The organism is Sphingomonas sp. OK281, from assembly GCF_900115295.1.
Lineage (GTDB): Bacteria > Pseudomonadota > Alphaproteobacteria > Sphingomonadales > Sphingomonadaceae > Sphingomonas.
The window spans coordinates 1-230,686 of sequence record NZ_FOVZ01000006.1 but is presented as its reverse complement, the minus strand read 5'-3'; the positions used below and the strand labels follow the sequence as shown (position 1 = coordinate 230,686).

200 protein-coding genes, 2 tRNA genes and 1 pseudogene are annotated in these 230,686 nt (G+C 66.2%); 94 read left to right on the top strand and 109 right to left on the bottom strand.

The annotated features are described in order from the left end of the window. Nucleotides 1-100: 100 nt before the first annotated feature. Nucleotides 101-1,432: an MFS transporter gene (locus tag BM244_RS19485; protein ID WP_093400563.1), complete on the top strand. Its 1,332-nt coding sequence runs from the start codon at nucleotides 101-103 to the stop codon at nucleotides 1,430-1,432. Nucleotides 1,433-1,718: 286 nt separating this feature from the next. Here BM244_RS19485 and BM244_RS23405 read toward each other — a convergent pair whose 3' ends face one another. Then, nucleotides 1,719-2,879: an MFS transporter gene (locus tag BM244_RS23405; protein ID WP_093400562.1), complete on the bottom strand. Its 1,161-nt coding sequence runs from the start codon at nucleotides 2,877-2,879 to the stop codon at nucleotides 1,719-1,721. A 59-nt stretch (nucleotides 2,880-2,938) separates the two neighbouring features. Continuing rightward, a complete protein-coding gene (locus BM244_RS23400; protein ID WP_093400561.1) occupies nucleotides 2,939-3,556 on the bottom strand; it encodes a flavin reductase family protein in 618 nt (205 codons plus the stop codon). Between the two features lie 51 nt (nucleotides 3,557-3,607). Between BM244_RS23400 and BM244_RS19470 the strand changes: the two genes are divergently transcribed. From BM244_RS19470 to BM244_RS19460, 3 genes are read left to right on the top strand one after another with little or no spacing between them, the layout of a single operon-like run. Continuing rightward, nucleotides 3,608-4,378: a cytochrome b/b6 domain-containing protein gene (locus BM244_RS19470; protein WP_093400560.1), complete on the top strand. Its 771-nt coding sequence runs from the start codon at nucleotides 3,608-3,610 to the stop codon at nucleotides 4,376-4,378. Continuing rightward, nucleotides 4,375-5,136 (top strand): molybdopterin-dependent oxidoreductase, encoded by a 762-nt coding sequence (locus BM244_RS19465; RefSeq protein ID WP_093400559.1) that lies wholly within the window; start codon nucleotides 4,375-4,377, stop codon nucleotides 5,134-5,136. Before BM244_RS19470 ends, BM244_RS19465 begins: the two co-directional genes overlap by 4 nt. A 50-nt stretch (nucleotides 5,137-5,186) precedes the next feature. Further along, entirely contained in the window at nucleotides 5,187-6,413 is a 1,227-nt protein-coding gene (locus BM244_RS19460; protein ID WP_093400558.1) for an SAM-dependent methyltransferase, read from the top strand. Between the two features lie 155 nt (nucleotides 6,414-6,568). Here the strand turns inward: BM244_RS19460 and BM244_RS19455 are convergent, their stop codons facing one another. Then, complete coding sequence (locus BM244_RS19455) at nucleotides 6,569-6,958, bottom strand: EF-hand domain-containing protein (protein ID WP_175518309.1); 390 nt, start codon at nucleotides 6,956-6,958, stop codon at nucleotides 6,569-6,571. A gap of 160 nt (nucleotides 6,959-7,118) precedes the next feature. Here BM244_RS19455 and BM244_RS19450 point away from each other — a divergent pair, with 160 nt between their 5' ends. Further along, nucleotides 7,119-8,363: an argininosuccinate synthase gene (locus BM244_RS19450; RefSeq protein WP_254784611.1), complete on the top strand. Its 1,245-nt coding sequence runs from the start codon at nucleotides 7,119-7,121 to the stop codon at nucleotides 8,361-8,363. 54 nt (nucleotides 8,364-8,417) lie between these two features. Here the strand turns inward: BM244_RS19450 and BM244_RS19445 are convergent, their stop codons facing one another. Beyond that, nucleotides 8,418-9,233: an inositol monophosphatase family protein gene (locus BM244_RS19445; protein ID WP_093400556.1), complete on the bottom strand. Its 816-nt coding sequence runs from the start codon at nucleotides 9,231-9,233 to the stop codon at nucleotides 8,418-8,420. 90 nt (nucleotides 9,234-9,323) lie between these two features. On the opposite strand from BM244_RS19445, the gene BM244_RS19440 reads away from it, so the two are divergent. The 3 genes from BM244_RS19440 to BM244_RS23250 all read left to right on the top strand — a co-directional run bounded on the left by BM244_RS19440 (nucleotide 9,324) and on the right by BM244_RS23250 (nucleotide 11,415). Next, entirely contained in the window at nucleotides 9,324-9,863 is a 540-nt protein-coding gene (locus BM244_RS19440) for a peroxiredoxin (RefSeq protein ID WP_093400555.1), read from the top strand. Between the two features lie 98 nt (nucleotides 9,864-9,961). Then, entirely contained in the window at nucleotides 9,962-11,131 is a 1,170-nt protein-coding gene (locus BM244_RS19435) for a GGDEF domain-containing protein (RefSeq protein ID WP_254784610.1), read from the top strand. A gap of 143 nt (nucleotides 11,132-11,274) precedes the next feature. After that, a complete protein-coding gene (locus BM244_RS23250) occupies nucleotides 11,275-11,415 on the top strand; it encodes a hypothetical protein (protein ID WP_175518295.1) in 141 nt (46 codons plus the stop codon). Nucleotides 11,416-11,545: 130 nt separating this feature from the next. Here BM244_RS23250 and BM244_RS19430 read toward each other — a convergent pair whose 3' ends face one another. Together BM244_RS19430 and BM244_RS19425 are read right to left on the bottom strand one after the other, a co-directional pair. Beyond that, nucleotides 11,546-12,163 carry a YbhB/YbcL family Raf kinase inhibitor-like protein gene (locus BM244_RS19430; protein WP_093400553.1) on the bottom strand — a complete coding sequence of 206 codons (618 nt, stop codon included), beginning with the start codon at nucleotides 12,161-12,163 and terminating at the stop codon, nucleotides 11,546-11,548. A gap of 3 nt (nucleotides 12,164-12,166) precedes the next feature. Further along, nucleotides 12,167-12,676 (bottom strand): hypothetical protein, encoded by a 510-nt coding sequence (locus BM244_RS19425; RefSeq protein WP_093400552.1) that lies wholly within the window; start codon nucleotides 12,674-12,676, stop codon nucleotides 12,167-12,169. Between the two features lie 80 nt (nucleotides 12,677-12,756). Here BM244_RS19425 and BM244_RS19420 point away from each other — a divergent pair, with 80 nt between their 5' ends. Further along, complete coding sequence (locus BM244_RS19420) at nucleotides 12,757-13,185, top strand: DUF1810 domain-containing protein (protein ID WP_093400551.1); 429 nt, start codon at nucleotides 12,757-12,759, stop codon at nucleotides 13,183-13,185. 66 nt (nucleotides 13,186-13,251) lie between these two features. Continuing rightward, nucleotides 13,252-13,377, top strand: a complete 126-nt coding sequence (locus BM244_RS23820; RefSeq protein ID WP_259457500.1) for a hypothetical protein — start codon at nucleotides 13,252-13,254, stop codon at nucleotides 13,375-13,377. A 149-nt stretch (nucleotides 13,378-13,526) separates the two neighbouring features. Here BM244_RS23820 and BM244_RS19415 read toward each other — a convergent pair whose 3' ends face one another. After that, on the bottom strand, nucleotides 13,527-14,174 hold the full coding sequence (locus BM244_RS19415) for a DsbA family oxidoreductase (protein WP_093400550.1): 648 nt from the start codon (nucleotides 14,172-14,174) through the stop codon (nucleotides 13,527-13,529). Nucleotides 14,175-14,277: 103 nt separating this feature from the next. On the opposite strand from BM244_RS19415, the gene BM244_RS19410 reads away from it, so the two are divergent. Then, nucleotides 14,278-14,865 (top strand): alpha-ketoglutarate-dependent dioxygenase AlkB, encoded by a 588-nt coding sequence (locus BM244_RS19410; RefSeq protein WP_093400613.1) that lies wholly within the window; start codon nucleotides 14,278-14,280, stop codon nucleotides 14,863-14,865. An 11-nt stretch (nucleotides 14,866-14,876) separates the two neighbouring features. On the opposite strand, the gene gyrB is transcribed toward BM244_RS19410, so the two are convergent. The 8 genes from gyrB to BM244_RS19365 all read right to left on the bottom strand — a co-directional run bounded on the left by gyrB (nucleotide 14,877) and on the right by BM244_RS19365 (nucleotide 23,703). Continuing rightward, on the bottom strand, nucleotides 14,877-17,408 hold the full coding sequence (gene gyrB, locus BM244_RS19405) for a DNA topoisomerase (ATP-hydrolyzing) subunit B (protein WP_093400549.1): 2,532 nt from the start codon (nucleotides 17,406-17,408) through the stop codon (nucleotides 14,877-14,879). A gap of 539 nt (nucleotides 17,409-17,947) precedes the next feature. Further along, a complete protein-coding gene (locus BM244_RS19400) occupies nucleotides 17,948-18,751 on the bottom strand; it encodes an OmpA family protein (RefSeq protein ID WP_254784608.1) in 804 nt (267 codons plus the stop codon). Between the two features lie 87 nt (nucleotides 18,752-18,838). After that, nucleotides 18,839-20,026: a DNA replication/repair protein RecF gene (locus BM244_RS19395; RefSeq protein WP_254784606.1), complete on the bottom strand. Its 1,188-nt coding sequence runs from the start codon at nucleotides 20,024-20,026 to the stop codon at nucleotides 18,839-18,841. Nucleotides 20,027-20,207: 181 nt separating this feature from the next. Next, complete coding sequence (locus BM244_RS19385; RefSeq protein ID WP_093400548.1) at nucleotides 20,208-21,017, bottom strand: Coq4 family protein; 810 nt, start codon at nucleotides 21,015-21,017, stop codon at nucleotides 20,208-20,210. A gap of 52 nt (nucleotides 21,018-21,069) precedes the next feature. After that, a complete protein-coding gene (locus tag BM244_RS19380; protein ID WP_093400547.1) occupies nucleotides 21,070-21,498 on the bottom strand; it encodes a type II toxin-antitoxin system VapC family toxin in 429 nt (142 codons plus the stop codon). Beyond that, the gene (locus tag BM244_RS19375; RefSeq protein ID WP_093400546.1) at nucleotides 21,495-21,746 is read right to left on the bottom strand and encodes a type II toxin-antitoxin system Phd/YefM family antitoxin; all 252 of its coding nucleotides are present in this window, start codon (nucleotides 21,744-21,746) and stop codon (nucleotides 21,495-21,497) included. Before BM244_RS19375 ends, BM244_RS19380 begins: the two co-directional genes overlap by 4 nt. 54 nt (nucleotides 21,747-21,800) lie before the next feature. Next, a complete protein-coding gene (dnaN, locus tag BM244_RS19370; protein WP_056017955.1) occupies nucleotides 21,801-22,919 on the bottom strand; it encodes a DNA polymerase III subunit beta in 1,119 nt (372 codons plus the stop codon). A 130-nt stretch (nucleotides 22,920-23,049) separates the two neighbouring features. Further along, nucleotides 23,050-23,703, bottom strand: a complete 654-nt coding sequence (locus BM244_RS19365) for an outer membrane protein (protein ID WP_093400545.1) — start codon at nucleotides 23,701-23,703, stop codon at nucleotides 23,050-23,052. A gap of 140 nt (nucleotides 23,704-23,843) precedes the next feature. Between BM244_RS19365 and BM244_RS19360 the strand changes: the two genes are divergently transcribed. The 4 genes from BM244_RS19360 to BM244_RS19345 all read left to right on the top strand — a co-directional run bounded on the left by BM244_RS19360 (nucleotide 23,844) and on the right by BM244_RS19345 (nucleotide 27,344). Further along, nucleotides 23,844-24,527, top strand: a complete 684-nt coding sequence (locus BM244_RS19360; protein ID WP_093400544.1) for a histidine phosphatase family protein — start codon at nucleotides 23,844-23,846, stop codon at nucleotides 24,525-24,527. Between the two features lie 161 nt (nucleotides 24,528-24,688). After that, nucleotides 24,689-25,159: an invasion associated locus B family protein gene (locus BM244_RS23640; RefSeq protein ID WP_254784605.1), complete on the top strand. Its 471-nt coding sequence runs from the start codon at nucleotides 24,689-24,691 to the stop codon at nucleotides 25,157-25,159. 228 nt (nucleotides 25,160-25,387) lie between these two features. Then, on the top strand, nucleotides 25,388-26,593 hold the full coding sequence (rlmN, locus tag BM244_RS19350; protein ID WP_056061442.1) for a dual-specificity RNA methyltransferase RlmN: 1,206 nt from the start codon (nucleotides 25,388-25,390) through the stop codon (nucleotides 26,591-26,593). After that, complete coding sequence (locus BM244_RS19345) at nucleotides 26,586-27,344, top strand: sulfite exporter TauE/SafE family protein (protein WP_093400543.1); 759 nt, start codon at nucleotides 26,586-26,588, stop codon at nucleotides 27,342-27,344. Before rlmN ends, BM244_RS19345 begins: the two co-directional genes overlap by 8 nt. Before the next feature lie 397 nt (nucleotides 27,345-27,741). Here BM244_RS19345 and BM244_RS23395 read toward each other — a convergent pair whose 3' ends face one another. The 4 genes from BM244_RS23395 to hisS form a co-directional block, all read right to left on the bottom strand. Then, a complete protein-coding gene (locus BM244_RS23395) occupies nucleotides 27,742-29,010 on the bottom strand; it encodes a DUF4167 domain-containing protein (protein ID WP_093400610.1) in 1,269 nt (422 codons plus the stop codon). A 257-nt stretch (nucleotides 29,011-29,267) separates the two neighbouring features. After that, nucleotides 29,268-30,134, bottom strand: a complete 867-nt coding sequence (prmC, locus tag BM244_RS19335) for a peptide chain release factor N(5)-glutamine methyltransferase (protein WP_093400542.1) — start codon at nucleotides 30,132-30,134, stop codon at nucleotides 29,268-29,270. A 117-nt stretch (nucleotides 30,135-30,251) separates the two neighbouring features. After that, a complete protein-coding gene (gene prfA, locus BM244_RS19330) occupies nucleotides 30,252-31,325 on the bottom strand; it encodes a peptide chain release factor 1 (protein WP_056053173.1) in 1,074 nt (357 codons plus the stop codon). Next, complete coding sequence (gene hisS, locus BM244_RS19325) at nucleotides 31,322-32,620, bottom strand: histidine--tRNA ligase (protein WP_093400541.1); 1,299 nt, start codon at nucleotides 32,618-32,620, stop codon at nucleotides 31,322-31,324. The genes prfA and hisS overlap by 4 nt, the downstream gene beginning before the upstream one ends. Nucleotides 32,621-32,669: 49 nt before the next feature. On the opposite strand from hisS, the gene BM244_RS19320 reads away from it, so the two are divergent. From BM244_RS19320 to BM244_RS19305, 4 genes are all read left to right on the top strand, one after another. Beyond that, nucleotides 32,670-33,320 carry a DUF1345 domain-containing protein gene (locus tag BM244_RS19320; RefSeq protein ID WP_093400540.1) on the top strand — a complete coding sequence of 217 codons (651 nt, stop codon included), beginning with the start codon at nucleotides 32,670-32,672 and terminating at the stop codon, nucleotides 33,318-33,320. An 82-nt stretch (nucleotides 33,321-33,402) separates the two neighbouring features. Further along, nucleotides 33,403-35,316 (top strand): M61 family metallopeptidase, encoded by a 1,914-nt coding sequence (locus BM244_RS19315; protein ID WP_093400539.1) that lies wholly within the window; start codon nucleotides 33,403-33,405, stop codon nucleotides 35,314-35,316. 76 nt (nucleotides 35,317-35,392) lie between these two features. After that, nucleotides 35,393-35,971, top strand: coding sequence for an inorganic diphosphatase (gene ppa, locus BM244_RS19310; protein ID WP_093400538.1), 579 nt, complete (start codon nucleotides 35,393-35,395; stop codon nucleotides 35,969-35,971). Between the two features lie 4 nt (nucleotides 35,972-35,975). Then, nucleotides 35,976-36,638 (top strand): TIGR02466 family protein, encoded by a 663-nt coding sequence (locus BM244_RS19305; RefSeq protein WP_093400537.1) that lies wholly within the window; start codon nucleotides 35,976-35,978, stop codon nucleotides 36,636-36,638. A 131-nt stretch (nucleotides 36,639-36,769) separates the two neighbouring features. Here BM244_RS19305 and BM244_RS19300 read toward each other — a convergent pair whose 3' ends face one another. From BM244_RS19300 to ispG, 3 genes are all read right to left on the bottom strand, one after another. Further along, complete coding sequence (locus BM244_RS19300) at nucleotides 36,770-37,246, bottom strand: GNAT family N-acetyltransferase (RefSeq protein ID WP_093400536.1); 477 nt, start codon at nucleotides 37,244-37,246, stop codon at nucleotides 36,770-36,772. Continuing rightward, a complete protein-coding gene (locus BM244_RS19295) occupies nucleotides 37,243-38,142 on the bottom strand; it encodes a DMT family transporter (protein ID WP_093400535.1) in 900 nt (299 codons plus the stop codon). Before BM244_RS19295 ends, BM244_RS19300 begins: the two co-directional genes overlap by 4 nt. 308 nt (nucleotides 38,143-38,450) lie before the next feature. Continuing rightward, on the bottom strand, nucleotides 38,451-39,590 hold the full coding sequence (ispG, locus tag BM244_RS19290; protein WP_093400534.1) for a flavodoxin-dependent (E)-4-hydroxy-3-methylbut-2-enyl-diphosphate synthase: 1,140 nt from the start codon (nucleotides 39,588-39,590) through the stop codon (nucleotides 38,451-38,453). 122 nt (nucleotides 39,591-39,712) lie between these two features. Here ispG and BM244_RS19285 point away from each other — a divergent pair, with 122 nt between their 5' ends. The 4 genes from BM244_RS19285 (at nucleotide 39,713) to BM244_RS19270 (ending at nucleotide 43,491) form a co-directional block, all read left to right on the top strand. Beyond that, nucleotides 39,713-40,234, top strand: coding sequence for a DUF1993 domain-containing protein (locus BM244_RS19285; RefSeq protein ID WP_093400533.1), 522 nt, complete (start codon nucleotides 39,713-39,715; stop codon nucleotides 40,232-40,234). Between the two features lie 352 nt (nucleotides 40,235-40,586). After that, the gene (locus BM244_RS19280; protein WP_093400532.1) at nucleotides 40,587-41,726 is read left to right on the top strand and encodes an acyltransferase family protein; all 1,140 of its coding nucleotides are present in this window, start codon (nucleotides 40,587-40,589) and stop codon (nucleotides 41,724-41,726) included. Beyond that, nucleotides 41,723-42,643, top strand: coding sequence for an isoaspartyl peptidase/L-asparaginase family protein (locus tag BM244_RS19275; RefSeq protein ID WP_093400531.1), 921 nt, complete (start codon nucleotides 41,723-41,725; stop codon nucleotides 42,641-42,643). Before BM244_RS19280 ends, BM244_RS19275 begins: the two co-directional genes overlap by 4 nt. Beyond that, nucleotides 42,640-43,491 (top strand): S1/P1 nuclease, encoded by an 852-nt coding sequence (locus BM244_RS19270; RefSeq protein ID WP_093400530.1) that lies wholly within the window; start codon nucleotides 42,640-42,642, stop codon nucleotides 43,489-43,491. The genes BM244_RS19275 and BM244_RS19270 overlap by 4 nt, the downstream gene beginning before the upstream one ends. 171 nt (nucleotides 43,492-43,662) lie before the next feature. On the opposite strand, the gene pal is transcribed toward BM244_RS19270, so the two are convergent. The 6 genes from pal to BM244_RS19240 form a co-directional block, all read right to left on the bottom strand. After that, the gene (pal, locus tag BM244_RS19265; protein ID WP_093400529.1) at nucleotides 43,663-44,190 is read right to left on the bottom strand and encodes a peptidoglycan-associated lipoprotein Pal; all 528 of its coding nucleotides are present in this window, start codon (nucleotides 44,188-44,190) and stop codon (nucleotides 43,663-43,665) included. A gap of 52 nt (nucleotides 44,191-44,242) precedes the next feature. After that, on the bottom strand, nucleotides 44,243-45,721 hold the full coding sequence (gene tolB / locus BM244_RS19260) for a Tol-Pal system beta propeller repeat protein TolB (protein WP_217649165.1): 1,479 nt from the start codon (nucleotides 45,719-45,721) through the stop codon (nucleotides 44,243-44,245). Between the two features lie 131 nt (nucleotides 45,722-45,852). After that, entirely contained in the window at nucleotides 45,853-46,887 is a 1,035-nt protein-coding gene (locus tag BM244_RS19255) for a cell envelope biogenesis protein TolA (protein ID WP_093400528.1), read from the bottom strand. 13 nt (nucleotides 46,888-46,900) lie between these two features. Then, nucleotides 46,901-47,338, bottom strand: a complete 438-nt coding sequence (gene tolR, locus BM244_RS19250) for a protein TolR (RefSeq protein WP_093400527.1) — start codon at nucleotides 47,336-47,338, stop codon at nucleotides 46,901-46,903. Nucleotides 47,339-47,464: 126 nt separating this feature from the next. Beyond that, the gene (gene tolQ, locus BM244_RS19245; protein WP_093400526.1) at nucleotides 47,465-48,157 is read right to left on the bottom strand and encodes a protein TolQ; all 693 of its coding nucleotides are present in this window, start codon (nucleotides 48,155-48,157) and stop codon (nucleotides 47,465-47,467) included. Beyond that, the gene (locus BM244_RS19240; RefSeq protein ID WP_056487236.1) at nucleotides 48,154-48,612 is read right to left on the bottom strand and encodes a YbgC/FadM family acyl-CoA thioesterase; all 459 of its coding nucleotides are present in this window, start codon (nucleotides 48,610-48,612) and stop codon (nucleotides 48,154-48,156) included. Before BM244_RS19240 ends, tolQ begins: the two co-directional genes overlap by 4 nt. A 117-nt stretch (nucleotides 48,613-48,729) precedes the next feature. Between BM244_RS19240 and BM244_RS19235 the strand changes: the two genes are divergently transcribed. Further along, nucleotides 48,730-49,134 (top strand): VOC family protein, encoded by a 405-nt coding sequence (locus BM244_RS19235; RefSeq protein ID WP_093400525.1) that lies wholly within the window; start codon nucleotides 48,730-48,732, stop codon nucleotides 49,132-49,134. Here BM244_RS19235 and BM244_RS19230 read toward each other — a convergent pair whose 3' ends face one another. The 3 genes from BM244_RS19230 to BM244_RS19220 form a co-directional block, all read right to left on the bottom strand. Continuing rightward, entirely contained in the window at nucleotides 49,135-49,893 is a 759-nt protein-coding gene (locus tag BM244_RS19230; RefSeq protein ID WP_175518306.1) for a hypothetical protein, read from the bottom strand. 435 nt (nucleotides 49,894-50,328) lie between these two features. Continuing rightward, the gene (locus BM244_RS19225) at nucleotides 50,329-51,315 is read right to left on the bottom strand and encodes an NAD(P)H-dependent flavin oxidoreductase (RefSeq protein WP_093400524.1); all 987 of its coding nucleotides are present in this window, start codon (nucleotides 51,313-51,315) and stop codon (nucleotides 50,329-50,331) included. Between the two features lie 136 nt (nucleotides 51,316-51,451). Then, a complete protein-coding gene (locus BM244_RS19220) occupies nucleotides 51,452-52,705 on the bottom strand; it encodes an aspartate kinase (protein ID WP_093400607.1) in 1,254 nt (417 codons plus the stop codon). A gap of 52 nt (nucleotides 52,706-52,757) precedes the next feature. Between BM244_RS19220 and ubiG the strand changes: the two genes are divergently transcribed. Both ubiG and BM244_RS19210 read left to right on the top strand, forming a co-directional pair. Further along, the gene (gene ubiG / locus BM244_RS19215; protein WP_093400523.1) at nucleotides 52,758-53,498 is read left to right on the top strand and encodes a bifunctional 2-polyprenyl-6-hydroxyphenol methylase/3-demethylubiquinol 3-O-methyltransferase UbiG; all 741 of its coding nucleotides are present in this window, start codon (nucleotides 52,758-52,760) and stop codon (nucleotides 53,496-53,498) included. A gap of 243 nt (nucleotides 53,499-53,741) precedes the next feature. Then, nucleotides 53,742-55,175: a DUF2029 domain-containing protein gene (locus BM244_RS19210; RefSeq protein ID WP_093400522.1), complete on the top strand. Its 1,434-nt coding sequence runs from the start codon at nucleotides 53,742-53,744 to the stop codon at nucleotides 55,173-55,175. Here the strand turns inward: BM244_RS19210 and BM244_RS19205 are convergent. Genes BM244_RS19205 through BM244_RS19195 form a run of 3 tightly spaced genes read right to left on the bottom strand, consistent with a single transcriptional unit; the run spans nucleotide 55,117 to nucleotide 57,756 of the window. Continuing rightward, nucleotides 55,117-56,301 (bottom strand): glycosyltransferase, encoded by a 1,185-nt coding sequence (locus BM244_RS19205; protein WP_093400521.1) that lies wholly within the window; start codon nucleotides 56,299-56,301, stop codon nucleotides 55,117-55,119. The two genes, BM244_RS19210 and BM244_RS19205, sit on opposite strands and share 59 nt — an antisense overlap. A 10-nt stretch (nucleotides 56,302-56,311) precedes the next feature. Next, nucleotides 56,312-56,827 (bottom strand): DUF2141 domain-containing protein, encoded by a 516-nt coding sequence (locus tag BM244_RS19200; protein WP_093400520.1) that lies wholly within the window; start codon nucleotides 56,825-56,827, stop codon nucleotides 56,312-56,314. Beyond that, nucleotides 56,824-57,756, bottom strand: a complete 933-nt coding sequence (locus BM244_RS19195) for a hypothetical protein (protein ID WP_093400519.1) — start codon at nucleotides 57,754-57,756, stop codon at nucleotides 56,824-56,826. The genes BM244_RS19200 and BM244_RS19195 overlap by 4 nt, the downstream gene beginning before the upstream one ends. Nucleotides 57,757-57,938: 182 nt before the next feature. Between BM244_RS19195 and BM244_RS19190 the strand changes: the two genes are divergently transcribed. After that, on the top strand, nucleotides 57,939-58,994 hold the full coding sequence (locus BM244_RS19190) for a glycosyltransferase (RefSeq protein WP_254784603.1): 1,056 nt from the start codon (nucleotides 57,939-57,941) through the stop codon (nucleotides 58,992-58,994). 164 nt (nucleotides 58,995-59,158) lie between these two features. Here BM244_RS19190 and BM244_RS19185 read toward each other — a convergent pair whose 3' ends face one another. The 5 genes from BM244_RS19185 to pyrE form a co-directional block, all read right to left on the bottom strand. After that, nucleotides 59,159-60,232: an AI-2E family transporter gene (locus BM244_RS19185; protein ID WP_093400517.1), complete on the bottom strand. Its 1,074-nt coding sequence runs from the start codon at nucleotides 60,230-60,232 to the stop codon at nucleotides 59,159-59,161. Nucleotide 60,233: 1 nt separating this feature from the next. Continuing rightward, nucleotides 60,234-61,211: a signal peptidase I gene (gene lepB / locus BM244_RS19180; RefSeq protein ID WP_093400516.1), complete on the bottom strand. Its 978-nt coding sequence runs from the start codon at nucleotides 61,209-61,211 to the stop codon at nucleotides 60,234-60,236. Continuing rightward, a complete protein-coding gene (gene acpS / locus BM244_RS19175; RefSeq protein WP_093400515.1) occupies nucleotides 61,208-61,642 on the bottom strand; it encodes a holo-ACP synthase in 435 nt (144 codons plus the stop codon). The genes lepB and acpS overlap by 4 nt, the downstream gene beginning before the upstream one ends. 168 nt (nucleotides 61,643-61,810) lie before the next feature. Further along, complete coding sequence (locus tag BM244_RS19170) at nucleotides 61,811-62,539, bottom strand: pyridoxine 5'-phosphate synthase (RefSeq protein ID WP_093400514.1); 729 nt, start codon at nucleotides 62,537-62,539, stop codon at nucleotides 61,811-61,813. Further along, nucleotides 62,536-63,120 carry an orotate phosphoribosyltransferase gene (pyrE, locus tag BM244_RS19165; RefSeq protein ID WP_093400513.1) on the bottom strand — a complete coding sequence of 195 codons (585 nt, stop codon included), beginning with the start codon at nucleotides 63,118-63,120 and terminating at the stop codon, nucleotides 62,536-62,538. The genes BM244_RS19170 and pyrE overlap by 4 nt, the downstream gene beginning before the upstream one ends. Nucleotides 63,121-63,372: 252 nt before the next feature. On the opposite strand from pyrE, the gene coxB reads away from it, so the two are divergent. From coxB to BM244_RS19120, 10 genes are all read left to right on the top strand, one after another. After that, nucleotides 63,373-64,512, top strand: a complete 1,140-nt coding sequence (gene coxB, locus BM244_RS19160; protein ID WP_254784602.1) for a cytochrome c oxidase subunit II — start codon at nucleotides 63,373-63,375, stop codon at nucleotides 64,510-64,512. A 1-nt stretch (nucleotide 64,513) separates the two neighbouring features. After that, nucleotides 64,514-66,178 (top strand): cytochrome c oxidase subunit I, encoded by a 1,665-nt coding sequence (gene ctaD, locus BM244_RS19155; protein ID WP_093400511.1) that lies wholly within the window; start codon nucleotides 64,514-64,516, stop codon nucleotides 66,176-66,178. Nucleotides 66,179-66,712: 534 nt separating this feature from the next. Then, nucleotides 66,713-67,612: a heme o synthase gene (locus BM244_RS19150; protein WP_093400510.1), complete on the top strand. Its 900-nt coding sequence runs from the start codon at nucleotides 66,713-66,715 to the stop codon at nucleotides 67,610-67,612. After that, the gene (locus BM244_RS23240; protein ID WP_175518304.1) at nucleotides 67,609-67,758 is read left to right on the top strand and encodes a hypothetical protein; all 150 of its coding nucleotides are present in this window, start codon (nucleotides 67,609-67,611) and stop codon (nucleotides 67,756-67,758) included. Before BM244_RS19150 ends, BM244_RS23240 begins: the two co-directional genes overlap by 4 nt. Further along, nucleotides 67,758-68,309, top strand: a complete 552-nt coding sequence (locus BM244_RS19145) for a cytochrome c oxidase assembly protein (RefSeq protein ID WP_093400509.1) — start codon at nucleotides 67,758-67,760, stop codon at nucleotides 68,307-68,309. The genes BM244_RS23240 and BM244_RS19145 overlap by 1 nt, the downstream gene beginning before the upstream one ends. 30 nt (nucleotides 68,310-68,339) lie before the next feature. Continuing rightward, entirely contained in the window at nucleotides 68,340-69,266 is a 927-nt protein-coding gene (locus BM244_RS19140) for a cytochrome c oxidase subunit 3 (protein ID WP_093400508.1), read from the top strand. Nucleotides 69,267-69,536: 270 nt separating this feature from the next. Then, nucleotides 69,537-69,920 (top strand): DUF983 domain-containing protein, encoded by a 384-nt coding sequence (locus BM244_RS19135; RefSeq protein ID WP_093400507.1) that lies wholly within the window; start codon nucleotides 69,537-69,539, stop codon nucleotides 69,918-69,920. Then, nucleotides 69,917-70,528: an SURF1 family cytochrome oxidase biogenesis protein gene (locus BM244_RS19130; RefSeq protein WP_368086092.1), complete on the top strand. Its 612-nt coding sequence runs from the start codon at nucleotides 69,917-69,919 to the stop codon at nucleotides 70,526-70,528. The genes BM244_RS19135 and BM244_RS19130 overlap by 4 nt, the downstream gene beginning before the upstream one ends. Before the next feature lie 129 nt (nucleotides 70,529-70,657). Beyond that, nucleotides 70,658-72,058: a threonine synthase gene (gene thrC / locus BM244_RS19125; protein ID WP_093400506.1), complete on the top strand. Its 1,401-nt coding sequence runs from the start codon at nucleotides 70,658-70,660 to the stop codon at nucleotides 72,056-72,058. After that, entirely contained in the window at nucleotides 72,055-72,924 is an 870-nt protein-coding gene (locus tag BM244_RS19120) for a class I SAM-dependent methyltransferase (RefSeq protein WP_093400505.1), read from the top strand. The genes thrC and BM244_RS19120 overlap by 4 nt, the downstream gene beginning before the upstream one ends. 118 nt (nucleotides 72,925-73,042) lie before the next feature. Here the strand turns inward: BM244_RS19120 and BM244_RS19115 are convergent, their stop codons facing one another. Next, nucleotides 73,043-74,008, bottom strand: coding sequence for an agmatine deiminase family protein (locus tag BM244_RS19115; RefSeq protein WP_093400504.1), 966 nt, complete (start codon nucleotides 74,006-74,008; stop codon nucleotides 73,043-73,045). Nucleotides 74,009-74,315: 307 nt separating this feature from the next. Here BM244_RS19115 and BM244_RS19110 point away from each other — a divergent pair, with 307 nt between their 5' ends. Next, entirely contained in the window at nucleotides 74,316-75,077 is a 762-nt protein-coding gene (locus BM244_RS19110; RefSeq protein WP_093400503.1) for a hypothetical protein, read from the top strand. Nucleotides 75,078-75,159: 82 nt separating this feature from the next. On the opposite strand, the gene BM244_RS19105 is transcribed toward BM244_RS19110, so the two are convergent. The 5 genes from BM244_RS19105 to BM244_RS19085 all read right to left on the bottom strand — a co-directional run bounded on the left by BM244_RS19105 (nucleotide 75,160) and on the right by BM244_RS19085 (nucleotide 79,483). Next, nucleotides 75,160-76,227, bottom strand: coding sequence for a 5-(carboxyamino)imidazole ribonucleotide synthase (locus BM244_RS19105; protein WP_093400502.1), 1,068 nt, complete (start codon nucleotides 76,225-76,227; stop codon nucleotides 75,160-75,162). A gap of 25 nt (nucleotides 76,228-76,252) precedes the next feature. Beyond that, the gene (gene purE, locus BM244_RS19100; protein WP_056052477.1) at nucleotides 76,253-76,708 is read right to left on the bottom strand and encodes a 5-(carboxyamino)imidazole ribonucleotide mutase; all 456 of its coding nucleotides are present in this window, start codon (nucleotides 76,706-76,708) and stop codon (nucleotides 76,253-76,255) included. Between the two features lie 217 nt (nucleotides 76,709-76,925). After that, nucleotides 76,926-77,612 carry a 2,3-diphosphoglycerate-dependent phosphoglycerate mutase gene (gpmA, locus tag BM244_RS19095; protein ID WP_093400501.1) on the bottom strand — a complete coding sequence of 229 codons (687 nt, stop codon included), beginning with the start codon at nucleotides 77,610-77,612 and terminating at the stop codon, nucleotides 76,926-76,928. Nucleotides 77,613-77,735: 123 nt separating this feature from the next. Next, on the bottom strand, nucleotides 77,736-78,872 hold the full coding sequence (locus tag BM244_RS19090) for a M14 family metallopeptidase (protein ID WP_254784601.1): 1,137 nt from the start codon (nucleotides 78,870-78,872) through the stop codon (nucleotides 77,736-77,738). Next, nucleotides 78,869-79,483, bottom strand: a complete 615-nt coding sequence (locus BM244_RS19085; RefSeq protein WP_093400500.1) for a DUF4136 domain-containing protein — start codon at nucleotides 79,481-79,483, stop codon at nucleotides 78,869-78,871. Before BM244_RS19085 ends, BM244_RS19090 begins: the two co-directional genes overlap by 4 nt. 157 nt (nucleotides 79,484-79,640) lie before the next feature. On the opposite strand from BM244_RS19085, the gene ykgO reads away from it, so the two are divergent. Further along, nucleotides 79,641-79,766, top strand: coding sequence for a type B 50S ribosomal protein L36 (gene ykgO / locus BM244_RS19080; RefSeq protein ID WP_003046794.1), 126 nt, complete (start codon nucleotides 79,641-79,643; stop codon nucleotides 79,764-79,766). Nucleotides 79,767-79,770: 4 nt separating this feature from the next. Further along, complete coding sequence (locus BM244_RS19075) at nucleotides 79,771-80,385, top strand: HAD family hydrolase (protein ID WP_093400604.1); 615 nt, start codon at nucleotides 79,771-79,773, stop codon at nucleotides 80,383-80,385. Nucleotides 80,386-80,492: 107 nt separating this feature from the next. Here BM244_RS19075 and BM244_RS19070 read toward each other — a convergent pair whose 3' ends face one another. After that, complete coding sequence (locus BM244_RS19070; RefSeq protein WP_254784599.1) at nucleotides 80,493-81,095, bottom strand: L,D-transpeptidase family protein; 603 nt, start codon at nucleotides 81,093-81,095, stop codon at nucleotides 80,493-80,495. A gap of 205 nt (nucleotides 81,096-81,300) precedes the next feature. Here BM244_RS19070 and BM244_RS19065 point away from each other — a divergent pair, with 205 nt between their 5' ends. Next, nucleotides 81,301-82,005: a murein L,D-transpeptidase catalytic domain family protein gene (locus tag BM244_RS19065; protein ID WP_056063892.1), complete on the top strand. Its 705-nt coding sequence runs from the start codon at nucleotides 81,301-81,303 to the stop codon at nucleotides 82,003-82,005. A 19-nt stretch (nucleotides 82,006-82,024) separates the two neighbouring features. On the opposite strand, the gene BM244_RS19060 is transcribed toward BM244_RS19065, so the two are convergent. From BM244_RS19060 to BM244_RS19025, 8 genes are all read right to left on the bottom strand, one after another. Further along, entirely contained in the window at nucleotides 82,025-83,170 is a 1,146-nt protein-coding gene (locus BM244_RS19060; RefSeq protein WP_254784598.1) for a glycosyltransferase family 2 protein, read from the bottom strand. Then, the gene (locus BM244_RS19055; protein ID WP_093400498.1) at nucleotides 83,167-85,677 is read right to left on the bottom strand and encodes a DegT/DnrJ/EryC1/StrS family aminotransferase; all 2,511 of its coding nucleotides are present in this window, start codon (nucleotides 85,675-85,677) and stop codon (nucleotides 83,167-83,169) included. Before BM244_RS19055 ends, BM244_RS19060 begins: the two co-directional genes overlap by 4 nt. A 138-nt stretch (nucleotides 85,678-85,815) precedes the next feature. Beyond that, a complete protein-coding gene (locus BM244_RS19050; RefSeq protein WP_254784597.1) occupies nucleotides 85,816-87,729 on the bottom strand; it encodes a CocE/NonD family hydrolase in 1,914 nt (637 codons plus the stop codon). 90 nt (nucleotides 87,730-87,819) lie between these two features. Then, on the bottom strand, nucleotides 87,820-88,119 hold the full coding sequence (locus BM244_RS19045) for a hypothetical protein (protein ID WP_093400497.1): 300 nt from the start codon (nucleotides 88,117-88,119) through the stop codon (nucleotides 87,820-87,822). Nucleotides 88,120-88,135: 16 nt separating this feature from the next. Next, nucleotides 88,136-90,967, bottom strand: coding sequence for a M16 family metallopeptidase (locus BM244_RS19040; protein WP_093400496.1), 2,832 nt, complete (start codon nucleotides 90,965-90,967; stop codon nucleotides 88,136-88,138). A gap of 127 nt (nucleotides 90,968-91,094) precedes the next feature. Then, nucleotides 91,095-92,321 carry an acetyltransferase domain-containing protein gene (locus tag BM244_RS19035; RefSeq protein ID WP_093400495.1) on the bottom strand — a complete coding sequence of 409 codons (1,227 nt, stop codon included), beginning with the start codon at nucleotides 92,319-92,321 and terminating at the stop codon, nucleotides 91,095-91,097. Nucleotides 92,322-92,408: 87 nt separating this feature from the next. Then, complete coding sequence (locus tag BM244_RS19030; RefSeq protein WP_254784595.1) at nucleotides 92,409-95,018, bottom strand: porin family protein; 2,610 nt, start codon at nucleotides 95,016-95,018, stop codon at nucleotides 92,409-92,411. Between the two features lie 134 nt (nucleotides 95,019-95,152). Continuing rightward, nucleotides 95,153-96,460 carry a sugar porter family MFS transporter gene (locus BM244_RS19025; protein WP_093400493.1) on the bottom strand — a complete coding sequence of 436 codons (1,308 nt, stop codon included), beginning with the start codon at nucleotides 96,458-96,460 and terminating at the stop codon, nucleotides 95,153-95,155. 188 nt (nucleotides 96,461-96,648) lie between these two features. Between BM244_RS19025 and BM244_RS19020 the strand changes: the two genes are divergently transcribed. Beyond that, nucleotides 96,649-97,698, top strand: coding sequence for a spore coat protein U domain-containing protein (locus BM244_RS19020; protein WP_139226973.1), 1,050 nt, complete (start codon nucleotides 96,649-96,651; stop codon nucleotides 97,696-97,698). Here the strand turns inward: BM244_RS19020 and BM244_RS19015 are convergent. From BM244_RS19015 to BM244_RS18965, 11 genes are all read right to left on the bottom strand, one after another. Continuing rightward, nucleotides 97,683-100,076 (bottom strand): DUF3772 domain-containing protein, encoded by a 2,394-nt coding sequence (locus BM244_RS19015; RefSeq protein WP_093400491.1) that lies wholly within the window; start codon nucleotides 100,074-100,076, stop codon nucleotides 97,683-97,685. The genes BM244_RS19020 and BM244_RS19015 overlap by 16 nt on opposite strands. A gap of 536 nt (nucleotides 100,077-100,612) precedes the next feature. Then, nucleotides 100,613-102,733, bottom strand: a complete 2,121-nt coding sequence (locus BM244_RS19010; protein WP_093400490.1) for an acetyl-CoA carboxylase biotin carboxylase subunit — start codon at nucleotides 102,731-102,733, stop codon at nucleotides 100,613-100,615. Between the two features lie 113 nt (nucleotides 102,734-102,846). Beyond that, nucleotides 102,847-103,890 (bottom strand): biotin synthase BioB, encoded by a 1,044-nt coding sequence (bioB, locus tag BM244_RS19005; protein WP_254784594.1) that lies wholly within the window; start codon nucleotides 103,888-103,890, stop codon nucleotides 102,847-102,849. 76 nt (nucleotides 103,891-103,966) lie between these two features. After that, entirely contained in the window at nucleotides 103,967-104,539 is a 573-nt protein-coding gene (locus tag BM244_RS19000) for a TlpA family protein disulfide reductase (protein WP_254784592.1), read from the bottom strand. Beyond that, nucleotides 104,536-106,677, bottom strand: a complete 2,142-nt coding sequence (scpA, locus tag BM244_RS18995; RefSeq protein WP_093400488.1) for a methylmalonyl-CoA mutase — start codon at nucleotides 106,675-106,677, stop codon at nucleotides 104,536-104,538. The genes BM244_RS19000 and scpA overlap by 4 nt, the downstream gene beginning before the upstream one ends. Before the next feature lie 151 nt (nucleotides 106,678-106,828). Beyond that, nucleotides 106,829-107,614: an enoyl-CoA hydratase-related protein gene (locus tag BM244_RS18990; RefSeq protein ID WP_093400487.1), complete on the bottom strand. Its 786-nt coding sequence runs from the start codon at nucleotides 107,612-107,614 to the stop codon at nucleotides 106,829-106,831. 10 nt (nucleotides 107,615-107,624) lie between these two features. After that, nucleotides 107,625-108,050 (bottom strand): methylmalonyl-CoA epimerase, encoded by a 426-nt coding sequence (gene mce, locus BM244_RS18985; protein WP_093400486.1) that lies wholly within the window; start codon nucleotides 108,048-108,050, stop codon nucleotides 107,625-107,627. After that, nucleotides 108,047-108,553 (bottom strand): hypothetical protein, encoded by a 507-nt coding sequence (locus tag BM244_RS18980; RefSeq protein WP_093400485.1) that lies wholly within the window; start codon nucleotides 108,551-108,553, stop codon nucleotides 108,047-108,049. Before BM244_RS18980 ends, mce begins: the two co-directional genes overlap by 4 nt. Beyond that, the gene (locus BM244_RS18975; RefSeq protein WP_093400484.1) at nucleotides 108,550-108,768 is read right to left on the bottom strand and encodes a hypothetical protein; all 219 of its coding nucleotides are present in this window, start codon (nucleotides 108,766-108,768) and stop codon (nucleotides 108,550-108,552) included. Before BM244_RS18975 ends, BM244_RS18980 begins: the two co-directional genes overlap by 4 nt. Next, nucleotides 108,765-109,049 carry a hypothetical protein gene (locus tag BM244_RS18970; RefSeq protein WP_093400483.1) on the bottom strand — a complete coding sequence of 95 codons (285 nt, stop codon included), beginning with the start codon at nucleotides 109,047-109,049 and terminating at the stop codon, nucleotides 108,765-108,767. The genes BM244_RS18975 and BM244_RS18970 overlap by 4 nt, the downstream gene beginning before the upstream one ends. Before the next feature lie 57 nt (nucleotides 109,050-109,106). Then, nucleotides 109,107-110,633 carry an acyl-CoA carboxylase subunit beta gene (locus BM244_RS18965; protein ID WP_093400482.1) on the bottom strand — a complete coding sequence of 509 codons (1,527 nt, stop codon included), beginning with the start codon at nucleotides 110,631-110,633 and terminating at the stop codon, nucleotides 109,107-109,109. Between the two features lie 100 nt (nucleotides 110,634-110,733). On the opposite strand from BM244_RS18965, the gene BM244_RS18960 reads away from it, so the two are divergent. Next, the gene (locus BM244_RS18960) at nucleotides 110,734-112,128 is read left to right on the top strand and encodes a helix-turn-helix domain-containing protein (protein ID WP_093400481.1); all 1,395 of its coding nucleotides are present in this window, start codon (nucleotides 110,734-110,736) and stop codon (nucleotides 112,126-112,128) included. Between the two features lie 115 nt (nucleotides 112,129-112,243). On the opposite strand, the gene BM244_RS18955 is transcribed toward BM244_RS18960, so the two are convergent. Beyond that, entirely contained in the window at nucleotides 112,244-112,660 is a 417-nt protein-coding gene (locus tag BM244_RS18955) for an acyl-CoA thioesterase (protein ID WP_093400600.1), read from the bottom strand. A gap of 180 nt (nucleotides 112,661-112,840) precedes the next feature. Here BM244_RS18955 and clpB point away from each other — a divergent pair, with 180 nt between their 5' ends. Beyond that, entirely contained in the window at nucleotides 112,841-115,420 is a 2,580-nt protein-coding gene (gene clpB, locus BM244_RS18950) for an ATP-dependent chaperone ClpB (protein WP_093400480.1), read from the top strand. A 56-nt stretch (nucleotides 115,421-115,476) separates the two neighbouring features. On the opposite strand, the gene BM244_RS18945 is transcribed toward clpB, so the two are convergent. The 4 genes from BM244_RS18945 to xseA all read right to left on the bottom strand — a co-directional run bounded on the left by BM244_RS18945 (nucleotide 115,477) and on the right by xseA (nucleotide 121,273). Further along, entirely contained in the window at nucleotides 115,477-118,491 is a 3,015-nt protein-coding gene (locus tag BM244_RS18945) for a TonB-dependent receptor domain-containing protein (RefSeq protein ID WP_217649164.1), read from the bottom strand. Between the two features lie 257 nt (nucleotides 118,492-118,748). Then, nucleotides 118,749-119,627, bottom strand: coding sequence for a M23 family metallopeptidase (locus BM244_RS18940; protein ID WP_093400478.1), 879 nt, complete (start codon nucleotides 119,625-119,627; stop codon nucleotides 118,749-118,751). Then, the gene (locus tag BM244_RS18935) at nucleotides 119,624-119,824 is read right to left on the bottom strand and encodes a DUF2093 domain-containing protein (protein WP_055881745.1); all 201 of its coding nucleotides are present in this window, start codon (nucleotides 119,822-119,824) and stop codon (nucleotides 119,624-119,626) included. The genes BM244_RS18940 and BM244_RS18935 overlap by 4 nt, the downstream gene beginning before the upstream one ends. Before the next feature lie 12 nt (nucleotides 119,825-119,836). After that, nucleotides 119,837-121,273 (bottom strand): exodeoxyribonuclease VII large subunit, encoded by a 1,437-nt coding sequence (gene xseA / locus BM244_RS18930; protein ID WP_368086091.1) that lies wholly within the window; start codon nucleotides 121,271-121,273, stop codon nucleotides 119,837-119,839. Between xseA and purD the strand changes: the two genes are divergently transcribed. From purD to BM244_RS18910, 4 genes are all read left to right on the top strand, one after another. Beyond that, nucleotides 121,272-122,537, top strand: a complete 1,266-nt coding sequence (purD, locus tag BM244_RS18925) for a phosphoribosylamine--glycine ligase (protein WP_093400599.1) — start codon at nucleotides 121,272-121,274, stop codon at nucleotides 122,535-122,537. The two genes, xseA and purD, sit on opposite strands and share 2 nt — an antisense overlap. 379 nt (nucleotides 122,538-122,916) lie before the next feature. Next, the gene (locus tag BM244_RS18920; RefSeq protein ID WP_254784591.1) at nucleotides 122,917-124,392 is read left to right on the top strand and encodes a vWA domain-containing protein; all 1,476 of its coding nucleotides are present in this window, start codon (nucleotides 122,917-122,919) and stop codon (nucleotides 124,390-124,392) included. Between the two features lie 63 nt (nucleotides 124,393-124,455). After that, nucleotides 124,456-125,250, top strand: coding sequence for a hypothetical protein (locus BM244_RS18915; protein WP_093400475.1), 795 nt, complete (start codon nucleotides 124,456-124,458; stop codon nucleotides 125,248-125,250). A gap of 170 nt (nucleotides 125,251-125,420) precedes the next feature. After that, on the top strand, nucleotides 125,421-126,524 hold the full coding sequence (locus BM244_RS18910; protein ID WP_254784590.1) for an MlaA family lipoprotein: 1,104 nt from the start codon (nucleotides 125,421-125,423) through the stop codon (nucleotides 126,522-126,524). A gap of 415 nt (nucleotides 126,525-126,939) precedes the next feature. On the opposite strand, the gene BM244_RS18905 is transcribed toward BM244_RS18910, so the two are convergent. Continuing rightward, entirely contained in the window at nucleotides 126,940-128,241 is a 1,302-nt protein-coding gene (locus BM244_RS18905; protein ID WP_093400473.1) for a hemolysin family protein, read from the bottom strand. 195 nt (nucleotides 128,242-128,436) lie between these two features. Here BM244_RS18905 and BM244_RS18900 point away from each other — a divergent pair, with 195 nt between their 5' ends. After that, on the top strand, nucleotides 128,437-129,111 hold the full coding sequence (locus tag BM244_RS18900) for a YiaD family glycine zipper/OmpA-like lipoprotein (RefSeq protein ID WP_093400472.1): 675 nt from the start codon (nucleotides 128,437-128,439) through the stop codon (nucleotides 129,109-129,111). 147 nt (nucleotides 129,112-129,258) lie between these two features. Here BM244_RS18900 and BM244_RS18895 read toward each other — a convergent pair whose 3' ends face one another. The 6 genes from BM244_RS18895 to BM244_RS18870 form a co-directional block, all read right to left on the bottom strand. After that, nucleotides 129,259-129,606, bottom strand: coding sequence for a tRNA-binding protein (locus BM244_RS18895; RefSeq protein WP_093400471.1), 348 nt, complete (start codon nucleotides 129,604-129,606; stop codon nucleotides 129,259-129,261). Further along, the gene (locus BM244_RS18890; RefSeq protein WP_056054264.1) at nucleotides 129,593-130,267 is read right to left on the bottom strand and encodes a glutathione S-transferase family protein; all 675 of its coding nucleotides are present in this window, start codon (nucleotides 130,265-130,267) and stop codon (nucleotides 129,593-129,595) included. Before BM244_RS18890 ends, BM244_RS18895 begins: the two co-directional genes overlap by 14 nt. Before the next feature lie 270 nt (nucleotides 130,268-130,537). Further along, nucleotides 130,538-135,040 carry a glutamate synthase large subunit gene (gene gltB, locus BM244_RS18885; protein ID WP_175518314.1) on the bottom strand — a complete coding sequence of 1,501 codons (4,503 nt, stop codon included), beginning with the start codon at nucleotides 135,038-135,040 and terminating at the stop codon, nucleotides 130,538-130,540. 20 nt (nucleotides 135,041-135,060) lie between these two features. Beyond that, on the bottom strand, nucleotides 135,061-136,503 hold the full coding sequence (locus tag BM244_RS18880; protein ID WP_093400469.1) for an NAD(P)-dependent oxidoreductase: 1,443 nt from the start codon (nucleotides 136,501-136,503) through the stop codon (nucleotides 135,061-135,063). 151 nt (nucleotides 136,504-136,654) lie between these two features. Further along, entirely contained in the window at nucleotides 136,655-137,464 is an 810-nt protein-coding gene (locus BM244_RS18875; protein ID WP_093400468.1) for an undecaprenyl-diphosphate phosphatase, read from the bottom strand. A 58-nt stretch (nucleotides 137,465-137,522) separates the two neighbouring features. Then, entirely contained in the window at nucleotides 137,523-138,476 is a 954-nt protein-coding gene (locus BM244_RS18870; RefSeq protein ID WP_093400467.1) for a complex I NDUFA9 subunit family protein, read from the bottom strand. A 112-nt stretch (nucleotides 138,477-138,588) separates the two neighbouring features. On the opposite strand from BM244_RS18870, the gene BM244_RS18865 reads away from it, so the two are divergent. Continuing rightward, nucleotides 138,589-138,675: transfer RNA gene (locus BM244_RS18865), tRNA-Leu, on the top strand. Nucleotides 138,676-139,213: 538 nt separating this feature from the next. Next, nucleotides 139,214-140,095, top strand: a complete 882-nt coding sequence (locus tag BM244_RS18860) for a LysR family transcriptional regulator (RefSeq protein ID WP_093400466.1) — start codon at nucleotides 139,214-139,216, stop codon at nucleotides 140,093-140,095. A 59-nt stretch (nucleotides 140,096-140,154) separates the two neighbouring features. Here the strand turns inward: BM244_RS18860 and BM244_RS18855 are convergent, their stop codons facing one another. Then, nucleotides 140,155-140,799 carry a peroxiredoxin-like family protein gene (locus BM244_RS18855; protein WP_175518303.1) on the bottom strand — a complete coding sequence of 215 codons (645 nt, stop codon included), beginning with the start codon at nucleotides 140,797-140,799 and terminating at the stop codon, nucleotides 140,155-140,157. Nucleotides 140,800-141,172: 373 nt separating this feature from the next. Between BM244_RS18855 and BM244_RS18850 the strand changes: the two genes are divergently transcribed. After that, nucleotides 141,173-141,661 (top strand): MarR family winged helix-turn-helix transcriptional regulator, encoded by a 489-nt coding sequence (locus tag BM244_RS18850; RefSeq protein ID WP_254784588.1) that lies wholly within the window; start codon nucleotides 141,173-141,175, stop codon nucleotides 141,659-141,661. Between the two features lie 151 nt (nucleotides 141,662-141,812). Here the strand turns inward: BM244_RS18850 and BM244_RS18845 are convergent, their stop codons facing one another. Beyond that, a complete protein-coding gene (locus tag BM244_RS18845; RefSeq protein ID WP_093400463.1) occupies nucleotides 141,813-142,973 on the bottom strand; it encodes a bifunctional alpha/beta hydrolase/OsmC family protein in 1,161 nt (386 codons plus the stop codon). A gap of 187 nt (nucleotides 142,974-143,160) precedes the next feature. On the opposite strand from BM244_RS18845, the gene BM244_RS18840 reads away from it, so the two are divergent. The 9 genes from BM244_RS18840 (at nucleotide 143,161) to BM244_RS18800 (ending at nucleotide 148,813) form a co-directional block, all read left to right on the top strand. Beyond that, nucleotides 143,161-144,036 (top strand): LysR family transcriptional regulator, encoded by an 876-nt coding sequence (locus BM244_RS18840; protein WP_093400462.1) that lies wholly within the window; start codon nucleotides 143,161-143,163, stop codon nucleotides 144,034-144,036. Nucleotides 144,037-144,181: 145 nt separating this feature from the next. Beyond that, nucleotides 144,182-144,625 carry a peptide-methionine (R)-S-oxide reductase MsrB gene (gene msrB, locus BM244_RS18835; RefSeq protein ID WP_093400461.1) on the top strand — a complete coding sequence of 148 codons (444 nt, stop codon included), beginning with the start codon at nucleotides 144,182-144,184 and terminating at the stop codon, nucleotides 144,623-144,625. 1 nt (nucleotide 144,626) lies between these two features. Then, the gene (gene msrA, locus BM244_RS18830) at nucleotides 144,627-145,166 is read left to right on the top strand and encodes a peptide-methionine (S)-S-oxide reductase MsrA (RefSeq protein ID WP_093400460.1); all 540 of its coding nucleotides are present in this window, start codon (nucleotides 144,627-144,629) and stop codon (nucleotides 145,164-145,166) included. Nucleotides 145,167-145,234: 68 nt separating this feature from the next. Continuing rightward, nucleotides 145,235-145,939, top strand: a complete 705-nt coding sequence (locus BM244_RS18825) for a glutathione S-transferase N-terminal domain-containing protein (RefSeq protein ID WP_093400459.1) — start codon at nucleotides 145,235-145,237, stop codon at nucleotides 145,937-145,939. Next, nucleotides 145,936-146,904 carry a magnesium and cobalt transport protein CorA gene (locus BM244_RS18820; protein WP_093400458.1) on the top strand — a complete coding sequence of 323 codons (969 nt, stop codon included), beginning with the start codon at nucleotides 145,936-145,938 and terminating at the stop codon, nucleotides 146,902-146,904. Before BM244_RS18825 ends, BM244_RS18820 begins: the two co-directional genes overlap by 4 nt. Beyond that, on the top strand, nucleotides 146,901-147,464 hold the full coding sequence (locus BM244_RS18815) for a hypothetical protein (protein ID WP_093400457.1): 564 nt from the start codon (nucleotides 146,901-146,903) through the stop codon (nucleotides 147,462-147,464). Before BM244_RS18820 ends, BM244_RS18815 begins: the two co-directional genes overlap by 4 nt. A gap of 60 nt (nucleotides 147,465-147,524) precedes the next feature. After that, nucleotides 147,525-147,974 (top strand): hypothetical protein, encoded by a 450-nt coding sequence (locus BM244_RS18810; protein WP_093400456.1) that lies wholly within the window; start codon nucleotides 147,525-147,527, stop codon nucleotides 147,972-147,974. A 61-nt stretch (nucleotides 147,975-148,035) separates the two neighbouring features. Next, entirely contained in the window at nucleotides 148,036-148,338 is a 303-nt protein-coding gene (locus BM244_RS18805) for a Rid family hydrolase (protein ID WP_254784587.1), read from the top strand. Nucleotides 148,339-148,522: 184 nt separating this feature from the next. Further along, nucleotides 148,523-148,813 carry a DUF2218 domain-containing protein gene (locus BM244_RS18800; protein WP_093400455.1) on the top strand — a complete coding sequence of 97 codons (291 nt, stop codon included), beginning with the start codon at nucleotides 148,523-148,525 and terminating at the stop codon, nucleotides 148,811-148,813. A 194-nt stretch (nucleotides 148,814-149,007) separates the two neighbouring features. Here the strand turns inward: BM244_RS18800 and BM244_RS18795 are convergent, their stop codons facing one another. From BM244_RS18795 to BM244_RS18785, 3 genes are all read right to left on the bottom strand, one after another. Next, complete coding sequence (locus BM244_RS18795) at nucleotides 149,008-149,478, bottom strand: peroxiredoxin family protein (RefSeq protein ID WP_093400454.1); 471 nt, start codon at nucleotides 149,476-149,478, stop codon at nucleotides 149,008-149,010. 242 nt (nucleotides 149,479-149,720) lie between these two features. After that, nucleotides 149,721-150,152: a GlcG/HbpS family heme-binding protein gene (locus BM244_RS18790; RefSeq protein ID WP_093400453.1), complete on the bottom strand. Its 432-nt coding sequence runs from the start codon at nucleotides 150,150-150,152 to the stop codon at nucleotides 149,721-149,723. Nucleotides 150,153-150,200: 48 nt separating this feature from the next. Beyond that, nucleotides 150,201-151,214: a zinc-binding alcohol dehydrogenase family protein gene (locus BM244_RS18785; RefSeq protein ID WP_093400452.1), complete on the bottom strand. Its 1,014-nt coding sequence runs from the start codon at nucleotides 151,212-151,214 to the stop codon at nucleotides 150,201-150,203. 428 nt (nucleotides 151,215-151,642) lie between these two features. Between BM244_RS18785 and BM244_RS18780 the strand changes: the two genes are divergently transcribed. The 6 genes from BM244_RS18780 to BM244_RS18755 all read left to right on the top strand — a co-directional run bounded on the left by BM244_RS18780 (nucleotide 151,643) and on the right by BM244_RS18755 (nucleotide 159,143). Then, the gene (locus BM244_RS18780) at nucleotides 151,643-152,248 is read left to right on the top strand and encodes a sulfite oxidase-like oxidoreductase (protein WP_093400451.1); all 606 of its coding nucleotides are present in this window, start codon (nucleotides 151,643-151,645) and stop codon (nucleotides 152,246-152,248) included. After that, nucleotides 152,241-152,987 carry a ferredoxin reductase gene (locus tag BM244_RS18775; RefSeq protein ID WP_093400450.1) on the top strand — a complete coding sequence of 249 codons (747 nt, stop codon included), beginning with the start codon at nucleotides 152,241-152,243 and terminating at the stop codon, nucleotides 152,985-152,987. The genes BM244_RS18780 and BM244_RS18775 overlap by 8 nt, the downstream gene beginning before the upstream one ends. A gap of 28 nt (nucleotides 152,988-153,015) precedes the next feature. Then, a complete protein-coding gene (locus BM244_RS18770; protein ID WP_093400449.1) occupies nucleotides 153,016-153,510 on the top strand; it encodes a Dps family protein in 495 nt (164 codons plus the stop codon). Nucleotides 153,511-154,030: 520 nt separating this feature from the next. Further along, nucleotides 154,031-156,106 carry a TonB-dependent siderophore receptor gene (locus BM244_RS18765; protein ID WP_254784582.1) on the top strand — a complete coding sequence of 692 codons (2,076 nt, stop codon included), beginning with the start codon at nucleotides 154,031-154,033 and terminating at the stop codon, nucleotides 156,104-156,106. 187 nt (nucleotides 156,107-156,293) lie between these two features. After that, nucleotides 156,294-158,477: a TonB-dependent siderophore receptor gene (locus tag BM244_RS18760; RefSeq protein WP_093400447.1), complete on the top strand. Its 2,184-nt coding sequence runs from the start codon at nucleotides 156,294-156,296 to the stop codon at nucleotides 158,475-158,477. Nucleotides 158,478-158,837: 360 nt separating this feature from the next. After that, nucleotides 158,838-159,143: a hypothetical protein gene (locus BM244_RS18755; RefSeq protein ID WP_093400446.1), complete on the top strand. Its 306-nt coding sequence runs from the start codon at nucleotides 158,838-158,840 to the stop codon at nucleotides 159,141-159,143. A gap of 37 nt (nucleotides 159,144-159,180) precedes the next feature. Here the strand turns inward: BM244_RS18755 and BM244_RS18750 are convergent, their stop codons facing one another. Continuing rightward, nucleotides 159,181-159,522 carry a hypothetical protein gene (locus tag BM244_RS18750; protein ID WP_093400598.1) on the bottom strand — a complete coding sequence of 114 codons (342 nt, stop codon included), beginning with the start codon at nucleotides 159,520-159,522 and terminating at the stop codon, nucleotides 159,181-159,183. An 18-nt stretch (nucleotides 159,523-159,540) separates the two neighbouring features. Continuing rightward, nucleotides 159,541-161,022, bottom strand: coding sequence for a PAS domain S-box protein (locus BM244_RS18745; RefSeq protein WP_254784580.1), 1,482 nt, complete (start codon nucleotides 161,020-161,022; stop codon nucleotides 159,541-159,543). Between the two features lie 219 nt (nucleotides 161,023-161,241). Between BM244_RS18745 and BM244_RS23235 the strand changes: the two genes are divergently transcribed. Both BM244_RS23235 and BM244_RS18740 read left to right on the top strand, forming a co-directional pair. Further along, nucleotides 161,242-161,409 carry a hypothetical protein gene (locus BM244_RS23235; RefSeq protein WP_175518301.1) on the top strand — a complete coding sequence of 56 codons (168 nt, stop codon included), beginning with the start codon at nucleotides 161,242-161,244 and terminating at the stop codon, nucleotides 161,407-161,409. An 86-nt stretch (nucleotides 161,410-161,495) separates the two neighbouring features. Beyond that, entirely contained in the window at nucleotides 161,496-163,088 is a 1,593-nt protein-coding gene (locus BM244_RS18740) for a L,D-transpeptidase family protein (protein ID WP_254784579.1), read from the top strand. 30 nt (nucleotides 163,089-163,118) lie between these two features. Here BM244_RS18740 and BM244_RS18735 read toward each other — a convergent pair whose 3' ends face one another. Next, nucleotides 163,119-164,630, bottom strand: a complete 1,512-nt coding sequence (locus tag BM244_RS18735) for an MFS transporter (protein WP_254784620.1) — start codon at nucleotides 164,628-164,630, stop codon at nucleotides 163,119-163,121. Between the two features lie 118 nt (nucleotides 164,631-164,748). On the opposite strand from BM244_RS18735, the gene BM244_RS18730 reads away from it, so the two are divergent. Continuing rightward, complete coding sequence (locus BM244_RS18730) at nucleotides 164,749-165,441, top strand: DUF6445 family protein (RefSeq protein WP_254784578.1); 693 nt, start codon at nucleotides 164,749-164,751, stop codon at nucleotides 165,439-165,441. Between the two features lie 52 nt (nucleotides 165,442-165,493). On the opposite strand, the gene BM244_RS18725 is transcribed toward BM244_RS18730, so the two are convergent. Continuing rightward, on the bottom strand, nucleotides 165,494-166,519 hold the full coding sequence (locus BM244_RS18725) for a LacI family DNA-binding transcriptional regulator (protein WP_093400594.1): 1,026 nt from the start codon (nucleotides 166,517-166,519) through the stop codon (nucleotides 165,494-165,496). Between the two features lie 197 nt (nucleotides 166,520-166,716). Here BM244_RS18725 and BM244_RS18720 point away from each other — a divergent pair, with 197 nt between their 5' ends. The 6 genes from BM244_RS18720 (at nucleotide 166,717) to BM244_RS18695 (ending at nucleotide 178,705) form a co-directional block, all read left to right on the top strand. Further along, nucleotides 166,717-169,668 (top strand): TonB-dependent receptor, encoded by a 2,952-nt coding sequence (locus BM244_RS18720; protein WP_254784577.1) that lies wholly within the window; start codon nucleotides 166,717-166,719, stop codon nucleotides 169,666-169,668. A gap of 83 nt (nucleotides 169,669-169,751) precedes the next feature. Further along, on the top strand, nucleotides 169,752-171,266 hold the full coding sequence (locus BM244_RS18715) for a tryptophan halogenase family protein (RefSeq protein ID WP_093400444.1): 1,515 nt from the start codon (nucleotides 169,752-169,754) through the stop codon (nucleotides 171,264-171,266). Further along, complete coding sequence (locus tag BM244_RS18710; protein ID WP_093400443.1) at nucleotides 171,263-173,065, top strand: alpha-amylase family glycosyl hydrolase; 1,803 nt, start codon at nucleotides 171,263-171,265, stop codon at nucleotides 173,063-173,065. The genes BM244_RS18715 and BM244_RS18710 overlap by 4 nt, the downstream gene beginning before the upstream one ends. Continuing rightward, nucleotides 173,065-174,678 (top strand): alpha-amylase family glycosyl hydrolase, encoded by a 1,614-nt coding sequence (locus BM244_RS18705; RefSeq protein WP_093400442.1) that lies wholly within the window; start codon nucleotides 173,065-173,067, stop codon nucleotides 174,676-174,678. The genes BM244_RS18710 and BM244_RS18705 overlap by 1 nt, the downstream gene beginning before the upstream one ends. Beyond that, nucleotides 174,675-176,207 (top strand): tryptophan halogenase family protein, encoded by a 1,533-nt coding sequence (locus BM244_RS18700; RefSeq protein WP_254784575.1) that lies wholly within the window; start codon nucleotides 174,675-174,677, stop codon nucleotides 176,205-176,207. The genes BM244_RS18705 and BM244_RS18700 overlap by 4 nt, the downstream gene beginning before the upstream one ends. Next, nucleotides 176,204-178,705 (top strand): glycoside hydrolase family 31 protein, encoded by a 2,502-nt coding sequence (locus BM244_RS18695; RefSeq protein ID WP_093400441.1) that lies wholly within the window; start codon nucleotides 176,204-176,206, stop codon nucleotides 178,703-178,705. The genes BM244_RS18700 and BM244_RS18695 overlap by 4 nt, the downstream gene beginning before the upstream one ends. 83 nt (nucleotides 178,706-178,788) lie before the next feature. Here BM244_RS18695 and BM244_RS18690 read toward each other — a convergent pair whose 3' ends face one another. Genes BM244_RS18690 through BM244_RS18650 form a run of 9 tightly spaced genes read right to left on the bottom strand, consistent with a single transcriptional unit; the run spans nucleotide 178,789 to nucleotide 187,537 of the window. Then, the gene (locus BM244_RS18690; protein ID WP_093400440.1) at nucleotides 178,789-180,468 is read right to left on the bottom strand and encodes a GMC oxidoreductase; all 1,680 of its coding nucleotides are present in this window, start codon (nucleotides 180,466-180,468) and stop codon (nucleotides 178,789-178,791) included. Between the two features lie 54 nt (nucleotides 180,469-180,522). Next, nucleotides 180,523-181,356, bottom strand: coding sequence for a sugar phosphate isomerase/epimerase family protein (locus BM244_RS18685; RefSeq protein ID WP_093400439.1), 834 nt, complete (start codon nucleotides 181,354-181,356; stop codon nucleotides 180,523-180,525). Further along, the gene (locus BM244_RS18680; RefSeq protein ID WP_093400438.1) at nucleotides 181,353-181,934 is read right to left on the bottom strand and encodes a gluconate 2-dehydrogenase subunit 3 family protein; all 582 of its coding nucleotides are present in this window, start codon (nucleotides 181,932-181,934) and stop codon (nucleotides 181,353-181,355) included. The genes BM244_RS18685 and BM244_RS18680 overlap by 4 nt, the downstream gene beginning before the upstream one ends. Further along, on the bottom strand, nucleotides 181,931-182,746 hold the full coding sequence (locus BM244_RS18675; protein WP_368086094.1) for a 3-keto-disaccharide hydrolase: 816 nt from the start codon (nucleotides 182,744-182,746) through the stop codon (nucleotides 181,931-181,933). Before BM244_RS18675 ends, BM244_RS18680 begins: the two co-directional genes overlap by 4 nt. A 26-nt stretch (nucleotides 182,747-182,772) precedes the next feature. Continuing rightward, nucleotides 182,773-183,684: a hydroxypyruvate isomerase family protein gene (locus tag BM244_RS18670; RefSeq protein WP_093400436.1), complete on the bottom strand. Its 912-nt coding sequence runs from the start codon at nucleotides 183,682-183,684 to the stop codon at nucleotides 182,773-182,775. A gap of 13 nt (nucleotides 183,685-183,697) precedes the next feature. Further along, on the bottom strand, nucleotides 183,698-184,084 hold the full coding sequence (locus tag BM244_RS18665; protein WP_093400435.1) for a c-type cytochrome: 387 nt from the start codon (nucleotides 184,082-184,084) through the stop codon (nucleotides 183,698-183,700). Next, nucleotides 184,081-185,235 (bottom strand): Gfo/Idh/MocA family protein, encoded by a 1,155-nt coding sequence (locus BM244_RS18660; RefSeq protein WP_217649163.1) that lies wholly within the window; start codon nucleotides 185,233-185,235, stop codon nucleotides 184,081-184,083. Before BM244_RS18660 ends, BM244_RS18665 begins: the two co-directional genes overlap by 4 nt. Further along, complete coding sequence (locus BM244_RS18655; protein ID WP_093400433.1) at nucleotides 185,232-186,296, bottom strand: sugar phosphate isomerase/epimerase family protein; 1,065 nt, start codon at nucleotides 186,294-186,296, stop codon at nucleotides 185,232-185,234. Before BM244_RS18655 ends, BM244_RS18660 begins: the two co-directional genes overlap by 4 nt. Then, nucleotides 186,293-187,537 (bottom strand): MFS transporter, encoded by a 1,245-nt coding sequence (locus tag BM244_RS18650; RefSeq protein ID WP_093400432.1) that lies wholly within the window; start codon nucleotides 187,535-187,537, stop codon nucleotides 186,293-186,295. The genes BM244_RS18655 and BM244_RS18650 overlap by 4 nt, the downstream gene beginning before the upstream one ends. Before the next feature lie 125 nt (nucleotides 187,538-187,662). Between BM244_RS18650 and BM244_RS18645 the strand changes: the two genes are divergently transcribed. Next, a complete protein-coding gene (locus BM244_RS18645) occupies nucleotides 187,663-188,670 on the top strand; it encodes a LacI family DNA-binding transcriptional regulator (protein ID WP_093400431.1) in 1,008 nt (335 codons plus the stop codon). A gap of 132 nt (nucleotides 188,671-188,802) precedes the next feature. Further along, the gene (locus BM244_RS18640) at nucleotides 188,803-191,097 is read left to right on the top strand and encodes a GH92 family glycosyl hydrolase (protein ID WP_254784619.1); all 2,295 of its coding nucleotides are present in this window, start codon (nucleotides 188,803-188,805) and stop codon (nucleotides 191,095-191,097) included. A 78-nt stretch (nucleotides 191,098-191,175) separates the two neighbouring features. On the opposite strand, the gene BM244_RS18635 is transcribed toward BM244_RS18640, so the two are convergent. Genes BM244_RS18635 through BM244_RS18620 form a run of 4 tightly spaced genes read right to left on the bottom strand, consistent with a single transcriptional unit; the run spans nucleotide 191,176 to nucleotide 196,471 of the window. After that, nucleotides 191,176-193,581 (bottom strand): TonB-dependent receptor, encoded by a 2,406-nt coding sequence (locus tag BM244_RS18635; RefSeq protein WP_175518299.1) that lies wholly within the window; start codon nucleotides 193,579-193,581, stop codon nucleotides 191,176-191,178. Then, nucleotides 193,568-194,563: a FecR family protein gene (locus BM244_RS18630; protein WP_093400429.1), complete on the bottom strand. Its 996-nt coding sequence runs from the start codon at nucleotides 194,561-194,563 to the stop codon at nucleotides 193,568-193,570. The genes BM244_RS18635 and BM244_RS18630 overlap by 14 nt, the downstream gene beginning before the upstream one ends. Further along, nucleotides 194,553-195,110 (bottom strand): RNA polymerase sigma factor, encoded by a 558-nt coding sequence (locus tag BM244_RS18625; RefSeq protein ID WP_254784574.1) that lies wholly within the window; start codon nucleotides 195,108-195,110, stop codon nucleotides 194,553-194,555. The genes BM244_RS18630 and BM244_RS18625 overlap by 11 nt, the downstream gene beginning before the upstream one ends. Further along, complete coding sequence (locus BM244_RS18620) at nucleotides 195,107-196,471, bottom strand: lipopolysaccharide biosynthesis protein (RefSeq protein ID WP_254784572.1); 1,365 nt, start codon at nucleotides 196,469-196,471, stop codon at nucleotides 195,107-195,109. The genes BM244_RS18625 and BM244_RS18620 overlap by 4 nt, the downstream gene beginning before the upstream one ends. A 111-nt stretch (nucleotides 196,472-196,582) precedes the next feature. Between BM244_RS18620 and BM244_RS18615 the strand changes: the two genes are divergently transcribed. Further along, nucleotides 196,583-197,818 carry a hypothetical protein gene (locus BM244_RS18615; RefSeq protein WP_254784571.1) on the top strand — a complete coding sequence of 412 codons (1,236 nt, stop codon included), beginning with the start codon at nucleotides 196,583-196,585 and terminating at the stop codon, nucleotides 197,816-197,818. Nucleotides 197,819-197,882: 64 nt separating this feature from the next. Continuing rightward, on the top strand, nucleotides 197,883-198,803 hold the full coding sequence (locus BM244_RS18610) for a glucosamine inositolphosphorylceramide transferase family protein (protein WP_093400428.1): 921 nt from the start codon (nucleotides 197,883-197,885) through the stop codon (nucleotides 198,801-198,803). On the opposite strand, the gene BM244_RS18605 is transcribed toward BM244_RS18610, so the two are convergent. The 6 genes from BM244_RS18605 to BM244_RS18580 are packed head-to-tail and all read right to left on the bottom strand — an operon-like array spanning nucleotide 198,775 to nucleotide 207,462. Then, nucleotides 198,775-199,857 carry a glycosyltransferase gene (locus BM244_RS18605; protein ID WP_368086090.1) on the bottom strand — a complete coding sequence of 361 codons (1,083 nt, stop codon included), beginning with the start codon at nucleotides 199,855-199,857 and terminating at the stop codon, nucleotides 198,775-198,777. The genes BM244_RS18610 and BM244_RS18605 overlap by 29 nt on opposite strands. Then, the gene (locus BM244_RS18600; protein ID WP_093400426.1) at nucleotides 199,854-200,936 is read right to left on the bottom strand and encodes a glycosyltransferase; all 1,083 of its coding nucleotides are present in this window, start codon (nucleotides 200,934-200,936) and stop codon (nucleotides 199,854-199,856) included. Before BM244_RS18600 ends, BM244_RS18605 begins: the two co-directional genes overlap by 4 nt. 42 nt (nucleotides 200,937-200,978) lie before the next feature. Then, complete coding sequence (locus tag BM244_RS18595; RefSeq protein ID WP_093400425.1) at nucleotides 200,979-201,605, bottom strand: hypothetical protein; 627 nt, start codon at nucleotides 201,603-201,605, stop codon at nucleotides 200,979-200,981. Nucleotides 201,606-201,608: 3 nt separating this feature from the next. Next, nucleotides 201,609-203,030: an efflux transporter outer membrane subunit gene (locus BM244_RS18590; protein WP_093400424.1), complete on the bottom strand. Its 1,422-nt coding sequence runs from the start codon at nucleotides 203,028-203,030 to the stop codon at nucleotides 201,609-201,611. Next, a complete protein-coding gene (locus tag BM244_RS18585; protein WP_093400423.1) occupies nucleotides 203,027-206,203 on the bottom strand; it encodes an efflux RND transporter permease subunit in 3,177 nt (1,058 codons plus the stop codon). Before BM244_RS18585 ends, BM244_RS18590 begins: the two co-directional genes overlap by 4 nt. Further along, complete coding sequence (locus BM244_RS18580; protein ID WP_093400422.1) at nucleotides 206,200-207,462, bottom strand: efflux RND transporter periplasmic adaptor subunit; 1,263 nt, start codon at nucleotides 207,460-207,462, stop codon at nucleotides 206,200-206,202. Before BM244_RS18580 ends, BM244_RS18585 begins: the two co-directional genes overlap by 4 nt. A 120-nt stretch (nucleotides 207,463-207,582) precedes the next feature. Between BM244_RS18580 and BM244_RS18575 the strand changes: the two genes are divergently transcribed. The 9 genes from BM244_RS18575 (at nucleotide 207,583) to BM244_RS18535 (ending at nucleotide 217,934) form a co-directional block, all read left to right on the top strand. Next, on the top strand, nucleotides 207,583-208,257 hold the full coding sequence (locus BM244_RS18575) for a response regulator (RefSeq protein ID WP_093400421.1): 675 nt from the start codon (nucleotides 207,583-207,585) through the stop codon (nucleotides 208,255-208,257). Between the two features lie 44 nt (nucleotides 208,258-208,301). Then, entirely contained in the window at nucleotides 208,302-209,609 is a 1,308-nt protein-coding gene (locus BM244_RS18570; RefSeq protein WP_254784569.1) for a sensor histidine kinase, read from the top strand. A 33-nt stretch (nucleotides 209,610-209,642) separates the two neighbouring features. Continuing rightward, nucleotides 209,643-213,668 carry a Pls/PosA family non-ribosomal peptide synthetase gene (locus BM244_RS18565; protein ID WP_093400420.1) on the top strand — a complete coding sequence of 1,342 codons (4,026 nt, stop codon included), beginning with the start codon at nucleotides 209,643-209,645 and terminating at the stop codon, nucleotides 213,666-213,668. Beyond that, nucleotides 213,665-214,264, top strand: coding sequence for a 4'-phosphopantetheinyl transferase family protein (locus tag BM244_RS18560; RefSeq protein ID WP_093400419.1), 600 nt, complete (start codon nucleotides 213,665-213,667; stop codon nucleotides 214,262-214,264). The genes BM244_RS18565 and BM244_RS18560 overlap by 4 nt, the downstream gene beginning before the upstream one ends. Beyond that, the gene (locus BM244_RS18555; RefSeq protein WP_093400418.1) at nucleotides 214,261-214,791 is read left to right on the top strand and encodes a GNAT family N-acetyltransferase; all 531 of its coding nucleotides are present in this window, start codon (nucleotides 214,261-214,263) and stop codon (nucleotides 214,789-214,791) included. The genes BM244_RS18560 and BM244_RS18555 overlap by 4 nt, the downstream gene beginning before the upstream one ends. 97 nt (nucleotides 214,792-214,888) lie before the next feature. Further along, complete coding sequence (locus BM244_RS18550; RefSeq protein WP_093400417.1) at nucleotides 214,889-215,512, top strand: PepSY-associated TM helix domain-containing protein; 624 nt, start codon at nucleotides 214,889-214,891, stop codon at nucleotides 215,510-215,512. An 11-nt stretch (nucleotides 215,513-215,523) separates the two neighbouring features. Continuing rightward, nucleotides 215,524-216,018, top strand: coding sequence for a DUF2271 domain-containing protein (locus BM244_RS18545; RefSeq protein WP_175518298.1), 495 nt, complete (start codon nucleotides 215,524-215,526; stop codon nucleotides 216,016-216,018). A 25-nt stretch (nucleotides 216,019-216,043) separates the two neighbouring features. After that, nucleotides 216,044-216,883 (top strand): DUF4198 domain-containing protein, encoded by an 840-nt coding sequence (locus BM244_RS18540; RefSeq protein WP_093400587.1) that lies wholly within the window; start codon nucleotides 216,044-216,046, stop codon nucleotides 216,881-216,883. Nucleotides 216,884-216,935: 52 nt separating this feature from the next. Then, nucleotides 216,936-217,934, top strand: a complete 999-nt coding sequence (locus tag BM244_RS18535) for an FAD:protein FMN transferase (protein WP_254784568.1) — start codon at nucleotides 216,936-216,938, stop codon at nucleotides 217,932-217,934. Between the two features lie 22 nt (nucleotides 217,935-217,956). On the opposite strand, the gene BM244_RS18530 is transcribed toward BM244_RS18535, so the two are convergent. The 3 genes and pseudogenes from BM244_RS18530 to BM244_RS18520 form a co-directional block, all read right to left on the bottom strand. Further along, on the bottom strand, nucleotides 217,957-218,916 hold the full coding sequence (locus BM244_RS18530) for a glycerophosphodiester phosphodiesterase family protein (RefSeq protein ID WP_175518297.1): 960 nt from the start codon (nucleotides 218,914-218,916) through the stop codon (nucleotides 217,957-217,959). A gap of 49 nt (nucleotides 218,917-218,965) precedes the next feature. Continuing rightward, a pseudogene (locus BM244_RS18525) lies at nucleotides 218,966-221,455 on the bottom strand (TonB-dependent receptor). 154 nt (nucleotides 221,456-221,609) lie between these two features. After that, nucleotides 221,610-222,746: an ROK family transcriptional regulator gene (locus tag BM244_RS18520; protein ID WP_254784567.1), complete on the bottom strand. Its 1,137-nt coding sequence runs from the start codon at nucleotides 222,744-222,746 to the stop codon at nucleotides 221,610-221,612. A gap of 64 nt (nucleotides 222,747-222,810) precedes the next feature. Between BM244_RS18520 and BM244_RS18515 the strand changes: the two genes are divergently transcribed. The 5 genes from BM244_RS18515 to BM244_RS18495 all read left to right on the top strand — a co-directional run bounded on the left by BM244_RS18515 (nucleotide 222,811) and on the right by BM244_RS18495 (nucleotide 230,484). After that, nucleotides 222,811-224,163, top strand: a complete 1,353-nt coding sequence (locus BM244_RS18515; protein ID WP_093400414.1) for an MFS transporter — start codon at nucleotides 222,811-222,813, stop codon at nucleotides 224,161-224,163. 114 nt (nucleotides 224,164-224,277) lie between these two features. After that, nucleotides 224,278-225,474: a TetR/AcrR family transcriptional regulator gene (locus tag BM244_RS18510; protein ID WP_093400413.1), complete on the top strand. Its 1,197-nt coding sequence runs from the start codon at nucleotides 224,278-224,280 to the stop codon at nucleotides 225,472-225,474. 213 nt (nucleotides 225,475-225,687) lie between these two features. Then, nucleotides 225,688-228,102, top strand: a complete 2,415-nt coding sequence (locus BM244_RS18505; protein ID WP_254784565.1) for a TonB-dependent receptor — start codon at nucleotides 225,688-225,690, stop codon at nucleotides 228,100-228,102. 64 nt (nucleotides 228,103-228,166) lie between these two features. After that, nucleotides 228,167-229,363: a phosphatidylinositol-specific phospholipase C1-like protein gene (locus BM244_RS18500; RefSeq protein WP_093400412.1), complete on the top strand. Its 1,197-nt coding sequence runs from the start codon at nucleotides 228,167-228,169 to the stop codon at nucleotides 229,361-229,363. A 35-nt stretch (nucleotides 229,364-229,398) separates the two neighbouring features. Continuing rightward, nucleotides 229,399-230,484 (top strand): phosphatidylinositol-specific phospholipase C1-like protein, encoded by a 1,086-nt coding sequence (locus BM244_RS18495; protein WP_175518296.1) that lies wholly within the window; start codon nucleotides 229,399-229,401, stop codon nucleotides 230,482-230,484. A gap of 107 nt (nucleotides 230,485-230,591) precedes the next feature. Here the strand turns inward: BM244_RS18495 and BM244_RS18490 are convergent. After that, nucleotides 230,592-230,668, bottom strand: a tRNA-Met gene (locus BM244_RS18490). Nucleotides 230,669-230,686 lie beyond the last annotated feature (18 nt).

Genomic DNA, 230,686 nt, shown 5'->3' with positions numbered 1-230,686 from the left:
CTGCCCGCATTGGGCGCGGGAGATTGGCGCGGAATATATCTGCCCGCATCCGCCGGAACAGCGTATCATCGGGTTCGCGCCCTGAAGAGCGAGTTGAAGAATGAGTGCAAATACAGTCCCCGAGACGAGCTTCGAAGCCGATGCTCGCAGTATCCACAGCGACGGCGAGCACGTCACGCCGGGCGTGATCGCGATCGGCGTGGTGATCGGCCGCACCTCGGAATTCTTCGACTTCTTCGTGTTCGCGATCGCTTCGGTGCTGGTGTTCCCGACGCTGGTGTTTCCGTATGTCGACCGGTTGCAGGGCACGCTGTATTCGTTCGCGGTGTTCGCGCTGGCGTTCATCGCTCGCCCGATCGGCTCGATCATCTTCATCGCGGTCGATCGTGCGTACGGCCGCAGCGTCAAGCTGACGATCTCGCTGTTCCTGCTCGGCACGTCGACGGTCGCGATGGGGTTCATCCCGAGCTATGATTCGGTCGGCAACTGGTCGGTCGCGATCCTCGCGCTGCTCCGTATCGGCCAGGGCATCGCGCTTGGCGGCGCGTGGGATGGTCTCGCCTCGCTGCTGTCGCTGAACTCGCCGGAAAAGCATCGCGGCTGGTACGCGATGCTGCCGCAGCTGGGTGCGCCGATTGGCCTGCTGGTTGCCAGCGGCCTGTTCGCGTTCTTCGTGGCCGCACTGCCGACCGAGGACTTCTTCGCCTGGGGCTGGCGTTATCCGTTCTTCGTCGCGTTCGCGATCAACGTTGTGGCCCTGTTCGCGCGCCTTCGGTTGGTCGTGACGCCAGAGTTCGAAGAGATGTATGCCAAGCGCGAGCTCGAGCCTGCACCGGTGATCGAGACCGTGCAGTCGCAATGGAAGGCGATCTGGCTCGGTTCGTTCGTGCCGCTCGCGAGCTTCGCGCTGTTTCACATGGTGACGGTGTTCCCGCTATCGTGGGTCGTGCTGTTCACGCGTGAATCGGCAGGTCGTTTCCTCGTGGTGGAGGTCATCGGGGCGGTGATAGGGCTTGGCGCGATGCTGGTGTCGGGGCTGCTCGCGGACCGCTTCGGTCGTCGCACCATGCTGGGCACGATCGCAGTGCTGATCGCGCTGTTCGCGATCGCAGCGCCGTTGCTGCTCGATGGCGGCGAGATCGGCGAGCGCCTGTTCATGGGGATCGGCTTCCTGCTGTTCGGCCTGTCGTTCGGCCAGTCCTCGGGCGCGATCGCATCGAGCCTGTCGCCGCAGCATCGTTATACCGGCTCGGCGCTGACGACCGATCTGGCGTGGCTGTTCGGTGCCGGGTTCGCTCCGCTGGCAGCGCTGCTGCTGACGAGCAAGCTGGGGCTGGCGGCGAGCGGCGCGTACCTCTTCTCGGGCGCGGTGTTCACGCTGATCGCACTGGGTCTGAACAAGCAGCTGGCCAAGCGCGACATCGCGCGGTGATTGGTTGGGGCTGACGGGCCGGCATCTCCCGAACGGTCGGCACTTCGCCACGCCTACCAGCACTACCCCGGCGAAGGCCGGGGCCCAATTGGCAAGGCTGCAGTAACGGAGCGCTGCCGCTAGTTAGCACCGTCCCCCAATTGGGCCCCGGCCTTCGCCGGGGTGGTAGTGGTTAGGATAACCCGGGCGCCTCACAACAACCGTTCCCCCGCAAAGGCGGGGGTCCAGGAGCCACCAGCGCCACCGCCTGCAACCCTGGAGAGAACAGTCGTTAGCGGGCCCCTACTCAAACCCGCCGGCGATCCAGTCCCCAGGACACCGCCCAGATCACAAACCCGCCAAGCGCCAGCGCGGTCCCGACCCAGCCGGTCGACGGCAACCCATACCCGCCCGCAATCGCCAGCCCACCAAGCCACGGCCCAAGCGCGTTGGCCGTATTGAACGCGGAATGGTTGAGCGCCGCGGCCAAGGTCTGCGCCTCCTCCGCGACATCCATCAGTCGCGTCTGAAGGATCGTTGACAGGCCGCCGCCGCAGCCGATCAACAGGATCACCGGCAGCATCGCCCAGAGATGCGGCGTCGCGGGTGCATAGAGCGCGAGCGCTCCTGCCCCGAATAGCAAGGTGATCCCCGCCGCCGGCATCAGCGCGACGTCGGCTGCCTTCGCGCAGACCAAAGTCCCGATCGTCATGCCGACGCCGAACAGTGCAAACGCAACGGGCGTGAACGCGGACGATACGCCGGTCACCTCGGTCAGCGTCGAGGCGAGGTAGGTGTAGACGCAGAAGATGCCGCCGAACCCTACCGCCCCGATGGCGAGCGTCAGCCACACCTGTCCGTTACGCAGCGCCGCGAGTTCGCCCAGCGGGCTCGCATCTTTGGCAGGACGCAGGACCGGCGCGAACTTCAGCAGCATCGCGACCGTCGCGGCCGCGATGATCGCGACGATCCCAAAGCCCCAGCGCCAGCCGAACCACTGGCCGATGCCGTTCGCCAACGGCACGCCCGCGATCGTCGCGATCGTCAGCCCAAGCATCATCCGCGACACCGCGCGCGACCGCTTCTCGCGCGGCACCATCGACGCCGCTACCAGCGACCCGACCCCGAAATACGCGCCATGCGGCAATCCACTAAGGAACCTGGCCAACAGCATCGTGTGATAGGTCGGCACGAGCGCGGACAGGCCGTTGGCGATCCCAAGGAACGTCATCAACCCGATCAGCAGCACCCGCCGCTCGATCTTCGCCGCCAGCACCGCGATCGTCGGCGCACCCACGACGACGCCCAGCGCATAAGCGCTGATGACATGCCCCGCGGTCGGCTCGTCGATCCCGAGCCCGCGTGCGAACTGCGGCAACAGGCTCATCGCCGCGAACTCGGTCGTCCCGATCGCGAACCCGCCGACGGCGAGCGCTAGCAGCGCCATGCGCGTATCGACAGGTTTCATGGGTATCTCTTTCGTAAGCCGGGACGGCGTAACATGCTGCGCCGCAGCATACGCCTCTATCAGCCCGGGCGGCGCATCTTGAACAAGGAATCTTCCGTGATTGTAAAGTAATCCGCGGGACCGCCGCCGCGCAGGATCGGTTGCGCGCGCGCCGTCTGGTAGACGCCGTCCTCCAGCATCGCGGTGTCGATGTGGATCGCGACCGCTTCGCCGAGCACCATCCACTGGTCGAGCTCGCGGCCTTCCTTGGTCTCCAGACGGATCAACTGCGTGAGCTGGCACTCGAACTGCGCGCGCGAAGCGGCGACCCGCGCCGGCTTGACCTTCGTCGAGGCGGCCATCTCGAGCCCGGCCAGCGCGAACTCGTCGACGTCCGCCGGCACGCCCGCAGACGTGGCGTTCATCGCCTCGCCGAGATCGCGCGTCACCAGGTTCCAAACGAACTCGCCGGTCGCCTCGATATTGGCGACGCTGTCCTTCCAGCCCATCGACGAGAAGCCGATGATCGGCGGGGTGTAGTTGAACAGGTTGAAGAAGCTGTACGGCGCGAGGTTCGCTACGCCGTCCGCGGACACGGTGCTGACCCAGCCGATCGGCCGCGGCGCGACGATCGCGTTGAGGGGATCGTGCGGCAGGCGATGGCCGTTCGCGGGCTCGTAAGAATGCCATTCGGTCATACATGTATTCCTGCTAAGTCACTGTCCGACTGCCTATAGCGAAGGTCGAGCATGAACGATCCCACTGCCCTCCCCGTCAGCACCCCTATCAGTCCCCCGGTCATCAAGCGCCACCGGCTGGCGACGCGTGTCTGGCATTGGGTGACGGTGGTGACGATGTTCATCATGATCGGCAGCGGTATCGGCATCCTGAAGGCGCATCCGCGGCTGTATTGGGGACGGTACGGCGCGAATTTCGATACCGCGTGGACGACGCTCGACCAGTGGCCGAGCTGGCTGGTGTCGCTGCTCAACCTGCTGACGATCCCGGCCAGTTACAATCTGGCGCTGTCGCGGCGCTGGCACCTGTTGTTCGCGCTGGTGCTCGCCTTCGCGCTGCTCGGGTTCATGATCGTCAGCCTGATCAACAAGCATTTCCAGCGTGATCTTCGCGTGCGGGCGGCCGAGCTCTCGCCGCGTGAAGTGGCGCATGACGTGAAGGAACATCTGGCGTTCCGCTTCCACGATCCGAAGCGGCCGGGCGCGTACAACATTCTCCAGAAGCTGTCCTACGTGGCGACGATCTTCGTGCTGATCCCGGTGATGATCCTGACCGGGCTGACGATGTCGCCAGGGATGGACGCGGCGTTTCCGTGGCTGCTCGAGGTATTCGGAGGCCGACAATCGGCGCGCTCGATCCACTTCATCGCCGCGACCGGGCTGGTGCTGTTCATCATCGCGCATCTGGCGCTGGTGATCCTGGCGGGGACATGGAACGAGGTGCGGTCGATGATTACCGGGCGCTGGAAGGTCCCCGCCCACACGTCGGAGGACGTCGCATGAGCTCGCTGATTACCCGCCGCTCGCTCGTTATGGGTGCGACCATCGGTGCAGGGGCGCTGCTGGCCGGCTGCGACAAAATCGCCGCAAACCCCGAGGCGCGGAAGATCCTGTTCATGGGCGAGGACATGAACCGCGGGCTGCAGCGCGCGCTGAGCAACCGCAACGCGCTGGCGCCCGAGTTCAGCCCCGCGCAGATGTCGCCGATCTTCCGGTCGAACGGCACCAGCAATCCGGGGACCGCGGAGTATACCGCGATGGTCGCCAACAATTTCGCGGACTACCGGCTGAAGGTCGGCGGGCTGGTCGATCGGCCGCTGTCGGTGTCGCTCCCGCAACTTCGCCAGATGCCGTCGCGCGCGCAGATCACGCGCCACGATTGCGTCGAGGGCTGGAGCGCGATCGGCAAATGGCAGGGGCCGAAGCTCGGCGCGCTGCTGACCGCCGCCGGGTTGCAGACGTCCGCGCGTTACATCGTGTTCACGTGTGCGGACCTGTTCGGCGGTGCGAACTATTACGAGTCGGTCGATCTGGTCGATGCGTTCCATCCGCAGACGATTCTTGCCTGGGCGCTGAACGATCAGGTGCTCGACGTCGCGCACGGCGCGCCTGTCCGTCTGCGCGTCGAGCGGCAGCTCGGCTACAAGCACGCCAAATACGTCATGGCGATCGACGCGGTCGCCAGCCTTGCCGGGATCGGAAAGGGCAAGGGCGGCTATTGGGAAGATAACGTCGATTATGATTGGTACGCAGGAATCTGAACCGCGCCGAGGGGTAGCGCAATTCCGTACCAGTCATTAGCTAACGCCGCATGGCACTCTTCGATCGTTTCCTGGCCCGGCAGGTAAAAACTGGCGAGCTCACGCTCATTCACGCGGATGGCACCACCAAGCATTTTGGCAAGCCAGACCCGGCCTACAATCCCGTCACGATTCGGCTGACGCAGGCCGGTGTCGCCGGCGCGATCGTCCGCCACCCGGCGCTCGGCGCGGCGGAGGCGTTCATGGATGGGCGCCTCGTGATCGACCGCGGCGACATCCGCGATCTGGTCAACCTGCTCAAGGGCAACAGCCCGTGGGAGCGTGGCGGCGGCCTCAATCCGTCGCTGCCGATCAAGTTGCTCGACAAGGTGGTGCACCGTGTCGACCGCGTGAACATGGCGCGCCGGTCGAAGAAGAACGTCGCGCATCATTACGATCTGTCGGACCGGCTGTACGACCTGTTCCTGGATGCGGACCGACAATATTCCTGCGCGTACTTCACCGATCCGGGCAACAGCCTGGAGCAGGCACAGTCGGACAAGAAGGCGCATATCGCTGCCAAGCTCGCGATCCAGCCGGGCATGCGGGTGCTCGACATCGGCTGCGGCTGGGGCGGGATGGCGCTGTATCTGCACGCGAAAACCGGTGCCGAGGTGCTCGGCGTGACACTCAGCGAGGAGCAGCTGAAGGTCGCGCGGCGTCGTGCCGAGGAGGCTGGCGTCGCCGACAAGGTGAAGTTCGAACTGATCGACTATCGCGCGCTGACCGGAAGTTTCGACCGGATCGTCTCGGTCGGGATGTTCGAGCATGTCGGCCCCGCGCACTACAAGGCGTTCTTCCGCAAATGCCGCGACCTGCTCACCGACGACGGCGTGATGCTGCTCCATACGATCGGCCGGATGGGCGGTCCGGGCGTCACCGACACCTTCACGACCAAGTATATCTTCCCGGGCGGGTATAATCCGGCGCTGTCGGAGATCGTGAAGGGGTATGAGGGGCTGAAGTTCTTCCCGACCGATATCGAGGTGTTGCGCGTCCATTATGCGCTGACAATCGACCTCTGGTACGATCGGACGGTGGCCGCGAAGGACGCGATCGTTGCGCTGTACGACGAGCGATTCTACCGGATGTGGACGTTTTACCTGGCGGGTGCCGCAACGGCGTTCCGGACCGGGGGGATGGTCAACTACCAGATTCAGCTGTCGAAGAGCCGGATGACGTTGCCGCTGACGCGCGATTACATGATCGAGGGTGAGCGGGCTTTGCGCGAGGGGTGACCTGCTCCCTTTCTTGAAAGGGAAGAGCTTGACTTGCTCCCCTCCCTGGAAGGGAGGGGCTGGGGGTGGGTCGGCTGCTTGGGATGAGCGGCGCCCGCAAAACGGGCCGACCCACCCCTAACCCCTCCCTTCCAGGGAGGGGGATCGGTTGCGCTTTAGCGTGGGCCCTGCACGTCGGCCTTGGCCGCGGCGCGTTCGTCGCCGCCGATCTTGCCGTCGTGGTTCGCGTCGTACTTCGCGAACGTCGCCGCGAGCAGTGCCTGTGCCTCGGCCTGCGTGACCTTGCCGTCCTTGTTCTTGTCCGCGCTGGTGAACCACAGGTCGGCGAGGCGCTTGGCATGCACGGGGTCCGGACGGCCCGGTCCGACCTTCATGTTACCGATCCGTGCCTGCACTTCCGCGCGCGTGAGGACGCCGTCCTTGTTGGTATCCGACGCGGCGAACTCGGTCTTGAACTTGGCCGAGGCCGACGCGCGCGTTTCCTGCGCGAGCGCCGGAGTCGCAAGGCCGGCAAGGACGAGAAGGGTGAGGCTTTGGCGTAGCACGATGCGGTAACTCCAGAGGATTTGCGGCGCGAATAGACCGGTTCGGTTGTACGCGCCATTAACGCCCGAGTTGCATGGCGCGGTTGCATGCACAGGTTGCAAGAGGGGCCCCCAGCGCATAGGGGCGCGGGCATTGGATATTGCCCGAAGGATTCTGCCCGTGACCGATCAGATCAATCGCCCCGCCGGCGAGGCCGGCATCAATCGGGTCGTGCTCGCCTATTCCGGTGGCCTGGACACGAGCGTGATCCTGAAATGGCTCCAGCAGACGTATAACTGCGAAGTCGTGACCTTCACCGCTGATCTCGGCCAGGGCGAAGAGCTCGAGCCGGCGCGCGCCAAGGCCGAGATGATGGGCGTCAAGCCCGAGCATATCTTCGTCGACGATCTGCGCGAGGAGTTCGTCCGCGACTACGTGTTCCCGATGATGCGGTCGAACGCGCTGTACGAGGGGCTGTATCTGCTTGGCACGTCGATCGCGCGGCCGCTGATCGCCAAGCGCCAGATCGAGATCGCCAAGATGGTCGGCGCCGACGCGGTCAGCCACGGCGCGACCGGCAAGGGCAACGACCAGGTCCGCTTCGAGCTCGGCTATTACGCGCTGTCGCCCGACATCAAGGTCATCGCGCCGTGGCGTGAATGGGATCTCACCAGCCGCACGCGCCTGATCGAGTTCGCCGAACAGCACCAGATCCCGGTCAGCAAGGACAAGCGCGGCCAGGCACCGTTCTCGACCGATGCGAACATGCTGCACACGTCGAGCGAAGGCCTCGTGCTCGAGAACCCGTGGGACGAGGTCCCCGACTATGTCTACTCGCGCACGGTGAACCCCGAGGACGCGCCCGATACCCCTGAGTACATCACGATCGATTTCGAGCGCGGCGACGGCGTCGCGATCAACGGCGAGGGCATGAGCCCGGCGACGTTGCTGTCGACGCTCAACGAATACGGCCGTCGCCACGGCATCGGCCGTCTCGACCTCGTCGAGAACCGCTTCGTCGGCATGAAGAGCCGCGGCATGTACGAGACGCCGGGCGGCACGATCTATCACCTCGCGCATCGCGGCATCGAGCAGCTGACGCTCGATCGCGGCGCCGCGCACCTGAAGGACGAACTGGCACCGCGCTATGCCGAGCTGATCTACAACGGCTTCTGGTTCTCGCCGGAGCGCGAGATGCTGCAGGCCGCGATCGATCACAGTCAGGAGAAGGTGTCGGGCACCGTTCGCCTGAAGCTCTACAAGGGCGGCGTGTACGTGGTCGGGCGGAAATCGCCGAACTCGCTGTACTCGGAGAAGGTCGTCACGTTCGAGGACGACCAGGGCGCCTATGACCAGCGCGATGCGGCCGGGTTCATCAAGCTGAACGCGCTGCGGCTGCGTTTGCTGGGTCGGCGCGACCAGTAATCGCCGCCGCGCGGCGGTCGGTTTGGCGTGTGCCGCCCGCCGCGGCGGTTCTGCTCAGTGGTCGTGCGAATCGGCTTGGAGGCGGTGCATCGCTTCGAGCACGTCGTCCATTCGCGCAGGGTCTCCGATCGCAAGGACATGGCCCTCGCTGGCCGAGGTCAGCGGGTCGCCGTTCCAGTCGCACATGCGACCACCAGCCCCTTCGACGACCGGCACCAAGGCGGCGAAATCGTAGAGCTTGAGGCCCGACTCGCACACGATATCGAGATGTCCGCTGGCGAGCAGACCGTAATTATAGCAGTCGCCGCCATAAACCGGGCCCTGCCGGGGGTTGCCGCCAGAGATCGCGGCGACGAGCGCGAGATAATGCGGCACGTCGACTTCGTCGAACAAATGCGGACTGGTGGTGGCGATCGTCGCCCCCTTCAGTTCGCGACACACGCGAGTCTGGACGGGCACGCCATTGAGCGTGGTCGGACGACCCGCGACGCCCACCCAACGTTCGCGCTGGATCGGCTGGTCGATGATCCCGAGCACCGGCCAGCCATCCTCGACCAGTGCGATCAGCGTGCCGAAGATCGCCCGCCCGACGGTGAAGCTGCGCGTGCCGTCGATCGGGTCGAGCACCCATTTGCGGTTGGTGACGCCCGGCTTCTCGCCAAACTCCTCACCGACGATGCCGTCGCCCGAGCGTTCGGCGTCGAGCAACCGGCGCATCGCGGTCTCGGCCTCGCGATCGGCGCGCGTGACGGGGGACTGGTCGTCCTTGACCTCGACGCCGTGCTCGTGGCGAAAATAGGGTCTGATGACGTGGCCCGCAGCATCCGCGAGGCGGTGCGCAAGATCGATATCGGCTTGGGTTACTGGCATATTTCCAGCCTATCGGGCGCGAGCGTCACGGGCAATGGACGGATCGGTCTCCCCAGCGTAGGTCATTGCGATCTAAACGGAGTATCGTTCATGCGCCTCGTCTCGACACTTGCTACCGCCGCTGCCCTCCTCGTCGCGGCGCCTGCGCTGGCGGCACTCGCACCCGGCGCCAAGGCTCCGGACTTCACCACGCGCGGCGCGATCGCCGGCAAGGTGTTCACGGTACACCTCGCCGAGCAGCTGAAGAAAGGCCCGGTCGTGCTCTACTTCTTCCCGGCGGCGTACACCGGCGGCTGCAACGCGGAGGCGCATGCGTTCGCGGAGGCGATCCCGGCGTTCACCAAGGCAGGCGGCACCGTGATCGGCATGTCGGCCGACAATGTCGAGACGCTCAGCAAGTTCTCGGCCGAGAAATGCGCGGGCAAGTTCGCGGTCGCCAGCGCGGGGCCGAACGTGATCAAGGGGTACGACGTTGCACTCGGCAAGCAGATCGCCGGTCGCGATATCACCAAGCGCACCAGCTACGTCATCGCCAAGGACGGCCGAGTCGCGTTCGTGCACGACGATATGAACCCCGCGGAACACGTCGCGACGACGCTCGCCGCTGTCCAGAAGCTTACCGGCAAGTAAGACGGACCGTTCGTTACGCCGCGACAACTATCTGCGCGTTGGTGACGAGATGATAACGCTTGCGACCCTAATACCGCGACGGGGACGCGAGGGTTATCATGCAGGACACAGGGACGGCGCAGACGCGATCGGGGCAGACGGCGGACATGCGTGTGGGATCGCATCGGTCGGCCGGCGCGTCGCCCGATGGGTCGACCGGTGCGGGCGAACAACCGGCAACGCTGCCAACGGGCTGGCTGTTCGAGCGCATCGGCCGTTTCCTCGATACGCATGGACTCAGCCCCGTCCCGCCACATTTCGAATTTGCCTTCGCGACCCTCTCTGCCCCCGACCAGCCGTTGGGCAAGGCCGTCGCGAAGCTGACCGAGCAAGGCGTTCGCCTGACCAGGGTCGATATCGAGCGACTGGGGTGGCGCGTGGTCGATGGTCCGCCGCTCATCCACGCTCCACGGAACGACGCTGGCGTCGGGGTTGGCTCCCGTGTCGACCCGAGCTTCGACGCTGACGCGAGCGGACACGCCGATACGGCGATTGCGCTCGTTACCCAGACGCAGCAGCACGTCGATGGTTTCGCCAGGATGATGCGCACGATGCAAGACGATACGCGCGGCTTCGGTCGCGATCTCGCTCGCAGCGCTGCGTCGATAACCAAGATGGCCGAGATCGACGAGATCACGCAGATCACGAGCACGATGATCGCCCGTATTCATGACAGCGAAGTCCGGTTGGCAGTCGCGACGGCGGAGGTGGATGCGTTGCGCGCGAAGCTTGCCGAGGCGCGCGATATCGCCCGCCGCGACGTGCTGACCGGGTTACCCAACCGACGCGCGTTCGAGGAGGCGTTGGCGGAGCGCGGCACGCACGGCGGACCGCATTGCCTTGCGGTGTGCGACATCGACAGGTTCAAGCGCGTGAACGACCTTCACGGCCACGCCGTCGGCGACCGCGTGCTCACCGCCATCGGCCAGACGATCGCCGCCGAATGTTCCCCGCACCTGGTGGCCCGCCACGGCGGCGAGGAGTTTGCCGTATTGCTGTGCGGCGTGACGCTGGAAGACGCGGCTATGTTGTTCGATACCTTACGGGCGACGGTCGCACAAAAGCGGTTTCGCGTGCGCGAAACCAATACCGCACTCGATACCGTCACCGTGTCGGTAGGAATCACCGCGATCCATGACGACGAACCGGTCGAGACCGCGTTCGCACGCGCCGATCGACTGCTTTACGCGGCGAAGGATCAGGGGCGGGATCGCATCTGCGCGGGCTGATACCGGACATTGGCGCAATTTCCGGAAAAAGTTGGTTGAATTTCCCAACTCGAAGACCGGACAATCGAAAAGTCTAACGATTTCAAATATATAAGAAACTGGCACGACGCATGCAACTCACTCGATATCGGCGGCGGAATGGTTTGCTCGCCGACATCTCGAAGGAAAATACCATGTCGCTCCGTTTTGAAACCATCCAGCGCGTCGCAGTCTCGGTCGTCGGCGCCGTGTTCTTTGCAGCGATCGCGATCGGTACCGCCGCTCCAATCATCCCCATTGCCTGAGCCGGGGAGACCTCCCTCATGGGCCGCAGTGTCCTTGTCGGCCTCGTCGCCTTCTCGACCACCCTGTTGATACTCATTACCCATGCCGGCCACACGTGCGCCTGATGCGAATGCCTGTCACGGCATGATGTCAGGCGGGTGCGGCCATCCCCACTGGCCCGACCGGTGCATCTTCTTCCCGGGAATACGTCCCGATCAAAAACCCCGCCGCGAGAACGTGGCCGGTGATCGCCTCGATCACGGCAGACCGTCCGGGCGTCGTACCGGCATCACCCGCACCGGCGCCGATTGCGAACAGTTGAAATGCGTAGCGATGCTCGCCGTGTCCACTCGGGGGATCGGGCGGTAGCCATCCTTCGCGCAGATAGGAATTGCGGCCTACATCGCGGCCCGCCGCATTACCCTTTCCGTCGGCGGCGATTGCCCCTTCAACCAGCTGGCCCGCATCGGCTTCAAGCCCCCAGATGATCGCATGGACAAGCGGTTGCGGCGTCGGCGCATCGGCGTCTTCCACGATCAACACCATGCGCGCGGTCCCGACCGGCGGCTCGCTCCAGACGAGCGGCGGCGATACGCCTTCCCCGTCGGCGGTGAAGCGCGGCGGCATCCGGCCCTCGTGCGCGAATGCCGGGCTAGTCAGATCGAGCGTCTCGAAGTTGGTGCCAAGCTGGACGATGGCGAGTTTGTCGATACCGGCACGCAGATCACTCATCGCATGACCGAGCCATGCGGGGATATGTTCAAGCATAGCTCATCCTTCCGAGGGGCAGGTTTCGGCACGTCGGACAGGTGCGGCGCCGTCATACCAGTCGCTCCGTGCGCCCATCTTTGCCGCATCGTGATAACAGACCTGCGTCTTGCCCGCCTTGCTGTCGACGATGACGGTCCAGTTGCGATCGCTGCAATTATGTTCCTCGCAACCCCAGGCGGCAACGCGGTCGCCCATCTTGAATACCGGCGTTTCGGGCCCCGAGCGACCACGGATCGTCTCGCGCAGTTTCGCGTCCCCGACCGCCGTGACGAGTCCCGACGCGACATCCGTACGGTCGTAGAAATCAACACCGCTTATCGCATCGTGCGGGTATTTACCCACATAGGCAGTGATCGGGGTGGTCTGTGCCTGGCCAGGGATCGGCGTCGGCGCCCGCGTCTGCGGTGGCGTGAAATTGCTCGCGGCCAGCGTGTCGGTAGGGTCGTCCTTCTTGGCGCATCCGCCCAGCAACGGGAAAGCGAGCACCGCGATCATCACCAACGTCTTCATGCGCCATCCTCTTCTGCTGCTACCAACGCATCGGGTTTGTCGGGGGTTGCGTCGGGCATGATCGGAACCATGTCGAGGCGATGGCACAGGATCTTACCCGCTTCATCAACGCGCAGGACGGTGTGTACGCGCAGGCGCTCGCCGAACTGCACGCCGGGGCGAAACGCAGTCACTGGATGTGGTTCGTCTTTCCCCAGATCGCGGGGCTCGGGCAAAGCGCGATGGCGCGGACCTATGCGATCATGGATGAGGACGAGGCGCGGGCGTATCTTGCGCATCCGGTGCTTGCGTCGAGGCTGATGGAAGCGACCAAAGCCGTGACCGCAGCGCGTGGCTCGGCCGAGGCGATCCTTGGCGGCATCGATGCGGTGAAGTTGCGGTCGTCGATGACGCTGTTCGCCGCAGTCGCCGACGATCCGGCGCCGTTCCGCGCGGCGCTCAACCGGTTTTTCGAAGGCGCTGACGATCCCGCGACACTCGATCTGCTGCGCGGAACGCCGCATGGATAACATGCGGGCATCGGCGACAACGCGTGTAGTATGATCGCGGGGCCTTCCGCCCCATGAGGTGCCGTGATGGCGAAGAGCCAGAAGAAATCCAGCAAGGAAGTCCGCAAGCCCAAGGCCGAAAAGGCCCCCAAGGCGAATGCATCGAACCCGACCACCAAGGGCAAGCCCGTCGAGATGACGACGCTGAACTGAGCGGTCAAACTGGGTACGGCCCCGGTATGATCTGCGATTGGGCGATGACGGGGCGACTTCGGTTGCTCCGGTCGATCCGGCGCAGGCCAGCTGCCCGAACAATCACGCATCCGGCAGCCCGATCCTGCTGCCGGATCACCCGATACGGGTCAGCTTGCCGTAGCGACCTTGCGTAGCGCACGTTCGAAGACGTCGACGGGCTGGCCTCCCGAGATGAGATGCCTGTCGTTGATCACGATCGCCGGCACTGCATTGATCCCGCGGGCGCGCCACAGGCCTTCCGCCGCGCGAACCTCGTCCGCGTAGCGTCCCGATCGCAGCACTTCCTCGGCGGCAACCGGATCCAGCCCGGCCTTTGCCGCGGCATCGACCAGGACGCGGTGATCGCCGGGGTCGGCATTGTCCGTGAAATTGGCGGTGAACAGCGCGTGCTTCAGCGCGCCCTGCCCCCCTTCGACCTGCGCCCAATGCAACAGGCGGTGCGCGTCGAACGTGTTGTAGATCCGGCTCGTTTCGGTCATCGCCATCGTGAAGCCGAGGTCCCGCGCGCGATCGACGATCATTGCGCGGTTCGCCGCCGACTGCTCGGGCGTCGATCCGTATTTCTCGGCGATATGCTCGCCGATGTTCTGGCCGCCCGCGGGCATCGCCGGATTGAGTTCGAACGGCTGGAAGACGATCTCGGCGTCGAGCGCATCCGCCGCACGGACCAGAGCCTCCTCCAGCGCGCGCAGACCGATGATGCACCACGGACAGGCGATGTCCGACACGAAGTCGATCTTGAGATGGGCGGTCATGTCAGTCTCCGGCAAGCGCGCTCCGCGGTAGATTGCAGCGGTGCGATGAGCAACTGCCGGGCTTTCGGCTGGCCATGGCCGCCCTCATCCCTACATGCCGACGATGGCAAATCCGACCGCAGACCTTTTCGGTACACCCATCCTGCCAGGGCTCGAATATCGCGACGCACTGCTTAGCCGGGATGAGGAAGCGGCGCTGATCGCCCGGATCGACGAACAGGATCTGGCGCCGTTCCAGTTCCAGGGTTGGCTGGGCAAGCGGCTGACCAGATCGTTTGGCTGGCATTACGACTTCGACACGAGCCGGTTCGGCGAGACCGATCCGTTGCCCGACTGGCTCCTGCCGATCCGCCAGCGCGCCGCCGCGTTCGCGAAACTGCCCGGGGAGTCGCTCGTCCAGGCGTTGCTGATCCGGTACGATCCGGGTGCCGGGATCGGCTGGCACCGCGACCGGCCGGTGTTCGAGCATGTCGTCGGGATTTCGCTCGGCGTACCGGCGACGATGCGGTTCCGGCGGCGCACGGCGCGCGGCTTCGACCGCGCCGCCGTGCCGCTTGCGCCGCGATCGATGTATCACCTCAGCGGCGAGGCGCGGCACGACTGGGAGCACAGCATCGCCGAGATGGACGTGACGCGCTGGTCGATCACCTTCCGCAGCTTTACCGCCAGCGCACGGCCAGACCGGCGCTGACGGTTCCGTCCTCAAACGTCGAGATTGGCGACGTTGAGCGCGTTGTCCTGGATGAACTCGCGGCGCGGTTCGACGACTTCGCCCATCAGCTGCGTGAAGATCTCGTTTGCGCTCTCGGCGTTGACCGCGGTGACGCGGAGCATCGAGCGGACCGACGGGTCGAGCGTGGTTTCCCAGAGCTGTTCGGCGTTCATCTCACCCAGGCCCTTGTAGCGCTGGATCGCGAGACCTTTCCGACCAGCGGTCAGGATCGCGTCGAGCAGGTGGCTCGGACGCGAGACCTGGGTCGAGCCGCGCGTTGCGACGACGGTGGCGGAGCCGATCACGCCGGCACCGGTTTCCGCGCCCTCTTCGGCCTCCGGCTCTTCCGCCTGTGACGCCTTGCTCGCGGGGACGAGGTTCGAGGTGTGGGCGTAGCTCTCGGATTGTTCGCCCGACAGTGCGTGCAGCTTGCGCGCCTCGGCCGACACCAGGAAGCTGGCCTCGATGATGTGGTGGTCGGTGACGCCGCGCCATGCGCGTTGGAAGTGGATGCCGCCGTCTTCGGTCAACACCGCGGTCCAGCGCGCGTCACCGTCGTCGAGTTCGAGACGGTGCGTGACGACTTGCAGCCGCGAGGTGCGATCCTCGACCGACGCTTCCGGATCGAACACGCCGCCCAGCGCCAGCGCCTCGATCATCCCGGCATCATAGCGCTTGGGGACGTAGCGCATCAACGTCCGCATCCGGCGCGCGTGATCGACCAGGTCCTTCAGGTCGCGCCCCGAACGACCGCCGCCGGGACCGTCGAGCACCATCGTATTGACGCCCGCGTCGACCAGATATTCGTCGAGCGCGGCGTCGTCCTTGAGGTACACTTCCGACCGGCCCTTGGTCGCCTTATACAGCGGCGGCTGAGCGATGTAGAGATAGCCGCCCTCGATGATCTTCGGCATGTGGCGATAGAACAGCGTCAGCAGCAGCGTGCGGATGTGCGCCCCGTCGACGTCTGCGTCGGTCATGATGACGATCTTGTGGTAGCGCAGCTTGTCCGCGTTGAAGTCGTCGCGGATGCCGGTGCCCATCGCGGTGATGAGCGTGCCGATCTCGCGGCTCGACAGCATGCGGTCTTCGCGGGCGCGCTCGGTATTGAGGATCTTGCCGCGCAACGGGAGGATCGCCTGGAAATGGCGATCGCGGCCCTGCTTCGCCGAGCCGCCTGCCGAGTCACCCTCGACCAGGAACAGCTCGGACTTGGCGGGATCGCGCTCCTGGCAGTCGGCGAGCTTGCCGGGCAGCGAGGCGATGTCCATCACGCCCTTGCGCCGCGTCAGTTCGCGCGCGCGCTTGGCGGCCTCGCGGGCGGCGGCGGCATCGATGATCTTGGCGACGATCGCCTTGCCGTGCGCGGGGTTTTCCTCGAGCCATTCGGCCATCTTGTCGGCCATCAGGCTTTCCAAGGGCTGGCGGACTTCGGACGAGACGAGCTTGTCCTTGGTCTGGCTGCTGAACTTCGGATCGGGCAGCTTGACCGAGACGATCGCGGTCAGGCCTTCGCGCATGTCCTCGCCGGTGAGCTGGACCTTTTCCTTCTTCAACATGCCGGATTTCTCGGCGTAGTTGTTGAGGGTGCGCGTCAGCGCGGCGCGGAATGCGGCCATGTGCGTGCCGCCGTCGCGCTGCGGAATGTTGTTCGTGAAGGCGAGGACGTTCTCGTAATACGAGTCGTTCCACTGCAGCGCGACGTCCATCGTGACGTCGTCGCGCGTGCCGCTGATCGCGACCGGCTCGGGCATCAGCGGGAGCTTGGCGCGATCGAGATACTTCACGAACGCGGCGATCCCGCCCTCGTAATAGAGCTCGACGGTCTTGCGCTCTTCGCTGCGCGCGTCGCTCAGGAAAAGGCGGACGCCTGAATTGAGAAAGGCGAGCTCACGGTAACGATGTTCGAGCTTGTCGAAGTCGAAATCGGTGATCTTGAAGGTGGCGGGCGACGGGAAGAAGGTGACGCGCGTTCCCTTCTGGCCTTCGGTGGCGGGACCGACGACCTTCAGCGGCGCGACGGCGTCGCCGAACGCGAAGCGCATGTAATGCTCCTCGCCGTTGCGCCAGATCGTCAGGTCGAGCCATTCGCTGAGTGCGTTGACGACCGAGACGCCGACGCCGTGGAGGCCGCCCGAAACCTTGTACGCATTCTCGTCGCTGGTGTTCTCGAACTTACCGCCGGCGTGGAGCTGGGTCATGATGACCTCGGCTGCGGACACGCCCTCCTCGGTGTGGATGCCGGTCGGGATGCCGCGACCATTGTCGGTGACGGAGACCGAGCCGTCAGCGTTGAGGACGATGTCGATCCGGTCGCAATGCCCCGCCAGCGCCTCGTCGATCGCGTTGTCGCTGACCTCGAACACCATGTGGTGGAGGCCGGAACCGTCGTCGGTGTCGCCGATATACATGCCGGGGCGTTTGCGGACCGCGTCGAGGCCCTTCAGAACCTTGATCGAGTCCGCGCCATAGTCGCCCATGTTCGGGAGGTTGGGATTGTTGGTTTCGGGGTTGGATGCCATGCCGAGTATATAGGCATTCGGGGGCCGAAACGGAAGCGAAATGGCCTGCGGGGGCTGGGGTGCCGGCGAGTGAAGTATAGGAAGTGCAGACGCTGGGAGCGTTTTGGCGGGGATGTGCACTTCCGTGATTGGGCGCGTGGGTTTCGAGGAGGTTCGGAGCGCCATGCGGGGATGGTGACAGGGTCTGGCTGTGTAGGACAGCGCGCTTGCCTTAGCACCGCGCCGGCGAAGGTAGCACCGCCCCGGCAAAGGTAGCACCGCCCCGGCGAAGGCCGGGGTCCAATTGGAAAGGTCGCAGTAACGACGAACTGCGCTTCGTCAGCAATGTCCCCCAATTGGGCCCCGGCCTTCGCCGGGGTGGTGTAGATTTGGGTCGAGCTTGTCCCTCTCCCTCTGGGGAGAGGGAGGGAGGAGCCGGAGGCGACGGAAGGGTGAGGGGGAGTTGGGATCAGCCTCCCGTGCCTCACTCCCCTCTCCCTTCCCGCGGCAAGGGCCGCGGGCCGCTTCCCTCTCCCCGGAGGGGCGAGGGAGTCGTTACCTCAGAAGCGGTCGACGCGTTGCCCCAGCAGGGTTACTTCGACGCGGCGGTTCAGGCGCATGCCTGCCGGTGTCGCGTTGGTCGCGACCGGGTCGCGCTCGCCGTGGCCGACGACGCTGAACCGCGCGCGGACGACGTCCATGTCGTCGAACGCCTGGCGGACGCTCGCCGCGCGGCGCTCGGACAGGTCCTGGTTGTGCGCGTCCGTGCCGCGCGAATCCGTGAAGCCGTCGATCGCCACGCGGACGCCGGGGTTGCCGCGCAAATAGCGGGCGAGCGGCCGCAGTTTCTCGATCGCGCCGGGACGCAGCACGGCGCTGTCGGTGCGGAACAGCACGTCCTCCTGCAGCGTCAGTGTTGCGCCGCGTGGGGTCTGGCGGAAGCCGTAGTTGCGCATCGCGCCGCGGTCCCAGGTTGTGGTGGTCTCGACCACCGTGGTGCCGCCGCCGCGGTCACCGCGATAGCCGCGCGGGTCACGGCCATAGGCGTCCCAGTCGAAGCGGTCGCGGCGGGGGCCGGCGATGCGCGCGAATTCGCGGTTGGCGTCGTCGGCTTCCCGCGGGCTGATCCGGCCATCGCCGTTCGCGTCGAAGTTCGGCATCACGAATGCAATGCCGCGCCGCGTATTGCGCAGTTCGGGGAAGAGCACCGGCACGCCTGCACCTTCGAGGCGGTAGCCGGGACGCGACCAGGGGGCGCGGCTCATGTCGTAGCGACCATTGTCGCGGGCTTGCGCGAAAACGGGGGCGGTGGTTGCTGCGACCATCAGGACGCCAAGGGCTGCGCGCGTGAAATTCCGGGTCATCATCGTCTCTCCATATCTTCGATGGACGGAGCTTTGCCCGCGCCCGCTTGAACGCGCGGTGAGTCCGGTCGACAGCGCGCGTTCAGCCTAACGCCCGACCGCGATCCGCGTTGCCTGTGCGCCGATCGCGTCGAACAGCGCGTCTTCGGTGCCGGTCATCCACACCTGCCCGCGGCCTGCGAGCCGCCCGAACAGCGCCGCGCGGCGAGCGGGATCGAGGTGCGCGGCGACCTCGTCAAGGAGCAGGACGGGGGGCTGACCGGTGCGTTCGGCGACGAGGTCGGCGTGGGCGAGCACGATGCCGAGGAGGAGCGCCTTCTGCTCGCCGGTCGACGCTAGCGAGGCCGCGCGCGCCTTGTCGAGATGCGTGACGATCAGGTCGACTCGGTGGGGGCCGCTGAGCGTGCGCCCGGCAGCGGCATCGCGCGTGCGGCCCTGGGCGAGGTCGGCTTGCAGGCGCGTGGTGTCGCCGGCCCAGCCTTCGAGTGTCAGGCCGGCGCGGGGGAATGGGCTGTCGCCTTGTTCCGCAAGCCGTGTTCCGAGCAACGTCACCGTCTCACGCCGAGCCGCATCTACGGCGGCGCCGTGCTCGGCCATCTGCGCTTCGAGTGCTGAGAGCCAGTCGCCGTCGGGGCGGCCTTCGTCGGCAAGCAGGCGGTTTCGCGCGCGCATCGCGGCGTCGTAGCGGGCGGCGTGGTGGGCGTGGCTCGGGGCGAGCGCCAACGTGAGGCGGTCGAGGAAGCCTCGGCGTTCGCCTGCGGGGGCGACGAAGAGGCGGTCCATTGCAGGGGTGAGCCAGAGGATAGTGAGCCACTCGGCGAGCGCGTTGGCGGTGGTGGTGGCACCCTGGATGCGGACGATGCGGCGTTCGGGGGCGGAGGCGAGTGTGCCGGTCGCGACGTCGACTTCGCCGACTGCGGGTGTTTGCCCCTGTGCTTCTGACTCCCCTTCCGCTTGCGGGAGGGGTTGGGGGAGGGGCGCGCTTTCCTCGACGCCGGACGCCAGTACGTACGTCGCGCCCTCCCCTGACCCCTCCCGCAAGCGGGAGGGGAACAAGGTGGCTGCGACACCGAATCCGCCTGCCCCGCCTTGCCGCACCATCTCGCCGAGTGCGGCTCTTCGCAGCCCGCGGCCGGGCGCTAGCAGCGACACCGCCTCCAGGATATTCGTCTTGCCCGCGCCGTTCTCGCCGGTCAGCACGACGAACCCTGGTCCCGGCGTCAGCGTCAGGTCGGCGTGATTGCGGAAATCGGTGAGGACGAGGCGCGACAGCATTGCCTCGGCCTTAGAGCAGTTTCGAAACCGATTGCATCGCCCTTTTCCGTCCGCCCTGAGCGAAGTCGAAGGGCATGGCGAAAGCGCCGGTGCTTCGACTTCGCTCAGCACGAACGGGGTGAGGGATCGATCCGATCACAACCGCGCTAGCGACGCGCCCAGTCCGCTATCGAGTATCGCGTCAGGCGGCGATCCGCTCCGGCGCCATCGCGGGTGCGGCCGTCGCGGTCGCCGCCTTCTGCGTGCTGAGATACGATGCGAGCGCCGGTCCTAATTCGCGCTGCGCCCGTAAATATGCGACGGGCGTGACTATCCCGAGCCGTTCGCGCGCGGCCTCCAGCGGTTCGTGGAGCAGTTCGAGATAATCCTCGCCCGACACCCACTTCGCTTTCCGCCCGTTGCGATAGCCTTCCCAGACTGCCTTCGCGAACAGTTTGCTGCCGGTGACGCGCATGCTCTTCAATGCCGCAGCCGAGCCGATCAACGCCCAGCCGAGCCCGCCGACCTGCGCGTAGCTGAACGCGACGAGCGCCGCTTCGCCCATGCTTTCGTCCGCCTTGTAGCCGGTCAGGACGTGCCAGATATCGTGCGTATCGCGCACCCGCCGGCCGAACCACGCATAAGGGTGCGCCAGATCGTCCTCGGACGGCACGAGCCGCGAGACCTCGACCAGCCCGTCCGCGGAATAGCCCGTCGTCTCGAGGAAATTGCGATACGCCGCCCCGACCGTGCCGGGTGCGAAGCTCGCGACGAACGCGGGCTCGGAGAAACGCTGCGCCAGTTCGACCCGGTCATAGGCGATCCGCCCGCCCTGCTCGGTGGCGATCAGTCGCGCGTAGTTCATCGGCGCATTGCCGACGTTCAGCGCGCGCATGATCCGGAACACCTGCGTGGTGTCGTCGCCATTCGCGAGCAGTTTCCTGATCGCATCGAACGCCGTACGCCAATCGCGACGACCGGTCGTACCGGGAAACGGAGGAAGCTTCGCCATCGAGTCGACTCCTTACTGACATCACTGTTAGTATTGAGCAGCGGGCGAGGAGTCAATCGAGGACGGTATCTACTTCCACGCGCATTTGCGTGGCGGCGTGCGCAAGGTCGTGATCGAGCGTAGCTAAGGACCAACCGCGGGCGACGACGATCGCGAGGTGAAGGGCGTCTCCGGAGCGCAGCTTCAGATCACCGCGATCGAGCAACGTCGCCGCCAACGCAAAATCGGTTTCGGTGACTGACTCTACGTGAAGCTCCCCGGCGCAAAACCGTTGCCACGCCTTCATCACACCGTTCCACCCAACGGTGTCGATGACGCCCAATCGCCGTTTCATCGCAAGCGCACCGGAAAACTCAGTGATGACCCAATGGCTGACCGCCAAAGTACCAGACCGCCGCGATAGCCACGCGCGTACGTCCTCGCTTTGCGCCTCGGCGGTGAAGGCCGACACCACCACTGCCGTGTCGCAGTAGAGGGTCAATACCGCGAATCGTCACGCATCTGCCGGACGAGGTCACGTGCAGATGTTGGATCGTAAGGCAGCGACTTCGCCAGCGCTTCGAGCGCGTCGACATCGATGGGCTTGCGGCGAGGGAGCGGCGGTGCCTCGGGTGTGACGCGGGCAAAGGGTTGGCCGTTGCGCGTGATCTGCACGGCCTCGCCCGCTTCGAGCCGGTCGATAAGCGTGCCCAGTTCGTCTTTCAGATGGGCGATATTGATCGAGTCCATGATCCGGCTCCTGCCTGTCGCGCCGCTATACCACGGCGCGACAGGCAGACCGAATCACACCCGCATCGGCATCAGCACGTACAGCGCGGGCGACTTGTCGTTTTCGCGGATCAGCGTGGGGGCGGCGGCGTCGGCGAGGTGCACCTCGACCATGTCGCCGTCGATCTGCGCCAGGATGTCCATCAGGTAGCGGCTGTTGAAGCCGATTTCGAACGGGAGCGCGACGTAATCGCCGGGGACTTCCTCCGCGGCGGTGCCGTTTTCGGGCGAGGTCACCGACAGCGTGATCTTGTCGCGGTCGAGCGCCATCTTCACGGCGCGCGTCTTCTCGGTAGCGATCGTGGAGACGCGGTCGACGCCTTCCATGAAGCTCTTCGGGTCGATCTTGAGGATCTTGTCGTTGCCGGTCGGGATCACGCGGCTGTAATCGGGGAAGGTGCCGTCGATCAGCTTCGAGGTCAGGATCGCCTGGCCGAGGTCGAAGCGGATCTTGGTCGGCGACAGCGAGACGCCGACCGAACCGTCGACCTCGTCGAGCAGTTTCCGGAGCTCACCGATGCATTTGCGCGGCACGATCACGTCGGGCATCGATTCGGCACCCTCCGGACGCGGCAGCGTAACGCGCGCGAGGCGGTGACCGTCGGTCGCGGCGGCCTTCAGCACCGGGTTCGAGCTGTCGCCGTCCGCCACGTGGAGGAAGATGCCGTTGAGATAATAGCGCGTCTCTTCGGTCGAGATCGCGAAGCGCGTCTTGTCGATGATCTGCTTGAGCGTCTCGGCGGGCAGCTCGAACTGGGTCGGCAGTTCGCCTTCCGCGATCACCGGGAAATCGTCGCGCGGCAGTGTGCCGAGCGAGAAGCGCGCGCGGCCCGCGACGATGCTCATCCGGCCTTCCGATGCGGCAAGCTGGACCTGCGAGCCCTCGGGCAGTTTCCGCGCGATGTCGAACAGCGTGTGCGCGGACACCGTGGTCGCGCCGGGCTGGTCGACCGCCGCCGCGATCGATTCGTTGATCTGGAGATCAAGATCGGTCGCCATCAGCTTGAGCGTGCCCTCGGCGGTCGCCTCGATCAGCACGTTCGACAGGATGGGGATGGTGTTGCGCCGCTCCACCACGGACTGGACATGGCTCAGCCCCTTGAGGAGCGTTGCGCGTTCGATCGTCGCCTTCATCGTAATTCCCCCCGCCACCGCAGCCGGACTCGGGGCTGGGGGCAATCCGCTAATGGCTTACCCAACAACAAAGGGTCGGAGCAAGCGCCCCGACCCTTCTTTGATCACGGTAAACGTCGCGTTAAAGCGATCAGAAGCGGAAGCCGTAGCTCGCCACGACCTGATGGCGGTCGGTATCGACGTCGAAGCGGCTGCTGGTGCCGCCGGTCGCATAGTCGATGTTGCCGCGCTCATAGTTCGAATAGCGGTATTCGAGCTTGGCATAGCTGTTCGGGCCCATCGCGTGCTCGGCGCCCGCACCGACGCGCCAGCCACCGAGCTTGAAGTTCGTATCGGTGGTCTGGCTGGTATCGCCCGCGAGCACCTTGAGCTTCGAGTTGGTGTAGCCGCCCTTGACGTACAGCATCGTCGTCGGTGCCACGATATAGCCTGCGCGCGCGCCGACATAGATGTCGCGGCCCTGCTTGACGCGGCCATAGCCGAAGTCGCTGGTGTAATCGTTACGGTCGCTCTTCGCGGTCGAGCCGGTCAGTTCGGCTTCGGCGCCGAGCACGATGTTGTCCGAGGTCGCGATGTCGTAGCCGATGCCGCCGCCGTACAGCAGGCCGTCGATCTTCTGATCGTCGCGCCCGTTGTCGTTGGACACGCTGCTGCCGGCGCCGGTGTGATCGTAGCCGAGCGTGGCCTCGACGCGGGGGCCGGTGAAGGTCGGGTTGGTCTGCGCGAGGGCGGGTGCGGCCACTGCGGTGGTGGCGAGCAGCGAGACGGCGATGAGCGTACGCATTGAGGTTACTCCTTACTAAACTGGCACCCCATTACGCGGGGCGGACCGCTCCAATGGACCAGTCGGCGAGGCGTTGCATGAACCCCAGATAAACGCGGAAATCCGTTGCTTTTGCGCCACAGGGGGTTGAAACGCGGGCCATGATTCCAAGCCAACGGCAGGGTGAACGCGACGCCCGATCAACCGATATTCCAGCCCTTCGCAAGGGTCGGGATTTCGTCGCGCGGCACGGCGAAACCGTGTTCAATGCGGCGCATCGGTTGCAGGGGGATGCCGCGCATACGCCGTTGACGCGCGCCGGGTTCGCGCAGGCGGACGAGCTTGGGCGGGCGTTGCGTGAGGTGCTTGGGGTGAAGCCGGCGCTGACGCTGTGGTCCTCCCCGACCGGCCGCGCGTTGCAGACGCTGGCGGTGATCTGCGAGCATCTGGAACTGGACTGGCATGATGCGCGGACCGATGCCCGGTTGGTCGAGATTGACATGGGGTCTTGGGGCGGGCGCTATTATGCGGACGTCGTCGACGAGGTCGGGCCGGTGATGCTGCCGGGTGGGACGCTGAAACCTTCGCCCGATGGCGAGACCTATGGGCAAATTGCTCTGCGGGTTGGCGGTTGGCTGGCGGATACTGCGGAGGATCCGGGGGACCGGCTGGTGATCATGCACGGGATCTCGAGTCGGGTGATGCTGGGGGTGATGACCGGGGCGGCGGTCGATCCGTTGCTGGGCGCGCCGGTTGCGAGGGGGTTGCCGCAGGGGTCGGTTACGCTGGTCGAGAATGGGCGGGCGACGGTGCCGCATCTGGGTACGGGGTTCGCTCCGGCGTGAGATCTGGTTGGGGCAATGGTTTCATATCGGGGCCTTCTTCCCCCCTCCCTGGAAGGGAGGGGTTGGGGGTGGGTCGGTTTCCCCGTGTTCGAACTGATGGGGCTCGAGCCGGCCTACCCACCCCCTGCCCCTCCCTTTCAGGGAGGGGGGTTCTGTGGCGTTTGGTTTTGGCGGGGGGATTGCTTGCGATTGCGGCTCCCGCGGCGGCGCGTGATACGATCGGCATTTACCAGGGGTGGGGGGCGTTTCGCGATGCCTCGCCCCCGCGGTGTTATGCGATCGCGCGGCCGGTGATGGCGGGGGGGCGTTCGTCCGGGTTCGCGAGCGTTGCGACGTGGCCGAAGCGGGGTTTGCGCGCGTCCTTGTATGTGCGGCTCAGTCGCGAGCGGGATCGGTCGGCGGGGGTGACGATGACGGTTGGCGAGCGGCGATTCGCGCTGGTGGCGAACGGGCTGGATGCTTGGGCGAGCGATGCGCCGAGTGATCGGGCGATCGTGGCGGCGATGCGGTCGGGGCGGAGCATGAGTGTCGAAGCGGTCGGCGTCGGGGGGCGGCCGTTTGTCGATGTCTATGCGCTATCGGGTGCGGCTACGGCGATCGATGCGGCTGTGTTGGCGTGTAGCGGGGGATGAAACTTCGGGCGAGCCCCGCCCACCGGCACCACCCCGGCGAAGGCCGGGGCCCAATTGGGGGACGGGAATGACGACACCCAGTTCTCCGTTACAACGACCTTTCCAATTGGGCCCCGGCCTCCGCCGGGGTGGTGGTTGTTTTGGATTATCTCCCGCTGGACTGCGCTGACTCCGCGCCCATCCCGCAGCCAGTAGAAAAATCACGAAAATTCAGCTACGGGCTCGCGCATGCAGACCGCCGCGAACCTCATGCCTATTCCCGGGCACATCGATCCCGTGCCCGTTCCCCGCAGCTTCGTGCCGCGCAGCGATGGGCGGATCGACCTGCTCGGGCTGTCGCTCGCCGACCTGAGGATGGCGCTGGAGACGTCGCAGCTCGAGGAGAAGCAGGCCAAGCTGCGCGCCAAGCAGCTGTGGCACTGGATCTACAATCGGGGCGCGACCGAGTTCTCGGCGATGACCGATATCTCGAAGACGATGCACCCGTGGCTCGAGCAGCGCTTCGTGATCAGCCGGCCGAACGTGGTCGAGGCGCAGGTGTCGACCGACGGGACGCGGAAGTGGCTGTTGCGGTCGGACGATGCGCAGGATTACGAGATGGTGTTCATCCCGGACGCGGATCGCGGCACGCTGTGCGTGTCGAGCCAGGTCGGTTGCACGCTCAACTGCACCTTCTGCCACACCGGGACGATGCGGCTGGTACGCAATTTGACGCCGGCCGAGATCGTCGGCCAGGTGATGCTCGCGCGCGATTCGCTGGGCGAATGGCCGAGCCAGCCCGAGGGCCGCATGCTCACCAACATCGTGATGATGGGGATGGGCGAGCCGCTGTATAATTTCGAGAATGTCCGCGATGCGTTGAAGCTGGTGATGGACGGCGCGGGGCTTGCGCTCAGCCGCCGCCGGATCACGTTGTCGACGTCGGGCGTGGTGCCGATGATGGCGCGTGCGGGGGCCGAGATCGGCGTGAACCTGGCCGTATCGCTGCACGCGGTGACGAAGGAAGTGCGCGACGAGATCGTGCCGCTCAACCGGAAGTACGGCATCGAGGAATTGCTCCAGGCGTGCGCGGACTATCCGGGCACGAACAACGCGCGCCGCATCACGTTCGAATATGTGATGCTGAAGGACAAGAACGACTCCGACGACGATGCGCGCGAACTCGTGCGGTTGCTGCGGAAGTACGAGCTGCCGGCGAAGGTGAACCTCATTCCGTTCAATCCGTGGCCGGGGGCGCAATACGAGTGCTCGACGCCCGAGCGGATCAAGTCGTTCTCCAGCATCGTGTTCGGTGCTGGCATCTCGGCGCCGGTGCGGACGCCGCGCGGGCGTGACATCGATGCGGCGTGCGGACAGCTGAAGACCGCGTCGGAGAAGAAGAGCCGCGCGCAGATCGATCGCGAAGCCGCCGCCGAGTCCGACGCTTTTGCTTGAGTGGACTGCGGTCGCGCTGGCGGCCGGGGCTGGCGTTCTCGGCGGTGCGATGAACGCGCTGGCGGGCGGCGGCAGCTTTGCGACGATGCCGACGCTGATCGGGCTCGGCGTGCCGTCGACGTTTGCCAACGCCACCAGCAACGTCTCGCTCCAGCCGGGTGCGATGGCGAGCGCGTGGGCGTATCGGCATGGGCTAGGGCCGATCTCGGGCGTGGGCATGCGGACGATGGCGGGGGTCACCTTCGTCGGGGGGCTGGTCGGCAGCCTGTTGCTGGTCGCGACGCCGGCGAGCGCGTTCGACGTGATCGTGCCGTGGCTGCTGCTGTTCGCGACGCTGGCGATCGCGTTCGGCACGCGCGCGTCGTTGTGGCTGAGGTCTCGGGTCGAGATCGGGCCGAAGTCGCTGGTCGCGGTGCAGGCGTTGCTGGGCGTCTATGGCGGCTATTTCGGGGGAGGTGTCGGGCTGATGCTGACCGCGGCCTGGGGGCTGCTGTCGGGCGCGACGCCCGCAACGCTGGCACCGCCGCGGACGCTGATGCTGGCGGTAGCGAACCTTGCCGCGACGATCATCTTCATCGTGATGGGGATGGTGGTGTGGGCGCTGTGCGTGCCGATGCTGATCGGCGGGATCGTCGGCGGGCATTTCGGCGCTAAGCTGGGGTTGTTGCTGTCGCCGAAGGTGATCCGGGTGTGGACGCTGCTGGTGACGATCGCGACGACGATCGTGTTTTTCTGGCGGGCGTACGGCTGAGCGCGGCCGGGGCTATAGCTGAGCTAGCGAACGGTGCTCGGGGGCAGGCGATGCCCGCGCAAGCCGGGAGCGGGCGGATTGTGCCGTAGCGTCCGACGGCGATCCGCTTCGGGCTGGTTGTTACCTGCTGATCTTCTCTATTGCTGGAAGGGGGCAAAGTAGGTCGGTTCGGGTGGTCGAATGGTGATGGCTCAGGCGGGCCGACCCACCCCCAGCCCCTCCCTTTCAGGGAGAGGGGCGTAGAAGAATTGCGTTTAACCCACCGCGGCGACAGCGCGCGAGGGGCATATTCGACGACTTCGAGGCCCCTGCCCTTCCGATACAAAAAAGGCCGGTACCGCGGAATGCGGTACCGGCCTTTCATGTTTGCTGCGGAATGAAACCGGGGCGGTCTAGATCAGCCCGCCTGGACCTCGTCGGGCACTGCGCGAACGCGGCGGCGACGGGGCTTTTCCTCCGGCACCGCGTCGGCGGCGGGGGCCACTTCGGCTGCCGGTGCCGGTGCCGGTGCCGGTGCCGGTGCCGGTGCCGGGGTTACCGCGGAAATGCCGAGCGAGGGGGGCAGGCGGTCCGCGTCGAACGCGGTCGGGGCGCCCTCGTCCTGGGTGCCCTGATCCTGCGCGACGGGTGCGTCGAGGCTGCGATCGCGGCGCGGGCGACCGCGACGGCGGGGCTGCTCCTCGGTCGCTGCGACGGGCGGCGTCGTCTCGACGGCTTCGGTCGGCTGGGCCGCCTGCTCGGGAGCTTCGGTTACCGAACGGACCGCGTCGGCTTCCGAATCCTGGTTGGCGTTGGCGACGGGTGCGCTGACGCGGGGCGTGCGACGTACCGTCTCGCGCTGCGGCGCATCGCGGTAATCGCTGCGGGGCTCGCGGACCTGTTCGTCGCGGGACTGCGTCTCACGCTGCTGGGTCTCACGCACCTGTGCTTCGCGAGCTTGGCCCTGCTCTTCGCCGTTGCGATCGTCGCGCGACTGGGCATCACGCGGGGCATTGCGCTGGTTGCGCGGGCTGTCGCCCCGGACGCGATCTTCGCGCTGGCCTTCGCTGCGGGGCTGAGCCTCGTTGCGCTGGCCCTCGTAGCGATTGTTCTCGTACCGCGGACGCTCTTCGCGCTGCGGACGATCGTCCCGCTGAGGGCGGTCCTCGCGGTTCTGGGTGTCGCGAGCCTGGCCTTCACGATTCTGACGGGGCGCGTTCTGGTACTGGCCGTTCTGCTGGCCGCCATTCTGCTGCTCGCCGGAAGTCTGCTGGCCACCCTGCTGCTCGCCGGAGCGGATCGGTTCGCCCTCGTCGCCGTAATCGTCGTCGCCGTCGAGATCGAACGGCTGCTGGCGGCGCGGCTGCTGCTGTGCCTGCGGCTGGCTTTCTTCGAAGCGGGCGCGGGTTTCGCTCAGGACGCGGAAATAATGGTCCGCGAACTGGAGGTAATATTCGATGTTGACGCGGTCGCCCTGCTGCTGCGCGTCGCGCGCGAGGTTCTTGTACTTCTCGTACAGCTGGCTCGCGTTGCCGCGCGCGCGGCTGTCGATGCGGTTGCCGGTATCGCGACCGCCCTGGCCGCCACCGCCGCCGCCACCTTGGCGTTGACCGCCACCACTACCGCCGCCGCCATTATTATTGTTGCCACGACCGCGACGGCGGCCGGCTTGCCGGTTGTTGATCAAGCTTGTGTCCTCAGTCGTCGAACCAAAATCTGGTCGTGCTCCGAAATGCGGTGCAAACCCCCCGCCGCGCACCGACGATCTATACGAGATCGGTGCGTCGAACTTGCCAGGGCCGCCGGACTGCAGCGACCTCAAAGCGAAGGATGCGGGTCAACGCTCAAAACCGACCAACTGTCGAGAGTGCGTGCCCCTGCCCGTGTGATAGCGTCCGCAAGGGACCTACTACAAGCGAAATGTGAGGTTTAGCGCCATATTGTTCAAGTCGCGGGGGCGTGCGTGGCGACCAGCGCGCGCGGGTTGCCACCATAATCGTGGTGGAGCGCGACGTGCAGACCTTGCGCCTGTAGCAGCGCGCTGACGGGGGGAGCCTGGGTCGAGCCGATCTCGATGACCGCCGCGCCGCCGGGGGCGAGCAGGGCCGGGAGTTGTTCGGCGAGGATGCGGTAGTCGTCTAGCCCGTCTGCGCCGGCGAAGAGCGCGGCGTGGGGTTCGTGGTCGTGGACTTCGCGCGGGAGCTGCTCGGCGGTGGCGATGTAGGGGGGGTTGGCGAGGATCAGGTCGAACTGACCGATGATCGCGCTGGCCCAGCTGCCTTGGATAAAGTGGGCTCGGTCGGTGACGCCGAGGGTTGCGGCGTTGGCGCGGGCGTAGGCGAGCGCTTGGGGGGAATAGTCTACGCCGAGGCCTTGCGACGGCCATTCGTCGAGGGCGGCGAGGAGTAGCGTGCCGGGGCCGGTGCCGAGGTCGAGTATCGTTGCGGGGGCGCGCCCGGCGAAATGCGCTTGGGCGGCGATCAGGAGCGTTTCGCTGTCGGCGCGGGGGACGAGTGCGCCGGGGCCGACGGCGAGGTCGATCGACCAGAAGCCGCGGGTGCCGGTGATGTAGGCGATCGGCTCGTGGTTGAGGCGGCGTTCGACGAGGGGGGCGAAGGCGTCGGGGACGGTGTGGCGATCGGGGTCGAGGAGGATCGCGTTGCGCTCGACGCCGAGCGCGTGCGCCATGAGGAGTTCCGCGTCGAGGCGGGGGGTGGCGGAGAAGATGAACTGTGCAGCGGCGGTGGCGATCGCCGCCCTTACCCCCCCGCCCGCTTGCGGGAGGGGGTTGGGGGGTGGGCACGCGCTCACCGCGGACGCACCAGTTGCGATAAGTCGCAAGACCCAAGCTCAACGCCCTCCTGGAACCAGCCGCGAGCCCACCCCCCGGCCCCCTCCCGCTTGCGGGAGGGGGGGAAGTAGGAACGCTCAGCCATCCAGCTGCGCCAGGCGGTCCGCCTCATCCTGCGCGACCAGGGCGCCGATCAGTTCGTCCATTTCGCCCGCGACGATCTCCGGTAGGCGGTGGAGCGTCAGGTTGATGCGGTGATCGGTCACGCGGCCTTGCGGGAAATTGTACGTCCGGATGCGTTCAGACCGATCGCCCGAGCCGACCATCGACTTCCGCGCACCCGCGCGCTCGGCATGCAACCGGTCGCGCTCGGCCTCGTACAGCCGCGTCCGCAGCACGCGGAGGGCCTTGGCCTTGTTCTTGTGCTGCGACTTCTCGTCCTGCTGGATCACGGTCAGCCCGGTCGGGATGTGGACGATCCGCACCGCCGAGTCCGTCGTGTTGACCGACTGCCCGCCCGGCCCCGACGAGCGATAGACGTCGATGCGGAGGTCCTTGTCGTCGATCTTGACGTCGACCTCCTCCGCCTCGGGCAGCACCGCGACGGTTGCCGCCGAGGTGTGGATCCGGCCGCCGGCCTCGGTCGTCGGCACGCGCTGGACGCGGTGGACGCCGCTTTCGAACTTCAACTTGGCGAACACGCCCTGCCCGGTGACGCTGGCGACGACTTCCTTGAAGCCGCCCGCGTCGGACGACGAGCCGGAGATCATCTCGACCCGCCAGCCCTGCGATTCGGCATAGCGCTGGTACATCCGGAACAGGTCGCCCGCGAACAGCGCCGCCTCGTCGCCACCGGTGCCGGCGCGGACTTCGAGCATCGCCGAGCGCTCGTCGGCGGAGTCGCGCGGCAACAGCGCGAGCGCGAGTTTGCGGTCCGCGGTCTCGAGCAGCGTGCGGTTCTCGTGCAGCTCGTCCGACGCCATCGCGCGCAGTTCGTCGTCGGCATCCTCGGCCATGAACGCGAGGCTCTCCGCCTCCTGCCGCAACCGGCGCACTTCGGTGGCGGCCTGGGCGACGGGTTCGAGCTCGGCATATTCCTTCGACACCGCGACGAAGCGGTCGGAGGGGAGATCGCCGGTCGACATCAGCGCCTGAAGCTCGTCACGCCGCGCCTCGATCGCGCGGATGCGGTCGGGGGAGATCTGGGTCATGGATTATTCCAGCCCGCGCTTCCCATCGACCAACCAAAGCGATCACCAAGAACGTCACGCACCTTGTTCAATAGCTCGTCTTGTTCAGCATTGGACAACGATGAGTTGTAGAAACTCATCTCCAAAGCAGAACCCGGACCGTCCGGATCGCCGACAAAAAGCTTGCTGACGGCAGCCTCCTTGTTCGCAATCTCGCCCCGTCGCTTGAGATTACCTTTGAACGCCATCGAGCATGAAAAGCCCGCACTCCGAAGAAGTGTGACGGCCTCCAGCGCTCGTGAATTCCAGTCGGCGCTCTTGGGAATAACCGCCACGAGTGGACGTTCAATCGCCGGCTCTTCCAACAACATAGCCAACCGCTCGACACCGGCGGCCCAGCCAACGCCGGCCGTCTCCGGTCCGCCGAGCGAGCCGATCAACCCGTCATACCGGCCGCCCGCCAATACCGTGCCCTGCGAGCCCAACCGATCGGTCACGAACTCGAACGCGGTGTGGCGGTAGTAATCGAGCCCCCGCACCAGCCGCGCGTTGCGCTCCCATGCGACGCCCGCCGCATCGAGCCCGGCGGTCACCGCTTCGAAGAACGCGCGTGCCTCGGGGGTCAGATACGCGTCGATATCGGGCGCGCTGTCGGCGATCGGGCGGTCGCGGGGGTCCTTCGAATCGAGGATCCGCATCGGGTTCTTCTCGAGCCGGGTCAGGCTGTCCTCGGACAGTTCGTCGCGGTGCGCTTCGAAATGCGCGACCAGCGCCTCGCGCCAGGCGTCGCGCGTCGCCGCGTCACCCAGCGTGTTGAGCTGTAGCGTCACGCCGTCGGAAATGCCGAGTTCGCGCAGCAACTGATCCGCGAGCACGAGGAGTTCGACGTCCGCCGCCGGTTCCGCGGCACCGATCACCTCGGCGTCGATCTGGTGGAACTGGCGGAAGCGGCCCTTTTGCGGGCGCTCGTAGCGGAACACCGGGCCGCTGGTGGTGAGCTTCAGCGGCGCGAACTGCTGCCAGCCTTCGGTCAGGTACGCGCGGGCAATACCGGCGGTGAACTCCGGGCGGAGCGTGAGCGAGTCCCCACCGCGATCCTCGAACGTGTACATTTCCTTCGACACGACGTCGGTCGTCTCGCCGAGCGAGCGCGCGAACACCGCCGTCGACTCGAACACCGGGATGTCGACGCGCTGGAAGCAATACAGCGCCCGCACGCGCTCGAACGTGGCGAGGACGTGCGCGAACCGGCGCTGCTCCTCACCGAAAATGTCCTGGGTGCCACGGATGCGGCGCGGGGTTTCAATCTTGGCCATGATGCGCGCGTATCTAGGCGACGTGCCCGCGAAGCGCTAGCGCTGTGGCATGACTGAAAAAGCCAGATATTGGGGCCTCGGCCAACGCGTTGCCCCGCCGCGCTTCATCCTGTTCGTGCTGGTCTTCGCGATCGGGCTGGCCGCGATGATCCCGCGCTTCGGGCTCGGACGGGGCACGATGGCGGCGTTCGACGTCGCAGCGGTCGTGTTCCTGATCGCGGTCTCGACTTTGTTCCGCAACGCCACCGCCGCCCGGATGCGCCGCGCGGCGGAAGAGAACGACGCCAACCGCGCGGTGCTGCTCGGGTTCAGCGGGACGATCATGCTGGTCATCCTGGTCGCGGTGGCGAAGGAATTGCAGGGCAAGAACGACGCGGTCGGGATCGCGCTGACGATCGCGACGCTGGCGCTCGCGTGGCTGTTCTCGAACATGATCTACACGCTGCATTACGCGCATCTGTTCTATGTCGACGATCCGGACGGCAAGGACGCCAAGGGCCTCGATTTCCCGAGCTGCGACGAGCCCGATTACTGGGACTTCGCCTATTTCGCGTTCACGCTGGGGATGACGTTCCAGACGTCGGACGTCGAGATCACGTCGCGGCGAGTGCGGAAAGCCGCGCTCGGCCAGTGCATGGCGGCGTTCGTGTTCAATATCGGCGTGCTGGCGTTCACGATCAACGTGCTCGGGAGCGGTTGAGGATTCCCGGTAAAGGACTGGACGGCTGCCCTTTATCGCGATTACACCTCGGGTCATCGTCTCTCAGCCGGAAGGCCCTTCCTTGATCCGCAAGCTTCTCGTCGCATCCCTGCTCGCGTCCGCCGCCCCTGCGTTTGCGCAGGTCCCCGCCGGCAACACCGCGCCGCAGCCGGTGCCGTTCGTCGACACCATCCCCGACGCGGTCGACACGCCCTATCCCGGCACGCTGCTGCTCGACGTCGATGCGACCGATACCGAGCGCGGGATATTCCGCGTCAAGCAGACCATCCCGGTCGCGAAGTCCGGGCCGATGGCGCTGCTGTATCCGAAGTGGCTGCCCGGCGCGCATTCCCCACGCGGCGAGATCGAGAAGCTCGCCGGCCTAGTGATCCGCGCCAATGGCAAGATCGTCCCCTGGACGCGCGATCCGGTCGACGTCTTCGCCTTCCACATCGACGTGCCGACCGGCGCCAAGTCGGTGGTGGCCGAATTCCAGTTCATCTCCGCGACCAAGGGCGACCAGGGCCGTATCGTGATGACGCCGACGATGGTCAGCCTCGAGCCGAACCTCGTCAGCCTGTACCCCGCAGGGTATTTCACGCGCCAGATCCCGATCAAGATGACCGTCACCTATCCGACCGGCTGGACTGCGGCGGGTGCGGTGCCGGCCAAGGTATCGGGCTCGACCTACAGCTACGATACGACCAACTACGAGATCCTCGTCGATTCGCCGACGCTCGCGGGCAAATACGGCAAGGTCTGGCCGCTCTCCCCTCGCGTCGACCTGAACGTGTTCGCCGACAGCCCCGACCAGCTTGCCGCCAAGCCCGAGCAGATCGACGCGCACAAGCGGCTCGTCGACCAGGCGGTGAAGACGTTCGGCGCGCAGCATTACGATCATTACGAGTTCCTGCTGTCGATCACCGACCAGCTCGGCGGGATCGGCCTGGAGCATCACCGCAGCTCGGAAAACGGTGTCCGTCCCGGCTATTTCACCGAATGGGAGACGGGGGCCGCCGCACGGAATCTCCTCCCGCACGAATACACGCATAGCTGGGACGGCAAGTTCCGCCGCGGCGCCGACCTGTGGACGCCGGACTTCCGCACGCCGATGCGCGATTCGCTGTTGTGGGTGTATGAAGGCCAGACGCAGTTCTGGGGCTATGTGCTCCAGGCGCGCTCGGGTCTGGTCAGCAAGCAGGACACGCTCGACGGCTATGCGTCGATCCTCGGCAATTACGATACCGCGCCCGGCCGCCAGTGGCGTCCGCTGATCGACACGACCAACGATCCGGTGATCTCGGCGCGGAAACCCAAGGGCTGGACCAGCTGGCAGCGCTCCGAGGATTACTACAACGAGGGCCTGATGGTCTGGATGGAGGTCGACGCGATGCTCCGCCAGAAGTCGAACGGCACCAAGTCGATCGACGATTTCGCCAAGGCTTTCTTCGGCGTTCGTGACGGCGATTACGGCGAGCTGACCTACACCTTCGCCGACGTCGCGAAGACGCTGAACGGCATCGTCCCCTATGACTGGGCGACGTTCCTGAACACGCGGCTGACCGAGACGGGCAAGCCCGCGCCGATCAACGGCTTCGCGATGAACGGCTACAAGCTGGTCTACGGCCCCGAGCAGAGCCCGTATCTGAAGCAGGCGGAAAAGACGCGCGGCACCGATGTCAGCTATTCGCTGGGCATGGTGATCAACAAGGAGGGTGTCGTCACCTCGTCGATCTGGGACAGCCCGGCGTTCAAGGCAGGGCTCGACGTCGGCACCGAGATCGAGGCGGTCAACGCGGAGGCCTATTCGTCGGATCGGATCAAGGCGGCGATCCTCGCGGCGCAGGGTACGAAAGTGCCGATCCGCCTGACTGTAAAGAACAACGACCGTTTCCGTGACATCTTGCTCGATTACCACGACGGCCCGCGCTATCCGCGGCTCCAGAAGGTGGGTACAGGTGACGGCGGGCTGGACAAGCTGCTGATGCCGCGCTGACCAGATGCTAATCTAACGTGGTGCCGGCCGCTCCCCAGACGAGGAGCGCCGGCATCGTCATATCGAAAGGACCGCCATGCGTATCGACCTCATCCCGACCGGCAAGAACCCGCCCGAGGATCTGAACGTCATCATCGAAGTGCCGACCGGCGGCGAGCCCGTGAAGTACGAGTTCGACAAGGCATCGGGCGCGCTGTTCGTCGATCGCATCCTGCACACGCCGATGCGCTATCCGGCGAACTACGGCTTCGTACCGCACACGCTGAGCCCCGATGGCGATCCCCTGGATGCGCTCGTGATCGCGCGCTCGCCGTTCATTCCGGGCTGCGTCGTCCGCGCCCGGCCGATCGCGGTGCTGAACCTCGAGGACGAGGCCGGCGGCGACGAGAAGCTCATCTGCGTTCCCGTCGATGCGGTGTTCCCGTATTACGCCAACATCGGCGAGCGCGGTGACATGCCCGAGATCGTGTTCGAGCAGATCGAGCACTTCTTCACGCACTACAAGGACCTGGAGAAGACGAAGTGGGTCCGCGTCGGCAAGTGGGGCGATGCCGACGAGGCCAAGCGCGTCACGATCGAGGCGATCGAGCGCTACAACGCCGAGAAGGCCAAGGGCGAAGAGCCGATGAACGCGGACGACACCGCAGGACGCTGATAGCATGACGACGGCGTCTCGTTCGTTCGACGGCATCCGCGTCCGCGCGGCGCAGATCGGATTGTACGAGACGCCGATCCTGCACGGACGGCTGGCCGATGCCGCCGCCCTGACCGCGGCGTTGCGCACCGCGATCCTCGATCGCTACGCCGCCGCGCCGAGCCTTGCCCGATCCAATGTCGGGGGCTGGCATTCGGCGACCGACATGCTCGACTGGGGCGGCCCGGCGGCGGCCGCGCTCGCCGATACCGCGGTGAAGATGGCGAAGCGCGCCTCGCATTTCGACGGGCGCGATGCGGCGACGGTCGAGTGGACCGTCAAGATGTGGGCGAACCTTTCGCCGCCCGGCGCGCTCAACATGAGCCATGCGCATCCCGGCGTGCTGTGGGCGGCGGTCTATTACGTCGACATGGGTGTCCCGCCTGCGGAGGGCGAAGCGGGCGGCGAGCTGTTCTTCGAGGACCCGCGCTTCCCGGTGCCGTTCATGCGGCTGCCGGGATTTCGCCTCGTCGGGATCGACGGCCAGCCGCAACCGGTCGAGCGCCGCCTGCCGACCGAGGCGGGCGACCTGATCCTGTTCCCCGCCTGGCTCCGCCACGGCGTCCGCCCGCACCTGGGAACAGGCGACCGCATCTCGATCGCGATGAATATCGACGTGAAGGGCTGACGCCTTCCTCCTCCCTGGAAGGGAGGGGTCGGGGGTGGGTCGGCTTCCGCATATCCGACCGTGGTGGCTAAAACGGGCCGACCCACCCCCAGCCCCTCCCTTCCAGGGAGGGGAGCCAGAAGGCGCTTCGGCTACCGCCCTGCCAACCTGACCAGCGCATCCCCCGACATCCGCTGGATCGTCCAGTCCTCCATACCGACCGCGCCGACCTTTCGGTAGAACGCGATCGCGTCGGCATTCCAGTCGAGCACCGACCATTCGAACCGCGCGCAGCCGCGATCGAGCGCCACCCCGGCCAGATGCGCCAGCAGCGTGCCGCCGACGCCCTGCCCGCGCGCGTCCGGCGTCACGTAGAGATCCTCGAGATACAGCCCGCGCCTGCCGGTCCAGGTCGAGAAATTGTGGAAGAACACCGCGATTCCGAGCGGGCCTTCCGCGGTCTCCGCGATCACAGCTTCCGCGGCAGGCCGCTCGCCGAACAACGCCTCCGTCAGCGTGGTCTCGGTCGCCTCTACCGCATCCGGTTCGCGCTCGAACGCGGCGAGTTCGCGGACGAACCGCAGGATGGTGCCGACATCGGCGACGGTGGCGGGACGGATGACGGTCATGCACTAGCCTCGATCGATGTCTGCGCGATGTCACGCCGCCGCGCCGCGTACAGGCACGCGACGACGATGATCGCCGCGCCCGCCAGCGTGAACGCCGATACCCGCTCGCCGAACACCAGGAAACCCAGCACGGCCGCATAGACGAACGAGGTGTATTCGGTGGTCGCGAGGAACCCGGTATCGCCGTGCGCATACGCCCAGCCAAGCAGCCAGAGCGACGCGGTTGCCAGCCCCGCGGCGAGCAACAGCTTGGGCCACTGCGCCGCTTCGGGCACTACGGCCAGCCAAGGCGCGGCGAGCGCCAGCGTCGCGGTGATGACGAGCGCCTGGAAGAAGGCGATCTCCCCCGGCCGCGCCGCCTGGCTCTGCAGCCGTGCGATCACGAGGTTGACCGCATACAGGACCGCGGACCCGAGCACCGCGAGCGCGCCGTGAAACGTCTCCGGTCCCGCGACGCCGCGCCCATGCCCGATCATCACCACGAGCACGCCGAGCAACGCGGCGATCGACCCGATCACCGCTTTGCGCCCGACCCGCTCGCCGAGCGTCACCGCGCCTAGCAGCAATGCGAGGATCGGCGCGATGTAGGTCAGCGAAATCGCCTGCGCCATCGGCACGCGCGCGAGCCCCCAGAAGAACAGCACCGCCATCGCGGTGGTCACCAGCCCGCGTGCCAGATGCAGCTTCAGCGCCCGCCCGCTCGGCCGCCCGCTGTTCCCGAGCTTCCACGCGATTGCGCCGAGCCCGACGCTGATCATCTGCCGCCAGAGCAGCGCGTTATAGACGCCGATCGCGAGGACGAGCGACTTCATCACCGCGTCCATCATGGAGAACAGTCCGATGCCCAGCGCGGCGATCGCGAAGGCTAAAGCGGGGGAAACGGTGCGGGATGTCATCGGACTAGACCGCATCGTGAACGGTCAATGTTCGGATCATCCTCATGCGGTCCGCTTAACCCGCATCCGATCGCGACGCCATCGCCGGTGCTGGAATTGCCGTTGCGGACGGGGACGGTTTGACAGAGCGGTGTCCAAGGCTGCTGTTCCCCCGCGAACGCGGGGGTCCAGGGCCACGAACGCTATCGCCGGTAACCCTGGACTCCCGCTTTCACCGAAGAACGGTAGGAGGATGCGCGCTTCACGCCGTCATCCTGACAAAAGTCAGAGTTAGGGAACGGAGCGCATAAGCAGCTGACCGCTGAGACCTATTCCGCCGCCATCTCCGGTACCAAGGCCGCGATAGCCGCATCCGCCGCGTCGATCTCCGCGGCCTTCGCCTCGACCAGCCGGACGATGTGGTCGACCATGTCGGCGTCCTGGACGTGGTGATCGGTGACGCCCGACAGATACACCATGTGCTTGCCGTTGCCGCCGCCGGTGATGCCGATATCGGTCTCGCGCGCTTCGCCGGGGCCGTTCACGACGCAGCCGAGCACCGACAAGGACATCGGTGTGCGGATGTGCTGCAACCGTTCCTCCAGCGCCTGCACGGTGCGGATCACGTCGAAGCCCTGGCGCGCGCACGACGGACATGACACGACGCGGACGCCGCGGTTGCGGATGCCGAGTGCTTTCAGGATCTCGAAGCCGACGCGGACTTCCTCCTCGGGCTCGGCCGAGAGCGAGACGCGGATCGTGTCGCCGATCCCGTACCAGAGCAGGCTACCCATCCCGATCGCCGACTTCACCGTGCCGCCGACGAACCCGCCCGCCTCGGTGATGCCGAGATGCAGCGGGCAATCGACCTGTTCGGCGAGCTGCTGATACGCCGCCACCGCGAGGAACAGGTCGGAGGCCTTCACCGCGACCTTGAACTCGTGAAAGTCGTGGTCCTGCAACAGCTTGATATGATCGAGCGCCGACTCGACCAGCGCATCTGGGCAAGGCTCGCCGTATTTCTCGAGCAGATGCCGCTCGAGCGACCCGCCGTTGACGCCGATCCGGATCGCGCAGCCGTTGGACTTGGCCGCGTCGACGACTTCCTTCACGCGCGCCGCCGAGCCGATATTGCCCGGGTTGATCCGCAGACAAGCCGCCCCGGCGTCCGCCGCTTCGAGCGCACGCTTGTAGTGGAAATGGATGTCCGCGACGATCGGCACGCGGCTCGCGCGGACGATCTGCTTCAGCGCGGCGGTCGATTCGACGTCTGGGCAGCTGACGCGGATGATGTCGACGCCCGCCTCTTCGCAGCGCCGGATCTGGTCGACCGTCGCGCGCACGTCGTCGGTCGGGGTGTTGGTCATCGTCTGCACCGTGACCGGCGCATCGCCGCCGACGGGGACGTTGCCGACCATGATCTGGCGGCTCTTGCGGCGGGTGATATCGCGCCAGGGACGAAGGGACATGGGGATTCCTCGGGAGTTCGAGGCCTATATAGCGACTTGCACGGTGGAACGGAACATCGCTGGCGCTGGCGGGCCTCGCGATCGTCGGCCATAGCGGCGCACGGCCTTATGGAGCGAACGCGATGACCCTGTCCCTGTACGATGCGACGATCCCCTCGAACCTGCAGATTCTCCGCGCGGTCGACGCGCTGCTCGACAAGGCGGAAGCGTTCGCCGTCGAGAAAGGTATCGAACCCTCCGTCCTGATCGACGCGAAGCTCGCCGACGACATGCTGCCGTTCGGCTACCAGGTGAAGGCGTGCGCCGGGCATTCGGTCGGTGGAATCGAAGGCGTCCGTTGCGGCACCTTCTCGCCCGACCGGTCAGCGTGGCCGACGGATTTCGCGGGTCTTCACACGGTGATGCGCGATGCCATCGCCACGCTCGAGGCGATCGACCGGGAGGCGTTCGACGCGCTTGCCGACAACGACACGACGTTCGAGTTCGGCACGTTCGTCATGCCGTTCACCGGCGCGAACTTCCTGCTCTCGTTCTCGCAGCCCAACTTCTATTTCCACGCGAGCACGGCCTACGCGATCCTGCGCGCGCAAGGCGTCCCGATCGGCAAGCGCGACTTCATGGGTACGCCGCGCATGAAGGCGTGATCCGACTGAGGTGGATCGCTAAACACGCATATTCTCGCCGGAGGAAAGCCTGTTTCCCCGCGAAGGCGGGGAGCCAGACTGGGCTCCCCGCCTTCGCGGGAGAACATAGAAGCGCGGACTGCGGGGAACGGTCACGCTTGAACGATCCTCACCCGCCAGGGGGGGGTGGCACCGAAGGTGACGGAGGGGGCGGTAAGGGTAACCGCTGTTCCGTGTCCGCCCCCTCCGTCTGGCAAGCGCCAGACACCTCCCCCTTGCGGGGGAGGATTTCAGGGGGACACCGGTCGGTGCCGAACACCACCTCAGCCGGCCCACGCTTGCGGCACCGCTTCCCGCCCCGTAGGGCCGCGCGATGACGCGGCATTACGGCATGGACTGGCTGCGGATCGGGGCGTTCGCGCTGCTGATCCTCTACCATATCGGCATGGTCTTCGTGCCGTGGAACTTCCATGTGAAGTCGCTCCATGTCGAGGACTGGGTGCGGCTGCCGATGCTGGCGAGCAATGCTTGGCGGCTGACGCTGTTGTTCGTGGTTTCGGGCTATGCCAGCCGCGCGCTCCTGGCTCGGTCGAGCGGGACGCGCGGATTCTTCGCCAACCGCTGCTACCGCCTGCTCGTGCCGCTGCTGTTCGGGATCGCCGTTATCGTCCCGCCGCAACCCTGGGTCGAGCTGGTCACCAAGCATGGCTATACCGCCAGCTACTGGACCTTCTGGACCCATGATTATTTCCGGTTCGGCAAGCTCGCCGGGCTGTCGTTGCCGACGTGGAACCACCTCTGGTTCGTCGTCTACCTCTGGGTCTACACCACCGCGTTGACGATCGGGCTGGTCGTCGTCCGCGGCGACTGGCTGCAACGCGTGTTCGACCGGATCTTCTCGGGCTGGGCAGTTCTCGTCCTGCCGGTCGCGTGGCTCGTGTTCGTGCACGGCTGGTGGTTCCAGATGGCCGCCGAGAACCAAGCCCTGTATGGCGACTGGGTCGCGCACGTCACCTATTTCCCCGCCTTCCTGTTCGGCTTCGGCCTCGCCCGCTCCGAACCTGCGATGGCGGCGATCGCGCGCTGGTGGAAGGTCGGCGCGGTCGCCGCGGTGCTCGGCTATGGCGCGATCATCGGCGTCGAGCTCGAATGGCCCGGCGACATCGTCGCGCCGCGCTGGATCTACCCGGGCTACGGCGTCGCGCATGCACTCGAGCAATGGGGCGCGATCGTCGCGCTGATCGGGATCGCCGAGCGCCACTGGAACCGCGACCATCGCTGGCGCCGGACGCTGACCGAGGCGGTGTTCCCGTTCTACCTGATCCACCAGACGATCATCGTCCTCGTGATGTACGCTCTGCTCCCCGCCGGCCTGCCGGGCTGGGCGGAGTTCGCGTGCCTGCTCGTCGCGACGACGATCGGCTGCATCGCCTTCTACATGATCGGCCGCAGCATCGCGCCGCTCCGTCCCCTCATCGGCCTTCGCGCCCTACCCTCGAAAGACTCAGCATGACCTGGACCCTCGTCATCCACGGCGGCGCCGGCAAACTCGACAGCGAGATGGTCTCGCCCGAGCAGGATGCGGGCGCACGTACCGGCCTGTCGAACGCCCTAGACGTCGGGTCGAAGGTGCTGGCGGATGGCGGCAGCGCGCTGGACGCGGTCGAGGCGGCGGTGCGTGTGCTGGAGGACGACCCTCACTTCAATTCGGGGCGCGGCGCGGTGTTTACGCATGATGGCACGCTGGAGCTGGACGCCGCGATCATGGACGGGCGCACGCGGGCGGCGGGGGCCGTTGCCGCAGCGACCGCGACGCGCAACCCGGTAGGTCTCGCCCGCGCGATCCTCGACGACGGGCGTCACGTCTTCCTCGCCGGGAAGGGCGCGGATGCGTTCTCGCTCGAGCGCGACCTTCCCCAAGCCGACGCCGACTGGTTCGCCACCGACGAACGCCGCCGCCAGTTCGCCGAGTTCCAGGCCGATGGCGGCGGATTCGACGTCGACATGAAATACGGCACGGTCGGCGCGGTCGCGTGCGATACGCATGGCCATGTCGCCGCCGCCACCTCGACAGGCGGTGTCACCGGCAAGCGCTGGGGCCGGATCGGCGACACGCCGGTGATCGGCGCGGGCACCTTCGCCGACGATCGCGCCTGCGCCGTCTCATGCACCGGCTCGGGCGAGTTCTTCCTCCGCGTCGGCGTCAGCCATGAGATCGCCGCGCGCGTCCGGTTGTCGGGCGAGTCGCTGCAGGTTGCCGCCGATTCGGTGCTCGCCGAAGTGAAGGCGCTTGGCGGCACGGGCGGCGTCATCGTTGCGGGGCCGGACGGCGACATGGCCTGGGGCTTCAACACCGTCGGCATGTACCGCGGGACGGCGTCGTCTAAGGGTAGCCGGACCGTCGCGATCTACGCTAACGAGCTGGCATGAAGCGCTATTTCCTCGCCGCGGCGGCTCTCGTCGGTCTCGCCTCCCCCGCCACCGCGTTCTGGGAGTATGGCCACCAGACCGTCGCGCAGATCGCCTATGCCAACGTGACGCCGAAGACCAAGGCCGCGATCCGGAAGCTGCTGGCGCAACAGGCGCTGCTCGATACGCCCGAATGTCCCGCGGGGACGATCGAGCAGGCGAGCGTCTGGGCGGACTGCATCAAGCCTCTGAAGACCGCGGAGGGCAAGTCGCGGTTCGGGTTCGCGTATAACTGGCATTTCCAGGACGCCGACGTCTGCGCGCCGTTCGACGTCACCGAGTCGTGCAAAGACGGCAATTGCGTCTCAGTCCAGATCGACCGCGACGTGAAACTGCTCCGTGACCGCGCCACCTCGGCGAAGGACCGCGTCCAGGCGCTGGCGTTCCTGATCCACTTCGTCGGCGATCTGCATCAGCCGCTTCACGCGGGCGACCGGCACGACAAGGGCGGCAACGACGTGAAGGCGGATTACGGGATCTACGGTCCCGCGCGGTTCAATCTGCATTCGATCTGGGACGGGCCACTGGCGGAGCGCGCGATCTCGACGCCGCCGTCGCTGGTGCGGCGCTATCCGGCGGCCGAGCGGGCTAAGATTGGGGCTGGGACGGTTACCGACTGGAGCCGGGAGAGCTGGGAAGCCGCGCATACGGCGTATGCCGCCGCGCTGGGCGGCGATGCTTGTGGACCGGTTCCGGCGCGCGTGAAGATGGACGACGCGACGATCGCGAAGATGGTGCCGGTGTCGCGCGAAGAGGTTCGCCGCGGGGGGATCCGGTTGGCGAAGCTGCTCGACAAGGCACTGGGGTAAACCGCTTACCCTCTCCCCTCCGGGGAGAGGGAGGGGCCCGCGGGCTCTTGCACGTGGGAGGGTGAGGGGCTTGGGGCTCGGATCGTCTGTTCCAACAGCCCCTCACCCTCCCGTCGCCAAGCGGCTCCTCCTTCCCTCTCCCCGCAGGGGAGAGGGACCCCCACGATAGCCCTAGTTCAGCACCACCGTCACAGCACGACGGTTCGCCGCCCAGCTCTGGTCGTCCGAGCCCAGCGCCACCGGGCGCTCCTTGCCGTAGCTAATCGTCGTCATCCGCGAAGCCGACACGCCCTTTGCCGCCAGATAGTTCTTGGTCGCGTTCGCACGACGATCACCAAGCGCGAGGTTGTATTCGCGCGTGCCACGCTCATCCGCATGGCCTTCGATCGTGATGCGCTGGTTCGGGAACTTCGCGAGCCACTGCGCCTGGCTGTCGAGGATCGCGCGGGCGGTCGGATCGATGTCGTACATGTCGAGCCCGAAATTCACCGTGTTCGAGCTGACCGAGCGCTGGAAATCGGCATCCGACCCCGGCACGATCGCGCCCCCGACATTGCCATTGTTCATCCCCGCATTGGGATCGACCGGTGCATTGTTGTCGACCGGTGCGGGCGGCAGCACGGCGGGACGCTTCTTGGCGCAACCCGAAACGGCGATCAGCGCGGTACACGCAAGCAAGACGTTGGAAAGCTTCGACATAGATAGTCTCCCGTAGAAAATCACGTTTCCCCGTTATGCCCCCATAGCAGGTTCAGGGCCGCAAGGGGCCCCATGCCGGATCCGAGCCATCGAGCGGCGTCGGAATCTTGCGCTCGTTGACGCCGGTCAGATCGACCGACCAGAGGTCCGCCTTGCCGCCGCTGCCGCGTCCCGAGCGATAGAAGTTGATCACGCGACCGTTCGGCGACCAGCTCGGCCCCTCGTCCTGCCAGTCGTTGGTCAGCAATTTCTCGCCGCCGCCGCTCGGGCTCATGATGCCGATCCGGAAGCCGCCGCCGAGCTTGGTGAACGCGATCAGGTCGCCGCGCGGGCTCCACACCGGCGTCGCATAACGCCCGCCGCCGAAGCTGATCCGCTGCTGGTTCGAGCCGTCCGCGTTCATCACGTAGATCTGCTGCCCGCCCGACCGATCGCTCTCGAATACGATCTTCGAGCCGTCCGGCGAATAACTGCCGCCGGTATCGATCCCGGGAGAGTTGGTCAGCCGCTGCGGTGTGCCACCCTGCGACGACACGCGGTAGACGTCGGTGTTGCCGCCCTGCGCCATCGAGAACAGGATGTTGCGACCGTCCGGCGAGAAGCGCGGCGCAAACGTCAGGTTCGCGTTCGCCACCACCAGCCGCTGCTTGCCCGAGCCGATATCGTAGACATAGATCGCCGGGCGATTGTTGAGATAGCTCATATAGACGATCGACTGCTGGTTCGGCGCGAACCGCGGCGTCAGCACGATCGACTGGCCGTTGGTCAGGAAGCGGTGATTGGCACCGTCCTGATCCATGATCGCAAGCCGCTTGATGCGGTGGCCCTTGGGGCCGGTCTCGGACACGTAGACGACGCGGCTGTCGAAATACGCGCCTTCGCCGGTGAGGCGGGTGTAGACCATGTCGGCGCATTTATGCCCTGCGCGACGCCAGTCCGATGGGGGGACGACGAACCCGGTACGCGTCAGCTCCGCCTTCGACGACACGTCGTAGAGGTAGCAGCCGACCGTGAGGTTCCCGTCGCCGTTCGCGCGGATGAAGCCCTGCACGAGTGCCTGCGCGCCGGTGCTGCCCCAGTAATCGAACCCGGGTGCTGTGACTTCGGGGAAGGTGATTGGGCGGAGCTGACCGGGGGACAGCGGCGTGAACAGGCCTGAGTTGCGGAGATCGTTGGTGACGATGTCGGCGAGCTGGCGACCGAGCACGTCGGTCGAGCCTGCCGGGGTGGAGACGACCGCGGACGTCGGCATGACGGGAATCGCGATCGGCATCGGCGCGGAGATGCCGCCGGTGACGTCGACCACGAGGCCACCGGACTGATCGCCTGCCGGGGCTGGGGTGGCTGGATCGGCGGGGGTTTGTTGTGGTGCTGGAGCGGGTGCCGGGGCGTCCTGTGCGCTGGCGGTACCGGATACGAACGCCAGCAACCCAACCGAAGCAAGAACCGATCGAGCCCTACGCGCACCCAACACCACCCCGGCGAAGGCCGGGGCCCAGTTGGGGAACGCCGCTAAAGGAACGTTGCGCATCGTTACATCGACCTTTCCAACTGGGCCCCGGCCTCCGCCGGGGTGGTTACCGTGCAATGGGTGGTCACCCGCAACCAAAGTTGCGCGCGAAGGGAAAAACCCCAGGATCGATCGAGTCATAACGGACATCCTCAGCCGGGAAGTTTGTAGCGCAGGCTGAAATTGCTCCAGCCGTGCGGCACGTCATACAGGTCATCGGGCAAACCGCGTAGCGGTGAACACCCGGTGAAGGTCGCGATGGCCAGATCGTCGACGCGGTCGACATAGCGCCGGTTGTCGTCGTCGACGCCAAGATGCTCGGTGATCGTCGGTTTCGCCGCGAGAGTTCCGTCACGGTTAAGCCGCAGGTTGATCTTCACGCGAATACGCTCCGCCCCCGGCCCAGGCGTTACCTGCCGATTGGCGCAGGGCTGGACCTGTCTGAGGATCGCCGAACCAATATTGGTCGCCGCCTTCGCATCCATCTTGGCCGCCCTTGGCGCTTCCGACTTGCTCGGCGACGGATCGGCCGACAGCCCCTTGAGGAAATTGTCGCCGAGCCGCGAACCGCGTGGCCGCGAGGTCTTGGCCTCCGCGGTCGAGCCGCTGCCCTTGGTCGAGGACGGCTTGGCGGGCTTGACCGCACTCGAAGACGACTTTGCGGCAGAGTCCTTCGACTTCGTCGCGGTCTTCGCAGGTGCCGATTTCTCCGGAGCGTGCTTGGTCGGCTTGGCCTTGGCGGGCGCCGGCTTGGGCTTCTCGGCCGGCTTTGGCACCGGAGCCGGCTTGGCCGCAGGCTTTGGTGGCGCAGGCTTGGGTTTCGGCTGCGGCTTGGGCTCGGGTTTTGGTTCGGGCGCCGGCTGCGGCTTGGGTTTTGGCGGCGTGGGCTTCGGCTGCGGCGCGGGCGGTACGGGATCGGGCTTCGGCTCGGGCTCCGCCTCTTGCGGAGCTGGCGGCGCGGCATCCTCGGGTGCGCCCTCGTCCGGGGCGACCGACTCGGCTGGCGTCTCGGTCGATTGCGGCGCGGTCGCCTCGAGCGCGACGTCGGGCACCAGGCTCACGTCGATCGGCTGCTGCTGGATCTTCGGCGGTTCGGGCGCGCTGAGAAAGCCGAGCGACAGCAAGCCGAACAGCACGACATGCCCGACGACGGCAACGCCTAAGCCGATCTTCTCCGAACGATCCATCAGGCCAGCGCCATCAGTTCTGATTACCCTCGACGGTCACCAGCGCGACGCGGTTCAGCCCGGCGCGGTTGAGTTCGCCCATGACGCGCATCACGCGCCCGTAATCGAGCTTCCGGTCCGCGCGCAGCAGCACCTGCGGCTCATCGCCGACCGCACGGCTGGCGGCGATCGCGGCCAACCGGACCGGCAACGCGTCGTCCGTCACCTGATCCTTGTCGATGAACAGCGCGCCGGTCTCGTCCATCGAGATCTCGACGGGCTTCTGCTCTTGGTCGAGCGCCTTCGCGCGCGCGTCGGGGAGGTTCACCGGTACGCCCGCGGTCATCAAGGGCGCGGTCACCATGAAGATGATCAGCAGCACCAGCATCACGTCGACCAGCGGCGTGACGTTGATATCCGCCATCGGCGCGCGACGGCCGCGTCCGCGGGAAGAGGGAAGGTTCATCGCCACCTTACTCCCCTCCCGCTCGCGGGAGGGGTCGGGGGAGGGCAGTGCCGCGATTACCGGTTTCAGAGGAAGAGGTAGAAGCCCCTCCCCTGACCCCTCCCGCAAGCGGAAGGGGAATGAGAAGCGCGCTCATCGCGAGCCGTCCAACTGGCGCGAGAGGGTCGTGTGGAAGCCGTCGGCGAACCGGTTCAGGCTCGCCTCGATCCGGTTGATGCCGTGGCCGAACCGGTTGTACGCGATCACCGCCGGAATAGCCGCGAACAGGCCGATCGCGGTTGCGAACAGTGCCTCCGCGATCCCCGGCGCGACCACCGCCAGCGAGGTGTTCTGCGCCGCCGCGATGCTGGTGAAGCTTCGCATAATGCCCCACACAGTACCGAACAACCCGACGAACGGCGCGACCGAGCCGACCGTCGCCAGCACGTTCAGCCGGTCCGACAGCTTGTCGATCTCGCCCGCGACCGCTGCACCCATCGTCGTCGCCAGCCGCTCGCGCGTGCCGCTCTTGTCGATCGTGCCGCCCGCGGTCGAGCGCCGCCACTCGGTCACGCCCGCCGCGAACACGCGTGCCGACGGCAGGTCGTTCTCGCCCTCCGCCTTGTAGAAGACGTCGATATCCTCGGCCTTCCAGAAGTCGCGCTCGAACCGCGTCATGCCCTTGCGCGTCTTGCCGATCCGCCGCCAGAACGCGACGATCAGCGCCCAGGTCCAGATGCTGGCGAGCAGCAGCCCCATCATCACGCCCTTCACCACCCAGTCGGCCTGGAGGAACAAGTGGATCGGCGACAGCGTCGCGCTATCCATAGTCAACACCGGATTCATGCTTCCCCCTGCCAGACAAGGCGTTCGTAGATATCGATCCAGGCGCGCGGCTGGCGGCGTGGGCGGCCATTGGGAGCGACCAATGCCGCCACCACGTCCGCCTCGGCCAAGACAAGCCCGTCGCGCATGACCCTTTGATGAATGGTGACCCCGGCCGAGCGGACACGGCGTATCCGCGAGACGACCAGCAAGGCGTCGTCGAGCTTCGCCGGCGCGGCGTAGCGGATGGCGACGCTGGCGATCGCGTAGGAGCCCTCGCCCGCCTCGAACGTCGCGCGCTGGTCGATCCCGCCGACCCTCAGCATGTCAGACCGGGCGCGCTCCATGTAGCGCAGATAATTGGCGTGATAGACCGCGCCCGACAGATCGGTGTCCTCGAAATAGACGCGCACCGGAAACCGGTGCTCGCGCCCTTCGAAGCGGCCTTCCGCCGGACGATCTGAAACCTCAGCCATTCCCGCGGCTGTTAACCCAGTCTTTGCAGGGAAGCCAAGCTTTGCCTTCATCATGTCGGCGCTGGCCGGGGGCGGGCGCGCGGCGTATCCTGGCAGGGTTCAACGCAGGAGACTCGCATGGCCGATCGTCCCACCAGCGGAATCACACCGTTCCTCGTCATCCGCAACACTCAGGGGCGCGAGGCGCTGGCGTTCTACGAAGCCGCGTTCGCCGCGGTCATCGTCGAGACGAACGTCGCCGACGACGGCGTCCGGCTGATGCAGGCGAGCCTGCGAATCAACGAAGGCTGGCTGATGCTGTGCGACGCGTTCCCGGAATGGCGCGGTCATGCAGAGCCCGAGCCCGCCGGTATCACGCTGCACCTGCAGGTCGACGATACCGACGCCTGGGTGAATCGCGCGGTGGCGGCGGGAGCGGACGTGACGATGCCCGTCGCGGACCAGTTCTGGGGCGATCGCTACGGCCAGGTGCGCGATCCGTTCGGCCATAGCTGGTCGATCGGATCGCCTATCAAGGCCTGATTACTGGAAGACGCTCGGGTCCAGCTTCAAGCGGGGCTGCGCCGGCGGCACCGGCTGAGAGATCGGCTGGAGCCGCGCCTGCGTCACCGTCTGCACCGGCATGTTCGACGCATATTGGCGCGAGGCGACCAGCTGCGGCTGGACCGGACGCACGGTGCGACCGCGCCACGCATCGACCGCGCGGTAGAAATCGGTGAAGGGCCGCTCGAGCACCGGCAAATTCTGGGCAGCGAACGCGGGTAAGGCCTCCGCCGTCAGACCGGCACTCTGCGCGAGAACCGTCTGCGCCGCCGCGCAAAAATCGTCGCGCGCGGGCGACTGCGAGAAGAAGTTGTACAGGCGCGTCATCGAATCGTCGTAGCGATCCTGCCAATCGCCGCCGCCCGACTTGTATTCGCTGGCATAGGTCGCCTCGGCCTTGGCGAGCACCGGCTTCTGCGCCGAGAGCAGCGCGTTGTAGCCCGCGACGATCGTCAATTCCTGCGGCCCACGGCACGCGAGCGCGGCGACGTTGAGCGCGGCGCGAAGGTGCCAGACCTTGGCGGACGTCGTCAGGTTGCGATTCGGCGTGGGATAGGTGCCGTCGGCCAGCGCGACCGGGATGACGATCGTCGGCGACGCGCCCTTCGGCATCGCGGGCGCGGGCACCGGCACCATGATCACGGGTGGCGCGACGGCGGCCACGGTTCGTGGCTTCTGCGCGCAGCCGGCCAGCAGGCCCAGCGCGGTAACGGACAGCAAAGCAAACCGACGACTCATCGCAACCACCTCATGACGTCCCCCGACGGGACACTCTATGCATGGGTTAGGTTAACGAGACGTAAGCCGTACGCGCTTTGCGGTGAGTGGAGAGGGGGCGGGGTTGGGGCTTTTGGCGGGACGGCTTTGGCCGTTCCCAAGTTACTTCCACCCCGGCGAAGGCCGGGGCCCAATTGGAGAGGTCGAAGTAACGAAGCCCGACCTCAGTCAGCGACGTCCCCCAATTGGGCCCCGGCCTTCGCCGGGGTGGTGCTGGGAAGGTGCCTGTGCACCATCACTTGAGCAGAAGACGCCGTCCTCTCAATCCTCCCGCGCCAGGGGAGGTGGCGCCGCAGGTGACGGAGGGGGAGGACACGAAACAGACGTTTCCTTACCTCCCCCTCCGTCAGGCGAGAGCCTGACACCTCCCCCTTGCGGGGGAGGATCAGTACCGCCTTAAACCGCTCGCGCTTCCAGCGCCGCGGCGGCCTGCGCCATCAGCCCGCCGATGATCTCCGCAACCGGCTCCTCGCGCTTGACCATGCCGACCGACTGGCCCGCCATCACCGAGCCATGCTCGACATCGCCATCGATCACCGCACGGCGCAGCGCGCCTGCCCAGTAATGCTCGATCTGCAACTGCGCCTCGGCCATCTCGACCCGGCCACCGTCGAGATGCCCGGCAACCTCGCGCTGCTTTGCCGTGAACAACTCGCTCGACGCGTTCTTCAGCGCGCGGACCGGGATGACCGGCAGCCGCGCGTCGATCTGCACGCTGGCGATCGCATCGCGTGCCGACGCTCGAATGAACGCCTTCTTGAAATTGGCGTGTGCGATCGACTCGGTCGCGCAGACGAACAGCGTGCCGAGCTGGACGCCCGCCGCACCCATGTCGAGATACCCCGCGATCGCCTCGCCGCGGCCGATCCCGCCAGCGACGAACACCGGCACCTGCTCGGCGATCTCGGGCAGCATCTCCTGCGCCAGAACGCTGGTCGAGACCGGTCCGATATGGCCGCCGGCCTCCATCCCCTCGATCACCAGCGCATCGACGCCCGAGCGGATCAGCTTCTTCGCGAGCGCTAGCGCAGGCGAGAACGCGATCAGTTTCGCGCCCGTCTCCTTGATCGCCTCAATGCTGCCCTTGGGCGGCAGGCCACCGGCGAGCACGACGTGGCCGACCTTGTGCTTGGCGCAGACCGCGATCAGCTCGAACAGGTCGGGGTGCATCGTAATCAGGTTCACGCCGAACGGCTTGTCGGTCATCGCCTTGGTCGCGGCGATCTCGGTATCGAGCAGCGCGGGCGTCATCGCGCCGCACGCGATCACGCCGAACCCGCCCGCGTTGGAGATCGCCGAGACGAGGTGCCGCTCGCTCACCCAGGACATCGCGCCGCCGAGAATCGCGACCTCGCTGCCTAGAAATGCAGCGCCGCGCGCCATCCGGCGTTGCAGCCTCTGCTCCCCTCCCGTCTTGCGGGAGGGGTCGGGGGAGGGGTGTGCCTGAGGCGCGGACATATCGGTCATCACGACCGCCTAGCCCTCCCCCGACCCCTCCCGCAAGCGGGAGGGGAGAGTTTTACGCCGCATCCTCGGCATCGAGGCCATACGCCGTGTGCAGCACGCGCACCGCCAGCTCGGTATAATCCTCTTCGATCAGCACGCTGACCTTGATCTCCGAGGTCGCGATCGCCTGGATGTTGATGCCGCGCTCGCCGAGCGTGGTGAACATCGTCGAGGCGACGCCCGCATGGCTGCGCATCCCGACGCCAACGACGGACACTTTCGCGACGCGCGTGTCGTGGACGATCGTCGCATAGCCGATCGCATCCTTCGCCTTGTCGAGTACGTCGAGCGAGCGCGCGAGATCGGCCGCCGGCACCGTGAACGTCACGTCGGTCGACCCGGTCGAATGCGCGACGTTCTGCACGATCATGTCGACATTGATCCCTGCGTCCGCGAGCGGCGCGAAGATCGCCGCGACCGAGCCCGGCCGATCGCTGACCTGCGTCAACGTGATCTTCGCCTCGTTCTTGTCGTGCGCGATGCCGGTGATGAGCTGGCGTTCCATATCGTCGATTTCCTCTTCGCCCACGATCAACGTGCCGCGGTGACCGTCATTGGTGTCGCCATCCTCGAACGAGGACAATACGCGTACCCGCACATTCTCTTTCATCGCCAGGCCGACAGACCGCGTCTGCAACACCTTGGCACCGACGCTGGCGAGTTCCAGCATCTCTTCGTACGTGACCTTGCTCAGCTTCCGTGCACGCGGCACGATCCGGGGGTCGGTCGTGTAGACGCCGTCGACGTCGGTATAGATGTCGCAGCGGTCGGCCTTCATCGCCGCCGCCATTGCTACCGCCGACGTATCCGAGCCGCCGCGGCCTAACGTCGTGACGCGCTGGCCGTCTGCGACGCCCTGGAAACCGGGGATCACGGCGACGACGCCGTCCGCAAGGCTCGCGTCGAGCGCGGCCGTGTCGATCTCACCGATGCGGGCCGAGCCGTGCGCGTCCGAGGTGTTGATCGGCAACTGCCAGCCGAGCCAGCTCCGCGCGTTGCACCCGGCCGCCTGCAAAGCGATCGCGAGCAAGCCGCTCGTGATCTGCTCGCCGGCCGAGACGACGACGTCATATTCCTTCGCGTCGTACAGCGACGACGCCTCGCGGCAGAAGCCGACCAGCCGATCGGTCTCGCCCGCCATCGCGGAGACGACGACGGCGACCTGGTTGCCGGCGTCGACTTCGCGCTTCACGCGCGCGGCGACGTTGCGGATACGCTCGATCCCAGCCATCGACGTCCCGCCGAATTTCATCACGATACGGGCCATTGGCAGCGCAAATCCCTTTGGGTCGAAGCGGCGGCCCTGATAGGTAGCGCGCATGATACTGGCAAGTGACACGCACAATAACGCAACAATCGATCCGCGCGAGGCCGCGCATTTCGGCACGATGGCAAAGGACTGGTGGGATCCGAAGGGCTCGTCCGCCCCGCTCCACAAGCTCAACCCGCCGCGCCTGCGCTACATCCGCGAGCAGGTCGACGCGCATTGGGGGGGCGATGGTTCGACCTTCACGCCGCTGGCGGGGAAGACCGCGCTCGACGTCGGTTGTGGCGCAGGGTTGCTGTGTGAGCCGTTGGCGCGGCTAGGTGCAGAGGTGACGGGGATCGACGCGGCACCCGAGAATATCGCAGTGGCGGAGATTCATGCTGCGCAGAGCGGGCTGGTGATCGACTACCGCGCGGGGGGCGTCGAGGGGCTGGTCGGGCAATTCGATCTGGTCACCAGCCTGGAGGTGATCGAGCATGTCAGCGATCCTGCCGGCTTCGTGCGGGGCCTCGCGCGGACGTTGGCGGAGGGTGGGTTGCTGATCCTGTCGACGCCGAATCGTACGCCGCTGTCTCGGCTGGCGATGATCACGGTGGCGGAGGGGGCAGGCGTCATTCCCAAGGGGACGCACGACTGGAACAAGTTCCTGACGCCCGAGGAATTGACTGCGTTGCTGAAGGATGCGGGGCTTCGCGTGACGAACACGCGGGGGCTGAGTTTCTCGCCGGCGACGGGGTTTGCGCTGAGCGATTCAACGAGCCTCGATTATTTCCTGACCGCCGTAAAAGCCTGATCTTGCCCTACACGCCCCACCCCGGCCTTCTCCGCCACCCCGGCGAAGGCCGGGGCCCAGTTGGGAAAGCCGGGGTTAACGAAGCGCCGTCCTTAGCCGTCACCGTCCCCCAACTGGGCCCCGGCCTTCGCCGGGGTGGAACCGGTGGGTATGGTTGCATTCGTGGCTAAGCACACCGCTCTCCAAAATTGTTCACCCGCGAAGGCGGGTGCCCAGTCTGGACACCCGCCTTCGCGGGTGAACATGCTTTTGGTGGTCGCAACGCTGGCGATCTTCCTGATCACCCTGGCGCTCCTGCGCCCCGTCGACCACGACGAGAGCCAGTACGTCGCCGCAGCAATCCTCACCGCGCACGGCCTCCTTCCCTACAGAGACTTTGCCTACCTCCAGACCCCGCTCCAACCCTACCTCTTCGCCCCGATCGCAGCGCTAGCCGGCATCTGGACGTGGCCAGCCCTCCGCATAACCAACGCTTTCCTCGGCGTAGCAACGATCGCAGCCGTCCACCGCGCCGCGCGCATCGGCGGCGCCAGCACCCGCGCCGCCACCATCGCCGCCGCGCTGTTTGCCACCTGCGACATCCTCCTTTTCAGCATCGGCACCGCGCGCAATGACGCGCTCCCCGCCGCCTGCCTCGCGCTGGCCCTCCCCGCGATCGTCAGAACTGCCCGCGACCAGGCATGCCGACGCGACGCTATCCTGGTCGGCGCGCTGCTCGCCGCCGCCGCGACCGCGAAAATCTCCTACGCCCTTCCCGCGCTCACCTACGGCATCTGGACGATGTTCCGCGCCGACCGCCGCCCGTGGTGGACGCTGCTTGGCACGCTCCCGTTCGTTGCATTGACGGCGGCGCTGTTCCTCCAGGCCCCCGAAGGCTTCCTGTTCGGCGTGCTAAGCTTCCCCGGCCAGGCGCCAACCGAATGGTACCAGGCCCGCCCGTGGAAGCTGTCGAACTTGGCCAAGATCGTCGACACGCTCAAGTTCCTCGCGCTCGGGCCGGCCCTGCTCGCGATCGTCGCCACCATGGGCAAGCGCCACCGCTGGCACCTGATCCTCGACCTGCTGATCCTCGCCGGCCTGATCGCCGCGCTCGCGCCGGTGCCGACCTGGCGGCAATATCTGCTGCCGATGCTGCCTGCGCTGTTCGTCCGACTGGCACTGGTCTGGCACGCGCACCCACCCGGCAAGGCGATGCGGATCGCCGCGGTCGTCTTCGCCTGCGCAGGGCTCGCCCCCACCGTCGAGGCCGTCGCGAGCGGCGGCATCCCGATGCTCGACGCGATGCGCGATGCCGCCGCGGTTCGCGAGACGCTGGACCGCGAACGTGTCGCCGGCCCGGTCGCCACGCTCTCCCCGCAATTCCTGCCCGGCCAGGCGATCGACCCGCGCTTCGCCACCGGCCCCTTCTATTTCCGCAGCACCGCGCTCCTGAACGCGAGCCAGGAACGCCAACTCCGCCTGGTCTCGCACGCACGGATGCGCCTGCTGGGCCTGCCGCCCGCGATCATGACCGGCGGCGAAGGCGCGTGGAGCAGCGGCGACGACCGAATCGACGCAGCGCTCGCCACCTACGCGATCCGCCAAGGCTATCGAGTGGTTCCCGTCCCCGACACCCGATTCACGCTGTACGTCGCACGCCGTGCTTCGCCGCGACCAGCCCCGCATAATAGTCCATGAGCTCGACCGCATGCTCGCGGTCGCTGCGGACATGCCGTGCCGCCACCGCCGCCGCCCGCCGCAGCAACGCCGGATCCCGCGCGAACAACCGGCCGATCGCTGCCGCCGCGCTCTCCGCATCGCGCGCCGCGTAGAGCTCGCTCGCGTAAGGATCGGCGACTTCCGCGCACCCGCCCGTATCCGGCACGATCAGCGGCAGGCCCGACGCCATCGCCTCCGACGCGACCAGCCCGAACGGCTCCGCCTCCGACCCGTGGATCAGCGCATCGCAACTCGCCATGATCCGCGCGAGCCGCTCGCGGTCATACACCGGCGCGAACATCCGGATGTGCGGCGAGCCACCGATCCGCCGCTGGATCGCCTTGGTCTGCGCCCCCGCACCGATCAGGACCAGCCCAACCGGCAGAGTCGCCCCCGCCCGCGCCACCGCATCGACCACCAGCGGCCAGCGCTTCTCGCCGTGATGCCGCCCTAGCCCGAGCAACAGCATCCCGTCCTCGGGCAACCCGCACTGCCGCAGCAATGCCGCACGCAACCGCGGATCGCGCAGGTCCGGCGAGAAATGCCCGCGCTCGATCCCGAGCGGCATCGCAGCGTCGATCCGCAGACCTCGCGCGCGCAACCGCTTCTCAAGCGCCGGGCCGTTGGTGACGACGACGTCGTATTTCTCGAGGAAGCGGCGCATGTACCGGCTGTACCAGGCGAACCCGCGCTCGATCTGGTCATGGCTCGCGACGCCCGCGAACCAGCGCTGCGCATAGGCCGCGATGTTGTCGTTGTGCATGAAGAAGGACTTCACCGCCCGCCCCTGCCAGTCGCCGACGAACCACGCCGGTCGCCACGGCGAGCAGCATTCGACCACGTCCGGATCGAGATCGTCGAGCACCCGGTGGATCGCGCCCTCGTCCCAGAACAACCCGTAGTTCCGATCGAACGGCATCCCCGGCGACTTGAGGTAGATTATCCGCCCGCCGCCCGGCCGCTCCTCGACCCGGTCTTCCTTGCCCGGCGCGACGACGATCAGTTCATGCCCCATGTCCGCCATGATGCCCATCTTTCGATCGACATAGGTCCGCACGCCGCCGCCGGTCGGCGAGTAGAACTCGTTGACGTCGACGATTCTCAAAGCTCAGCCCTCATGGCGTGACGGGCCCGAACCCGCCGAGCCCGCGCAGATACTGCACGGTGATCCGCACCGTCGTCACGCTCGCGCCGACCTCGACCAGTGCCTGCTCGACCTTGGGTCGCGCCCGCCCGAGCTTCACGTTGCTCGCAAACCCGGCGCCATCGGTCCAGAAGCCGAACTTGTTCTTCCCGTCGCGATTATGCGTCAGCAACAGCGCATAGCGGCCCGGCCGCGGCACCCGGATACACAGCATCGGCGCGCCCTTCGCAGGGGTCGGCACCACCACCCGCCGAAACGTCTTTCCCGCGGCGATCAGAACGCGGTCATCCGTGAGGAAATCGGCTTCCTCGCCCGGGTAGAGTTCGAGCTTCAACTCGCCCGTGCGATCCTTCAGCCCGGTGACCTCCACCGCGATCGCCGGCCCCTCACCGGGTCGACATGCCGCCGCATCGCTGCCGAGCACCTGCGCCCCGGCCGATCCCGTCAGCACAGCGACCGCGACGAGCGCGACACAGGCGCGGATCACGCGCGCAACCGGGTGAGCCCGGCATGGATGCCGAACAGGATGATCAGCGCGACATGCACCAGCAGCGTCAGCGCGGCGGTGAACGCGATCAGCTCCGACAAGGCCTGGTCCTGCCCGATCAGCAGGATCGCGGCGTTGGCGAACAGCAGATCCTTGTTCGGCACGAGCGGCAGGCGCGACACCAGCAGACGCCCGGCAGCGAGGAAAAGCCACATACCCACCGGCACACCCGGCAGCGCGAAATGCCACGCGAACGCGATCAGCACCGATCCGCACAACAGCCGGATGCAGTGGATCCCGAACACCCACCACAGTTTCGCGCGCGGGAGGGAGAACACGCGGCGCGAGAAGATCAGGAACGGCAGCGAGATCGCCAGCGTCACGCCCGCCGACGCCAGCACGGTGCGGAACTGGTCGTGCGTCAACAGATCCCGGCCGAGCGGCAACGCGATCGCCACGAGCAGCAATGTTACCGCATTGCCCGCGATCGCGGACAGGATCGACACGTCTTTCACCGCGCCGAACGGCGACGCGACCATCCGCGCCTTGGCGCGCGCCCAGGCGTAGAAATACGCGTCGCCCGAATAGCCGAACACGACTTCGTTCGCGATCCGCTTCTTGATCAGTGCGACGAGCCCACCGAGCGGAATCCCCCAGAGCCGCCGGAAGATGACGTAATCCCCGGTCGGCGGCGACATGTAGAGCAGGCCGAAACACACATAGAAGCGCGGATCCTGCGGCACCGAGCGCGACAGCCCGGCAAGGCCATGCCCGAGCAGTTCGCGCCCCAATCCGACGATCATCGCCAGCGTCAGCGCCGCTCCGATGATCGCGGGCCAGCGGCTGCCGAGCGCCTTCAGCGGCTCGAGCCCAGCGCGCGCGATGTCCGCATAGCCGTCGCGATCGGCAGTTTTCGTACGGAAGTTCACTCGCCGGTCCTCAAACCACTGTCCTCACGCCGTTCCGCCGCCCGTTGCCCGCCGCCCCTGCCCGCCCATAGTCGCGCGGCCTGATAGCCGCCCGCCGCCGCGCATGCACGTAAAGTCGGTTTCATTCGGTCGCGATCTCCGCTCTACCAATCGCGCATTATGATGACCCCCATATGTCACCCGTGAGCGAGCCGCCGACCGCCCAGCACATCCTGACCTATGCCGAGGATCTGCGCGGCGGCGGGGTCGAGCGCGCGCAACTGCGTCTGGCGCGCGGCTGGCTCGCGGCGGGGCGGCGCGTGACGCTGGCGATCGAGGATATTTCCGGTCCGCTGGCAGCGGAATTGCCGGACGGTCTGGAGATCGTCGCGCCCTCGCGGCTGCTGGCCTTACCAGGGGTCGTGCGTCGTCTCGCGCCCGACGGGATCTTCTGTCCCGGTAATTTCTATACGGGCATCGCGGCATGGACCCGGCTGCGGCTCGGCAAGGCGTGTCCGCCAATCGTCGCCAAGATGTCCAATGCCCCCGCGCGTGCCGATCACGGCCGGCTGATGCACGCCGCGCACCAGGTCTGGCTCGCGCGGCACGGCGGGTTCCTCGATCACCTAGTGGCGATGACGCCTGCGACTGCCGACGAGGCGGCCCTGGCGACCCGAATGGTCGGGCGAACGAGTGTGATCCCGAACCCGCCGGCGGTAGCGATTCCGGGCGCGCTGCCGGATCTGCCGGCGCGCTTCATTCTCGGCGTCGGTCGGCTCGAACCGCAGAAACGCTGGGACCGGCTGATCGCCGCGCTGCCGTTGCTGGCGGACCTGACGATACCGCTCGTCATCCTCGGTGAAGGGAGGGAGCGGGGAGCGATCGAGGCGCAGATTCACGCGCTTGGCTTGGGGGGACGGGTCTTGTTGCTCGGCCACAGCACCGATCCGCTCCCGGTGATGGCGCGCGCGACCGTGCTGGCGCTGACGTCGGAGTACGAAGGCGTACCGGGGGTTTTGCGCGAGGCGCTGTCGGTCGGGACGCCGGTGATCTCGACCGACTCGAGCGCGGCGGTGGTGGAAATTGTCGATCGGCCCGACCGTGGGACGGTCGTTGCGAGGGACGACGCGGCGGGGCTGATCGCAGCGTTGGATGCATGGCTAGCGCCGACTGCGCAACGGCTGGAGCCAGTACCGCAGCCCGGCGCGGACTCGGCGGACCGCTACCTCGCGCTCTTCGACCAATTGGTCAGGCGGTAACCTCCTACTCGATTACCCGCCCCATTGACGTACCCGGCCCCCACCTCCCGTCATCCCCGCGGACGCGGGGACCCATATTTTCAGGGGTTTGCCAGTATGGGTCCCCGCGTCCGCGGGGATGACGGAATGGGAGCTTGAACCCGCAGCCAGTAGCAAGGGGAACGTCAGGCCGTAGCTTGATCGCCGGCCTCCGCCTTCTCCTCTTCCCGCTCCGACCGCCGCTCGAGCGCGGTCTTGATCATCGCGGTCATCGGGTCGGCCAGCGCAAGCCCCAAAATCCCGAACAGCGCGCTCGCCAGGATCTGCGCGCCCAGGGTCAACGCCGGCGGGAGATCGACGGTGCGCTTGGCGACCATCGGCACGATCACGTACCCGTCGATCGTCTGCACCACGAGGTACGTGCCGATCGCCCAATACCCGGTATCGACGCCCGCGCTGAACCCGACCGCGACCATCAGCACGCCGGTCACGATCGCGCCGACGTTCGGGATGAACGCGAGGATGCCCGCGATGATGCCGAGCAGCATCGCCATCGGCACGCCGCCGACCGCCAGCGCGATGCCGCTCGCGACGCCCTCGACCGCCATCCCGAGCAGGCGCCCGGCTAGCAGGCGGCGCAAGGTCGCGCCCATCTTGACCAGCGTCTTGGCGAACTCGGGGCGGAGGTCGCTCGGCACCATCCACTGCATTCCGCGGGAATAGGTGCCGGGGTCCATAGCGATGAACAGCCCGAGGATCAGGATCATGAACATGCTGGTGATCGCGCCGATCGCGCTGCCCACCCACGACGTCACGCGCCCAACCGATCCTAGCGCCTGCTTGACGATCCCGTTGACGTCCGACGCGCCCGGCATCAGCCCCTGCGACGACAGGTAGCCGGTGAACCGGTTCGCCTGGGATTCCAGCGTCGAACGCAATTGCGTGACCTGTTCGGTCACCTGCACGCCAGTCAGGATGAACGTCCCGACGAGGAAAGCGAACGTCAGGAGCACGACGATCAGCAACCGCCAGCCACGCCCGATCGGCAGCACCCGTCCGAGCAGCCGCACGCCGCCATCGAACAGCGCGGCCAGCACAATGCCCGCAAAGATGATCAGCAACGGCTGGACCAGCACGATCAACAGCGCGATCACGCAGGCGAGCCCGAGCCAGATCGTCGCGCGCTTCAGTTCCTTGCGCAGGAACGGATCGCGCATTTCCACAGGGCTGGGTTCTTCGAAGGTCTTCGTGTCGGCCATCTCAGTTCACCTTGGCGGGGTGGAGCGAGGTACCGGCGCGATCGGGGCGCAGCGAACTCCACCAGCTCAGCGGGTTGAACGTCGCATCGCCGTCGAGGCTGAAGGTGATGAACTCCGCACGACCGCCGAGATTCTCGTACGGCACCGGCCCGCCGAGCCCGAGCTGGCTCAGCGCGAACCGGCTGTCGGCGGAGCGATCGCGGTTGTCGCCCATCAGGAAAACGTGGTTCGCGGGGATCGTGATCTCGGCGAAATTGTCGCCCTGGCTGTCCGATTCGAGATCGATCGTCTCGTAGCGGCGGCCGTTCGGCAGCGTCTCGGTATAGGTCGGCAGGCGGCACATCTCGCGCCCGTCGGGCAGCGTCTCGCGCGCGCCGGGATAGTCGATCTCGCTGCACGGGCTGTTGGTGTCGACCGGGATCAGCGTGTCGTGCAGCGGGCCGCGCTTCACCGCGACGCCGTTGAGGAACACGATCCCGCCTCGCACCGCCAGCTTGTCGCCGGGCAGGCCGATGACGCGCTTGATATAGTCGTTATGCGTGCCCGGCGGCGTCACGATCACCACGTCGCCGCGCGTCGGCAGCGAGCCGAACAGGCGGCCGTGGATGAACGGCAGCGACACGCTCCAGCTGTCTTCCTGCTGGCGCAGCACGACGCCCTTGAAGATCGCGACCGGGTTCGGGATCGTCGGCGACACGAACGACCAGCCATAAGCGAACTTGGTCACCACCAGCCGGTCACCGATCCGCAGCCCCGGCAGCATCGATTCGCTGGGGATATAGAAGGGCTTGGCGATGAAGCTGTGGAAGCCAAGCACGACCAGGATCAGCCAGAAGATGCCCTTCACCTCGCCCCACCAGTCGGTGCCGCGGCGACGTGTCGTTTCTGGGGTGGTGCTGGCCGGTGGCGCGGTATCGGCCGCGGTCTGCGCAAGGGGCTTTTCGGGGAACTCGTTGCCGTCCAACGCCGCGTCCTTCATCGATTCATATCCTGGCCCATGTCCGGGAATATCAGAGGTATAGCTTCGATGATCACGAAGGCCTGCGCCCACGGATGATCATCGGTCATCGTCAAATGCACGCGCGCGGCGTGGCCTTCGGGGGTCAACGCGTCAAGCCTCGCTTTGGCTCCTCCGGTCAGCGCCAGCGTCGGTGCGCCGCTGGCGGCGTTGACCACGCCGATGTCGCGCATGAACACGCCCGCGCGAAACCCGGTCCCGACGGCCTTGGAAAACGCCTCCTTGGCCGCGAACCGCTTCGCCAGCGTCCCGGCCTTTGTGAACGGTCGCCGCGCCGCTTTCGCGCGCTCGACATCGGTGAACACCCGTTGCTCGAACCGCTCGCCGAACCGCTCGACCGACACCGCGATCCGCTCGATGTTACACAGGTCGGACCCGAGCCCGATAATCATCGCGATGCCTGGAGTCGGAAGACCAAAGGTTTTGTTCGCGCGGAGACGCGGAGACGCGGAGAGTATGAGAGCCGCAAGCGCGGCGAAGGCGAGAAGTAACCGGGACGGCTCCCGGCAACCCCCTTCTGCTCCGCGGCTCCGCGTCTCCGCGTGAACAAACCTTCTGACTTACCGCGCCGCATCCATAGCCTCGCGCATAAGCCGCACAGCCTCGCCAAGCCCGACGAACAGCGCCTCACCCACCAGGAAATGCCCGATGTTCAGCTCCCGAACCTGCCGGATAGCCGCGATCGGCGCGACGTTGTCGTAGGTCAGCCCGTGGCCCGCATGCACCTCGATGCCGTTCTTCGCCGCCAGCGCCGCCGCATCGGTAAGCCGTCGCAGCTCGACCGTTCGCGCCTCGCCCGACAGTTCCGCATACAGACCGGTGTGCAATTCGATCACCGGCACCTTGAGCCGCACCGCCGCCTCGATCTGGCGCGCATCGGGCTCGATGAACAGCGATACGCGGATGCCCGCCCCCGCCAGCGCATCCACCAGTCGCTCCATCCGGTCGTAATGCCCGGCGACGTCGAGCCCACCCTCGGTGGTGAGTTCCTCGCGCTTTTCCGGGACGATGCACGCCGCGTGCGGCTTGTGGCGCAGCGCGATGCCGAGCATCTCGTCGGTCGCCGCCATCTCCAGGTTGAGCGGGATCGTCAGTTCGGCCGACAACCGCGCGATGTCGTCATCCGTAATGTGCCGGCGATCCTCCCGCAGATGCGCGGTAATCCCGTCCGCCCCTGCCACCGCAGCGACCAGCGCCGCCCGTACCGGATCTGGATACCCTGCCCCCCGTGCGTTCCGTACGGTCGCGACGTGGTCGATGTTGACGCCTAGACGCAGGTCGCGGCTCATGCCGCAGCCCTGCTGCCGGGCTTGATCGCCGGGATCGCCGCGAGTTCGGCCGGCAACGCATCCGCCGGATAGGTCGGCACATCGAGCCGGATCAGCGGGAAGAACGGCACGCCCAGATCCGCCGTCCCGTTCGACCGATCGACCAGAGCCGCCGCCGCAACGGTAACACCGCCCGCGCGCCCGATCGCCGCGATCGCCTCGCGCGACGACAGCCCGGTGGTGACGACGTCCTCCATCATCAACACGCGCTGGCCTGGCGCCAAGCGGAATCCGCGGCGCAGTTCGAACACGCCGTCGGGCCGCTCGAGGAATACCGCCTCGACACCGAGCGCGCGGCCCATTTCGTGGCCGGCGATCACGCCGCCCATCGCCGGCGAGACGACGATATCGATCTGCGCACGCAACTCGGCCGGGATCGACGCCGCCAGCGCTTCCGAGAGACGTGCGCCTCGGGCCGGGTCCATCAGCACCCGCGCGCATTGCAGGTAACGCGAACTGCGTAGCCCCGAGGACAGGATGAAATGCCCTTCGAGCAACGCTTCGGCAGCGCGGAATTCGGCAAGCACGTCGTCTTCGGTCATTGCGGATCATCGCTCCAAATGGTCTGCCCGCGCTGATACGAGCGCGGGAAACCACGTGCAACGAGAACCGGCGTTTTGCTCGCCGTGCTGGTCCCATGCCATTCGAATCCAGACAATGCTTGAGGCGAGCCCCCCCGCTGGGTATAGCTCTTCCCAAATCATAAGCAGACATCCGCGCGTCCGTGAAATCGGGTTCGCTATAAACCGGGGTCAAGAACAACGATGCGCAAAATGGGGATGAGAGGATTTGCGATGGCAGCGGGGCTCGCACTGGCGAGTCTCGGTGGTGTCGCCGGGCATGCGGCCCAGCCAGCAGCGACGCCTGCCCCGCAGGCCGCCGCCGCTCCGGCCGGCGTTTCAAACACCGCACCGACGACCGCCGCCGCCACGCCGACCGCCAACCCGTCCAGCCCCGAGCTCGCGATGGACGGCGCGCCCGCGATGACGGTCAAGCCGATGATCGGCCAGCCGACCGACGGCCTGTTCGGCCTCCAGCCGCAGGTGACCAAAAACGGCCAGTTCGCGCACTGGATGCACAATTCGATCCTGGTGCCGACGATCACGGTCATCTCGCTGTTCGTCCTCGCGCTGCTGTTCTGGGTGTCGTTCCGCTATCGCCGCGCCGCCAACCCGGTGCCGTCGAAGACGTCGCACAACACGGTCATCGAGATTCTCTGGACACTGCTCCCGGTCGTGATCCTCGTCCTGATCGCGGTGCCCTCGATCGGATTGCTGCAAGCCCAGTTCAAGCCGGCCCCGTCGGGTGCGGTGACATTGAAGGCGATCGGCAACCAATGGTATTGGACCTATCAGTATCCGGACAATGGCGGCTTCGAGATCACCGCCAACATGTTGAAGGAAAAGGCTGACGTCGCCGCCGGCGAGCGTGGCCGTACCGATGCCGACGGCCCCAAGCTGCTCGCCACCGACAACCGCATCGTCCTCCCCGTCGGCGTGCCGATCCGCCTGATCACCACGTCGAACGACGTGATCCACAGCTGGGCGGTCCCGGCGTTCTGGATCAAGCTCGACGCGATCCCCGGCCGCCTGAACGAGACCAGCTTCACGATCGACAAGGCCGGCCTGTATTTCGGCCAGTGCTCGGAGCTGTGCGGCGCGCGTCACGGCTATATGCCGATCGCGGTCGAGGCGGTTCCGCCCGCCGAATACGCGGCGTGGGTCAAGGCCAAGGGCGGCACGATGCCGACCCCAGGCAAGGCGTCCGACAAGGTCATCCCGCAACCCGGCGCCGACGGCTCCGCGGCGAAGGTTGCCGAAGCGGCGGAAACCGCCAACGCCACCGGCCCGGTCGAGAACGTGACCACTACAGCCCCCGCGACGACGCAGGGCGCGACCTCAAACCCGGCCGGCGCCGGCAACGCGGGACAGTAAGATGACCGACACCGCTCTCACCCCGTCGGCCTTCGTGTCCCACGAAGCGCACGACCATCACCACGATACCGATCACAAGCCGGGCTTCTTCGCGCGTTGGTTCATGTCGACCAACCACAAGGACATCGGCACGCTGTACCTGATCTTCGCGATCGTCGCGGGGATCATCGGCGGCTCGGTCTCGGGTCTCATGCGCGCCGAGCTCGCGCATCCCGGCATCCAGTATCTCCAGGGCTGGGCGTCGATGCTCCACGGCGGCCCCGCCAGCCTCGACGAATCGCTCCATCTCTGGAACGTGCTGATCACCGCGCACGGCCTGATCATGGTGTTCTTCATGGTCATGCCGGCGATGGTCGGTGGCTTCGGCAACTGGTTCGTGCCGATCATGATCGGTGCGCCGGACATGGCGTTCCCGCGCATGAACAACGTGTCGTTCTGGCTGCTGATCCCCGCCTTCACGCTGCTGCTGGCGTCGCCGTTCTTCGGTGGCGCGGGTAATGGCTGGACGCTCTACGCGCCGCTCTCGACGTACGGCGAGCCCGGGCCGTCGACCGACATGGCGATCCTCGCGCTGCATCTCGCGGGCGCATCGTCGATCCTCGGCGCGATCAACTTCATCACGACGATCTTCAACATGCGCGCGCCGGGCATGACGCTGCACAAGATGCCGCTGTTCGTGTGGTCGATGCTCGTCACCGCGTTCCTGCTGCTGCTGGCGCTGCCGGTGCTCGCCGCGGCAATCACGATGCTGCTGACCGATCGCAACTTCGGCACGACCTTCTTCGATCCGGCCGGCGGCGGCGATCCCGTCCTGTACCAGCATCTGTTCTGGTTCTTCGGCCATCCCGAAGTCTACATCATGATCCTGCCGGGCTTCGGCATCGTCAGCCAGATCATCTCGACGTTCAGCCGCAAGCCCGTCTTCGGCTATCTCGGCATGGCGTATGCGATGGTCGCGATCGGCGTGGTCGGGTTCGTCGTGTGGGCGCACCACATGTTCACCACCGGCCTCAGCGTGAATACCAAGATGTACTTCACCGCGGCGACGATGGTCATCGCGGTGCCGACCGGCATCAAGATCTTCTCGTGGATCGCGACGATGTGGGGCGGCTCGCTGACCTTCAAGACGCCGATGGTATGGTCGATCGGCTTCATCTTCATGTTCACCGTCGGCGGCGTGACCGGCGTGGTGCTCGCCAACGGCGGCATCGACGATTACATGCAGGATACGTACTACGTGGTGGCGCATTTCCACTACGTGTTGTCGCTGGGTGCGGTGTTCTCGCTGTTCGCCGGGTTCTACTACTGGTTCCCGAAGATGACGGGCAAGATGTACAACGAGTTCCTCGGCCAGCTGCACTTCTGGGTGTTTTTCGTCGGCGTGAACGTGATGTTCTTCCCGATGCATTTCCTGGGTCTCCAGGGCATGCCGCGCCGCATCCCGGACTACACGCCGCAGTACGAGCATTGGAACACGGTCGCCTCGGTCGGCTACATGATCATGGCCGCGGGCATGGTGGTGTTCTTCATCAACCTGATCTGGTCGCTGCTCGCGGGCAAGCCAGCCGGCGACAACCCCTGGGGCGACGGTGCGACGACGTTGGAGTGGACGATCTCCTCGCCGCCGCCGTACCACCAGTTCGAGACGCTGCCGCGGATCGATTGAGGATGCGAGGTGACGTAGCGCCAGCTACGCGCCGGTGCGGCCCAGCCGCGCGCATCCGACCGGCCGGCGCGGCAATGCCGCGTCCGACGACACGGGACTTGCTCCCGTGTCGGGGCCAGCCAAAAACAAAGACGCCTCGGGGAAACCCGGGGCGTTTTTGCTTGAACAGCAGTTCTAAGCCCCACTTCATGTTTCCCCGCGAAGGCGGGGACCCAGTCTGGGCTCCCGCCTTCGCGGGAGAACAAGGAAGCAGGAGGACTTACCTCGCTTCCCCTTTCGTCACGCTGACAAAGGTTGGGGCCCAGGTTCAAAAGCGTCGTCTTCCATGGCTCCGGGTCCTGACATTCGTCAGGATGACGGTTTGGAGGCGATCGTCGATCATTCACACCAGCCTCCATCCGTCGCCCGAGCTTTCGTTGGGGTGACGGTGATAGGACGCGGAACCTGGCAACCATGCGACGACGATCACGCGCGCACTCACCAAGCCACACCGCTTTCCTCAAGCCTTTCCAACGCGTATAGCATACCCGAACCATGACTCCCGCCTCACCCCTCCTGCCACCGGCGCATTGGCGCGATTTCCTGGCACTCACCAAGCCGCGGGTGATGACGCTCGTCGTCTTCACCGGCCTGTGCGGCATGCTCGCGGCGCCGACGTCGGTGCATCCGGTGATCGGCTTCACCGCGATCCTCTGCATCGCGCTCGGCGCCGGCGCGGCCGGAGCGCTCAACCAATGGTATGAGTCGGACATCGACGCGGTCATGCGGCGTACGCAGAAGCGCCCGCTTCCGGATGGCCGCATGGAACGCCAGGCTGCGCTGCATTTCGGCGTCGGGCTCGGTGCGTTCTCGGTCCTGTTCATGGGAGTCGCGGTCAACATCGTCGCCGCTGCGATCCTGACCGTCTCGATCCTGTTCTATGTGCTGGTCTACACCGTCTGGCTGAAGCGTCGTACGCCACAGAACATCGTCATCGGTGGCGCCGCGGGCGCGTTCCCGCCGCTGATCGGCTGGGCCGCGGCGACCGGTGACGTCGCGCTGTTGCCCGTCCTGCTGTTCCTGTTCGTGTTCCTGTGGACGCCGCCGCATTTCTGGGCGCTCGCGCTGTTCATGAAGAGCGATTACGCCGCCGCGGGTGTGCCGATGCTCCCCGTCGTGTCGGGCGAGCGGACCACGCGGACGCAGATCGGGCTCTACACGATTCCGATGGCCGCAGTCGCGATCCTGCCCTGGCCGCTCGGCTTAACCGGGCCGATCTACGGCATCGCCGCGGTGCTGCTCACCGGCTGGTTCGCGCTGCTCGCCGTCCGCGTCGCGAAGCGCACCACGCATGCCGACGATGCAATGAAACCGGAGAAGGCCTTGTTCAAATACTCGATCCTGTATCTGTTCGTGATGTTCGGCGCGCTGGTCGTCGACCGGTGGTTCGCATGAGCATTCCCGATCCCATCCGGGAGGAAGATCTCATCCGCAGCCGCCAGCGCGGTCGCGCGCGCGTAATGGCCATCCTCCTCGGGGCGTTCGTCATCCTCGTCTTCGCGATCTCGATCGCCAAGATCCGCGCGGGGATGCCGCACTGATGGCCGGCTGGAAGGCCATGTCGCGCACCAACCGCACCGCAGCGCTTGCGGTGCTCTTCATCTGTTTCATGACCGGGCTCGCCTGGGCCAGCGTGCCGCTCTACCGGCTGTTCTGCGCCGCGACCGGGCTCAACGGCACCACCAACCGCGGGCTGGCCGCCCCCGGCGCGGTCGACCACAAGATCCAGATCGACTTCGACACCAACGTCAGCCCCAAGCTGCCGTGGAAGTTCACACCCGAGAATCGCTCCGACACGGTCGATATCGGCGCGCGCGACATGGCGTTCTTCACCGCCACCAACACCTCGAACAAGCCGCTCACCGGTACCGCGACGTTCAACGTCCAGCCCGCGCAGGCCGGCAAGTATTTCACCAAGATCCAGTGTTTCTGCTTCACGCAGCAGACGCTCAAGCCCGGCGAGACCGCGCGGATGCCGGTGATCTTCTTCGTCGATCCGAAGATCCTGACCGACCCCGACGCGGCCGATATCCAGACGATCACGCTCAGCTATACGTTTTACCCGGTGGATTCTGCGAAAACAGCCAGCTAGAACGTCGCCAAAGAAAATAGGGGAGTACCGATGGCCGGCGCCAAGAACCATGATTACCACATCCTGCCGCCGAGCATCTGGCCGCTGGTCGGATCGTTCTCGGCGCTGATCATGGCGGTCGGCGGCATCATGTGGATGCACGGCGGCCATATCGACAAGCCCAATGGCGGCGGGTGGGTGTTCTTCATTGGCCTCGCCGGCGTGCTCTTCACGATGTATTCCTGGTGGACGCAGGTCGTGCACGAGGCCCGCGCGGGCGACCACACCCCCGTCGTCCAGCTTCATTTCCGCTACGGCATGATCCTGTTTATCGCCTCCGAAGTGATGTTCTTCGTCGGCTGGTTCTGGGCATTCTTCGACTTCTCGCTGTTCCCGACCGCGATGACCTTCGCCGACGGCACCGTCACGCGCGCGGTCGAGGGCGGTGCGGCGATCGTCGCGCAGTGGCCGCCAAAGGGCCTGACGGTCATCAACCCGTTCGAACTGCCGCTGCTCAACACGCTGATCCTGCTGACCTCGGGCACGACAGTGACCTGGGCGCACCACGCGCTGATCCACAACCAGCGCGGCGGCGAGAAGACCGGCGCCTGGGGCCTGATCGGCGTCGGCAACCGCGACGGCGTGCTCAAGGGCCTGTGGCTGACGGTGATTCTCGGCGTGCTGTTCAGCTCGATCCAGGCGTACGAGTATGCCCACGCGCCGTTCCCGTTCAAGGGCATCAATTACGGCGCATCATTCTTCATGGCGACCGGCTTCCACGGATTTCACGTGCTGATCGGCACGATCTTCCTGATCGTCTGCCTGGTGCGCGCGTACCGCGGCGATTTCACTCCGCGCCAGCATTTCGGCTTCGAGGCGGCGGCGTGGTACTGGCATTTCGTCGACGTCGTGTGGCTGTTCCTGTTCGTCACCGTCTACGTCTGGGGCGGCTGGGGTGCCCCCGTCCACGGCGGTTGAGCGACTATCAGCTCATCCACTGCGACCACCCCGATAGCTACCACCCCGGCAAAGGCCGGGGCCCAATTGGCAAGGCTGCAGTAACGAAACGCTGTCTGCAGTTAGCGGCGTCCCCCAATTGGCCCCCGGCCTTCGCCGGGGTGGCGGCGGTTTTAGATGCGGAACGGACGCGAACCAACCGTCGCTCCCTTACCTTGTTCTCCCGCGAAGGCGGGAGCCCAGTCTGGGTCCCCGCCTTCGCGGGGAAACAGCAATGGGAGGGCTGACCGCATGACCGAAGACCCATACCCCCTCGCCAACGCCCCCACGATCGCGCAGGTCGCGCTCAAAGGCCTATGCCCCCGCTGCGGCAAACCCACGCTCTTCGCGAAATGGTCCAGCTTCGCCGACCGCTGCGCAAACTGCGGTCTCGACTTCAGCAAGTTCAACGTTGGCGACGGCCCGGCCGCCTTCCTCACGCTGATCCTCGGTGCGCTCGTCGTCATCCTCGCGATCACGCTCGAACTCAAAGTCCACCCGCCACTCTGGCTGCACATGCTGATCTGGATCCCCTTCACCGCCGGCGGGGTCGTTCTCTCGCTCCGAGCAGCCAAGGGCGCGCTCATGTCCGCCGAATACCGCAACGCAGCCCGCGAAGGCCGAATCGACCCGTGACCCGCACCGCACGACGCATTCCCGTCATTCCGACCATTCTCGTCACGCTCGCAATCGCGGCGATGATTGCGCTCGGCCTGTGGCAACTTCTCGACCGCCTCCCGAAAAAGGAAGCGTTCCTCGCGCAGCTCGCCGCCAATCCCGCCAAGCCGCCAATGGCCTTCCCGCGCTTCCCCGACGAAACGCTGCTGTTCCGACGCGCTTCGGGTCTCTGCCTCCAGCCGACGGACATCAAGCTCGCCGGCGCCGGCAAGTCCGGCTTTCGCGCGATCGCCGAGTGCAAGACCGGCGCGGAAGGGCCCGGTATGGTGGTCCAGCTCGGCACCACGCGCGACCCGATGGCCAAGGTCGCCTGGGCCGGAGGCGAAGTCTCGGGCTTCATCAGCCACGCGCCCGACGGCCGCTCGCTGATCGGATCGCTGTTCGATCACACCCCGCAGCGCCTGATGCTGGTCGCCGATACCCCGCAAGCGGGTCTCTCTCCCAACGGCAAGCCCGATATCGCCTCGGTCCCGAACAACCACCTCGCCTATGCCGGCCAATGGTTCTTCTTCGCCGCCATCGCCGCGATCATCTACGCCCTCGCGCTCCGCCGCCGCCCTCGCTAGCCGTTCTCCTGCGAACGCAGGAGTCCGAGGTACCGCGCGCATTGCTCCGTAACCCTGGATTCCTGCGTTCGCAGGAAAACGGAAAGCGCGTAGCTTGTTCCCTTCCGCTCAGCCGGCTAACCGCTTGCCATGCGTTACATCAGCACCCGCGGCTCGGCGCCGATCCTCGATTTCGAAGCGGCGACGCTCGCCGGTCTCGCCTCCGATGGCGGCCTCTACCTCCCCGACGCGTGGCCGACGATGACCCGCGACGAGATCGCCGCGCTCGCGGGGCTATCCTACGTCGACACCGCGGTCGCCGTGATGGCCCCGTTCGTCGGCGACGCGATGACGCGCGACGAGCTTAAGGCGCTCTGCGAACAGGCTTATGGCCGCTTCTCGCACGCGGCCGTGACACCACTCGTACAGCTCGACCACGACCAGTGGCTGCTCGAACTCTTCCACGGCCCGACGCTGGCATTCAAGGACGTCGCGCTCCAGCTGCTTGGCCTCTTCTTCGAGCGCTTCCTCGCCGGCACGGACAAGCGCCTGACGATCGTCGGCGCGACCAGTGGCGATACCGGCTCGGCGGCGATCGACGCGGTCGCGGGGCGCGCGGGCATCGACATCTTCATGCTCCACCCGGTCGGCCGCATCTCCGACGTGCAGCGCCGCCAGATGACCACGGTGCTCAGCCCCAACGTCTACAATATCGCCATCGAAGGCAGCTTCGACGACGCGCAGGCACTGGTGAAGGCGATGTTCAACGATCGCGCCTTCTCGACCAAGTTCGCGCTGTCCGCAGTCAACTCGATCAACTGGGCACGCCTGATGGCGCAGGTCGTCTATTTCTTCTACGCCGCCGTCCGCCTCGGCGCGCCTGATCGCGAAGTCGCGTTTGCGGTCCCGACCGGCAATTTCGGCGACGTGTTCGCGGGCTACGTCGCGGCGAAGATGGAGCTCCCCGTCGCCAAGCTGGTCGTCGCGACCAACGTCAACGACATCCTCCACCGCGCGCTCAGCACCGGCGATTATTCGAAGGGGGGCGTCCAGCAGACCCCGACCCCGTCGATGGACATCCAGGTCAGCTCGAACTTCGAACGCCTGTTGTTCGATCTCGGTGACCGCGATGGCGCAGCGCTCGCTGCACAGATGGCCGGCTTCGAGTCCTCCGGGGCCATGCGTCTCACCAACGCGCAGTCGCAGGGCGCCTCGGGCCTCTTCCAAAGCGAGCGCATCGACCTCGACGACATGACGCTGGCGATGCGCTGGGCCCACGAGCACGCCGGCCAAGTGATCGACCCGCACACCGCGATAGGCCTTGCCGCCGCGTTGCGCACCGAAGTCCCCGCCGGCGTACCCATCGTAACGCTCGCCACCGCGCACCCCGCCAAGTTCGGCGACGCAGTCGAGCGCGCAACCGGCGTTCGCCCCTCGCTGCCAACCCGCGTCGGCGACCTGTTCGACCGCGAGGAGCGTTACGCCACGCTGCCGGCGACGTTCGACGCGATCACCGCCTACATCACCGAGCGCGCGAAGCCGTCGGCATGAAGCTGCACACCCTCATCGGCGAACCCTGGGCGGATTACGGGCTGATCGACTCGGGCCACGGCAAGAAGCTCGAACGCTATGGCCGCTTCCGCTTCATTCGCCCCGAACCTCAGGCGATGTGGGCGCCCGCCTCGACCGACTGGCAGGCGCAGGGCGAATTCGTCCCCGGCTCGGACGAGGACGGCGGCGGTCGCTGGGAGTTTTTCGAGTCCGTTCCTCGCGAAGGCTGGACGCTCAAGTGGAACGAGGTGTCGTACACCGCGCAGACCACCCCGTTTCGTCACCTCGGCTTCTTCCCAGACATGGCGCCGGTCTGGAGCTGGATGCGCGAGCGCGTCGTCGGGCTAGACTCGCCCGAGTGCATGAACCTGTTCGGCTATACCGGCGTCGGCACGCTGGCGATGGCGACCAAAGGCGTGCGGATGGTGCACGTCGATGCGTCGAAGAAGTCGGTCGAGGCGGCCAAGGCCAACGCGAAACTCTCAGGCATGGCCGACGCGCCGATCCGCTGGATGACGGATGATGCGGCGAAGTTCGTCGCACGAGAGGTGCGGCGCGGGCGGCGGTATGATGGGATTTTGCTCGATCCGCCGAAATATGGCCGTGGGCCTGAGGGTGAGGTCTGGCGGCTGGAGGAGGACCTCCCGAAGCTGATCGCCGACTGCCGGAAACTGCTCGACGAGAACTCGCGGTTCCTGTTCCTGACGGTTTACGCGGTGCGGATGTCGGCGCTGGCTATCGGCGAACTGCTGAACCAGGTTTTCGCCGATCTCCCCGGCAAAGTCGAAGTCGGCGAACTCGGCGTCCGCGAGGAAGCGCGTGGGCTGACGCTGCCCACGGCAATCTGGGCGCGCTGGAGCCGCTGAGTCAGGCATCCCCCTCCCTGGAAGGGAGGGGTTAGGGGTGGGTCGGCCCATTGGCTGACGCAGGCACCCGCCCCAGGCCGACCCACCCCCGGCCCCTCCCTTCCAGGGAGGGGGGAAGTCAGCCCGGAATCTGCTGCGAGATGCAGTGGAAGCTCCCGCCGCCCGTCAGGATATGGTCCGCGCGTTGCCCGACGACCTCACGGTCCGGGAACAGCGCCTGGATCGCCACCACCGCCGCGGCGTCGTTCTCCGCGCCATACAACGGCACCACCACCGCGGCATTGCCGATGTAGAAGTTCATGTAGCTCGCCGGCACGACCTCCTCGTCGCGCAGCACGCGGCCCGGCGACGGGATCGTCACGACCTCCAGCCCGGCCGCGGCAGCGTCACGCGCGGCGTTCTGGTACACCTGCCAGTTCGGATCGTTGTCGGTCGCCTTGGGGATCGCCACGCGCCCCTCGCCGACGAACCGCGCGAGGTTGTCGACATGGCCGTCGGTATGATCGTTGACCAGCCCGTCGCCCAGCCACACCACGCGGGTATAGCCGAGGTCGGACGCCAGCCGCGCCTCGATCTCCGCCTTGGTCAGCGACGGATTGCGGTTGCGGTTGAGCAGGCACTGCTGCGTCGTGACGACCGTCCCGGTGCCATCGCCATCGATCGCGCCGCCTTCGAGAACCCAGTCGCACGTCTCGACCCGCTTGTGACGGCTCGCTGCCAGCCGCTGCCCGATCGTGTCGTCGCCGGGCAGGTCGTACTTCCCGCCCCAGCCGTTGAACCGGAAGTCGCGCGCGCTGCCGTCGCCGACAACGATCGGCGCGGTATCGCGCAGCCAGATGTCGCCGAACGGCTCCATCACCACCTGCGCGAACGGGGCAAGCCGCTTGGCGGTGGTCGCCGACCCGACATCGGCCGCGACCAGGATCACCGTCTCGCCCTTGCCGTCTGCATGCACCGCCTTCGCAAACGCGACGACCTCGTCCCGTGCAGGCTCCAGATCCTCGAGCCAGAGATCGGCATGGCTCGGAAAGCCGATCCAGACGGCCTTGTGATGCGCCCATTCGGCTGGGGTAGTCGTCGTCACGTATTTTGCTCCTGCGCGATCGCGGTCACGAAGGCCGCGGTATTTCCGCTCCTATACCAGTTCGCTGGCGGCATGGTATCGTCCGCAAGCCGCGCGCACCGCATGCCCCGGCCTATGCCGGCGGCGACCAGGTCCTTGTTGCCGCCGCGGTCGAACTCGGGACGCCCAGCCGGGCCAACCCAAGGTGATTCGCACGGCTACGGCAGGGCACCGTCGATAAGATGTGCTGGTCGTCGGACGGGGTATGAAACGCTCCAGCTTGTGATGGCGCATGGACCTGATCGGTAAATACCGTCATTCTCACGCTATGAACGATGATACCGGTCAGCGTGAGCCGATGATCCACCGGGCGCGGACCGTCGCGGCCGGTTTTGCCGACGTCGGACTCACCCATGCCGAGGAACTTCTCCGCCGCATGTCGCCCGAAGGACGCGAGCAAACCCGCCGGGAGCGCAAGGCGAGGGCTCGGCGTCGACAGCGGTTGCTGGTGCGGTTGGTCGGGACCGCGATCGCCACGTTGCTCACAGGGGCGCTGCTTGCCGCCGTCGCCCCGGCCGGCGTGGCGATCTCGATCGCATTCGCACTCATGCTCCTATTGACCACGCTGGTCTTCGTCCGCGCCGCTCCCCGCGCGCCGGGACGGGAGGCCCTGGCAGGGACGGCCTTGCCCGGACTGGCTGAACAAGCCGTCACATGGCTCGCTGCACAACGCCGCGGATTACCGCTGCCGGCGCTCGATCTGGTCGCAACGATGAGCACGCGGTTCGACGATCTCACGCCCCTGCTTGGTCGGCTCGATCCACGCAGCCCCGCTGCGGCATCGCTCCGCAAGCTGATCGCCGTAGAAATGCCCGCGCTGGTCGACGGTTGGCGCGTGGTGCCTATCTCCGCGCGGCGTGTCCCTCATGCCGACGGCCGGACGCCGGACGATCACCTGATCAACGGCCTGCGACTGATCGATGCGGAGCTTGCCCGGGCAAGCGACCAACTCGGACGAACGACGCTCGACGACATTGCCGTGCAGGGGCGGTATCTCGAACTCAAATACTCCGGCGACAGTGCCGTGTGATCCTTGGAAGATCCCTAGCCGCGGCTAGGGCAAACGCTGCTTCTGCTGCCGCCCCTAGGCTCTCCATGGGCACGCATCGAACTCAGCGTACCACGCGGGTGACGTGACCCATTTTCCGTCCCGGCCTTGCTGCACCCTTGCCGTAGAGATGCATGTGAGCGCCTGACTCGGCCAGCAGTTCAGCCCAGCGGTCGGCGTCGTCGCCGATCAGGTTCTCCATCGTCGCTTCGCGTCCGGTCAGCGTCGTCGCCCCCAGCGGCAACCCACAGATCGCGCGGATGTGGTTTTCGAATTGCGAGCATTCGGCGCCTTCGATCGTCCAGTGGCCGGAATTGTGCACGCGGGGGGCCATCTCGTTGAACACCGGGCCGTCGGCGCCGACGAAGAATTCGCACGCCAGTACACCGACATAGTCGAGTTCGGCCGCGATCCGTTCGGCCAGCGCTGCTGCATCATGGGCTTGGGCCAGCACTGCGGCGGGCGCGGGGACGGTCGAGTGGCGCAGGATGGCGTCGCGGTGGACGTTGAGCGGTGGATCGTAGCGCGCGATGCCGCCGTCGAGGCCGCGGGCGATCAGGATCGAGAACTCGTGCTCGAACGGTACGAAGGCTTCGAGCACTGCGGGACCGCCGATCGTGTCCCAGGCGGCTTGCGCGCCATCGGGCGTGTCGATCTTGACCTGGCCCTTGCCGTCATAGCCGAAGCGGGCGGTCTTGAGGATGGCGGGGGCGCCGATCGCTTTCAGGCCCGCTTGCAGGCTTTCGAGGCTGTCGACGGCGGCCCAGGGTGCCGGGCGGCCGCCGACGCTCTCCACGAAGCGTTTTTCGCCGATCCGCTCCTGTGCCACGCGGAGCGCGCGAGGGCTCGGGTGGACGGGGACGCGGTCCGCCAGCCATTCGACGGGCTCGACCGCGATGTTCTCGAACTCGTAGGTGATGACGTCGCAGGCGTCGGCGAAGTCGGCAAGGACGATGCGGTTGTGATAGTCGGCGCGCGTCATGGTCGAGGCGGACTGCGCGGCGACGCTCTCCCGGTCGGGCGCGAGGACGTGCGTGTGATAGCCGAGCTGCGCCGCGGCGCTGGCCAGCATGCGGCCGAGCTGGCCTCCGCCGAGGATGCCGATGGTCGATCCGGGGGGAAGCGGCGTCATGTCAGCGTCTTTCAGGCTATCGTGCTCAGATGGGGTCGGTCGCGACGGCGTCGGTCTGTGCGGCGCGCCAGGCTTTGAGGCGTTCGGCCAGCGCATCGTCGGACGTCGCGAGGATCGCGGCGGCGAGCAGGCCTGCGTTGATCGCGCCGGGCTTGCCGATCGCGAGCGTGCCGACCGGGATGCCGCCGGGCATCTGGACGATCGAGAGCAGGCTATCCATGCCCTTCAGCGCCTTCGATTCGACGGGGACGCCGAGTACCGGGAGATGCGTCATCGAGGCGGCCATGCCGGGGAGGTGCGCTGCGCCGCCGGCGCCGGCGATCACCACCTTGAGGCCGCGATCGGCGGCGGTGGTTGCGTAGTCGTAGAGGCGTTGCGGGGTGCGGTGCGCGGAGACGACCTTGGTCTCGTAGGCGACGTCAAGCGCGTCGAGCGTCTCGGCGGCGTGGCGCATCGTCTCCCAATCGGAGGTGCTGCCCATGATGATGCCGACTAGAGCCACGATCGCCCCCTGATTCAAGGAGCGACGTGCCTAGCGATGCGAGGGGGATTGGGCAATGTTGTTGGTGCACTGCTCCCCTCCCTGGAAGGGAGGGGTTGGGGGTGGGTTGGCCGCTTGGTGACCACGACGTCCGACAACTGGCCGACCCACCCCCGACCCCTCCCTTCCAGGGAGGGGTGAAGTAGAGATGCAGGCGTCAGCGTTCGCTTAGATAATACCGGTCCGTCGCGTTCAGATCGCTGTCGAGTTCGTAGACGATCGGCTGGCCGGTCGGGATCTCCAGCCCCGTGATCTCGTCGTCGGGGATGTTCGACAGGTGCTTGACCAGTGCGCGGAGCGAGTTGCCGTGGGCGGAGATCAGGATGCGCTGGCCGTCCTTCAGTGCCGGCGCGATCCGTTCGTCCCAATACGGCAACACGCGCGCGATCGTATCCTTGAGGCTCTCGGTCCTGGGGATCGCGATGCCGTCGTAACGGCGGTCCTTCGACAGGTCGAACTCGCTGCCGTCGTCGAGTACGGGCGGCGGGACGTCGAAGCTGCGGCGCCAGATATGGACCTGTGCGTCGCCGTGCTTGGCCGCGGTTTCCGCCTTGTCGAGGCCGGTGAGGCCGCCATAGTGGCGTTCGTTCAGGCGCCAGTCCTTCTCGACCGGGAGCCAGAGCCGGCCCATCGCCTCCAGCGCGATGTTGAGCGTCTTGATCGCCCGTGTCTGGAGGCTGACGAAGGTCTGGTCGAAGTCGAGACCCTTGGCGGCCATCAACTCGCCCGCGGCCTTGGCCTCGGCCTCACCCTTCGCGGTCATGTCGACGTCCCACCAGCCGGTGAAGCGGTTCTCTAGGTTCCAGGTGGACTGGCCGTGGCGGATCAGGACTAGGGTCGGCATTCGGGCTCCTGAGATGGCGGGACTGAACGGAAGGGTTCAAAGGTTAGGATAAGGTTACACCCAGGCACGATCCGCGGGGCTTGAACCCAAGCCTCTAAACCGTGCCAAGACGTTGTTATCAGGTCAGATTTCGTCGATCATACCAGCGAGAGTCTCCAGCATCGCGTGCGCAAGCTGTTTCGAGCGCTCGGGCGACCAGCCGAACTCGGGATCGGCGTTGGCGTCGTGATCCTTGAACGGCATCTCCAGCGTCATCGACACCGCGCCGAAGCGCTCGGCGAGCTGGTTGGTCGACATCGACAGGTTCGCGGTCCCCGGTGCGGACTTGGGATAGCCCTTCTCGGTCTGGAAATCGGGCGTATGCGCCGCGAGACGACGGCCGTAATCGTAGAATTTCTCACCGTGCGCGTCGGTCCAGGAGGGGATGCCTTCGAAGCCGGCGATGAAGTTCGCCGGGATCGCTTCGTCGCCGTGGATGTCCATCGCGACGTCGACGCCGGTCAGGTCCATCGCGTTGCGCACGCACAGGACTTCGGGGCTCTTCTCCAGCGTCGGCGTGTGCCATTCGCGGTTGAGGTTCACGCCCACGGCATTGGTGCGCAGATGACCGCGGCGCGTCCCGTCCGGGTTCATGTTGGGGACGACGTTGAAGGTCGCCTTCGCCAACAGGTCCGCAGTGATCGGGTTGGCCGAATCGGTCAGCCGCTCCAGCGCGCCTTCCATCCACCATTCGGTCATCGATTCGCCGGGGTGCTGGCGGCCGTAGATCCAGACCTGCTTCGAGCCCGAGCCGATCGTGAAGCAGTCGATCGCCTGCCCGTCGAGCGACTGGCCGAGCTCACGGTGCGCGACGCCCGGCAGCAATGCGGTGCGCGCCACCAGCGCCTCGTGCATTTCCATCGTGTAGGGAGCAAAATACGCGAACCAGGCGAGATCCGTCTCGGCGGTGAAGTCGAATTCGAGCACGCCACCCTCATAGCGCGTGTCGATCATCCGCCACGCCTGGCGATCGGTGCTGGCGCGCGTCTTGTAGCCCGGCCAGCCGAACGGATACGCCGACTTGCCCGCATTGAGGATGCGGTAGGTCAGCGTGCGGCCGGCGGCCCCCGCCACGCGGAAGTAGAACCACTGGAAGAAATCGGACTGGAAGTCGGTGACGATCTCCAGGTCGATCCGGTCTCCCTCGACGGCGACAACACGGATGTTGCCGCCATCGAAGGCTGCGTTGATGGTGACGGGGCTCATGGTGTGTGCGTTCATTTCACCTGGATAGTGCGACCGGACTCGCCGGGGAACCCCATGAACAAGGCGCGTGCGAGCTTGTCGGCCTGGATATCCGTCCGGGCATCCTCCTTGCGAGCGTCGGCGAACGACTGCGCGCGACCTTCCCAGACGGGTGACTGGTCGGCGGTCCGCTTGATCGTGACCGACAGTTCGGACACGAGGATCGCGGTGCGCCCGCCGCCGCCGATCGGGAAGCCGACCCCGCCGCCGAGGCCGACGCCGCCACCCCCACGACCGCCGCTGAACCCGCCGCCGCCGAGACCGATGCTGAACGGCGCCTGCTTGGGCGGCCCCGCCTGCGTGGTGCGCGTGAAGCCTACGGTCGCTACCAGCAGCGGCTTGGCCCCTGCCATCGGGACGCTGTAGCCGGCCTTGAGTAGCTCGCCCTGCACGGCGGCGGCATAGGTCTTGAACTCGAGACTGGCCGGGCCACCGCCCGTCAGGGGCTGGACGGCGATCGTCCCGCGGTCGATCGGCTCGCCGAGGTGATAGCGCAACACCTCGGTCGGCGGCAGCGACGGGCCGGTCGCGCACGCGGTGAGGGATGCGCTTGCCAGCGCCAGGACCAGGATCGAACGAACCGCCATGGGGACTTCCTTAGAATGTTGCGCTATAGTAACGCTCGGACCAGCTGGGTGGGTTCCCCGATGGCTCGAGTGTGTCCGTTGCTTGACTTGGACACACCCCGCCATTAGGCGATCCCGTCTTTCCGCACACCTAGATTTGAAAAGAAGCGAATCGATCATGAAGATCCGCAATTCCCTGAAGTCGCTCAAGGATCGTCACCGCGATAACCGCGTGATCCGTCGTCGTGGCCGTACCTACGTCATCAACAAGACCAACCGTCGCTTCAAGGCACGCCAGGGCTAAAGCCCTGATAACGGCCGTCATCTTCGACGTCGGTCGTGTCCTGTACGACTGGGATCTTCGGATCCTGTACGAGCGCCTGATCGACGACGATCGGGCGCTCGACGCGTTCCTGCGCGACGTCGTGACGATCGACTGGCACTTCCAGCACGATGCTGGCCGCGACTTCGCCGACACATCGGCGGAGCTGGTCGCGTTGCATCCGCAGCATGCCGACCTGATCGCTGCCTGGGGGCCGCGATTCAACGAGAGCATCGGTGCGCGAATCGCCGGCATGCACGAGATCGTCGAGGAACTGGACGCGGCCGGCGTACCGCTGTTCGCGATCACGAACTTCAGCCACGAGTTCTGGCCACCCTTTCGCGCGCGTGAAGCCCATCTGTTCGACCGGTTCCGCGACGTGGTCGTGTCGGGCGAGGAGAAGATGGTGAAGCCGGATGCGGCTATCTATCGCCTGGCGCTGGAGCGATTCGGGTTGGCGGCGGAGGATGCTGTGTTCGTTGACGACAGCGCTGCGAACGTGGCGGGCGCGCAGGCGTTGGGGATCGAATCGGTGCTGTTCACTGATGCGGCGGATTTTCGCGCGCGGTTGGTTGAGCTTGGGCTCCCAATCGCGGCTTAGCCGTTACCCGGCCAAAGTTTGTTTCCCCGCGAAGGCGGGGACCCAGTCTGGGCTTCCGCCTTCGCGGGAGAACAAGGAAGGAAGTGCCACCCTCGCCTATTGCCGGGTCACCGCTCTAGCGAGATCGACTGGCGCAGGTTCGCCACCGCCGTCTCCTGATCCGCGACCGGCGCTTCCGGGATCATGCCACCCTCGAAATCGTCCGTCACCGTCACGGTCGTCCCCAGCGTCGTCACCCCGAACAACTGTTTGGCGAAACCGAGCGGCACGCGGATGCAGCCGTGCGATGCGGGGAAGCCTGGGTTGCGGCCCGCATGGATCGCGATGCCGTCCCAGGTCAGCCGCTGCATGAACGGCATCGACGCATCATCGTACAGGCTCGATTTGTGGACCGCGTTCTTCTGCAGGATCGGATAGGTGCCGAGCGGCGTGTCCTTGCCATCCTTGCCGCTGGAGATCGTCGTCGCCGCGATCATCGTCGACCCGCGATAGACGAACGCACGCTGCTCCTGCAGGCTGATGACGATGCTTACCGGCTCGCTCGAACCATTGTCCTTCCAGACGAACTGGTTGGGCGAGAGTTCGGTCGCGGCCTGCTCGATCGGCATCGCGGCAAGCGTGGCGGTCGACGCCGCCAGTGCAGGGGCTGCACCCGCCAACAGCGACAAGGCCAGCCCCATTGTCGTAACCGACCGTACCATCATGCGCATCGTCGCGTCCGTTCTCGAATCCCCGATATTTTCGCCCAACGCGCGATTCTCGAAAACGTGCCGTCGGAGGATTGAGTCGACGAACCGACCCCAAGCCGGGGTAGTTCGAGGGAACGGACCCACAACCAGTGGAAATGGTTGCAGAATATTGACGGAAAATCGGCTATACGGTGGTGCAAGAAACGGGGCAATTTCGGGAAAATCGATGCACGACGAGCAAGGTCTTGTGCGCGAACGACGCGCGCTTCTGAAGAATGGTTTGGTATTGGCGGGGGCTTTGGTGGTGCCGGGGGCAGTGTCGGCGACGACGCGTCTCGGACGTCCGCTGACCGCACGTGATTTGAAGCCGATGACGCAGCCACCGCTGCCGCGCACGACGGTCGCACTGACGTCGCCGAAGGTGGTTCGTCCCGACCTGCTGCGCCAGGCGATGGCATCGCTCAGCCGCCACGGCAGCCGCATCCAGCATCACGACCGCATCGCGATCGCCGATTTCGCCGCACCGTCGGGCAAGCCGCGCTTTCACTTCATCGACCTCGCCAGCGGGCGCAGCACGTCGTTGCTGGTCGCGCACGGCAGCGGCTCGGATCCGGCGCATACCGGGTATCTGGAGCGCTTCTCGAACCGCTTCGGCTCGAACGCCTCGTCCGAGGGCGCGTTCGTCACGGACGATTATTATGTCGGCAAGCATGGCCGCTCGCAGCGGCTGATCGGTCTCGATCCGACCAACGACAACGCGCTCGATCGTGCGATCGTCGTGCATTCGGCCTGGTACGCGAACAAGGACATGATCGAGAGCCATGGCATGCTCGGTCGCAGCCAGGGGTGCTTCGCGGTCGGCGAGCGCGATCTGGACCAGGTGTTCGCACGGCTCGGTGCCGGCCGGATGATCTACGCGGCCAAGGTCTGAGATACCGGCCCGGACCGCGCTACTCCGCGGTCTGGGCCATGCGGCTTTGCTGCATTCTGCGGCGCGCGCGTCGTACGCCGCCGATGAGGCCCGACCACAACAGCGCCTCTACCCCGGCATAGCCGAGCCCGAGGTGATCGGGTCGTACTGCCAGCACGTCCGCCAGACGCACTGTGCCTGCACGCAGCCCCGCCCGGCCGATATCGCCCCAGCGACGCGCAGTCTCCCAGCGTATCAGGCGAACGTCGTGCGCCGAGCAGTCGTGCGTCGCCAGGAAATCCGCCTGGATCACGCTCAGCGCACTGCCCAGCATCGCCAGCGCGGCGCGATCGGGCACCGGGCGCTTGGCCATGTTGTGCAGCATGATCAGCCGCGCGACCCGCTCCGCGCGATCGTCGAACAACCGGGCGTAGCGCTCGGTCAGCACGCGCACCGAAGCCGCCTCCATCGTATCGACGAAGCGCTTCGAGACGCCGCCGGGATGGACGCGGTACAGCACCAGCGCCTCGTCGAGTCGCGCGATCGCCCCGAAATGCTGGATCCGCTGATACAGGTCGTAATCCTCGGCGTAGAGCAGTTCGGGCCGCGTTACCGGATCGAGCCGCCGTGCCACCTCCGTCCGCATCATCGTCGACGACCAGACCAACGGATTCTCGATACAGGTGAGCCACGCGACCAGCGCGGGCGTGGTGGCAGGCGCGTAGCTCGACGGGGTGACGACGCCCTCGGTCAGCAGCTCGGCGGCGGTACCCAGCAGCACGGTGCCGGGATGGGCCTCGAAATACGCAACCTGGCGGGCGAAGCGATCTGGGCGGCAGATATCGTCATGGTCGAGCGCGGCGATGTAGCGGCCGCGTGCCTCGGCAAACCCGCGGTTGCGCGCGAGCACCGGGCCGCCGTTCCTTGCCATCTCGACCAGTCGCACGCGCGGATCGGGCCAGGCGCGTACCACGTCGCGCGTCTCGTCGGTCGAGCAGTCGTCGACCACGATCACCTCGAAATCGGTGAAGGTCTGCGCCTGGAGGCTGGCGAGCGTTTCCTCGATCAACCCGGCGCCGTTATACGCCGCCATGACGACGCTGATGACCGGGCTGACGGCCGGGCTGATCACCGGGTTTATAACCGAGCTGGCAACCGGATTGGCCTTCGATGCCGTGGACGTCACGCTGCCGCCTTTGCCCTCGCTGCCATGACCTGGTCGACGATCATCAAGCCCACGTCGTTCTGCCAGAGCCATAAGCCATTGGCCTGGCCCGAGAAACTACATTCTCCACCAAGCGAGCCCCAGGGCACGAAACCCGCTGCGAGCCCGAGCCCGTACAATCCCGCGATCGGTGTACCGGCGGCGTCGACGATCCGGCAGTGGCGATCGACCATCGGCTGGCCCGAATGCGCGGCAAGGGGAATCTGCACGCCGTCGCGGTCGGCGATCGGCATCGCGATCGGGCGATAGCCGAGCGCCGCGACGACGAGGTCCGCCCGTTCGATATGCGCGCGTGCGGCCGCGTCGTCGTCGCCTGTGATCCGGTGCAGCGCCACGCGGGGATCGGGTACGCGGCCATCGATACCGAGCATCCGCAGCACGAGGTCGCGCGCTTCGAGGCGGAAGCCGGCAAGGCGGTAGACGAACCCCGACACCGGACAGATGTCGTCGGGGCCGAAATCGGTAAACCCTTCGGCATGCGCAGCCTCGATCGAATGATAGAAGGGGCGCAGCGGCTTGCGGTGCAGCAACGTGATCGCCCCTGCCCCCAACGGCAGCGGCGGCTGGCTCTTCAACAGCAGCGCGATCGTCGTAAGCGCGCTGGTCGAACCGCCGATCACCGCGATCGTCGGGGCACGCTTGCCGGTCAGGATATCGGCGACCTTCTCGAACCCGCCGACCGTCAGCACGTCGTCGGACTGGACCAGCCGCCCGCTCGCCAGCTCGATCAGGCTGGCTCCCGCTACCCGCTGCGTGGCGAGCCGGTCGAGCGGCTGATGACCGCCCGTCGCGACGACCAGATTGCGGGCGAGCTGGTCGAAGACATGGCCGTCGGCGAGCCGGCGGACCTGTACGCTCCACAAGCCGTCGCCGACGCGTTTCGCCCCCAGTGCCTCGTGCCCCGTCAGGACGACGCCGCCATGGCCGCGAACGATGTCGGTGAGCCGATCGCCGGTCGCGCGCAGCAATGGCCCGACCTCGGTCAGCGGCACGCCGAGCGCGCCGTCATGCGCGGCGACCGCACGCCCGGCGGGATGATCGACCAGCCGTGCGAGTTCGGGATGCACGTTGTCGCGCACCGCGGTCAGGAACGTCTGCGCGGTCGAATCCGACGTGATCGCGTAGCGCCCGAGCCGCCCGCCGCCGATCGCGTTGCCGCGCTCGATCACCATTAACCCCGACGCAGCGAGATCGGGCAGCAGGCCGCGCTTGGTCGCCGAGGTGAGCATCGCGGTCCCCGCAGGGCCGCCGCCGATCACGATGACCGAGGCGATCGTGCCGCTGGCGCCGCGCACCGACGCGCGCCGGTCGAGCGGCCGGACGATCGCCGCGCAGGCGTTCGCGAGCGCTTCGGCGGCTCGTCGCGCGTCTGCAACCGACATCGCGTCGGTGATCGGCAGCGACAGCATCCGACCGGCGATCCGGTCCGCGACCGGGGTCGGCTCGATCATCGCGGTCGCCTGGAACCAGGGCTGTTCGCCGAGATGCGGGCTGAAATACCGGCCGCAGCCGACTCCGTCGGCCTCGATTGCCTCGACGATCGCGTCGCGGTGATGCGCGATGTGTTCTGGGAGCAGCACCGGCATGAACTGCATCGAGCGACGTCGGCCCGACACTGCCTGGAACTGGAAACCGGGGAGCGTGGCGCGGTAGGTTTCCTCCAGCACCGCGCGGTGGTCGGCGATTCCGTCGATCTCGGCGAGCTTGGTCTGCGCCATGATCGCGGTGATCTCGGGCAGCTTGGCGTTGATACCGGGCAGCGTGGCGTTGCGGCTGCCCTCGAACCCGAAATTGCCCATCGACCGCAGCGTCGCGATCAAGTCGACGTCGCCGCTGTGGATCAGGCCGCCCTCGCCCACCGCGAACGTCTTGGTGGCGTGCATCGAATGGACCACCGCGAACGGCGCGCGCGCGCCGAACCCGAGCCCCGAATCGTCGAGCGTGCCGAGCGAGGAGGCCGCATCGATCACGATTCCGACGCCGTAGCGCCGCTGGAAATGCACGTAGCGGTCGATATCGATCGCGTTGCCGAACGTCGCATAGGGCACGACCACGCCGATCCGCTCGCCGTAGCGCTGGAGCAACCGCTCCTCCTCGAGCGCGCACGCACCCCAGTCAGCGGGATCGATATCGCAGACCAGCGGCGTCAACCCTGCCCACGCCGCCGCCTGCGCGGTCGCGGCGAAGGTGAGCGCGGGCATCAGCGCCAGCGTGCCCTGCTTGGGGTTCAGCCCTCCCGTCCGCATCCCCGACGCGTGGCGGATCGCGAGCATCAACCCGAGCGTGGCATTGCCGACCGCAAGGCTGGCGCCGTGGCCGCCGAACAGCTTTTCGGTGACGCCGGCCTCGAACGCACGCACTTCGGGGCCGTTGTTGCTGAACACGCCCGACGCCTCGACGCGGCGCAGCGCATCGAGGTGCTCGCTCAGCCGCGGCGGGTTCGGCGCGATCAGGGGGAGGCGTTTCATCGGCAATCCGGTCTGTTGTGCCGCAGACCTATGATCCACGGCCTCCTAAGAACCAGTGAAGCTGCCACATTCCGACCGATGCAGGGCGATGTTTTCCTTACATCATCCCGGCACGCGTCCGGGATGATGCAAGACTAATCAACGTATTAGCGGAAGGCTGATATAGCTTTCGTCGGGTCCGGCGACCGTCACCTTCTGCGTCGCCTTCACGTAATCCTTCGGTTGCGCGAAGAAGATGTTCGGGACGAAGGTCTGCGGATTGCGATCGTAGAGCGGGAACCAGCTCGACTGGACCTGCACCATGATCTTGTGGCCGGGCAGGAAGACGTGGTTGGTGGTCGGCAACGCGAACTTGTATTTCAGGGGCACGTTGGCCGCGATCGGCTTGGCCACCGCGAGGTCCTCGCGGTAGCGGCCGCGGAAGATGTCCATCGCGACCGACAGTTGATAGCCCGCCATCGCCTTGTCGCCGGGGTTCACGTCCGGATACACGTCGATCAGCTTCACCACCCAGTCGCTGTCGGTGCCGCTGGTCGAGGCGGTCAGGTTCACCTCCGGCACGCCGGCGATGGTGGTCGGCGTGGTGAGCGCATCGGTGGTGAAGGTCAGCACGTCGGGACGGCCGGAGACGGCGCGCTGATCGTCTACCAGCCACTGTTTCCAGGTCGATCCGCTTGCATAGGTCGGCAGCGTCGGGCGCACCCGGTAGCTGACGGGTGCGGCCGGATCGGAGATATAGTCCGCGGTCGTCGCCGCGCCGCCGGTCGCCTGGAACCCGAGCGTGCCGCCGGGCTTGAGATACAGCGGCGTACCCGCGGTCTGCGCGGTCGGCCACTTGTCCAGCTTCTGCCATTCGTTGCGGCCCGACTGGAACATCGTGACGGGCGCGACGTCCATCGCCGGCTGGTCGCTCTTCAAATAGTGCGCGAGGAACGGCGCGAGGACGTGCCAGCGCCACCATTTGGCGGTGTCGGCATCCCATTTGATCGCACCCAGCGCGCTGCCGTCGCGCACCTCCTGGCCGTGATACCAGGGGCCCATCGACAGATAGACCATGTCGTTGGCGGTGTCCTTGGGCTCCAGCGCGCGGTAGACCGCGGGCGCGCCGTAGATGTCCTCCTGATCCCACAACCCGCCGACGATCAGCGTCGGTACCTTGAGCGGCTGGCCGGCGAGCACGGTGTCCATCGCCTGGGTCGACCAGAACGAGTCGTAGGCGGGATGCTGGGTGATCTTGCGCCAGAAGCCGAGCTGTTCGAGGCCCTGCGCCTTGCCGATCGCGCCGGCCGAGCCGCCCTTGAGGTAATAGTCATAGTCGTCGGCGGTGTCGGTGATCCACGGCGTGCCGGCGTCCTTGGTCGCCTCCTGGCCTAGGACGTACGGCATCATGCCTTCGCGGAACGCGCCGTTGTGGAACCAGTCGTCGCCGCGCCAGCCATCGACCATCGGGTTCATCGGCACCGACACCTTCAGCGCCGGATGCGGATTGATCAGCGCCATCAGCGGCAGGAAGCCGTCGTAACTGATCCCGCTGATGCCAACCCGTCCGTTCGATTCGGGAACGTGCTTCACCAGCCAGTCGATCGTGTCGTAGGTGTCGGTGGAATCGTCGGTCTTGGTCGGGTTCTGCGGCGTACCGGCGCGCGCGGGGTTCATCATGTAGATGCCCTGCGACCCGTGCATCCCGCGGACGTCCTGGATCACGCGGATATAGCGCGCCGCGGCGATCACGTCGCCCGCGCCGTCGCCATGCTCGAGAATGCCGGCATAGGTGCCGCTGTCGACCTTGGTCTGGCCGTCGGCGTCATACGGCGTGCGCGTCATCAGGATGCCGGCATCCTTCGCGCCCTTGGGCACGATGATGACGGTGTGCAGCTTGACCCCGTCGCGCATCGGAATCTCGACGACCTTGCGCACATAGTCATAGCCGACGTCGCGCGGCGCCATTTTCGCGGGGCGCTCATCATAGTTCTGCGCGGTCGCGGGGGCGGTCGTAGCGGTGGCGAGCGCGGCCAGCGCGCACGCGGTAAGCAGACGGGGCATCGATATCATTTTCTTCTTCCTTCCCTCCCGGACCGAAAAAGAAAAAGGCCCGCCCCCCGTTATGGAAAGACGAGCCTCCTCTCGTACTACTCTAAACGATCAGACCGTCCGCGTACCGGTCAGCGGAAAGCTGCCGAATGCGCCGGCTGCGACGCTGCCCTTGAGGACGTCGTCCTCGACGGTCGCCTTGCAATCGAGCGTCATCGGCATCGGCACGGTCATGCTCTGCTTCCAGGTGATCGTGTCGCCATCGACGTCGCCGGTGACGTCCATGCCGCCCATCGCGCCCGACACCGCACCCGTGAAGGTGCTGCCGGCGCTGTTGACGGTCAGCGTCATCTTCTGGTCGCCCAGCGGCGACTTGACCACGCAGTCCCAGCTGCCATCGACGTTTGCCATTGCTCTCTCTCCTAAATTACTTGGCGCCGGCAACCGACGCCGCGGGGATGACCTCGACCGGCAGGCCGATGCTGTCAAGCTGCGGCCGCACCGTCTTCGCATCGCCGACGACGACCCATATCGTCTTGCGGGGATCGAGCGCCTGCTGGATCGCCGTGTTGAGTTGCGGGAGGTTAAGCCCCTGGTATCGCTGCGTGATCGTCGCGTAGTAATTGTCGGGACGCTTGAGCAGATCGTTCTGCTGCATGGCGCCCAGAACCGCGTCCGACGTCTCGAAATTGCCCGACAACGAGCGGATCGCACCGTTGATCGCGCGATCGAACTCCGCCTGCGTCATCGGCTCCTTGCCGAGGAACGCCCCGACATCGTTTCGCAGCGCGGTGATCGACGGACCGGTCTGGTCCGCCTGCACCGGGGCCGACAGGATGTACGGCGCGGCATTCTCCGACTGCTGGAACCGTCCCGAGACGCCGTAAGACCAGTGCTTGCTCTCGCGCAGGTCCATGTTGACGCGGCCGAGGAAGCTGCCGCCGAGCGCATCGTTCGCAGTGGCGATCGGCAACAGGTCCTGCGTGCCCTTCAGTCCAGTCGGCACGCCCGCGACGATCAGCGACTGCGGGCTGTCGGGCCGGTCGATCAGCACGATCTTTGGCGCGGACGGCGTCACGGTCGCCGGGAACGCCTTGACGCCCGCCGCCCCGGTCGGCCGCCACGTCCCGAAGCGCGCATCGAGCGCCGCCTTCACCTCGGCGAGCGGACGATCGCTGACGACGAAGATCTTCGCCTTGTCCGGCCGCAGCCACGCCTGCTGGAACGCGACCAGATCGGCCCGGGTCAGGCCCGCCACCGCCTTCGGATCGCCACTGCCCTGCGCCTTGGCATAGGGTGAGTTCGGCCCGAGCAGCGGCGGCAGGACACGCGTCGCCAGCCCCTGCGGGCTGGTCAGTTCCTGCGCGATCTGTGCGAGCTGCTGGTTCTTGACGCGCGCAACCTCGGCATCGGCGAACGCCGGGTTCTGCGCGATGTCGGCGAACAGGTCGACCGCCGGCGCCAGGTTCGCGCTCGGGACTTGCAGCGACAGGAAGGTCCGGTCGTTCGACGCACCCGAGCCGATCTCCGCACCGAGCCGCTCCTTGGCTTCGGCCAGCGCGACCGAATCGCGGGTCGGCGTGCCCTCGTCCATCATCGCCAGCGTCAGTTGCTGCGTGCCGAGCTTGCCGGGGACGTCCGCCGCGACGCCCGCATCGAAGCTAAGCACCGCCTGCGTGACGGGAACGGCCGTGCGCTGTGCGTATACGACCTCGATACCGTTCGCGAGGCGGGTACGCTGGACCGCCGGGAAGCTGAGACCGGCGACCGTACCGACCGTGGGCAGCGGCCCGCGCGTGCCCTTGAACGGCACGTCGGCGGCCGGCGGCACGTCGACCTTGGGCGGCACGACCGCGTTGGCATAGGCGTCGCGCGGTCCTGGCACGACGGTCAGCGAATAGGCCGGACGCGACAGCCACTTGGCCGCGGCGGCCTTAACGCTCGCCGGCGTTTCCGCCGCCAGCTGCAACAGCTGTTTCTTGTAGAAGCCCGGATCGTTCGAATACAGCGCGCCCTCGGCCAGCGTCACCGCCTTGCCGCCGAACCCGCCGACGGACTCGAGCCCCTCCATCGTGTTCGCCGCGGTCGTCGTCGCGACCCGGCTGACTTCGTCGGCGGTCGGCCCATTCTTGATGAAGTCGGCGAGGATCTCGTCGATCCGCTTCGACACGAGCGCGGGGTCGACGCCCTGCCGGACGATCGCGCGGATGCCGAACATGCCGAGCTGGCTGAAGCTGCGGTTATACGCGGAGATGCTGACGACGAGCTTCTCCTTCTTGACGAGCGCGGTGTCGAACCGGCTGCTCGCGAGGCCGCCGAGCACGCCTGCCGCGACGTCCAGCGCAGTGCCGTCCTTGTCGTTCAGGCCCGGCACGACCCAGTTGCGGCTGATCATCACCGCGGCGACGCGGTCCTTGATCGTCTCGCTGACCGGAGCAGGCAGGGTCGGGATCGGCGCGGGCGGGACGATGCTCTCCGGCCCCTTGGGGATCCCGCCGAAATACTTCTCAGCAAGACGCTTGGCGGTCGCCGCATCGACGTCGCCGGCGAGCACCAGCACCGCGTTGTTCGGCCCGTAATGATCCTTGAACCAGTCCTTCACCGTCTGCAGCGAGGCGGCGTCGAGATCCGCCATCGAGCCGATCGTGGTGTGGCCGTACGGGTGATCCGCGGGGAACAGTCCCTCGGTGATCTTGTACTGGGTCAGGCCGTAGGGCTGGTTGTCGCCCTGGCGCTTCTCGTTCTGGACGACGCCGCGCTGCTCGTCGAGCACGCCCTGCGTGATCGCGCCGGTGAGATAGCCCATCCGGTCGGATTCAAGGAACAGCGCGCGGTCGAGTGCCGCGGTTGGCACCGTCTCGAAATAATTGGTGCGATCGAAATAGGTGGTGCCGTTGAAGTCGGTCGCGCCGACCTGCTTGAGCGGCTCGAAGAAATCGCCGGGTGCGTTCTCGGACCCGTTGAACATCAGATGCTCGAACAGATGCGCGAACCCGGTCTTGCCCTTGGGCTCGAACTTCGAGCCGACGTTGTACCAGACCGACACCGCGACGACGGGCGCCTTGCGATCGGTGTGGACGACGACGCGCAGGCCGTTCTTCAGCGTGAACTGCTGGTAGGGGATATCGACCGACTTGACCAAGTCCGCGACCGGGGCGGGCTTTGCCGCCAGCGTGGTCGACCGCTGTGCCTGCCCCGCCGCGGGCGGGACGAAAGCGATTGCAGCGACGCCGGCGAGCGCAGTCATTTTAAGAGTCATGGTCGAAAAAATCCCCCGGATTCAAATGATACCGTCGTAGCATAAGCGCGCTTCGTCGCTCCGCAACAGGATTGATGCATCGATTTTCGCAGGATCGGACGCGCCGTATGGCCGTCGTCCGAGCCTGTCACAGATACCGCCACCACCAACCGGTATGGCGTCGCTTGAACGGCCCGAACGCGCGGCACGCGAACCAGCAGGGTATCGCGACGGCAGCGGCGACCAGCCAGATTCCGGCGACGCTCGGCACGCTGATCAATCCCCCGCCCGAGCCGGCGCCCCCGCTGCCCATCACCGCACCGGCCACGCGGTTGAGGGCGTGCACCACGTACAGATGGAGGATATAGAAGAACAACGGCGCCGCGCCGAACACCGCGAGCGTGGCGCTCAATCGGGCGGGCGCGCGTTCGAACGCCGCCAGCAACAGCAGCCCGATCCCGAGCGTCAGCAACAGGAAGTCGGCCGACGGCGGATATTTGGTCAGGTTGAGGATGCTCATGATCGTCGCGAGCGGCGTCGCGCCGGCCTGCCACGGTAGCGGCTCGCCGTAGATGTCGACCGCGCGCAGCACCGCGAACAGACCGAGCGACGCCACGGCCGCCAACAGCAGGCGGCGCCGGCGCTCGGTCGGCGCGATACCTTGCGCGAACCACGGCCCGATCGACCAGCCGAGCGCAATCACGCCGATCCATGGCAGCACCGGATACGACGTCCGCGCGCGCACGCCGAACGGCAGGTCGATATAGCCGCGGTCGTGCAGGATGGCCCACGCCGCATGGCCCGGTTCGCCGGCCGCGATCGCGATCGGATCGAGCAGATTGTGTCCCAGCACGATCGCCAGCCCGAGACCGAGCACCAGCGCGCGCGGGAGATGGACCAGCGCCGCCAACGCGATCATCGCCACGCCGATCGCCCAGATCACCTGGAGGAACACGGTGTCCGGCGTGACGTCGAACGTCCATGCGAAATTTATGACGGTCCATTCCAGCGCGACGAGAAACAGGCCGCGCTTGAGCAGGCAGCCCGAGGCCGCCGTCCGCCCGTGCTCGCCGTGTCGCGCGCGCGCATCGGCGTAGAGCCACGCCGCGAGACCCGTCAGCAGCACGAACACCGGCGCGCATAGATGCGCCGCGAGCCGCGTGAAGAACAGGTCCGGCGGAGTCGTCGCCAGCGTCATCGAATCGCTGACCTGCCTGTTCAGGTAGAAGAACTCGCGAGTGTGGTCGACCAGCATCAGCAGCATGACGAAGCCGCGCAATGCGTCGATCGAGACGATCCGCCCCCCTGTCGCAACCGATGGTGCGCGCAAGGGCGCCGCGGTCGATCGCGGGCGGAAGGACGGCACGGCAGTCATACCGGATGGCACGATCGAAACATCTCTCAGAATTAGCGATGTTACATCATTACCCGCCCGTGCCTCCCGTGTCGAGCGAGGATCGCCCTAGAAGAACAGCTTGCGGATGCTGAGCCTTACCGTGCGACCGAGCGGGTCGAGATAGTCCGGCTGGTAGTTGTTCGGCGTCGCGCCGGTTGCATCGGTGACGCGCTGGCGGGTGTTAAGGACGTTGTCGACCGAGAAGCTGACACGCATGCCGCGCAGCCACGGGTGCGCCTTGACCCATTCGAGGCGCTGGCCGAGATCCGCGAACAGGCGGAGGTTGGCGGTGGCGAGGCCGCCGAAGTTGAGGGTCGTGGGTACGGCAGCGGTCCCGCCGTTGACCCGCGTGCCGGTCGCATAGTTGGCGGAGAGACGCGCGCCGAGACCGTTGTTGGTGTAGCCGGCCTGCGCCTCGAGTTCGTGCCGCGCCTGGCCGCCGCTGTTGCCGATCGCGTCGCCGTTGAGCAGGTCGAGGCTCGGGCCGCCGTCCGCCACGAGCACGCGATCGGTGAAGTGCCACGTGTGGTAGAGCGCGAACTGGATGCGGCCGCCGGCCTGGCCGCCGCGACCGCCAAAGCCGCCGGGGCCGCGACCACCGCCAAAGCCTCCGCCCGACGGCGGCCCGCCCGGGGGGGGGCCATCGCCGCCCGAACCGCCACGCGCGCCATCGCCACGCGCCCGGCCGCCTGATCCGTCCTCGCCAGACGGAGGACGAAATCCGCGGGGGGGCTGCATCCCCTCGAACGGATTGGGTCCGGTCCCCGCGCGATACGCCTCCAGCTCCCGCTGGATCTTCGACTTCAGCGGCGCGGAGAAATTGATTCCCCAGCGCAGTTCGGAGCGTTCGCTGCGCGCGAAGTTGATCGGCCGCTGGTCGACCTGCAGCAGATTGCCGCCAGCATCGCGGGTGAAGCGATCGGGAAATGCGGCCTCGATCGCGGCCGTCGCGCTCGGGAAGGATGCGATCGGGTTGTCGGTGTGGCTGTCGACATAGTTGGCGGTGATCGACAGATCCTTTGCGGACCATGGCTTCAGCGTCAGGCCCAGCTTGCGGACATGGTTGTTGTCCGCGACGAGGCCCTGGTTGCCGCCGCTGATCGTCGTGACGGTCGCGGTCGTTCCCGTCACGTAATCGAAGACGCGGACATTGGGCGTGGTGATCGACGGATTGCCGAGCTGTTGCGCGGTCGGTGCCTCGTCGGTGTCGGTGACCGAGGCGATGAGGCGGACGCCGTCGATCGGCGACCAGTTCACGCCGTAGCCGAGCGTGGTCAGCGTGCCGAAATCCGACAGATGATCCTCGGCGAGGTTGAAATTGGCCGACAGCGTGCCGAGAAACGGCAGCACGTCCTTCGACCGGCTGGCGATCGGCACGTCGACATTGACCTGACCGTTGACGGTATCGCGCGCCACCTGCCCCTGCGTATCGCGTCCGACCAGGTCGACGACGCTGTAGGAGCGACTTTTGAAATCGGCGGTTTCGGCACCGAGCTTGACCGTCGTCGAGACCGCACCGGCGGGCAGGTTGAAGAGGTTGCCGTTGGCGACCGCATCGACTTCGCCCGAGGTCTGCGTCGCATAGGCGCGGTTGCCGGGGGCCGCCCCGAAATCGCGCGCGGTGAGAGGCGCGAACGGGTTGGCGGTCGTATCGCCCGCATTCAGTCGCGCCTGGAACGCGGTCGTGTCGACGCCGGTCTCGGTAAAGGTCTGCGTGTCGCTGCGGTCGTAATTGCCCGTCACGTTCCAGCGCCACGTCCCCACATCGCCGTTGAACGTGGTGCCGAGATGCGCGGCGATCGACGACGCACGCTGAGTCAGCGGCTGGAAACCGTCGTCGTTGAGCGCCCGGTACAGCGTCGTGCCATCGGCGAGGTCCAGCGAGGCGACGGGCAGGCCGTTCAGGCTGCGGCTGTCGGTCGATTCGAGGCGGCCGTTGATCGTCGCGCCGACCTTGCCGATGTTGCGCGCATAGACGCTGTTCACGGTGAAGGTGCTGCTCGCCCCCTGCAGCGTCCGGAACGGTCGCTGGTCGACGACGGCGTTGTCCGCACCGCGCGCACTGGTCGCAGTGGCGGCCGGCGCGTTGATGTCGCGTTCGGCCTCGGTCAGCGCCGAGGTGGATGTGTACTCCGCATGCAGATTGACCCGGCGATCGCGGGCGATGCTGAGCATGTCGAGCTTGCCATCGGGCGAATTGCTGCCGCCTTCGGTCGGCATCTTGTCGACGGCTTCGACGGTCACCGCGCGGAAGCGGCGCCGCAGGACGAAGTTCACGACCTTCTGGTCCGCGCGATAGCCGTATTTGAGCGCGACCTCTTCGGGCAGGATCTCGACGCGCTGGATCGCCTCGGTCGGGATGTCGCGGATCTCGGCGAAGCTGGAAATACGCCGGCCGTTGAGCAGCACCACCGGCGCACCGCCGCTACCGCGCCCGCTCGTCGTCTGCGGGCTGAGTTCGGTCAGCAGATCCGAGATCGAGCTTACGCCATAGGACCGGATTTCCGCCTGCCCGAGACTCTGGTCGGGCGGGATGTCGCCGATTACCGAGCCGGGCAGCTTGCGCGATCCGGTGACGACGATCTCTTCGGGCTCGGCAGCTTCCTCCTGCTCCGTGGCTTGTGCGGCGGGCACGGCCTTGACGGGTGTCGACGGAGCCTGTTGGGCCGCTGCCATTGCAGGTGCGCTTACCGCCAGAACCAGACCCAAACTGCGCATACCCGTTCTACCCCGATGATCGAGCCTGCCGATTAGGCGGCAATTGTCGCAGGATTGTGTCGGTTCGGCAGCGCTTTCGTCGCATGCGTCGGTTATCGCGACATATGTGCTTCCATCTCCTCCAGCGGCACGCCCTTGGTCTCGGGGAAGTAGAGGAACACGGTGACGAACTGCACCGCCATCATCGCCGCGAAGAACAGGAACGGCGCGCCCGCCGACCATGCCGCGACGATCGGGAATATCTGCGCGATCACCGCGTTCCAGCCCCAATGGCTCGACGAGCCGATGCTCGACCCGCGCGCGCGGACGTTCTGCGGGAACACCTCCGAGATATAGACCCAGATCACCGCGCCCGAGCCGGGGGCGAAGAACATGATGAAGACGATCAGCGACGGCAGCAGCAGCCAGTTGGGCAGGACCCCCAATAGTGCCAACCCGCCGACCGAGAGCGCCGCGGTCATGCCCGCCGAGCCCCAGAGCAGCAGCGTGCGCCGGCCGATCCGGTCGATCAGCAGCATCCCGAGCAGCGTGAAGACCATGTTGGCGACACCGATCATCACCGCCTGGAGATCGGGCGACAGGCTGCCGCCGGACGCCTTGAAGATGTCGTTGAGGTAATAGAGGAACGCGTTGATGCCGCTGAACTGGTTGAACATCGCGACCAGGAAGGCGAGCGTGATCGGCTTGCGGTGGCGCGTCCAGGACAGCGACGCATCACCCTTGGGCGCATCGAGGTCCGCGCGCGCGACGTCGGGACTCATGCCGACCAGTGCGAGCACCTGTTTCGCCTCGACATCGCGTCCCTTGGCGAGCAGCCAGCGCGGCGAATTGGGGATGCGGAACAGGAGTGCCAAGAACACCAGCGACGGGGCCGCGACGATCCCGAGCTTCCACCGCCACTCGACATCGCCGAGATCGAGCGACCCGATGACCGCGTTCGAGACATAGGCGAGCAGGATGCCGAGGATGACCGCGAACTGGAACCCGCCGACCATTTTCCCGCGCTGTGCTGGCGGTGCGAGCTCTGCGATATAGGCGGGTGCAAGCACCGACGAGCCGCCGATCGCGATGCCGTTGATGAAGCGGAAGCCGATGAAGCTGTGCCAGTTCCACGCCAGCGCACAGCCGAGCGCGGTGACGACATACAGGAAGGCGAGCATCCGCAGCACGTTGCGGCTGCCGTAGCGATCGCCGAGCGACCCCACGAACAGCGCACCGATCAGCGTACCCCAGAGCGCGGACGAGACGGTGAAACCGAGCCACGCCTCGCTGAGCGCGAACTTCGCTTTCAGCGCGCCGGTGACGCCGGCGATCACCGCGGTATCGAAACCGAACAACAGCCCTGCGAGCGCAGCGGTAGCGACGCTCGCGATCAGGATCGTGCGGGGTTGCGCGCTCACAGGGCGCTGTCGCTGGAAAGGTCGATGGAAGGAATGATCGTCATCGCCGTGTTGTGAACGATTTACGCGGCATCGCAAGACCAACGCACGCCAATTCGGACAGCGAAAACACCCGTTTCCGGTTTTTCAAAACGCATTAACGATTGGGGGCATAGCGCTGACGCATCGAAACGGGTGCGAGGAATGCGGTGGGTATCGAACATGGTCCGGCAATGACTTCGGGACGCGGACTGCGGGGACTGGTCGCCGCGATATTGCTGTATCTCGGGCTTGCCGCGGCCCCGGCGTTCGCGTGCGATATCGCTACGCCATCGACCGCCAACATGGGCACCCTGTCGCCTACCGCCGTGACGGGGGCAGGGTTCATCGCGACGACGGGCTCGTTCAAATGTGCGAACGCCAGCATCCTGTCGCTGCTGGCCGCCGACTATCTGCGCGCGACGTTGATAACGACCACCCCGCTGACGCTGACCGCGCCCACCGGCGGGTCGATGGGCTATTCGCTATCCGCCACCGCGGACGGCACCACGCCCTTCGTCGCCAATACCCCCCGATCCTATGTCGAGGGGACGACGTTGTCGCTGCTGAGCAACAGCAAGGCCGCGGTGCCGATCTATATCAAGCTCATCAGCGCGGCGGCGCCGCCCGCCGGCATATACGCCGGCAACTTCCAGGTTCGTTGGACCTGGAAGTTCTGCAACGGTATCGCAGCCCTGGGCTTGTGCCTGTTGGCCGACAACGACCAGGACAGCAAGACAGCCACCGTCAACGTCACGGTGACCGTCGCCAAGAACGCGGTCGTTACCGTGTCACAACGTACGACGTGGGAAGCCTCGGTGACGACCAACAACCCGAAGGCCATTCCCGGCGCGAAGCTGCGCATGACGATGCAGATCCTGAACCCGAATCCGTTCGCACTGGACAGCAACACGCTCACGTTCACGCTGCCCACGCCAGCCGGCCTGCGCATCGCGCTCGACGGCGACGGCACGAACATCGGCGCGGTCGTGCAAGCTGGCGATACGACCGGCACCACCGGGCTGAAGTTCAAATATGCCTCGCCTTCGGACCCCGACGACGATGTCGACTTTGCCAGCGGCAACAACGTCTGGGGCTACAAACCCGTCGCGGGCGACTCGGCGACGCAGGGAATGGTCACCGCGGTCCAGTTCAACCCGAAGGGGGTGATGGCAGCCGGCACGGCCTTTACGATCTCGATACCCTATTCGGTGAAATGATCCGCCGGCGTGTCCGGGGCACGCGGTGCGGGCACGCCACCGACGATCTCCATCTTTGTCGCGGTTGAGCCGACCTCGATCCCCGCTTCGCGGAACTGGCGGAGCAGAGTGAACAGCAATTCGCTGCGGATCGGATAGGCATCCCGCGGGCTCGCCACGTACGCGAAGCAGTTGAACTTGGCGCGACCCGCGTCGATCGAATCGATGAACACCTTGGAGGCGGGATCGTCGAGCACCTCGTGCTTCTCGGCGAATGCCGCGAACAGCATCGTCCGCACCGCGTCCAGATCCTCTTCGAGCGGCACCGAGAATTGTAGCTGGATCCGGCCGATCGGTGCGGCCAGCGTCATGTTCTGGATGGTCTTGGTGATCAGCTCCGAATTCGGCACGATCAGCGTCGAGCGGTCCGCGACCTCGATCTCGGTCGAGCGCACGTTGATGCGCTTCACGTCGCCCTCCATGTTGCCGATCCGGACGAGATCGCCGATCTTGACCGGGCGTTCGGCGAGCAGGATCAGCCCCGAGACGAAGTTCTGCGTGATCGCCTGGAGGCCGAAACCGATCCCGACCGACAGCGCGCCGAGCACCACCGCGAGCTTCTCCATGCCGATCCCGAGCGCACCGAGCGCCCACAGCACCGCGGCGATGATCCCGGCATACCGCGCGACCATCATCACCGAATTCTGCGCGCCGGCGTCCATCGCGGTGGTCGGCAGGTAGCTGTTCACCAGCCAGTGCTGCAGCCCGCGCATGATCGCGAGCGCGACGAACAGCACCGCGATCGAGCGTAGCACCGCGCCCGGCGAGATCGTGACCTGGCCGATCGTGACGCCGTTCGCGACCGTGCCGAACAGCTCGAACGCCGAGCCGACGCCCGCCCCGAACGGCGCCATCACCGCGCCGACTGCGAGCAGGATCAGCAGCAGCCGCAACACCGCCGACAGCAGCACGCCGATCTGGTCCACGGTCTTGTTGTCGACGCCGAAGCCGCTGTTCGCCGACCGGCCCAGACGATTGCCGCTCGACAGCAACGTCCGGCACGCGTCGTCGGTGAAGGTCATCATCAGGTACAGCGAGGCACCGACGATCGCGCCCCACAGCAGCCACGTCGCGACCTTCAGCGCGAAGTTCACATAGCCGATCAGCCCGGCGACGAGCGTGACGAGCAGCACCAGCCAGACGAGCGTCGCGACGATCGCGAGCAGCGTGTTGCGCGCGGGTTTCGTCGGGTCGGGGAGCGCGGCGGCGCGCAACCGGCCGAGCGTCACCAGGATCGCGCCGAGCAGGGCGATGTGCAGCAACGCGACGACCGCGTTGGCGGCACTCGCCGCGGGTGCGCTGATGCCGATCAACGTGTTGGTCGCGATCAGCAACTGGCCGAAGAAGATCAGCCCGGCCGCCATCCAGGTGTACGGCCGCAGCGCCTGCGACGCAGGGTCGCCGATCGGCAGCAGACGCCAGGTCGACTGGCCACGCAGCAGCAGCGCGCCGCCGAGCGACGACACGAACGCGCAGAACCACGAGATCCCGACGAAGATCGCGCCGAACCGGCTCCAGGCAGGGGAGACGAGCCCAGCCCAGCGCAGCGACGCGACGATCGCCCACGCAGCGAGGCCGGGCAGCGCGGTGCCGATCACGACCAGCCACAGTGCATAGGCCGAGCGTCGCAGGCGTCCGCCGGGCGCGTGGTTGGTCGCATAGCGCCGGCCGACGCCGTGCAGCCAGCGCCGCAACGGCACGATCAGCACCAGCGCGGCGAGGATCCCGACCAGCAGGCCGATACCGGCGCGCATGTCGAACCGCGCACCGAACTGGCGGATCTCGACATTGGCGAACCGCATCATGCGCGCGGTATCCCGCGGCAGGTGATCGACGATCGCCGCCCATAATATCGGCGACAGCGGCGAGCCGGTGTTCTCGGACAATTGCTGGCCGAGCTCCTCCGCCTCGGCCGCGCCGATATCGTCGATCTGCTGCTTGGCCTCGATGCCGATGAGGCGCGCGCGCTTGATCGCGGAGTCGATCGCGGACTGGCTCTGCGCCAGGAGCTTGCGTTGCGCGCGGATCTCGGGTGCCTCGACCACGCCGGGGGTGGCGGCGCCGAGTTCGGTGACGCGGGCCTGGACCAGCGCCATCTCGGGGGTGAGCGTGCGGACGGCGTCGGCGGCGGTGGTCTGCACGGTTTGCGCGCGGGTACGCAGCGCCTGCCGCGCCTTGTCGTCGCGCGCGCCGGGGGTGGCGTCGTCGATCGCCTGGAGCTCGGCCGACGCCTGGGTGAGGCTCGCCGCGACGGTCGCGACCTTGGGCTCGTCCTGCGCGGTGGCGGGTAGCGCGGTGGCTAGGAGGAGGAGCGCGGCGAGGTAACGGAGGAGAGTCATCCGGGCTGCTGTACAGCGATAGGCTGCGAAACGGGAGGGGTGGTGGTCCACCGGCAACCGTCACCGGTATCGGAAGCCACTGGAAAAGCCTTCGCACCTCGTTTGCGTCACCCCGACACCCTCCTATGCACCACCCCGGCGAAGGCCGGGGCCCAGTTGGCAAGGTCGTTGTAACGGAGCGCTGGCCTCAATCACCAGCCGCTCCCAACTGGGCCCCGGCCTCCGCCGGGGTGGTGTTCCTGTTGGGGGTGCATCCTTAGAGCACAGCCGTCGTCCACGCTTCCTTGTTCTCCCGCGAAGGCGGGAGCCCAGACTGGGTCCCCGCCTTCGCGGGGAAACAGGAAGTGCGGTCCGCTGCGCCAGGATCATCAGTAGGAACGCGCGCCCTTCCCCTCGCCGTCACCCCGGCGGAGGCCGGGGCCCACCGTTCCGCACACTCAATTCTATCGAATGTGAGGGACGGTGGATGCCGGAACGAGCCCGGCATGACGGGGCGAGACTCGCGTTGGCTGGCGCAGAACTGGACCGCGCGTCGTTCAGTCCAGCTCGAGGATCACCTGATCCACCGCGAGACTATCCCCGGTCTTCGCCGCGACCGACTTTACCGTCCCCGTCTTCTCGGCGCGCAGGATATTCTCCATCTTCATCGCCTCGACCACGGCCAGCGGCTGCCCCGCCTCGACCCTGTCCCCCGCCGCGACGTCGAGCCGCACCAGCAGACCCGGCATCGGGCAGATCAGGAACTTCGACAGATCGGGCGCGACCTTCTCGATCAGATGCGCGGTATACGGTGCGACGCGGGCGGGAAGGACGCGGGCAACGTGGCTCGCGCCGCGGGTCGTCAGCTTGAAGCCGGCGCGGGCCTTGGCGATGCGGATCGTCAGGTGCTCGTCGCCGTCCTCACCGTGGCCATCCGCGACAACCATGCGATCGCCGGGCGTGTATTCGAGCGCCAGGTCGAGGTCTTCGCTGTCGACTGTGATGCCGTCGGTCGAGACCGTCACCACATGGTCGGTCTTGTCGATCGTCACCGACCAGTCGGCGGGCGGACGGAGGCGCTTGCCGAGCTGGCCATCGATGCGGCGGGCGCGGTCGGCTTCGGCGGTGGCCGCGAAGGCGGCGACGGCGGCGAGCGTCTTCAGCAGCGCGGCGTCGGCGGGGGCGCCGTGGAAGCCTTCTGGATATTCCTCGGCGATGAAGCCGGTGGTCAGTGCGCCCGACTGGAAGCGCGGGTGCTGCATGATCGCCGAGAGGAAATCGATGTTGTTGCCCGGCCCCTCCAGTTCGAACGCGTCGAGCGCGGCGATCTGCGCGGCGATCGCACCGTCGCGGGTGGGGGCCCAGGTGATGAGCTTGGCGATCATCGGGTCGTAGAACATGCTGACCTCGCCGCCCTCGCGGACGCCGTCGTCGACGCGGACTCGGGATTCTTCTGCCCCCCCTCCCGCAAGCGGGAGGGGGCTGGGGGGTGGGCTCGCGCTATCGTTAAAGGCAACGTTAGCGGTGGAGGACAGCGCGTGCCCACCCCCGGCCCCTCCCGCTTGCGGGAGGGGGGAAGTCTCCGGCGGATTGTACCGCACCAAACGCCCGATGCTCGGCAGGAACCCGCGATACGGGTCCTCGGCGTACACGCGGTTCTCGATCGACCAGCCGTTGAGCTTCACCTCGTCCTGCGTGAACCCGAGCGGCTCCCCGGCCGCCACGCGGATCATCAGTTCGACCAGGTCCAGCCCGGTGATCTCCTCGGTCACGGGATGCTCGACCTGAAGCCGGGTGTTCATCTCGAGGAAGTAGAACCCCTCCCCCGTCGTGTCCGCACCCGACACGATCAGCTCGACCGTCCCGGCCGAATAATACCCCACCGCCTGGGCCAACGCGACCGCCTGCTCGCCCATCGCCTTGCGCATCTTCGGCGTCACGAACGGCGACGGCGCCTCCTCGACGACCTTCTGGTGCCGCCGCTGGATCGAGCATTCGCGCTCGTTGAGATAGACGATGTTGCCGTGCTGGTCGCCGATCAGCTGGATCTCGATATGGCGCGGGCTTTCGATGAACTTCTCGATGAACACGCGGTCGTCGCCGAAGCTGGCGAGCCCCTCGCGCTTGGTCGCCTCGAAGCCTTCGCGGACGTCCTGTTCGCTGTACGCGAGCCGCATGCCCTTGCCGCCGCCGCCGGCGGACGCCTTCATCATCACCGGATAGCCGATTCCACCGGCGATCTCGACCGCGTGGTCGGTGCTGTCGATCTCGCCGAGATAGCCCGGCACGACGTTGACGCCCGCGGCCTTGGCGAGCTTCTTCGACTCGATCTTGTCGCCCATCGCGGCGATCGCTTTCGGAGGAGGCCCGACGAACGCGATCCCGGCCTCGGCGCAGGCCAAAGCGAAACTCTCGCGTTCGGAGAGGAAGCCGTAGCCCGGGTGAATGCAGTCCGCGCCGGTTTCCTTGGCCGCGAGCAGGATCAGCTCGGCCTTGAGATAGCTTTCGGCGGCGGGTGCCGGCCCGAGCCGGACGGACTCGTCGGCCATCAGCACGTGCGGCGCGCGCGCGTCGGCGTCGGAATAAACCGCGACGGTCTTGATGCCCATCGCCTTGGCGGTCCGCATGACGCGGCATGCGATCTCGCCACGATTGGCGACCAGGATTTTCTTGAACATTCTCGCTCCCCTCCCGCCTGCGGGAGGGGCCGGGGGAGGGCCTGTCCACGCGCGGATATTATGGTGCGGGAGGACAGGCCCTCCCCTAACCCCTCCCGCAAGCGGGAGGGGAACTACTCCGCCGCAGCCCGCATCGGTTCTGCACCGACCATCGGCTTCATCCCGAGCTTCGCCAGCAGCGTCGCATCCGCGCTGTCGCCGGCGTTGCCGGTGGTCAGCAGCTTGTCGCCGGTGAAGATCGAGTTCGCGCCGGCCATGAAGCACAGCGCCTGGGTCGCCTCGGACATGCTCTCGCGGCCGGCCGACAGGCGGACCATGCTCAGCGGCATCGTGATCCGCGCGACGGCGACCGTGCGGACGAACTCGATGTCGTCGATCTGCGCCATGGGCGTGCCGGCGAGCATGTCGCCGAGCGGCGTGCCCTTGACCGGGACCAGCGCGTTGACGGGAACGCTCTCCGGGTGGCGCGGCAAGGTCGCGAGCGCGTGGACGAAGCCGACGCGGTCGCTGCGCGTCTCGCCCATCCCGACGATCCCGCCGCAGCAGACCGAGATGCCTGCGTCACGGACGTTCGCGAGCGTCTCGAGGCGATCGCCAAAGGTGCGCGTGGTGATGACGTTGCCGTAATTCTCGGGCGAGGTGTCGATGTTGTGGTTGTAGTAATCGAGGCCGGCGTCGGCGAGCTGCTTGGCCTGGTCCGCGTCGAGCATGCCGAGCGTCATGCACGTCTCGAGCCCCATCGCGCGGACGCCTTCGACCATCGCGACGACCTTCGGCATGTCGCGCGGCTTCGGGTTGCGCCACGCGGCGCCCATGCAGAAACGCTGCGAGCCGGCGGCCTTGGCCTGCGCGGCGTCGGCGAGGACCGCGTCGACGTCCATCAGCTTTTCCGCCTTCAGGCCGCTGTCGGATGAGGCGGACTGCGAGCAATAGCCGCAATCCTCGGGGCATCCGCCGGTCTTGATCGACAACAGCGTGCAGAGCTGGACCTCGCCGATCGCGTGATGCGCGCGGTGGACGGTCTGGGCGCGGAACATGAGTTCGTCGAACGGGAGCTCGAAGAGCGCGGCGATCTCGGGGCGGGTCCAGTCGGTGCGGCTCGACACGGACGTCGGCGCGCCAGTCGCGACTGGGGGACGGAGGAGGGTTTCGATCATCATGCGGCCTTTGGTCTCTGGTCGTTTCGCGTCGTCGCATAGCGCCTGCGCGCGGCGGCGTAACTGGCGGGGGATGTTACTTGGCCGCCGTCGCACGTTTTACGCGCGCTTCGAGCTCGGGCCCGCCGCCGTCGCCGAAGCCGTAGGCGGTGTGGACCTGCCGCCCCTTGGCATCGAAGAGATAGACGCGCGGAATGCCGACCTTGCCGTCGGGGATGTCGCGGATGTCCTTGCCGATGATCTGACGATACGCATCGACGTCCGCGACGACGTAATCGATGTCGCTCATGCCGGCGCGCTGCAGGAACTGCGCGATCGCGGCGGGCGGCTGGGTGCGATCGGGGTTGCCCTCGCTGCGGTTGATGTAGAGGAAGTTGTAGCCGCCGCCGAATTCCTTGCGCATCTTGTTCAGATACGGGGCTTCGGCGATGCATGGCGGGCACCAGCTCGCCCAGATCGAGACGAGGGTGGGTTTACCCGGCTTGATGCGCGATCCGAGCGGGATCGCCTTGCCGTCGCGCGTCTTCACCATGACCTGCGCGATCGTAGAAATCGAGCGGCCCGTGGTGGGCGCGGTTTCCTGCGCCACGGCCGGCGCGATACTGAAAGCGGTCAGCGCAATCGCCAACACCGTGGTGCGCATGTTCATACCCGTTCCTCTTCCGGTGCCATGTTGTGGCCGAGCAGTTTCAACACGTCCTCGGCGGCTTGGATCAGGTTGGTGCCGGGGCCGAAGATCGCCTGGACGCCGGCATCGCGCAGCGCCTGATAGTCCTGTGCGGGGATGACGCCACCCGCGATCACCTTGATATCCGCGCGGCCGGCCTCGCGGAGGTAGCCGATCAGCTCGGGGATCAGCGTCTTGTGGCCGGCGGCGAGGCTCGAGGCGCCGACGATGTCGACATCCTTTTCGAGCGCGAGCGCAGCGGCTTCGGCGGGGGTCTGGAACAGCGGGCCGGGGACGATCTCGAAGCCCAGGTCGCCGAACATCGACGAGACGAGGTTGGCGCCGCGGTCGTGGCCGTCCTGCCCCATCTTGGCGACCAGCATGCGGGGTTTGCGCCCCATGCGGCGTTCGGTGGCTTCGACGCCGTCGGTGAGGCGGGTCCAGCGCGCGTCGTCCTCGTACGCGCCGCCGTAGATGCCGGACACGGGGGTGGGCTGCGTGCCGTAGCGGCCAAACACGTCTTCCATCGCGGAGGAGATTTCGCCGAGCGTGGCGCGGGCGCGGGCGCACTCGACCGCAAGCGCGAGGAGGTTGTCGGAGCCTTTCGCACCTTCCCGCAACGCATCGAGCGCGGCGCGGCACGTGGCTTCGTCGCGCGTGGCCTTTACCCGCTCGATGCGTTCGATCTGGCCCGCTCTCACCGCAACGTTATCCACATCGAGGATCTCGATCGCGTCCTGTTCGGCGAGCTTGTACTTGTTGACGCCGACGATGACGTCCTCGCCGCGATCGACTCTTGCCTGCCTCCCAGCAGCCGCTTCCTCGATCATCGCCTTGGGCCAGCCCGCCGCGACGGCCTTCGCCATGCCGCCTTCGGACTGGATCCGCTCGATCAGTGTCCACGCGCCGTCGACCAGCGACTGCGTCAGGCTCTCGATATAATAGCTGCCGCCGAGCGGATCGACGACCTTGGTCATCCCCGTCTCTTCCTGGATCACGATCTGCGTGTTGCGCGCGATCCGGGCGGAGAAGTCGGTCGGCAGCGCGATCGCCTCGTCGAGCGCGTTGGTGTGGAGCGACTGCGTGCCGCCGAGCATCGCCGCCATCGCCTCGATCGTGGTGCGCATGACGTTGTTGTACGGGTCCTGCTCGGTGAGCGAGACGCCGCTGGTCTGGCAATGCGTGCGCAACATTTTCGAGCGCTCGTCCTGCGCGCCGAGTTGCGTCATCGCGCGGTGCCAAAGGACGCGCGCGGCGCGGAGCTTGGCGATCTCCATGAAGAAGTTCATGCCGATCGCGAAGAAGAACGACAGGCGCCCGGCGAACTTGTCGATGTCGAGCCCGGACGCGACGCCGTATTTTACATATTCCATGCCGTCGGCGATCGTGAAGGCGAGCTCGTGGAGCTGCGTCGCCCCTGCCTCCTGCATGTGATAGCCGCTGATCGAGATGCTGTTGAACTTGGGCATCTCGCGGCTGGTGTAGCCGAAGATGTCCGAGATGATCCGCATGCTCGGCTCGGGCGGGTAGATGTAGGTGTTGCGGACCATGAACTCCTTGAGGATGTCGTTCTGGATGGTCCCGTCGAGCAGTTTGCGGTCGACGCCCTGCTCTTCGCCGGCGACGATGAAGAAGGCGAGGATCGGGATCACCGCGCCGTTCATCGTCATGCTGACCGACATCTTGTCGAGCGGGATGCCGTCGAAGAGGATCTTCATGTCCTCGACCGAATCGATCGCGACGCCAGCCTTGCCGACGTCGCCGGTGACGCGGGGGTGGTCGCTATCGTAGCCGCGGTGGGTGGCGAGATCGAACGCTACCGACAGGCCCTTCTGGCCGGCGGCGAGGTTGCGGCGGTAGAACGCGTTCGAGGCCTCGGCGGTGGAGAAGCCGGCGTATTGGCGGATCGTCCAGGGGCGACCGGCGTACATCGACGCGCGGACGCCGCGGGTGAAGGGGGCGAAACCTGGGAGGCCTGGGTCTTCGCGCACGTCTTCCGCGGTGTAGAGCGGTTTGACGTCGATGCCTTCGGGGGTCGGCCAGGTTAGGTCGGCGCCTTTGACTTCCTTGGTAGCGGCGGCCTGCCAGTCGGCGAGCGTGGGGTTCGGTTTGTCGGTCATGCGGAGAACACCACCCCGGCGAAGGCCGGGGCCCAATTGGAAAGGTTGCTGTAACGGAGAGTAGCACCAGCCAAGGCGCCGTTGCCCAATTGGGCCCCGGCCTTCGCCGGGGTGGTGGTCAGAAACGCCGGGGCGGTGCGGGAAACGAAGGTCACTTTCCCGTGAACACCGGCTTGCGCTTCGTCAGGAATGCGAGGCCGCCCTCCATCGAATCCGTAGACCCGCGCGCGTCGCGCTGGTTCGCCGCCTCGGCCTGCATCGCGGTCGCGTAATCCGTCTCGTATGCTGCCGTGATCGCCCGGCGCATCAGCCCGAGCGCCACCGTCGGCATTGCCGCCAGCCGCTCCGCCAGCGCGAACGCCTCCGCATCGAGCGCGTCGTCCGAAACCACCTTGTGCACCATCCCCCAGTCGAGCGCCTTCGCCGCCGGGACGCGCTCGCCGAGCATCATCATCTCCGTCGCCCGCGCCTTGCCGATCAACCGCGGCAGCATCCACGACGCGCCACCATCCGGCACCAGCCCGATATTCACGAACGCCTGGAGGAAATACGCGCTCTCGCTCGCGACGCAGAAATCGGCGGCGAGCGCGAGGCTGCAGCCGATCCCCGCCGCCGGCCCGCGCACTGCGCTTACCACCGGCACCGACAACTCGGCGATCGCCGCCATCGTCGGATTATAACTTCCGGTCAGCGCCGCGAACGTCGCCTCGCCAGGATTGTCCGAACCAAGCGCCCCGCCCCCGACATCCGCGCCCGAACAGAATGCGCGTCCCGCACCCGCAATCAGAACCGCGCGCGCACCGTCCAGATCGCCCAGCGCCGCGCGCAATTCCTCGAACATCGCTGGCGGCGCAGCGTTCAGCCGGTCGGGCCGGTTGAGCGTCAGCACCAGCACGTCGCCGCGCCGCTCGCTCAGGATATGCTCGTACGCGGCCATCAAATCTCTCCTAGTGCGCGCCGGTATCGCCCGGCGTCTCCATCAATTCGACCAGCATGCCGCCGAAATCCTTGGGGTGCACGAACACGATCGGCGTGCCGTGCGCGCCGATCCGCGGCTCGCCCAGCACGGTCGCGCCCTTCGCCTTCAGGTCGGCAATCGCCGCATGGATATCGGCGACCTCGAAGCAGACATGATGCTGCCCGCCCGCCGGATTCTTGCGCAGGAAGCCGGCGATCGGCGAACTCTCGTCATACGGCTCGATCAGCTCGATCTGCGTATTGGGCGCATCGATGAAGCAGACCTTCACCCCCTGCGCGGGCAGGTCGAACGGCTCGCCGATCGCGGTCGCGCCGAGCAGCAAGCGATACGTCTCGACCGACTTCGCGATCGACGGCGTAGCGACCCCGACATGATTGAGCCGGCCCAGCGTCATTGTGCCCCCTTCGGCGGTGGCGGTGGTGTTGGGACCACGCCAAGCGTGTATCCGCACACGCCGAGCACCTGCCTGATCATCGCATCGCTGGTGGGCGCGACGAAGTTGGCCTGCACCGCGAAATCCGCGCCGTTGGTGGTCTCGACGCGCGCCGTCTTCGACTTCACGAGGAACGTCGTCAGCTTCGTGATCGCCTCGGAATCGGTGATGTACGTACCGGTACCCGGGAACTGCCAGTTATACGTGAACGCCGGCCCGCCATCGAAGCGCACCGCGACGGGTTTGTCCGCGCCGGACCCGAGCGGCTGCGGCTGGATGAACTGGATCGACACGATCGGCTCCGAGCCGACGTCGCATTTCACGACGAGCCGCGAGAGCCCGTCATTGCCGGTGACGGACGCGGAGATGCTGCGCACACCCGTCGGGTTGGTACGATCGGCGAGTTTCCAGGCCGGCGCGGGCGCCGATACAGCGGCTGCCTGAAGCAGAAGAAACGCGATCATTCCTCGATCCTCCGTTGCTGCCGACCGGCGGCCATTGCCGCACCCTCGATCATGCCCTCGAGACGAGAAACCCGATCGCGGAGATCACCATGCGCCCCGGCAAGACCTGCGAGCCGCCCGCCAAGCTGAGCGACGTCCCGATCGAGGCCATCGAGCTGGTCTTTCAGCGTCAGGATCGTCTTGAAAACGCCGAATGCCTTTTCGCCTGCACTCACGGTCTTTCGCCCGCCAGCACCGCATCGACCACAGCGCAGGTGCGCGCGATATTCTCACGCATCGACTGGATGGACATCTTCATGTCGTCGACGGCGGCCTCGATCTCCGGTGCGAGAAACGCCAATGCCGCTTCCTCGTCGTGCGACGCCGGTGCGGCAATGTACCGCGTTGTCGCCTCACGCACGACGCGGCCGACGGACATGCCGCTGTTCGCCGCGAACGCATCGAGCGCGGCCTTATGGTCGGGGGTAGTCAGAAACGTCACGCGTTCGGTCTGCATCGCACGACTCCTTCGCATGACATGATAATGTGCTTATCATCACCGAACAAGCATAGCTCACAACGGAATGTTGTCATGCTTCTTCCAGGGATTCTCGAGCGACTTGCCGCGAAGTTTCCGTAAGCCGAGCGCGATGCGGCGGCGGGTTGAATGCGGCTGGATCACCTCGTCGATGAAACCCTTCGACGCGGCGACGAACGGGTTGGCGAACCGCGCCTCGTATTCGGCGGTGCGCTCGGCGATCTCTTCCGGCGTCTTGCCGCGGAAGATGATCTCGACCGCACCCTTCGCGCCCATCACCGCGATCTCGGCGGTCGGCCACGCATAGTTGAGGTCGCCGCGCAGGTGCTTCGACGCCATCACGTCGTACGCGCCGCCATACGCCTTGCGCGTGATGACGGTGATCTTCGGCACGGTCGCCTCGGCATAGGCGAACAGGAGTTTGGCGCCGTGTTTGATGATGCCGTTATGCTCCTGCGCAGTGCCAGGCAGGAAGCCGGGGACGTCGACGAAGGTCACGATCGGGATCTCGAACGCATCGCAGAAGCGCACGAACCGCGCGGCCTTTTTCGACGAATTGATGTCGAGCACGCCCGCCAACACCATCGGCTGGTTCGCGACGAAACCGACCGTGCGGCCTTCGATGCGGCCGAAGCCGGTAATGATGTTGGCCGCATGCGCCGGCTGCGTCTCGAAGAAATCGCCTTCGTCGACGGTCTTCCGGATCAGCTCGTGCATGTCGTAGGGCTGGTTCGCCGACGCCGGGATCAGCGTGTCGAGGCTCTCCTCGATCCGATCCCACTCGTCCGCGGTCGGCCGCTCGGGCACGCCCTCACGGTTCGACGCAGGCAGGAAATCGAAGAAATCGCGCGCCGCGAGCAGTGCTTCAATGTCGTTCTCGAACGCGTTGTCGGCGACCGACGTCTTGGTGGTGTGCGTCACCGCGCCGCCGAGCGCCTCCTGCGTCACGACCTCATTGGTCACCGTCTTGACCACGTCGGGGCCGGTGACGAACATGTAGCTCGAATCCTTCACCATGAAGATGAAGTCGGTCATCGCGGGAGAATAGACCGCGCCGCCTGCGCACGGGCCCATGATGAGCGAGAGCTGCGGCACGACGCCGCTGGCGAGCGCGTTGCGCTGGAACACTTCCGCATAGCCGCCGAGCGAGGCGACCCCCTCCTGGATGCGCGCGCCGCCGCTGTCGTTGAGGCCGATGATCGGCGCGCCGACCTTCATCGCGCTGTCCATCACCTTGCAGATCTTCTGCGCATGACGCTCGCTCAAGGATCCGCCGAACACGGTGAAATCCTGGCTGAAGACGAAGACGAGGCGGCCGTTGATCGTGCCCGAGCCGGTGACCACGCCGTCGCCAGGGATCACCTGGTCCTGCATGCCGAAATCGACGCAGTTATGCTCGACATACATGTCGAGCTCCTCGAACGATCCCTCGTCCAGCAGCACGTCAAGGCGTTCCCTCGCGGTGAGCTTACCCTTGGCGTGCTGCGCTGCGATCCGCTTGAGGCCTCCGCCGACTCTGGCGGCTTCGCGGCGGCGTTCAAGCTCTTCGATCGTCGATGACATCGTCTCTCCGTCCTGCTGATTGCCTTCACAGAGCGGGATGCGATGCGCAAATGCAATGTTGCAAACTTGCCGACGTGATGTTTGCAAACTAAGCGGAGGGATGACCCTGCCCGCACGTCGCCTCTTCGTCGGACACCGCCTGCGCGACCTGCGCCGCGTGCTCGGGATCAGCCAGGCGGCGATGGCCGCTCGGATCGACCTGTCGGTGAGCTATCTCTCGCAGATCGAGAATGGCGACCGGCCGGTGACGGAAGGCGTGCTGATCACGCTCGCGCGTGAGTTTCCGGCGGATTGGGGGAGCATAGATGCGGCGGACGATACCGCGTTGCTGATCGCGACGCTGGAGGCGGTGTCGGATACGAGTGTGGAGGCACCTGCACTCGATGAGAGCGCGGTGCGCCGCGCAGTGAAGCATCAGCCGCTCTTGGCACAGCGCCTCGTCGCGATGCACGATGCGTATCGGCGCGCGCAGGAGCAGTTGCGGGCGCTCGACGACCGGCTGGTAGCGGGATCGGGGGCGCCGGGGTTGCTGCCGTGGGAGGACGTGCGCGACTGGTTTCATGCGGCGGGCAATTATGTCGATGCGCTCGACCGGCGGGCGGAGGAGATCGGCGAGACTTTGGGCGCGGACCGCATCGCGGCGCTGGAGGCTCGGCTGGCGGCGAGAGGTGTGGCGGTTGCGATCTCGGGTGCGCTCGCGGCCCCGTTGCGCGATTACGACGGCGCGACCCTAAGGCTCGACGGGTCGCAGCCGGGCGAGACCACCCTGTTCTCGCTCGCGCACCAAGTCGCGCGGCACGAGTTCGGAGACGTCATTGGCGGAATCGTCTCGGCGTCGGAGATGGCGTCGGAAACCGCGCGCGCGCTGCTGACCGCGGGGCTGACAAACTACGCGGCCGGGGCGATCGTCATGCCCTACACCCGCTTCCGGACGGAGGCGCGGAGCGTGCGTCACGACATCGACCGGTTGCGGCGGATCTTCGGGACGAGTTTCGAGCAAACCTGCCACCGGCTCTCGACGTTGCAGCGCCCCGGCGCACTGGGCATCCCGTTCTTCTTCTGCCGGGTCGACATGGCGGGGAACATTACGAAGCGGCACTCCGCCACGCGATTGCAGTTCGCGCGGTTCGGGGGGGCGTGTCCGTTGTGGATCGTGCACGAGGCGGTGGCGATCCCCGACCGCATCCTGACGCAGCTGATCGAGACGACCGACGGCATCCGCTATGTCTCGATGGCGAAGGGTCTGGTGAAGCCGTCCGAGACGTACACGCGGCCGGCGCGGCGCTATGCGGTGGCGCTGGGGTGCGAGGAGGCGAATGCGTCGGAGTTCATCTATGCTGATGCGCTGGGGACCGGGGGGATCGCGACGCCGATCGGGTCTTCGTGCCGCGTTTGCTTGCGGACGGATTGCGACCAGCGTGCGTTTCCGCCAGCGGCGAGCGATATCCGTGTTGACCCGGACCGGCGCGGGGCGGTGCCGTACGAGGTCATTTAACCGTCGCACCCATAAATCCGTCATCCCCGCGTAGGCGGGGATCCATACCCTCGGACTGTCCTGACGATCGCAAACGTCAGCCAATATGGGTTCCCGCCTCCGCGGGAATGACGAACTAGATAGCCGCCGCCGGGTCCTTCGGGAAGAAGTGTTCGACCACGCTGTTCGCCAACCGCGACGGCCGCAGCGTTTCCGCATCGAGACAGCACCAGCTCGACTTCACCTCGGCGAGCACATCCTCGCCGCGCTTGATGATCGTCTCGTAAAATGCGCGCGCACCCTGGACCTTCTCTAGCAACACCGTCGCGATGACGTCGTCGTCCAGGAACGCCGGCTTCCGATACGTGATCTCGTGCTTCAACGCGACCCAGAGGTGCCCAGCCACCGCCTCGGCAGGCGCGAGGCGCTGCCAATGGTCGATCACCGCGGCCTGTACCCACTTCAGATAGTTCGCGTTGTTGACGTGACCCATGAAGTCGATGTCGGCCGGCTCGATGCCGATGGCGTAGGTATGGGGAAGCGCTGTGGACACGCGCTGCATATAGCATGCGAACCTGAACGTAGCGATGACGGCGGCGCTTCGATACCGACAATAAACGCTATTCCGGATGCCTCGCGCGGGCCCTAGCATCCGACCTGCGCCCGCCTCTTGTGTTGCCCAAATACAACACCATCTTTTGGCCAACACCGAAACTTTCCACAGGAATTCGTCATGAACATCGACAAATTCACCGACCGCGCGAAGGGCTTCCTGCAATCCGCGCAGACCGTCGCGATCCGCATGAACCACCAGCGGATCGCGCCAGAGCATCTGCTGAAGGCACTGCTGGAAGACGAACAGGGCATGGCTGCCGGGCTGATTGCAGCCGCTGGTGGCGACGCCAAGCGCGCGACGTCCGAGACCGATCTCGCGCTTGCGAAGATCCCCGTCGTCTCAGGCTCCGGCGCGCAGACCACGCCGGGAATCGACAACGATGCGGTGCGCGTGCTCGACCAGGCCGAGCAGATCGCGAGCAAGGCGGGCGACAGCTTCGTCACCGTCGAACGCCTGCTGGTTGCGCTCGCACTGTCGCTCAACACCGCGGCGGGCAAGGCGTTGAAGGCCGGCGGCGTGACGCCCGAGGGACTCAACACCGCAATCAACGGCCTGCGGCAGGGTCGGTCCGCCGACACCGCGGGCGCCGAGGATCGCTATGATGCGCTCAAGAAATTCGCGCGCGATCTCACCCAGGCGGCGCGTGACGGCAAGCTCGATCCGGTCATCGGTCGCGACGAGGAGATCCGCCGCACCATCCAGATCCTCGCGCGCCGCACCAAGAACAACCCCGCGCTGATCGGCGAACCCGGCGTCGGCAAGACCGCGATCGCCGAGGGGCTCGCGCTACGGATCGCCAATGGCGACGTGCCGGATACGCTGAAGGACCGCCGGCTGATGTCGCTCGATCTTGGCTCCCTCATCGCCGGCGCGAAATATCGGGGCGAGTTCGAAGAGCGGCTGAAGGGCGTGCTCGACGAGGTGAAGGCCGCCGAGGGCGACATCATCCTGTTCATCGACGAGATGCACCAGCTGATCGGCGCGGGCAAATCCGAGGGCGCGATGGACGCGGGCAATCTACTCAAGCCGGCACTGGCTCGAGGCGAACTGCACTGCGTTGGCGCGACCACGCTCGATGAATACCGGAAATATGTCGAGAAGGACCCGGCGTTGCAGCGACGGTTCCAGCCGGTGATGGTCGGCGAACCGACCGTCGAGGACACCATCTCGATCCTGCGCGGGCTAAAGGAGAAGTACGAGCTGCACCACGGCGTGCGGATCACCGACGGCGCGATCGTCGCCGCCTCGACGCTGTCCAACCGCTACATCACCGATCGCTTCCTGCCCGACAAGGCGATCGATCTCATGGACGAGGCCGCCTCGCGGATCCGCATGGAGGTGGAGTCGAAACCCGAGGCGATCGAGAATCTCGACCGGCGGATCATACAGCTCAAGATCGAACGCGAGGCGTTGAAGCGCGAGACCGACGACGCGTCGGTCGACCGGCTCGACACGCTGGAGGGCGAACTCGTCAACCTGGAGGAGCAATCCGCCGAATTGACGACGCGCTGGAAGGGCGAGAAGGACAAGATCAACGCCGAGGCGCGGGTGAAGGAACAGCTCGATGCCGCGCGGCTGGAGCTCGAGCAGGCGCAACGGTCTGGCGATCTCGCCAAGGCGGGCGAGCTTTCCTACGGTACGATCCCGGGGTTGCAGCGCCAGCTCGACGAGGCGGCGGGGGCGACCAAGGGCGCGATGCTGCGCGAGGAAGTGACCGCCGACGACATCGCCGGCGTGGTCAGCCGCTGGACCGGCATCCCGGTCGAACGGATGCTGCAGGGCGAGCGCGACAAGCTGCTCGCGATGGAAGCGACGATCGGCAAGCGCGTGATCGGCCAGGCGCATGCGGTGAAGGCGGTGTCGACTGCGGTGCGGCGCGCACGTGCGGGGTTGCAGGATCCGAACCGGCCGCTGGGCTCGTTCCTGTTCCTCGGACCGACCGGCGTCGGCAAGACCGAGCTGACCAAGGCGCTGGCGGAGTTCCTGTTCGACGACCCCAGCGCGATGGTCCGCATCGACATGAGCGAGTTCATGGAGAAGCACGCGGTCGCGCGGCTGATCGGTGCGCCTCCGGGCTATGTCGGCTATGAGGAGGGCGGCGTGCTGACCGAGGCGGTGCGCAGGCGTCCGTACCAGGTCATCCTGTTCGACGAGGTCGAGAAGGCGCATGGCGACGTGTTCAACGTGCTGTTGCAGGTGCTCGACGACGGGCGGCTGACTGATGGCCAGGGGCGCACGGTGGATTTCAGCAACACGCTGATCATCCTGACGAGCAACCTCGGCAGCCAGTATCTGGCGAACATGGCGGAGGGCGACGACGTGTCGTCGGTCGAGCCGCAGGTGATGGAGATCGTCCGGTCGCATTTCCGGCCCGAGTTCCTCAACCGGCTCGACGAGGTGATCCTGTTCCACCGCCTCGGCCAGTCGCACATGGCGCCGATCGTCGACATCCAGGTGTCGCGCGTCGACAAGCTGCTGGCGGATCGCAAGATCGTGCTCGATCTGACGGATGCCGCGCGAGCGTGGCTCGGTCGCGTCGGATACGACCCCGTGTACGGCGCTCGGCCGCTGAAGCGCGCGGTCCAGCGCTATCTGCAGGATCCGCTCGCCGACATGATCCTGCGCGGCGAGGTGAAGGACGGCTCGACCGTCAAGGTCGACGAGGGCGACGGCAAGCTGGTGCTGATCGTCGCATAACGAAAAAGGGCGGCTCCCGCGAGGAAGCCGCCCTTCTTCTTAGCCGCAGTCGGAGCTTAGAACTTGAAGTTCGCACCAGCGCGGAAGGTACGACCGATGACGCCGGCATAATGCCAGGTCGGCAGGTAGTTCGTGCCCGAATAGGATGCCGGTGCGACCGGAGCCTTTTCGTTGGTGAAGTTACCGACGTTGAAGTTGAACGAGAACTTGTCGTTCACTTCGACCGAGACGTTCAGATCGGCGTAGATGAAGCGCTTGATGTAGCAGAACTTATCGCCGGTCCCGTACAGATTGTTGGCGCAGCTCAGGTCGATATCGCCATTGTCGTCCGGAGCGACTTCATCTGCGGCGACCGCCTTGATCCGCGACACGTAGTAGGTGGTCGCGGTCAGAGACACTGCGCCGACCTGCAGCGTGTTCTGCCAGTTGCCGCGGATCCGCGGCGTGCCCGCACCCGACGACAGTTCGTACGGTCCAAGCGTACCGGCATACTTCTGAACGACGCCATCGCCATTGTCGACGTTGTACTTGAACAGGCGCGTCACGTCGATGCGGCTGATGAAGCGCGCCTCGCCACCGAGTGGCACATTCAAGTTCGCCCCGAGATCGATACCCGACACCGACTGGCTCGCCGCGTTCACGTACGGTGCGTTGATGATGAGCACGCGAGGCAGAGCGTTCGGGTAGAGTGGATCGATCGCGTCGACCGCCGACACCGTGTAGCCGGTGGGCAAAGGTGTACCGGCAAAATAGGCGGCCCGGGCGTCGGACGACTGAGGACCCGTGACGATCACGTTGGTCTTCTTGATGTTGTAGTAATCGACCGTGAAGCTGAACCAAGGCGTCGGCTGGACTACGACGCCGCCCGTGAAGCTGCGCGACTTCTCAGGCTTCAGATCGGGATTGCCGGTGAATCCCGAACCAAGGCTGTAGGCCAAGTTATACGGATTGCCGTTGGCCTGGCACGATGCAAGCGTCCCCGAACCACCATGCGCGAGGATGAAGCTGCATGGCGGCGTTACCGTGACGAACCCGGCATAGCTCGACCGTGCGTTGTTCTCGGCGAAGGTCGGAGCGCGGAAGCCCTTCGAATAGGTCCCGCGGATCGCGATCTCCTTGATCGGCGTGAACTTCGCACCGATCTTCGGCGAGAAGTTGCTGAAGCCTTCCGAATAGTGATCGTAGCGGCCCGAACCGTTGATCTCGAGCGTGCGCAGGACCGGCGCGTTGATCTCGAAATAGCCGGCGGACACGGTGTGCGATCCGAAAGCGGCCGACGTGTTGGCGTAGCGATCGAGGTTCGCGTTGAGGCTGTTATTCTCCTCGACCTCGTGACGGATCTGGCCACCGACGGCGACCTGGAGCGGGCCGCCCGGAAGGTCGAACAGCTGCTTGCTGACCGACGCATCGAGCGATGCGAGCGAAGTGTGCGATCCCACCGAGAAGCGCGGCGCGACGAGGTCACGCGTCGCCTGGCTGTTCAGCGACGGATTGGCGAAGTTGTATGCCCCCGTGTTGATCGCCTGCTTCAGCCCGGCGATGTTGATCACGCCGAGCGAATCGATGTTCAGGTTATCCTTCGCACCGACCGCATCGACCTGCCAGTTCCAGCCGCCCTCGAAGCTGCCGCGCAGGCCGGCAGCCCCGCGGATGACTTCGTTGGTGCGGATCTGGCTCGCGGGAAGATCGCCGAACAGATAATAGATGCGCGCCGCACCATTGGTGGGATCGTTGGCGTACGCTGCCGCATAGGGGTTGTTGGTCGTGTTGAGCTGGCGATCGGCCGCCGTCACGCAATTGATGCCCGCCGAGCAGACATACACCGGCAGGACGATACCCGGATTGTTCGATGCGAGGGCCGGCGACGCACCATAGGGCTGGGTCTGGCGGATCGCACTGGGGGGCCGCGTCTTGGTGACGACCTGGTTGTGCGAATAGCTGCCCGACACATAGCCTTCGATGTCGTCGGAGATCTTCAGGCTGAGACGACTCGAGAACGCGTAACGCTCCTGCGCCGGCTGGATCTGGACGTATTCCCGGGTGTTGTCGTGCTTGCACGCGGTACCACCGGCTGCCCCGGCCACCGTGTAGGTGCCATTGGCGCAGTTGAGGTTGAGCGACGTATACGTCCCGGTGGCCGCCGTACCACCGGCATACGGGTTGTTGAGATCCGTCTGCGAGGAGCGACGTACGACCGCGTTGATCGTTGCCGTGGTCAACGAGCTATCCGCGGCGTTGCCGTCGACGCCGCCGATCGAGCTCAGATCGAGCGTGTTGAACGGGAAGCCGCGATCGCTGACCGAGATCGCGTTGTCCTTCTGGTACTCGCCGTTGACGTAGAAGTTGAAGCCCTGACGGTCATAGTCGCCGATACCGGCGGTGAGGTTGGCGCGGTAGCGGCCACCGTCGCCAAGCTCGGAAATGCCGCCCTCGGCAGTGCCCGACACGCCGACGACGTGCTTCTTCATGATGATGTTGACGACGCCGCCGATCGCATCCGCGCCGTAGCTCGACGAGGCGCCGTCCTTCAGCACTTCGATCCGCTCGACTGCGCTGAACGGGATCGAGTTGAGATCGACATAGGCGTTATGGCCATCGTCGTTGAGCGGGAAGTTGGTCGAACGCAGGCCGTCGATCAGCACGAGCGTCGACGATACGCCGAGGCCACGCAGCGACACCGCGGCGCCGCCGGCCGAGAAGCCGTTCTGGAACCCGGTCGAAATCGAGCCGGCGCCATCGGCCGAGATCGAACGGACCGCATCGTTGATGTTGGTGATACCCGCGCGCTGCAGCGTCTGCGTCGTCAGCACGGTGACCGGCGACGGCGTCTCGGTATCGGTACGGCGGAACAGCGAACCAGTGACGACGATGTCCTGACCGGCTTCCGCGGCGGTGTCCTGCGTCGGCGCGGGTTGGGCCAATGTCGCAGGTGCGTCGGTGGCCGCGGCGGGTGCTTGAGGAGCTGTCGTGGCGTCCTGTGCCAGACCGGCCGTCGTCGAAATAATCAACGCAAGCGGCGTGGCAGCCGCAAGCAGCAGCGCCTTCGACATAAAGCGAGAAGTCGTAACCATGTAAATCCCCTTACAATGCCCGCAACGGTCGCCCTGACGATCCGCTGCGGAAACTTCCTCGACTGCCATTGCCTGACTTCGAGGATATGTGCGGAGGATGAAGCTGCACCAATGTCGTGTAAAGACGCGTCCCGACACGGCGCGTCATTTGCGAAACACTAGTGTCTTAAATGACACGAAAATAGGTGTATCGGCGGAGGCTGTGCAACAATTTTAAACTGCGATGCCCGAGCGTGTAACAAAATGAGGCACACCCGTTACCGCATCGCACCCGCGACGAGCATTGGGTCGAGCTTGGCGTCGTTCCAGCGGAGTGCCCAGTGGAGGTGCGGGCCGGTGGCGCGGCCGGTCATGCCGGAAGCGCCGATCGGCTGGCCTTGGCGGACATGGTCGCCGGGCTTCACGTCGATGCGGGGGAGATGCAGGAATGCGCTGTTGAGACCCATGCCGTGGTCGAGCATCAGGAGGTTGCCCTCCAGCGTGAACGGGTGATCGGCGGCGAGGATCACGACGCCGTCGGCAGGCGCGGTGACGATCGTGCCGGTCGGGATCGCGACGTCGGTGCCCGAATGATAGCTGCCGGGTTCGCCCTTGTAGACGCGCTGCGATCCGAACAGGCCGGAGATGCGGCCGGTCGCGGGCCAGACGAAGGACTGTCTCCAGCCTTGTGCATCGGTGGTGCGCGCGCGGGCGGCGACGATCTGCGCGAGTTCGGGCGGGCGGAGTTGTGCGAAGACCGGGTCGGGCGCCGGGAATTTCGGGAGCGTGTCGAGGCGCTCGATCCGCCAGGCGCGCGGCGCGATCGCAAGCGGCTGGGTGACGGCGCGGCCGTCGGCCAAGGTTGCAGTCAATGATGCCTGAGGCCCCGCGTCCCGGTCGAAACCGGCGATGAAGCGGCCGTCGGGAGATAGCGTGATCGGCTTGCCGTTCAGTGTGACGGTGCGCGTACCGGCGGGCGCCGTGCCGAGGATCAGGCCGCCCTGGCTCAACGTACCGGTCCATCGGAACGTAGACGCGCGGGCAGTCGGCGGCGGGGGCACGAACGTCGGCGGGGGCACGATCTGGGCGGTGGCGGTCGTCGCTGTCAGCAGCGCAAGCGCCGCCGCCCGCGCCAGCGCGGCACCGCCCGGCTTCATCGCGGCGCCATCGCTTCGCTGGCGGCGGCGGCGGTGGCGTAGGCTTCCTGCCGCGCGACGCTCCAGTACCGCAGGTCCTCGAGCGCGATGCGGTGGCCGGTCGCGGCGCAGGCGACGTGGTCACCGGGGCTGAGCACGCGGAAACCGTTCGCCATATAGTGCAGCCGCGCGGCGCGGTCGGAGTTGGACATCAGCATTGCGGGTCTTCTTTACAGCAGGGTCGGCTGGCGCGGCGCCGTGTCCGACGCGGGCTTCGCCTTGGGGGCAGCATAGGTTTTGGCGGCGGGGCGCTCAAGACCGGTATCCGTCATCGCGTCCACCACACCGTCGCGGAAGTGGAGCGTCAGCGTGCCAGCATCGCGCGCCGACGCGGCAGATGCGAGCGTCTCGCCGCCGGGGCGGGCGGTGACTCGGGCATAGCCGCGGTCGAGGATCGCGTCGGGGTTGAGCGACTGGACGAGCCGCCACGTCGCATCGAGCTGCGCGCGTTTCGCTTCGAGCTTGCGTTCCAACGTGGCGGGACGGAGTGCGGCGCCCGAGCGATCGAGACTGCCGCGCGCGAGGGTAAGCCTACGCTCCAGCCCGCGATCCAGCCGCTGACCAAAGTCGTCGGCGCGCTGACGTTGCGGCCCGAGCAACTGGTCGCGCTTCGGGAGCAACCGCGCCAGCGCATCGAGCCGTTCGCGACCGCGCTCGACATGGCGCCGCGCACAGCGCTCGGTGCGATTGCGGTGGCTGTCGATCGTCAGCCGCAAGTCGGCGAGCACCGGCACCGCGATCTCGGCCGCGGCGGTCGGCGTCGGCGCGCGCAGGTCAGCGGCGAAGTCGCACAAGGTGGTGTCGGTCTCGTGGCCGACCGCGGAGATGATCGGGATCGTGCAGGCGGCGACCGCGCGAACGACGACTTCCTCGTTGAACGACCACAGATCCTCGACGGAGCCACCGCCGCGCGCGACGATGACGAGGTCGGGACGCGGCACCGGGCCGCCGGGCGCAATCGCGTCGAACCCGCGCACCGCAGCGGCGATCTCGGCGGCGGAACCCTCGCCCTGTACCTTGACCGGCCAGACGATGACGTGGGTCGGGCAGCGATCCTCGAGGCGGTGGAGGATGTCGCGGATCACTGCGCCGGTGCCCGAGGTGACGACGCCGATCACCTTCGGCATGAACGGCAGGCGCTTCTTCCGCGTGCCGTCGAACAGCCCCTCGCCCGCGAGTTTCGCCTTCAGTTTCTCGAGCAGCGCCATCAGCGCGCCGGCACCGGCCAGCTCCATCCGCTCGATGACGATCTGGTATTTCGAGCGGCCGGGATAGGTGGTGAGCTTGCCGGTCGCGATCACCTCGATGCCGTCCTGCGGCACGAAGGCGAGGCTCGACGCATTGCCCTTCCAGATGACGCCGTCGATCACCGCCTGGTCGTCCTTGAGGGACATGTAGCAATGCCCGGACGCGACGCGCTTCCAGCCCGAGATCTCGCCGCGCAGCCGGACATGGCCGAATTCGCCCTCGACCATCCGCTTCAGCTTGAACGCGAGTTCGCCAACCGACATCGCCAGTGCGTTGTCGCCGGGGACTTGCTCGGCTACCAGCCGCCCCATGTTTGCCACCATGTCGCTGGACAATTCATCGGAAAAGGGATCGGGCATGAACGTCCTGCTGCTGGGCTCGGGGGGGCGCGAACATGCGCTCGCGTGGAAGCTGGTGCAATCTCGCGGTCTCGATACGCTGTATGCCGCGCCGGGCAACCCCGGGATAGCGCGTGTTGCGACGCTCGTGCCGCTCGATGCGACGGATCATAGCGCGGTGGTGACGTTCGTCCGCGAGCATGAGGTCGGGCTGGTCGTGATCGGACCCGAGGCGCCGTTGGTCGACGGACTGGCGGACTCGCTGCGCGCAGCGGACGTCCCCGTGTTCGGGCCGTCGAAGGCGGCGGCGCAGCTTGAGGGGTCGAAGGGCTTCACCAAGGACCTGTGCCTGCGCGCCGGCATTCCGACCGCGGGCTATGTCCGCGTGAAGAGCCGCGAAGAGGCGGATATCGCGCTTGCCCGTACCTTCTCGCTGCCGGTGGTCATCAAGGCGGACGGCCTCGCCGCGGGCAAGGGCGTGGTGATCGCGTTCAGCGCGGCCGAAGCCGATGCCGCGCTCGATGCGCTGTTCGCCGACGGGGAAGTCGAGGCGGTGATCGAGGAGTTCCTCGAAGGCGAGGAGGCGAGCCTCTTCGTGCTGACCGACGGCGTGTCGCTGATGCCGTTCGGGTCCGCGCAGGATCACAAGCGGGTCGGCGAAGGCGATACCGGCCCGAACACCGGCGGGATGGGCGCGTACAGCCCTGCCCTCGTCCTGACGCCCGCGCTGGAGAAGCGCGCGATCGACGAGATCGTCGCGCCGACCGTGGCGGCGATGGCGGCGGAGGGCATGCCGTTCTCGGGCGTGCTGTACGCAGGGCTGATGCTGACGCCGCAGGGGCCCAAGCTGATCGAGTACAACGCGCGGTTCGGCGATCCGGAGACGCAGGTGCTGATGATGCGGTTCCAGGGCGACCTGCTGGCGACGATGCTGGCGACCGCGGAAGGGCGTCTCGGCGATATGCCGCCGGCACAGTTCAGCGACGAGACCGCGCTAACGGTGGTGATGGCGGCGGAGGGGTATCCCGGGACTCCCAAGTCTGGCGGATCGATCGTTGGGCTGGATTCCGCGCGGGCTGCGGGCGGCACGGTGTTCCACGCTGGCACTAGACTTGAGGACGGCGGACTGGTCGCATCGGGCGGGCGCGTACTGGCCGTGACGGCGACCGGCGACGACGTCGCGACGGCGCAGGCCAACGCCTATCGCGCGGTCGAGGCGATCGATTTCGCGGAAGGCTTCTACCGACGCGACATCGGCTGGCGCGAGATCGCGCGCGGGGCTTGAGCTAGGGGGGCGGGAACGGGCCGCTTGAACGGACTCGGGCGACGTGACACTCTCCTGGACTATATCATCCGGGAGAGTGGTTGCGATGCGCATCGTGTCCGTACCGTCGCTTGCCATCGTCGCACTGACCCTGACGTCGGCGGCGCCCCTACCGCCCATACAGATCGCCAGGCCATCTACCGTCGGCAATGATTCTCCGGTGCGATGCCGCGTGACCGATCCCGATGTGCGTGGGTCGGTCCGCGCGGGACGCAACATCGTCGTCACGGGGTCCAGTGTCGTTCCCCCACCCCCGGGACCGCCACCGCCGCCTCCCCCGCCCCCGCCGCCGCCGCCCGCGCCAGTGCCGATGATGGCGCCCGCGGCGCCCGGTGCGCGCATGGCACCGGTCACCCAGAGCTTCGCGATGCAACGGTCCGCGCCCTTCGGATCGCCCGAGAACACCGAGCGCTATGATGGCCGGGCGGTGGCCGCGGTACAGCAGGTCGCGACGAACCCGGTCTCCACCTTCTCGGTCGATGTCGACACCGGCTCCTACGCCAACGTCCGCCGCTTCCTGACGAAGGGGGAGACGCCGCCTGCGGACGCGGTGCGGACCGAGGAGATGATCAACTATTTCCGCTACGATTATCCGCGCCCGACCGATCGCGCGGTGCCGTTCAGCGTGACGACCGATGTCGCGCGGACCCCGTGGAACACGGAGACGCGGCTGCTTCGCATCGGCCTGCGCGGGTATGACGTGAGCGGTGCGACGCGCCCGCCGGCGAACCTCGTCTTCCTGGTCGACGTGTCCGGATCGATGAACGAACCCGACAAGCTACCGCTGGTGAAAGCTGCGCTGATGGGGCTCGCCGACCGCCTCGAACCGGCCGACCGGGTGTCGATCGTGGTCTATGCGGGCAATAGCGGCATCGTCCTCGAACCGACTGCCAACAAGGGCTACGTCAAGGCCGCGCTCGACTGCCTCAGCGCAGGCGGTTCGACTGCCGGCGGCGAAGGCATCGCGCTCGCCTATGCAACGGCGCGCGCGAATTTCCGCAAGGGTGGCGTCAACCGGATCTTCCTCGCGACCGATGGCGACTTCAACGTCGGGATCAGCGACACGAAGGCGCTGGAGGCGCTGGTCAAGACAAACCGCGACGATGGCATCACGCTGACCACGCTCGGCTTCGGCACGGGCAATTACAACGAGGCGATGATGGAGCGGATCGCCGATGTCGGCAACGGCAACTACGCCTATATCGACAGCGCGCTGGAGGCGAAGAAGGTGCTGGAGGACGAACTGTCCGCGACGCTCGTCACGATCGCCAAGGACGTGAAGGTGCAGGTCGAGTTCAACCCCGCAATGGCCAGCGAATACCGGCTGATCGGCTATGAAAACCGCGCGTTGAAGGAAGAGGACTTCACCAACGACGCGGTCGATGCCGGCGATATCGGCGCGGGGCACCAGGTGACTGCCTTGTACGAGGTCGTGCCGGTCGGCGCTAAGGGCTGGGTGCCGGCGCGGCGCTATCCTGCGAACCGGGCGGCGGCAGCGCCCTCGGCCGGGACCGAACTGGCGGTGGTCAAGCTGCGCTACAAGCTGCCCGACGGGACGATGTCGCGAGAGATCGTTCGGCCGGTCCCCGCATCCCTGGTCCGCAGTGCCGCCGCACCGACAGGTGACTTCGCCTTCGCGACGGCGGTGGCGGCGTTCGGACAGAAGCTGCGCGGCGATCCGTATCTGAGCCGTTACGGCTATGCGGACATGCGCACGCTGGCGAGCCATGCGGACGGCTATTGGCGGCAGGAATTCCTGCAACTGACCGATCTGGCCGCGCGCGGCGACAATCGTCCGGCACCGTCGAACGACTGAACGGTGACGGTGCTGCGCGGATTAGGTCTCGCCGCCCTTCGCGGGTGACGCTACGGTATGGGAATGAACGAAACTTCCTCGACCTCCGCCTCGGGCCTCAGCCTATTGCCTGACGGCATCGGGACTCTGACCGCGATCCACTTCGCGATCATCGCGGTGCTGGCGGTCCTTGTCATCATCGGGCTGCTGTGGGGCATCAAGGCCAAGCGCAGCCGCACCAAGGCGTCGCACGAGGTGATCGCGCACGCCGAGGAGGCAGGCGTCGCACCCGAACCGGTCGCGGCGGATCCCGTCGCCGACGAGCGCAAGATCGAGCAGTCCCAACGCCAGACCCAGACGGTTGCGCCTGCTCCTGCTCCCTCGCCGGTACCGGCGGCTCGGGCGCCCGAACCGCCGCAGGAGACTCCGTCTACCCCCAGCGCGCCGGCACCCAGCCCTGTCGCCGCCTCTGCGCCATCGCCGATACAGCCGGTAGCAGACGCACCAGGCGACGACGTAGCGACGCCCGAGAGGCTGGCGGACGAGCCGATCGCAGCCGCGTCACCGTTGGAGGCCAGCCCAGCGACCGAAGTCGCAGCGCCGGCTCCGATCGCACCGGCCGTGCCGGCGCAGTCCTATGCGGACGATCCCGTCACGCAGTTGAAGGGGCTCGGGCCGAAGGTCGCCGCGCAGCTCGATGCGCTTGGCGTCTCGACGGTCGGCCAGATGGCGACGCTGTCGGAGAGCGAGGCGCAGCGCATCGACGCGCAACTCGGCAACTTTACCGGGCGAATGGGTCGCGATCGCTGGATCGAGCAGGCGCGGTTGCTGGCGGCCGGCGACAAGGCCGGTTTCGAGGCGGTGTTCGGCAAGCTCTAGGCGACGCGATCGCGCGGCACGGCTCCGGACGCGATCGCGGCGCGATCGGTTAACCGCGATCCGCTCGCGTGGATGACGATTGGCTCTATGCTCCACGCGCGCCGACGGGCATGTCGTGCGCGTCGCATCTCGATGTAGGAGAGCGGCCGATAACAGGGCGATGAGTGCACATGCTGGTAACGATGAGCGCAATGCTGTTGACGGCTGCCCCCGTTCACGTGACGGCCGCGCCTATGTCGTTGCCCGGCGTCGGTGCGCGCGTGGCGCTGCCCGGTGCGGTGCCGTCGCCGTTCGCGGATGACTTCCAGCCGGTCGCGTCGATGGCGGTTTCACCGCTTGCCCTGGCCGCGTCGCTGCCCGCGATCGAGATTGTCGCTCAGGGGCTGCCGACGCAGGACATTCCGCCAGTGGGCCCCGCGCCCCTGGGGACGCCGCCCGCCCAGCGGGCTCCCAACGACATCATCGTCACCGGCCGCAAGGAGAGCGCGGGCGATCCGCTGCGCGCGGTCAACGCCGAGTCGTTCGCGGTGACGCAGAAGGTCGACGACGCGGTGATCGGCCCGGTCGCGCGGACCTACAAGAAGACCGTGCCGAGCCCGATCCGGCGCGGCATCCACAATTTCCTCTACAATCTGCGCGAGCCGATCGTCTTCCTGAACTTCCTGCTCCAGTTCAAGCCGGGCAAGGCGGCGGAGACGGTCGGGCGGTTCGCGATCAACACGACGATCGGCGTGGCCGGCGTGCTCGACGTCGCCAAGAAGAAGCCGTTCCATTTGCCGCGCCGCTCGAACGGGTTCGCCAACACGCTCGGCTATTACGGCGTGAAGAACGGGCCGTTCCTGTTCCTGCCGCTGGTCGGGCCGACCACGATCCGCGATCTGTTCGGTGGCGCGATCGATCGGCTGATCCTGCCGGTCGGCATCGGCAAGCCGTTCACCAGCACGGCGTATGCGATCCCCGCGGGTATCCTCGGTGCGCTCGATCATCGCTCGGAATTCGACCAGACGCTGAAGGACCTGCACGACAACTCGCCCGATCCGTATGCGGCGACGCGCGCATTCTATCTGAACCGGCGCCAGGCGGAGATCGACCATCTCCACGGACGGGTCGAGGGCGATCCGGCGGGGATGTCGGGCCCGCCGCCGAGCGTGGTGCCGTTCGTGCCGAGCGATCTGGAGCCTGGGGCGCGGCCGGTTTCGGAGGTGCCTGAGAAGGCTCCGATGGTCGAGACGCCGGCGGTTGATGCAAAGCCGGTGGCCGAAACTGGTCAGTAGAAGGGGACGGACCCGAACGGGCTCGTCTTCCCTCCCCTGCCCTCCCTCCCCGTTCGTGCTGAGTAGAGACCGAGTAGCTCCGTAAGGAGCGTATCGAGGGCTCGTATCGAAGCATAGGTTCCGCGCGCCAACCCATCCTTCGGTACGCCGCTTCGAGGAGCTCAGCAGCTACTCTGGACGAACGGATTGTGGGATCAGGGGGTCCTCGGCGCGTGAGGCACGAGCACCTGAGTGAAGAGCTAATACCCACCCTACCCAATCACCACCCCGGCGGAGGCCGGGGTCCAATTGGGGAACATCGCAAACTAGGGACTGCGCTTCGTTACTGCGGCCTTGCCAATTGGGCCCCGGCCTTTGCCGGGGTGGTGCAGAACGGAGACGCCGTGTTCGACCTTACTCGCGCCGCGCTAGACCCTCAGACTTCGCTTACCAGCAGCTTGTCGATCCGCCGGCCGTCGAGATCGACGATCTCGAACTTCCAGCCCTGTTCGACGAAGCTCTCGCCCTCGCCCGGCAGGTGCCTGAACACCGACAGCGCGAGCCCGGCGACGGTCGCGTAATCCCGGTCCTCGGGTAGATCGATGCCAAGGCGATCGGCGAGCGAATCGGCCGCCATCGTTCCCGCCACGAGGAGCGAACCGTCGTCGCGCACCACCACCGACGGCGCATCGTCGGGATCCGAGTCCGACTTGAACTCGCCCGCGATCGCCGCGAGCAGGTCCGCCGGCGTAACGATCCCTTCGAAATGGCCGTATTCGTCGTGGATCAGCGCCATAGGTACTTCGGCTTCGCGCAGCGCGAGCAGTGCGTCCATCGCGTCGATCTGGTCGATCACGACCGGCGCTTTGCGCATCAGCGCGCGCAGGTCGATCGGTTCGCCGCGGAACAGCGCCGCGGCGATGTCGCGCGCCTGGACGACGCCGCGGACCGCGTCGATCGAGCCTTCGCCGACCGGCAAGCGAGTGTGCTGGGACGCGAGCAGCGTCTCGCGGATCTCGTCGGCGCCCCAGTCGCAGTCGAGCCAGTCGATCTCCGTACGCGGCGTCATCACTTCGCGCACCGGGCGATCCGCCAGCCGCACCACACCCGAGATGATCGAGCGCTCATGCTCCTCGATCACGCCCGACTTGGAGGCCTCGGCGACGATCAGATGAAGCTCTTCGGCCGTCACATGCTCTTCGGTCTCGCGGTTGAGCCGGAGGAGGCGGAAGATCAGCGCGCTGGTCGAATCGAGCACCCAGACGATCGGCGCGGTGCCGATCGCGAGCCAGCGCATGACGGGCGCCATGAACGAGGCGATCGCCTCGGGCGCGCGCAACGCGAACTGCTTTGGGACGAGCTCGCCGATGATCAGCGAGGCATAGGTCGTCAGGCCGATGACGATCGCGAATCCGGCGGTCTCCGCGGTCGAGGCGGACAGGCCCCAGGCCTGCAATCGCGCCGCAGTCGGCATCCCGAGGCTCGAGCCCGAATAGGCGCCTGCGAGAATGCCGATCAGCGTGATGCCGATCTGGACGGTCGAGAGGAACTTGCCGGGGTCGGCGGCGAGCACGAGCGCGGCGCGCGCGCCCTTCTTGCCCGAGCGCGCCATCGCCTCGAGCCGTGCCTTGCGCGCGGAGACGATCGCGAGTTCGCTCATCGCGAACACGCCGTTCAACGCGACCAGCGCGAGGATGATCGCGACGTCGATCCAGGGGAAGGGGGGAAGCGGTGCCATTGGCTCAAGGGCTCTTTGCAGGACAACGGTCCGTCGCACAACCGTCCTTGCGTACCAGCGTGTGCGTAGTCGACATTACGCCGCGAAGATGGTCAGGGTCGGTTCAGTGCGCAGGCGGAACAATCGCCGCGGCACAGGGTTATCGGCCGTATCGGGCATAAGACCGTCATTTGTCATGTCTCAGGGAGATTATCTATGAAAACCAAGATGTTCGCAGGCGCTGCACTGGCCGCACTGATCGCCACGAGCGGCTGCACCACCGATCCGGAGACCGGTCGCCAAACCATCTCGAAGACAGCCCTGGGCGGCATCGGCGGCGCCCTCGGCGGCTATTTGCTCGGCGACGTGGTCGGTGGACGGCATGATCGGACCGAGAAGCTGCTGGGTGCGGGCATCGGTGGTCTCGCGGGTGCGGGCATCGGCGCGTACATGGACAAGCAGGAGCGCGATCTGCGCGCGCGCACCGCGGGTACCGATGTTCAGGTGATCCGCCAGGGTGACGACCTGGTGCTCAACATCCCGTCGGGCATCACCTTCGCGTATGACAGCGCGAACGTGCAGCCACAGTTCCAGCGGACGCTCGATCAGGTCGCGGATACGCTGTCGCAGTACAACCAGACCTATGTCGACGTGTACGGGCATACCGACTCGACCGGCAGCGATGCATATAACCAGACGCTGTCGGAGCGTCGCGCGCGCTCGGTCGCGGATTACCTGTCGGGCCACGGCGTGCAGGCGGCGCGAATCGGGACGCGTGGCTACGGCAAGACGCAGCCGATCGCGTCCAACGACACCGATGCGGGTCGGGCGGCTAACCGTCGCGTCGAGGTGAAGATCGTGCCGATCACGCAGAACGACCTGCGCCAGTAAGCACTGGGGTTCTGCTGATCCTCCCCCGCCAGGAGCAGGTGTCGCCGAAGGGGACGGAGGGGGAGGACACGGAACAGCCGTTTCGCTTTCCTCCCCCTCCGTCTGGCAAGCGCCAGCCACCTCCCCCTGGCGGGGTACGATTATTGTTTAGAACAGCCGCCCGCCGTTCGGGACCGGTCCGGTCGGCGAGATCAGCACGACCTTCCCGTCCGCATCGGGGAAGCCGAGCGTCAGGACTTCCGACATCATCGGGCCGATCTGGCGCGGCGGGAAGTTGACGACCGCCGCGACCTGGCGGCCCACCAGAGTCTCCGGCGTATAATGCTCGGTGATTTGCGCGGACGAGCGTTTCACGCCGATCTCCGCACCAAAATCGATCCGCAGCTTGATCGCGGGCTTGCGCGCTTCGGGGAAGGGTTCGGCCTCGACGATCGTGCCGACACGGATGTCGACCTTCTCGAAGTCGGGATAGGCGATCTGTTCAGAAATCGACATTGTCGTAGTGCGCCGGGGGTGAGATCAGCTCCATCCGTTCGGACAGCAGCGGGCGGAAGCTCGGGCGGCTCTTGAAGCCGCGATACCAGCGTGCGGTCTGGTCATGGCCCTTCCAGTCGATCCCGCCGAGATAATCGGTGACCGAGATTTGCGCGGCGGCGGCCAGATCGGCGAGGCTCATCGTCGCGCCGCCGAGCCAGTTCCGGTGATCGAGCAGGTAATCCATATAATCGAGATGCCCGACCGCGGCCTTCATCGCCTCGCGCAAACCCTTCGCGTCGGGCGCGGTGCGGTGCGCGAGGCGCTTGACCATGCGTTCGTGGAGCAGCGGGCCGGTGACGTCGCGGTAGAAATGCGTGTCGAACCAGGTGACCAGCCGGCGGATCTCGGCGCGGTTGGTCGCGGTGCCGTTGATCATCGCCGCCTTCTCGACGGTTTCCTCGAAGAATTCGCAGATCGCCATCGAATCGATGAGGGGGGCGACGCCGCGCGACGCGTCGACCATCACCGGGGTCTGGCCGGCGGGGTTCATGTCCATGAACTCGTCGCGGCGATCCCACGGCGATTCGCGCACCAGTTCGTAGCCGACCCCCTTCTCGCCCAGCAGCAGGCGCACCTTTCGCGAGAAGGGACACAGGGGGAATTGATAAAGCTGCCACATGCCATCCGTTTAGGCGGTGGGGGGCGGGTGTGTCACTAGCGCGGGTTGGCATCGCGTAAGAAGATTTGGTTCACGCGGAGGCGGGGATCCAGACTGGGCTCCCGCCTTCGCGGGAGAACAAGGGGGAAAGGCTGTACCTATTTTTGTACCACCCCGGCGAAGGCCGGGGCCCAATTGGAAAGGTCGCAGTAACGAAGCGTCGTCCTTCGTTAGCGATGTCGCCCAATTGGACCCCGGCCTTCGCCGGGGTGGTGTTTGTGTGGCGTCGCTCTACTCTGCGGCCACAAGTTCCGCGCTATCGTCGAGCGGGTGGCTCAGACGGGTGAGCATTTCCTTTGGCACGATCTGCCAGAAATGCCCTGCCACCCGGTCCCAGTCCTCAAGCAGGCCCTTCGACCATTTGCTGTCGGTGTGGTCGGCATGATCGCGGACCAAGTCGAGCAGCACGTCAGCCCAGTGGAGTGACTTCACGCGATCCCAGGTGATGTTCTCGGGGTTGGCGCGCTTCGCGAACACGCCGTCGGGATCGTAGACGAACGCCATGCCGCCGGTCATCCCCGCGCCGAAGTTCGCCCCGACCGCGCCGAGCACCACGGCGATACCGTTGGTCATGTACTCGCACCCGTTCGCGCCGCAGCCTTCGACGACCACGATCGCACCCGAGTTACGAACCGCGAAGCGTTCGCCCGCCTGCCCCGCCGCGAACAGCCGGCCAGACGTCGCGCCGTAGAGCACGGTGTTGCCGATGATCGTGTTGTCCTGCGACGCGAGCGGCGAACTCACCGCCGGCCGGACGATGATCGTGCCGCCCGAGAGCCCCTTGCCGACATAGTCGTTCGAATCGCCGAACACTTCGAGCGTGATGCCCTTGCACAGGAATGCGCCGAGTGACTGGCCCGCCGAACCACGCAGCCGGATCGTCACGTGATTGTCGGCCAGCGTCGACATGCCGAACTTCCGCGTGATCTCCGACGAAAGCCGCGTACCGACCGCGCGGTGCGTGTTGCGCACCGAATAGGTCAGCTGCATCTTCTCGCCGCGCGAGAACACCGCGGACGCGTCCTTGATGATCTGCGCGTCGAGGCTGTCCGGGACTTCGTTGCGGAAGGTCGACAGGCTGAACCGGCGCTGCGAATCGTCGGCATCGACCTTCGCCAGGATTGGGTTAAGATCGAGATCGTCGAGATGCTCCGCGCCGCGGCTGACCTGCCGCAGCAATTCGGTGCGACCGATCACGTCGTCGAGGCTCTTCACGCCAAGCCGCGCGAGGATGTCGCGGACTTCCTCGGCGATGAAGGTCATCAGGTTGATTACCTTCTCGGGCGTGCCGACGAACTTCTGCCGGAGCGCGTCGTTCTGCGTGCAGATGCCGACCGGGCAAGTGTTCGAATGGCACTGGCGGACCATGATGCAGCCCATCGCGACGAGGCTCAGCGTGCCGATGCCGTATTCCTCGGCACCAAGAATCGCCGCGATGACGATGTCGCGCCCGGTCTTCAGCCCACCGTCGGTGCGCAGCCGCACGCGACCGCGCAGGCCGTTGAGCGTCAGCACCTGGTTGACCTCCGACAGGCCCATTTCCCACGGCGTGCCGGCATATTTGATCGACGTTTGGGGCGATGCGCCGGTGCCGCCGACATGGCCGGCGATCAGGATCACGTCGGCATGCGCCTTCGCGACACCCGCCGCGACCGTGCCGATCCCCGCCGAGCTGACGAGCTTCACGCAGACACGGGCACGCGGGTTGATCTGCTTCAGGTCGTAGATGAGCTGAGCGAGATCCTCGATTGAGTAGATATCGTGGTGCGGCGGCGGCGAGATCAGCGTCACGCCGGGCGTCGCATGGCGCAGCTTGGCGATGAACTCGGTCACCTTGAAGCCGGGTAGCTGGCCGCCTTCGCCGGGCTTGGCGCCCTGCGCGACCTTGACCTCGATCTCCTCGCATGCGTTCAGATATTCCGCGGTGACGCCGAACCGCCCGGATGCGACCTGCTTGATCGACGAGTTCGCGTTGTCGCCGTTCGCGTACGGCACGAAGCGCGACTTGTCCTCGCCGCCCTCGCCCGAGACGGCCTTCGCGCCGATCCGGTTCATCGCGATCGCGAGCGTCTCATGCGCTTCCGGCGACAGCGCGCCGAGCGACATGCCGGGGGTGACGAAGCGCTTGCGGATCTCGGTGATCGCCTCGACCTGGTCGACCGGAACGCCCTCCGCGGGGAAGTTGAACTGGAGCAGATCGCGCAGATACACCGGCGGCAGGTCGGACACGCCGCGCGAGAATTGCAGGTAGCTCGTATAACTGTCGGTCGCGACCGCGGTCTGGAGCAGGTGCATCAGTTGCGCCGAATAGGCGTGCGTCTCGCCGGTGTGGCGCTGGCGATAGAAGCCGCCGATCGGCAGCATCGCCACCGCCGGGTCGAACGCCGCTTCGTGGCGGTCGGTCGCGTTGACGTGGAGCGAGGCATAGCCCTCGCCGCTGATCTTGGCGGGCATGCCGGGGAACAGGTCGTTCACGAGGCTGCGCGACAGGCCGACCGCCTCGAAATTATAGCCGCCGCGGTACGACGAGATGACCGCGATGCCCATCTTCGACATGATCTTGAGCAGCCCCTCCTCGACCGCGACGCGGTGGCGGCGGAGGCATTCGGCGAGGTCGAGATCGCCGAACAGCCCGCGCGACTGGCGGTCGACGATCGCGGCCTCGGCGAGATAGGCGTTCACGGTGGTCGCGCCGACGCCGATCAGCACGGCGTAATAATGCGTGTCGAGGCACTCGGCCGAGCGGACGTTGATCGACGCATAGGAGCGCAGACCCCGGCGGACGAGGTGCGTGTGCACCGCGGCGACCGCAAGCACGCCGGCGATGCCGACGCGGTCTTCGCTGATCGCCTCGTCGGTGAGGAATATCTCGCTCTTGCCCTGGCGGACGGCTTGCTCCGCCTCGTTGCGGATCCGCTGGATCGCCGCGCGGAGCTTTTCCGGGCCACCGCCGACGTCGAACGTGCAGTCGATCTCGGCGACCGCGTTACCGAAATGCGCCTTCAGCCGCGACCAATGTTCGCCCGTCAGTACCGGCGAATCGAGCACCAACACGCGCTCGCGCTGATCGCGGACGTCGAGGATGTTGGCGAGGTTGCCGAAACGCGTCTTGAGCGACATCACGTGACGTTCGCGCAACGGATCGATCGGCGGGTTGGTGACCTGCGAGAAGTTCTGGCGGAAGAACTGGCTGATCAGCCGCGGCTTGTCGGAGATGACCGCGAGCGGCGTGTCGTCGCCCATCGAGCCGATCGCTTCCTTCGCGGACTCGACCATCGGCGACAGGATCAGCTCCATGTCCTCCATCGTCTGGCCCGCCGCGACCTGGCGACGTGCGAGTTCGGCGCGGTCGTAGCGCACCACGGCGTCTTCGACCGAGGGGAGGTCGGCGAGCGTGTGGAATTCGCCGATCATCGCGGCGTAATCCGCCTCGCCCGAGATGCGATCCTTCACTTCGCGATCCTGGAGCAGGCGACCTTCGTCGAGGTCGACCGCGATCATCTCGCCCGGCCCAAGGCGGCCCTTTGCGACGATCGTCGATTCGGGAACGACGACCATGCCGCTCTCGGAACCGACGATCAGCAGGCCGTCGGAGGTCAGCGTATAGCGGAGCGGACGCAGCGCGTTGCGATCCATGCCCGCGACCGCCCAGCGGCCATCGGTCATCGCCAGCGCGGCGGGGCCGTCCCATGGTTCCATCACCGACGCGAGATACTGGTACATCGCGGTATGCTCGGGCGGCATGTCCGGGCTGGCGGCTTCGGGGACGAGCATCAGCTTGGCGGTCGGCGCATCGCGGCCCGAGCGGCAGATCGCCTCGAACACCGCATCCAATGCGGCGGTGTCGGACGCGCCGGCGGGGATCACCGGCTTGATGTCCTCCGAATTGTCGCCGAATGCGAGGCTCGCCATGCGGATCTCGTGGCTGAGCATCCAGTTCTTGTTGCCGCGGATCGTGTTGATCTCGCCGTTGTGCGCGAGGCAGCGGAACGGTTGCGCCAGCCACCATTGCGGGAAGGTGTTGGTCGAATAGCGCTGATGGAAGATCGCGACGCGGCTCTCGAAGCGCTGGTCGCACAGGTCCGGGTAGAACACCGACAGCGATTCGGCGAGGAACAGCCCCTTGTAGATGATCGAGCGGCACGACAGCGAGCAGATGTAGAAGCCCTGGATCTGCGCCGCGATCACGCGCTTCTCGATCCGGCGGCGGACGAGGTACAGCGTCTTCTCGAACTCGGCGGCGTCCTGTTCCTCGGGCAAGGGCCCGGCGATCATGATCTGCTCGATCTCGGGGCGCGTCGCCTGCGCCTTCTGGCCGATCACCGACACGTCGACCGGCACCTGCCGCCAACCATAAATGGTGTACCCGGCCTCGATGATCGCGCTCTCGACGATCGTCCGGCAATCCTCCTGCGCGCCGAGATCGGTGCGCGGGAGGAAGATCATGCCGACGGCAAGTCGGTTCGGGCGCACCTTGTGGCCCGAGGCGGCGACCGCATCGTCGAAGAAGCGCAGCGGGAGATCGATATGCAGCCCCGCGCCGTCGCCGGTCTTGCCGTCCGCGTCGACCGCTCCGCGATGCCACACGGCCTTCAGCGCATCGACCGCCGACTGCACGACACGGCGCGACGCGCGGCCATCGGTGGCGGCGACGAGGCCTACACCGCACGCGTCGCCCTCGAATTCCGGACGGTACATGCCTTCAGCGGCGAGACGGGCGCGTTGATCGATCATCGGAGAACCCTGTTGGTTGCTCATGCTGCCACCTTCGCGTTCGCCGCCTTGGTCTTCAGCCATTTGTGCATCGTCGCGGCGACGTCGCGGCCGTCGCGGATCGCCCAGACGACGAGGCTGGCGCCGCGAACAATGTCGCCTGCAGCGAACACACCGTCGAGCGAGGTCATCAGCGTCTTGCCGTCGACCAGTACGGTACCCCAGCGGCTTACGCCCAGTTCCGGCGTCGCGAACAGCGTCGGCAGGTCCTCGGCGTCGAAGCCGAGCGCCTTGATCACGAGGTCCGCGTTCACCGAATAGTCGCCGGCGGGATCGGGTTCGGGTGCACGGCGGCCGCTCGCATCGGGCGCGCCGAGACGCATCTTACGCACCTTGACGCTCGACACCACATCGCCGCCGTCGAAGCTCTGCGGCCCCGAAAGCCAGACGAACTCGACGCCCTCCTCTTCGGCATTGGCGACTTCGCGCTGCGAGCCGGGCATGTTGGCGCGGTCGCGGCGGTAGAGGCACTTCACCGACTTGGCGCCCTGGCGGATCGCGGTGCGGACGCAGTCCATCGCGGTGTCGCCGCCGCCGATCACGACGACGTCCTTGCCCTCGGCATTGAGGCTGCCGTCGTCGAATGCGGGGACCGCGTCGCCGAAACCCTTGCGGTTCGAGGCGACGAGGAAGTCGAGCGCGGCGACCACGCCGTTCGATCCGCCACCCGGCAGGGCCATCGCGCGCGCCTTGTAGACGCCGGTCGCGATCAGGATCGCGTCGTGGCGCTGGCGGAGATCGTCGAGGCTCGCATCGTCGCCGACCGCAAAGCCTTCGTGGAAGACGATGCCGGCGGCCTTGAGCCGCTCCACGCGGCGCATGACGATCGGCTTTTCGAGCTTAAAGCCGGGAATGCCATAGGTGAGCAACCCACCCGCGCGGTCGTAGCGGTCATAGACGTGAACGTCATAGCCATGCCCGCGCAGATATTCCGCTGCGGTGAGACCAGCCGGCCCCGCACCGATCACGCCGACCGACTGGCCGCGCGATTTGCCCGGCACCAGCGGTTCGACCCAGCCGTTCTCCCAGGCAGTGTCGGTGATGAACTTCTCGACCGAGCCGATCGTGACCGCGCCATGCCCGGTGAATTCGATGACGCAATTGCCTTCGCATAGCCGGTCCTGCGGGCAGATCCGGCCGCAGATCTCGGGCATGGTCGAGGTCGCGTTGCTGAGTTCGTACGCTTCGCGCAGCCGCCCCTCTGCAGTCAGCCGGAGCCAATCGGGGATATGGTTGTGCAGCGGGCAATGGACCGAACAATAGGGCACGCCACACTGCGAACACCGTCCGGCCTGCTCCTCGGCGGGCTCGACCGCGTATCGCTGCGCGATCTCGCGGAAATCGTCCGCCCGCTCGTCGGCATTGCGCTTGTCGGGATAGGATTGCTCCCGGCCGACAAATTTGAGCATCGAATCGTTCGCCATGATAGCCTCCAACAGCCGCGTTATTGCGCGATCAGAAGCTTGTCACGACTAAAACGGCATAAGAGTAAGCTATGCTGTCCTATAAAAGCGGATATACACCTTATTTTTTTGAGAGCCGTTCTCAGCAAGGCTTATTATGGCCTAGTCGGACCTATTTGCTTAGCAGCCAGATCAGCGCCGCCGAACCGGCAACGACACGGTACAAGGCGAATGGCACGAAGCCATGCCTGGTGACGATCCCGACGAACCACTTCACCACCAGCAAGGCGACGACGAACGACACCGCCGCGCCGATCGCGATCGCACCTAGCCCAACGCCCCCGCCGCTCGCGATCGCGTCGCGATTCTTCAGCAGTTCGAGCGCGCTCGCGCCGAGCATCGTCGGGATCGCGAGGAAGAAGCTGAACTCCGCCGCGGTGCGCCGCTCGACGCCTAGTGCCAGCGCGCCCAGGATCGTCGCGCCCGAGCGGCTGACGCCCGGGATCATCGCGAGGCACTGGAGGAAGCCGATGCCGATCACCGTCTTGAGCGGAATGTCCGCGACGCCACTGATGTCGCTGCGCGGCGCGAACCGCTCGACCGCGAGGATCGCGAAGCCGCCGACGATGAGCGCGATCGCGACGACTTCGGCATTCCCGAGCAGCGCCTCGATATACTTATGCAGCGCGAGGCCGATCACCGCCGCCGGGATGAACGCGACGATCAGGTTGCGGAGGAACAGCCAGGATTTTGGCTCGCGCTTGATGAGCCCCATGCCGACCGCCCAGAACGTCCGCCAGTACAGCACCACGATCGCGAGGATCGCGCCGAGCTGGATGACGACGTTGAACACTTCCCAGCGCCCCGCATCATAGCCGAGCAACCGCGTAGCGAGGATCAGATGCCCGGTCGACGAGACGGGCAGAAATTCGGTGATCCCCTCGACGATGCCGAGCAGGATGACGGTGAGAAGTTCGGTCAAGCGGGGGCTCCGGCGCGGTAGGTCAGGGCAATGTCAGGGGTACGTAGCACGCGCAGGATCAGGCGACAGGGACTTCCGCATGCGTCTCGGCGCGACGACCGAACCGTCCGGCCTTGCGAAAGCGGACGAGCCAGCCCGGTGCGACCGTCGACAGCGGCGTCGCCTCGATACCGAAGGCCGCGAGGCCATCGGTACCGGTCACGATATTGTCGCTCTGCAACATCGTCCACTGGTCCTTGGTGATGGGCGCGCCTGGCAGGAAGCCCGCCTTGGCGATCAGTGCGCCGGCAAAGTCCGGCAGCTCAATAATCGAAGGGTTCCGGCCGATCGTCTTGGCAATCCAGCGGATGAGATTGCCCATCGTAATGATGTCAGGCCCGCCGAGTTCCAGCGTCTGGCCGCCGAACGTCTCGGGATCCGCCGCCGCCGCGACCACCGCGTCCGCCACGTTGCCGACGAACACCGGCTGGAACTTCGCCCCGGCGCGCAGCACGGGAACGACCGGCGCCTTCGCGATCATCCCGGCAAAGCGGTTCACGAACTGGTCTTCCTGGCCGAACACGATCGACGGCCGCAGGATCGTCGCGTTCGGGAACGCCTCGAGCACCGCTGCCTCACCCTGTCCCTTGGACTTGCCGTATGCCGATGCGGAGGCAGGATCGGCGCCGATCGCCGACACGTGCACGAGCGCACCGACGCCGGCCTTCGCCGCAGCCTGCGCCACCGTCTGCGCGCCAAGCGCCTGGACGCGCTGGAAATCGCCCGCCAGCACGCCGACCAGGTTCACCACCACGTCAGAGCCTTGCACCGCATGCGCGATCGTCTCAGGCTTGGTGACGTCGGCACCGACGAACTGCGTCTGGCCGAGTCCGCCGAGCGGTTTCAGGAAGAACGCCTGCCGCGGATCGCGCTGCGCGATGCGGACGCGGGCGCCCGTCGCCAGCAGCGCCTGTGCGACATAGCGGCCGACGAAACCGCCACCCCCGATCAGCGTCACCAGTTTGTCGTTCATCGCGCGTCCGTCCACTTTGTTTTGCCTGCCAATCACGAATAACCCCTTGCCCCAGCAAGAGGCGTGTTGACAAGCATCGGGACCCTCCACTAGAGGCGCCCTCCTACCCAGTGCCCGGATGGCGGAATTGGTAGACGCACCAGCTTCAGGTGCTGGCGATCGCAAGGTCGTGGAGGTTCGAGTCCTCTTCCGGGCACCACATTACACAGACGCCCAGCAGAGCGAGGCGGATCTCAAGATCCGCTCGCATAGCGCCTGACGTTTAGGATAATGTTGCTCGGATGTTCTCGTCGCTATCGGGAGCGGGCGCCATGATCAACGTATCTGACTAAAAGCGATATGCTTTCACGGTATGGCTGCGCACAGGTCGGCTGCCGCCCGCGCATCGAGCCGACGGACTCGAGTTCAAGTTCAATCCATATCATGACCCGCGCGACGGTCGTTTCACCTTCGCGCCAGGCGGACCACGTGCACAAGTCAAATTGGGTTTTGGCTGAGCAGGTTCTCAGTCTCGATCAGTCCGCTCTTCCGCAAATTCGGGAAGCGCTGGCGAGGTTATCGTGGTCTCCTCGCCAAGTCAGCTGCGTAAGTCCTGCATAATTCTCGCAAAGCACGAATGCTTGTACCGAGGAACGCCTTGGAGACGATCAACTGCATGGCGAATTGGCGTTCGTTTCTTTCGGCCGATCGACGGCTCGCGAGTCGCCACCTGCCGGCTCGAGTGCTAGCATTGCCTCATGGAGATGCAGCAGATCAGGTACTTCCTCGCGATGGCGCGGCTGCTCAACTTCACGCGGGCGGCCGAAGAGTGCGCCGTGACGCAGCCGTCGCTGACCCGCGCGATCCAGAAGCTCGAAAACGAGTTTGGCGGACAACTATTCAGTCGCGAGCGCAGCCACACCCACCTCACCACTCTCGGACGTCAGATGTTGCCGCATCTCGAGCGCACGTTCGAGGCGGCCCAGGCCGCGATGCAATTCGCAAAGGGCATCGGGAGAGCGGGGGTGGTCCCGCTTGCGCTCGGCGTCGATGCTGCGATCGAGTCGGATACGCTCGACAAAATCCTGGAGGATCTCGCCGATTGTCTCCCCGGTTTCGAATTGTCGCTTTCGAGCGGGTCGCCGGACGATCTGATCGAAGCTGCGATGAACGGGACGCTGGACCTCGTCGTGGTCGAACTCCCGGACGATGCGCCCGATCGTCTCGATGTCTGGCCGCTGTTCGACCATAGCTATCATATGGTCACGCGTGCGGATCATCCGCTCGCCGGCGGCAAGATGCCGTCGCTGCTATCGGTGCGCGAAGAGTCCTGGATCGATCACGAGGGCAATGGGTGCGCCCGGCTCAAGACCTTGGCGGCTTTGCATGGCTTCGTGCCGATCGTACGGCACCGCGCGACCGACATGGCCCAGGTAAAGCAACTGGTGATCTCCGGGTTCGGCAGCGCCTTCATTCCGCGACCTCGGGACGACGAGCGCTTGTGCGCCTTCGGATTTGCCGATGTCGAGGTCAGGCGCGACGTAATCCTGGGCGCGGTGGCGGGTCGCAAGCGCAGCATCGCCGCAGATGCCTTCGTGCGCGCCTCACGTGCGCGCAGCTGGACGGCCGCTGCCACCTGAGCCGAAGCGCTGGAACACGCCCCCTGCCAAACGGCCTGCCCTTCACGGCATCGGCGTGCTCAGCGCATCGCCGCGAGGAACGCGACGACGTCCAGTGGCTCGGGCCGCAGTCGGAAGTCGGGATCGACATGTGCGTAGCGGATGACCCCGTCGCCGCCGACGACGAACGTTGCCGGGATCGGCAGAAAGCCACCATCGCTACCGTAGATGGCCGCAAGATCGAGTTCGATCGCCAGATACCGCCGCTTCATCTCATCGCCGACGGGGAACGCCAATCCACAGGCCAACGCCGCGCCGTGATCGACGTCGCAGAGCAGCGTGGCCGTCGGTCCGATTATATCCTGTATGGCGGATGCCCCGTCGCCGATCTCGCCGGTTACGACGATCAGCCTCCCGCCAGCTTTTTCAAGAGCGGGCGCGGCAACGGCCCAGGACTGCAGTTCGTGCACGCAGAACCGGCACCATAGTCCACGATTGAAGCTGATGACGATCGGCCGTCCGTCGTGCAGCTTGTGGATCGAACGGTAGCGTCCCGACGCGTCGGGAAGCGAAAAATTCGGGAACACCTCACCGACGCGAGGCATCACCTTCCCCACGTTCAGGCTTTGCAATCGGGCGATGAAGTCATCGTAGACGGACGCGAAGCCTAGAGCCGCAACGGCGGCTTCGGCTTCGGGATCGAGCTTCGGCCGGATGATGGTCATGCCGTGCACGATAGCGTCGAAACGCGTGGATGGGACAGCGGCAAATCGCGCTGTCGTTTCTCGGCGACGGTACTGCCATCGCCAGCGCAGTGGCCGACTTGCGCGCGGCGAACCGCCAACCGTTGCCATACCAGGCAAGGACGCAGACGCTGTTTCATAGCCGTCAGGTATGACCTGGCCTTGAGGAACCGATCCCGCTTTTCGTCGCGCTTGATCGGTCGGACCGTGCGAAATTCCTCGAGATCAGCACTTTAACGCCCCGATAGGCGACCTATGTGGACGAGAGTGCGACTTGCTGTCTATGCTCCGCGCACATATAGACGCGGCAATGGATACGTCTCGAAATCGAAATGTCTTCGGGGCGTTTGCTCTCATGATCAGCGACGACATCGTTCGCGCCAGTTCGTCGCGAGCGCCCGAAGCTGGTCCCGCCGCCTCGGCGCTGGCATTGCTCGCGCACAAGCCCGGGCTCTCGATCCGCATGCTTGCGGTCGGGGTAAGCCTTTCGCACGCAGGGACCGTTCGCCTTGTGGATCGATTGGCGGCCGAGGGAGTGATCGAGCGTAGGGAGCATTCGACAGACGGGCGCACGCGATCCCTCTATCTTACACCGGCAGGAAAGGTCGCGAGCGACGAGGTACTGGCCGCGCGTGATCGCGTGATTGCCGAAGGGCTCTCGATCCTCGATCCCGACGAGCTGAGGATCTTATCGGACATTGCCGAACGCGTTCTGCGCAATCGCCTGGAGAACCTCGAACAGTCATACCGGATCTGTCGCCTGTGCTGCTACCAGGGGTGCACGAACTGCCCCGTCGATGCCGAATTGCTTGAGCGGGGCGTCGACCGAAAGACGACCGATTAGAAAGCGCGCTGCCTCGCGAGTGCAAAGCAGAGTCATAAGACACGCCCGTCAATCGTTCGTGCGCCTCATACCGTCTAGGCCAAGGTCAAGCCTGAGTCGCGGGATCCGCAAGCTTGTTGTCGCCCGATAGCGCGGTCTGGACGTCGGACCCTCATATCAGACTGAGATCGACGGGACACCGATCGGCGATCGCGACGATCCGAGCACGCTGATCGTCGCTCAGCGGTCCATCTAGGACGATCGTGCGCGTGAACCGGTCGGTCGGCATCATGTCCGGCACCTTTTCGTGCTGCACGGTCGTACTCGCCCGCTCGAGTGGGAAGCCCTTGCGATCCGCGTAGAGACGCATCGTCATCACCGTGCACGCGGCAAGGCCGGCGGATACCAGTTCGTAAGGCGAGAGACCGGTTCCGAGACCACCTACCGATGCTGGCTCATCGGCAAACAGGGTGTGCTCGCCGCTGCGAACCCGAAGCTGGAACTTCCCGTCAAGTGTTTCGGTGGCGACGACGCCCTCCGCAGCCTCGACCTGCGGAAGATCCGCGGAGAGTGGCGGTAGAAAGCGACTTGCCCATACAGCCACCATCGCCGCGGCGTAGTTCGCGTCGGCAACATCCGTTAGAAGGTGATCCGCAGTGTCGAGCGAGATGAAGCTTTTGGGATGCCCGGATGCAGCGAATATCCGCGACGCATGGTCGATGCCGACCACCTGATCCAGCGGAGAATGCATGATCAGCACGGGGCGTCGTAGCGAGGCAATGGACGTTTCGACATCGATTCTCGCGACCGCTTCCAGGAAGCTACGGCGGAGGATGAAGGGTCTGCCGGCGATCTCTACCGACGCCTCGCCCTCGCTTGCGATGGTGTCCAGATCGCTCGGTTCGAACATGCGCACGATATGCTGCAGGTCGGCCGGCGCACCGATCGTCGCTACCGCCGCAACCTCGGGCAACCCGGCCGCAGCGACGATCGCGGCGGTGCCGCCCAGGCTGTGCCCGACGAGGAGGGAGGGGGGCATGCCGGCCGCCGCCATCGCCGTTGCGGCGGCACGAAGGTCCTCGACGTCCGACGCGAAGTTCAGAGGTTCCCCTGCCCCGCCGCCGATCCCGGTTCCGGCAAAATCGAACCGCAAGACGCCGATGCCCGCACGCGACAGCGCGCGCGAGATGTGAACGGCGGCGCGACTGTCTTTCCCGCACGTGAAGCAGTGCGCGAAGATCGCCCAGCCCCGCGGCGTCCCCTCGGGCGGTTCGAGATGCCCGGAAAGCTGAGCGCCATTCCCCCGAACGAACGGGAATTTTCTCTCGGTCATGTCGATCGAACCTCCAGCACGGCTCGGCGGCTGCGCTCCCGGGCCCGTCGTTGCACCGTATATATATGACTCACGCATATAGACAAGCGGCAAGCCGCTAACTATATGCGCGAAGCATACTTAAGCATCTTCTTTCCGGAGGCGGTCTTACGGATGGAGCATCAATCGCCTGCATGGGTCGAGGGCTATGGAACTCAATCAAGTCAGCTATTTTCTCCATCTGGCCGATACGCTGAATTTCACGGCAGCGGCGCGATTGAGCAGCGTGTCGCAGCCAAGTCTGACCCGCGCGATCCGCCGCCTGGAAGAGGAACTGGGCGGGCCGCTTATCCACCGCGACGGCAAGAACAGCCGCCTGACTGGCCTTGGCCACGATGTGGAGGCGGAATTCCGACGCATGGCGGTCGCGGTGAAGAGCGTCCGCAACCATTCCGAGAATTGGGCGATGGGCAGGCACCGCGTGCTCGATATCGCCGTCGCCCCCACCGTGGGGCCAAGGGAGTTCACGGCGTTTTTCAAGAGCGCGCTGGCGCAAGCACCATCCATAGAAATCAGGCTGCATGCGCTCCAGGCAAAGGAAGACACGTCGGAGGTGCTTTCGGGAAAATACCACGCGTGCATCATGCCGCGTGAAACCCGGACGGAGCACAAGTTGGAGGTGCATCCGTTGTTTCGGGAACGCTTCGTCCTCGGCTGTTCCGCAAACCATCCCCTTGCAGTCAGCGAGACCGTGCGCGGCGAGGATCTTCTCGAATTTCCATTCGTCGACCGCCTGAGATGCGAGTTTCGCGATCGGATTCTCGATCATTTCGCGCAGCGGGGCTTGCTGATGCAGCCCCGCATTCGATCGGACCGCGAGGACTGGGTGCAAGGGGTCGTCGCCGACGGCCACGCCATATGCATTCTGCCGGAGCGATCGGTCTCGGCACGAGGCCTCGTCACTCGGCCGATCGACGGATTTGCCCTTGAGCGCGACGTCGTGATCGCAACGGTATCCGGGTCCACGGCACCGGTCGAAATACGCAAGATCGCGCAACTGGCAGCCGGATACGCATGGGGCTGAACCCTGACGCAAAGCACTGCGGCGCTATTGAAACTATACGCACGACGTATTGGATAAATCCTGGCAGCACTGCAATAGTCTACACCTTGAGACATAAGTATGTAGAAGTGTGCCTGGTCCTCCAAGATACGTATCGGAGACTATCATGAAGTTTGAAAAGTCGCAGACATCAGTCGACCGCCTGACCGCCGAGCAACGCCGGATAACGCAGGATTCGGGTACCGAGCGGCCGTTTACGGGAGCGTATAACGACAACAAGGAGCCGGGCATCTATGTCGATGTCGTATCGGGAGAGCCGTTGTTCGCGTCGACGGACAAGTTCGATTCCGGGTCCGGCTGGCCCAGCTTCACCAAGCCGATCGTGCCCGCAAACGTGAACGAGGTGCGTGATCATGCGCACGGCATGGTCCGGACCGAGGTCAGGTCGGTGCACGCCGACAGCCATCTCGGCCATGTGTTCCCGGACGGTCCCCCCGACCAGGGTGGTCTGCGCTACTGCATCAACTCGGCGTCGCTTCGCTTCATCCCGCGCGATGAGATGGAGAGCGAAGGATACGGCGAATATCTCGATCAGGCAGAGGAGGTTTGACATGAACCAGCGTGCTGTTCTTGCCGGCGGGTGCTTCTGGGGCATGCAGGATCTGATCCGCAAGCGGCCCGGCATCGTCTCGACCCGCGTCGGCTACACCGGCGGCGATATTCCGAACGCCACCTATCGCAACCACGGCACGCATGCCGAGGGGATCGAGATCGTGTTCGACCCGGCGGCGACGAGCTACCGGGCCATCCTCGAATTCTTCTTCCAGATCCATGACCCGACGACGAAGGACCGCCAGGGCAATGATCGCGGCCTCTCCTATCGGTCGGGCATCTATTATGTCGACGAGGAGCAGAAGCGCGTCGCCGAGGACACCATCGCGGACGTGGATGCCTCCGGGCTCTGGAATGGCAAGGTGGTGACCGAGGTCGTGCCGGTCGGCGCGTTCTGGGAGGCCGAGCCGGACCACCAGGATTATCTGGAGACGCGGCCGAACGGCTACACCTGCCACTTCGTGCGCCCTGGCTGGGTGCTTCCGAAGCGCCTGACAGACGACGATGCGCAGCCCGCGGCCGGGATCGCAGCGGAATAGACCTCACTACCGCTCAGCGCCGGTCTGGTCCGCAATCCTCCATGACCGCAGCACCAGGATCGCAGATTATGATCGACCTCTCGTCCTTCCCGATCACGCAGCGCTGGCCGGCGTCGCATCCCGATCGCATCCAGCTCTACGCCACGGCCACCCCCAACGGCATCAAGGTCTCGATCATGCTGGAGGAAACCGGCGCGGCGTACGAGCCGCATTTCGTGGACATCTCGAACAACGAGTCGAAGGACCCGGCGTTCGTGGCGCTCAATCCGAACGGCCGCATCCCGGCGATCATCGATCCGGCGGGGCCCGACGGTAAGCCCCTGGCGCTCTGGGAATCCGGGGCGATCCTTCTCTACCTCGCCGAAAAGACGGGCCAGTTCATGCCCGTCGACCCTGCCCGACGGTACGAGACGCTTGCCTGGGTCTTTTTCCAGATGTCGGCGATCGGCCCGATGTTCGGTCAGCTTGGCTTCTTCCTACGATTTGGCGGTAAGGATTTCGAGGACAAGCGGCCTCGACAGCGCTTCGTCGACGAGACCAAGCGCCTCCTCGGGGTCCTGGATCGCCAGTTGGAAGGCCGCGACTGGATCGTCGACGACTATTCGATCGCGGACATCGCGACCATCGGCTGGGTGAATGCGCTTGGGGCGTTCTACGCTGCCGGCGATATTCTTGGTCTCGACGACTATGCGAACGTCCAGGCGTGGCTCGCACGCGCGCTGGCGCGACCCGCGGTGCAGCGCGGACTGCACATCCCCGCGAAGCCGGCATGAGCGTAATCGCCGCCTATTATTACCACGAAGGCAAGCGGGTCCGGGCGATAGCGCTCGATGAAAGCATCGAACTGGGCGAGGATCGCACGGGCTTCTGCTGGATCGCGCTTGGCGAGCCCACCGACGACGAACTCGACGCGATCCAGGCGACGTACAACCTCCATCCGCTGGCGATCGACAACGCGATGCACCCGCTGTGCCCGCCCAAGCTCGAAGTCTATAATGATGAACTCTACATCGTCGCGCAGACCGCGGCGCTGGTGGGCGACCGGATCATCTACGGCAAGATGGCGATCTTCACCGGTCACAATCATCTCATCACCGTACGGCACGGCACCGCGGGCGCGCTGGGCAACCTTCGCGCGCAACTCGAGGGATCGACCACCTTGTCCCGAAAGGGTGTCGACTACGTCCTGCACGCCATCCTGCACCGCATCGTCGACCAGTATCTGCCGATCTTCGAGATGATCGAGGACGATGTCCTGGCGATGGAGAGACGGTCGCTCGACGACTTCCTCGAGCGAGAGGACGTCGTCCGCATCTTCGAACTGAGATCCGAACTCACGCGGTTCCAGCGCACGCTCGGCGCCATGGGGGAGTTGGTGGGAAAGCTCGTCCGCGGCCATTTCCCCTGCATCAGCGCAGACGTGACCCCCTATTTCAGCGACGTCGCGGATCATCTCCACCGTGTCCAGTCGATGGTCGACGGCCTCCTCCACGTCCTGTCCACGGTCTTCGAGGCGAGCAGCCTTCTGGAGGCGCAACGGATGGGCGTGATCACCCGCCAGCTCGCGGCGTGGGCGGCGATACTGGCGGTCCCGACGGCGATCGCCGGAATTTACGGCATGAACTTCAAGAACATGCCGGAGCTGGACGCGACTTACGGATACTTCATCGTGCTCGGCGTCATCGCAGTGTTCTGCGTGTTGCTGTTCGTGCGCTTCAAGAAGGCCAAGTGGTTATGACGACCCAACTGACCGACGTCCTCGAAGCGGTGCAGGCGTTCGTCGCCAAGGGCTACGACCACGAGTACCGCGTCAAGGACAGCACTCTCGTCGATCTCGAACTCGGATCGACCATCGAGGCGTGCACCATTCGCGTCGACGCGGCATTGCGGCTCGAAAGCGGCGATGATGCCTCCAATATCTATGCGATCACGGACCCGGCGACCGGGCACCGCGGCCTGTTGATCGACGCGTTCGACGTGTTCCACGAAATCTGTCCCCGCGACCTGTCCGAGCGGCTCGTCGCGGATCGGGAAACCGTGGCGGCAAGCGACCGCGATGCGCCGACCAAGCACGGACTGCGCAAGGTCTTCAAGGACGAGTTCCACCGCGATCCCGAACGCTACGTTCTGCGCGAGGGCTTTCCCGACTTCCCGTCATGCCCGTTCGGCGGCGGTTTCAGCATCCTCGGTTTCGACACCGCCGAGCAGGACTATGTCTGGCTCGTCACGAGCATCATCCGAGATCCCCGGCTGATCCGCGTTCCCTATCAGGGCGAGGACGTCATCAGCGACGAATAGCGACGTCGCCGAGCACTTGTCCGCCGAAGTATCGAAACACCGTAACGCAAGGACGTGATCATGGACTGGAACAAGGCGCACATCCGAGAGACGATGCTCTCGCTGGAAACCGCAGCCCTGCAGAGCGCTCGGGGAAACTACCTCGACTATGTCTTCACCGCCAAGGTCGATCAAAGCGAACCGGTTGAGAACGACGAACTGGCGCAGGCCGAGATCGCCAGCGACCTCGCCGAAGCGCTCGATGACACGCTGCACGATTACGCCGACAAGATCGACAAGCTCAGGATGATCGATTTCGGCCCCAAGTCGACCGTCGAGGAAGGTGCCGTCGTCAAGCTGTCCGGCCGCTACTTCGCGATCGCGGTGTCGACTAGCCGGTTCACCTGTCAGGGTCGGGAAGTGATGGGCATTTCGACGATGGCGCCGATCTTCGAGGCGATCGAAGGCGCGCGAGCAGGCGAGACCGTGCAGTTCAACGGCCGCGACCTCGTCGTGGAAGACGTGGAATAGGGTCCGGCTACGGGCCATCTCGCCAGTGCCGAACGCCGTTCATCTCATAAAAGGCGAGCTCATGACGACACCGTCGTTCTTTATCACTCCCGGCTACGGGACGCGCCTGCATGACGCGCTGCATTACTCCCAGGCGATGCGCATCGGCGACCGCGTGGAGATTTCCGGACAGGGCGGCTGGAACGACGATCTCGTCATTTCGGAGTCGATAGAGGAAGAGATCGCGCAGGCGTTCGAGAACGTCGAGCGGACGCTGGCGACAGCCGGGGCAAGCTGGCGGCATGTCGTCCACGTCAACTCCTATCACGTCGGCGGCTTCCCTCCGGTGATCAACGAGACGATGGCCAGGCTATTCCGCCAATAATACATGCCGGACCACGCTCCAATATGGACGCAATTGGGGATCGAGGCGCTGGGACTTCCCACCATGCGCATCGAAATTCGCGTGACAGCGATCATAGCGTGATCCGCCTTTGATCTGTGGCTCGACGCTGATCTCAAGAAATTTCACAATTTTAATCGAAGCACACAGTCTACGGGAGCACTTCATGTTCGAAGCCGAAGCACGCATCGCCACAATCGATGGCAGCCGCTATTTGACCGAGATCGCCAAGGCGTGGGTGCACACCTATCCGGTTCGCTACGATGCGCTGACCGCGGAGATCGAGCTTCCCGGCGGCCAGCTCGTCATGACAGCCGATGGTGATAGCTTGTCGCTCCGGCTTGTCGGCACGGATCATGAACGCTTCGATGCCGCAAAGGAGTCCGTGGCCCAGCACGTAGACCGCGTGGCTGAACACGATACCGGGGTGCGTTGCGTCTGGCATGAGATTTCCTGATCGCAGGCCACACGGTCGAACCGGCCAGGTATCGTGTCTCGGCGACATTATTCGGCGCGCGGTGCTAGTCGGAAGCGGTGCAGGATTGAGGAAAAGGCTCCTCTCTGGATCGGCAGCGTGGGGACGCCGCCTACAAATCCCATGGCTAACATTACGCGATGGCTAGCAGTCAGAATCAGCCCTCGCTGCATAAGCTATACCTCACCCAGTTCCACTATGAGCGTGTCCGCATCGAGATGGAAATCCGAGAAGACGATCCGGCCGCCTGCATCGATAACCGTGAACCAAGGTGTTCCTCGGGTGCGGTAGTCTTCCATGAAGGTCGGAAGCGTCTGGCCGATCGGTGGCTCATCGTGACCGAAAGCGAGGGGCAGGTCATATTTGCGCTGGTTCACGCGCAACGTCTCGAACGTGTTCTCGTCCGCGCCTTCGAAGACGGTCTGGATCACCGCAAACCCCACGCCCTTGGGGCGCAATGCGCGGTGCAATTTTTGTAGCGTCGGAAACCCGTGCAGATGGCAACCGGGGCACCAATGCTGAAAGGCGAACAGAATCTTCGGGCCGGTCCCGACATCCGACAGCGTAAGGGGCGCGATCGGTTCTCCATCGTCGCCGATCCATTTTTGCACCCGCAGCTCGGGGGCCTGGCGTTGGTCGATGCTCATATGATCCTCCAATTCGACGCAGGCACCGATGCCGGGTCGTAGACGGATGCCTTCTGGTCGGCGGCGCCGTTGTTGCATCGGTGGGTCACTGCCGCCCCGCGACGATGCAGGCGCGGTAGCGGGCACCGGCAAAACGATAGGCGCCGATGGCTTGGTGACGGGCTCTGATACCAAGGACGGGCGCGCACTCACGCCGCCTTCGCCGCGCGGCCCCGCCAACGTTTCGATCTCACCACACGTCGTCAGGCCGGTAGCTCGAACCCGATCTTCTCGAGTGCCTCGACGCAGGCGTCCTGATCCTGCTGATAGGTGCCGCCGGAGATGCCGATCCCGCCGATCAACTTGCCGTCCTCCAGGATCGGATAGCCGCCGCCGACCGCCACCATCCGCGGACGATAGGCCAGCGGCGCCACTTTCGGATCGTTGGTCACATAGTCGTTCCAGACATGCGTCGGGAACCCGAACGAGGCGGAACTCCAGGCCTTGTCGATGGCAACGTCGACGGTGAGAAACGGCGCGTCGTCGGTGCGCTCGAACGCACGCAGGTATCCGGTGGCGTCGACGACGGCGACGGCAGCCGGGATGCCGATCAAGCGTGCCGCGGCGATCGCCGCGGCGATGAGGGCGACCGCAGTCTCGCGATTGATCGACGCGGTGGCGATGGATTTGGCCATGGGTTTTTCCGATTCTGAGGTTGGGAACGATATTGGCAGCGATTGCCGTCAGAAGCCTTCGAGCGCGATCTTGCCTCTCGTCGCACCGCTTTCGATCAGCGCATGCGCCGTCTTCAAATTGGCGGCATCGATCGGCGACAGCGTCCGGGTCAGCGTCGTGCGGATTTTGCCGTCGTCGACCAGCGCAGCCAGCGCATCGAGGATCTCGCCCTGCTCATGCATGTCGGGCGTGCCGTAGATCGACCGTGTGAACATCAGCTCGTGGTGGATCGAGACCGACTTGCGCTTGAACAGCATGATATCGAGGGCCGTGGGATCGTCGATCAGCGCGAACCGTCCTTGCGGGGCGATCAGTTCGGCAATGTCGGCGACATGCTGCTCGGTATGCGTGATCGAAAAGACGAAGGCGGGCGCGCCGATGCCGAGCGCGGCGACCTGTGCCGCGAGCGGCCGGGAATGGTCGATGACGTGGTGGGCGCCGAGCCCCCTCACCCATTCCTCGGTTTCCGGGCGAGAGGCAGTGGCGATGACGATCAGGTCCGTGCACTGTCGCGCGATCTGGATGGCGATCGACCCGACCCCGCCCGCGCCACCGACGATGAGGATCGCCGGCGCTGCACCAGCCACGGGCCGTGCCACGTCCAGGTGATCGAACATCGCCTCCCAGGCGACCAACCCGGTCAGCGGCAGCGCCGCCGCTTCCGCGCAGTCGAGCGACGTAGGCTTGCGACCGACGATCCGGGCGTCGACGAGATGAAACTCCGCATTGGTGCCGGACTTCAGGAGCGAGCCGGCATAATAGACCTCGTCGCTCGTCACGAACTGCGTCACGTCGGGTCCGACCTCGCGCACGATCCCAGCAGCATCCCATCCCAGCACTTTCCAATCGCCATCGGCGGGCGGCGTCGTGCTGCGGATCTTGTAGTCGACCGGGTTGACCGAGACGGCCTTCACCTCGACCAGGATATCATGTCCGGCAGCGACAGGCCGAAGCAGCGTGATGTCGACCAGCGCGTCATCCTCGGCGATGGGTCCCGGAACCTTGTAACCAACGGCTTTCATCAGGTTTCTCCGACTTGCCGTATCCAAAGGTGTTGGCCGATCAAATCGACACTTTTCTGGAATTACACTTGCGGTTCGGCGGTTTCGTCCGCCGTACTATGAATGCCTGATTGGCGTAACTCCAATAGCGGCTGAACATAGTTTCCATACCTTACACCTCGGGTTGCACTTACCGAGTTATGAGGCATACAAGTCGAAATATCGAAGATACTACCTACTCGATTCCACCGCATTTTCCATGATTTGGAAAACACCGAAATATTTGCGCGGTTATTGCAAAATCAGACTGGCTTGACGCTATAATCCATCTGCAACCATGGCGCGTCGGAGTGCACCGGTCCGCTAGACGGTTGTGCGCGCAAGGATCTTGAACGAGGTTCTGAGGTGAAGCCGGTTCCGGTCTGTCGTAACAAGCAAGGAGGTTCGTAATGGTCACCAGGGGATTTACCGGCCGCGGCTCAAGCGGCGACCAGTCGAGCCGAATCCCACCCGGACAGCATCTCGTGGAGGATTTCCCCGTCCTGTCTGCCGGCCCCACGCCGCACGTGGAGCCCTCCGATTGGAAATTCACGGTCAAGATCGGTCCAAAGCCCGTCAAAGTCTGGAATTGGAGCGAATTCAACGCGCTGCCGAAGACGAAGGTGACCCGGGACATTCACTGCGTCACCTCCTGGTCCAAGCTGGATACCGCCTGGGAGGGCGTACTCGTCGAAGACATCCTCGCCGATGCCGGGCTCGATCGGCCCACGGATTTCGTGTTGGCGCACTGCTACGATAAGTATTCGACCAACGTGCCGCTGGCGGACCTTCTATCGGGCAAAGCGATGGTCGCCCTCACCTATGCGGGCAAGCCGCTTTCACGCGATCACGGAGGGCCGGCGCGCCTTCTGGTCCCGCATCTCTACTTCTGGAAGTCCGCCAAATGGGTGAACGCGCTGCAATTCACGACGCGCGACGAGCCGGGATTCTGGGAAGGACACGGCTACCATATCTACGGCGATCCGTGGCGCGAGCAGCGATACACCAATGACTGAGGGCAGCGCGCAAACCGTGTCGTGGCAGTCGTGCGTCATCGAGGACATCGTCCAGCAGACACCGAGCATCAAGAGCTTCTTCCTGCGATTGAGCAAACCGTTCGCGCACATCGCGGGTCAGCACGTCGATGTCCGGCTGACCGCGCCCGATGGCTACAGCGCGATGCGGAGCTACTCGATCGCCTCGGCGGCGACCTCGTCCCCGACCATCGAGCTCGCGATCGAGCGCCTGCCGGATGGCGAGGTGTCGTCATACTTTCACGAAGTCGCGGCGATCGGCGACGAAATCGAGCTTCGTGGTCCGCTCGGCGGCCACTTCCTGTGGCCCGACCCTGCCGTGGACGCGGTGCTCTTGATCGGGGCAGGCTCCGGCCTCGTGCCGTTGATGGCGATGATCCGGCATCGCCGAACGCTGTCCCCGGCGGTGCCGACGGCGCTGCTTCTGTCCGCACGGACCGCGGCGGACGTGCTCTTTTCAGAAGAGCTTCATTCCACCGAGATCAGCGATCCGGCATTCGTCCTCGCGTTGGCGATCACGCGCGAAGAACCGATCCGCCCAGCGGACTTCGGGCGACGGATCGATGGCGCGATGGTCCAGGACATCGTGGCGCGGCTTCACCGAAAACCGAGCCAAGTCTTCGTTTGCGGGTCCAACGGCTTCGTCAACATCGCGACCGAAGGCGCGCTGCTGGCCGGCCTGCCCCCCTCCATCATCAAGACCGAGCGCTACGGTGGCTAGAGGCGCAGTGACCAAGGACATCAGACCAATGACGAAGACCAGTGCCGCCGCCAATCCGACACCGTCCGATCTCGACGAATGCGCGACGATGACCGTCGCCGATGCCCTGAAAGTCATACTGGCTGACAGCTATGCGATCTACCTGAAGACGAAGAGCTTCCACTGGCACGTCTCCGGACCCTATTTCAGGGACTATCACCTGCTGCTCGATGAACAGGCCGCACAGATCCTCGCTGGCACCGACGCGATTGCCGAGCGCGCCCGAAAGACCGGCAACACGACGATCCGGTCGATCGGCGACATCGCACGCCACCAAACCATCAAGGACAACGATGCCGAGTTCGTGACGCCGCAGGCCATGCTGAGCGAACTCCGTGCCGACAACCTTCATTTGGTCGAGTCGCTTCGCCGTGCCAAGGACGTTGCGGACGACGCCAGGGATAATGCGACGTCCGGCCTGATCGATGCCTGGACCGACGAGGCGGAACGCCGTGCATGGTTCCTCTTCGAAGTCGGCCGGTAAGCCCGCGCGCCCGATCTTCGAAGGCAGCGAAGATGCGGTAGCAGCGCGTGCGTGGTGCCGAGATCGACCTCAGCGGCGAGATCCTGCCGGGCTGGCGGATGATCGCCAACGCCGGCTATCTCGATGCGAATTGACCAGCGACAGCGTCATCGCGGTCGGTGACCGCCTGCGCGGGGTACCCGAGTTCAGCGCAAGCCTGTGGGCCACCTACCGGGCGCCCGACCCGCTATCAGGAATCATGCTGAGTGCGGGTACGACCCGGGTCGGCAAGCGGAGGGCGACCTTGCCAATACCTATAGCATCGCGGGCTATACGCGCGTCGACCTGCCGACAGACATTCCGGCGTGAGACGTTGGCGGTCGGCACGCGCACCGGGGTTAGGTGGCGCCCGAGCGGCCGTGAAGCCGGCAGGCAACTACCGCGCTTGATATCGATCGCTCTTCAATCGCTATTGATAGGCAATCGCAAAGACGCTAGCCGCAGCGCAGTTCAATAGAAAAGGGTTCCGATGCTCTCCTTCATGCTCGCTGCCGCAGCGGCAGGCAGCGTTGTGCCTGCCGCTCAGGGCCGACCGACGCTCCCCAGAGAACGCTCGCTCGACGAGGAGATCGTGGTCACGGGGGCGGTGCCCAGCTACGGCGTCGACACGGTTCAGGTCGGCGCGTTCCGCAATCGCAGCGTGCTCGATACCCCCGCGACGGTCAACGTCGTGGACCGCGCCCTTTTGAACGATCAGGGCGCGCTGGGCCTGGACGATGCGTTGCGCAACACGCCTGGCGTGACGCAGCAGACGACCAGCCCGTTCAACAGCAACACCTTTCTGGCGCGGGGCATCGCGATCGATGCGCAAACCAATTACCGGCTGAACGGCGGCCTGCCGATCGTCAACTTTGCGCCGATGCCCTTGGAAGACAAGGAGCGGGTCGAACTGCTCAAAGGGGCGTCCGCTCTGTACTACGGCATCGCGACGCCGTCTGGCGTCGCCAATCTCGTGACCAAGCGCGCCGGGGCACGCGACGTGACCGCCGTCTACGGGATCGGCGATAGCGAGGGCGGCTTTGGCGGCGGCGTGGACGTCGGCCGGCGCTTCGGCAGCGCACGCCAGCTCGGTCTGCGGGTCAACGCCTTCTCGGCCCGTACGCGATCGACCACCGATGGCGTCGGCGGCGACCGGCAGGTGTTGAGCGGCGCGGTCGACTGGACCGCAAGCGATCGCCTCACGCTTCATGCCGACGCCGAATACTACCGTCGCAAAGGCGAGGAGCCGGGTGGCATCACGCTTCCCGCTGCGGTGGGCGGCGTCATAACCCTGCCTGCGGTTCCCTCGCCGCGGCAACGCTATGCACCCGATGGCGCGCCTTTCACGACGCAAGGCCTGAACGTGGTTGCCCGTGCCGACTACCGAATCTCATCCGGCTGGTCCGCGCGTGTCGAGGGCGGCATCGCGAACGCGTACCGGGATCGCATGATCGCGACGCTCGGCACGATCAACCTCGCGACCGGCGCCGGGCGTCTCACGCTGACGGACACGCCGGGTCAGTTCTGGCAGAACCGCTACGTCCGGGGCGAACTGGCGGGGACGTTCGCGACCGGGCCGGTCGATCACGACCTCCTGGTCGGCGTGGCAACGACGCGGCAGTACCGGGGCGACCAGCAGCAGGTGAGATATGCAGCCGTCGCGCAGAACCTCTACGATCCGGTGTCGGTCGATCTGTCGAGCCTGGTGGTCGCCTCGCGCGCCGTGAACCGCGGCAACACGGTGAACGACACCGGCGCCTATGTCATGGATGTCATGTCACTTGGCAAGAGCATCGACATCGTCGGTGGCGTCCGCGGAGTCAGCTACCGGACGCGGGCCAGCGGCGCCGACTATACGACTCACGCCGTCACGCCCACGGCCGCGCTGATCCTGCATCCGACCGCAGCGACCAGCCTGTACGCCTCGTACATTCAGGGTCTCGAAAGCGCCGGCGTTGCGCCGGACGGGACAGCCAATGTCGGCGAGACGCTGGGACCGGCGCGCAGCCGCCAATGGGAAATCGGTGCGCGCGCCACGATCCTGGGCGCCACGGCCTCGCTGTCGTGGTTCGATATCGACCGTGCGCTTGCCTATACCGATGCGGCCCACGTCTATGTCGCCAACGGACGCGCTAAGCACCGGGGTATCGAAGGATCGGTTCTCGGCGCGATCGGCCATGGCTTCGATGTCTCGCTTACCGGGCAGTATCTCGACGCGATCCAGCAGCGGACCGGCTCGACCTCGCTCGACGGCAAACGCGTGCTCAACGCGCCTCGCTGGTCAGGTTCGGCGTTCGCCCAGTACCGCCCCCCCGCATGGGATCGCCTCGCGATCAATGCCGGAGCCTATTACACCGGCACCCGCTTCGCCGACGCCGCCAACTTGGCCCGCCTGCCCGGTTTCGTGACCTACAGTGCAGGTGCCAGTTATCGTGTCCCGCTCGAGGACGGCAGGACGCTGACCCTCCGCGTGAACGGGGACAATCTGACGGACAAGCGATATTGGGCGACAGGTGGCACGACCCTCTACGTCGGTGCGGCGCGCACGGTCAGGGTATCGGCGTCTTTCGATCTTTAAAGTGGCCACGCCCTGTCGCGACACGCGGCACATACAGCGGGACCGACCTTCCCGCTTGTCCATCGCGCGTACCTCGCAGGACTGACGTGATCGCACTGTTGCCGCATTGACTGGGTTTGCAAGGACGCCTACCCGATTTGAGAATAGTTCGCATTAGCGATGCGAGCCAATATCGGGGTGGTGATTTATGCGCATATTGGGGGGCCGTGGCTCGCTCTTTCGTGAACTGGCGTTCGTCGCCAGGGCAAGCCTGCTGATCGGTGGCAGTGTTTCCGTCCATGCTCAGGTGGCACAGAAGCCGCCGGAGAACGACGAGACGGAGGCAGCGGCCAACGCCGATATCGTCGTGACGGGATCGTATACGACCAACGACCAGTTATCGTCTGCGACCGGTCTGGGGCTGACGATCCAGGAAACGCCGCAATCGGTCACCGTGATGACTGCGCAACGGCTCGAGGACCAGGCGATCCGCACGTTGAGCGACGTGATCAACAACGCCGCCGGCGTGTCGGCCAAGGCGTTCGACAGTACCCGCAATGGCTTTTCCGCGCGCGGCTTCGCGATCGACAATTACCAGATCGATGGCGTCCCACTGCAGTGGGATGCGGGTTACAGCGCGGGCGAGTCGGAGATCGACGTCGGCCTTTACGAACGGGTCGAGATCGTGCGTGGCGCAACCGGCCTGCTATCGGGCGCGGGCAACCCCTCGGCATCGGTGAACCTCGTGCGAAAACACGCCGACAGCCGCACGTTCACCGCTACCCTGACCGCAGCGGGAAGTCGCTGGAACAACTATTTCGGCATGCTCGACGTGACCGCCCCGGTAGCGGGCAACGGCGATGTGCGGGTGCGTGGTGTCGCGAAATACGAGGAAGGCGATTCCTTCATCGATTTCCTCCACAATAAGAAGCTCGTTCTCTATGGTGTTCTCGACGCCGATCTGACCCGCAACACTGCGCTGAGTATCGGCGCCAGCTATCAGGACAACGCGCCGCGAGGAACGCTCTGGGGTGGCTTGCCGGTGTGGAACAGCGATGGCACCCGCACCGACTGGTCGCGCTCGAAGACCATCGGCGCCGACTGGACGCGGTGGTCGTCGACCAATCAGACGTATTTCGCCAATCTGACCCAGACCATCGGAAGCGACTGGGCGCTGAAGCTCTACGGCAGCTATTCGCGCAACCAGAGCGACATGCGGTTGCTGTATCTTTACGGGCAGGTAGACAAGGCGACGGGTCTTGGCATGAACCCCTCGCCGGCCAATTATCGAGGCGATCTCAAGCAAATCGACCTGGGCGCACGCCTGAATGGCAAGTTCAAGTTGCTCGGGCGCGAGCACGAGGTGATCCTGGGGACAAGTTTCGCGCGCCAGACGCTCGATTTCTACGGCTTCCCGCCCGACTATGGCAATCTCGATCCGATCGGCAACTTCTACACATGGGACGGGTCCTATGCGGAACCGGCATGGGGTGCACGTTCACACGACGTCGATTGGCGCACGAAGCAATGGGGCTATTTCGGCGCGACCCGGTTGTCGGTCAGCGACCGGTTCAAGGTCATCCTGGGAGGACGACTCAGTTCCTGGGAACGCATCGGCGTATCCTATGGGACCAACGCGGATTTCGGCGATCGTAACCGGTTCCTGCCCTATGCCGGTGCGCTGTACGATGTCGTTCCAGGGCAGACCCTCTACGCCAGCTATTCGAAGATATTCCAGCCGCAGAGCAGCCAGGATCGCAACGGTGGCTTCCTGGCGCCGGTGTACGGCGTGAACTACGAGGCGGGGCTCAAGAGCCGCTTCTTTGGCGGTGCGCTCAATACCGCGCTGTCGGTGTTCCGCATCGAACAGGACAATCTCGCGCAGGTCGATACCGGCTACCTCGTCCCCGGAACGATCAATCAGGCCTATTACGCCGCCAACGGTGCGCGCAGTACCGGCTTCGAGATCGAGGCCAATGGCGAGATCCTGCCCGGCTGGGCGGTGAGTGGCAACTATACCCAGTTCAGTGCGAAGGACGCGGACGACAAGCGTATCAACACGCTGTTCGCGCAGAAACTTCTCCGGGTGTTCTCCACATATCGGTTCGCGGGAGCGCTGGAAGGGCTCGCCGTCGGCGGTGGCGTGAATTGGGAGGGGTTGAGCTATACCGACACGACGAACCCGGTCACGGGTGAGCCCGAACGTCTCGAAGTCAGGCCGTACGCGCTCGTTAATCTGATGGCGCGATACCAACTGGCAAATGGCCTGTCGCTTCAAGCGAATGTCGAGAACGCCTTCAATAAGAAATATTATTCCCAGATCGGCTTCTACGATCAACTCGCCTTCGGTGAGCCGCGGAACGTTACATTGACGCTGCGCTATCATTACTAGGCGAGCGTGTCGCACCGGGGGGAGACACGGCGGCCATTCGAAGTCGACGAACGGCGTTCTCGGCCAGACGACAGTCGTCGGTAGTCGGGACGCGCGTCTCCGCGCCATGATAGGCGGGGCGGCGGGGCCGAACATCTGGCAGTCGTGGGCGGGGCGCTCAGCGTTATGGCCGTGCGATGGCGCCTCGGGGGGCGCCTAGAATATCGTCCGCGACATCCGCCTTTATCCGGCAGCCCACCTTTCCGTCATGAGGATCGGTCAAGCCGGTGGAACGCGTCGCGACCGTGAAGCCTATTGCCGGGACCTCGGATCGTCGCGCGCTGTCGTCCGTTCTCTGTCCGCAGGAACAGGAGACCGCAAATGCCAAGTTTCACCGCAAAGTTCGATACGCGCCGCGAGGCCGAGATGACCGTCGAACGCCTCGTCCAGGAGCACGGGATCGAGCGGACCGACATCTTCATCACGACCGAAGACAGCCGCAACAGCGCCGGTGTCGACGAAGCCGGATCCGATACCAAGGGCGCGGAGCCTACGCCCGGTTCGCGTGAAGATGCCGAGTTGGAGGGACGGATCGTCGTGTCGGTCGATATCCAGGACGCCGACCGCGCCGCCGATGTGAAGGCCGCATTCGCGGAATTCGATGCAGACGAGGTCGCCAAGGCCTGAGATAGACGGCGATCCGAGTGACCGCACGAGAGCGGAATTACCCCGGATCCACGTCGCCGTTCGAACCCGCGAACCATGCAGCGTAGGGCGTGGTTCGCGCCATGTGGCGGTTGAGGTCTGGTGCACCATCGGTCCACCAGACCGGCCCCCGCTCGCCCAATGCGTGCTTCGCCGCATCGACCGCGGCATGAGCGACGTCTTCCGCCCCCGTGTCCTTCGCCCTGCGCGCAGCGGCTACGTCACGTCTCGCCGCCATCAGCGCCTTGACCAGGCGGTCCCGTTCGCCTTCCGGAAGGTCGGGGTTCGCCGTTCGCCATAATCGTCCGCGGACCACGATATAGCGCCCGTCCGGCGTGGTCAGGACACCCGGCTTCGCCACCTCGCCCGACCTCGCCACCTAGAACGGCGCGTCGATCGTGAACACGACGCCCGTCGGACGATACTCGATCGTAACCCCACCGCGCATATGCTGGCCCAGGACGCGCTCGATCATGCGCGAGCCAAAGCCGGTCCGGGTCGGCGGCGCGACGACCGGCCCGCCCCGTTCCTCCCACCTGAACGCGAGCCGCCGGCCGCCGTCGCCGATGCCCACGCTCCAGTCGATCGAGACATGACCGCCATCGACGCTTAGCGCGCCGTATTTGCTCGCGTTCGTCGCGAGCTCGTGCAGCGCCATCGACAAGGCGAGCGTCACGCGTGGTTCGAGCCGCACGTCCGGGCCGGCGACCGAAAACAGCCGCCCACGGCCATCGTCGAACGGCGCCATCACGCCTGCAAGGATGTCGGCGATCGTCGCCCCTTCCACTTCGTCGCGCAGCAGGAGATCGTGCGCGACGGCGAGCGAGCCGATCCGCGCGCCGATGACGTCGCGAGCCTCGGTCAGCGACGCGGCATCGCGCAGCGTCTGGTTGACGATCGCGCTGACCGTGGCGAGCGTGTTCTTCACGCGGTGCGTGAGTTCGCCCGCGAGAAGCGCGCGATGTTCCTCGGTTTGCTTGCGCTCGCTGATGTCGGTCGAGAAGCCGGTCATCGACAATGGCGTCCCGTCTGCGCGCATCAGTAACTCGCCACGGATCGCGATCCAGCGAACGTCGCCCGCCGGCGTGACGATGCGGTATTCGATATCGTAATCGGAGCCGGTCTCGATCGTTTCCGCGATCGCCGCCAGCACGCGCGATCGGTCTTCGGGGTGCAGGACATCGACGAATTCCGCATATCCGAACACCGCGTCCGGATCATATCCGAAGACCATTTTGCAGCCAGCCGACGCATCGAGATGCTGGCTGACCGGGTCGAACGTCCACGCGCCCAGCCGCCCCGCCTTCAACGCGAAGTGCAGCCTGGCGCTGCTATCGGCCAGCTTTGCCGCGGCCTCTACGGCCGATGCCTCGAGCTCGCGCTGTTCGGCTGCCAGCAGGACCAGCGTCTCGCGCTCGAGCGTCACGTCGTGTTGCGACGCTACGAAATAGCGCACGCGCCGGTGGTGATCGAACACCGGCGACACGAGCAGACGGTTCCAGAACGGCGTGCCGTCCTTGCGATAGTTCAGCAAGTCCGTTTCGAGCCGCATCGGTACGGCGACCGCGTCGCGAATGCGCCCGACATCGTCGGCCTCGGTCTGCGGCCCCTGCAGGAAGCGGCAATTCCGCCCGACCACCTCGTGGCGATCATAGCCCGTCAAACGCTCGAACGCGGCATTCACATGGATGATCGGATTGTCCGCCAGCGTCGGATCGCTGATCGCCATCGCCAGAATGGCATCGTGGAACCCGGCCACGAACGGATCCGACGTATCGAGCGAGCGATCGAACGCAGCGATCGCCGCGACACGCTCGGCATCCTCGTTTCGCGACCGCGTAAAGTTCTCACTCTGTTCCAAGTCGACGATATTGGTACGCAGATTCTCGGCCGATGACAACCAACCGTCTGGAGCCGGGGCGGGATCGGATGGCCGGCGCGCCCAACTTGCCCATGTTGGCTGCGACTGGCCGAACGACATCCCGCGTAAACTACCTGATTAGATAGTCCTTTTCGATCACGCGGCAGCGTGGCGATCGTCGTAGAGGCAGGCCAAACGAGAGGATCGAGAGCGACGATGATGGACGAACGCAACGCCGGCATGCCGGACGATACCGGGACCGACACGGCCTATTTTCAGCAGCGCGCCGAATGGCACGAACATCGTGCGATGGTCGCGAAAGACAGCAGTTCGCGACTGCTGCACCGAAAGTTCGCAGGGCTGTACCACGCGCGCTCGCGGTCGTGAGGGCGCGATTCGAGGGCGTACGGATGTGTAACGCCTGATCTTTCTCAGGCTCGATCCGGCGGGTTGAACGTTGACGCACGATGAGAATGACGACGCTGCGAGCACGCCTCGCGATCTGCACGCTGCCTTTATCGATGATGCCCTCGGGGGCGATGGCTCAGGTTTCCACGCCGGAGCGGTCGATCGGAGATAGTACGACATCGACAACGCAGACTTCGAATGCCGAGACGCGCTCGATCGCGATCGAAAGGAACGCGGTTACCGACCCGGTTGCCCGCAGCCTGTACGCCAAGGTGGGTTGGCACGGCCTCTGGTCCGCCGCGAATGCCTCGGCCTTCGTCGCGGCGTTGGCCGATCGAACCCGGCATGGGCTCGACCGGGTCGCGTTCCTGCCGGACTCCCCTGATGGCGCGCCCGCGGAGGAAAAGGACGTCGCCCTGACCAAGGCTGCGCTCGACTATGCATCGGCGCTGGCACGGGGACGTGTCGATCCGACGTCGCTGCACGAGGTCTATACGCTGCCACGACCGAAACTGGACGTTGCCGCGGGGCTGACGCGTGCCTTGGCCAGGAACGATGTCGGCGCATGGCTGGCTGGCCTGGCACCGCAGGACGCGGAATATGCCGCGCTCTCCGAGGCGTACGTCGCGTTCAGCGCGAAGGCGGCGACCGCGGCACCCGTCCTGGCGATCCCGGCAGGGTTGATCCGGGTCGGCAATCGCGACACGCGGGTGCCGGCTATCGTCGAGCAGTTGGTCGAAAGCGGATATCTGCTGACGCCGGAGACTGCGACGCCCATCGCGCCGGCAAGCCCTGCGGTGCCCGTCGCCATGTCGTATACACAGGCGATGGCCGATGCGCTGAAGGGGCTGCAGACCGACTACGGCATCGCTGCCGACGGCGTGGTCGGGCCCGAGACGCTGAAGGTGCTGAACCTTGGCGCAGGCGATCGCGCCCGCGCGCTTGCGGTAGGGCTGGAACGGCGGCGCTGGCTGTCGCGGACGACGCCTGCGACCCGGATCGACGTCAATACGGCGGCGGCGCAACTCCGTTATTACCGGGACGGGACGATGGTCGATCAGCGCAAGGTCATCGTCGGCGAGCCCGGTCGCGAGACTCCCGCACTTGCGTCGCCAATCTATCGTCTTGTCGCGAACCCGACCTGGACCGTGCCGAAATCGATCCAGAACGGCGAGATGGCCAATGTCGGCGAGGATTATCTGCAGGCGCATGACATGGTCCTGCGCGATGGCTGGATCGTCCAGCAACCGGGGCCGAGCAATGCGCTGGGAATGGTCAAGTTCGACATGGCGAACGACCAGGCGATCTACCTCCACGACACGTCCGCGCCCGGCCTGTTCGAGCGTAGCCAGCGCCATCTGAGCCACGGGTGCGTGCGGGTCGAGGATGCGCTCGGCTTCGCGCAACTGCTCGCCGAGGACGAGGGCGTCGCGGAGGCATGGCAGACGGCACAGGCATCGGGCGAAACGACGTTCGTGCCCTTGCCGCGGCGTATCCCGGTCAGGCTGCTGTATCACAACGTCTATGTCGACGACGGCGGGCGGCTCGCGTTCCGGACGGACCCTTATGGCTGGAACGATCCGATCGCCGAGCAGCTTGGCTTTGCCAAGGCGTCGGCGAACCGGGCCGAAGCGAAGGCGATCGACATCGGCCCCTGAGCCGCTGAGCTATCGATGTGCATCGGACGATCAGCGGTCGGATTGCGTCTCCGCTGGCTCGGCCACACGCAACATGGCAAGCGCGGCGAGCACCAGCACAATCGCGGCGAACGCCATCGTCCAGATCGGTTCGGTCGGAAAGAACGCTTTGAGCACCGATCCCATCAGCGTCGCGACGAGCAGTTGCGGGAGCACGATGAAGACGTTGAACAGGCCCATGTAGATGCCGAGCTTGGCCTGCGGCAGGCTGGAGGCGAGGATCGCGTAAGGCATGGCCAAGATCGACGCCCAGGCGATGCCGATACCGACCTCGCTGACGATTAACAGCGTCGGATCGCGCACGACGAGGAAGCTTGCAAACCCCGCGCTGCCGCACAGCAGGCATGCTATGTGCATCTTCACGCGGCCGATCCGCTTGGCCAGCCGGGGCAGGACCAGCAGCGCGACGACCGCCGCGATCGCGTTATACGCCGCGAACAGCACACCCACCCAGTCGCTGCCGGCGTTATAGGCGGCACTCGTCGCGTCGCTCGAGCCGTACATATACTGGGCGACGACCGGCGTGGTGAAGATCCACATGATGAACAGGGCGGACCAGCTGAAGAACTGGACGAGCGCGAGGCGCTTCATGACGCCGGGCATCGCGGCAAAATCGCCGACGATCTGGCTCAGCGCGTTGTCGACGTTTCCACCGCGGGCAAGGCGAATGGCCGCGAGCCTGGCGCCGCCGTACGCGACGAGCAGGCCGCCGAGCAGGTACACTTCCTTTTGCAACGCCAGTTGCGAGACCGCGACGATCACCGCGATGCCTGCGACGATCCAGACGATGCCGGTCGCGAAGCTATGGCTGGCAAGCGCGCGAACGGGTGCGGCCAGCGCTTCGCCAGCGTCGTCCCCGGCGAACGACGCCATCTCCTGCGGGCTGTATTCGCGGGTGTTGCCGACCGTCCAGAGCACCGCGAGCAGCAACGCTGCGCCGCCGAACCAGAAGCTGTATCGGACCGTGTCGGGCACGCCCGCGAGCGCATCGCCCGACACGCCGAGATGCGCGAGCACGAACGGAAAGATCGACCCGACCACCGCGCCCGTGCCGATGAACGCGGTCTGGAGCGCATAGCCCGCGGTGTGCTGGTCTTTCCGCAGCATGTCGCCGACGAACGCGCGGAACGGCTCCATCGACACGTTTACAGACGCATCGAGCACCCAGAGCGTCAGCGCGGCGAGCCAGAGCATCTTCGCCTCGGGCATCACGAACAGCGCGAGCGCGGCGAGCACCGCGCCTGCGAAGAAATAGGGGCGGCGACGGCCGAAACGAGTCCAGGTGCGATCGCTGTAATGACCGATGATCGGCTGGACGAGCAACCCGGTCAGCGGCGCCGCGATCCACAGATAGGACAGGTCGTCGAGCGATCCGCCGAGCGTCTGGAAGATCCGGCTCATGTTGGCGTTCTGCAGCGCGAAGCCGATCTGGATGCCGAAAAAGCCGAAGCTGATGTTCCACAGGCCGGCAAAGCCCTGGACTGGTTTCTCGGTCAAACACAGCTCTCCTGATCGGCCGCCGCTTGTGTGCACGACGATCCCACGGGGATGGCTTGACCCCATGCGATCGGCAAAACAACCATGCATACGAATACCTTGCCCCGCCATGCAGCCGCACTGCATGAAGGCCGACATGACCGACACGCGGAAAACCACGCTTCATCTCCAAGGCGAAGAGCAGCAACCGTTGATTGCGATCGACGATTTCTGGCCCGATCCGGACGCCCTGCGCGAGGATGCGGCGAGCCTGCGGATGGCACCGATCGGGCCGCATTATCCCGGCGTCCGTGCCGAGGTGCCGCCTCGACTGGCCGAAACGATGCGTCGCCGGATCGCGCCGTTGTTGGCCGAGCATTTCGGTCTCGATCCGGCGCCGGCGGTGTCCGAAGCCTATTACTCGCTCGTCACCACGGCGCCTGCCGATCTCGCACCGATCCAGCGGCTGCCGCATTTCGACGGCGTCGAGCCGGGGCGGATCGCGGTGCTGCTGTTCCTGGGCCACGGCGAACAGGGCGGCACTGCGTTCTACCGACAACGCACTACCGGCTTCGAAAGCGTCGATGAGTCGCGGCTCGGCCGGTTCAGGGCCGAACTTCAATCCAGCGTGCAGACGCACGGCATGCCCGAAGCGTCCTACATCGCGGGCGATACCCCATTGTACGAGCGCATCGGCGTGCAGCCAGCGCGCTTCAATCGTGCACTCATCTACGCGGGCAACACGCTGCACTGCGCCTACCTCCCGCCTGAGGTGGTGCTGAGTTCGGACCCGCTGGCCGGGCGGCTGACGCTAAACCTGTTCCTGTTCGACGACTGAGCGGCCGCCCGTACACGCGATCCGCCCCCACCAGGGGGAGGATCGTGTTGCGCTACGCCCCGCTGCTCGCGCGGATCACCAGGCGGGTCGGCAAGGGCGCGTCGTCGGAGACTTCGCCGCGCAGTTTCGCCAGCAGCGTCCGCACCAGCGCCTCCCCTGCCCGGCGCGCATCCTGCGTGACGGTCGTCAGCGGCGGGTTGGTGAGTTGCGCGGAGGCGATGTCGTCGAAGCCGACGATCGCGACGTCGTCGGGGATCGCCCGCCCTGCCGCCGCGAGTGCGCGCATCGCGCCGATCGCGATACTGTCGCTCGCCGCGAAGATCGCGTCATACTCCGCGCCGCGCCGCGCGAGTTCGGCGACTGCGTCCTGCCCGGCATCTTCGGTGGTGATCGAATCGACCTGCAAGGCGTCGTCCACCGTCAGTCCGGCCGCCGCCAGCGCGTCCCGGTAGCCCAGATAGCGGTCCTCGAGTTCGGGGTAGCGCCCATCCGCTGCGCCAAGGAACGCGATCCGCCGCCGGCCGCGCGCGATCAGGTGGGCGGTCGCCGCCTCGCCGCCGCCGCGGTTGTCCGAGCCGACCGTGATCCCCGCTGGCCCCGTGCCGACCGCGCCCCAGCGCACCACCTTGGTCCCCTGTTCGGTAAGGTGATCGAGGCGTGCGCGATAAGCTTCGTAATCGCCGTAGCCGAGCAGGATGATACCGTCGGCCTTGCGGCTGTCCTGGTAATCGACGTGCCAGTCGCCCGACAATTGCTGGAACGAGATCAGCAGGTCGTAGCCGGCGCGCGCGCAGGCATGCGTGATCGACCCCAGCATCGACAGGAAGAACGGGTTGATCGTCGACTCGTCTTCGGCCGGCTCCTCGAAAAACAACAGCGCCAGCGTGTTCGCCGACTGGCTGCGCAGCGACGAGGCGTGCTTGTCTACGGCGTAGTGCAGGCTTTGCGCGATCGCCTCGATACGCTGGCGGGTCTGCGCGTTGACCGACTTCGATCCGCGCAGCGCACGCGACACCGTCGGCTGCGACACGCCGGCCAATTGCGCGATGTCGAACGATGTCGGGCGGCGGCCCGTCACCGGCACCTTGTCCGACAAGAGTGGTCGAGAAGAGACACGGTCTGCATGAAACAGTGAATACGTATGCCCGTCTCTTTTGCAACGACCTCCCCCGAAATATAGCGGCGTTGCGACACCCGACGCGTCAGCACGACGTCGGGGATACCAGAAGAAGCAATTGAGGATGCGCGGGATTAGTCTCGCCTGAAGGGGATTTCATGAGCCAGTCTACTCCGTGCCGCCTGCGCGTCACGCCCGGCATTTCCGCGCACGGCCGCCTCGCGCTGCAAGTCAGCGCAACCGCGCTTGCCGCCGCTTTGATGCTGCCCGGTCAGGTTGCGTTCGCGCAGGCGACGCCCGGCACGCCCAACGCGAATTCAACCGCCCCGGCGCAAGTCGATGCGGTCCCGACCGTCGCGGCCCCGACGCCGCAGCCTGCCGATGCCGTGCCGCCCGCACCGCAGGACGAGGCGTCGGGCGGTGACGATATCGTCGTCACGGGTATCCGCGCCGGTCTCGAATCCTCCGCCAAGATCAAGCGCCAGTCGGTCCTGATCGTCGACTCGATCTCGGCCGAAGACGTCGGCAAGCTGCCCGACGTATCGATCGCGGATTCACTTGCCCGCCTGCCCGGCGTGACCGCGCAGCGTCTCGAAGGCCGCGACCAGCGCCTCTCGATACGCGGCCTCGGCCCAGATTTCTCGACCACGCTGCTCAATGGTCGCGAACAGGTGACGACCGGCGACAACCGCGGCGTCGAGTTCGACCAGTATCCGTCGGAATTCTTCAAGACCGTCAACGTCTACAAGTCGGCGGACGCATCGCTGATCGCCGCAGGCGTCGCCGGTACGGTCGACCTGCGCATGCTCCGTCCGCTCGATCAGGCGCACCGGATCATCGCGATCAGCGCGCGCGCGCAGATGAACGGCATCGACAAGCTCAATCCCGACGGCACGCGCTACGGCTATCGCGCATCGGCGACCTATGTCGACAAGTTCGCCAACGATACGCTCGGCATCGCGATCGGCGTGTCGGCGACGCAGACGCCGTCGCAGGACGAGCGCTACAACGCGTGGGGCTATAGCGGCGCCGGCACCGCGGCCAGCCCGTTCCTGCTCAACGGCGCGAAGCCGTATGTCCAGTCGAACGAGCTGAAGCGGTACGGCGGCGTCGCGACGATCGAGTGGCAGCCGTCCGACAGCTTCCATTCGACGTTCGACGCGCTGTATTCGCACTTCGAGGAAACGCAGATCCTGCGCGGCATCGAATTCCCGCTGGCTGGTCAGTTGACCACGCCGACATCGCCTGGCGGAACGACCGCTACCGGCGTGACAATTGCCGACGGCTTCGCGACCAGCGCGACGTTCGGCAACGTCTTCGCAGTGCAGCGCAACGACTATAACCAGCGCAAGGCGGACAATTTCTCGCTCGGCTGGAACAACGACCTCAAGCTGACCGAGTCGATTCACCTGAACGTCGATGCGAGCTGGAGCCGCGCGAAGCGCACCGACTTCCTGCTCGAGACCAACACCGGCACCGGGTTCGCCAAGAGCGGCGCAGCGGACACCGTCACCGTCAAGCAGAACGGCAACGGCACCTACACCTTCTCGCCGACGCTCGATTACACCAACACCAACATCTTCAAGCTGACCGACCCGCAGGGCTGGGGCAACAACGGCACGCAGCAGGTCGTCCAGTCGGGCTTCCTCAACCGGCCGAGCTTCAAGGACGATCTGAAGTCGCTCCGCGCCAGCCTCAACGGCGAGTTCTCGGACAGCGTCGTCAAGGGCTGGGAAGCCGGCGGCAACTACAGCCAGCGCAAGAAGACCAGCGCCTACACCTCCTATTTCCTGTGCCCGACCGGCGGCGGCACCAACTGCACCGTGGCGAGCGGTTCGCCGCTGAGCGGCAACGTGCCGAGCGACGCGCTGCTCGGCTCGAACGTCGCGCTCGATTATCTCGGCATCCCGCAGATGCTGACGCTCGATCCGCTGTATCTCTACAATAATTCGCTCAACGCGGCGTTCGATGGCCGTCCGTCCGCGCTGGTGCGCGACAATGTCGTGCTCGAGAAGGTCTGGACCGGCTATGCCAAGGTTACGATCGACGGCCTAGTCGGCGACAAGCCGCTCAAGGGCTCGATTGGTGCACAGGTGGTGCATTCGGATCAGAGCTCGACCGGCCAGATCGCCAGCGTCGTCGGCGGCGCGGTGACGATCGCACCGGTGACGCAGTCGCTGAAATACACCAACTTCCTGCCCTCGGCAACGATGTCGGTCGAACTGATCCCGCTGGGCTTCGTCAAGGTCGGCGCCTCGCAGACGATGGTTCGTCCGCGCCTCGACCAGGAGCGCGTGACGCAGGACGTCGCGATCAACCTGACCAACATCGGCCAGACGCCCGCCGGCCTGTTCCCGGTGTTCACGTCGACCGGCGGCAACGTCAATCTGAAGCCGTACCAGTCGACCAACATCGATCTGTCGTTCGAGAAGTATTTCAGCGGTGGTGGCTATGTCGCGCTGTCAGGGTATTTCAAGCACCTGACCGACTTCGTCGATCCGAACAATTCGCTGCCGTACGACTTCTCGGCGTTGCTGCCCGCACTGACCGCGGCGCAGCAGGCGCAGGTGATCGCGGCGGGCCAGACGATCGGCAACGTCTCGTCGCCTGCCAATACAGGTCGCGGCGAAGTGCTCGGCGTCGAGGGTACGGTGTCGCTGCCGTTCAAGGCGATCACGTCGGCGCTCGACGGCTTCGGCATCTTCGCAAGCGGCAACTACACGCAGTCGACGATCAAGTACGGCAGCAACCCGACCGAGGCGATCACGCTGCCCGGCCTGTCCAAATTTACCGGCAGCGGGACGGTCTATTTCGAAAAATCGGGGTTCCAGATCCGCGCGAACTATCGCTACCGCTCCAGCTTCCTCGCCGAAGTCGCCGGTCTGTCGGCCAACCCGACCTATCGGACCGCCAAGGCGGAGGCGATCCTGGATGCGCAGATCGGGTATGAGTTCCAGAGCGGTCCGCTCGCGAACTTCGCGATCCTGGCGCAGGCCAAGAACCTGACCGACCGGCCGTTCGTGACCTACCAGAACGACGATCCGCGCCAGGTGATCGACTACCAGCGCTATGGCCGCGATTACTATGTCGGCATCACCTATAAGTTCTGATGTCGATGGCGGGGCGGTTGACGCCGCCCCGCATTTGCCCCGGAGTGGCGGCACCTGACGGTTTCGAAGCGGGGACGCAGACGATGGCCAATCACCCTTTGCGTATCGTGATTGCCGGCGGCGGCACGGCCGGCTGGATGGCGGCGGCGACCTTCGCGCGGTTCCTGGAGACGGGATACGAGATCGACCTGATCGAGTCCGACGAGATCGGCACGGTCGGGGTCGGCGAAGCGACGATCCCGCAGATCCATTTGTTCAACGATGCGCTCGGGCTCGACGAGGACGCGTTCCTCCGCGCGACTGGCGGCACGTTCAAGCTCGGCATCGAGTTCGTCGACTGGTTCAAGCCGGGCCATCGTTACATGCACGCGTTCGGCGATGTGGGTCGGGACGTCGGCCTGTTGCCGTTCCACCAATATTGGCTGCGCGCGCGGTCGCTCGGGCTCGCCGGCGATCTTGGCGCCTATTCGCTTAACACACACGCGGCGCTTGCCGAGCGGATGCAGCGTGGCCCTGCCCGTACCGCGCGGACGCTGCCGTCGATGCCGTACGCCTATCATTTCGATGCGGCGCTCTATGCGCGGTACCTGCGGCGCTATTCGGAAACGCGCGGCGTCAACCGGATCGAGGGCAAGATCGTCCGCGTGACGCGCGACGGCGAGAGCGGCGATGTCTCCGGACTCGTGCTAGAGAACGGCACGACCGTCGCCGCCGACCTGTATGTCGACTGCACCGGCTTTCGCGGACTGCTGATCGAGGAGGCGCTCGGCACCGGGTACGAGGACTGGACGCACTGGCTGCCGTGCGACCGCGCGATCGCGGTGCCGTCGGCGCGGAGCGAGGCGTTCACGCCGTATACGCGCTCGACCGCGCATGCCGCCGGCTGGCAGTGGCGGATCCCGTTGCAGCATCGCACCGGTAACGGCGTCGTCTTCTCGAGCGCGCATCTGAGCGAGGACGAGGCGACCGCGACGTTGCTGGCCGGACTCGACACGCCGGCGATGGCCGATCCGCGGACGATCCCGTTCCGCACCGGCCGGCGCAAGCAAATGTGGAACCGCAACGTCGTCGCGCTCGGGCTCGCCGCCGGGTTCATGGAACCGCTTGAATCGACCAGCATCCACCTCATCCAGTCGGCGATCTCGCGGTTGCTGAAGCTGCTCCCGGGCCGCGTCATTGCAGAGGCCGATCGCACCGAGTTCAACCGCCAGAGCGACTTCGAATACGAACGCATCCGCGACTTCATCATCCTCCACTACAAGGCGACGGCGCGCGACGACACGCCGTTCTGGCGGCAGTGCCGCGACATGGCCATTCCCGACACGCTCGCCGCGAAGATCGATCTGTGGCGCGGCAACGGACACATCGTCCGGGAGCATGAGGAGCTGTTCACCGAAGTCGGCTGGCTTCAGGTGCTGGCGGGACAAGGCATCATGCCGGCGGGCCACCACCCGCTGGCCGACGCGATATCGACGAGCGACCTGGGGGAATTCATGGACACGATCGACAAGCTGAACGCGCGCGAGGCGGGCCAGATGCAGGATCACGCCGCGTTCGTCGCGCAACATTGCGCGTCACCGGCAGGGCTCGGCGCATGAGCATTCCCGCCGCCATCCTGCTCGCGCTGTCCGGCGCGGCCGCCGCGCCGCCCGCCGACTACCGCGCGCGTGCGCCGCAGGACGAGGTCATCTATTTCGTCCTGCCCGACCGGTTCGAGAACGCCGATCCCTCCAACGATCGCGGTGGGATCGCCGGCGATCGGCTCAAGACCGGCTATGATCCGACCGCGAAGGGCTTCTATCACGGCGGTGACCTGAAGGGCCTGACCAAGCGGCTCGACTATATCCAGCACCTCGGCGCGACCGCGATCTGGCTCGGGCCGATCTTCAAGAACAAGGCGGTGCAGGGTTCGCCGGGCCACGAGTCCGCTGGCTATCACGGATACTGGATCACCGACTTCACGCAGGTCGACCCGCATCTCGGCACCAACGCCGACATGACCGCCTTCGTCGACGCGGCCCACGCGCGCGGGATGAAGGTGTATATGGACATCATCATCAACCACACAGCCGACGTGATCCAGTACCGCGAGTGCTCGGTCGGCATGCCCTGCCCGTACCGCGATCGCGCGTCGTATCCGTACCAGCGCAAGGGCGGCGTCGGCGGCAAGGCGATCAATCCGGGGTTCGTCGGAGATGGTGTCCAGACCGCGGCGAACTTCGCCAAGCTGACCGATCCGACCTATGCCTACACGCCGTACGTGCCCGCCGCCGAGCGGAACGTGAAGGTGCCGGCGTGGCTCAACGACCCGATCTATTACCATAATCGCGGCGACACGACTTTCATGAACGAGAGTTCGACGATGGGCGACTTCTCGGGGCTCGACGACGTGATGACGGAGAACCCGCGCGTCGTGAGCGGCATGATCGACATCTTCGGATCGTGGATCGACCGGTTCAAGGTCGACGGCTTCCGCATCGATACCGCGCGGCACGTGAACCCCGAATTCTGGGCGCAGTTCGTGCCCGCGATGCTGACGCGAGCGCAGGCGAACGGCATCCCGAACTTCCACATCTTCGGCGAGGTCTCCGACCACGAGGTCCGCCCGGCGGTGCTCGCGCAGCACACCATCGTCGACAAGCTGCCCGCGGTGCTAGACTTCGCGTTCCGCCAGGCGGTGGTCGAGACGGTCGCGGGCACGCGTGGCACCGATGCGTTCGAGGCGCTGTTCGACGGTGACGTGCTGTATGCGAAGGGCGCCGACACCGCGGCGATCCTGCCGACCTTCACCGGCAACCACGACGATGGCCGTTTCGCCACCTACGTGCGGAAGGCGTTCCCTCACGCGTTGGACGAGGAAGTGCTGAAGCGCGTGCTGCTGTCTAACGCGATGCTGCTGACCTTGCGCGGTGTGCCGACGATCTATTCGGGTGACGAACAGGGCTTCGTCGGCGACGGCAACGACCAGGACGCGCGCGAGGACATGTTCGCGTCGAAGGTTGCGATCTATAACGACAACCGCCTGCTCGGGACGACCAAGACGACCGCGACCGAGAGCTTCGGCGAGACCAATCCGTTGTTCCGCGAAATAGCCGAACTGGCGAAGGTGCGCGTCACGCATCCGGCACTTACACGCGGCCGGACGGTCATCCGCAGCCGGAGCGAAACGCCGGGACTGCTCGCCGTCTCGCGCTTCGATCCGACGACCGGTGTGGAAACCCTGCTCGCGTTCAACACGTCGGCCAAGCCGCTAACGCAGTCGGTACAGGTAGAGACCGGCTCCACGCGCTTCACTACACTCGCTGGCACATGCCCGCCTCGCGCTGCCGCCCCCGGCAGTGTCACCATAACCCTGCCCGCGTTCGGCTACGCCGTCTGCGCCGCGGAGACTCGTTGATGCCTGCACGATTGCCTGAGTCCGTTGCCGACCACCCATGGTGGAAGGGCGCGACGATCTACCAGATCTATCCGCGGAGTTTCGCGGACTCGAACGACGACGGGATCGGCGACCTGCCGGGTATCACCGCGCATCTCGACTATGTCGCCAGCCTCGGCGTCGACGCGGTGTGGCTGTCGCCGTTCTTCACATCGCCGATGAAGGATTTCGGCTACGACGTGTCGGATTACCGCGACGTCGATCCGATCTTCGGCACGCTCGCCGATTTCGACGCATTGATCGCGCGCGCGCATGCGCTCGGGCTCAAGATCATCATCGATCAGGTCTATTCGCACACGTCGGAGGAGCATGACTGGTTCCGCCGGAGCCGCGCGTCGCGCAGCGGCGACAAGGCGGACTGGTATGTCTGGGCGGATGCGAAGCCCGACGGCACGCCGCCGTCGAACTGGCAGTCGGTGTTCGGCGGCCCCGCCTGGACCTGGGATGCCAGGCGCGGGCAATATTACATGCACAATTTCCTGAAGGACCAGCCGCAGCTCAACGGGCATAATCCCGCGGTGCAGGACGAGCTGATCGCGACGGCGCGGTTCTGGCTCGATCGCGGCGTCGACGGCTTCCGCCTCGATGCGATCAACTTCGCGATGCACGACCCCGCGCTGACCGACAATCCGCCCGCGCCCGCGACCAATCGCGCGCGGACGCGGTCGTTCGATTTCCAACAGAAACTGCACAACCAGAGCCATCCGGACATCGTCGGGTTCATCGAGCGGATCCGCGCGCTGCTCGACGAATATGGCGCCGGGTTCACCGTGGCCGAAGTCGGCGGCGACGACAGCGACCGCGAGATGAAGCTGTTCACCGGCGGCAATGGCCGGCTCAACAGCGCGTACGGGTTCGACTTCCTGTATGCGGACCGGCTGACGCCCGAACTGATCGTCGATGCGGTCGGCAACTGGCCCGACACGCCGGGTCTCGGCTGGCCGAGCTGGGCGTTCGAGAACCACGACGCGCCGCGCGCGGTGTCGCGCTGGACCACGCCCGACCAGCGCGAGGCGTTCGCGCGCATGAAGATCCTGCTGCTCGTCGCGTTGCGCGGTAACATCTTCCTGTATCAGGGCGAGGAGCTGGGCCTGACGCAGGTCGACATCGCGTTCGACGACCTGCTCGATCCGGAGGCGATCGCGAACTGGCCGCTGACCTTGTCGCGCGACGGCGCCCGCACGCCAATGCCGTGGATCGGCGCGGCGCCCGATCTCGGGTTCGGCAGCACCGAGCCTTGGCTGCCGTTCGGCGAGGATCACCGCGCGATCGCGGTCGATGCGCAGGAAGCGGACGCGACGTCGCTGCTGCACTGGACACGGGCGCTGATCGCCGCGCGGAAGGCGCATCCGGCGCTGCGGCTCGGGAGCCTGCGGATCGTGCACAGCGACGATGCGGTGATCGCGTTCGAGCGGGAGTCCGGCGACGAGACGCTGCTCTGCGTGTTCAATCTCGGCGACGACGCGCGCAATTGGCCGACCGGCATCGCGACCGATGGCGACGTGCTGTTCGCGACTGACGGCGCCGACACGACGACGCTGCCGCCGCTGTCCGGGCTGGTGCTGCGACGGTGATCGACGGGCTCGGCCAGCACATCGTCATCCTCGGCGGGGGCACCGCCGGGTGGATGACCGCGTGCCTGATCGCGCATCGCTGGCGGGATCGCGGGGTGCGCGTGACGTTGGTCGAAAGCCCCGAGATCGGCATCGTCGGCGTCGGCGAAGGGTCGACGCCGCAGCTGAAGCATTTCTTCGACACGCTCGGCATCGCAGAGGCGGAGTGGATGCCGGCGTGCGATGCGACCTACAAGCTCGGGATCGGGTTCGAAGGCTGGTCGGACCGCGAGGGGTATGAGCGCTATTTCCACCCCTTCCCCACCGCGCTTGACGGCCACACCGTGCCGCAGTTCTTCTACAACGCACGGGCAAAGCGGACCGGCCGCGATGTCGACGCGCACCCCGACCAATTCCTGCTCCCCGCCCGCCTGGCCGCAGCGCACTGCGCGCCGCAGCCAGCCGACAACTTCCCGTTCGAGGTCAGCTACGGCTATCACTTCGACGCGTACAAGGTCGGTGTGTTCCTCGCTGCGCATGCGACAGAAACGCTGGGTGTAGTACATCTCCAGCGCCGGATCGCCAGCGTCGAGCGCACCCAATTCGGCAACGTCGCCGCGCTGATAGATACCAACGGCGAACGCATCGCCGGCGATGTCTTCGTCGATGCCAGCGGGTTCCGCAGCACGATCTTCAGCGCGCTGGAAATGCCGTTCATCAGCTATGTCGACGCACTGTTCAACGATCGCGCGGTGGTCATGCCGACCGCGCACGCCCCCGGTGCACCGATCCCCAGCCAGACGCGCGCGACCGCGCTGTCGGCCGGCTGGGCGTGGCACATCCCGCTGACCAGCCGCAACGGCAACGGCTATGTCTATTCCAGCCGACACCTGACCGAAGCACAGGCCGAAGCGGAGTTGCGCGCGAATATCGGCGGCGAGGCGGGTGAAGCGCGCCACCTCAAGATGCGCGTCGGCCGCGTTCGCGATAGCTGGTCGCACAACGCACTCGCCGTCGGGCTTGCCCAAGGCTTCCTCGAGCCGCTCGAAGCGACCGCACTGCATCTCGTCATCGCTACCGTCGAAGCGTTCCTCGACATGGTCGAGCAGGGCGGCGCGACAAGCGCGGTCCGCACCGCGTTCAACGCGCGCATCGCCGCGCGCTACGACGGCGTCCGCGATTACATCGTCGCGCACTACCGGCTGAACCAGCGCCACGACGATCCGACCGGCTATTGGGCGGAAGCGCGCAGCGTGGACGCCCTGTCCGACGACCTCAAGATGCTGATGTCCACCTGGTTCACCGGCGCGGACATGGTCGCCGCGATCGATCGCGCGGGGCTCGACCGCTATTATTCGGCGATCAGCTGGCACTGCCTGTTCGCGGGCTACGGCACCTTCCCCGATGCCGCGCGGCTAATCCCGCCCGGCGCCGACATCGATCCCATCGACCTGCCGAAGATCGACGATTTCCTAACCCGTTGCGCATCGAATTTCGGGTCGCACGCCTCTCGCCTCCGCGCCGCGGCGGACCACAAGGACCACGTATGAAACGCATCGCCCTCCTGCTCGCCGCCACCGCCGCCATCTGCAGCGCACCCGTCCAGGCGCAGATGAGCGCCGTCGTAGCGCACAAACTGGCCCCGAGCCGCGACGGCGTCGAAGTCCAGGTCGGGACGACGGCAACGCGGATCACAGCAATGACCGACGGTCTGATTCGCGTCCGCGTCGCCAAGAACGGCCTGTTCCCGGAAGACGCCAGCTGGGCCGTCCCCGCTGCGATCCGTCACCAGAAGGTCGCCGTCACCGCCGCCCCCGACGGCTTTGCCACCGCCAGCGTCCGCGTTCGCGTCGGTGCCGGCGGCGCGATCACCTTCGAGACGCTCGAAGGCAAGATCATCTCCGCCGACGCCGCTCCGGTCGCGACCGACGGCAAGGCGTTCACGATCACGAAGACGCTGCCGATCGCCGAGCATTTCTACGGCCTCGGCGACAAGACGCAGGGGCTCGACCGGCGCGGGCACGGCTTCGTCGACTGGAACACCGATGCGTTCGGGTTCAGCAGCGCAGACGACCCGATCTACAAATCGATACCCTTCTTCATCGGCACCGGCGGTGCGGGCGGCAGCTACGGCATCCTCCTCGACAACACGTATCGCACCTGGTTCGACTTCGGCCACCGCGATGCCGAGACGCTTTCGTTCGGCGGCCCCGACGGCCCGATCGATTACTATTTTATCGCGGGGCCGTCGATGGCGGAGGTCACGCGGCGTTATGCCGACCTCACCGGCCACGCCCCGCTCGCACCGAAATGGGCGCTCGGCTACCAGCAGTCGCGCTACAGTTACGGCAGCGCCGACGAGGTCCGCCAGATCGCCGCCCGCCTGCGCAGCGACCGCGTACCGACCGACGTCATCTGGCTCGACATCGGCTATCAGGATCGCAACCGGCCGTTTACCACCGACGCCAAGACCTTCCCCGACCTGCCCAAGCTCGCCACCGAGATGAAGGCGGACGGGATCAACCTGGTCGCGATCACCGACCTCCATATCGCGGCGGTCGAGCAGGGCTACGCGCCGTACCAGAGCGGGATGAAGGCCGACGCGTTCATCAAGAACGCCGACGGCACTCCGTATGTCGCACCGGTCTGGCCCGGCCCCTCGGTGTTCCCCGACTTCACCAGGACCGCCGCGCGGACCTGGTGGGGCACGCAGTATAAGGGCTTCCTCGACGCCGGGATCGCAGGGTTCTGGAACGACATGAACGAGCCGGCGATCTTCGAGACGCCGACCAAGACGATGCCGCTCGACACCCGCCACCGCATCGACAGCGACGATTTCGCGGCACGCATCACCGATCACCGCGAGGCGCACAACGTCTACGGCATGCTCAACACGCGCGCCACGTATGACGGCCTGCTCAAGCTGCGCCCCGACGAGCGCCCGTTCGTGATGACCCGTGCCAGCTATGCCGGCGGGCAGCGTTATGCGGTCACCTGGACCGGCGACAACAGCGCGACCTGGGATCACCTGAAGCTGTCGGTGCAGCAGATCATCAACCTCGGCCTGTCCGGCTTCGGCTACAGCGCCGCCGACGTCAGCGGGTTCGCAGGCGGCCCGAGCCCCGATCTGCTCACGCGCTGGACCGAGATCGGCGCGTTCACGCCGGTGTTCCGCAACCATTCGGCGACCGGCACCCCGCGCGTCGAGCCTTGGGTCGACGGTCCCGACCATCTCGCGATCCGCCGCCGCTTCATCGAGGAGCGCTATCGCCTGATGCCGTATTTCTACGCGCTGGCGGATCAGAATGCGCGGTTCGGCGATCCGATCATGCGGCCGGTGTTCTATGATTATCCCGCCGCTGCGAATGCGTCATGCGACCAGTCGATGGCGTTCACGCTCGGCAAGTCGCTGCTGATCGCGCCACCGCCCAAGCCGGAGTCGCCGCAGACCTACGACGTGTGCCTGCCCGCTGGCGGCTGGTACGACTATTGGACCGGTCAGCGCGTCGGCACGCCCGAACCCACCGCCGCCGGCCCGATCCAGTCCGCGACGCAGGCCGTGCCGACCGCGCGCACTCTCGGCGACCGTGTGACCGAAACGCCGCGCCTCGATCGCCTGCCCGTGTTCGTCCGCGCGGGCACGATCCTGCCCCGCCAGCCACTGGTCCAGAGCACGAGCGAAACCCCGAACGGTCCGCTGCGGCTCGACGTCTATCCCGGCGCCGATTGCCTGGGCACGCTCTACGAGGACGACGGCCGCACGCTGGCGTACACGCGCCGCGGCTATTTCCGCCAGACGGTGCGCTGCACGATCACCCCGACCGGGTTGTCGATCGACTTCGCCAAGCCGGAAGGTCAGTTCAAGCCTTGGTGGCGGAACGTGGAGGTCACCGTTCACGGCTGGACCGGAACCGGCACTGTACGGTTCAAGGGCAAGCAGGTCGCAGTCGCGCAGGATACCGCAGCCAGGACGGCGACCATCCGACTTGTATCACCGACCTCGGCCAGCACGCTCATCCTGGATGGGCGCCTGGCCTCGGCGCAGTAATCGGTTCGGCGCTCTGGTTGCCGGATGTTCCATCGCCACGGGGCGTTGGAACATCCGGTTCTAGACGCGACGGGACATCGAAGTCAGGTTCGTGCCTTCATCGATTTCACCGCATGATCGGCAGCGCGGGCCGTCAGCGCCATGAAGGTCAGCGACGGGTTCACGCACGAGATCGATGCCATCTGCGCACCGTCAGTGACGTAGAGGTTCGACGCCGCATGCGCCTGGCTCCATTCGTTGAGCACCGACGTGCGCGGGTCGCGGCCCATGCGGGCGCCGCCCATCTCGTGGATCGCGTCGCCGGGGACGTGCTCCTTCTCGGTGCTCTTCACGTTGGTCAGGCCCGCACCCTTGAGCATCGCCTCGCCCTGCGCGCGCGCGTCGGTCATCATCTTCAGCTCGTTGTCGCGGAAGCGGACGTCGAAGCGCACCAGCGGCACCCCGTACCGGTCGACCTTGCTCGCGTGCAGCGAAACCTTGTTGTCCGCATAGGGCAGGCATTCGCCGAACGCGCCCATGCTGAACCGCCACGGCGCGTATTTGCGCATGCCCTGCTTCATCGACGCGCCGAACCCGACCGGGGCCGCAGGGTTGCGGAACGCGCTGCCCTGATAACCATAGCCGCGCTTGAAGCCGACGCCCTGGTCGCCGCCGATATTGCGGAAGCGCGGGATGTAGACGCCGCCGGGACGACGGCCGAATTCGATGAACTCCTCCATGCCGGGGATGTCGCCCTCGATCCCGACGCGGAAGATATGGTCCATCACATAGCGGCCGAGCGTGCCGCTCTCGTCGAAATAGCTGCGGTCGCTGCCCGGTGCGCGCGAGTTGAGCATGATCTGCGTCGAGGCGATCGCCGAGGCGCAGAGGAAGACGAGATCGGCGTCGACGGTTTCCGCCTTGCCGGTCTTGGCATCGATATAGCGGACGCCGGTGACCTTTTTGCGCGCCGCGTCGTACACCAGATTGGTGACGACCGAGTCCGACTTGAGCGTCAGGCGCCCGGTCGCGCGGGCGGCGGGCAACGTTACCGCCTGGGTCGAGAAATAGGCGCCGAACGAACAGCCATTGCCGCACTGGTTGCGGAACTGGCACTTGGTACGGTTCTGGTCGGGCTTGTCCTCGGTCATGTTCGACAGCCGGGTGTTGATCAGCTTGCGGCCGGGAAACTTGGTCTCGAGCCCCTGCTTCAGCCATTTCTCGGCGACGTTCATCGGCATCGGCGGCTGAAACTCGCTGTCGGGCAGGTATGCGAGGTTCTCGCGCGAGCCCGACACGCCGATGTATTTCTCGACATAGCTGTACCACGGCGCGACGTCGTCATAGCGGATCGGCCAGTCGCCATCGAGGCCGTCGCGCTTGTTCGCCTCGAAGTCCTCCGCGCTCCATCGGAAGCACCAGCGGCCCCAGATCAGCGACTTGCCGCCGACCGCGCCGGGCCGGATCCAGTAGAACTTGCTCCCCTCGTCATAGGCGTATGGGTTCAGCCGGTCGTCATTGTGGAACTCGCGGTTGCTGGGCTGGACATAGCCGTGCTTGGCGATGAAATAATCGCTGTCGAGCAACGCCTTGGGCATGATGTTGCGTGCCGGCACTTCATAGGCGGGTTTGCCGTCATAGGTATAACCTTCGCCGTGCTCGACCATCTTGCCGCGGTCGAGCATCAGGACGCGAAGGCCCTTTTCGGTCAATTCCTTGGCGGCGAAACCGCCGCTGACGCCGGACCCTATTACGATCGCGTCGAACCTGTTGGTCTCAGCCATGATCTTCCTCTCTCGATACTCGGTCGGAAACGCGCCCGGTTAGAAACGTGCCAGTTAGAAACGCATGGCGCGCAGTGTCCGGAAACTCGTGGTGATGTCGGGTAGATAGGGCGCGGGGGCCTGATCGTTCTCGACATAGAAATGCCGGACGCCGGCGCTGCCCTTCAGCTTGAAGAGCGCGGCGAAATCGACCGTGCCCGCACCGACCGCCGCCATGCTGCGATCGGGGCGCATGTCCTTGACGTGGTAGGCGTAAATCCGCTGCGACAGGCGCTCGATCAGCGTCGTCAGGTTCTCGCCGGCATGCAGTGCCCAGTAGAGATCAAGTTCGAGCTTCACGAGCGCGGGATCGGTCTCCTTCAACAGCCGCTCGTAGAGACTGACGCCGCCCGGCTTGGTGGTGAACTCGAAGTCATGGTTGTGATACGCGAAGCCCAGCCCGACCTTCTTCAGGTCGGCGGCGAACCGGTTGAAGTTCGGCAGCGCCGCGGCCCAGCCAGCCTCGTTGCGATGCTCGTCGGTCATGTACGGCAGCACGACCGTGGTGGCGCCGAGCGTCTTGGCCATCGTTACCGACTGGTCGAACCGCTGGAGCAGCGCGTCATAGCCGATATGCACCGACGGCGCGGTCAGGCCGAGCTTGTCCATCGTCCGGCGCAGCTGTGCGTGGTCCATGCCGTCATAGCCGCCACCGCCGAATTCGACTTCGCGGTAGCCGATCTTCGCGACCTTCTCGAGCGTGCCGAACGGGTCCTTCGAGAAGATGTCGCGGATGGTGTAGAGTTGCAGGCCGATCGCCTTCAACTGCGCGGCAGAGGCGGTGGGCATGAACGCAAGGGCTGCGACCGCGCCGGAGCCGGCAAGCAAGTTTCTACGGCTGAGGATCATGCGGAATACACCTTGTTGACCTGGGAATAGGGGAACTGGCCGTTATACTCGCCCGGCACCGGCAAATACTCGCGCTCCTGCGTCATGCCGATTTCCGACGTGTAGTAGCCGGTGATGACGAGCTGTCGGAACGCCTCGAAGAAGACGCCGCCCGACGGGATCTGATCATTCATCGCCAGTGTGAGCAGCGCGTCGTGCTGTGCCGCAGTCGCCTTTGCGCCGGGGACTTTATAGTCCTTCAGGCTGCGTGCCTCGATCGCGTCGAGTCCGGCGAGGATCGGGACGCGGTCGGCGGGCTCGGCCCAGTCGGCGAGCAGCTTTTCGATATAGGCCGGAACCCCAGCGGCGATCGCGCCCGGCGTATCGGTGGTCGGCAACACGCGTTCGCTAAGCGCGGTCATCAGCGCACGCTGGGGGGCCGTGAAGACCGCGACGCTCGGCGGGCCTTCGCTGATGACGGGGATCCCTGCCGCCGCGCCGGGTGTTGCTGCGATCCCGGCGGCGCGTGCGATCGGCGCATACAAGGTCGTGCCGAACATAGCGACGACGCCAGCGAGAGCAGTTCTACGGTCGATCATTTACCGTCCTTCTTCAGATCCTGCGCGATCGCCGCTTCGGTCAGCGGACGGACCCAGATGTTGCGGAACGACACCGGCGAGTCGTGATCCTGAAGCTGGATCGGCGCGGCATCGGCGTGCGCCGCGTAGCTCGCCACCTTGCGCCAGATGGTCGTGCCGAGCATCGCCTGATGGTTCTGGACCAGCACGCCGTTGAGCAGCGCGGTGACGTAAGCCGGGCGGACCAGGCTGCCATCGGCGGCGAAGCGCGGGCGTTCGAACACGATGTCGTAGGTCTGCCACTCGCCGGGACGGCGCGCGGCGTTCACCAGCGGCGGTTTCCATCCGTAGACTGCGCCGACCGTGCCATCGGCATAGGTCGGGTTCTGATAGCCATCGAGGATCTGCAGTTCGTAGCGCTGCATGAACCAGATCCCGCTGTTCCCGCGATCCTGCGAGCTTTTCGTCGGCGGGTTGGGCGAGCGGAATTCGAGGTGCATCTGCACGTCGCCAAAACTCTGCTTCGAGACGAGGTTGTTCTCGCCGCCGCTCTTCGCCCGCGAGGGGATCGTGAGCGCACCGTTGGCGATCGGCCACGCGATGCGATCGGGTTTCCAAGCGTCGAGCGATCGGCCGTCGAACAATACCACCGCGTCGGCGGGCGCACCGCCGGGGGTCGCGGCCGGCGCAACCACGATCGGCGTGGGGCGGTCGGCGTCGTGGACGTGCCACTGGCCGCCGGGCAGCATCGGGGTGTCCTTGAAGCCGGGCTTCTCCTGCGCCGACACCGGCCCCACAGCCAACAGCGCCGTCGCCGTGACGACGCTCGCCATCAACACCGTCTTCATCCTCATCCCCCTCATGCTGCGTCGATTTCGCGGTACGCGGCGATCAGGCGATCCTCGCCCGCGCGTCCGGCGATCGAGTTGCCGTGCTCCATGCCGATCACGCCGGTGTAGCGCTGCGCCTTCAGCCACTTCACGATCGAGGCGAAGTTGATCTCGCCGGTCGACGGCTCGTTGCGGCCCGGATTGTCGCCGAACTGGATATAGCCGATCTCGTTCCAGCATGTGTCGAGCGTCGGGATCAGATTCCCCGACTGGATCTGCTCGTGATACAGGTCGGCGAGGATCTTCACCGCTGGACTGTTGGCGCCACGCGCGACCGCATAGCCCTGCGAGATCGTCTGCATGTAGACGCCGGGATGGTTGGTCCGCGTGTTGAGCGGCTCCATCACCATCGCCGTGCCCGAGGGCGCGACGATATCGCCCGCGCGGCGCATCACGTCGATCACGCGCGCGGTCTGGATATCCACCGGCACCTTCGGGTCCATGAACCCGGTGACGACGGTCATCCGCGTTGCGTTCAGCCGCTTGGCGACGTCGAGCGACGCGCGGATGTCGGCGAGAAACGCCTCGCGCTCGGCGCCGTCATTGGCACCGAGTAGCGGCCGCGACTGCGACCATTTGGGCATGCTGGCGACGAACACGCCCATCGTCATGCCGCGCTGCGTGAGCGCTTTGGCCATCTGCTCCTGCTCGGCCACCGACCGCGTTGCCGCCTCGTTGTCCTCCCACGCGGTGAAGCCCTGGTCGGCGGCGTAGGCGATCTGCTCGATGCGGCCGCCCCGACTCGCGAAGCTGCCTTCGTGTGGGGCGTAGCCGAGCGAAAACCGTGCGGCGTTGCTGCTGCGACGCTGGGCGGCGATCCCGGCGGGGACCAGCGAGGCGGCAGCTCCGGCGGCGAGCAAGGTGCGGCGCGACAACGTCATGCGAGCGGCGCGATCACTTCGCGCCCTCGGCCTTGAGGTACGCGATGATCGCCGCGCGCTTGGCCGCATCCGGCGTCGCGATCGGCATCCGCGTTCCGGGCACCTTCTTCTGGGGGGCCGTGAGATACTCGTTCAGCGTCTTCTCGTCCCAGCGCAGCTTCGATGCCCTCATCGCTGCCGAATAGTTGAAGCCGGGGGTCGCCGCAGCGGCGCGGCCGACCACGCCGTACAGGTTCGGGCCGATACCGTTGCGGCCCCCCTTCACGACGGTGTGACAGGCGCGACACGCGGCGAACGCCGGCGGCGACGTTGCAGTCGATTGCGCGGTGGTAGGCACGGATATCGTGACCGCCGCAACCGCCGCGATGCTTCCCGCGACCAAAGCCATGAGCAGCTTCATTCAGAGTCTCCCGAATTCATTGATGTCCATTTCCGGTCCGACCCGGCGTTGGCGATCACCGCCTCGATGAACCGCATCGTCCGCAAGCCGTCGGTCACGCCCGGAAACCAGCGGCCCCCGTCCTTGCGGTCATCGCCGCGGATCGCCGAGGCGAACGCGCGGTAGAGGTTGGCGAAGGCTTCGATATACCCCTCGGGATGACCCGCCGGGGTCCGCACCAGCGGGGCGGTGGCGTCGAGCATGCCGGGCCCACCGGTCCGCAAGATCTCGGTCGGGCGGTCGAGCCAGCGGAGCGTCAGCGTGTTGGGCTCCATCTGCGACCAGTCGAGCCCGCCGCGTTCGCCGTGAATACGCAGCCTCAGACCGTTCTCCTCGCCTGCCGCCACCTGGCTCGCCTTGAGCACGCCACGCGCGCCGCCCTCGAACCGGAGCAATGCGCTGACGTCGTCGTCGAGCCGCCGGCCTTCGACATGCGTCGTGAGGTCCGCGGAGACCGACTCCACCGACAGGCCGGACACATGCTCGGCAAGCTGGAACGCGTGCGTGCCGATGTCACCGAGACAGCCGCCAAGCCCCGCGCGGGCAGGATCTGTGCGCCACTCGGCCTGCTTGTTGCCGTCGGTGTCGATCGGTCGGCTGAGCCAGCCTTGCAGATATTCGACTTGGACTAGGCGGATCGCGCCGAGATCGCCGCGTTCGACCCGTGTGCGTGCCTCTTCGATCAGCGGATAGCCGCTGTACGTGAACGCCAGCGCGAACTGGCGGCCGCTCGCCTTGGCGGCTGCGGCGATCGCCTCGGCCTCGACGAGGCTCATCGCCATCGGCTTTTCGCAGAACACGTGAAAGCCGGCGTTTAGCGCGGCAATCGCCATCGGGGCGTGTAGGTGGTTCGGCGTAACGATCGCGAGCGCCTTGATCCGTTCGTCCACAGGCAACGTGCGTTCGTGCGCGATCAATGCATCGAGCGATGGATAGACACGCTGCGCATCTAGTCCGAGGAGCTCGCCGGTCCGCGTATTCCGCCCGCCATCGGTGCTGAACGCACCCGCCACCAGGTCCCAATCGCCGTCGAGAGCGGCTGCCATCCGGTGGACGGCGCCTATAAAGGCCCCCTCCCCGCCGCCGGCCATGCCGAGACGAAGCCGAGTCATGCCTCCCGCTCCGACAGGCCGAGCAGCTTGCGGATAGCGGCGCGATCGATGCCGCTGGCGGCGAAGTCGTCGAACGGGTGTTCGGTCAGGCGAATGATGTGATCGCGGATAAACGGCGCGCCTTCGCGGGCGCCATCATCGGACCGTTTCAGCGCGCACTCCCATTCGAGCACTGCCCAGCCGTCATAGCCATACTGCGCCATCTTGCTGAAGATGCCGGAGAAATCGACTTGCCCGTCGCCGAGCGAGCGGAAGCGGCCAGCGCGGTCGACCCAATTCTCGTAGCCGCCATAGACGCCGGTGCGCCCGTTCGGGTTGAACTCGGCATCCTTGACGTGGAAGCACGAAATCCGGTCGTGATACCGATCGATGAAGTCGAGATAGTCGAGCTGCTGCAACACGAAATGCGACGGATCGAACAGGAGACGCGCACGGGGGTGGTTGTCGACCGCGGCCAGGAATCGTTCCCAGGTCGCGCCGTCATGGACGTCCTCACCCGGATGCACCTCGAACGCGCAATCGACGCCGGCGTCCTCGAACACGTCAAGGATCGGGACCCACCGCTGCGCGAGTTCGGCGAAGGCCTCCTCGATCAGCCCGGCAGGGCGTTGCGGCCACGGATACACGTACGGCCATGCCAGCGCGCCCGAGAACGTCGCGTGCGCCGACAGCCCGAGATTGGCGCTGGCCTTCGCCGCCAGCTTGACCTGCTCGACCGCCCATAGCTGGCGCTCGGCAGGCTTGCCGCGGACCTCGGGCGGCGCGAAACCGTCGAACAGCGTGTCGTACGCTGGGTGGACGGCGACCAGCTGCCCTTGCAGATGCGTCGACAATTCGGTGACTTCGATCCCGTGCTTCGCCAGCCCTCCACGAAGATCGTCGCAATAGTCCTTGCTCTCCGCGGCAAGCTTCAGGTCGATCAACTGCGCATTGCACGGAATCTGGACCCCGACATAGCCGAGGCCGGCCGCCCATTCGGCCAGCCCGTCGAGCGTATCGAACGGCGCTTCGTCGCCAAGGAACTGCGCGAGGAAAATCCCCGGGCCCTTCATGCCGGTCATGCTGCGACCTTCCTGGTGTCGTCGCGGAACGTGAACTGAAACAGCAGCGCGATCACCGCGGCGGCGATCGCGGGATACCACCACATATGCTGCCAGTCGGCGATTGTCGGCGCGACGGGCAACTGCGCGTACAGCAGCGCGCCGATCTGCGAGCCGAGCAGCATGCCGACACCGTAGGTGAACAGCGTCAGCATGCCCTGCGCCTGCGCGTTCACACCCTTCGGCGTGGCGATCGTGCCGGTGTAGATTGCGCCGGCGACGAAGAAGAAATCATAGCAGACGCCGTGCAGTGCAACGCCGAGATACACCGCCCAGATCGACGATCCGCCATCGCCGATCGCGAACAAGGCATAGCGCAACGCCCATGCCGCCATGCCTACCAGCAGCAGCGGCTTAACCCCGAACCGTCGGTACAGCCACGGCATCGAGAACATGAACACGAGTTCGGACATCTGGCCGATCGCAAGCGTGCCGCCGACGTTGCGGATGCCGGTCGCGCCGACATAGGGCGAGGCATAGGCGTAATACATCGCCAGCGGGATCGAGATCAGCGTCGCGCAGGTCATGAAGATCAGGAACGAGCGCTGTTTCAGCAAACCGAACGCCTCGACGCAGAACACCTGCCGGAGCACGCTCTCGTCGCGCGGCGCATCCGCCGTGACGTTGGGCAACGTGATGCTGTAGAGCCCCAACGCGATCGAGACGACCGCCGCAACACGGAAGATCTCGGGGCTCGCGGACAGCCCCGCCCAGCCGATGATCAGCCCCGCCGTAATCCAGCCGAGCGTACCGAACGCGCGGACGAACGGGAACTTGTCGGTCCGCTCGCCAAAGCTCTTCAGCGCGATCGTGTTCGCGAGGCCGACCGTCGGCATGTAGAGGATCATGTAGCAGAGCAGCAGCCAGACGAAGGTCCGGCCATTCTCCGGTGTCACCAGCGATGGGAGCAGGAACAGCAGCACGCCGCCGATAAGGTGCAGGATCACCATCAGCATCCGCGGGCTGACATAGCGCGCCGCCGCCATGCCGAGGAGGAACGACCCGACGATCGACGCGATCGGCCCGACCGAGAAGGCGTTGCCGATGAGGTTGCCGATCCCGACCGTCTGCATGACGAGGCCAAGGGTTACAGTCCAGGCGCCCCAGACGAAGAACTGCATGAACATCATGGCGCTGAGGCGGCCGGTCAGCAGGCCGCCACCGGAAGGCGCGGGCTGAAATCCATCGTTCGTCACAGCCATTCGCTACCTCTCCGATCGCAGTTTTCCTGCTTGTCGGACATGAGGCTACGGAGGCACGAAACGAATGTAAAGGATTACATGGGATATATATCGACACTGCCTCCGACCGGATCCATGACGACCCTATGCCGACGATCATCGAAGTGGCCGCACTCTCGGGCGTCTCCACCGCCACGGTTTCGCGGGTATTGAGCCGCCCCGAACAGGTGTCCGAGGAGACGCGGCTGCGCGTGCTCGCGGTGGTCCGGTCCTCCGGCTACACGCCCAACGTCGCAGCCCGCAGCCTGCGGACGTTGCGCGCCGCCAAGATCCTGCTGACCGTCCCCGACATCTCCAACGCGTTTTTCGCGAGCGTCATCCGCGGTGCCGAGGAGGCGGCGAGGGACGCAGGATACTCGGTCGTCGTCGGCGACACGCGACATGACCCCGAAGTGGAGGATCAATATGCCGACATGCTCTCCCGCCGCGAGGTGGACGGACTAATCTTCCTCGGCCACCGACTGCCCGCCAGTCTCGCGCCGCTGCTGTCGCGCAAGGGCGCCGCGGCGCCGATCGTCAACGGCTGCGAATACAGCCCGGACCTGGGCGTTCCGAGCGTCCACATCGACAACGCGACCGCCAGCGCTGACGCCGTCGAGCATCTGATCGACCTTGGTCATCGCAGGATCGGTATCGTCACCGGCCCCGAGATCAGCCCGATCAGCCGCGATCGCCTCGCTGGCGCAATCGACGCCGCGAACCGCGCTGGCGCCCGCGATAGCCTGCACATCCGCATCGGCGACTATTCCGCCGGCTCGGCCGTCGACCACACCCGCGACCTGCTCGCGCACGGCGTGACCGCGATCTTCTGCTTCAGCGACGAGATGGCGATGGGCGCGCTCAGCGCGATCGGCGATGCCGGCCTGTCGTGCCCGACCGACGTCTCCGTGATCGGCTTCGACGACCTGCCGCTCGCGCGCTATTTCCAGCCGCCGCTAACGACGATCGCCCAGCCCAAGAGCATGATCGGCCGTCGCACCGTGGAGCTGCTGGTCGACATCCTTCGCGGCATCGAGAGCCCCTCGCGGCACGTGACGCTGCAGCACGAACTGGTGATGCGCAACAGCACTGCCCGGCCCCGATCGGACCGTTGACGATGATGCACGCGAGCCGGGATAGGCACCGCGCGATCCGGAGCGCATGATGACAACAACCATGTGCACCATCCAATTTTCGAACGGGTGACCTCAATGTCCATCTTCCAGCGATCGTGCCTGATGGGTGTGATGTTCGCCACCATCCTCGCTGGCCCCGCCTATGCACAGGACGCCGCCAAATCGAGCGACGCGGTCGATCCGTTCATCGGCACCGGCGGCGAAGGCCACACCTTCCCGGGGGCAGTCGCCCCGTTCGGCATGGTACAGTTGTCGCCGGACACCGATACCTCGTGCGTGATCCGCACCTGCTACGGTCATGCCGCCGGCTATCGCTACGACGACCCGATGATCGAGGGGTTCAGCCACACGCATTTCTCGGGCGCGGGCCATTCCGATCTCGGCGATATCCTCGTCATGCCGGTATCGGGCGACGCGGTGCCGATGGACCCCGGCACGCCCGCCGCTCCGGGCTATCGCTCGCGTTTTTCGCACGCCACCGAAGTCGCCAAACCGGGCTATTACGCCGTCACGCTCGACGGTCCGGGCGCGCGCGCGGAAATGACCGCGGGTACCCGCATCGGAGTGCATCGCTACAGCTTCCCCAAGGGCAAGGCGGCGCACCTCGTGGTCGATCTCCGGTCGTCGCTCTATAATTACCCCGGCAAGATCCTGTGGTCGGGGCTGCACCTGCGCGACGATGGCGTGCTCACCGGCTTTCGCGAGACGCGCGGCTGGGCGCCCGGGCGCAAGCTCTACTTCGCGATGCGGTTCTCCGCGCCGCTGGTCGGCCACGCGCTGGTCAACCGAGAGAAGGACATCCCGTACAAGGGTTTCCAAGGCCCAGGCCGCGGCAGCGACGCGCTCGCGGAAAAGCTCGGCCAGGCACTGGAGGCGCGGCTCGATTTTGGCCCGCTCGACGCTCCGCTCGAAGTGAAGGTCGGGATTTCCGGCGTCGACGAAGCCGGCGCGCTCGCCAATCTCGATAGCGAGCCCGGTGGCTTCGACGCCGTCCGCACCAAGACCCAGGCCGACTGGGATACCGCGCTTGGCGCGGTCAGGTTCGAGGCGGCCCCGCCGATGCGCCGCATCTTTGCCACAGCGCTTTACCACAGCCTGCTCGCGCCCAGCGTATGGAGTGACAGTGACGGGCGTTATCGCGGACCCGACGATCAGGTCCACCGGGCGTCCGGCTTCACCGTCCGCTCGACCTTTTCGCTATGGGACACGTTCCGCGCCGAACACCCGCTGCTGACGCTGATCCAACCGGAGAAGACCAATAGCGACATCGTCCGTTCGCTGATCGCCAGCCAGCAACACAGCCCCGACGGCATTCTTCCGGTATGGCAGTTTGCGGGGCGTGAGACGTGGACGATGATTGGTTATCATGCGGTCCCCGTTATCGCCGACGCGTATATGAAGGGCATTGGCGGCTTCGACGCGGACGCCGCGTTGCAGGCGATGGTCGCGAGCGCCGACCACGCGTCCTATGGCGGGCTCGGCGAGTACATCCAGCGCGGCTACGTCCCGATCGACAAGGAGCCGGAGGCCGCATCGAAGACCGTCGAATATGCCTATGACGACTGGACGATCGCGCGGATGGCGCGGCGGATGGGCAAGACCGACATTGCCGAGCGGTTCGAGACGCGCGCAGGCAACTGGCGCAACAGCTTCGACGCGAAGTCCGGCTGGCTGCGCGCAAGGCTTGCGAACGGCGCGTTCCGCACCCCCTTCGATCCGACCGCGATCAATTACGGCTCCGATTATACGGAGGGCAATGCGTGGCAATATAGCTGGTTCGTCCCGCAGGATCAGGCGGGACTGTTCCGGCTGCTCGGCGGCGATGCCAAGACCGTGAAGAAGCTCGACGCGATGTTCGATTTCGACAACTCGAAGGTCGATTATAGCCATGCGGAGGATATCGCCGGGCTGATCGGCCAGTATATCCACGGCAACGAACCGAGCCACCACGTCGCCTATCTCTACAATTACGCCGGCGCGCCGTGGCGGACGCAGGAGCGGCTCGGCCAGATCGTGCGGAGCCAATACGGTGCCAAGCCGGAAGGGCTCAGCGGCAACGACGATCTCGGCCAGATGTCCGCATGGCTAGTCTTCACCGCGCTCGGTTTCTACCCGGTCGCGCCGGGATCGAACGAATATGTCATCGGCCGGCCGTTCCTGTCACAGGCGACGCTCGCGCTGCCCGGCGGCAAGCAGTTCGCGATCCGCACGGACAATCTGTCGGACGCCAACCCCTATATCCGCTCGGTCACGCTCAACGGCAGGCCCCTCACCCGCAGCTATCTGCGCGACGACGAGATCCGCCAGGGCGGCGAGCTTGGCTTCGTGATGGGCGCAACGCCGAACACATTCTGGGGCAAGGACGCGAAGGCCCGGCCGTTCTCGGCGTCGACAGCACGCCGTTGAGATAACCACGAGACCGCGGCAAATTCACGTCGGGCGTTCATCGAACGTAGTCGGTGCGCGGTCCACCCGGCACGTCGATCACCAGGTGATCGCGCCGCCGAGCCGGATCGTTCGCGGTCGCAGCGGCGTGTATTCGTTGCGCGCGGCGAGTGCGAACGGATTGCCGCCGGCAAAGCGATCACCCTTCGCGTCGAGCACGTTCTCGATCGTGCTCGACAACCGAACGCGTCCCTTCGACCATGTGCCACCGAGATGCGTGGTGCCGTAATCGCCCTGCGAAATGTCGAGCGGCGCCTGCGTACCGACCATCGAGCGGCCAACATAGCGCCAGCCAGCATCGATGCCTGCACGAGCCCCCGCCCCGACCGACCAGTCGTAGCCGACGCTTCCGGACATCGCGAAAGGCGGCGTGTTGGGTAATCTGGTGCCGGTCTGGCGGCCCAGCGCGGTATCCGGATCGGTCACGCGGGTATCGTTCAGGAACATGGCCGCGTCGACGTGCAAGCCGGATAGCGGTACCCAGTCGACGCTGGCCTCGACACCACGAATGTGGCTGTTGCCGAGGTTCGTGGTGAACGGGAACCCCGATCGATCGACGAGGTCGGCCTGGATATGCCGCCAGTCGGTCAGCGAGATCCCGATGGAGGCAGCAAGGCCGCGCGAGCCTCTACGTTCCCTGCGAAGACCGATCTCGCCAACGTGAATGGTATCCGGGACCAGATCGACGACCCGGCCGACGCCCGGCGCGACGGTGATCCCGCCGGTTCGGAAGCCGGACTGGTAGCGCGCATACGCTGCCAACGTAGGGGCCAGCAGCCAGGACGCGCCGAGCGTGGGATCGACCCGGGTCGAACTCCTGCCACGGATGAAATTGGTCGTGCGCAGGCTGGCGATCGGGTCTCCGTCGGTCCGCTGGTGCGTCAGTCGCGCGCCTGCGGTGACGGTCAGCTTTGGGGTCACCGCGACCCCGGCCTCGCCGAATACGGCCGCATCGAATGTCCGGTTGGTGACGCCGACGATATCGCGCAGCCGATCCGGCGCGCCGTACAGTCTCGCATAGGCATCGCGGGCATGGATGACCGCGACCCCGACCAGCCACCCCGCGCCGTTGGTGCCGGTCCGCGAGAGCCGCGTCTCGTGCGAGAACAACCGGCTGCGTTCGTCGGTGTCATAGGCGATCGGCATGGTCGGGCGATTGGGTTTGGTCGCGTCGAACCGACTGTCCGCGTCGCGGTGGACCAGCCCCGTCGCCGAGACCAGATGCAGGCCGTCGTTCCACTGCCTGTCGATCACCACGCGGCCCAGGAAATACTGCTGCTCGAACGGTTGCGCGAGACGCGAGGCACGGGACAGCGAGCCGGCGCCACGTTCCGCATATTGGAGGTCGGGCGCCGACACCGACTGCGCGACGATACCGGCGTCGATCGTCCAGCCATGCGCCGGTACCACGCGAACGTCGAGGCGTCCGCCGGTCGTCGTCACGCGATTGACGTTGCGCAAGGCCCGCTGCACATCGTCGATATAGCCGCCCTCGACAACGCTGTAGCCAACCGCACGCAAGCCGACGACACCGCGGCTTACGGGCAGATTGATCATGCCGGCGACGTCGCCACCCGGTGCGCCCGACCTGGTCGCGCTGGCGCCGCCCGAGACGGTAGCGGCCACCGTGGACAACTCGACCGGGTGGGGTACCAGCCGGATGATCCCGCCGATCGCGCCCGCGCCATAGAGCGTGCCCTGTGGTCCTTCGAGCACCTCGACCTGATCGACGTCGTACAGGTTCAGTCCTGGGTCCGGCCCGTTATACGCGACCGGCACCTCGCCGAAATAGACGTTGGCAGTCGACTGGGTCGGGCCGGTGAAGCTGCTGTCGGCGACGCCGCGAATGAACAGCTTGTTGCGCCCTGCGCCGAGCGCGGTGCCCTGGAGGATCGGCGTCGCCGCGATCGCACGCTCCATCCCGCCGGCCGCATCGGCGCCAATGACGCCAGTCCCCTCTCGGTGCACGATCGTGAGCGCCCCTGGAAAGCGAAGCTGCGATGTCGCACGCTTCGATGCCATCACGACGATTTCCGGCATCGGTCCGGGTTCGCCTGGGGGTTCGGTCACGGCCGGAGGCAGAACGACGCGCGTGGCGGGTGGTGCGCGGCGAACCGGTCGCGGCGCGGCGCGGCGCACGATCCGGAAGCTGTCCGGGCTCATGGATTGCGCAACCAGGCCGGTGCCCGACAGCAGCCGGTCGAGGGCATCGGCCGCCGTCAGTCGACCGCGGACGCCCGGCACCCTGATGTGCCCGAGGCCGGGTTCAGCGCTGCCGATGTCGACGCCGGCCTGTTGCGCGAGCACGGCGATCGCCCGATCGAGCGAGGCCGGCGCAACGGCGATCGCCCGCCGTTCCGCTGCATCGACGGGAGCGGACAGGAACGATGCGAACGAAGGTGCGGCGAGCAGGGCGACGGCGAAACGAAGTTTACGGACCGGCATGACCTCCAACCAGCATCCAGCGCCCGTCGACATGCTCCGCGCGGGCGCCGATCAGCGCAGCCGCGCGAGGGATCAGGCGATCAGCCCCGCCTGTGACGCCGATCGATCCGGTAAACGGTGTCTCCGCAAGCGCCGGGGCAACGCGCACGACCGTGCCGGTGCTGCGTTCCAGCGCGGCGGCAACCAGCCGTACGGGCGTTTGCTGGAACACCAGCCGGCCCTTGCGCCAGCTGCCGACGTCGTCGATCGCGATACCCGACATCCGCGGTGCCTCGCCATCGAGGTGCGACAACGCCGCACCGGCGGTCAGCATGATGCGCTCCCGTTCGGGCTGGAACATCACCGCGCCCTCGGCGACCTGGACGCCGAGATGCGCGCCGACGCGGGCGACGTTGAAGACCGTGCCGACGTCCTGCAACCGCATCGTGCCCGATTGGACGACGAACGGATGCGCCGCGTCGTGCGTGACCCGGAAGATCGCTTCGCCGCGTTCCAACGTGACCAGACGCGAAGCGCTGTCGTCGATCGCCAGCCTGGTGCCGCCGTTCAGGTCGATACGGCTGCCGTCGGCGAGCGTCACGCTGCGGCGCACCCCGGCCGGTGTCTCGACGATCCGTGCGGCCGTGCTGGACGGGTTTTCCAGCGGCAGCATGACGCCGACGATCCCGGCCGCCGCCAGTCCACCGACCACTCCCAGCATCCAGCGCCGCCGCGGCGTCGGACGGTCGTCGTTGGCGGCAACCGGGGACGTCGCCTGCGACCAGTCGGGCGGCGAGAGCGCATCGGTCAGTTCCGCATCCCCAACCGCCAGCGCGTCGTAGGCGCGAGCATGACGAGGGTCAGCCTCCAGCCATTCGGTGAACGCCATCCATGCGCCACCATCGGCAGTCGGCAAGCGGAGGTGCCACGCAACCGCCTCGGCCGCGGCGTGCTCGCCGTAACCCGAACCGTGATTGCCGTCCCTGCCCCACTCATCGACCATCGCGCTGGTCCTCCTTATGAGCGAGACGTCCTGCCTGCGCGATATCCGCACCGGAATTGCTGCGTTGCAAGTGAATTCGCAGATACGCGCGGTGCAGCAGTTTCTCGACGCCGCTGACCGTGATGCCCATCTGCTCGGCGATCGCCTTCTGCGGCATATCCTCGAACCGGTAGAGGCGGAACGCGGTCGCGACGCGGTCCGGGAGACCGGCAAGCGTCGCCTCGACCCGCGCCAGCCGTTCGCGGGCGATCAGCGCGCGCTCGGCATCGGGATGCTCGTCGGCCGTCGCTTGCGTCTCCAGCCAGTCGGTGTCGCGATCCGCCCGCCGGGCCGCGCGACGATGACGGTCGACCGCGATGTTGTTCGCCATCCGGCAGATATAGCCGACGGGTTCGGCGATCGGCCCTCCGGTGACGGTCTCAAGCCTCAGCCAGAGATCCTGCAACGCGTCCTCCGCCTCCTCGACGTTGCCGAGCCGGACGACGAGCAGCCGCAGCAGCATCGACCGCTCGGCGAGGAAGACTGCCCGGAGCCCGCCAAAGGTCATGCCGGATTGGCCGTGGCATCGCGGCGGAACAAGACCGCCAGCGCGATGATCGCGACACCGTTCTGGAGCAACGCGTGCCACCCAGCCCCGTCGGTCCCGAACGCCCACAGCATCGCGGGGAGCAGCGGGTAGAGCGCAAGGCTGGTGACGAGGCCGATGGTCATCGAGCGACCGGGCAGCCCGAGCGCGGTCAGTCCCGAGGCGAGTGGTGCGCTTGCAAGTCCCGCAGCGCGCGCGCCGGCGATGAGGATCAGGAGGCCCGCGCCGCCCACGAAGCTCGCGCCGCCAAGCATCACGAGCAGTCGGTCGCCCACGAGCGCGAGGATCAAGACGATCGGCAGTGCGACTGCGAGCGCCAGTCCAGCGCTCCGCCAGACCGTGTGCCGCAACGCCTTCAGATCGCCGCGCGCGACCTGCGCCGCGAGCACGGCATAGCTTGCCTGGCTCAGCAACACCGTCGGCTGTGCGAGCAGCGACGTCGCACGCTGCGTCAATGCGAGCAGTCCTGCCGCCGCCGGGCCGAGCAGCCAGCCCACCGTCAGCGGCGCGAGGTTCGGCGCGAGTTCCCGGACCGTGATGTCGAAGTTGGTGATGAGGATGAAACGCTTGAGCCCCTCGGTATCGCGGGCCGTGCCGCGCCACGGCCCGCGCACCGGCTCGCCCGCGGCAAGCTTGCGCCACGCGACCCAGCCGAAGCCCCACATCGCCAGCCCCTCGGCAATGGCCGCGGCAAGCCAGACCGCGATGAAGCCGATCAACCCGCCGCCCGCGAACCAGACTCCCAGCGCACCGACCAGGCGGATCAGCGGCGACACCGCCTGGTGGATGCCGATCAGGTCGAACCGGTCGGCGATCTGGAGCAGGCCCTGCGGCGTCGCGCGGACCGTCGCGATCACCGCGAGCGAATATGGGATGGCGATCCGGATCGTGTCCGGCGACCAGCCGAGCCGTGGCCCGATCAGCGGCACCAGCAGGGCCGCCACGACGACCGCGACGGCGCCGCAGACGAGTTCGATCACCGCCATGAACCGGACGATCCGCGCGAACCCGGCACGATCCCCCGCCTCCAGCGCGAGCCCGCCATACCGCACCACACCGTGGAATCCGGAGAATGCCAGGACACTGCCGATAAGAACGGCATAGGCGTTGACCAGCACGAGAACGCCATAGTCGGCCGCACCGAGTCGATGCGTGACGAGGACGAGATAGACGAGGCTCATCACCCCCGCCGCCGCCTTGCCGCCGAGCAGGTGGCCGAGGTTTGCCAACACGAGCCACAGCCCCGACCGCGCGCCGCGCCCCTGTCCGGCTTCGACGGACTGCGCCTGCCGGGACGTCATACGGTGGAGGAGCGAACGCATCGCGAGCGCTTAGACGCCCCGCGTTGCGCCGACGAATGGAAAGTTCCGCGCGATTGGCCGGATGACAGAATATTTAGTGAGGATCGTTCACGTCGGGAACGTCTACCGGCCATGAAGATCGGTTTTCTGTTCAATCACGACCAGGTCCATCAGGTCGCGCACGCCCTCCCGACCGCCTTGGCGATGGCGGAGGGCTATCCGGACGCGGAGATCGTCGTCGCGACCACCAACGCGCGGCTGACCGACGAAGTGCGACGGCTGTGCGCGCGGCTCGGGGTTACCGTCCCCTTGGTCGAACTGGGCCTGCGCCGCACGTCGACGCGTGCTTTGGCGAGCACGCTCGAATGGGCGCTGCCGGTGACCAAGATCGGCATCTACCGCGACAATCTCGATTTCTTCCGCTCGCTCGATGCGCTGGTGGTCGCCGAGAAGACGTCGCTGTTGCTGAAGACGCGCTACGGCCTCGACGATCTCAAGATCATCCACACGCGCCACGGTGCGGGCGACCGCGCGATCGGCTTCAACAAGCACAGCGCGACGTTCGATCACGTCCTCGTCTCGGGCAGCAAGATCCGCCAGCGCCTGCACCGCGAGGCCGGCGTGCCGTTCAACCGGATGAGCCTGATCGGCTATCCCAAGTTCGACCTGATGCCCGAGCCCGCGCCGCGCCTGCCGTTCCAGGCGAACGGTAAACCCACCGTGCTCTACAACCCGCATCCGTCGCCGCATCTGTCGTCCTGGTACGCACAGGGCCGCGCGGTGCTCGAGCATTTCCTGCACGACGACCGCTACAATCTGATCTTCGCGCCACACGTCATGCTGTTCCACCGTAAGTTCGTGCTGACGATCGACAAGTTCCGGATCGACCGCGCCGGGGTGATCGAGCAGCGTTTCCTCGACGCGCCGAACATTCATGTCGATCTCGGTTCGGCCGCATCGACCGACATGACCTACACGGCGGCGGCGGACATCTATCTCGGCGATGTCAGCAGCCAGGTGTACGAGTTCCTCCACACGCCGCGGCCGTGCCTGTTCCTCGATGCGCATGCGACGCCGTGGAATGGCGATGCGAACTACGCGCACTGGCAGGCGGGCGAAGTCGTCACCGGGACCGAGGACCTGGGCGCCGCGCTCGACCGCGCGGTGGCGCAGCACGACCGCTATCGTCCGGTTCAGCGCGCGCTGTTCCAGCGGAGCTTCGAACTGACCGCGGAACGCTCCGCGGTGCGTGCGGCGCGCGCGGTGATGAGCGTGCTCGGCGATACCGTCCCGGCAGTCCTGCCCGAGCGCGAACTGGAGACGGCACTGGGCACGGGGACCGGATTGCAGGGGTTGCGCGTAGCCTGATCCACCGCGAGAAGGCCCGCGCGGCGCCCTTGTCGGGCGCGGCGTTTGGGATCGATCGACCACCGTGGCTTTACGCAAGGATATCTGGCGCCCCGCGATCGTGATGGCGACCGCCGAGGCGATCGTCGCGCGCGGCTCGATCGAGGGGCTCCCCCTGATGTGGCTGCCGCCGATGGGCAGCTTCCAGTTTCTCGCGGATCCGTTCGGGTTGTGGCGCGACGGGCGGCTGTACGTGTTCGTCGAGACCTACGACTACCGCGTCCGGATCGGCGCGATCGAAGTGCTGGTCTACGATGCCGACTTCCGCCTGGTCGATCGTCAGCCGGTGCTGAACGAGCCTTGGCATTTGTCCTATCCGCTGGTGTTCGAGGCGGAGGGCGAGACGTGGATGCTGCCCGAGGCGCATCGCTCGAACCGGCTGACGCTGTACCGCGCGGTCGACTTCCCGACCCGGTGGGAGCCTGCGCATGTCATCGAACTCGATCATGTCGCGGTCGATGCGACGCCGGTGTTTCATGACGGGCGGTGGTGGCTGTTCTACACCTCGGCCGACCGCGAGCCGGACAAGATGAGTGCGCTGCATGTCGCCTATGCGGACCGGCTGGCGGGACCGTGGACACCGCACCCGATGAACCCGGTGCGGGTCGACGTCGCGAGCGCGCGACCGGGCGGGATGCCGCTGGTGATCGATGGCCGGATCGTGCTGCCGGTGCAGGATTGCAGCCGGACCTATGGTGGCGCGATCCGCCCGCTGACGATGACGATCCTGACGCCCGACCGGTTCGAGGCCGAGGTGGGTGCCCCCCTCGTTCCGCCGGCCTCGTCCGCGCCGTTCGTCGAGGGCTTTCACACGCTGTCAGCAGCGGGGCCGGTGACGCTGGTCGATATGAAGCGTACCGAATTGTCGCTCCACGGGCTCTCGATCGAAGCGATCCGAGAGGTCAGAAAACTGAGCCTTAGAACGCGCGCATCCGCTCGAGGATAGCGAGGCCGGTCGCGGCGAACCGGTCCGGCCCGAATGTCGCGAGAACGCGCTCGCGACCCGCCTGCCCCATCGTCGCCAGTTGCGCCGGCTCGGCCAACGCTCGCGACAACGCGGCGGCGAGCGCCACCGGATCGCCCGGTAGGACCGTGAAGCCGGTCTCGCCTTCGACGATGCTGCCGGGAAGTTCGCCGACCGCGGACGCTATGACCGGGAGCCCGGCCTGCATCGCCTCGTGCGCAGCGACGCAGAGGCCTTCCGAGCGCGATGGCTGCACGTAGAGATGGCAGCTTGCCAGGAACGCCGCAGGGTCCGCCGCATAGCCTGCGAACCGTAACGTCTCGATACCGAGGACGCGCGCGCGCGCCTCGAGGGCGTCCCGTTCTGCGCCGTCCCCCGCGATCACCATCTCGTACGATGTCGAGGTATCGAGCAGCGCCAGCGCCTCGACCAGCACGTCGTAGCCCTTCACGCGGTGCAGGCGGCCGAGGCTACCGATCCGAATGGGCTGGCCAGGCTGCCATGGCGTTGCCTGAAGCGCGTCAGGATCGGCACGGAAGATCGACCACTGGACCAGTCGATCGGGGGGAACGTGCAGTCTTTCCGCAGTCAGTCGCGTCACCGCCGTAGAGTCGCCGACCCAGAGCCGGGACAGCCTTTGCATCGCGCGCAACAAAATGCGGTTGGCCGGCTTGAGGAACGCGGCATGCTGCCAGCTGACCACAGGCCATCCCCGCCGCACCCCGACGACCTGGCCGAGCAGGGTCGCGCGGGTCAGCGAGGTCCAGAGATGCGTCGGTGCCCAGTCCCGAAGGGTCGCGTCGAGCCAGCGGAGTGCGGCGGCGTGATCGGTCTCGCCGCCATCACGGACATGCACGTCGAGCCCGGCGGCACGCATCGCGATCTCGCCGCGGCGGTCGCGTGCGGTCAGCGCGAACACCGCCACTTGCGCACCGCCGTCGCGCAACACGCCGAGCACCGCGGGTACCGGCGACGCGGCCCCGCCGCCCTCGACCGAGTTGATCACATAGGCGATCCGCATCGGGCGTGTGCTCACGCGCGCAACCCCGCAAACAGATCGAGATACGCAGCCGCAACCGCGCCGATACGGTGATGCGCGACCAACGTAGCCAGCGCCTCTGGATCGGGCGGAGACTGCGCAAGCATCGTCGAGATCCCGCGCGCCAGAGCCTCCGTGTTGTTCAGCGGCACGACCATGCCTGCGCCCGGCGCATCGAGCAGCCGTGTCGCCGGGGTACAGTCGGTCGCGACCACCGGTCGGCCCGCTGCCAACGCTTCGACCAGCACCGCCGGATAGCCTTCGAAATCGGACGCCAGCACGAACAGCCGCGCGGCATCGAGCCATGGCCGGATGTCCGCGACATAGCCTACGAGCTTTACCCGATCGGCGAGCCCGAGCGTCTCGTTCTGCCGGCGCAATGCCTCCGCCTCCGGGCCGTCCCCGACGATGACAAGCTGCGCTGCGCCGGCGGGCAGTCTAGCGAAAGCCTCGATCAATCGCGCAAACCCCTTTTCGGGTACCAGTCGTCCCGCGGCGAGCACGATCGGCGGCTGCGTTTCGGGGATCGGCATAGGCGGCGCGGCGTCGTCGCTCAGGGCTGGCAACGCGATCGTCGTCGTCACACGGCGGCGCAGGATCCGGTTGGCCTGATCGCGCGCGACGTCCGACAGCGCGACCACCGCCTGCACCCGGCGAAGGAGGTGTCGCATCCGAACTTCGAACGCCCATTGCCGCGGCCGTCCCCGCTGCGGCTTGTCCAGCGCTGCACTGATCTGTGCGACCACGGGTATGCCCGATCCGGCCATCGCGGCGGCGATCGGCCAGTGGAAATTGCCGGGAATGAAGATGCCGTCGACGCTGCCCTGGTCGACGAACGTGCGCGCTGCCTGCGCCAATCGCCGGCGCGAGCCCCGCCCGCGCGGGATCGAAGGCTGTGCCACGACGATCTGGACCGCCTCGCCGGCCAATGCCCGAAGCGGCCCGGCGTCGGAGCCCGCAAAGATTGTGACCGCGACGCCGCGCTTCGCCCAAGCCTCGGCAAGCCGCACTGCGACTCGCTCGGTGCCGCCAAGTGCGAAATCATGGACAACGATGAGGATCGACGCGATGGCCATCCCGCGCGGTTAGCGCCGACATCGGACCGACGCCAAGCTTTGTTACGTCGCGACCCATATCCGGTCATGCCCGAGATCGAAGACGACGCGCATATCCCTGAATGCCGCGAGGCCGACCGACGGGGTGGCGCCAGGTGTGACGACGACGTTCTTCAGGACCGTATGGCCGAGCGCGACGACGCCGGCGCCGGTCGGCGCGATCACGTCCGTTGCGTGCGCGAGGTCGAGTATCGCAGCCATGGGCGGGGCCGAACCGACCATAAGCGGTACCGTCATCGATCCGTCCGCTTGGTGCGTCACCGGGATCGCCATCATCCCGCGTTCGACACGCGATGCTTCACCGGCCAACAACAGGCGGAGTTCACGATGCGGGAAGTCGATCTCGATCGGGTTGGCATCGAGAACATCCTGGCCGATGCGCACGTCCGCGCCCGTCGCCGGGTCGGGTTCGATCGCGGCGATCGGTGCGTACAGATACTCGGCACGGATCCCGATCTTGATCCGGTCGCGGTGGGCGATACGGTCAGCCAGCGTCGTGGCAATCGCCGACTGCGGTGCCCCCGGTACGATCGCGATCGTGGTTCGCGCATTGTCGACCCGGCCGTGGAACAGCAAGGTGGCTGCCATGAGGACGAACTTGCCGCTCGTCGCGCCCGTGATTCCGCCCATCGGTTATCCTCCTGAAACGCCGCCGCCCGCGGCCTGGAACAATGCGACCGTGTCCGACAGCCGTGCCGCGCGAGCCTGCACCGCCTGCCCCCGTGCCTGTGCGTCGGTCGCGGTGGCGTTGAGCAGCGCGGGCGTGCCGACGTCGCCGAGCGCGAGCTGGCGACGGACGAAGGTGAGCGCGCGGCCGGACGCGTCGGTCGCCCGCGTCGCGGAGTCGAGCGCGTCGGCATCGGTGCGCAGGCCGGTCAGCGCGTCCGACACGTCGCCGAACGCCTGGAGCACGGCGGCCCGGTATTGCGCCTTGGCCCCCTCCAGCGCCGCTTCGGCAGCACGCTGTTGATGACGAAGCGCACCCGCATGGAAGATCGGCTGGGTAATGCCGCCGATCAGCGTCCAGAACGGATTGCCGCTCTTGAACATGTCGCCGAACCGTTCCGACGTCCCGCCCGCCGATCCGCTGAGCGAGATCGCCGGCAGGCGCGCGGCGATCGCGGTGCCGACGTCGGCCCCCGCCCCTTCGAGCTGCGCGCGTGCCGCCAGCACATCGGGGCGACGCGCAACGAGATCGGAGGGCACGACCATCGGCAGGTCACGCGGCAAGGCCAACGAAGCTAGCGTCGGCAACGGCGGCAAGTCCGATCCCGCCGAGCGTCCGATCAACGTGCCGATCACCACACGCTGATGCGCTTCGGCGCGGACGAGCGGTGGCAGCGCACCCTCAGCAGTCGCCAGTGCGGCCTGTTGCGTGGAGACGTCCGCGGCACCGACGGCGCCGAGTTGCTGGCGCTTGACCAACGTCTGCAGGATGTCGCGATTGACCGCGATACCGGTCTGCGCCGCGACGATCTGATCGGCGAGCGAGGCGCGCTGAATCACCGCCTCGACCAGATTGGCGATGACCGTCGTCTTCGCCGCCGCGAGCCGCTGGCGCTGCGTCTCGGTCGCGGCGCGCGCGGAGCGGATCTTCGAACGGGTGCCCCCGAACAGGTCGGGCGCATAGCTGACCGTCACCTGCGCGGTGTGCAGCGTGTAGAGTTGCTGGTTCTGGTCCGCGACCGCAGGCGACAGCGCGTTCGATATCTGCGTCCGCTCCGCCTGATAGTTGACGTCGGCTTGCGGCAACGCCGAGCCCGCCGTGGCGGAGCCCTGCTCGCGGTACTGGCGCAACGTGGCCTCGGCCACGGCGATATCGGTCGCGTGCGACTGCGCCTCGCTCACCAGCGTGTCGAGCTGCGCGCTGCCGAAGGTCCGCCACCACTCCGCCGGCACCGCCGCGAGCGTGGTAGCCTGCGCCGCGCCGCTTGTCGGTGCGAAGGTCTGTGCGGCGGGGGGCGGCGGCAGGCTGGCATGCGCGTCGAGGTTGCGCGGGCCCATCGAGCAGGCGCTGGTGACGCCGGCGAGAAGGAGGATAGCGAAACGCTTCATGCTTGAACCTCCGTATGAGGATGGTGCCCGACGTCGCGCCCGTGCGCGCCGCGATCCTCCGGCGGCACGCGCTTCGAGAAGCGGGCGATCAGCACCGGCAGCACCAGCAGGATCAGGATCGGCGCGAGCGTCATCCCCCCGACCACGACCAGCGCGAGCGGCTTCTGTACCTGGCTGCCGATCCCGCTCGACAGCGCGGCGGGGAGCAGGCCGATCGCCGCCACCAGGCACGTCATCACCACCGGACGCAGGCTGTGGCGGACCGTGGTCGCGAGCGCATTCTCGCGCGCGAACCCCTCGTCGACCGCGTGATTATAGGTCGTGACCACCAGGATCCCGTCCATCACCGCGATCCCGAACAGCGCGACGAAGCCGATCGCCGACGAGATGCTGAACGCGGTCCCGGTCAGCGCCAGTGCCAACACGCCGCCGATGATCGCCATCGGGATCGCCGAGAACGCGAGCAGGCTGTCGCGGATCGAGCCGAAGTTCGCATAGAGCAGCAACAGGATCACCAGCAGGCTGATCGGCACCACCACTTCCAATCGCGCGACCGCGTTGTTGAGGTTGTCGAGCTCGCCCGCCCATTCGAGGTGATAACCCGACGGCAGGTGCACGGTCTGGCTTATCCGCGCATGCGCCTCGTCGACCGCCCCGCCGAGATCGCGGCCGCGGACCGAGAACTTGATCGGGATGTAGCGCTCCTGATGCTCGCGGTAGATGAACGAGGCACCCGTCGTCAGCTTGACGTCGGCGACCTCGGACAGCGGCACCTGGATCGTGCCCGCGCCATCGGGCGACGGCGCACCTATCGTGATCCGGCGGATCGCGTCGATCGTGTCGCGCTGTTCGGGTTTCAGGCGGACGACGATCGGGAAGTGGCGATCGGTGCCCTTCTCGTAGAGGTCGACGTTCGACTGCCCGCCGATCGCCGCAGCGACGGTCGCGTTGATGTCGTCGGGGGTCAGCCCGTAGCGCGAGGCACGCGCACGATCGACGTCGATCCGCACGGTCGGCTGGCCGAGCGACTGGAACACGCCGAGGTCCTCGATCCCGCGGACCTTGCCCATCTGCGCCTTGATCTGGTCGGCATATTTCTCGAGCGTGGCGAGATCGGGTCCGAACAGCTTGATCGAGTTCGCGCCCTTCACGCCCGATGCCGCCTCCTCGACGTTGTCCTCGATGATCTGCGAGAACGAGAAGTCGACGCCGGGGTATTTGGCGGTCAGCCGCTTCGACAGTTCCTCGGTCAGCGTCTCCTTGGTGACGCCGCTTGGCCAGGTGTCGAACGGCTTCAAGGGCACGAAATATTCGGCGTTGAAGAAGCCCGTCGAGTCCGTCCCGTCGTCGGGACGACCATGCGCGGAGAGAACCGCCTGCACCTCGGGATATTGCATCAGGATGCGGCGGACGCCGTTGACCACCGGCTGGCCCGCCTCGAGGCTGACCGACGCGGGCAGCGTCGCGCGGATGTACATGTTGCCCTCTTCGAGATGCGGCAGGAACTCGATCCCGAGCGACCGCACGCCGACCAGGGCGACCGCCATCAGCAGCAGCGCGCCGCCGATCGCGACGACCCGGTTGCCGAGCGCGAACGCCGCCGCCGGCTCGTAGACGCGGCGCAGCTTGCCGACGATCCACGTCTCCACTTCGGAGAGCTTGTCGGGCAGCAGCATCGTCGCCAGCACCGGCGCGACCGTGAAGGTCGCGATCAGGCCACCGGTGATCGCATAGGCGTAGGTCTTCGCCATCGGGCCGAAGATATGGCCTTCCACGCCGGTCAGCGTGAACAGCGGCAGGAAGCTGGCGATGATGATCGCGGCGGCGAAGAAGATGCCGCGGCTGACCTCGGAGCTGGCGCCGAGCACCGCCGAGAAGCGGTTGGCGAGCGTATAATGGCCCTTCCCGCTTTCGACGTGCGCGGACCGCTCGACCATGTGCCGGAAGATGTTCTCGACCATGATCACGCAGGCATCGACCACGAGCCCGAAATCGAGCGCGCCCACCGAAAGCAGGTTCGCGCTTTCCCCCTGCAAGACGAGGATCAGGATCGCGAACGCCAGCGCGAACGGAATCGTCGCCGAGACGATGATCGCGCTGCGCAGATTGCCGAGGAAGATCCACTGGAGCGCGAAGATCAGCAGGATGCCGACCACCATGTTCTCCAGCACGGTGTGGATCGTCAGGTGGATCAGGTCGGAGCGATCGTAGATCCGGTCGAGATGCACGCCCGGCGGCAGAATCCCCGACGCGTTGATATCGGACACTTCCTTCTGCACGGCGAGGATCGTCGGCATCGACTGTGCGCCGCGCTGCATCAGGACGATGCCCTGGACGATATCGTCCTGGTCGTTGTAGCCGGCGATGCCGAGCCGCGGTGCGTTGCCGATGCGGACGTGCGCGACGTCCTTCAGCAGGACGGGCTGCCCCCCGCCGGTGCCGACGAGCACGTTCTCAATGCCGCCGACCGACTGGATCAGGCCGATGCCGCGGACGATCGCCGCCTGCGCACCGAAATTGATCGTCTGGCCGCCGACATTGCCGTCGCTCTTGGCGAGCGCGGCCAGCACCTGCGACACGGTCACGTCGTGCGCGGCGAGGCGATCATTGTCGATCACCACGTCGTAGGTACGCAGCTTGCCGCCCCAGCCGGTGACGTCGATCACGCCCGGGATCCGCTTGAACCGGCGCTGGAGGACCCAGTCCTGCAACGTCTTGAGGTCCATCACCGAATAGCCCTTGGGCGCGGTGATCTTGTAGCGGTAGATCTCACCGACCGGGCTGGTCGGGGACAGCGTCGGCTGCGCGCCACCCTGGAGCGGCGGCAGCTGCGACAAGCGGTTGATGACCTGTTGCTTGGCCTCGTCGTTGGTCAGATCGTAGCTGAACTGGATCTTGATGTCCGACAGCCCGAACAGCGAGATCGCGCGGATCGCGGTCAGATGCGGAATGCCCGCCATGCCGACCTCGATCGGGATGGTGACGTTGCGCTCCATCTCCTCGGCCGACAGGCCTTGGGTCTGGGTAATGATCTCGACCATCGGCGGGACCGGGTCGGGATACGCCTCGATGTTGAGATTGTAGAAGCCGACGCCTCCCGCCACCAGCATGGCGACGAAGATGCCGACGATCAGCAGCCGCTGGCGCAGCGCGAATTCGACGATCCGGTTCATTCGCCGAGACCGGCTTCGTTGACGAACAGCGCACCCGCTGTGACGATCCGCTCACCGGATTTGAGGCCCGCTGTGATCGCGACCTTGCCGTCCTGCTCCTCACCCGCCGTCACGGTACGCGCGACCAGCAGGCCGTCGGGCCGCACGACCCACACGCGCGCGTCATCGCCTTCGTGGATTACCGCCGCCGCAGGCACCAGCAACGCGTCACCGCTGTGCGGGCGCTGGATCGAGAAGCTGGCGAACATCTGCGGCTTCAGTGCCCCGTCCGGGTTGGCGATGGTCGCACGCACCGGCAGGCGGTGGCTCTGCGGATCGAGCGCGGCGCCGACCAGGTCGATCGTCGCGTGGAAGCTGCGCCCCGGCAGCGCGGGCGTCGTCACCGTGACGCTGTCGCCGAGATGCACCGCAGTGGCGTCGTTCTCCGCGAGTTGCGCGATCAGCCAGACGCGGGAGGGATCGGTGATCGTCATCACCGGCTTGTCGCCGCCCTGCGACAGATACTGCCCAGCCGACACGTCGCGCGACGCGATCAGCCCGGAGATCGGCGCATGCAGCGTCGTCACGTCGTGGATGCCCGAGACTTCACCGACAGTCTCCAGGCGCGAAATCTCTCCCTGCGACTTGCCGAGGATCGACAGCTTGTCGCGCGCGGCACCGAGCGAGGCGGCGGCGGTCCGAGCGGTCGCCTGTGCGGCGGCAAGATCGGTCTTGGCCTGTTGATAATCCTTCAGCGCGCCGCCCGCGGTCTCGTAGATCTGCCGCTGGCGGTCCGCGGTACGCTCCGCGGTCGCGAGTTGCGCTTGCGCGTTCTGCGCCGCCGCCCGTGCCGCGAACAGCCCGCTGCGCGCATCGACGAAATCGCTCGTCTTCACCAGCATCAGCGGCTGGCCTTGCGTCACGCGCTGCCCCGCATCCGCGAGCACGCGTACGACCTGCCCCGAATAGGGCATCAACACCGGCGTGCTGCGGTCGCCGTCGACGGTGATCGCGCCGCTCGCCAGCGTCCGCGCATCGGACGCGGCATAACCGACGCGCATCGTCGTCAACCCGGCAAGCTGATCCCTGGTCGGCCGGAACGTGCCCGCAGGCGACACGGGCGCAGGTGCCGGCTCGTGATGCGTGAGCTTGCCGATCAGCACGACGATCAGCACCAGCCCGACGATCACGCCAGCCGCGATTCCGAGCCAGCGCATCTGCGCGGATCGCGACAGTGTGGCGGCAGGAGGGAGCGTTTCGGGTGTGGTCGATGCGTGCATAATCAGCCCCTTGGGGATTAGACTGGAGCCGGTAGCGTCGCTGGCTTACAGCGCGCTTACGGATGCTGCGGCGCGGTACGATGCTTGGCACCATCGGGCGGTGACATGGGACGGTGATGGATGCGGGTGCTGCTGATCGAGGACGACCGCGATCTTGCGGTGGCGCTGACCGGAGCGCTGGCGCCGCGCGGGTTCGCCGTCGATCTCGCGCGGAGCGGCGACGAGGCAGAGGCATATCTGCACCACGGCGACTACGCGGCGATCCTGCTCGATCTCGGCCTGCCGGACGAGGATGGATTGGTGCTGCTCCACCGGATGCGCAGCCGGGGAGATACCCGCCCGGTGCTGATCCTGACCGCGCGCGGCACGATCGACGCCCGTATCCGGGGGCTGAACGAAGGCGCCGACGATTATCTGGTGAAGCCGTTCGACGTTGACGAACTCCATGCCCGGCTGCTCGCGGTCCTGCGCCGCCAGGGTGGCTATCTCGGCCGATCGCTGACCTGCGGACGCCTCGCGTTCGACCTCGAAATCCGCGTCGCGCACGTCGAAGGCGCGACGATCGCGCTGTCTGTGCGCGAGACCGAACTGCTCGAACTGCTGCTCCGTCGCGCCGGTAACGTCGTGCCCAAGCGGATCGCGGAGGATCATCTGTTCGGGCTCGGCGGCGAACTCGGCTCGAACGCGGTCGAGGTCTATGTCCACCGGCTCCGCAAGAAACTCGACGAGGCCGCAAGCGGCACGCGGATCGAAACCGTACGCGGCGTCGGCTATATCATCGTCGCCAAGCCGTGAAGCTGCGCCCGCCGCGATCGCTGGCGCGATCCTTGCCCCGATCCTTGCCAAAATCGCTATTGGGGCAGTTCGTCGCGCTGCACGTCGTGACCGCGACGATCGCGACGATCGCGCTGTCGCTCGGCGTCGCGATGCTGCTGCACAGTACCGCCGATCATTATCAACGAAGGCTGCTACGCCAGCAGGCTGCAATCATCGCGAACGCCCTGCCCCAATCCGCCGCACTGCGCAGCGACGTGCTGACCGACGGCATGGCCGTCGCGATCATCGACCGGAATCGTGCCGTGGTGATGGCAAAGGGTCCTGCGCGACCTCGGATCATCGCCGCGGTACCGATGGACCACGGCATGCACTTCTTTCACCGTGGCGTGATCGAGGCGTACAGCGTTCCGATTGCGGGGAGCCGCTGGATCGTCGCATCGCAGGACAGCGCCGCGCCCGAGGTCATCACCGACGACATCGTCAGCGCGTTCCTCAAGCGGTTCGCGCTGCTCGTCCTGCCGATCGCCGCGCTGGTGCCCCTGATCGGCGCGCTGCTGACCCGGCGATTGACGCGGCGGATGCAGGCGGTGTCGGCGACCGCGGCCGCGATCGGCCCCCGCACGCTCGACACCCGCCTGCCGCGCGGCACCCTGCCATCCGAAGTCGAGCCCCTTGCCGCCGCCACCAACGAAGCGCTCGACCGGCTCGAGGACGGGTTCCGTACGCAGGCCGCGTTCGCCGCGGACATCGCGCACGAACTCCGTACGCCGCTCGCGGTGATCCGGCTGCGCGCCGACGCGGTCGACGATGCGGGGGTGAAGGAGGCGTTGTTCGCAGCGGTCGACCGCGCCGCCCGCGTCGTGACCCAATTGCTCGCGCTCGCCGATCTCGAACGTCCGGTCGAGGATGCCGGCGAACCGCTCGACCTTGCGGCACTGGCCGAAACAGTGGTCTCCAGTCGCGCGCCCGGCATTCTCGCTGACGGCCGGACGATCGCGCTGGAGGATATCTCGGATAACACCGGGAGCATCGGTTATCCCGGCGCGATACGCCTCGCGCTCGAAAATCTCGTCGACAACGCGGTGCGCCACACGCCGCCCGGTACCGCGATCGTCGTTCGCGTCGGCGCGGGCGCCCGTATCAGCGTCGTCGACGATGGCGACGGGGTGGCGCCCGAGCACCTCGCACGGCTCAAGCATCGTTTCTGGCGTGGCGACGGATCGCGGTCGGAAGGCTCGGGGATCGGGCTGTCGATCGTCGATCGCGTGGCGCGTGCGCATCACGGCGTGCTCGACGTCGCGCCCGGGCCCGGTGGCAGGGGACTGTGCTTCGAAATCGCGTTCGGATCGATTCCGCCCCGACACAGGTAGCAAACCACGCGACAGTTCGGCTAAGCCCGCGGGATGCAGCATGACACTACGGTAAGCCCCTCGGATCCTGCCATTTTGCTGCGAGGGAGCTTTGCATCGATCGCCCCAGCCCCGGCGCTGCGGGCAGCCGAACCATATGCGCGTGACGAACTGTTGCACGAGCTGTTCGACGCCACGCGCGCTGCGCATCCGGACGCGACCGCGCTGCGGCTGATCGGCGCGGACGAGGAATACGACCGCAAGACCGTCTGGACCTACACCGACCTCGCGACGCGCAGCCTGGCGCTCGCGCACCGGCTCCGCGCGATGGGAATCGGCCGCGGCGACCGCGTCGTGTTGTGCCTGCCGCGCGGGCTCGACCAGTATATGGCGATCCTCGGCGTGCTGCGCGCCGGTGCCGCCTATGTGCCGGTCGACTGGGGCTATCCGCAGGATCGCATCGACTTCATCGTCGAGGACAGCGAGGCCGCACTGACGATCACCGTCGCCAGCCGCGTCGCCAACCTCAAGGGGAAAACTCTCGCGCTAGACTCCGCGTTGGGCGATCTCGCGGCTGAGCCGTCCGAACCAATCGGCCGCGACGTGACGCTCAGCGATCCGCAGGACCTCGCCTATATCATCTACACCTCGGGCACGACCGGCCGCCCCAAGGGCGTGATGATCTCGCACGGCAACGCCTGCCACCTGGTCCGCTCGGAAAGCGCGATCCTCGATCTCACCCCTGCCGACGTCGTGTTCGGCGGGTTCAGCCTTGCGTTCGACATGTCGGTCGAGACGATGTGGAGCGCGTTCTTCGTCGGTGCGGTCGTGCTCGTCGCGACCGAGGCGCTGGCGACCAGCGGGCCCGACGTGGCGATCGCGCTGGCCGAGGCGAACACGACGATCTGGCACGTCGTCCCCTCGCTGATCGCGCTCGTCGAGCATCCGGTGCCGACGCTGCGCCTGCTCAACATGGGCGGAGAAGCGTGCCCGGCGGACCTGCCGCGCCGGCTCGCGCGACCGGGCCTCCGCCTGCTCAACACCTACGGCCCGACCGAGACGTCGGTCACCGCGACCTGGACCGAGGTGTTCCCCGGCCAGCGCATCACGATCGGCAAGCCCCTCCCCGGCTACACCGCGTGGGTCGTCGACGAGCATATGCAGCCGGTCCCCGACGGCCAGGAAGGCGAGCTAGTGATCGGCGGGCCGGGCGTCGGCGTCGGCTACGTCAACCGCCCCGATCTGACCGCCGAGAAGTTCATCATGACGCCGTTCGACGGGCCTTCCGGTGCCCCCGAACGTATCTACCGGTCGGGCGACCTGGTGAGGCTCGATGCGGCGGGCGACATCGATTTCGTCGGCCGCATCGACACACAGGTGAAGATCCGCGGCTTCCGCGTCGAGCTCGCCGAGATCGAGGCGGTGATCGGCGAATGGCCGGGCGTCGCGCAGACCGTCGTCCAGCTCTTCACCGACGGCGATGGCTCCGAATTCCTCGCCGCGTTCCTGATCGCACGCCCGGCCGAAGAGATCGACATGGTCGGCCTCAAGGCCCGCGTTGCCGAGCGGCTCCCGAATTACATGCGCCCGGCTGGGTATCAGCTGCTGTCGCACATGCCGACGCTCCCCGCCTCGGGGAAGGTCGACCGCAAGGCGCTGGTCAAGCCCGAGATCACCGTAACGTCGGACCGCGAGATGGTCGCACCTGCCACGCCGATGGAGGAAAGCCTGCACCGCGTCTGGGCCGAGGCATTCGCGCCGCAGCCGGTGTCGGTGCTCGACGACCTGTTCGAGGATCTCGGTGGCCATTCGCTGAAGGCCGCGCGCCTGGTTTCGGCGGCGCGAAAAGTGCGCGGCCTCGAAGGGCTGTCGCTCGAGGACGTCTATGCCGCGCCGACCATTCGCGCGCTTGCGCTGCGGATCGGTGGCACCATGCCGGTCGCGATCCTCGACGAGAGCAGCTTCCATCATATCGCGCCATGGAAGCGCCGGCTGTGCGTCGCCGCGCAGACGCTCGCGCTGCTGCCGATCTACACGCTGGCGGGGCTCCAGTGGTTCTCGCCCTATCTCGCCTACACGCATCTCGCGGGCGACATGCCGCGGGTCGACGCGCTGATCCTCAGCGGGCTGTTCTTCACGGTCGTGCCGATCGCGTCGATGGCCCTGTCGATCGCGCTCAAATGGCTGATCGTCGGGCGCTTCAAGGCGGGCGATCACCCGCTCTGGGGCAGCTATTATTTCCGCTGGTGGCTGGTCCGCCGGATCATCGGCGTCACCGCGACGCCGTATCTAGCGGGCACGCCGATGATCCGCGGCTATTACCGGATGATGGGCGCGAAGATCGGCGAGCGAGTCCATATCGGCGCCGGGATCATCGACACCGCCGACCTGCTCCACGCCGACGACGATGCGATCATCAGCGACCAGTCGGTCCTCGCCACCAGTTCGGTCGAGCGCGGGCTGCTGCGGCTCGGGACCGTGAAGCTCGGCAAGGGCGCGTTCGTCGGGTCGATGGCGGTGGTCGGCCGCAACGCCGCGCTCGGCGACGACGCGATGCTCGACGACCTGTCCGCGCTGCCCGCCGACACGACGATCCCCGCCGGCCAGCGCTGGGCCGGTTCGCCCGCCGCGCATGACGGCGATGCGCCCCGCCGCCCGGTCACCGCAGCCCCGCGCAACGCCGGTCCGGCGATCGGCCTGTTCCTCTGCGCACTGATCCTGCCACTGGTCGCGATCCTGCCGATCGCGCCGGGCCTGATCGCGCTGATCGAGCTCGACTGGGCGACCAGCGGCTATGCCTATGTCGCGGTCGCGCCGCTGCTCGCGGTCACCTATGTCGTAATGATGTGCGTGCTGACGGTGGCCGCGAAACGCCTGATCCTCGGTCGCGTCGCACCGGCGGTCTATGCGCTGAACAGCGGGTTCTACGTCCGCTACTGGTTCGTCCAGCAGATCAACGACCTCGCGTTGCGCCTGCTCCACCCGATCTTCGCGACGCTGTACGTCGTGCCGTGGTACCGCGCGCTCGGCGTCAAGGTCGGCCGCCGCGCCGAAATCTCGACCGCCAGCGCGATCGTGCCGGACTTGGTCGAGATCGGCGAGGAGAGCTTCATCGCCGACTCGGTGATCTTCGGCGCGGCGCGGATCGGCCACGGCACGATCGAACTCGCGCATACCAAGATCGGCCGTCGCAGCTTCATCGGCAACTCCGCGCTACTACCGAGCGGGACGCAAATCGGCGACGAGGTGCTCGTCGGCGTGCTCTCAAAGCCGCCGAGCGATCCCGCACTCGCCACCGAGGCGGGCAGCACCTGGTTCGGCTCGCCCGCGATCAAGCTGCCGGTGCGCCAGGTCAACACGATGTTCGACGAGGGCGCGCGGTTCAACCCGTCGCGCGCGCTGATCGCGACGCGCCTGTCGATCGAGGCGGTCCGCACCACCTTGTCGCTGACCGCGTTCCTGGTGTTCTTCAGCCTGCTGCTGTCGGTGGTCGGCGACCTCGACGACCTCGATAATGGCGGGCTGCTGATCGCGACGACGTTCCCCTTCCTGTACGTCGGCTTCTGCCTCGCCTGCGGGATCTTCGTCCTCGCGCTCAAATGGCTCGTCGTCGGTCGCTACAAGGTCACGACCGCGCCGCTCTGGAGCCCCTTCGTCTGGCGCACCGAACTCGTCACCGCGACCTACGAGAACCTGGCGGTCGCCAACCTGCTCGAACCGTTGCGCGGAACACCGTGGATCGGGCTGTACCTGCGGCTGATGGGCGCGCGGATCGGCAAGCGCTGCTACATCGACACCACCGACCTGACCGAGCACGACCTCGTCGATATCGGCGACGACGTCGCGCTCAACGATTTCGCCGGCCTGCAGACGCATCTGTTCGAGGACCGCGTCATGAAGGTCGGCGCGATCCGCGTCGGGGACCGCGCGACGATCGGCTCGCTCGCGATCGTGCTGTACGACGCGGAGATCGGCGCGGACGCACAGCTCGGCGACCTTTCGGTGGTGATGAAGGGCGAGACGCTGCCCGACGGCACGAGCTGGGACGGGAGCCCCGCACGGATCGCCGTCGCGACGTGACGCCGATCTGGCACGACGGTCCGCTGGACGCGCTCGTCTGGGACGGCCAGTCGCCAGTGGCGTGGAGCGTCGCCGAGACCGGACCTCACGCCGGCGGCCTGCAAGGTGATGCGCGCGCGATCCGGCACGGTATGGCCTCCGCCCTAATCAGCATACTTGCAGGCGACTCCGTCGATGTCCGCCTGACGCGTAGCCCGGCCGGCGCGCCGATCGTTTCCGCCCCCGGCGGCTGGCATATCAGCCTCTCCAGTCGCGGTGCACGCGCCCTGATCGGCGTTGCGCGCGCACCGATCGCGGTCGACCGCGAGGTCATCGACGACCACCCACCCCTCTGGGACATGCTCACCAAGACCGAAGCCGACGCGCTCCGTCACATGTCCACCCTCGCCCAGCCCCAAGCCTGGATCCGACGCTGGACGATAAAGGAAGCGCACGCGAAACTTATCGGCGAACCACGTCGCATCCGCCCCGAGTCCATCGACACCATCGTCACCGATCCAACCCACGCGACCGCGACGTTCGAAGGCACTTCGCGCTGCTGGAGCCGTTCCACCACCGAAGCGATCGAAACCATCGCGCAGTGGAGCCAGCCATGACCAGAATCCTGACCCGCCACTACGAAGAAAAGGACCGCGCCGCCGTCCTCGCGATCTTCGACTCGAACCTCCCCGAGTATTTCGGCGCCGGCGACCGCGAATGGCTGGAGGAGACGCTCGACGAGCCCGACGGCCCGGCATTCGTGGTCGACGTCGACGGCGTCCCCGGCGCGTTCGGCGGCTACGAGACCTGGGAGCATTACAACAAGGCGCTGCTCTTCTGGGGCATGGCCGCGCGCGCCTATCATGGCGCCGGCCTCGGCAAGCTGCTGCTGTTCGAACGCCTGCTCCACGTCGCCACCAGCGCTGAGCCGACCACGCGCTACGTCACCGTCGACACCTCGCCGCAGGTCTCGCCGTTCTTCCAGCATTGCGGCTTCGAACTGACCAGCGTCTGGCCCGGCGGCTACCGCTCGGGCATGGACATGCACGAACTTCGCTTCGACCTCGCGGGAACGTCGCTCGCCGAGCTTGCCGCCCGGCGCGACTTCGCATTGGCGAGAGCATCGTCCTGGCAAGAAGCCTGATCACGCGCCACCTCTGCTAACTACTCGCAATAGCCTTGCTCTGGATGTACGGTCCCGGTAGGCGATTGGCGTGACCGCATCGCTTCCCTCATCGTCCATGGCTACCAAGCGCAAGCGCAAGTGGCGGAGCTGGTGGCTTAAGCAATTGCACAGCTGGCACTGGATCAGCGCGGCCTTGTCGCTGACTGCGATGTTGCTGTTCGCGATCACCGGAATCACGCTGAACCATGCCGCGACGATCGGCGCCAAGCCCGTCGTCGTCGAGAAGAGCGGTATGCTGCCCGCATCGCTGCTGCATGGCCTGAACGCGCAGCACGCACCCGACGCTCCGCTCCCCGCTTCGGTCGCCAAGGGCGTCGCCGCCGTGGTCGGGCTCGATCCTGTCGGCAAGCCGGTCGAATGGTCGGACACCGACGCCTATGTCGCACTGCCCCGTCCAGGCGGCGACGCATGGGTCAGCATCGCACGCTCGACCGGCCGCATCACCGCCGAGACGACCGATCGTGGCTGGATCTCCTACCTCAACGATCTCCACAAAGGCCGCAATGCAGGGGCCGCGTGGTTCTGGTTCATCGACGTCTTCGCCGGTGCCTGTATCCTGTTCACCCTGACCGGGCTGTTGCTGCTGCAGCTCCATGCGCGGCATCGCCCGTCGACCTGGCCGATCGTCATCGCAGGGCTCGTCCTGCCCGTCCTCCTCGCCGTCCTGTTCATCCATTGAAGGATTTCGCCATGCGCCCCACCGCGTTCCTGCTTCTCGGCGGAGCGATCGCCGCCCCCGTCCTCGTGTCGCCGGCGGATGCCGCGCCCGGCGGTACGGTGAGCGTCACGATCCCGCGACTCGAGGTTGCCGAATATCACCGGCCCTATGTCGCGATCTGGCTCGAGCCGGTCGGCGGCGGTGCACCGCGGACGCTGGCAGTCTGGTACGACGTGAAGAAGCGCGGCAACGATCCCGGTACCAAGTGGCTGGCGGACCTGCGCGCCTGGTGGCGCAAGGGCGGCCGCAGCATGGCGATGCCCGCCGACGGCGTCAGCGGCGCGACGCGGGCGCCGGGCCAATACACGATTCCCCTGCCCGCCGACGTCAAGCCCGGCCAGTACGTCCTCAACGTCGAGGCCGCACGGGAAACCGGGGGTCGCGAGCTGGTCTCCGTCCCACTGGCCGCCAATGCGCGGGCCTCGGGCAAGACCGAGCTCGGCGCCGTCACGCTCTCCGCCCGCTGAGATGGGCCCGTTGAAGGATCACAGCATGAAGCCTTTCGTTGCACGCCTGATGGCCGCCGCCGCGCTGTTGTCGATCCCCGCCGCGTTGTCGGCGCACCGGATGTGGCTGCTGCCGTCCGCGACGGTGTTCTCGGGCACCGATGGCTGGGTCACGGTCGACGCCGCCGTGTCGAACGACCTGTTCTTCTTCGATCATCAGCCGCTGCGGCTCGACGGCATGAAGGTGTGGCAGCCCGACGGCAGCGAGGGCGCGCTGCAGAACGGCGCGACCGGACGCTATCGCTCGGTATTCGACGTCAAGCTCGACAAGCCCGGCACCTGGAAGATCGGCACGCAGATGTCCGCCGTCATGGGCAGCTTCAAGGTCGGCGGGGTCGAGACGCGGATCGGCGGTCGTCGCGGACCGCCGCAGCCCGGCGCCCCCGCACCGCTGACGGTCGCCGACATTCCCGCCAACGCGACCGACGTGAAGGTGACCGAGGTATCGGGCCGCAACGAGATCTTCGTGACGGCCGGGGCGCCGACCACGACCGTCTTCAAGACGACCGGCAAGGGCCTGGAGTTCGCCCCGATCACGCATCCCGACGAACTGGTCGCGGGCGAGACCGCCAGGTTCCGCTTCCTGGTCGACGGCAAGCCCGCCGCCGGCCTCAAGGTCACGGTGATCCCGGGCGGCAAGCGCTATCGCAACGACGAGGGGGCACGCGAACTGACGACCGGGGCGGACGGCGTGCTGAACGTCGATTGGCCGACCGCCGGGATGTATTGGCTCAATGCGACGCTGACCGACGGCAAGGCGACCACGCCGCGCGCGACCGAGCGGCGGATGAGCTACGTCACGACCCTCGAGGTGCTGACGCCGTGAAGACGCTGGCGTGAGAACGACCTAATGAGACTGGCCCTATGAGACTGGCCCGATGAGGCTGGCCCTCCCGCCGACGATCGACGCCGCAGCGTTTGTGGCGCGCGATCCGGCGGCTTTGGTGTTCGATCTCCACGGCGAGACGATGGGAACGATGTGGAGCGTGCGGTTCGCAGGTCCCGCTGGCACCGACACCGTCGCGCTTCGCCAGAGCATCGTCGCGCGACTGGCCGAACTGGTCCGGGAAATGAGCCACTGGCTGCCCGACTCGGTGTTGTCGCGCTTCAACCGGTCGGTCGCGGGCAGCTGGACGACGCTACCGCCCGACGTCGCGCACGTCATGACACGCGGACTCGCGATCGCCGAGACCACGCGCGGCGCGTTCGATCCGGCGATCGGCAAGCTTGTCGATGCGTGGGGGTTCGGACCTGCCGCTGCTCCCGGACCGCCGACGGCTGCCGATATACAGGGCGCGAGAGCAACGTCGGGCTGGTCTCGCCTTACCTTGGTACCGGCCGGGACATCGGCTGGCGTTTCGGCCCGCGCCCACCTTCACCAGCCCGGTGGGATCGCGCTCGACCTGTCGGGAATCGCCAAGGGGTACGCGGTCGACGTCGTCGCCGACCTGTTGCGTCGCGCCGGCATTGCCAACGCGCTGGTCGAGATCGGCGGCGAACTGGTGGGCCGGGGTATCCGACCGGACGGCGACCCGTGGTGGGTCGACCTCGAAACGCCACCCGGCTCGACCATCGCGCCGCTGCGGATCGCGTTGCACGGGCTGGCAGTGGCGACCTCGGGCGATTACCGCCGCGGTGCGCACACGATCGACCCGCGCACCGGGCACCCGATCGACACGGGGGTGGTATCGGCGAGCGTGATCCACGCCACCGCACTCGACGCGGACGCATGGGCGACCGCGCTCACCGTCCTGGGTCCGCTCGACGGCCTGGACCTTGCCCGCGACCACCGGATCGCCGCGCGTCTGGTCACCACCATAGACGGCGAGAGTCGCGAGTATCTGAGCCCCGCTCTCGTCGCGATGCTGGACGCATGACGCGCGGACGTCCCGCGACGCGCTAGCGTCTTGCCGTCGTCGCGCTTTCCGTGGTCCGGTATCGCAGCAAGGCCTCGGGTTCGTCGGTCTGGAACATCGTGACGCCGCTTCGTGCAAGCGCGCCCCAGACCGCATCCGGATCGCGGAGTGCGTCCAGGTCGCCGCCGGCGCCGACGACGAACCCGCTCCACAATGTGTTCACCCACAGGCGGACGCCCGATTTCGCCGCCTGAGCGGCGATCGCCGGAAGCGCTTGGGAAGGGATATAGGGCAGTTCGAACGCGATCGGCTTGATCCGGCCGGATGCCTGTCGGCCGATGACCGTCGGCAGGTCGGCCGCTTGCGGATCGCCGGTGGTCGGGATGATCGCGAACGGCACGCGATCATAGGGTGTCATCGACGCCAGCGCAGCCGATCCGATTCCGGCGGTCGTCTTGACGATCACCCGGCCCTGCACCCCGGCGCGCTCGGTTGCCGCGATCACCTCTGGATAGATCATGTCCTTGATATCGAGGTTGAGCACGATCCGGCCCTTCGCGAGGGCCAGCATCTCGTCCAGAGTGAGGACGGCTTCGGCGGTCAGCGGCGCGGTGGCGCCCCCCTCGTTCTCGCGCAGATGCAGCGCCTTCAGGTCGGCAAGCGTCATCTGTGCGACCTCGCCCTTGCCATCCGTGGTGCGATCCACGCGGTCGTCGTGCATCATCACGAGATAACCGTCGCGTGTCTTGCGGACGTCGGTCTCCATGACGTCGACCCCCATCGCGACGCACTGTTCGAGCGCGGCACGCGAGTTCTCGGGTGCGGTCGGCAGGCCGTGGTGCGGCGCGGCCTCATGGCATCCGCGATGCGCGACGACGACGATGCCGCCGCGCGGATCGCCGACACGCCGCATGATGTCGGCGGTGTCGGTGGCATGCGCGGGAGACAGAGCGACGGTCATGGTGACGACTGTCGCGACCAGGCCAGGAACGGCAAACTTCATGATGGGGACCTCATCGGATCGAGTAGCGAGGATCTTGCGCGGACCGCGCTCACCATTTGCGGCTGGCGACGAAGCGGAAATTCCGACCGAATAGCGGTCGACCGAAGATCGCCTCGGGCGTACCTTGCCCGAAGCGGTCGCCGGCAGTGTTGCCCTCGGTGAAGCCATGCGCGTTGGTCACGTTGTCGCCGACGACCTGGAACTGCCAGTCGCCCTTCCCGACCATCGCGCCGATCCCGAAATAGCCGTATGCCGGCAGCGCGGTGGTGTTGAAGAAGTCGGTGTAGCGGCGCCCGACATAGTCGTAGCGGCCATAAAGGCTGACGTTCGCGTCGCGCAGCTGGAAGTCGACGCTGGGTCGTATGTTCAGGAAGAATTTCGGCTCGCGGATGATCTGCTTGCCGTTGGCGCGGCTGCCGTCGGCACCGGTGTTGCTGCTGAAATCGAGATATTTGGGATCCTGATAGGTTGCGGCGCCTGCGATCGAGAATGGTCAGACCACGCGCAGCCGACCATCCGCCTCGACGCCCTTGGTTTCGGCGGTACCGATGAAGTTGACGGTCTGGTCGCTGCGGCCGTTCGCCGGATTGAACGCGGTGAAGCTGGCGTTGAACGGATCGAACTTGGTGTAGAAGCCGGTGACGTACAGATACGATCGGCCATAGGATGCCTTCACGCCGAACTCGTACAGCTTGGCCTTGGTCGAGACGATCGTCGGCGTCGGCACGGTCAGTGCGGTCGTCGCATTTGGCGGCACTTCGAGTTGCGACGCGCGACCATAGGCGCCGAGATGCCCGTTCAGGTCGTAATTGACGCCGCCGGTCCAGTTGGTCGCGGTCTGCTTGAGGCGCAGCGTGCTGATCGCACCCGTGAAACCACGGGTCGCGTCGTCCGCAAGCGTCGCCGCGTTGCCGAGGTTGGTCGTCCCCGTGACCTGGCCATAGCCGCTATAGCTGTACCATTCGTGACGGATGCCGCCATCGACGCTCAGTCGGTCGGTGATGTCCCAGCGATCGGTCCCGTACAGCGCGAGCACCTGGCCGTCGGTCTTGCCCGCATTGAGCGACGCCGCGTCGTTGATCGCGCCATTGTCGGTGACGTAGCCGAGCACCGTGCCGTTCGCGGAATACGCCGCGAGATCGAGCGTGCGCGGCTGCGACTTCACCTCGACGAGATAGTTCTGGAACGCCTGGAAGCTGGTGACGCCGTACAGCGAGCCGTACAGCCCGACCCGGATGTCGTGGCTGCCGATCCCGGTCTCGAACTTGCGCGTGACGCTGAGATCGCCTTGCCCGGAATAGAAGTTCGAGGTGACCGAGCGAAACTGCGCCGACATGACCAGCCCCGAATCCGCGGCCGGATCATAGCTCGTCAGGCCATTGGTGCCCGCCACGCTATAGCCCATGCGCGCGACGTTGGCGCCGAACGCGGTCCGGCTCGCGCCCAGGAACCCGGCGGCATAGCTCGCCGAGTCGACCGGGTTGGAGGTCGAATAGAACGCATCGAAATCGAGCCGGCCCTTGGTGTAGCCGGCCTTGGCCGAGACGTGCCAGTCGTCGAAATCGGCTTCGTAATCGACGCCGACATTGCCGAACTGGATGTGACGGCCGTTCGACAAATCGCCTTGCCGGTTCTGGATGACCCCCGCCCCGTCGCGATACTTGATGTTCACATCGCGCAGCGCCGGCGTGTTGATGGTGCCGTCGAAGTAATCGATATATTTGTCGAGGCTGACCGAGGGATCGCGCGGATCGGCGGTCGGGATCGACAGATAGAAGACGTTGTGGTCGTTGGTGTACTGGCCCGACAGCTTCACATAGCCATTGTCGAAATCATGCTTCAGGTTGGCGCGGATCTGGCCGCCGCGATCGCTCGGGAAGCCGTTGTCGCGATAGCCCTCGTTCTGGCGGATGAACCCGCCGATCGCGTAATAGTCATGGTCGCCGAGTGGCCCCGCCTGATAGGCGTCGAGACGGTAGAGCCCGGTGGTACCGACCGTCGCCTGGACTTTCCCGCGCGTCGTATCGGTGCCGGTTACGGTGATGACGTTGGCGATCGCCGCTGCGGTGCTGGCATAGATCGGTGCGGGGCCGCCGCGGACCACCTCGATCCGGTCGGTCATCAGGTCGGGGCGGTTCATCCCGTCGCCCTGGTTGAAGAAGATGCCGTCGAGTTCCTGGTACAGCGGCAGTCCGTCCTGCTGGAAATACAGATAGCCACGATCGGTCGGGATGCCGCGGACGCGCGTGATGTTCTGCACCTCGCCGCCGGTCGCCTCCGCCTGGATGCCGGGCAGCGTGCCGATCAGGTCGGTCATGCTCTTGGGTGCAAGCTTCTGGATGTCGGTCTGCGAAAGCGTGTTGACCGCATAGGAGACGTCGAAGCGTCGCTGCGGCCGTGCCGACCCGGTGACGACGATGTCGGCCGGATGCTCTTCGGTCGGAGCCGCGGTATCCGTCGCTGCCGTCGTCGGCGACGCCACGACCGGCTCGCTGGTCTTGGCGTCCTGCGCGTCGGCGTTGGCGGATGCGCCGATCATCGCGCACAGCGCCACACCACTGAGAAAAGCCTGTCGGACAATCACGTTAGTCCCCCCGAATTGCGTCGGAGCGGCCTGTGGGCGACGGGTGTGACAGTTTTAGTTAGTTACATGGAATTAAATCGGGACGATGGATTTTCGGCGGCGTTCGTCATCACGCTCCCGGCGTGGTGATGGCATGGATCGGCACCATCGCGGCACCGATCACGACGGCGGCGCTGCCGATCGGCGAGGCGTGGATCTTCGGCATCGCCGCGCGATAGCTCGTATCGCGGGCCTCGCCGATCGCCTCGATCCGGGTGGCGAGCGCACGGAGGATGGGTAGGGGCAGCGCGCCGGAGATGACGACAGCGCCCGGATCGAGCCATGCCGTCCCGCTCAGAACAGCATAGTCGAGCTGGTGCGCAACCCGTTCGATCCACTCGGCGATCAATCGTGCGTGCGGCTCTTGGAGGCGATCGATGTCCGACAGGGAGTCGATCGCGACGCCCGCCTCGCGTAACCGGTGCAGCAGGTCGATCCCCGACGGCCGCGGCCGGTTCGCCGGAAACAACCGCCCGACCTCGCCGACGTTGCCGTGCTCGCCGAGCAACAGGTCCCGCTCGACGATCAGCCCGCCGCCGATGCCGTGGCCGAGAAACAGCACCAGCACCGAGCGATAGGCGCCGATGATGCCATGCTGATAATATTCCGCCAGCGCCGCGGCGGTAGCGTCGTTCTCGATCCACACCGGCATCGCCAGCACGTCGCCCAGAAGCTGCGCCAACGGCACGTCGCTCCAGCCCGACAACCAGTCGACCACGCAGCGATGGTTGCGATCGCCGCGTAGCGCATAGCCCGGCACGGCGACGCCCAGGCCGAGGAACTTGCCGCGCATGAATCCGTGCTCGGCGGCCAGCGATCGCAGCCGCTGATCGAGCGTCCGGGCGAACACCAGCGGATCCGGACTGTCGAACGGCAACGTGTCCCGGATCAGCGGACGCCCGCTGAAGTCGACCATCACCAGTTCCAGCCAGCCGGGGTGGACCGTCGCACCGACCGACCAGCCACCATCCCCCGCTATCCCGATCGGAACCATCGGTCGTCCCCGCGCCGGCGTCTCGCGCACCGGCATCTCTTCGATCAGCCCCAGCGCGATCAACTGCTGCGACAGCCGCGTCATCGTCGCGCCGTTCGTCCCCAGCGCCTGGGCCAGATGCACGCGCGACGTCGGGCCGCCGATCCGGAGTTGGAGAAGCACCAGCTTTTGCGGTTCGGAGAGCAGCAGCGCGGGACGGTTACGAACAGGCATCCGCGCAGGATATATTTCCACCATGTCAAATAAATGAAAACGATTGCCGATAGTAGCACCGACCATGGCGACATCGGTCCTGCACGTCGACGATCGGAACGATACGCTCACGCCGTCGCTTGCGATCAAGCTCGGCTATTCCAGCGGCAATTTCGGCAAATCCATCGTCTGGGCGAGCTTCGAGAGCTTCCTGCTGTTCTACATGGTGAGGCTGGCCGGGTTCGACGCACTGACCGCGGGCGGCCTGTTGGCATGCGTGATGTTCTGCGATGCGGCAGCAGACGTCACCGTCGCCTATCTGACGGATCGCCATGGCAGGGCCGGCGCACTCGGCCGGCTTATCCAGTTCGGTGCCCCGCTGTGCGCGGTCGGCTATTGTTCGATCTTCGCAGCCCGATCGAGCGGCATCATCGTCGTCGGCGCAGTCATCCTGTGCCGGATTGGCTACACGCTGTGCGACATCGGCCACAACACGCTGCTGATTCGCGTGGCACCCCGGCCCCGCGATGCAACCGGCGTATCGGGCTTTCGCCTGGTATTCAGTGCCGCCGGCACGGGCGTCGTCGGTCTCGCATCGGCACACGTCCTGTCGCTTGCCGACCCGGGCGAGCAGCGGACGGCGTTCGCTGTCTGTGGCATTGCCGGTGGCGTCATCTATCTGAGCACGCTGATGACGGCGATGTGGGTGACCCGCAAACTGCCTTCGGCACGGCCTGATGCCGGGCGTACGAGCCCGAAGGCGATGCTGTTCGCGCTGGCGCGCAATCCTTCCTATCGGAAATTGCTGCTGCTGGTTGCCTTGCAAGCCGGACTGCTACCGATGCTTACCCGCTCGCTGCCCTTTTTCGGCGAACTGATATTCGGCGATGCCAGTTGGGGCGGTTCGGCACTCACGACGATCACCATCGCCCAGGCCACATCGCTGCCGGCATGGATCTGGCTCAGTCGTTCGCGATCCGCCGGGCAGATCCTGACCATAGCCTATCTGATCCTGGCAGCGGCCATGGCCACATTGGCGATATCGCCGTCGTCGGCCGAAAACATCCCTCGACTCGCGATCATCGGGATTGCCTATGCGGGCATGAACATCGCCATCTGGGCGATGCTGACCTCTACCGTGCGCGACGGCATGACCGACGGTGGGACCGTCGAGGCGCTCCCCGTCGGCCTGTTTCTCGCGACGCTGAAAGCTTCGGCGGGCGTCGGCAACCTGCTGTTCGCCGTCGCCGTCTCGAGCCAGAACTGGCGTTGCATCGCCTGTATGCAGGGCGACCGATCGCCGTTCCTGCTGACGGTCCTGGGATTGCCGCTTCTCGGCTGCGCCGCTGCACTGGCGGTGAACGTCACGCGGAGGGGAAGACCTGCACGCGATACCGAACCGATGTCGCCGGGTTCCGCCAATACCCGATCGCCTTGATACCCGCTTTGACACCATCGGTGCCGCGGCTTTTGCGCTCGATCGCTGAGTCTCTTGTCCAAAAACGCTGCAATCGGCCGTGACCTGGGGTCCGGCGTGCGATAGCCCGGCCGGATGAATGCGAGGGAAACGGCCAACCGGGAAGGCATCAACCAGGACGCGATCGTCGATGCGGCGATCGATATCATCGTCCGTACCGGGTTTGCCGGATTGACGCTGCGCCCGCTCGCATCGTCGCTCGGGATCAGCGTCGCGGCGGTCTCGTCACGTATGGGTAACAAGGACCAGTTGATCGACCGGGTCGTCGATCTGGCCGCGCAACGGGACCAGCTTTTCTTCGACCGCTGGCTGGACCTCGCAGCGCACATCGTGCCGGCCACCGGCATTGCACGCGCTACGCTGGCGGACCTGGCTTTTCGGGACTGGATGACGGCGGGGCGGCAGCAGGCCATGTTCCTCATCGAACTCGTCCATGATCGGGCGGTCCGATGCCAATCCTCGCCCGTGCTCGACGACTGGCTCGCGCGCGCAGGTATGTTCTGGTCGACCTTGGTGTTCGGCTCGACCGCGCTCGCCGACCTGGCGATCGGCTATGTACTGGACGAAGCCGGCTTCGCGCTCGGTGCCGGCAGCGACCCTGCCTACACGATGCTGCGCATGCTGTGCCTCCAGCGCCTTGCCGATGGCGTGTTTGCGCACGGCGCCACGTCGGGCATCTCGATCGAGCGGCTGATCGCGATCCTCGAACCGGATGCACTGCCGATCACAGCGGAAGACGATCCGAAACGCCAACGCATCGCCGATGGCGCGGCGCAGATCATCGTCTCGCGAGGCATGGAGGCGGCAACCCATCGGTCGGTGGCAATTGCGGCCGGCGTGCCGGCATCAACCGTGGTATATCATTTCGGGGGACGCGCGGCGTTGGTCGTGGCGGGGCTCCATGCCGTGATCGCGCGCTTCCACCGCACGCGCGATCGGTCGCGCGCCGAAGGAACGCTATCGCAAGACGACACCCAGACCCGCGACCTGGTCAAGGCGACGTCGATGATCGCGCTAGCTAGCGTGCGCGAGCCGAGCCTGCTGCCTTACGCCCTCGACATGCGGCGCCGGCGCGGCGAGAATATCCGCGCGATCGATCTTCCCTCGCTGGGACTGGATCCAGGTGCAGGATTCGATCGAACGACCGCACAGGTCGTCTCGATCGCGGTGTTCGGTATGCGAATGGTGGCGATGGGTCGCAAGCTGCCGGAACGCACGCATTATCGTAACGCGTTTGCCGCGCTGGAAGCGTGGAACGACGGGACACGCTGACGCCTCCGTTGCGGGTATTCAGTGCCCTGCGAGGGTCTGGCTCACGGGTTAGCCAACCGGCACTGCCCGGTGATACGCGCAAACTGATGAGCCATAATACGAGTTCCACCGTCCGTGGTATTTAACTGAACAACTGTAATCCTGTTGTCATTGAGTGGGCATAGAGGACCGCATGCCCGTTGAGGAATCAACGACCTCTGCGGAGATATTGCCATGAAAAACTCGAAATTTGTCCGGTTGACGACCAGCGTTGCCATGCTTGCATCCTGCATCGTTGCTGAACAAGCGTGTGCTCAGACGACGTCGCAGGGGAGTGCTGGCCAACCCGCGGCAGCCCGCGCTCCGGACACCGGCGAAGGCCTGACCGACATCGTCGTCACCGCGCAGCGTCGTCTGGAGAAGGCGCAGTCGGTGCCGATCTCGATCACCTCGGTCAGCGGCGAGCAGTTTCAGAAGACCGGCTATATCGGCCTGACCGACCTGCAATATGTCGTGCCCGGCGTGCAGTATAACCCCACCCAGGGCGCTGCCTTCCAGATCCGCGGCGTCGGCAGTTCGTCGTTCGATCTCTCCAACGCCAAGTCGGTCAACGTGGTCGTCGACGACGTCGTCATGGACAACCAGCGCGACAACGGCCTGATCGGACTGGTCGACGTCGCGCGCGTCGACGTGCTGATGGGCCCGCAGGGAACGCTGTTCGGCAAGAACTCGACGTCCGGCGTAATCTCGCTGACTACCAACAACCCGGTCATCGGCCAGACCTCCGGCAATTTCTACGGCAGCTACGGCGAGCGCAACGACCGGATCATCAACGGCACCGTCAACGTGCCGATCAGCAACACGGCTGCTCTTCGCGTCTCGGCCTTCGAGCAGGGTCAGGATGGCGCCGGTCGCTATGTGACGATCAACCGCAACCTCAACCGCGTCGACGAATACGGCGTCCGCGCGAAGCTTCTCTACCGACCGATCGACGCGCTCGAATTCGTGCTCGCGGGCGAATATACCCGTCATTACGACACCTCGGTCCGCACACCGGTCGGCGGCCCGGCCGGATCGGTGTTCGCCCCCTCCGCCGCGATCACCGCGCAGATGGCGGCGCTCGGCGTCGTCGCCAGCGAGAAGAATACCGACTCGCTCGACAGCTATCTCGGCTCGATCGGCATGACCAACAAGGGCGGATCGCTGCACGCCAATTACGATTTCGGCGACGCGACGCTGACGTCGATCACCGCTTACCGCGAGACGGTGTACGACAACGACACGCCCGCCGATCTGCTGCCCGCCGACGTCAACGCGTATCTGCCGTTCAACATGGGTCGGTTGCGCTCGAAGAAGTTCAGCGAGGAAATCCACCTTGCCTCGTCGACCGGGCATTTCTTCGAATATCTCGTCGGCGCATTCTACAACAAGCTCAACGCCACGCAGACGCAGCTCCAATGGGGTCCGCTCGGCGCGCCGGTCTATGATGCGAACGGCGTTGGTCGGCCGACATTGTCCGCGAACACCGGGGCGAACGATCCGGTGACCGGCGTGCTCCTCGGCAACACCGTGCGGTTCAAGTCGTATAACGAGACCGCGGCAGTGTTCGGCCAGACCAAGTTCACCTTCACCCCGCAGTTCAGCCTGACGCTGGGTGGCCGCTACAATTACGACTGGAACGGCCAGTCGATCGGCTATTTCAACACCGATCCGCTACCGATCACCGGCTATTCGCCGACCTTCACCGCGGCCAGTTCGGCGCCGACGGCGGACTTCCGCGACGGCTCGAAGAATGGCGGCAAGTTCACCTACCGGATCGCGCCGCAGTTCGTGATCAGCCCCGACGTGATGGTCTATGCGACCTACTCCACAGGCTACAAACCGGGCGGGATCGCGTTCGTCGGCAACAAGTACAACCCGTACAATTCGGAAACCGTGAAGAGCTGGGAGGCGGGCATCAAGTCCGAGTTCCTTAACCGCCGCGTCCGCCTGAACTTCGATCTCTACTCCTCGAAATACACCGATTTCCAAGCGACGATCCTGACCCCGGTGACGACCGGCATCGGCGGCTTCATCCTCGCCTCGGCGATCGGCAACGCACCCGGCCTGCGCTCGCGCGGCTTCGAGGCGTCGCTGGCAGTCAAGCCGGTGCGTGACTTCTCGATCGGCGGCGCGGTCACCTTCAACGACTCGAAGTTCACCGACTACGTCGCCAGCCCGACCGCGAACTACACCGGCACGCGCCTGACCAATGCGCCGCGCTGGTCGTTCACGATCAACGGCGACTACGGCACCGAGATCAGCACCGATCTCAAGGTGAAGGCGCATATCGACTATGCGTATCGCAGCAGCACGCAGACCGTCACCGGCGCACTGCTCGGCGACTGGCTTGCCGCACCGGTCAAGAACGCCGACGGCACCTCGACGCCGAACGCGAGCTACTCGTTCATTCCGGCCTATGGCTTGGTCAACACCCGGCTGAGCGTCGCCAAGATCAACGACTCGGTCGAGGTCGGCGTCTATGCGCGCAACCTGTTCAACACCTATTTCTCGACCGGCTATCAGATCTACGGGTCGCTCGGCCTGCTGCATTATAGCACGCCGGTCGCCTATCGTACGCTCGGTGGCTACGTGAAATTCGGTTTCTGACGATCCGACCGGTGGTGGCGGCACGCGGTCGCCCGCCGGACGATCCCCGATCAAAGGACGGACAATGAAGAAACTCGCCATCGGTCTCGCCGTGACCTGCGCGGTCTCGGCGCTCGCTGCCGCTAAGGACCGTGCTCCGGATCTGCTGCTCAACCAGATCCAGGTGGTGGGCACGCACAACAGCTATTCGCAAGGCATCGATCCGCGCCTGATGGCCATGGCGGAAGCGGTGGTTGGGCCCAAGCTGATGGCGCGCACGAGCGCTCTGACCGGCGTAGCTAAGGCGGCGGCGCTCGAATATCACCCGAATCCCGGCACCATCACGCAGGGGCTCAACTATCGCTACGGATCGCTCGCGACCCAGCTCGACGCCGGCATGCGCAGCCTCGAGATCGATATCAACAACGATCCCGAGGGCGGCCGCTATGCGCACCCCGCAGGCTATGCCGCGCTGAAGGCAAAGGGAATCACCGACCCCTTGCCGCTCGACAGCACCGACATGGAAAAGCCAGGGTTGAAGGTCTTCCACATCGCTGACTTCGACGTTCGGTCGAGTTGCAACCTGTTCCGCACCTGCCTCGGCCAGTTGCGCGCCTGGTCCGACGCGCATCCGAACCACGAACCGATCTTTATCCTAGTCGAGGCCAAGAGCGATCCACTGCCGATCTTTCCGGGCTCGACCAAGCCGCTGCCGTTCGACGCTAAGGCGTTCGCGGAAATGGATGCGTCGATCTACGACGTGATCGGCCGCGACCACCTCGTAACCCCCGATGCCGTGCGCGGCGATCATCCCACGCTCGAAGCCGGCGTTCGCGCACATCATTGGCCGACGCTTCAGGCATCGCGCGGCAAGTTCGTGTTCCTGTTGCTGACCGCGCTCGATCCGATCGCGCTCGCCGCCTATCACGAGGGGCACCCCAATCTGGAGGGCCGCGCGGCATTCCTGCGCGCCAGCCCCGGCGACAGCTATGCCGCGTTCCTGCTGATGGACAACGCGACGATGCGTGCCAAGGAGATTCCCGCGCTCGTGAGGCAGGGCTATCTGGTCCGCGCGCGTGCCGACATCGAGACGTACGAAGCGCGGATAAACGATCCCGCACGCGCCAACCAGGCGTTCCGGAGCGGTGCGCAGATCGTGTCCACCGACTTCTACAAGGCCGGCAACGCCTATGGCACGCCCTATGTCGTCCGCTTGCCGGGCGGCGGTGCCGCACGCTGCAATCCGGTCAATACACCAGCCGGCTGTACCCTGCCCCGCTGACCTGTGACCTCGCTCGGATCCGGATAGGAAAACGCATGACACGATCGTTTGCCGCAGGACTGATGCTGGCGCTCATGGCCGGAACGGCGATCGCCAGGGATCCCGCTCCGGCTCCGGCTCCGGCGCCGGCCCTACGCATCAACGACGTCGCCGTCATCGGCACGCACAACAGCTACAAGCAGCCTATGCCCGCCGCGACGATGGCGAGAATCCGCGCGATCGATCCGGCGATGGCCGACGCGCTCGACTATTCGCACCGGAGCCTTGTCGAGCAACTCGATGCCGGCGCACGGCAGCTCGAGATCGACGTGAACTACGACCCGCAAGGCGGGCATTACGCGCGGGGCTCGAACGATCCGAAGCTGATGCGACCGGGCTTCAAGGTGCTGCACATCCCCGGCATAGACAATGCGTCGAGCTGCGTATTGCTGACCGAGTGTCTGACGATCATCCGCGACTGGTCCGCCAAGCATCCCCGCCACGTACCGATCATGCTGATGTTCAACACGAAGGACGAGCAGAATGCCGCGCGCGGCGGGATCGATGCGTTGCCGTTCGGGGAGGCGGCCTATGATGCGCTGGACGCGGAAATCCGGTCAGTCCTGCCGCCCGGCAAGCTGATCGTCCCCGACGATGTGCAGGGCCGCTATCCGACGTTGCGAGACGCGGTGCTCGCGGACAACTGGCCGTTGCTGGAGGCGTCGCGCGGCAAGTTCCTGTTCGCGATGGACGAGCCCCCGGCGAAGGTCGCGGTATATCGCGGCAAGCGTCGCTCGCTGGAAGGCCGAGTGTTTTTCATCAATACCGACGAGGCATCTTCAGCGGCCGCCTATCTGACGCTCAACGACCCGGTACACGATGCCGCGCGGATTCGCCGCGACGTTTCCGCGGGTTTCCTCGTCCGCACGCGCGCCGATGCAAACACGCGCGAGGCCCGGGCGAACGACATGGTGCCGCGCGACACGGCACTTGCGGGCGGCGCGCAATACGTATCGACGGACTATCTGTGGCCCGACCCGCGGCTCGCAGGGGGCTATCACGTTGCCCTGCCCGGTGGACTAACCGCGCGTTGCAATCCGGTACGTGTGCGCGAGGTGTGTGGCGATCTGGAGCGGCGTTAGGCTGTACGCCCCTTCGATTTCGCGGGAACGTGCGCCACCGGGGCGGACGTCGGACGCAGGAAGACCCCGGAAGCGGTTGCTTTCGGGGTATGGTGTGTGTGGGAAGATGGTTGCGGGGACAGGATTTGAACCTGTGACCTTCAGGTTATGAGCCTGACGAGCTACCGGGCTGCTCCACCCCGCGCCGAGATCCCATCAAAGT

Coding starts and splice junctions, on each gene's coding strand:
- BM244_RS19485 (WP_093400563.1), top strand. CDS start 101: ATGAGTGCAAATACAGTCCCCGAGACGAGCTTCGAAGCCGATGCTCGC.
- BM244_RS23405 (WP_093400562.1), bottom strand. CDS start 2,879: ATGAAACCTGTCGATACGCGCATGGCGCTGCTAGCGCTCGCCGTCGGC.
- BM244_RS23400 (WP_093400561.1), bottom strand. CDS start 3,556: ATGACCGAATGGCATTCTTACGAGCCCGCGAACGGCCATCGCCTGCCG.
- BM244_RS19470 (WP_093400560.1), top strand. CDS start 3,608: ATGAACGATCCCACTGCCCTCCCCGTCAGCACCCCTATCAGTCCCCCG.
- BM244_RS19465 (WP_093400559.1), top strand. CDS start 4,375: ATGAGCTCGCTGATTACCCGCCGCTCGCTCGTTATGGGTGCGACCATC.
- BM244_RS19460 (WP_093400558.1), top strand. CDS start 5,187: ATGGCACTCTTCGATCGTTTCCTGGCCCGGCAGGTAAAAACTGGCGAG.
- BM244_RS19445 (WP_093400556.1), bottom strand. CDS start 9,233: ATGCCAGTAACCCAAGCCGATATCGATCTTGCGCACCGCCTCGCGGAT.
- BM244_RS19440 (WP_093400555.1), top strand. CDS start 9,324: ATGCGCCTCGTCTCGACACTTGCTACCGCCGCTGCCCTCCTCGTCGCG.
- BM244_RS19435 (WP_254784610.1), top strand. CDS start 9,962: ATGCAGGACACAGGGACGGCGCAGACGCGATCGGGGCAGACGGCGGAC.
- BM244_RS19430 (WP_093400553.1), bottom strand. CDS start 12,163: ATGCTTGAACATATCCCCGCATGGCTCGGTCATGCGATGAGTGATCTG.
- BM244_RS19425 (WP_093400552.1), bottom strand. CDS start 12,676: ATGAAGACGTTGGTGATGATCGCGGTGCTCGCTTTCCCGTTGCTGGGC.
- BM244_RS19420 (WP_093400551.1), top strand. CDS start 12,757: ATGGCACAGGATCTTACCCGCTTCATCAACGCGCAGGACGGTGTGTAC.
- BM244_RS23820 (WP_259457500.1), top strand. CDS start 13,252: ATGGCGAAGAGCCAGAAGAAATCCAGCAAGGAAGTCCGCAAGCCCAAG.
- BM244_RS19415 (WP_093400550.1), bottom strand. CDS start 14,174: ATGACCGCCCATCTCAAGATCGACTTCGTGTCGGACATCGCCTGTCCG.
- BM244_RS19410 (WP_093400613.1), top strand. CDS start 14,278: ATGGCAAATCCGACCGCAGACCTTTTCGGTACACCCATCCTGCCAGGG.
- gyrB (WP_093400549.1), bottom strand. CDS start 17,408: ATGGCATCCAACCCCGAAACCAACAATCCCAACCTCCCGAACATGGGC.
- BM244_RS19400 (WP_254784608.1), bottom strand. CDS start 18,751: ATGACCCGGAATTTCACGCGCGCAGCCCTTGGCGTCCTGATGGTCGCA.
- BM244_RS19395 (WP_254784606.1), bottom strand. CDS start 20,026: ATGCTGTCGCGCCTCGTCCTCACCGATTTCCGCAATCACGCCGACCTG.
- BM244_RS19385 (WP_093400548.1), bottom strand. CDS start 21,017: ATGGCGAAGCTTCCTCCGTTTCCCGGTACGACCGGTCGTCGCGATTGG.
- BM244_RS19375 (WP_093400546.1), bottom strand. CDS start 21,746: ATGGACTCGATCAATATCGCCCATCTGAAAGACGAACTGGGCACGCTT.
- dnaN (WP_056017955.1), bottom strand. CDS start 22,919: ATGAAGGCGACGATCGAACGCGCAACGCTCCTCAAGGGGCTGAGCCAT.
- BM244_RS19365 (WP_093400545.1), bottom strand. CDS start 23,703: ATGCGTACGCTCATCGCCGTCTCGCTGCTCGCCACCACCGCAGTGGCC.
- BM244_RS19360 (WP_093400544.1), top strand. CDS start 23,844: ATGATTCCAAGCCAACGGCAGGGTGAACGCGACGCCCGATCAACCGAT.
- rlmN (WP_056061442.1), top strand. CDS start 25,388: ATGCAGACCGCCGCGAACCTCATGCCTATTCCCGGGCACATCGATCCC.
- prfA (WP_056053173.1), bottom strand. CDS start 31,325: ATGACCCAGATCTCCCCCGACCGCATCCGCGCGATCGAGGCGCGGCGT.
- hisS (WP_093400541.1), bottom strand. CDS start 32,620: ATGGCCAAGATTGAAACCCCGCGCCGCATCCGTGGCACCCAGGACATT.
- BM244_RS19320 (WP_093400540.1), top strand. CDS start 32,670: ATGACTGAAAAAGCCAGATATTGGGGCCTCGGCCAACGCGTTGCCCCG.
- ppa (WP_093400538.1), top strand. CDS start 35,393: ATGCGTATCGACCTCATCCCGACCGGCAAGAACCCGCCCGAGGATCTG.
- BM244_RS19305 (WP_093400537.1), top strand. CDS start 35,976: ATGACGACGGCGTCTCGTTCGTTCGACGGCATCCGCGTCCGCGCGGCG.
- BM244_RS19300 (WP_093400536.1), bottom strand. CDS start 37,246: ATGACCGTCATCCGTCCCGCCACCGTCGCCGATGTCGGCACCATCCTG.
- BM244_RS19295 (WP_093400535.1), bottom strand. CDS start 38,142: ATGACATCCCGCACCGTTTCCCCCGCTTTAGCCTTCGCGATCGCCGCG.
- ispG (WP_093400534.1), bottom strand. CDS start 39,590: ATGTCCCTTCGTCCCTGGCGCGATATCACCCGCCGCAAGAGCCGCCAG.
- BM244_RS19285 (WP_093400533.1), top strand. CDS start 39,713: ATGACCCTGTCCCTGTACGATGCGACGATCCCCTCGAACCTGCAGATT.
- BM244_RS19280 (WP_093400532.1), top strand. CDS start 40,587: ATGACGCGGCATTACGGCATGGACTGGCTGCGGATCGGGGCGTTCGCG.
- BM244_RS19275 (WP_093400531.1), top strand. CDS start 41,723: ATGACCTGGACCCTCGTCATCCACGGCGGCGCCGGCAAACTCGACAGC.
- BM244_RS19270 (WP_093400530.1), top strand. CDS start 42,640: ATGAAGCGCTATTTCCTCGCCGCGGCGGCTCTCGTCGGTCTCGCCTCC.
- pal (WP_093400529.1), bottom strand. CDS start 44,190: ATGTCGAAGCTTTCCAACGTCTTGCTTGCGTGTACCGCGCTGATCGCC.
- tolB (WP_217649165.1), bottom strand. CDS start 45,721: ATGCGCAACGTTCCTTTAGCGGCGTTCCCCAACTGGGCCCCGGCCTTC.
- BM244_RS19255 (WP_093400528.1), bottom strand. CDS start 46,887: ATGGATCGTTCGGAGAAGATCGGCTTAGGCGTTGCCGTCGTCGGGCAT.
- tolQ (WP_093400526.1), bottom strand. CDS start 48,157: ATGAATCCGGTGTTGACTATGGATAGCGCGACGCTGTCGCCGATCCAC.
- BM244_RS19240 (WP_056487236.1), bottom strand. CDS start 48,612: ATGGCTGAGGTTTCAGATCGTCCGGCGGAAGGCCGCTTCGAAGGGCGC.
- BM244_RS19235 (WP_093400525.1), top strand. CDS start 48,730: ATGGCCGATCGTCCCACCAGCGGAATCACACCGTTCCTCGTCATCCGC.
- BM244_RS19230 (WP_175518306.1), bottom strand. CDS start 49,893: ATGAGTCGTCGGTTTGCTTTGCTGTCCGTTACCGCGCTGGGCCTGCTG.
- BM244_RS19225 (WP_093400524.1), bottom strand. CDS start 51,315: ATGGCGCGCGGCGCTGCATTTCTAGGCAGCGAGGTCGCGATTCTCGGC.
- BM244_RS19220 (WP_093400607.1), bottom strand. CDS start 52,705: ATGGCCCGTATCGTGATGAAATTCGGCGGGACGTCGATGGCTGGGATC.
- ubiG (WP_093400523.1), top strand. CDS start 52,758: ATGATACTGGCAAGTGACACGCACAATAACGCAACAATCGATCCGCGC.
- BM244_RS19210 (WP_093400522.1), top strand. CDS start 53,742: ATGCTTTTGGTGGTCGCAACGCTGGCGATCTTCCTGATCACCCTGGCG.
- BM244_RS19185 (WP_093400517.1), bottom strand. CDS start 60,232: ATGGCCGACACGAAGACCTTCGAAGAACCCAGCCCTGTGGAAATGCGC.
- lepB (WP_093400516.1), bottom strand. CDS start 61,211: ATGAAGGACGCGGCGTTGGACGGCAACGAGTTCCCCGAAAAGCCCCTT.
- acpS (WP_093400515.1), bottom strand. CDS start 61,642: ATGATTATCGGGCTCGGGTCCGACCTGTGTAACATCGAGCGGATCGCG.
- BM244_RS19170 (WP_093400514.1), bottom strand. CDS start 62,539: ATGAGCCGCGACCTGCGTCTAGGCGTCAACATCGACCACGTCGCGACC.
- pyrE (WP_093400513.1), bottom strand. CDS start 63,120: ATGACCGAAGACGACGTGCTTGCCGAATTCCGCGCTGCCGAAGCGTTG.
- coxB (WP_254784602.1), top strand. CDS start 63,373: ATGGCAGCGGGGCTCGCACTGGCGAGTCTCGGTGGTGTCGCCGGGCAT.
- ctaD (WP_093400511.1), top strand. CDS start 64,514: ATGACCGACACCGCTCTCACCCCGTCGGCCTTCGTGTCCCACGAAGCG.
- BM244_RS19150 (WP_093400510.1), top strand. CDS start 66,713: ATGACTCCCGCCTCACCCCTCCTGCCACCGGCGCATTGGCGCGATTTC.
- BM244_RS23240 (WP_175518304.1), top strand. CDS start 67,609: ATGAGCATTCCCGATCCCATCCGGGAGGAAGATCTCATCCGCAGCCGC.
- BM244_RS19145 (WP_093400509.1), top strand. CDS start 67,758: ATGGCCGGCTGGAAGGCCATGTCGCGCACCAACCGCACCGCAGCGCTT.
- BM244_RS19140 (WP_093400508.1), top strand. CDS start 68,340: ATGGCCGGCGCCAAGAACCATGATTACCACATCCTGCCGCCGAGCATC.
- BM244_RS19135 (WP_093400507.1), top strand. CDS start 69,537: ATGACCGAAGACCCATACCCCCTCGCCAACGCCCCCACGATCGCGCAG.
- thrC (WP_093400506.1), top strand. CDS start 70,658: ATGCGTTACATCAGCACCCGCGGCTCGGCGCCGATCCTCGATTTCGAA.
- BM244_RS19120 (WP_093400505.1), top strand. CDS start 72,055: ATGAAGCTGCACACCCTCATCGGCGAACCCTGGGCGGATTACGGGCTG.
- BM244_RS19110 (WP_093400503.1), top strand. CDS start 74,316: ATGAACGATGATACCGGTCAGCGTGAGCCGATGATCCACCGGGCGCGG.
- BM244_RS19105 (WP_093400502.1), bottom strand. CDS start 76,227: ATGACGCCGCTTCCCCCCGGATCGACCATCGGCATCCTCGGCGGAGGC.
- purE (WP_056052477.1), bottom strand. CDS start 76,708: ATGGGCAGCACCTCCGATTGGGAGACGATGCGCCACGCCGCCGAGACG.
- gpmA (WP_093400501.1), bottom strand. CDS start 77,612: ATGCCGACCCTAGTCCTGATCCGCCACGGCCAGTCCACCTGGAACCTA.
- BM244_RS19090 (WP_254784601.1), bottom strand. CDS start 78,872: ATGAACGCACACACCATGAGCCCCGTCACCATCAACGCAGCCTTCGAT.
- BM244_RS19085 (WP_093400500.1), bottom strand. CDS start 79,483: ATGGCGGTTCGTTCGATCCTGGTCCTGGCGCTGGCAAGCGCATCCCTC.
- ykgO (WP_003046794.1), top strand. CDS start 79,641: ATGAAGATCCGCAATTCCCTGAAGTCGCTCAAGGATCGTCACCGCGAT.
- BM244_RS19070 (WP_254784599.1), bottom strand. CDS start 81,095: ATGCGCATGATGGTACGGTCGGTTACGACAATGGGGCTGGCCTTGTCG.
- BM244_RS19065 (WP_056063892.1), top strand. CDS start 81,301: ATGCACGACGAGCAAGGTCTTGTGCGCGAACGACGCGCGCTTCTGAAG.
- BM244_RS19055 (WP_093400498.1), bottom strand. CDS start 85,677: ATGAAACGCCTCCCCCTGATCGCGCCGAACCCGCCGCGGCTGAGCGAG.
- BM244_RS19050 (WP_254784597.1), bottom strand. CDS start 87,729: ATGATATCGATGCCCCGTCTGCTTACCGCGTGCGCGCTGGCCGCGCTC.
- BM244_RS19045 (WP_093400497.1), bottom strand. CDS start 88,119: ATGGCAAACGTCGATGGCAGCTGGGACTGCGTGGTCAAGTCGCCGCTG.
- BM244_RS19040 (WP_093400496.1), bottom strand. CDS start 90,967: ATGACTCTTAAAATGACTGCGCTCGCCGGCGTCGCTGCAATCGCTTTC.
- BM244_RS19035 (WP_093400495.1), bottom strand. CDS start 92,321: ATGACTGCCGTGCCGTCCTTCCGCCCGCGATCGACCGCGGCGCCCTTG.
- BM244_RS19030 (WP_254784595.1), bottom strand. CDS start 95,018: ATGGCAGCGGCCCAACAGGCTCCGTCGACACCCGTCAAGGCCGTGCCC.
- BM244_RS19015 (WP_093400491.1), bottom strand. CDS start 100,076: ATGACTCTCCTCCGTTACCTCGCCGCGCTCCTCCTCCTAGCCACCGCG.
- BM244_RS19010 (WP_093400490.1), bottom strand. CDS start 102,733: ATGTTCAAGAAAATCCTGGTCGCCAATCGTGGCGAGATCGCATGCCGC.
- bioB (WP_254784594.1), bottom strand. CDS start 103,890: ATGATCGAAACCCTCCTCCGTCCCCCAGTCGCGACTGGCGCGCCGACG.
- BM244_RS19000 (WP_254784592.1), bottom strand. CDS start 104,539: ATGAACATGCGCACCACGGTGTTGGCGATTGCGCTGACCGCTTTCAGT.
- scpA (WP_093400488.1), bottom strand. CDS start 106,677: ATGACCGACAAACCGAACCCCACGCTCGCCGACTGGCAGGCCGCCGCT.
- BM244_RS18990 (WP_093400487.1), bottom strand. CDS start 107,614: ATGGCCGCGTACGAGCATATCCTGAGCGAGCGGCGCGGCGACGTGCTG.
- mce (WP_093400486.1), bottom strand. CDS start 108,050: ATGACGCTGGGCCGGCTCAATCATGTCGGGGTCGCTACGCCGTCGATC.
- BM244_RS18980 (WP_093400485.1), bottom strand. CDS start 108,553: ATGATCGCGTTTCTTCTGCTTCAGGCAGCCGCTGTATCGGCGCCCGCG.
- BM244_RS18970 (WP_093400483.1), bottom strand. CDS start 109,049: ATGCAGACCGAACGCGTGACGTTTCTGACTACCCCCGACCATAAGGCC.
- BM244_RS18965 (WP_093400482.1), bottom strand. CDS start 110,633: ATGTCATCGACGATCGAAGAGCTTGAACGCCGCCGCGAAGCCGCCAGA.
- BM244_RS18960 (WP_093400481.1), top strand. CDS start 110,734: ATGACCCTGCCCGCACGTCGCCTCTTCGTCGGACACCGCCTGCGCGAC.
- clpB (WP_093400480.1), top strand. CDS start 112,841: ATGAACATCGACAAATTCACCGACCGCGCGAAGGGCTTCCTGCAATCC.
- BM244_RS18945 (WP_217649164.1), bottom strand. CDS start 118,491: ATGGTTACGACTTCTCGCTTTATGTCGAAGGCGCTGCTGCTTGCGGCT.
- BM244_RS18940 (WP_093400478.1), bottom strand. CDS start 119,627: ATGAAGCCGGGCGGTGCCGCGCTGGCGCGGGCGGCGGCGCTTGCGCTG.
- BM244_RS18935 (WP_055881745.1), bottom strand. CDS start 119,824: ATGCTGATGTCCAACTCCGACCGCGCCGCGCGGCTGCACTATATGGCG.
- purD (WP_093400599.1), top strand. CDS start 121,272: ATGAACGTCCTGCTGCTGGGCTCGGGGGGGCGCGAACATGCGCTCGCG.
- xseA (WP_368086091.1), bottom strand. CDS start 121,273: ATGCCCGATCCCTTTTCCGATGAATTGTCCAGCGACATGGTGGCAAAC.
- BM244_RS18920 (WP_254784591.1), top strand. CDS start 122,917: ATGGCACCGGTCACCCAGAGCTTCGCGATGCAACGGTCCGCGCCCTTC.
- BM244_RS18915 (WP_093400475.1), top strand. CDS start 124,456: ATGAACGAAACTTCCTCGACCTCCGCCTCGGGCCTCAGCCTATTGCCT.
- BM244_RS18910 (WP_254784590.1), top strand. CDS start 125,421: ATGCTGGTAACGATGAGCGCAATGCTGTTGACGGCTGCCCCCGTTCAC.
- BM244_RS18905 (WP_093400473.1), bottom strand. CDS start 128,241: ATGGCACCGCTTCCCCCCTTCCCCTGGATCGACGTCGCGATCATCCTC.
- BM244_RS18900 (WP_093400472.1), top strand. CDS start 128,437: ATGAAAACCAAGATGTTCGCAGGCGCTGCACTGGCCGCACTGATCGCC.
- BM244_RS18895 (WP_093400471.1), bottom strand. CDS start 129,606: ATGTCGATTTCTGAACAGATCGCCTATCCCGACTTCGAGAAGGTCGAC.
- BM244_RS18890 (WP_056054264.1), bottom strand. CDS start 130,267: ATGTGGCAGCTTTATCAATTCCCCCTGTGTCCCTTCTCGCGAAAGGTG.
- gltB (WP_175518314.1), bottom strand. CDS start 135,040: ATGATCGATCAACGCGCCCGTCTCGCCGCTGAAGGCATGTACCGTCCG.
- BM244_RS18880 (WP_093400469.1), bottom strand. CDS start 136,503: ATGGCGAACGATTCGATGCTCAAATTTGTCGGCCGGGAGCAATCCTAT.
- BM244_RS18870 (WP_093400467.1), bottom strand. CDS start 138,476: ATGAACGACAAACTGGTGACGCTGATCGGGGGTGGCGGTTTCGTCGGC.
- BM244_RS18860 (WP_093400466.1), top strand. CDS start 139,214: ATGGAGATGCAGCAGATCAGGTACTTCCTCGCGATGGCGCGGCTGCTC.
- BM244_RS18855 (WP_175518303.1), bottom strand. CDS start 140,799: ATGACCATCATCCGGCCGAAGCTCGATCCCGAAGCCGAAGCCGCCGTT.
- BM244_RS18850 (WP_254784588.1), top strand. CDS start 141,173: ATGATCAGCGACGACATCGTTCGCGCCAGTTCGTCGCGAGCGCCCGAA.
- BM244_RS18845 (WP_093400463.1), bottom strand. CDS start 142,973: ATGACCGAGAGAAAATTCCCGTTCGTTCGGGGGAATGGCGCTCAGCTT.
- BM244_RS18840 (WP_093400462.1), top strand. CDS start 143,161: ATGGAACTCAATCAAGTCAGCTATTTTCTCCATCTGGCCGATACGCTG.
- msrB (WP_093400461.1), top strand. CDS start 144,182: ATGAAGTTTGAAAAGTCGCAGACATCAGTCGACCGCCTGACCGCCGAG.
- msrA (WP_093400460.1), top strand. CDS start 144,627: ATGAACCAGCGTGCTGTTCTTGCCGGCGGGTGCTTCTGGGGCATGCAG.
- BM244_RS18825 (WP_093400459.1), top strand. CDS start 145,235: ATGATCGACCTCTCGTCCTTCCCGATCACGCAGCGCTGGCCGGCGTCG.
- BM244_RS18820 (WP_093400458.1), top strand. CDS start 145,936: ATGAGCGTAATCGCCGCCTATTATTACCACGAAGGCAAGCGGGTCCGG.
- BM244_RS18815 (WP_093400457.1), top strand. CDS start 146,901: ATGACGACCCAACTGACCGACGTCCTCGAAGCGGTGCAGGCGTTCGTC.
- BM244_RS18810 (WP_093400456.1), top strand. CDS start 147,525: ATGGACTGGAACAAGGCGCACATCCGAGAGACGATGCTCTCGCTGGAA.
- BM244_RS18805 (WP_254784587.1), top strand. CDS start 148,036: ATGACGACACCGTCGTTCTTTATCACTCCCGGCTACGGGACGCGCCTG.
- BM244_RS18800 (WP_093400455.1), top strand. CDS start 148,523: ATGTTCGAAGCCGAAGCACGCATCGCCACAATCGATGGCAGCCGCTAT.
- BM244_RS18795 (WP_093400454.1), bottom strand. CDS start 149,478: ATGAGCATCGACCAACGCCAGGCCCCCGAGCTGCGGGTGCAAAAATGG.
- BM244_RS18790 (WP_093400453.1), bottom strand. CDS start 150,152: ATGGCCAAATCCATCGCCACCGCGTCGATCAATCGCGAGACTGCGGTC.
- BM244_RS18785 (WP_093400452.1), bottom strand. CDS start 151,214: ATGAAAGCCGTTGGTTACAAGGTTCCGGGACCCATCGCCGAGGATGAC.
- BM244_RS18780 (WP_093400451.1), top strand. CDS start 151,643: ATGGTCACCAGGGGATTTACCGGCCGCGGCTCAAGCGGCGACCAGTCG.
- BM244_RS18775 (WP_093400450.1), top strand. CDS start 152,241: ATGACTGAGGGCAGCGCGCAAACCGTGTCGTGGCAGTCGTGCGTCATC.
- BM244_RS18770 (WP_093400449.1), top strand. CDS start 153,016: ATGACGAAGACCAGTGCCGCCGCCAATCCGACACCGTCCGATCTCGAC.
- BM244_RS18765 (WP_254784582.1), top strand. CDS start 154,031: ATGCTCGCTGCCGCAGCGGCAGGCAGCGTTGTGCCTGCCGCTCAGGGC.
- BM244_RS18760 (WP_093400447.1), top strand. CDS start 156,294: ATGCGCATATTGGGGGGCCGTGGCTCGCTCTTTCGTGAACTGGCGTTC.
- BM244_RS18755 (WP_093400446.1), top strand. CDS start 158,838: ATGCCAAGTTTCACCGCAAAGTTCGATACGCGCCGCGAGGCCGAGATG.
- BM244_RS23235 (WP_175518301.1), top strand. CDS start 161,242: ATGGACGAACGCAACGCCGGCATGCCGGACGATACCGGGACCGACACG.
- BM244_RS18740 (WP_254784579.1), top strand. CDS start 161,496: ATGACGACGCTGCGAGCACGCCTCGCGATCTGCACGCTGCCTTTATCG.
- BM244_RS18730 (WP_254784578.1), top strand. CDS start 164,749: ATGAAGGCCGACATGACCGACACGCGGAAAACCACGCTTCATCTCCAA.
- BM244_RS18720 (WP_254784577.1), top strand. CDS start 166,717: ATGAGCCAGTCTACTCCGTGCCGCCTGCGCGTCACGCCCGGCATTTCC.
- BM244_RS18715 (WP_093400444.1), top strand. CDS start 169,752: ATGGCCAATCACCCTTTGCGTATCGTGATTGCCGGCGGCGGCACGGCC.
- BM244_RS18710 (WP_093400443.1), top strand. CDS start 171,263: ATGAGCATTCCCGCCGCCATCCTGCTCGCGCTGTCCGGCGCGGCCGCC.
- BM244_RS18705 (WP_093400442.1), top strand. CDS start 173,065: ATGCCTGCACGATTGCCTGAGTCCGTTGCCGACCACCCATGGTGGAAG.
- BM244_RS18695 (WP_093400441.1), top strand. CDS start 176,204: ATGAAACGCATCGCCCTCCTGCTCGCCGCCACCGCCGCCATCTGCAGC.
- BM244_RS18690 (WP_093400440.1), bottom strand. CDS start 180,468: ATGGCTGAGACCAACAGGTTCGACGCGATCGTAATAGGGTCCGGCGTC.
- BM244_RS18685 (WP_093400439.1), bottom strand. CDS start 181,356: ATGATCCTCAGCCGTAGAAACTTGCTTGCCGGCTCCGGCGCGGTCGCA.
- BM244_RS18680 (WP_093400438.1), bottom strand. CDS start 181,934: ATGATCGACCGTAGAACTGCTCTCGCTGGCGTCGTCGCTATGTTCGGC.
- BM244_RS18675 (WP_368086094.1), bottom strand. CDS start 182,746: ATGGCGAGCGTCGTCACGGCGACGGCGCTGTTGGCTGTGGGGCCGGTG.
- BM244_RS18670 (WP_093400436.1), bottom strand. CDS start 183,684: ATGACGTTGTCGCGCCGCACCTTGCTCGCCGCCGGAGCTGCCGCCTCG.
- BM244_RS18665 (WP_093400435.1), bottom strand. CDS start 184,084: ATGAAGCTGCTCATGGCTTTGGTCGCGGGAAGCATCGCGGCGGTTGCG.
- BM244_RS18660 (WP_217649163.1), bottom strand. CDS start 185,235: ATGACTCGGCTTCGTCTCGGCATGGCCGGCGGCGGGGAGGGGGCCTTT.
- BM244_RS18655 (WP_093400433.1), bottom strand. CDS start 186,296: ATGACCGGCATGAAGGGCCCGGGGATTTTCCTCGCGCAGTTCCTTGGC.
- BM244_RS18650 (WP_093400432.1), bottom strand. CDS start 187,537: ATGGCTGTGACGAACGATGGATTTCAGCCCGCGCCTTCCGGTGGCGGC.
- BM244_RS18645 (WP_093400431.1), top strand. CDS start 187,663: ATGCCGACGATCATCGAAGTGGCCGCACTCTCGGGCGTCTCCACCGCC.
- BM244_RS18640 (WP_254784619.1), top strand. CDS start 188,803: ATGTTCGCCACCATCCTCGCTGGCCCCGCCTATGCACAGGACGCCGCC.
- BM244_RS18635 (WP_175518299.1), bottom strand. CDS start 193,581: ATGCCGGTCCGTAAACTTCGTTTCGCCGTCGCCCTGCTCGCCGCACCT.
- BM244_RS18630 (WP_093400429.1), bottom strand. CDS start 194,563: ATGGTCGATGAGTGGGGCAGGGACGGCAATCACGGTTCGGGTTACGGC.
- BM244_RS18625 (WP_254784574.1), bottom strand. CDS start 195,110: ATGACCTTTGGCGGGCTCCGGGCAGTCTTCCTCGCCGAGCGGTCGATG.
- BM244_RS18620 (WP_254784572.1), bottom strand. CDS start 196,471: ATGCGTTCGCTCCTCCACCGTATGACGTCCCGGCAGGCGCAGTCCGTC.
- BM244_RS18615 (WP_254784571.1), top strand. CDS start 196,583: ATGAAGATCGGTTTTCTGTTCAATCACGACCAGGTCCATCAGGTCGCG.
- BM244_RS18600 (WP_093400426.1), bottom strand. CDS start 200,936: ATGGCCATCGCGTCGATCCTCATCGTTGTCCATGATTTCGCACTTGGC.
- BM244_RS18595 (WP_093400425.1), bottom strand. CDS start 201,605: ATGGGCGGAATCACGGGCGCGACGAGCGGCAAGTTCGTCCTCATGGCA.
- BM244_RS18590 (WP_093400424.1), bottom strand. CDS start 203,030: ATGAAGCGTTTCGCTATCCTCCTTCTCGCCGGCGTCACCAGCGCCTGC.
- BM244_RS18585 (WP_093400423.1), bottom strand. CDS start 206,203: ATGAACCGGATCGTCGAATTCGCGCTGCGCCAGCGGCTGCTGATCGTC.
- BM244_RS18580 (WP_093400422.1), bottom strand. CDS start 207,462: ATGCACGCATCGACCACACCCGAAACGCTCCCTCCTGCCGCCACACTG.
- BM244_RS18575 (WP_093400421.1), top strand. CDS start 207,583: ATGCGGGTGCTGCTGATCGAGGACGACCGCGATCTTGCGGTGGCGCTG.
- BM244_RS18565 (WP_093400420.1), top strand. CDS start 209,643: ATGCAGCATGACACTACGGTAAGCCCCTCGGATCCTGCCATTTTGCTG.
- BM244_RS18555 (WP_093400418.1), top strand. CDS start 214,261: ATGACCAGAATCCTGACCCGCCACTACGAAGAAAAGGACCGCGCCGCC.
- BM244_RS18550 (WP_093400417.1), top strand. CDS start 214,889: ATGGCTACCAAGCGCAAGCGCAAGTGGCGGAGCTGGTGGCTTAAGCAA.
- BM244_RS18545 (WP_175518298.1), top strand. CDS start 215,524: ATGCGCCCCACCGCGTTCCTGCTTCTCGGCGGAGCGATCGCCGCCCCC.
- BM244_RS18540 (WP_093400587.1), top strand. CDS start 216,044: ATGAAGCCTTTCGTTGCACGCCTGATGGCCGCCGCCGCGCTGTTGTCG.
- BM244_RS18535 (WP_254784568.1), top strand. CDS start 216,936: ATGAGGCTGGCCCTCCCGCCGACGATCGACGCCGCAGCGTTTGTGGCG.
- BM244_RS18530 (WP_175518297.1), bottom strand. CDS start 218,916: ATGAAGTTTGCCGTTCCTGGCCTGGTCGCGACAGTCGTCACCATGACC.
- BM244_RS18520 (WP_254784567.1), bottom strand. CDS start 222,746: ATGCCTGTTCGTAACCGTCCCGCGCTGCTGCTCTCCGAACCGCAAAAG.
- BM244_RS18515 (WP_093400414.1), top strand. CDS start 222,811: ATGGCGACATCGGTCCTGCACGTCGACGATCGGAACGATACGCTCACG.
- BM244_RS18510 (WP_093400413.1), top strand. CDS start 224,278: ATGAATGCGAGGGAAACGGCCAACCGGGAAGGCATCAACCAGGACGCG.
- BM244_RS18505 (WP_254784565.1), top strand. CDS start 225,688: ATGAAAAACTCGAAATTTGTCCGGTTGACGACCAGCGTTGCCATGCTT.
- BM244_RS18500 (WP_093400412.1), top strand. CDS start 228,167: ATGAAGAAACTCGCCATCGGTCTCGCCGTGACCTGCGCGGTCTCGGCG.
- BM244_RS18495 (WP_175518296.1), top strand. CDS start 229,399: ATGACACGATCGTTTGCCGCAGGACTGATGCTGGCGCTCATGGCCGGA.